The following is a 229971-nucleotide window of genomic DNA, read 5'->3' as shown; positions in this document are numbered from 1 at the left end:
CGAGGTGCCGCTCCACCAGGGGGCAGAAACGTGCGATCGCATCGACGAAGTCTTGGCGGCTCACCTTGCCCCGCACGGTGAGCACCAGAATGTCATTGAATTTCGTGCTGGTGACGTCGGGCATCTCTCCTCCCCATCTCTACATTGCATGGTTACCGTTCCCGGGGCTTGCCGCCCCTTCGCGATCAGTCACCGCCTTGGCGGATGTATTCTTCCGCCTCCTTCAGCGTGTAAAAGACCTGGATGTCGGAGGAGACCTCCTCCAACTGAACCAGGATGGAGAACATCCGGGCCAGGGCGTAGTCCTTCTCACGGCGGGCCACGTACGCGGTACGTGCACCGGGGGAGGGCCTCCGGTACCGTTTCACCAACGGGAATACCTGGCGGAACTCGTCCGGGACGGCCTGGTTCAGGTCGGCGTGGGTAACGTCCCAGATGACGTGTTTGGTAACCAGGGGGTAATACTTCTCAATAGCGGCAATGACGTCCGCCACGTGCACCACTCCCGAGACCGCCAGCAGGAGGGTGTCGTCCCGGATTTCAATTTCTATGTCGGCCATAGTTCCTGAGTGGGATTGCTGGGTGAGAGGTTCGAAACTGGGTTTTGGTGCAGTTACAGGATGCATGCCAAGGGAGAGTGTTTACATTTCAAACCGTTGGCTGTGAAGGTGGTGGCGAGGTGCTGTTCGTTTCCGGTACAGTTGTGTGAGTTTTGGTCAGCGGATACCCGACCAGGTCGATGAACGGGGGACGGAATGGGATCGCCGGCGTCCCGGCAGGGGGAGCGCTCGCCGCTCAGGCGGGTTCGGCAGTGGCCTCGGTACGGTACATCTGCACGACGGTGGAGAGGTTCACCACGGCGATGATGCTCTCCAGCAAGGTGCCGCCGATCGAGCCCGTCAGGATGTTGTTGGCGAGCCAGCAGAACGTGCTTCCCAGGATGACCAGCCGCATCGGGATGCCCCGCATGGCGAACATGGCGTAGGTGGCGATGCCGGACCCGACCACGGGAAGGAGGTCGGAAGCATGCCGGGTCAGGAGCAGGCCGACGGAGATGTTGGCCACGATCACGAGGGCCGCCAGGATCGGCGAGGCGGTTTTCACCGCGAGAAAGGAGCGGGCGCTGGTGATCGCTGCGCTTCCCGCCGCGGCGGCGTTGCCGAGCAAGGTGAAATGGATGACGTAGGCGATGCTCTCCAGCCCGACAATGAACTTGAGCCGCCGGTCGTTTTTGCGGGTAAAGGCATAGATGCCGAGGACGAACGCGAGGTAGCCAAGACACTGGGCCAAAGAGAAGAATTTCATAACCGCACCACCTACCATAGTTGCCGCCGTGGCTGCAGGCGGCACTATGCGCTCTCCCGGCGGTCTCTGTCAAGGCGGCCGACCAGATCCGGCCCCGAAACGAAAAAGGGACGCATCCTTCGCGGGTGCGTCCCTTTTACTGGCGTGGCGGCCGGGGCTCAGGGGGCCGGCTCGTCATCGATCAGGTAGACCACCGAGACCACCGACTCGGTGGTCAGGGGCGGCAGGGCGGGCTGGTTGCCCGTGAAATCCAGGGGGGGCACCGGGTCCTCGTGATGGGGTCGCGCGGGATGAAAAACTTGACAGTTGTTCATGGGATCGCCTCCGGTAATTGAGATGCCGTCCCCGTTGCTACAGCATATCCGATACCAGAAACGCGACCGGAGGTAACCCGCTGAAATCACATCAGCACGACTCCTATTCCCTTGGGAAAACGGGACATTGTGACCCATCCGGTCGGACAAGAATGTACAACCGCCGGGCCGCAAAGGGGGCCGTCGCCGGATCGGCTTCTTCTAAGTCCAGTCGAGAAGGCGCTGCTCGCCTTGCAGGCTTCTGATCCCGGTTACGTCCTGGCTCACCTCCAGGCATCCCTTGTAGGTGCCGCCGGCGTCGCGGACCGCGAAGTACCTGATGTGGAGGAAACGTCCCCCCATCTGGATCCAGAATTCGGCGCTGTCCCTCGCTCCGGCGCGGAACTGGTCCAGGATCTTCTGCACCGTGTCGAGGCTCTTCGGGGGATGGCACTTCTGAACCTTCCTGCCGATGACCCCGGGGCTGCGCGGGAAGATCCGCTCTTTTCCCTGGGAGTAGTACGCCACCTCGTCGTTTTCGTTGACGAACGAGATGTCCAGCGGCAGGTGGGTCAGCATCAGGTTCAGCACCTCGGGAGTCAGCCGGCCGGTGTCGAGCTCGATCTCCGCGCCGGAATTGGGCGCCGCCAGTGCCTCCTCGCCGCCCCAAGCCGCCTCCGGCTGTACCCAGGCGTAGCCGATCTCCTCCTCGCCCTGGCGGACTTTCCGCCAATCGGCCTCGGTCAGGATCTCCAGCGCCATCGGGAACAGGATCTGCTCCTCCTTGTAGACCATGTCGGCGATGCTCTGCAGGAGCTCCTTCAGGGCGGCGGGCGTCGGAATCCGCCCCGCGGCGAGTTCGGCGCGCACCCGTTTCATGCTCTGCCGGATGTCGTCGTGGATCGCCCACATCACCTCGGAAGGACCGCTGATTTCGTGCTGTTCCAGTACCGGGAAGAGCTGGTTCTCCTTGCGCAGGTAGTGCAGGTTGATGTCGGCAAGCCGGTCGGTGAGGGGAATCAGCTTCTGGCGCAGTTGGGACAGCCAGGCCGAATCGCCGGCCCCGTCCAACTGGCCAGTGATACTTTCGATTTCCGCGGCGATCTTCTCCGCGGCGCGGTTTTCCAGGAGATAGGTGTGCAGGGGGTGTCCGGCCGGAACGCTCGGTGCTTCCTGTCGTTCCAGGGAGTCCTTGAAAACCTGGACGTGCACGTCGCACAGGCGCTTGATCTCGCTTTCGGGCATCCCCTCGGCGATCAGTTTCTGCTCCATCCGGGCGATCTCGGTCGGCTCCACATCCCGGATCAGTTCGTGGAAGCGTTGCTTCAGGCTGGCCGGGTCGGCGCCGTCGTGCAGGTCGCGGATGATCGCTTTCAACGCCTCCTGCCGGGCCGCATCGTCTTTAAGGGGCGAAGTCGAAGCCTGGTCCTCTCCCGCTGCGATGGCGATCTCGGCACCGGTGCGGGCTTTCACCTCGGCGGCGATCTCGGAAATCAGCTGGGGCAGGGGAATGCCGCCCTTCTCCGCAACGTGGGCCAGCGGTGCCACCTTGCCGACCGTGTTCCGCAGGACGGAGCTCTTGAGCATCTTGAACTTCGGGGAGCGGTTGATCAGGAACTCCAGCAGGAACGGGTATTCCTCAATAAGGTCGTGCAGTTTGGATTGGCCGCTGATTTCCATGTTGTTTCTCCTTCTGCTGCTATCGGTGACTCATCTGTTGAGGTGACGATAGCAAAGAAGGGCGCTTCACTTCCTTGATTCAGGTCATCAAACGGCAAAAAAGGTCCGGTTTGGAAAGCCGCAGTTAGAAATGCTCCCCGGGCCTTGGGGGCAGGCTTGGCAAGTTGCCCCCTCAGGCGAGACTTGGCCGGCGTGCCCCTCGTCCTCTGAAGAATTCAGGCATAAGCCACCAGGCAAGGGTGATACCCGCCCTTTGCGGCGCCTTCACGATCTTTCCCGTTGACTATCTCCCGCCGCTGATTGTATTGATTGCCTCAGTAGTATCTCGTGGGGTAATCATGCGCAAAACAGCTCTTCTGGTCCTTATTCTCGTGGTAACGGTGACTTTTCCCGTTCTTGCCGCCGGGCCGATGCCTTCGGTGGGGACGGTGGAGGTCTATTTTTCGCCCAACGGGGGGGCGACCGAGGCGGTGGTGCGGGAGCTGGAACTGGCCCGGTCCGAGATCCTGGTACAGGCATATTCCTTCACCAGCCGCCCCATCGCCAAGGCGCTCGTGGACGCAAAAAAGCGCGGGGTGCACGTGGAGGTGCTCCTGGACAAAAGCCAGCGTGGGGCGAAATACACCTCGGCGGACTTCGTGGCCCATGCCGGGATCTTCACCTACATCGACGACCGTTACGCCATCGCCCATAACAAGATCATGATCATCGACCGGGAGACGATCATCACCGGTTCCTTCAACTTCACCAAGGCCGCCGAGGAGAAAAACGCGGAGAACCTCCTGGTGCTCAAGGGAAACCCGCGGCTGGTGGAGACGTATCTCAAGAACTTCGAGGCGCATCGGGGGAAGGCCATCGTCTATGCGGGAAGGCAGTGATCAGGCAATGAGCCGTCGGAGCCGGATCTTGCCTCCCTGGTTGCTGCGCCGCTCCTGGTTTATAGCTGCTCTGGCACGGAGGTAACTCCATCCCATCCATCCATGACAAAAGGACCTGCCGGTTAAAGCAGGTCCTTTTGTCTGTTACCACCCTCTTGGCCAACAGCACCAAACTGCTGACTCTCACGCGAGATCGAAGAGGAGGATCTCGCCTGCCTTCACGCCGGAGATTTCGAGGAGTTCTTCTTCGCTGGCCGCCAAGCCGTCGCCGGCATCCAGCCGGTGGCCGTTGACCATGATGCTGCCGCCCGCGACCTGCACCCAGGCATGGCGCCTGCTCCGGATGATGTGGCGCAGCGCGTCGCCGGGATGGACCAGCGCCGCGTAGAGGTTCACGTCCTGCCCGATGGTGACCGAACCGTCCCGGCCGTCGGGGGAGCCGATCAGGCGCAGCTTCCCCTCTTTATCCTCGGGGGAGAAGAACTTCTGCTCGTAGCTCGGGGCGGTCCCTTCCTGCGCCGGAAGAATCCAGATCTGCAGGAAATGAAGCTCCTCATTGCGCGAATGGTTGAACTCGCTGTGGGTGACCCCGGTGCCGGCGCTCATCCGCTGCACATCACCGGGACGGATCACCGAGCCGGTCCCCATGCTGTCTTTGTGTTCCAGGGCCCCTGCCAGCACGTAGGAGACGATCTCCATGTCCTGGTGGGGATGACGGGGAAAGCCTTCCCCCGGAGCAACCCGGTCCTCGTTGATGACCCGCAGGTCCCGGAATCCCATGAACCTCGGGTCGTAGTAGTTGGCAAAAGAAAAGGTATGGTAGGTGTTGAGCCAGCCGTGGTCGGCGTGACCACGTTCCGCTGCTTTTCTGATCGTGATCATGATGTCTCTCCCGGTACCCGGACTTGTCATTAACGGTCGCAGGTCACCCTATCAATGTAGTCCTCCGGCTGCGAAAAATAAAGATGTCCCCAGTTGGAGCTCCCCGACCCGGTCTCCCGCCCCCGGGCGGTTCAATTTTGTAGCGTTTGTTTTAAAAAGGTACAGCGCTTCGAGAAGGCTGATTTTTCGCGGGGCCGGGTAAGGTGCCGCCACGCCACCGTTTTGGGGGGCGTTTGCCGACTGGTACGATTCTTGGTTGTCCCAACGGAAAGGGTGGGTGGGCCGATCAACTGCTGTGCAGCATTTTCCCTGCGGCTGGTCCGCCGATGCGCCGAAGGACGAAAGTCATGACCGAGAGCGAAAAAGTCCTGATGGCTGCCAATTCGCTGGAACAATCCTTCCCGATCCGTTTTCCCAACGGGTACCAGGTGGAGGGACTCATTTTCTGGTGCACGGCCTGCAATACGCCGCTGCCGCTTTCGGCGGTGCACGGGCAGGTTGGTTCGCTGATCGAAGAGGTGGTGGATATAACCGCAATTGGGAGCTGTACCTGCGGGGAAATCAGCCATTACCGGATCCGGTTGCGCAATGACGGGTCGTTCTCTTTCCTTGATAAAGGGAGCTGGGTGAACAAAGAGGTGAAGGAGAACACGGGGTTGTTTTCCTTCGTCAAGCGCGTGTTTTACCTGCTGAAGCTGCGCATTTACTGCTTTCGGTTGAACCGGGCGTTGAAGCGGCTGCAAAAGGAACTCAAGCGCATCCAGACCCACAATCACCCGCCGATGAATGCGGGCAAAAGCGGAGGGGCCTAAAGTACCTCCCGCCCCTTTCCGGTCAACCACCTGAGACAGGCAGCTTCCTTTTTTGATTGACCTCATCCTCCCCCTATGACAAAAAGGCCGATAACTTATCACATTGCCGCTCAGGGGTTTTCCTATGCATGAAGAGATACTGGAATCACTGCTGGACTCATTCGACATCGCCAAGGGGCGCTACAAGGACCAGCAGGTGGAACTGGCGGTGACGCTTAAAGAGCAGATCACGCCGCGGCTGATCGCCGTCCTGGAAGAGGTGGCAACCAACCCGGCGCATTTTTCCGGCGGAGACCGGGAGGTCCATCTCTATGCGGCGGCGCTTCTGGCCTATTTCCAGGAACCGGCGGCCCATCTCCCCATCATCAGGGCCTTTTCCATCCCGCAGGAGTACCTCGACGGGGTATGGGGGGATCTGGAGATGGAACGGCTGGCGGCGGTTCTCGTTCAGACCTCTGGCGGGAGCCTGGACGCGATCAAGGCGATGATCCTCGACGAGAAGGTGGACGACTACGTCCGCGGGGCGGCGGTGGATGCCCTGACCTATGCCATCGCGCGGGGGAGCGCCAACAGGGAGGAGGTCCAGGGGTTCCTGCGGGAGTTCCTTACCGAGAAGGCGGGAGAAAACGACGTCCTGTGGCAGTTGACCATCGCGGCCTTGATCGACATCCATCCGGACGGGGCGATGGACGTGATCCGCAGGGCGTACGATGAAGGGCTCGCCCCCGAGGACTTCGCCTCGCTGGAAGAGGTCGAGGCGGCGGTGGGCCTGGACAAGGAAGAGTTCCTGAAAACGTGGCGCGCCCAAGTGGAGGAGGAGATACCTCGCGATGTCGAGGGATACCTCCGCCGCGGCGAAAACCGCTGGAAGGCCGCCGAGCTCGAATAGGACATCGGCGCGATACCTCGCCGCAGGAGTGCCGCTCTTACCGGAGGACCGGGATCAATATCCTGTGCCCTCCTCGTTGTTTGATGGACGCAGTGGAGAAAAGGGCCGGTCCCCGGGGACTGGCCCTTTTCTATGAATCACTGGTGTCGAAACCCGTTACGTCACGGTCCCCACCGCTACCGCGCCTTCTTTTCGGACCATCCTCACCTTCACGTCCTTGTCATGGTACTGCCATTGTTCCTTTCGCCCGGGCCACTCCCAGGGTGCTTCGTTCATCGATCGCGCAGCTCCTCGCGCTCCAGGGCGAACCGCTCGCGGTAAAGCTCGAAGTGCGGGGAGCGCCTATCGGGATCGAGGCTGAAGGCACCGAGGGGGAAGGTGTCGGTGCGGTTGCCGCCGCGCTCGGCTGCGGCGAACGCCGCCATGCGGGCCGCGGCTGCGTCGGTAAGGCGCAGCCCGAAACGCTCATAAATGCGCCGGACCGTCGCCACCGGATCTTCGGCGAGATCCTGGTAGCGCACGTCGACGATGCGCTCCTCCAACTGCGGATGGCTGGCGCGAAACTCCAGGATCAGCTCAATCTTGTCGTGCAGGCAGCCGCTTTCGTAGCCCCCCAGCTTTTCGAAGTCAACCTGGCGGCTGAAGACCCGCTTCAAGAGGGCCATCTGGCTGCAGGCGGCCTGCAGCACCCGGAGCGGGTCGCGGTGCAGAAAGACGAAGAGCGCCTCGGGATAGGTCTTCAGGAGCGCCTTCAGGGCATAGAGGTGGTCGGAGGATTTCAGCACCCATCGGTCGGCGGGGGAGTGCCACTGCAGGTGTTGCAAAAGTTGAGCGTGGAACCGGTAGGCGTTGCCGAGGTCGCGGCTGCGCAGCCAGCTCTCGTAGGAGGGGACGGTGAACATGTCGAGAAAGACGGAGGACTCGAGGGTGTAGCCGAGCAGGGCACCGCATTCCTGCGGGAGGGCTGCGCCGACCGGATGCGCCCGGACCAGCTTGGGGTGGATCCAGTTCAGCCAGCGGAGCCGGTTTTGGGCCCTGCGGATCCGATCGTCGGTGGCGGCGCTGGCGCGGTCGGGTGGAGGGAGGGGAAGCATGACTTCCCACATCCGGGGCACCCGGTTGTCCGGGTCGAGCGCGAGAAGGCGATGCAGGAAGGTGGAGCCGGTCTTGGGGAGGCCGGTAAGAAAGATCTGGGGGAGGACCGGCGCTGCCTGGATTGCCGGCTGGTGTTGCCAGAGCTCGAGCAGCCGGAAACGGGTTTCCAGAAGTTCCCGCAGATGCTGCCGGGCCGCCATCTGTCCGACGAGCCCCAGCTCCGCCTCCTCGTTCAAGGCCTGCACCAGGGTCTTCAGCGCCGTTTCGAACTCCCGGTCGACCGTTTGGGGGCCGGCTTTTTGCGCCGCTTCCAGGAGGAGCCTGTCTGCGTCGAGGGGCGCCACCCCCAGTGTCCAGGGGATTTTTGCCCGCGTTGCATTACCGTTCATGCCTTGGGTCACTTCCCTTGTTGTCGGATTGCGCGGCTATTAAAAGGAAAATCAACCGCTATGCATGACGATAGCACGGATGTGTACTAATGAGCATCTCCGTCCTGGTGGTTCCTGCTCGTCGTTACCCGCCATCCTGTTTCTTCTCCCGATTTCTGCGGGGCCTGCCTTACCGTCGATCAGCGAGTACCTCTTTGATCTTTTCCCTGAGCCGGGTCATGTCGATCGGCTTCTGAATATAGTGCATGCCGTCCTCGATGATCCCGCGTTTCGCCACTATTTCCGACGTGTAGCCGGACATGAAGAGGACCTTGATTCCCGGCCGGACCGCCTTCATTTTCTCCGCCATTTCTTTCCCGTTCATTCCGGGCATCACCACGTCGGTGAGGACCAGGTCGAACGGTTCCCCTTTTTGACAACGGGCCAGTGCCTCCTCTGGACTTTGGTTCTGGATCACCCGGTACCCCATCTCTTCCAGCATCTTCGCGCTCATCTGGAGAAGCATTTCCTCGTCCTCTACCAGAAGGATGGTGCCGCTTCCCTGGCTCCGTTCCGGTTCCTTTGCTTCCTTGGCCTCCTCCGCCGGGACTTCCGTCTCCGGCAGCCGTGGCAGGTAGCAGCGGAAAACGCTTCCCTGTCCCCGTTCGCTGTGGCATTCGATGAACCCGTTGTTCTGGACGAGGATGCCGTACACGGTGGCAAGCCCCAGCCCCGTCCCGGCGCCTCTGTTCTTGGTTGTGAAAAAGGGTTCGAAGATATGCTCCCGGATCTCCCGGTCCATCCCCACTCCGGTGTCGTTTACCGTGAGAAGCACGTATTCGCCGGGGTGGGCGTCCAGGCAGTACCTGCTGTAGTCCTCGTCGATGCAGATGTTTCCCGTCGTGATGGTCAGGACGCCTCCGTCCGGCATGGCATCGCGCGCGTTGGCGGCGAGATTCATGAGAATCTGGTCCACCTGGACCGGGTCGGCCTTGATGAGCCAGAGGCCGGCTGCCGGGCGGAAGGTGAGTTCAATGTCCTCCCCGATCAGGCGCCCCAGGTTCTTCTCGGTCGCCAGGATTACCTGGTTCAGGTCGAGGGGGCGCGGCGCGATGACCTCCTTGCGGGAAAAGGCGAGGAGCTGCCGGGTGATCTCGCTGGAGCGCTCCGCTGCCTTGAGGATCTGTTGGAACACCTCGTGATAGGGATCATCCTCGGGAAGCTTCAAAAGCGACAGCTGCGCATACCCCACGATGACCGAAAGCATGTTGTTGAAGTCGTGGGCAACCCCGCCGGCCAGCCGGCCAATCGACTCGAGCTTTTGCGACTGGCGCAGCTGTTCCTCCAGGAGTCTTCGCTCGCTTACGTCCCGTACCACCGCGATGATCCGGTCGTAATCGTCGGTGGCCACCCGCTTGAGGGAAATCTCCGACCAGAAGAGTTCTCCGTTTTTGCGGCGCGAATGCCATTCGAACACCTGGGGCCCCTCAGCCATGGCCCGGCGTAGTTTCTCCGTCGCCTCCGCTTCCCCATAGGGGGGGTGTCCTTCGGACAGCCGCGCGATGTCGAGGTTGAGGGCCTCCTCACGCGATACCCCGAAGATTTCCAGCATCCGGTCGTTCACGTCGAGGATCCTGCCGCTTTGGGCGTCATGAACGAAGATCGCCTCGTTGGTAGCGTTGAAAATCGCCAGGTACCCCTTCAGGCTTTCCAGTTCCCGCCGCTCGGCAGCGTCGATCTGCCGCGCAAAGCGGCTGATCAGGAAGAAAAGGAGTGCCGCCGTGGTGACGATGAACAGGGATCCCTTGATGACGGCGATTTTCACCATTACCGCGTGGTCCTTGACCAGCCAGCCGAGGGCGGTGTCCGATCCGTAGATCCAGACCAGTCCGAACAGCGCGTAGACGGCCACGATGCGGGCAGTTGCACTGGTATACCGGGAAGCCTGTCGCGTCATGATTCCCTCTCCCAGGGACGAGGCTAGAAGTGTTGAGCCGGCCCAAACGGAGCAATACGTGATGCCAGGTAGGTGTTCGGCGGCAAGGTAACCCATGGTGAATGGGCGGGGCAAGTTACAGATATGCAGTCTCGCGTGAGGGCGAGCGCGCTTTTAATTACACCTGCAGTCAGGAGAGGCCGCAGTGCTTCCGGGAACACTGTCATTGCCAGAGGGTTATTGGTAACCCCGGCATCTAGTGCTACTGCGCAGACAGTCTGCAGCCAGGGAAGGTCGCACAGAGTGTATCTCGAATCCGTTTACTCGCATCAGGGCGTGCTCCTGATGAGTCGGCTCGGTGAGATACTCAGATAGTTTGAGCTAGTTGCTTATAATTAACGAAAATGCGTCGAGATACAAGCTGACTTTTTCCATCTCCGGTATTCGAACGGGAAATATCCCCGTCCGGTCCGGTGTCCCTGCTTCGTTCATGTATACGTCATCGTTGCCGTTTCACCCTTTTCTTGCCGGAACATCTGGCGTAGACTGTGCTCTTTATCCCAGGGAGCTGCATGAGATTCAACCACGTACCACGCCTGCTGAAACTGGCCGGACCGATGATCCTCTCCTCGTCGGCAATCACGTTGATGCAAATCGTCGACGCCGTCGTCCTGTCGCGTCACTCGGGAGCCGCCGTTGCGGCGATCGGTCCGTCGGGGATGGCGGTGATTCTCTTCCAGGGCTTTCTTTTCGGGACCGCCGGCTATGCCGGGACCTTCGTCGCCCACAGCCACGGCCGCGGCGACCGGCACGGCGTCCTCTCCTCTGCCTGGCTGGGCATCTACACCTCGCTGGCTGCCGGGCTGCTTGCGCTCGCCATCGCCTGGCCGCTGGCGCAGCTTTTCCATCTGGCCGGGCACGAGCCGTTGGTGGCGCGCTACGAAAGCAGCTACTTTTTGATCTGCATGGCCGGCTCGTTTTTCCCGGTGGTCGGCTCCGCCTTCGGCGGCTGGCTTTCGGGCATCGGCCGCCCCGTCCTCGTCACCGCGGTCACCTTCATCTCCATCTTCGTGAATGCGCTTTTGGCGTGGGGATTGGTGCTGGGAGAATGGGGCCTGCCGCGGCTGGGGATCTCGGGGGCGGCGCTCGCCACCGTCCTGGCGCAGGCGGTGGCCGCCGCGCTCTATGTCGCGGTTTTCGCCCGCGCCCACGGCTTTTCCGACGCTCCGGCGCGCCGGCTCGACTGGATCGAGCTGAAGCGTTTCCTTATCCTGGCGATGCCGTTGGGGCTTAGGATCAGCGGTGAACTCGCCGCCTGGACGATATTCCTGGTCGTGGTGGGGCGGCTGGGAACCGCGGAGCTTGCCGCTTCGAGCATCGCCTTCCGCATCAACGGGACCGCGTTTTTCCCGGCCTTGGGACTGGGGCAGGCCGCCGGGGTCCTGGTCGGGCACGCCCGCGGCGCCGGGGAGGACGACGACGTTCCCGGGATCACCGCGCAATCCCTGCTGGTCTGCGAGGTCTGGATGCTGGCGATGGCGGTCCTCTTTGCCACCGCGTCGGCGCCGCTGATCGCCTTTTTTGCCGGGGACGGGCCGGAAAGCGCCCGCATCGTGGCGGCGGGGGCGCTGATCATGAAATTCGTCGCCTTTTACTGCCTCTTCGACGCCGCCAACGTGATGATCGGGTGCATCCTCGCCTCCGCCGGAGACACCCACTGGGTCGCCCGGACCTTCATGTTCTGCACCGGCGCCTTTCTCACCCTTTTGTGGCTGGTCGTGCGGCATGCGCCCGGGCTGGTCGCCGAGTGGACCCTGGCCACCGCGTTCGTGTTTGCCACCGCCGTGATCTGGTCGCTCCGCTTCCGCGCCGGCGCATGGCGCAAGATCAACGTCTTGCGGGAATCCACCTGAATCCAGTCTTGGCCCGTGACAAAAAAAGCCAGCTCCCGAAGAGGGGGGCTGGCTTTTTCGTTGGTGGTGAAAACCGGTCTTTTATTGGTAGAAGGAGTTGTGCCGTGTGGATGGAGGATTTCGGAGCATGCATCTGAACCGCTGATTGATGCCGTTATTGTTCATTGCTCGTTGTTCATTGACCAGCTCACCCCCAGAAAATGCAGGTCGGATCCCGGTCGATTTCCTGCAAGAGCGTTTCTATCTTCGGGTCCGGGTCCAGGCCCTCGTAGGGGTGCCAGCGCAGGTTGCGGTCGGCCCAGTACAGCGACCACAACCTTTGCTCGGGGCTGAAGCGAAACTGTGCCACCGGGACTTCGACCCAGCGGTCATTTTCGCAGTAGTGCGGACGAGATTCGATGATCGTCACGCTGTTGCCTCTCAGGGTGTAGAGAATCCGCAACGGGACGTCCGAAGGGACTTTCTGCTCGCAGTACCGTTGCAGCTTCGTTTCTACCGACCGCTTGACCAGTTCCGGCAACGCCATGACAGTTCCCTCCCCGCAGCGACAACGCCTATGACAGAAGGTACGGCTTCTTTGAGATATTTGCAAGTTTCCATCAACGGCCTTTCGCCTCCTTTCTTCTTGTTTCGCCGGCGGTGACGTCGTATGCTTCCAATTCCTGCCCCGATCCGTGCGACTAACTTCGGGGCAAAAGATCAATCGATGGTAAGAGGTGCAGAGTGAGGGAACTGAAAAGCATTTGCGTCTACTGTGGGTCCAGTCCGGGGCGGTTGGAGGCGTATTCTGAGGCGGCCCGGGCGCTCGGCGCCGCCCTGGTGGAGAGGGGCATCCGGCTGGTGTACGGTGGGGCCAACATCGGTATCATGGGGGTCGTTGCCGATACGGTTCTGGCACTGGGCGGGGAGGTTGTGGGGATCATTCCCGATGCGCTGGTCAAAAAGGAGGTCGCCCACACCGGTCTGACCGAGCTGCACGTGACCCGCTCCATGCACGAGCGCAAGACGCTCATGGCGGAGCTGGCCGACGGCTTCGTCGCGCTGCCCGGCGGGATCGGGACTTTGGAGGAGCTCTTCGAGGTCTGGACCTGGGCCCAGCTCGGTTTCCACGAAAAGCCGTGCGGCCTGCTCAACGTAGCCGGTTACTACGATGCCCTCGCGACCTTTCTGGACCACACGGTCGCCGAGCAGTTCGTGAAGCAGCCGCACCGCTCGATGTTGATCGTGGAAAGCGAGCCCGCCGCGCTTTTGGAACGCTTCCGGAGCTTCACCCCGCCGCACGTCGCGAAACTTATCGTGGAGCAGGATACGTAAAGCCGCTGGCGGCCCCCGAGTGTGGAGATCTCAGACGGATCAGTCCGATCAGAAAGGGATTATTCCCTTTTGAAAAATACGTGCATCGCCCGCTCGCCGGCAACGTACCGCTCACAGTGGTAGCCGAGCTGCCGCAGATCCAGTCCTTCCCAAAGGTTTTCCCCATTCCCCAGCAGTACCGGCCTTAGCGCCAAGTGCATCTCGTCCACCAGCCCCGCCTGAAGATATTGCCGCAGCGTCGCCACGCCACCGCCCAATCTCACATCGAGTCCCCCCGCCGCGGCCTTAGCCTGTTCCAAGGCGGCATGGATCCCCTCGGTGACAAAGTGAAACTCGGTCCCCCCCTTCATTTGGATCGGTGCCCGCGCATGGTGCGTCAGCACGTAGACCGGGGTGTGATAAGGGGGCTCATCGCCCCACCACCCCTGCCAGCTCAGGTCGGGCCAGGGGCCGCGGATCGGGCCGAACATGTTGCGCCCGAGGATCCACGCCCCGATACCGGAAAATCCGAGTTCCGCAATGCCGTTGTCTATGCCGGTCTCCCCGTCCGTGTCGCCGTACATGTTCTGCCAGACCCTGGTAGGAAAGAACCATTCCATCAGTTCCATGCCACCCACCCCGAGCGGATTCTGCAGATCCTGATCCGGCCCCGCCCCGTAACCGTCTAGGGAAACCGCGAATGATTGAACCCGTAGCTTTGACATAGCAGACCTCCTGTCTCAACCGTTTCTATTTAGCATTGTAATACTTTGACGGAAAAGGTTGAACCACAGAGGAACACGGGGGGACGCAGGGAAAACCGAAAAAACCCAGCGGGCAGAACTGGACATTTGGTTTTGGATGAGTAGCATCTCATGGTTTCCGGTTTGCCCCGCCATTCGCGGGACATTGGCTTTGGAGCAAGGGGTGTGCTTGTCTTTTCCTCTACAGGAGGCCGGTATAATCGGGAGGAACCTTCTTGTATGGTCGGTGGTGGTTCTGGCTCTGCAACTGGCGGTGTTGGCTGGCAGCGTGACTGACAGTCAGGCCGGCGGGCGGAAAAGAACTGAAAGTGGAGTTAACACTTCCAAACCAGTTCGTAAGATAACAAATCCATCTTCACCGGACTCAAGGCTGAAAATTTTGGACTTGTCAAGATATATTGCATATGAGCCAAAACGTCGAATGCATAAAGTGAGCTCCCCCCGCACTCCCTCAGTGCAGCGGGGTCTTCTTGATGATCCCTCCCGTAGCGTCGGCTAACGGGTGGATCACCACGAACGCGTTCTCGTCGATTTCCTTCACCACGTTTTTCACCCTCCCGATCTCCAGTCTGGTCACCACGCAGTACAGAATGTGCATGTGCTTGCCGGTCATCCCGCCCCGGCCGTGGTAGATGGTCACGCCGCGGCTCAACACGCGGACGATCGCCTCCCGGATGTGGTCGCTTTGCTCGGACATGATGATGACGGCGTTGTATTCCTCGATGCCGTGCAGGATGAAGTCCACCGTCTTGGATGCCGCGAAGTAGGTGAGGATCGAGTAGAGGGCTTCGTCCACGCCAAGGACGAAGGCGGCGGCGATGAAAATGAAGATGTTGAGGATGAGGATGACGTCGCCGACCTTGAGCAGATGGCTGCTCTTGCTGATGAGCAGGGCGGCGATCTCGGTCCCGTCCAAAACGGCGCCGCCGCGGATGGCGAGCCCGATCCCGGCGCCGATGAAGAAGCCGCCAAAGACGGCGGTGAGGAGCCGGTCGGGGGTGATGTCGGGGTAACTCATGAAGGCCAGGGCCAGAGAAAGTCCGACGATGGCGAGGGTGCTCTTGAGCGCGAAGAGCCAGCCGATCTGGCGGTAGCCCAGGATGACGAAGGGGAGGTTGATAACCAGGATCAGGATGGCGAGCGGGTAGCCAAGGACATTGGACAACAGCATCGAGATGCCGGTGACACCGCCGTCGATGAAGTGGGAGGAGAGGAGAAATCCCTTGATCCCCATCCCGGCGGAAAGGATCCCCAGCACAACCAGCAGGGCATCAAAAGACTCGCGGAGCACCGATTTGTGTGTCAAGTACATCCCCTCCCTCAAGCATCACTGGGTTAGGCAACAGGGATGTTCAGGATAATCAGGATTCCGGGAAAATCAAGCTATATCGGCGGAGCGACCGATACTGCTCGGGCGCGAACCTGCGGTCAGGACACAAAGCCGCAGCGATGCAGCCACAGCCACTGCAGCCATAAGTAACCGTGGGAGCGCCTTTCCAGGCGCTAATGACCGTCGCATCGCACTCGGAAGGGCGCTCCCACAGAGTGGCCGGCAATGAGCAATTAGCCTTGAGCTGTGAGATCTGCGGTGAGGCGGCGGGGGGAGCGGGGGCTGATGACAGGGGAGTAAGCCAGTGGGGCAGTCCGGTGGGACCGGGAGCAGGTGAGGGTTGAGGTGTTCATCCCTCACCCCTCACCCTGACCATGGAATCCCGCATCAATTGGCGCGCAACCATCAGTTGTTACGGGAGGTCGCGGTCACCTGACGTTCGGCTACTCGACGTCGAATGCCTCTTCGATTCCCCTGGTGAGGGCTCTTGAGGCTGATCTGAGTTCGTGGCAGCTCTCGCGCTCTACCGCAGAGTCGAGACAGCTTTTGATGTTTGTCGGGATGTGACTTTCTTTCACCACTATGTCACAACCTTCTCCTTTGGTGATGTGCAGGGAGCCGGAATAATCGATCTTGAAGTCGTCTTTATATCCGCATCTCATAACTAACCGCCTCCTTTATCAGTTGATGCTAGCATTTGTGGAAAAACAAAGCAATGTAGTGTTGCCGGCCCTCTCATTGTGTTGTCTTCATCCAGTAGGGGGCGTGCCGCTACCTGGGGCCTTTGTATAACTGGTGAAAGTTCCTTTTTTACGGTGGGAGCGCCTCTCCGGGTGCGAATCCCCCAACCGTTGTCACCGCCTTCGGCGGATCGCGCCTGCAAAGGCGCTCCCACACGGTAGGCTGCTACGTTACTTATTCAAAGCTGTCTTCAAAAGGACTCGATCGCGACAGGAATGCCGCTCCTACCGGCGCAGCGTCCTGACCGCAGGAAAGTTGCTTTATCCGGGGGATAGACCCCTCATTTCCCTTTACTAATTTCCCGATCTGCCGATACGTCCTGCAGAGATACGGTGCCGGAGCACCAGGGAGGTGGCTACTTGAACGACAACGCCAAAAACGCCAATTATTCCGTCCTCGTCGTCGACGATAACGTCCTGCTTAGGAACATCGTCGCGGACATGCTGAGAAATCTGGGCTTCAACGTGACCGAAGCGGAGGATGGCCACCAGGCCTTCAAACTCTTCCAGGCCAACCGCTTCCACATCATCGTCACCGACTGGGTGATGCCGATCATGACCGGCCTGGAACTTTGCCAGGCGGTCCGTGCCGACACGGCGCACCTGGCCAGTGCCGGCTACACCTACATCATCATGCTCACTTCCCAGGACTCAAAGAACGACACCATTGCCGGCCTGGAGGCGGGGGCGGACGAGTACCTGATCAAGCCGGTACACAAGCCCGAACTGCAGGCGCGGATCCGGACCGCCATGCGCATCATCGATCTGGAAGCGATCCGCCAGGCGCATTACGAGCAGGTCGAGGCCGCCTCACTGGTCGACGTTTTGACCGGCGTCCACAACCGCAAATTCATGGAGGAGCGGCTGCCGCTGGAAATCAAACGCGCCAACCGGTATCAGCGCCCGCTCTCCGTCATGCTGATCGGCTTCAACGAGATCGACGCCTTCCGCAAGGAACACGGCATCTTCGCCACCGAAAAGATGCTGCAGGCGACGGCGGCACTGCTCAAGGAGTCGGTACGCCAGGAGGTCGACTGGGTCGCCCGTTGGAACGAGTACCAGTTCCTGGTGCTTTTGCCGGAGACCGAGGTGAGCGACGCGAGCACCGTCGCCAAGCGGCTGAAGCTGCGCCTGAACCAGCAGGAGGTGGTCATCGGGGAGCAGGGATACAAGTTCTCCGCCCTTTTCGGGATCGTGGGCTTCATCGGAAACCAGGGGAAGAAAGACGTGAGCATCGAGATGATGCTGGAGTATGCCCAAAAGGCGCTGAAAAAAGCGGACGCCGAATCGCAGATCGGCGGGATAAAGCTGAGTTAGAAAGGCGGGGTCGGGGATCGGGGTTAGCGGCAATGAGCAATGAGCAATGAGCTGGGGCTGGGGCCGGGGCCGGGGCCGCGACAGCGGTTGCTGTAGCCTCGGGATCTGACCGCTCTTTCCCCGACCCCCGACCCCGCTTTTGAATATAGACCCCCGACCCCGCCTTTGGAGAAAAATATGGAACGCATCGGCGACTGCACCATCTTGAGAAACGAGGACGTGACCGGGGTGATTGCGGAAATCCCGGAGGGGCACCGGCATCTGCGTACCACGGTCACCCTGGCTGACGGCTCTTCGTTTACCTTCCAGGAGGCGACCATCGCTGCCATCGCTCGTGCGTACCTTACCGTCAAGACCGATCCGCTGCGTACCCGCGTCGAACTCGCCGGGACCGAACTCGCATCGGCCAAGCCGGGATACGCCGCCTGGCAGCTTATGGAGGTGTGACACCTGCCGTTTTCCCTACCTTCTCGTTCCGAAAATCGAAGGCAGAGTTCCGGCCGGTCCTCGGTGTACTATAAAGCCCTACTTTTTCTGCAACCCTCCATTATCACCGACGAAATGGGAAAGGAAGCCGATCAATTGGACTCGAATGAGGAATACCGCACCGCTCTGATGCAGTTCGAGGAACACCACGACCATCTCGTCGAACAGCTGAACTCCGCCTTTAACCTGCTGGTGGTGGGGGCATCGATCCAGACTGTTGAAAATGTCCTGGACGACCTGGTCGACTATGCCACCTTCCATTTCGCCTACGAAGATGCCTGGCTCGCCAAGCACGGCTACCCCCGCAACGAGCATCGGATGGAGTGCGTCCGCTTTGCCGAGAGCCTGTCGGACATCAGGAAGGAGTACACCGGCGGCAGAAAACCGATCGTCGAGATCCTCACCTTCGTGAAAAAGTGGGTGACCGCCCACATCGCTTCTCCCTATCCTCTACCCGCACCGAGATAAGCTCCCCCGCTACCGCCCCGCAAATGTTTCATAGATCTTCACCCGTTACCGCAAGCCCCCCTTTCCCTCCGGATCTTTGTCCCCGACATGACGATTTGATAGGTTGACGGAATCGAGCATTTCAGGCATCTTGCTGATTTCACTGGCAATGAGGTGCCGATGCTCAAACGTTACTGCCCCAAATTCATCGCGCTCCCGATCCGCCTGCAGCTCCTCGCCCTGATCGTCCTCCTGATGCTTCCCCTGTCGGCGTTGATAGTGCGTTCGGCGATCGAGGCGCGGCAGACCGCCATCGAAGTCGCCCTGGAATCGATTCGGGACGTGGCGGAGGGGATTGTCGGCGAGAAGCAACAACTGGCAGCGGCCTCGCAGCAGCTTGCCAGCGCCATCTCCCAACTGCCGGGAGTGCAGCGCCGCGACCCCGCATCGGTGCAGCCCGTGCTGCAGCGGATCCTGCGCATCAATTCCCAGTACGCCAATCTCGCCATCGCCGACCGCAGCGGACGTTACTGGGTCTCGGCACATCCCATGGCCGCCCCCTCCTTCGTCGGCGACCGCCGCTTTTTCGTGAACGCCGCCCGAACCCGGCAATTCTCCTCGGGAGAGTACGCCGTCTGCCGCATCCTCAAGCGCCCGACCATCGGCTTCGGCTATCCCCTTTTGGACGACCGGGGGCGCTTTGAAGGGGTCATCGTCATCGTGGTGGACCTCGACCGGTTCCGGCATATCCCGCGGCGGGTCAGCCTTCCCAAAGGGGCGGGGGTCACGCTGGTCGACCACCAGGGCATCATCTTGGCGCGCAGTGTCGACAACGAGCGTTACCGCGGGCGCAGCCTCCCACCGGAGCTCTTCCAACGCATCAAGGAGAGCCCGGACGGCAGCTCGCTGCGGTCGGTCGGGGCGGACGGGGTGGAACGCTTCGCCTACCACCGCAAGGTGACCCTCGAAGGGGAGAACGCCCCCTACCTCTACATTCGCGCCGGCATCCCGGTCGATGCGGTGCTGGGGCAGTGGCAGCGCGAGTTCGCCCGCTTTGCCGGGGTACTGGCCGTGGTCGTTGGGGCCGGTTTTGCCCTGGCTTGGCTGATCGGCAAACGCTCCCTGGTCGACCCGATCTCCTCGCTTGAGACGGCGGCCCGGGAGGTTGCCAAGGGGAACCTGCGGATCCGGGTGGCGGACGGGATCTCCGGAGGCGAACTGGGGAGCCTGGCCCGGGCCTTCGACACGATGGCGGCGCAGGTCGCCGAACGCGAGGAGGGGATGGCGGCGGCCCGGGACGCCCTGGAGAAAAAGGAGCGGGAACTGCTCGCCTCCCGGGACATGCTCCAGGAGTGGAGCCACCGCCTGGAGACCGCCCGCGAAGCGGAGCGCCGGCATATCGCCCGGGAATTCCACGACGTCATGGGACAGGCGCTGACCGCGCTCAAGCTCGACATCTCCTGGCTGGTGCAGCGCCTGGCGCACTCCCCGGAGAGCGCCCGGCGCGCCGGCGAGATGATGGCGCTCACCGACACCCTTTTGGAGAAGGTGCAGTCCCTGGTGGCCGAACTGTCCCCCCCGCTTCTGGAGATGGGGCTTGCCGAGGCGATCGAGTGGCACGCCAAGGGGGTCGAGCGGCGCAGCGGCATCAGCTGCCTGATGATGCTCGACGAAACCACCAGCCGCTCCTTGACCAGGCAGGAGCAGACCGTGGCGTTCCGCATTTTCCAGGAGGCGATCACCAACGTGGTGCGGCACAGCGGCGCGTCCGAGGTGAGTATCTCGCTTTGTTCCACCGCGTCGGCCGTGGTCCTTGAGGTGGCTGACAACGGCTGCGGGATCACCGAGGCTGCGCTCGCGGCTCCGACCGCCTTCGGGCTTTTGGGGATGCGGGAGCGCGCCGGGATATGCCGCGGCACCCTTTCGGTCACCGGAACCCCCGGTCAGGGCACCGTCGTGAGACTGCAGGTGCCGTCTGATGGCAATAAAGGAGCAGATGATGAAGAAGATTCTGGTCGTCGATGATCACACCGTGGTGCGGCAGGGGGTGATCCGGACCCTGGAGACGATCCCGGAGTACCGTTTTGCCTTCGAGGAGGCCGCCAACGAAGCGGAGGCGCTGCACCGGTGCCAGGGGACCTGCTATGACCTCATCCTTTTGGACCTCTCCCTGCAGGGGAAAAACGGCATCGAGGTGCTGAAGCAGCTCAAGCGCCTGGCGCCGAAGGTGCCGGTGCTGGTCCTGAGCATGTACCCGGTGGAACAGTACGCCGCCCGGGCGATACGGGCCGGCGCCTCCGGCTATCTCAACAAGGAGAGCGCCTTTGCCGAACTGCAGACCGCGGTGCGCCGGCTGCTCGGCGGACGCAAGTACCTCAACGAGGAGGTGGCCGATCTTTTGCTCGACGCACTCTCGGACGAGAGGGACCCGCAGGAGCCGGCCAGCGAGATCCTTTCCGACCGGGAATTCGAGGTGCTCTGCATGATGGCCTCGGGCAAGACGATGACCGAGATCGCGCAGGAACTCGTTCTCAGCGTGAAGACGATCAGCACCTACCGCGGGCGCATCCTCGAGAAGCTGAGACTGCGGACCACCGGCGAGATGATTGCCTACGCCGTCAAAAGCGGCCTCGGCAGCATCTGACACAGCGCGAAGTCCCTACTGACAATGTACCACGCGCCACTGTCATAACTTCTGGCATTAATAGACAAAATTGTCATAGGCAACATTGACAAACTATGCTATGACTGTAGCCTCTTGTGATCAGTCTGGCAGCAGCGCACCAACCAGTCTCAACTTTAATGACACGCAGGTGATGACTTTGAAGGAGGTCAAGATGACTCTTCGCCACGTCTCCCGGGTCTTCAGTTTTGACAGTAAATCGGTCCGCGTTGTGATCAATGACGACGAACCCTGGTTCGTAGCCGAGGACGTCGCCGAGATCCTCGGCTACGTCTACCCCGAGCGCGCCGTGATCCTGAACTGCAACTGGCCCATCACCGCGACCGTCGTGCAGCAGCGGCGCCACCTGCAGACCCTCATCATTCCGGAACCCGACGTCTACCGTCTCATCATCTCCTCCCGCACCTGTTCTGCCGAAGCAGAGGCCTGGCTGCTGGGAACCGTCCTCACCTCCCTGCGCACGGTTCGCCCCGCGGGCGCTCCGGTTGCTTCCGCCTCGGTGCCGCGCTTCAGGAGCAAAAGCTCCGGATGGGAAAGCTCCTTCTAGCCGCGCCCCTTTTCCCCTTCTTCAACTCCCGCTTGGTCCCCGGTCGTTTCCCCACCTCACCCGGAGAGGATGGCATCGGTGGTGCCGTGTCCGGTATCTTGCCAAGGCACGGCACTCATCCGTGGCACCCTCTGCCATGTTTATATGTCTTTGATCATTAGCCAAATTTTTTTAACTGTGATAGACTCCCTTACAGTCTTTTTCCGGGGACCGTTTTTTCCCGGCCCACTCTGCCCAATGAGGATACGCGGAGGGTGCTCTGACAGCTACGGTCAGCCGCATGTTTCCTTGTCCTCAATGCTGATTCACCACATGCTTTCGCTATGACAGTCCCGTTGGGGACGGAAGGTGGCTTGGCTGCCGCGGCCCCAGGTGGGGAGTATGCTTGGGCCGGAGCAGTCCCAGGTGGCGGTGCACTGATCGGAGGTGTTTCCATGAGGTATCTGGCCTTGCTGGTCATGGCAGTCGTGGTTTGGTCCGGGAGCTGTGCCTATGGGGCATCCGACCACATCGGGATCGTGAAGACGGTCTCCGGAGAGGTCTCCGTGGTGCGGGGCGGGCGCAGCATCGCCGCCGATCCCAACTTCAGGCTTCAGGAGGGGGACGTGATCCGCACCGGCCCGTCCGGCAAGGCGGGGCTCATCCTGGAAGACGACACGGTGATCTCGCTGGGACCGGGAAGCAGCATCGCCATCACGAACTTTCTCTTCCAGCCCAACGAGCGGAAGCTCTCCCTGGTGGCCCGGGTGCTGCAGGGTACCATCTCCTACCTCTCCGGGCAGATCGCGAAGTTGATGCCGTCCGCAGTGCGCCTGGAAACGCCGCGGGCGACGGTCGGGGTCCGGGGAACGCACGTTCTGATCGAGGTGGATTGAACCGCGGCGGGCGGCGCCGGTACCGGGGCCGCAAGGAGGATTACGCAATGCTGAAGACGTGGGGCTGGGCCCTGTTCCTGATCCTGTTGGTCAGCACCGGGTGCGCCGGCAAGAAGACCGTCGTCGTCCTCGCTCCGGACCCGGACGGCAAGGTTGGGAGCATTGCGGTAACCGGCGAGGGGGGAAGCGTCGTCATCGACGCCCCCTACCGCGGGACCACCATCGGCGACGACCGCAACCCCACCCCCCCCGAGGATCTGGGGAAGGCGCGCGTGGAAAAGACCTTCGGCGCCGCGCTTTCGGTGCAGCCCCTGCGCCCGTTGCATGTCATCCTTTACTTCGGCGAGGATACCTCCCTGACCGCCGCGTCGGAGAGGCTCCTGCCGGAAATCCTCGCGGCCATCGCCGCCCGCAAGTCGGTGGACATCATGGTGGTGGGGCACACCGACTCGCTCGGGAGCCGGGAATACAACATGGATCTCTCCCGGCGCCGCGCCCAGACCGTTAAGGAGTTGCTGGTGAAAAAAGGTGTCCCCGCCTCGGCGATCCAGACCACCTCCCATGGCAAGGAGAACCCGCTGATCCCCACCCCGGACAACGTGGCCGAGCCGCGGAACCGGCGGGTGGAGGTCGTGATCAAGTAACCCGCAACGGAAACCGCATGGCGCAAAGCACTCACAAGACCCGGCTGGCCCGTATCCTGCTCCCGATTGCCCTGGCGAGCACGCTGGTGGTCAGCGTCGTCTATCTCATCCATCCCCGTTTCATCTCCGCCGCCAACAACCGCACTACCGACGCTGTCCTCTCCCTTGCCTACACGAAGCCTCCGGCATCTCCCGTGGTGATCGTCGATGTCGACGAGCGAAGCCTCGCCCGCTACGGCCAATGGCCCTGGAGCCGCGACCTGGTCGCGAAACTCCTGGGGGCGGTGCAGCGTCAAGGCGCGACCACGGTCGGCCTCGACGTCATCCTTGCCGAACCGGACCGTACCTCCGGGCCTGAGGGGCCCGGTGCGCCGGGGCCGGGCCGGGAGGGGGAGAGGGGCGGCCACGACCAGGTTTTGGCCCGGACCTTGGCCGGCGGACCCTTTGTCCTGGGATGCCAGTTCCTGTTCAGCGACTGCCGAAGTTTGCCGCAGCCGGGGCCGCCGCACGCCCCCGGCATCGTCTGGATCGACAAGGCCCCGGCCCCCACCAATTCCTTCTTCACCGCGTGCGGGGTGGTGAAGAGCCAGCCGCTTTTCGAGGCGGCGGTGGCCGAGTGCGGCTTTCTCAACGCCGCACCCGATCCGGACGGCATCTTGCGCCGGGTGCCGCTTTTGATCCGCTACGAGGAGCGCCTCTACCCGGCCCTCGCCCTGGCCATGCTCCTGCAGCGGGAGGGGCGCTCGCAGCTGGAGGTGATGCGCCGCAGTGCCGGTGGTTTCGAGCTTTTCCCGGGGGGGCGCTCCATCCCGCTGGACCCGCGGGGGAACCTTCTGGTCCGCTTTTCCCGTCGCGCCGACGCCATCCCCCGCGTCTCGGCCGCCGAGCTTCTGGAAGGCAACGCGTTACCGGGGACGCTCCGGGGGAAAGTGGCGCTGGTCGGCGCTTCGGCCGCCGGACTGGAGCCGGTGTACCAGACTCCGGCCGGTGCGCTACTTACCCACGCCGATCTGCACGCCCAGGTACTGGAGAACCTGCTCACCGGTCGCTGGGTGGTGCGGGGCTCCGCTTTGCCGGGGTGGGAGGTCCTGGCGGCGCTTGCTTTGGCGGCGCTCACCGCGCTTGCCGTGGCACGGCTGCGCCTGGCCCCCAGCGTTGCCGCCTCCGGCGTGCTCCTGGCGGTCCCCTGGGCGGCGGCGGTGGGGTACTTTCGGTTCCAGGGGGAACTCCTCTCCCCGCTTTTGCCCAACGTCGCGGTCCTTTTGAACTACGCGGTCCTCAACGTCGTGAAAAGCCGCAAATCCGCGGCGGTCGCCGAGGAAGTCGCCGAAAACACCCTGGTTCTTTTGAAATCGAGCGAGAAGAATCTGGACGCCATCATCAAGGCGGTTCCCGACATCATCTTCCGGCTGGACCGCAACGGACGCATCACCTTCGTAAGCCCGGCGGTGGTGAAGTACACCGAGGACAGCCAGTCCCTGATCGGCAAACCGATCTTCGACCTGGTCGCCCCGGAGGACCGTCCCAAGGCACGTTACCGGCTCAACGAGCGCCGGACCGGGGAGCGGGCGACGCACGGCCTTGAGCTGCGCCTGCTGCTGGGCCACCACGGTCCGAGTGCGCCGGCCTACTTCAGCATCTCGGCGGAAGGGATCTACGCCGGTGATGCCCCGGGCGCCGCCGATTTCGTCGGCACCCAGGGGATCATGCGCGACATCACCGAGCAGAAAAAGCTCGAAGAGAAGCTGATGCAGGCGCAAAAGATGGAGGCGATCGGGCATCTCGCCGCGGGGGTGGCCCACGACCTGAACAACATCCTGGTGGGTCTGGTTGCCTACCCGGACCTGCTGCTCTTGGATCTCCCCCCGGACAGCCCGCTGCGCGAGAAGATCGCCCCGATCCAGAGGTCGGGGCAAAAGGCGGCCGCCATCGTGCAGGACCTCCTGACCCTGGGGCGGCGCGGCATGAAAAACGGCGACCTGGTGCACCTGAACCAGGTGGTGGCCGACTACTTGGGATCGCTCGAATACGAGTCGGCGTGGAAGGAACATGCGAACATCACCGTCGAACAGACCCTGGCCCCGGACCTGCTCAACGTGGCTGGTTCCAAGGTCCATCTGGCGAAGGTGGTGATGAACCTCTTGAACAACGCCGCCGAGGCGATGCCGGCCGGGGGAACGATCCGGGTGGCATCGGAGAACCGGTATCTGGATGTCCCCTACGACGGCTACGAAACGGTGCCTCCGGGGGAATACGTCTGCCTGCGCATCGCCGACGAGGGGGTGGGCATCGCCAGGGAGGACCTGCATCACATCTTCGAACCGTTTTTCAGCAAGAAGTCGATGCGGCGCAGCGGCTCCGGGCTGGGAATGACCGTCATCTGGGCCACGGTGAAGGACCATGGCGGTTTTCTGGACGTGCGCAGCCGGGAAGGGGAGGGGACCGAGATAACCATCTATTTCCCGGCCACCAGGAAGCAGGACGAGTATGTCTCCGAGGCGCACCAGGTGGTGCTGGAGCAGTACCTGGGGACCGAGCGGATCCTGGTGGTGGACGACATGCCGGAACAACTGCAGGTCGCCGCCAACATGCTTGCCAAGCTCGGGTATGCGGTCACCGCCCTGGCCAGCGGAGAGGCGGCGCTGGAGCACCTGGGGCGCCAGCAGGCCGACCTCGTGGTCCTGGACATGGTGATGCCGGGGGGGATGGACGGGTTGGAGAGCTACCGGAGGATGCTGCAGATTTCCCCGGGACAGCGGGCCATCATCACGAGCGGGTTTGCCGAGGCCGACAGCATCGCGGAGGCGCTGGCGCTGGGGGTCGGGGCGTACGTCCAAAAGCCGTACACCCTGGAAAAGCTGGGCATGGCGGTGCGCAAGGAACTGGACCGGCCGCGCGGGTGAGGAAATGAACCGCACAATCTCGTTCCCAAACTCCAGCTTGGGAACGAGGGAAAAGCGTTGCGTTCCCCCCTTTGGCAAAGGGGGACTTCGACGAGTGGATTTCCCCCTTTTTGTTTCGGCGACAACACCGAAAAAGAAAACCCCGGCAGCTCGATGAGCTCCGGGGTTTTTTGCCGCGGGGAAGATTCCCGAAAATCAGGCCGGGGGCGGACGCTACTTCGCGCTCTCCTGGGCGGCGCTGAGTTCGGCAAAGGCCTCGGCGGCGCAGTTCGGGCAGAGCCCGTGGCTGAAGTCGACGTCGCTGTGGCTGCTCAGGTACACCTCCAGCTGGTTCCAGTATCCGGCGTCGTCCTTGATCTTCTTGCAGTACATGCAGATGGGGAGGAGCCCCTTCAGGTGGCGGATCTCCGCCTCCTGGGCTGCCTTGAGCGCCTGCTGCGCCTCGTAGCGCTCGGTGACGTCGATGCAGCTGCCGATGTATCCCGCGAAGGAGCCCTCCTCATCGTGGAAGGGAACCCCCCGGTCGAAGATCCAGCGGTACTCCCCGTCGTGGCGCATCAGGCGGTATTCCATTTCGAACACCCGGCGCGCGTGGAAGTTGTCCAGGTAGATGTCCAGGCAGCGCTGGAAGTCGTCCGGGTGCACCCCTTCGGCCCATCCGTTCCCGAACTCCTGTTCCATGGTTCGGCCCCGAAAGCTAAGCCAGCGCTCGTTGAAGTAGTCACACAGCCCATCGGGGCGTGCTCTCCAGATCAGGATCGGCGCCTGCTCAACCAGTGCGCGGTATTCGTTGATACTCAGTGGTTTGGAGTCCATGGCCGTATCTCCCTGTCAGCCTGCCTTGCCAATTGAAGTTGGAATGGTCAAAAGCATATCATCCATCGCGACAATGAAAACAGGGAACGAGGTAAGCTCTTAGTCTGAAGTTGCCTGGCAGGAAACAGTGCCCTATGACAGTGCCGCACTCTACCAGATAGCTGCCAAGGCTCTTTCCGCAAGGAGAAGACCAAGATCCCCGACCCCCGCCCCCCTGCCCCCCGCTCTACCTTCTCGCCTTCCCGGTCATCTTTTCGATGCCGATCCGGAAGGCCCGTGTCCTGTCCCAGCTCTTGGCGATGTACTCCAGCCCCTCCTTGCGGTAATCGCTGCAGTACTTTTCCTGAAGCCCTTCCATCGCCCGCTGCTTTTCCGCGTCGAAGACCTCCGCTGCCCGGCCGGAGACGATCACGCTCTCGTAGCGGGTGGCGAACTTGTCGGGGAGCACCTCGGTGTTGCCGATGACGCAGAAGGAGACCTGGTCGCAGGCTCCCAGGTTGTCGAGCTTGCGCCCCTCCACCGCGCAGTGAACGTAGATTCCGTCACCGATTACGCAGTAGCTGATGGGAATTCCGTACGGGATGCCGTCGGAGCCGACGGTGGAGAGGACGCCGAATTCGCCGGCGGCGAGGATCGCCTCCGCTTCCGGTCGTGATATGGCACGTTCTGATCTGCGCATGGTGCAGCCCCCGGTAAAGAAGTTTCCCGGCCCAGGTGCAGAGGGCAGGGGTGGGGACCAAGGTAGAGAAATGGCGTCTCCCTGTCAAGGGGGAGGTGCCGGTCCGGCGGGGCGGGGTGGTGGAGGGGAGATGACGGACGGGCGTCCTTAGGTCAGGCCGGCACATCCGGGATGGTGAAATAGAAGGCGGCGCCGCGATCCACTTCCCCCTCGGCCCAGACGTTGCCGCCGTGGCGTTTGACGATGCGCTGCACCGTGGCCAGCCCGATCCCGACCCCCTCGAGGTCGGGAAAGTTGTGCAGGCGTTCGAACGGTTGGAAGAGACGCTCCTTGAAGGCGGGGTCGAACCCGATGCCGTTGTCTTTCATGCAGAAGGCGCTGCCCCCCTCGATACGGGTGCGGCGAAACTGGATCTCGCCTTGGGGCCGCATGGAGGTGTATTTCCAGGCGTTGCTGAAGAGGTTCGTTACCAGCTGGGTCAGCAATACCGGATCGCCTTTGACGATCAGGTCTTCCTGAAGGTGCACCACGACCTGCCTTTCGCACTCATCTTCCTGGAAGTGAGAAGATATCGCCCGCGCCACCTCGGTCAGGTTGACCTCCTGGCGGATCACCTGGGTTCGGCTGAGCCGGGACAGTTCGAGGAGACTGTCGATGAGCATCCCCATCTTGACCGAGGCCGTTTGGATCCGGTTCAAAAAATGGCCGGCCGGCCCCGAGAGATGCTCGCCCAGTTCCTCTGCGATCAGCGCGCTGTAGCTGTTGAGATGGCGCAACGGTGCGCGCAGGTCGTGGGATACGGCGTAGTTGAAAGCTTCCTGTTCCCGCACCGCTGCTTCCAGTTCCGCGGTCCGTTCCCGCACCCGATCTTCGAGCAGCGTGTTCGCCAGGATCAGCTCGTGGTGCTGCCTGGTTACGGCTTCCTCGAGGAGTTTCCGCTCGTAGGCTTCGCGCTTGGCGTCGCGGATCTTTTCGATGGTGGCGAAGAGCTTTGCGGCGTCGATCGGTTTGAGGAGGAATTGGCTGATGCCGATTCTGATGGCGCGGTGCAGGTCGTCGAAGACGTTGTATGCGGTGACCACGATGATGTTGGCACCAGGGTCGACAGCGAGGATCTTTTCGGCCATGGTCAGACCATCGAGCGCCGGCATCGCGACGTCGGTGATGACGATGTCGGGGGAGTGCGACTGGTAGTACTCGAGGCCGGAGGCACCGTTCTCCGTGGCATAAACGGTGACGGTCGGATAGGTGATCAAGAGCAGATCGCGCAGCACCTCCCGGCTGCTGGCGTCGTCTTCTACCACGAGGATGGAAACGATGTCGGGCTTCTCAATAGACGGCATTCTGGCTACCTGGCTTTAGGATAATAGGCAGGGACGGGGGAATGTGGCGTTAAATAACACTATTTAATTATCTTATCAATACTTAAATTCGTTCGGACTCTTGTGGAAGGTATCCCCCTGGGAGTGGAGTTTGACAGGTAAATCCTGACGCTGTGTGGGGTGGCGAGTCGGTTTGGGTTGGGCTGGTGCTGGTCACCATGTAGGTAGTTCAGAATTTTGATTTGTAATGGTTAATTATATTTCGAGTCTTGGAGGGTGTGTCGGTTCACATTGTATCGGTGCGGAATTGAATTGGCGAAAAGTCCGGGTACTATTCTCACCACTTGCTCTGAGTCAGTCTTGGTCTGAAGGAAAGCCAGGCCCAGACAACGCACGGTGGGATAAGCGGAATCTAGCGACCAGGAGGAAACATGCCAAAGGTAAATCGCAGGGATTTTATGAGGTTGATGGGGCTTGGTACCATCGGCGGTGCCGTCTTTATGTCGTCCGGCGCGTCGGCAATGCCCGGCAAGAAGGAGACGGGAGATTTCTATTTCCTTCAGCTCACCGATACCCATTGGGGGTTTTCCGACCCCAAGGTGAACCCCGATTTCAAGGGGACCTTGCTGAAGGCGGTCCGGCAGGTGAACGCCCTGAAGCTGCAGCCGGATTTCATCATGTTCACCGGCGATTTGACCCACACCACGGAGGATGCCGCCGAACGCAAGCGGCGGTTGTTGGAGTTCCGGGAGGTCATCAAGCATCTCAAGGTGAAGCGGCTGATGTTCATCCCCGGAGAGCACGATGCGTCATTGGACAACGGTGCGGTATTCAAGGAGGTATTCGGTCCGACCCACTACAGCTTTGAGCACAGGGGGGTCCATTTCCTTGCCTTGGACAACGTCTCCGATCCGTCCGGGAGCCTGGGCGAGGCGCAGCTCAACTGGCTGGGGGGAGAGCTGAAGAAGCTCGACGCCGACGCCCGCATCGTGGTTTTCACCCACCGGCCGCTCTTCGACCTGTATCCCCAGTGGGAATGGGCGACCCCGGACGGCGCCAAGGCGCTGGAGCTCCTCGCCCCGTTCAACAATGTCACCGTCTTCTACGGCCACATCCATCAGATCAACGCGCACGTCACCGGGCGGATCCAGCATTTTTCGTCCAAGGGGCTGATGTATCCGCTGCCGGCCCCCGGCTCCCAGCCCAAGCGGGCGCCGGTGCCGTGGAATCCGGCGATCCCCTACCGCGGGATGGGGTTCCGGCAGGTACAGACCGATCTTAAGGACGGGGAGTACGTGATTACCGAGACGCCGCTGCACAGGGGGTAGTTCATGAGACGGCTGACGAAGGTGGTCGGTGCGGCGCTGCTCGCCGTGCTGATTGGAGCGGGGCAGCAGGGGATGGGGGCGCAAGGCGCGGAGCGGACGGTGCGGATCGTGGCGAAGAAGTTCGAGTACCAGCCGAACTTGATCAAGCTGAAGCGGGGGGAACCGGTGGTACTGCAGTTCGTCTCGGCGGACCGGCTGCACGGCTTCAGCTGTCCCGGGCTGAACATTCGCGCCACGATCGAACCGGGCAAGGCGACGACGGTGCGGGTGGTGCCCGACAAGGTCGGCGTCTTCCCCTTCCACTGCGACCTCTTCTGCGGCGAGGGGCACGACGAGATGACGGGAAACATTGCCGTGAGCGATGAGCCGTGAGCGGTAGATTCCTGCCGTGAGCGACAACCCAAAAGCAAAGAGCAGTGTGCCGGAATGCCGCTGCTCTTTGCTTTGTTGCAGTCGTGGGTTGTGTCGAACCGTTTCCCGGTGAAACGCAGCGTCACGTCCGCCGCTGGGGTCGCGTTTGGTCCCTCAACGCGACCTAGGGGGCGCTCCTCATTGCTTCATGCTGCTGAGTATCTCCGCGGCGCTGCTGAAGTTCAGGCATTCGATCGCTTCGGTCAGCTTCTGCGCCGTCCTCCCGGCAAAGTGCGGCCGCATCTCTTCCCACAGGTCGACCGCCTTCAGGTTGCTGGTGGCCAGGAGCAGGGCAAGCTCCTGCAGCAACACCGCCCTTCGTTCCGGCTCCAAGGGAACCACCTCGCTGGCGCGGTGCGCCTGCGCCTCCCGCGCCTCCCGCTCCAGCTCCTCGATCGAGGCGAAGACCTGCTGCAGCGCTGCTTCGAACGCGGCGAGCTGTACCGCGACGGCGGTGCGCTCCCCCTTGGTGACCGCCTGCTCGAGTTCGGCCGCGGTCGCCTGGAGTTCCAACGCCCCCAGGTTGCCGCCGCTTCCCTTCACGGTATGGACCAGGCGCCGCGCCAGTTCCCGGTTGCCGTGCTCCAGCGCCTCCTTCACCGTTTGCAGCGTTTCCAGGTTTTCGCTGCGGAAACTGATCAGAAGCCGTTTCAGGAGCGGCTCGCTCCCCAGGATCTTCAGCGCGTGCTTCAGGTTGATGCCCGGGAGATGGTCCGGCAACGACTCTTCGGCGGCCGCCGGAGCGGGCGGCTCGGCCGGCGGCTCCGGCATTTTGGCGTGGGGCCCGATCCAGCGCCTGAGCACCGAGAACAGGCCGGCCACGTCGATCGGCTTGTTGACCTGGTCGTTCATCCCGGCCTCCAGGCAGAGGTAGCGCTCCTGGGGGAGGACGCTTGCCGTCATCGCGATGATCGGCAGCAGCCGGAACCTCTCGTCGCGCCGGATCCGCCGGGTCGCTTCCAGGCCGTCCATGACCGGCATGTTCACGTCCATGAGCACGGCATCGTAGCGCTTCCCCGAGTTGGTCACCATCTCGACCGCCTCGGCCCCGTTTTGGGCCAGTTCCACCTCGACGTCCCGGGTGGTCAGGATCTCCAGCGCCACCTCCTGGTTCAGGCGGTTGTCCTCCACCAACAGGATGCGGACTCCCTTGAGCTCCTCAACCTCCGGCGCCTCGCCGGTGCCGCCGCCCAGTTCCCCTCCCGAGACCGCCGCCACTTCGGCCGCACTTTGGCGCCGCAGCGGGATCTCGAAGCTGAAGGTGCTCCCTTTCCCTTCCTCGCTCTCGACGCGGATCTTGCCCCCCATCATCTCGATGAGCTGCTTGCTGATGGCAAGCCCCAGCCCGGTTCCGCCGTACTTTCGGGTGGTGGAGGAGTCCGCCTGGCTGAATGCCTTGAAGAGCTGGATCTGCTGCTCGGGGTTCATCCCGATGCCGGTGTCGCTGACCGAGAAGCGCAGTTCCACCTCGTCGCCGCGCTCCTCCACCAGCTCGACCCGGACCTGTACCGCGCCCTCCTCGGTGAACTTGATCGCGTTGTTGGTCATGTTCAAAAGGATCTGGCTCAGCCTGAGCGCGTCGCCGATCAGGAAGCAGGGGACTTTCGGGTCGCTGGCCACCGAGAAGCGGACCGGCTTGTCCTGGATCAAGGTCGCCGCCACCGATTCCAGGTCGTCGAGGACCTTTTCCAGGTGGAACGGGGCCTTTTCCACCGAGAGCTTGCCGGCCTCCGCCTTGGAAAAGTCGAGGATGTCGTTGATGATGCGCAAAAGCAGGCGCGAGACGCTTTGCGCCTTGACCAGGTAATCGCGCTGCTGGCGGGTCAGGTCGGTCTGCTGGAGCAGGAAGAGCAGGCCGAGCACGCCGTTCATCGGGGTGCGGATCTCATGGCTCATGTTGGCCAAAAAGGCGCTCTTGGCGCGGGTCGCGGCCTCGGCGGCGCTTTTCGCCTCGATCAGCTCCTCTTCCGCCTTCCTCTTGTCGGTGATGTCCTCCTTCACCGCGACGAAATGGGTGATCTCGCCCGCCATGTTGGTGAGCGGGGTGATCGCGGCCGACTCCCAGTAGAGCTCGCCGTTTTTGCGCCGGTTCAAAAGCTCCCCGTACCAGCGCCGGCCGGAGAGGACCGTGTCCCACATCTCCCGGAAGAATTCGGGCGGATGCACCCCCGACTTCACCAGGCGCGGGTTCTTCCCGATCGCCTCTTCCGGGGTGTACCCGGTAACCCGGGTGAAATGGGGGTTCACGTACTCGATGATCCCGCTTTTGTCGGTGATCATCAGGGTGACCGGCATCTCCTCGACCGCCAGGGAGAGCTTCTGCAGCGCTTCTTCCGCGGTCATCCGCTCGGTGATGTCGGTGAAGGTCTCGATGGCGGCGACCACCTTCCCGTCGGCATCCCGGATCGGGGCGGCGTCGAAGCAGAGGTAGCGCCGGTTCCCGGCGACCCCGGTGAACCATCCCTCGCCATGGAGGCGGTCGCCGGGGAGCGGGGTGATGGTGCAGTCGCGGTAGAGCTCGCCGAGATCGTCCAGGTCCCACTCCAGGACCACGTCGGCCAGGACCGGGCGCTTGTGGCCGTAGAAGGCCCGCCAGACCTTGTCGGTGCCGATGACTTCGGCAGCGGGGATGCCGGTCAGATCTTCGCAGGCGGAGTTCCAGATGATGAGCTTGTGGCTGGTATCCAGGACGAAGGTGGGGACCGAGGTGTTCTGGACCAGGCTGCTGGTGAAGGCCTCCTGGGACAGCGACGCCTTTTTCTGCCGCTGCGTCTCCCGCAGCAGGTTGTTGAAGGCACGGATCAGGACGCCGATCTCGTCGTCGGTGCCGCTGGGAAACGGCTCCGGCTCCTCCTTCCCCGTGATCTCCTCAACGTGGCTGATCAGCCGCAGCAGGGGGGTGGTCAGCCGGCGCATGAAGAGCCGGCCTGCCACCCCGGTGACTGCCAGCACGGCCACCAGGGTTGCCATCAGGTACCAGACGGCCCGGTGCAGGGGGGCATACGCCTCGGCCTGGTGGTAGTTGCCCACCAGCACCCAGTTCGTGCTCTTCAACCGCTTGACCGAGGTAAGCATCGGTGTCCGTCCGTCCTCGACCGTCTCCGCGGAACCCTCGAAGCCCTGCAGGGCCTTGCGGAGCATCGGGTCGGTTCCCGCCTGAAGCTGCTGCTTGAGGATCTTGCGCGGGTCGGGGTGCACCACGATCGTCCGCTGGCTGTCGATGAGGTAGAGGTAGCCCGACTGGCCGGGGTGAAACTTGGCCAGGTTGCCGAGGAAGTTGTTCCCCAAAAGGTCGATCGACCCGCAGAGCACGCCGATCATCTGCCGGTTGGCCGCGAATACGGGTGCGGTGAACATGATCACCGGGTGCCGCCCCTGGCGGGTGGTGTAGAAGGGACCGGATATGTAGGGTTTACCGGTGGCGACGGTCTGCTGGTAGTACTCGCGGAAGGTGTAATCCTTCCCCGGCAGCTGCGGCTCCTCGGGGAGGGCGGCGAGCATCTTACCGGAGGCGGAGAGGAGGAAGGTCCCGCTGTCGAAGGTTTCCAGCAGGTCCGGGGTGCTCTTCAGGAAAGCCTTCGCCTGGGCCTGGCTGGAGAGGTCTTTCGGTTTGAGCGTTGCGGCCATGGAGACGAGCTGGCGCTGGCTCAGGGTGATCTTGTTGTCGAGCTCGTGGGCGAGCACGGTGACCAGGTCGAACTGCTGTCGCGATACGGTGCGCAGGAATTCCTGCTGCAGGTACCACAGGGTCCCCAGGGTCATCGCGGACAGGACCACCCCCACCAAAAGGCAGAAGGCCACCGTCATCTTCGTGGTCAGGGAAACCCTGGACATGCCACAAGCCTCCAGACCCCCGTCGGTCGGAGGCCGGTTGGATGCGGACGCAGTTGCGCCGCATCGTGTCCTGTTACTTATCGGTTAATGGTGACGGGGTCTTTAACGAGTTTGACACAGAAATCGGACTAATGAAGAGGGAGTCGGGGAATTCGGTGCTTTTTCTGGGGGGACCTTCGCGGCGCAGCCGGTCAAACCGCATCGGCGAAGGACCAGCGGTTTTTCCCGGAGTGCTTGGAGGCGTACAGCGCCCGGTCTGCCGCCGCGATCAGGCGCGCCTTGTCGGCCCCGCCCCGAGCCGGGGTGCAGGAGGCGATCCCGATGCTGACCGTGGCGCGGATCTCGGTGCCGGGGCTGCGGACGGAAAGCTCGGCGATGGAGCGGCGCAGCCGTTCGGCGCAGCGGGCGGCCTCGGTGGGAGGGGCGCATTGGGGGAGCAGGACGGCGAACTCTTCGCCGCCGTAACGGGCCGCCACGCCGTGGGGCCGGATCGCCTCTTCGACGGTGCGGGCGATCGCCTTGAGGACCGCATCCCCCTGCAGGTGGCCGTAGCTGTCGTTCACCGTCTTGAAGTTGTCGATGTCGAACAAAAGCAGCGTCATCGGCTCCCGCATCCGCTGCGGATTGGCGAAGGCCTCGTCCAGGAGCTCCTGGAAGTGGCGGTGGTTGAAAAGCCCGGTCAGGCCGTCGCGGATCGCGCGTTCCCGCAGCTGGTCGTTCACCGACTTGAGCTCCAGGGCGAGCTGCTGCGCCTCGTCGCGCGCCTGTTTGTACTCCAGGACCAGCTGCTCGTAGGAGAGGTTGAGCCGCGCGAGCTCCTCGTTGGCTTCCTGGAGGATCTGGGAAAAGGGCTTCAGCTCACCCGCGGCGACTTCGAACGAGGAGAGGAGGGCGCGGCTGCGCACCGCCACTTGGTCGATCATCTGCTCGCACTCCGTCTCACTCACCCGGTACCCCGCCAGAAGGCGTTTGATCTCCCGGACCGCCTCCGCGCTGCGCGGGTCATGGTAAACTGCCGCGATGCGGTCGGCGAGCTCCAGGACCTCGGCCCGGCGCCGGCCGGCGGCCGGGGCCGCTTGCGGGGTGTGGTGGTGCCGGATCGGCAGGTGCATCGCCTCGGGAAGTCCCCAGCGGGTGAGGAGCTCGCTCCCCGCCTCCTGGTGGTCAAAGCCGAAGCGTTCCCGCTCGATTTCCCTAAGCTCCCTGCCGGTGCTGCGCCTGAGGTCGAGGACGCTCTGGTAGCGATCGGGGTGCGCGCTGTACATGACGAAGATCCCGATGTCCTGGAGCAGCGCGGAGACGAAGATGTCGTCGGCCGGCTCTCCGATCAGCTCGGCGACGAGCTCCGAGCCGACCGCGGCGGTGACCGAGCGGCGCCAGAAGAGCTCGTGCCGGAGATCGCGCTCCGCCCCCCCTTTGAGGTCGTTCACGATCACGAAGGATAGGGCGAGATTTTTCAAAAGGACCATCCCCAGGATGCCGACGGCGCGGTCGATGGAGGTCACGTGGCTGGAGCGGGAGTAGTAGGGGGAGTTGGCGACCTTGAGAATCTTCGCGGTCAGGGCGGGATCGGCGCCGATCACCTCGGCGATCTCGGCGAAGGTGCAGTCGTCCCTTCTTACTTCCTCCAGAATCCTCATGGCGACCAGCGAGGGGGAAGGGAGCCGGGGATTCCCGTCAAAGAGAGCGTTGAGTGCGTCCATAGACCGTTGGTTTCCTCCTGGATCAGGTGGTGCGTTCGCGAAAAAAAATCCCGTGCAGTTCGGGCGGGATTTGGGGTTTATCGGAACGGTCCGGGCAAATCTTTAATGAAAAATGCGCGGCGCCGCAGGTTACCGTTCGGCGCCGCGCCGGTCTCTTCCCGTGCCCCCGTCCCCGGTGCCCTCAAGGGGGCCGATCTCCCGGGCCGGGACGGGCGTCCCGCAGCGGCGCACTATGTCCGCTTTCGGGACACCTGTTCGCTCGGCTACCCGGTGGCGGTGAATGATTTCAGCCGGTTGCCGTTTTGGCACTGATCCTGAAACCTTAACCGGCAGGCGGAGCAGACGGCCGTCACGGTGTCCCATCCTGGGACACGGCAGGCACGGAAGAAACTACCTAGGCGAGGAGAGGCTGCCATGAACCCTAAAGATACCTATCAGCTGGTGACCCTGGAAAACGGCACCCAAGATGCCGCTTCCATTCTGAACGTCTTTGCCGAGATGGCCTCGGGAGGGCGCAAACCGGATCTGACCCTGCTCAACTACTACCACGAGGTCCCGGTGAGCTACCCGGCGACCGTGGTGGGGATCGAGGCGGACAGCGTGGAGTTGGCGGTGCACGAGCACCAGGCGATGGTCATCAAGAGCGACAACTCGACCCTGGTCAAAAGCGCCCACTTCCCCAACGGGCTCGGGGTGCACTGCTACGCCGCCTATGCCAACGTCACCAAAAAGACGGTGATCCTGCACAACTTCGCCTACGCCCAGATCCGGGCCGAACGCCGCGACGCGGTCCGGGTGCGGCTGGACCAGCCGGTGCCGGTCTGCCTCTCCAGCCGGGAGAGCAAGAGCGTCGGGACCATCGTGGACATCTCCGGCTGCGGGATATCGGTGCAGTGCGCCGAGCCCCCGGCGGTCACCCCGGAGGGGGAGGTCCAGCTCTCGTTCGGGGTGCTGGGGACGATGCTCTCGGTGTCGGCCGCGTTCGTCCGGACCATCGCCAACGGGGAGGAGGGGCCGATCTGCAGTTTTCAGCTGCGACCGGACAGCCGCGCGGAAAACCTCATCGGGCGCTTCATCTACCAGCGCCAGATCGAGATCATCCAGGACCTGAAAAGCCGCGTCGCGGCCTGAAATATTCACATTTTCTCCTTCCGGATGGAGTAGTATCGGTTTTGGAGGCCGGCATCGACGCGGCCCCCGGAAAGGAGAACGGCACATGAAACGCACGATCAAGGTAATTCTTTCCGCTGTGGTACTTTCCAGCATGCTTTCGGGGTGCGTGATCTGGCCCTGGTGGGGCGACGAGGGACACGGGCATGGCCATTATCACGGAGAACGCGGAGACTGGCACGGCGGCGAGCACGAAGGGCGCCGCTGACCCGGGAGCGGTCCCGGCGGCTTCCCCGAGCCGGGGGGAGCCGCGCCCCGTCAGTTCGCCGAGCGGGCGGGGGAGCGGGAGTCCCGACCCGGGGTCCGGGCCGGTTCGGTCCGCGTCCGGCAGCACCCCGAGCGGCGCTACGAGGTTCGAAGTGGCAGGTTTGCTCAGACACTGCATGATGACGACGGTCAAGGCGATCCTGGCGGTGAAGGACGGTTTCGAAAGGGCCTGCCTGCCGCGGGTGAACCCGCCGCCGCCCCAGTCGGGTATCACCCGGTCCGCGCTTTTGGAGCGCTTCCCGCGCTTGCTGGAGCCCCCGGGGAGCGGGGTGGAGTGCAGCGAGGGGTGGTTCCCGATCGTGTGGGATCTTTGCGCCGCCATCGAGGCGCTGGAACAGCTCGGCATGCCGCGCGGCACCACCTGCCGCGCCGAGGGGAAGCTGGGGGGGCTCTTCCTGAGACTCAACACCTCATCCCACATCGTGAAGGAACTGGCGCGGGAGGCGGAGCGGCAGGCCGCCCGGACCTGCGAGATCTGCGGCGCCCCCGGTCTGCTGCGCATCGGCCCCGGGTTCGCCAAGACCCTTTGCGATGCCGACGCGAAGATCCGCCGCGTCGCCCGCTCCGACGCGCACGTCTGCGCCGGGGGGCGCCCCGAGGTGATCTTCATGGACACCGAGTTCACCGATCTCGACTACCCGCAGCTGATCAGCATCGGGCTGGTATCGGAAAAGGGGGAGCGTTTTTATGTCGAGCTCAGCAACGGCTGGAGCCGGGAGAGCTGCTCCGATTTCGTCCGGGAGCAGGTCCTGCCGCAGCTGGTGGGGGGGGACTTCTTCCAGGAGCGCTATTACGCCGGGCGGCGCCTGACGGCGTGGCTGGCCGGGCACGCGGTCCCGGTCCGGGTGGTGACCGACGCGCCGCGCTACGACTGGCCCCTGATGAAGGACCTGATGGGGGGCGTCCTTCCCGCGAACCTGGTTCCCGAACCGCTGAACTTCTACGCGGAAGGGTTTCCCGAACTCGCGCCCAAGCTTCTGGAGTCCCGGAAACAGGCGCTGAGGCGTTCCACGCCACACCACGCGCTGCGCGATGCCGAGGCACTGCGCGAGGCCTGGGAGGTGATGCTGGAAAACGTCCACCCGGCGGTGCTCGAACAGTACCTGCGGCAGTTTTGAAGGCCAAACAAGCGCTGACGCAAAAGGGCCCCGGTGGGATCACCGGGGCCTTTTGCGTCAGCGAAGCTATCTCCCCAAAGAAGGTCTGTCCTTTGCTCCCCCCTTTGGCAAGGGGGGAGGGGGGATTTGCCTTTAGGTTCTCGGTTCTAACTCTCGTAAGGGCTGAACCTTAGGGCAAATCCCCCTTCGCAAAGGTGGACTTCACCCCTTCGTCAGCTTCCGATCCCGCGCAAAAGCTCCTGGAGCTGGCTTGGGGTGTACGGCTTGGTGATCAGCCCCGCCAGATCCTCCTTGGGAATGCGGCTGGTGATCCCCTTGTCGCCGAAGCCGCTGGAGACGATGATCGGGAGCTCCGGGTTGATCTTTTTCAGCTCGAAGAAGAGCTGGTACCCGTCCATCACCGGCATCCCGATGTCGGTGATGACCAGGTTGATCCGGTCGCAGGCGGCCCGGTACCACTCCAGCGCCTCCTGCCCGTTGGTCGCCTCCACCACCTCGTACCCGAAGCTGGCGAGGATGGTCCGCGCGATGTCCCGCACCTGGTCCTCGTCCTCGACGAGCAGTATGGTGCCGCTCCCCCGCCACGGTGCGGCCGGACGCACCGGGAGGGTCGGGATTCCGGTCCCCGCTGCCCCGCCGGGACGCGCCGGGAGATAGATCCGGAAGGAGCTCCCCTGGCCCGGCGCGCTCTTCACCTGCAGCGCCCCGCTGTGCCCCGAGATGATGCCGAGGGTCGCCGACAGCCCGAGGCCACGCCCGGTGAACTTGGTGCTGAAAAACGGCTCGAAGATGTGGCGCCGGGTCTCCTCGTTCATGCCGCAGCCGTTGTCGGTCACCTCCAGGCGGACGTAGCGTCCCGGCAGGATCGGCCGCCCCACGTGGTCCTTCTCGGGATGGGCCGCATCGATCACCCACGGCGCGAGCGCCACCTCGATTTCCCCCTGCGCCTCCCCGATCGCTTCGGTCCCGTTGATGACGAGGTTCAGCACGATCTGCCGGATCTGGCTCGCATCGCCGTGCACCGGCGGGACCGGCTCGATCCTCGACCGGATCTGGACGTTCTTGGCTCCCGCCGCCCCGAGCATCTCCACCATGTCCTGCACCACGGTCCGCAGGTCGATCTCGCTTTTGGCGCTCTGGCTGTGGCCGGCATATTCCAGCATCTGGCGGCAAAGCGCCGCCGCCCGCTCCGCCGCCTTCTCGATCTCGCCCAAGTGCTGCTCGGTCTTTTCCGGCGCCATCCGCGCGAGCGAACAGTTCCCGATGATGACCGCGAGGATGTTGTTGAAGTCGTGGGCGATGCCGCCGGCCAAAACCCCCAGGCTCTCCAGGCGCTGGGTCTCCTGGCACTGTTGCTCGAAGGCAAGCTTTTCCGCCTCGGCTTCGCGGCGCCGGGTCACGTCCTCGGCAAGCCAGATGGTTCCCCGGGCCGGATCGAAGGGGTCGATGGCCCGCCCGACGAAACGGGTCAGGATGGTGCCGTCCCCCCCGGGGAGTTCCCGTTCCGCCTCGAAGACGAGCCCCTCGGTGAGCAGTGCGCTCCCCTCCTGCTCCAGCCGCTCCAACGCCGTCTCGGGTGCCAGGGGGGCGTCCGGTCCCGCACTCCCCCTGCGGAACATCTCGCCGAACTTGCGGTTGCTCCAGACCATCTTCCGGTCCACCACCTTGGCGATCCCGATGGGGGCGTTGGTGAGGATCACGTCGAGCTCGTCGCGCAGGACGCTCAGCTCGTGGGTCCGCTCCTCGACGTGCTGCTCCAGGGTCTCGTTGATCTGCTGGATCTCCCAGAACTGGGTGGCGAGCGTCTCGGAGGCGTCCTGGAAGTTGTCGATCAGGCGGTGCGCCTCGAGCACCCCGCTGCTGGGCCAGTCGATGCCGGAGCCCCGGGCGACCTGGGCGGGGAGGTCCCGGGTGATCGCCTGGAGCCGGTGCAGCGTCGCGATCAAGGCCCGGCTGAGCGCCTCGGCGAGGGCGAGCGCGCCGAAAAGGATCAGCAACTGCACCAGCAGCTTCCCGGTGTACTTGTCGAAGATCGCCTTTTGCAGGGGGGCGATCGGCTGTTCCAGGATCAGCTTCCATTCCGCCAGGTCCCCGACGGTCGCTTCGGTGACATAGAACGATTTCTTCCAGCGCTCTGAGGCGGGGGTGGTGGGGGGAAGTTTCGGGATCCACTGGCTGATCTGCGGGTCCAGCCGCTGGAGCGTCCCCTCGGAACGGGTGAACCGGCTCATCACCTTCTGGTCGCTGCGGTTGGTCATGATCACGTTGCCGTTTTTGTCGATCAGGGTGTAGAGCTTGCCCCCGTGCTCGGTGCTGCGGGCCAGGTAGGCACGCACCTGGTCCAGCGACAACACGCCGATCGTATACCCTGCGTACCGGCCGCCGGCGACGACCGGGGCGACGACGCTGACCACCGGCTTCGGGGGCCCGATGCGCCCCATGACCATCTCCGAGAGCATCGGCTTGAGCCGTTCCTTAAGGACCGGGATGAAGGGGCGGTCGGCGAAGCTCCGTCCCAGGTTGCTGTGCCCCAGCTCGTCGGCCCGTGGGGCGAAGGCTACGGTGATCGCGTCCCGGTCCAAAAGGCCGATGCGCAGGAAGTTGCCGTCCCCCCTCCGGGTCTGCTCCAGAAACGGCTGCATAGCGGACGCCCCGGTTTTCGCCGCCCGTTCGGCGAGCGAGATGATGGGCCACTTCCGGTTCGCGACCCAGGTGTCCAGGCGCTGGCGGTCCAGGGAGATGTCCTGCAAAAGCGACTGGCGGATTCCCAGGTCGGCCTCGGCGAAGTCGGAGCGGCTGCCGAGGGCCAAAAGGAGCAGGGTCGGGGCCAGGGCGAAGAAGGCGAGGAGGTTGTAGACGATGTCCCGGTAGGAGGTGAACTCGCTTCGGGTCGCGAGCCGGTACCCGGTATAGATGAGGCGGGCCACCAGCGCGTTGGTCACGCCGTTGATCGCCTGCTTGGTCATGGTGAGGTAGGTGTTGCTCAAGGGGATGTGCATGGCGCCGTGGTAGCAGAGGTACACCAGCGGCATCCCCAGCACGAGCCAGTAGAGGAGATCGGCAAACACCAGGGTCACCTTGCGCCGGTTTACCAGCCAGCCGACCGCGGCGACCTCCGCGGTCAGGATGAGGACGGCGTAGGGGTGGTTCCAGAGAACGACGGTATAGCCGGAAATGAGCGCCGCGGCGACGATGCCGGGGAGAGGACCCAGGAACTGCAGCGCGAGGAAGGCGAAGATGGAGCCGAAGATGAAGTCGATATTGAGGAAAACGGGGAATTTGAAGTAATTGCCGGCAACCCCCAGGGTGACCAGTAGAACAAAGGGGACGACGCAATCTTTGAGGCGCCGGGCGGGGCTGGCATCTGGCGAAGTCGTCATGGTCGGTCCTGTTACCATTGCCGCTGGCTGCTCTGCCAGGACATCGGGAAGTTGAAGCACCTTGGCGATCGACCGAACCTTCAATTACATGGAAAGCCGACTCTTGTGCCAGCAGTGAATGGCACAGCGAGTCATCCGCTTTCCTTATGACAGCGATCCTACTTTTTCAGACTTTCTCAGAGAATTATCATATACTCTTATAAGTGAAAATCAACTTACAAATTGCATCCCGCCCCGGTGACTGATACTGTTTTGTTGCCACCCCCCGCACCTTTTGTTTTTCCCGGAGTATCCATGATCCGACGATCGGAAAAAGCGACCCCTGTCGAGAGCGTCTCCGTCTCCGGCGTCCCCCCCCGCGAGGGGGGCCCCCTCTGCGCCGGCAGCTGCCTGCCGGAGCCGGCCCCGTTCCGGGACGAGGGGCTCTCCGAGCTGGAGCTGGGGGAGCTCGACCTGGAGGAGATCATCGACGTCCCGGCCCTTCGGGGGCTGGTCGACGACTTCTACCACCTGACCCGGATGCCGATGGCGCTCATCGACGTCAAAGGGAAGGTGCTGATCGGGGTGGGGTGGCAGGAGATCTGCACCCAGTTCCACCGGATCCACCCGGCTACCTGTAAAAACTGCATCGAGAGCGACACCCAGCTCACCGCCGGGGTCGCCCACGGCAATTACAAGCTCTACAAGTGCCAAAACCACATGTGGGACGTGGCCACCCCGGTCATGATCGGCAACCGGGCCTTCGGCAACTTCTTCATGGGGCAGTTCTTCTTCGACGACGAACCGATCGACTACGACCTGTTCCGCGCCCAGGCAAGGAGGTACGGCTTCGACGAGAGGCGCTACCTGGCCGCCCTGGAAGCGGTCCCCCGGCTGAGCCGGGAGACGCTGGACCGGAGCATGTCCTTTTTCATCCGGCTCGCCGACCACCTCTCCCGTCTGAGCTACAGCAACCTCAAACTCGCCCGCGCGCTCAACGAGCGGGACCGCCTGATGACTTCGCTCGCCGAAAGCGACCAGCGCCTGCAGCTCTTCATCGAACACGCCCCGGCGGCGCTCGCCATGTTCGACACCTCGATGCGCTACCTGCACGCGAGCCGGCGCTGGCTGGCCTGCTACGGGATCGAGGGGAGCGACCCGATCGGCAGGAGTTACTACGAGATCTTCCCGGAGCTTCCCCCGAAGTGGCGGGAGGCGCACCGGCGCGGGATGGCGGGGGAGGTGCTGCGCTCGGAGGGTGACCGGGTGGTGCGCCGGGACGGCTCGGTGCAGTGGATCCGGTGGGAGATCATTCCCTGGCGCGACGCGGCCGGGGACGTCGGGGGGATTCTCATCTTCTCCGAGGACATCACGGAGTTGAAGAAGGCCGAGGACATCCTGCGGCGCTACGAATTACTGGTGGGGTACAGCCGGGACGTCATCCTGGTGGTCCGGCGCTCCGACGGCCGCATCCTTGAGGCAAACGCCGCCGCGGCGCGCAGCTACGGCTACGACCACGACGAGATCCTGAAGCTGACCATCAGCGACCTGCGCGCCCCGGGGGTACGAGCGGTGACCGAGGCGCACCTGGCCCATGCCGACGCCGAAGGGCTCCTCTTCGAGACGCTGCACTGCAGAAAGGACGGGAGCACGTTTCCGGTCGAGGTGAGTGCCCAGGGGGCGACCATCGGCGGGGAGCGCACCCTGATCAGCGTCATCCGCGACATCACGGCGCGCAAGGTGGCCGAGACCGAGCTTTTGCAGGCCAAGGAGGCGGCGGAGGCGGCAACCCGCACCAAGAGCCAGTTCTTGGCCAACATGAGCCACGAGCTGCGCACCCCGATGACCGGGGTGCTGGGGATGCTCGACCTCGCCCTGGGGAGCCACCTCGACCCGGCCCAGCGCGAATTCATCACCGCGGCGCAGACCTCGGCGCGCTCCCTGGTCCGGATCTTAAACGACATCCTGGACCTGACCAAGATCGAGATGGGGAAGTTCAGCATCGAGGAGCGGCCGTTTCTGGCGCGGCGGTGCCTGGAGCAGACCTACAACATCCTTTTGCCGGCGGCCAAGAGCAAGGGGCTCCACCTCAACGTCTCGGTAGGGGCGGAGGTTCCGGAGGTGCTGGTGGGGGACCAGACCCGGCTGAGCCAGGTCCTCACCAACCTCGCGAGCAACGCGGTGAAGTTCACCGAGCGGGGGGAGGTCGACCTGCGGGTGAGCGCGGAGCCGGGCGCCGCCGGGGAGTGGCGGGTGACCTTCAGCGTCGCCGACACCGGGATCGGTATTCCCGAGGACAAAAAGGACCGACTGTTCCTGGCCTTCAGCCAGGTCGATGAGTCCCACTCGCGCCGGTTTGGCGGCACCGGCCTGGGGCTCGTGATCAGCAAACAGATCGTGGAGCGGATGGGGGGGACCATTTCCTGCCAAAGCTGCGAGGGGAAGGGGAGCGCCTTCTCGTTCACCCTCCCGCTGCACAGCCGCGCCGTGCCGCCCGAGGCGGAACGCGCCCCCGAGGCGCCGCCCGAGCCGGTGCCTGCCGCGCCTGACGCATCTGCCGGGGTCGCGCCGGCGGGGAGCCCGGCACACCGCATCCTGGTCGCCGAGGACGACCCGGTGATCCGCGACGTGCTCCGTACCATGCTGATCCGTGCCGGGTTCTCGGTCGAATTCGCCCTGACCGGGGCTCAGGTGGTGGAGCTTTGGGAGCAGGGGGACTACGACGTGATCCTGATGGACGTGCAGATGCCGGTATTGAACGGCTTCGAGGCGACCGCCGCGATCCGGGCGCGGGAGCGGGAGCGCGGCGGCCACACCCCGATCATCGCCATGACCGCCCATGCCTTCAAGGAAAACCAGGAAAAGTGCCTTGCGGTGGGGATGGACAGCTACGTGAGCAAGCCGATCGATTTCAAACAGGCGCTGCAGGTGATCCGGGGGGTGCTGGCCGCGCGGCCGGGGGAGGGGGAGGGGTGACACCTCGGAGGGAATGTCTGGAGAGGAGAACGCCATGAGCTCAACAACTTCGGATGCGGTCGTCCTGGTGACCGGCGGGGCCCAAGGGATCGGCAAGGGGATCGCCCGGCATTTCGCCAAGGCCGGGATGCAGGTGGTGATCGCGGACCTCGACCGGGAGGCGGTGGAAGAAAGCGCCGCGGAACTGGGGAGCCGGGTCACCGGCTTTGCCGCGGACGTCGGCGACGAGGGCTCGGTGCAACTGCTCCTGGAACGGGTCGCCGGCCGGTTCGGCCGCCTCGACGTCCTGGTGAACAACGCCGGGATCGCGAACCCGGTCGCGGCGCCGGTGGAGCGGCTGGAGCTGGAAAGCTGGAACCGCGTCATCACCACCAACCTGACCGGCGTCTTTCTCTGCACCAAGCACGCCGTACCGCTTTTGCGCGTGGCGCACGGCTGCATCGTCAACATCGCGTCCACCCGGGCCCTGCAGTCCGAACCGGACACCGAGGCGTACGCGGCGAGCAAGGGGGGGATCGTGGCGCTGACCCATGCGCTCGCGGTGAGCCTTGGGCCCGAGATCCGGGTGAACTGCGTCAGCCCCGGCTGGATCGAGGTCCACCCCTGGAAAAAACGTGAGCAGCGCCGGGAGCCGCAGCTCAGTCCCGAGGACCACGCCCAGCATCCGGTGGGACGGGTGGGGACCCCGGAGGACGTCGCGGCCCTGGTCGCCTACCTGGTCTCCCCCGGCGCCGGCTTCGTCACCGGGCAGAACTTCGTCATCGACGGCGGGATGACCCGGAAGATGATTTATGTTCCATGATTTCGCACCCATGTGTGCGTAGGGGCTATCCTTACAATTTTTTTCTAAAGATCTCCTTGGCAACTGTCGATGGGGGAAGAAAATCCCAGCAGGAGGTCTTGTGGTATGGCTCTGATTATGTGGACCAGCGCTCTCAGTGTGAAGGTGAAGAAATTCGATGACCAGCATAAAAAGCTGGTCGACATGGTGAACGATCTGCACGAAGCGATGAAGGTCGGGAAGGGGAAGGAGGTCATGGGTAAGGTGCTCGACAACCTGATCCAGTACACCGCCACCCACTTCAAAGATGAAGAACTGCTGATGAAACAGCACAACTTCCCCGACTTCGACCGGCACAAAAAAGAGCACGACCAACTGGTCTCCCAGGTGCTTGCCGTGCAGAAGCAGTTTCATTCCAGCAGCCTGCCGATTTCGAGCTCGGTGATGGAGTTCCTCAAGAACTGGCTGGCCAAGCACATCCAGGGCGATGACGCGAAGTACGGCCCCTTCTTCAACAGCAAGGGGATCGTCTAAGGTACGGCCTGATTGGACGACACAATTCGAGCCCCGGAAGGCACCTCGTGGTGCGGGACGGGCGGGCTCGCTTGAGTAGGGGACATGTCAACGGAGCCATGCCCCTTTTTTCTTGCCCGGAATGGCCCCCCGGGGACCGGGCCTGCGCCTACATTTTCTTGACATTCCCTCCCATCTGGCGATGATAGGCCATCTCGAAAGCCGACCGCTTCACCCTCAAAAGGCCCATGCTCCCCCCTTTGCCAAAGGGGGAAAACTCCCCCTAATGCTATGGGGGACAATTCCGCAAATCCGATTGGGTCCCTTACATGTCCCTGAGAAACCTGCGCATCCTGATCGCCGTCGCCCGCAAGGGGAGCTTCGCCGCCGCCGCGGAACAGCTCGGCCTTACCGATTCCGCGGTGAGCCTGCAGATGAAGAAGATGGAGGAGGAGTTCGGCGCCACCCTCTTCGAGCGAAGCGGACGGAGCCCCCGGCTCAACGCAAGCGGGCGGCAGGTCTTGGAGCGTGCCCAGGAGATCGTGGCGCTCTACGACGGGATCAAGGCGGAGCTCACCCCCGAGGGGATGGTGCGCGGGGTCCTCGCGCTCGGGGTGGTCCCGACCGTCATCACCGGTCCGCTCCCCCCGGTGCTGCGTCGGCTGCGCGACCGCTATCCCGAGCTCAACGTCCGGCTGCACAGCGCCCTCTCCGTCGAGCTCTCCCGCCTGGTGGACGAGGGGGACCTGGACGCCGCGCTGATCACCGAGCCCCCGGTCGCGGTGCCCGAAGGGGCCGAGTGGCGCGAGTACGACGTGGAGCCCTTCTTCGTCGCCGCCCCGGCCGGCATCGGGGCGCCTTCGGTGGAGGAGCTCTTCGACCGCTTCCCGTTCGTCCGCTTCGACAAGACCGCTTGGGCCGGGGCGATGGTGGACGGCCAGCTGATGGCCCGGGGGATCCATCCGCGCGACGTGATGGAGCTGAACTCCATCGAGGCGGCTTTAGGGTTCGTGGAGCAGGGGCTGGGGATCTCCGTGGTTCCGTTGAACCGGCAGCGGGTCCTGGAGGCGCAGCGCCGCTTCACCCTGATCCCCTTCGGCGACCCTCCCCTGGTGCGGCGGGTCGGCCTGTACCGGAAAAGCCGGCAGCCGCGCCGGATGCTGACCGATCTCCTCCTGGAAGAACTCAGCCGCGCGTGTGGACTCTCAAGAAATACTTGATGATGGATCAAGTATTATCAATTTTTATTGCAGCTTCTTCTGTGCTAGGGTGAGTTCCATCCCACGCTCTTTCTGGAGGAGGCTGTCATATCCGCCGTCACCCAACCGCTGGTCCCGGTTCTCGCCCTGATCCTCGCCGGCTTCCTGCTGCAGCGCACGAACTTTCTCGCCCCCGCCTTCTGGCCCTCCGCCGAAAAGCTGACCTATTTTCTCCTGATGCCGGCCATGCTCATTCACAACCTGGCCGGGAAGAAGATCGGCGATCTCCCGTGGCTGAAGATCCTGGTGACGGTCGAGGGGGGGATCCTGTTGAGCGCGGTGCTGGTGCTCCTTTGGTGGGCGTCGAACCGGGATCTGGACGGTCCGGCCTTCACCTCGCTCTTCCAGGGGGGGGTCCGTTTCAACACCTTCGTGGCGCTCGCCCTGGCCGAGAACCTCTACGGTGCCGACGGGCTCTTCGTGGCGGCGTTGGGGGCGGGGTTCATGATCCTTTTGATCAACGTCCTGTGCGTGACCGCCTTTTCCCTCACCGTGACCGGCGGCGCCCGGCCGACCCCGGGGAAGATCGCCCTCGACCTTTTGCGCAACCCCCTGATCATCGGCTGCGCCGTCGGGGTGGGGCTGAACGCCACCGGGCTGAAACTCCCGGTGGCCCTGGACGGGATACTGTCCTTAAGTGGCCGGGCCGCCTTTCCCCTGGGGCTTTTGGCGGTCGGCGCCGCGTACCGGGCGGGGAACCTGGTCCAGCACCGGAAGACCCTGGTGGTGAGCTCCGTCATCCAGTTCGTCATCAAGCCGGCCGCCGCCTGGTGGCTCGCGACGGTGCTGGGGCTGACCGGCATGGCCGTTTGCGTCGCGATACTGCTGTTCAGCGTCCCCACCGCGCCCACCGCCTACATCCTCTCCCGGCAGATGGGAGGCGACCACGAAAGCATGGCCTCCATCATCACCGTCCAGACCTGCCTCTCCTTTCTGACCCTCCCGGTCACCCTCTGGCTGATGCAGGGGCTGCCGCACGGATAGTCGTCCGGCCGTTCGACTCCCCCTATGACAAATCCCCCTATCGACTCCACCCTTTGACAAAGGGGGGGCGCTGGGGGGATTTGCTTCTGAGGCGCTCAAAAAATGGGGAGCGGCTGCCTTTCCAAACCAAGCAGCCGCTCCCCTTTGCTCGTTTCCCCCTTTTCTTGCCCCAGGTGCCGCTTCGAAGCTGCCGGACCGGCCCGATCGGCGGTGGCCGCCGGGACCCGGGGCTCACTGGCAGGGGGGCCTGCCAGTGAGTTTTCTCCCGGGCTTCTTAATTGGTGCGCGGGGCAAGGGAGACGGTTTTGGCTGCGCCCCAGCGCTTGGTGTTCCAGAAATACTGGCGCACGGTCATGCTGGTGGCGTTGGGATCGACGGAGACGACCTGGTAAGACAGGTAGTTCGCATTGGTCGAGGACGCCGGTTCGGTTGCGGAAGCCTCTCCCTTCATCGGGGAGTCGACCCGGAAGACATTCAGGCTGACGTCGTTGTTCGGACCGGCGAAGGTGTAGAACTGGTTCCAGTTCGAGTTGCCGTGGAAATAGGCGACGACGTTCTTGTGGTTTTTGAGCCAGGTTGCCAGCGCGGCCTGCTCGGGCGCACTGGATCCGCCGGAGGTCGCGGCGGTGGCATAACCCCCGTTCTCCCCGTACACCAGGTTCTCGAACTTGTCGGTGGAGTTGATGGTGTGGGTGCCGTTGGGGTTCATCAGGTGTTTGGTCTCGATGTCCGGCTGATCGTGGGTGAAGATGACGACCGGCTGGTTGGCCGGGACGCCGGCCAGGTCGCTCTCCATCCAGGTGCGGGCGGCGCTATCCGGCCACATGCCGAGGAAGACGAAGTGGACGCCGCCGACCTCTTTGGAGTAGTAGACCCGGTGGGCTGCGTAGCTTTCCGCTGCGGTAGCCGCGTTCGGCGTCGCGCCGATGAAGTCGGCGTTGGTGAGGCTGCCACCCAGCATCAGGTTGTAGATGTTGACGTAGGAGGTGGCGTCGAAGGCCGGGCTCATGGCCTTGTAGTAGCCGATGGCGTTGCTGACGTCGTGGTTACCGGGAACGAGGAAGAGCGGGGCCTTGACGTTGTTCCGGTCCTTGACGGTCAACCCCTGGAGGTAGTCGGCGTAGAACTGCCCCCAGGACGTTGCGGCGGACTGGATGCCGGTTTCCTGCCGGTTGGCGATGTCGCCCGTGTTGACGACGAAGTCGATGGAATTGACCGCGGTCGAGCAGGCGAAGACGCCGCCGTCGCAGGGAAGCGCGGTTGCCGGCAGGGCGTTGATGGTGGCGACCAGCGCCTTGTTGACCGGTTGCGCGGCGATGGCCCCGTTGGCAATCGGTGCGGTTGCCGCACGGGAGATGCCGTAGTGGGAATCGGAGGTGTAGACGAACTGGGTCGGAACGGTGGTGTTGACGAAGATCGGGTTGCTGTAGAACCAGAGATCGTTCCAGGCGTCGTCGGCGGTGTTCAGACCCGGGGTGTTCTTGAGCGGGTTGCCGGCTGCGTCGGTGCCGTATACGGTTCCGGACACCGAACCGACCGTCCGGGTGACGTTGACGTCATAGCCGAGGTTGGTGCCGCGGATACGGAAGAACATGTCCCCCTGCACGTCGGCGGTGTAGGTCATGGTGGCGTAACCTTGGGCATCGACGGTCCACTTCGGATTGGCGGAGTTCTGGTCGTTGTCGAAGGTCGCGACCACGCTGGCGACGGTGGGGTCGATGGCGTTATAGGCCGGGTTGGGGGTCACGCCGTCGGCGAGGAACTTGGCGGCTTTAGTCGGGTTGATACGCCCCTGGATCAGCTGCACGTGATGAACGGCGGGAGCCTGGCAGACGTAGCCGGCCGAGGCGTTGACGCCGGGCTGGCAGTTGCTGGCGGCCGGCGACCTGAAGCGGATCTGCACCGTGACCCTGTTCCCCTTTTTCACCGGGAGGGTCTCCCCCATGGTGGCCGACTTGTTTCCGAACGGAGTCTTGAAGACGACCTTGTAGTCGAGGTCGTTGATCAGGTCGCCGTGGACCGAGTAGGAGTTGCCGGAGCGCAGGCCGTTGATGACGTCTTCCTGGGTGAAGGTGCTGCTCGTGGGGAGGGCGGTCTTCACCTTGGTGTAGGTCTTCTCGTACTCGCCGGGCCAGAAGTCGATCCCGGCGTTGGTGCCGTCATCGTGGAAGTCGGAGTTGTCGAAGTTGAAGAACCTGCGGCCGTCGGCCAGCAGGTTGTCCCAAAGTCCGCCGACCTGGGCGACATAGATGCCGGCGCCGCCGTAGGTGCCGCCGCCGCAGGCGCCCGCGCCGAATTCGCCGCGGTTGGGTCCCTTGTCGTGTCCGGGAATCCCTTCGAAGCCGAAGGCGACCGAGGGGCCGTTGTCGTTCATGTCGCGAAAGGCAGCGATGGAGTAGCCCCCCACGCCGCACCCGGCCCGCTCGACGTGGGCGGGGATGATGTAGCCGGTGGCCGGGTAGTTCGCCTGCATCCACTTGACGCCGTCGATGGTCTTGTTGTGCAGTTTGTTCAAACCGAGCACGGCAGAGAAGTCCGGTGCGGAAGCGTTGTACGCGGAATTCTGGGCCTTGCCGCTCCACCCCATGGTGGTTGCCGTCGTTGTGGTGCTGGTCCCGTCGGTGTCGGCGTTGTCGAAGCGGTACTCGAACTCGGCGATCGCCTTCGCGTTACTGGATGCGATTCCGGTGCTGCCATGCTCGTGGCCCGGTACGTTCCACTCCATGCCGGAGATCACCACCTTGTTCGGGTAGGCGCTGCGGATGCCGGCGAGCCAGTCCGAGGCTCCCAGGTAGGCCGGGCCGGTGTAGCCCGGGAGGTCGGACGTTTTGAGGAGGCTCTGCCAACGCCACATCTGTCCCCCGGCGGCATCGCCGAGGGCGGGGTTGGGGGAGTAGGTCGTCCAATTGTTGCCGAAGCCGTCGCGTGCGCGAAGGCCGCCATGCTCCGAGTTGGTGAAGAAGTCGAGCCCGTTTCTGAAGGCGCTCGGGCCGGTCCCTTTCTTGTAGAGGCTCGTGGTGTCGGTGACGGCGGTGGACGCAATGCACCCGGTGGTGGCGTCCGAGCAGGTCAGGTCGTTCATCGGCCAGCTGCCGTCGGTATACGTGGTGTGGTTGTGAAAATCGCCGAGCATCCACTTTTCGGCGGCCAGGGCCGAGCCGGCGGAGAGCACGGCAACGGCGAGAACTGCCGCGGCTAGTTTGCGGTTAGCTTTCATTCCTTTTCTCCCAGTACGTTGGTATGAGGTTTACTGCTGCTTGCGGCGGAAACCGGCCAGGGCAGCGACGCCGGAGCCGAGAAGGTAGATGGCCCCCGGAATCGGGGTGGGCGCGGCGTCCATGTTGGGGCCGAAGGTGCCGACCGCCCCCGCTACGCCGGCGGCCGAAGTCCAGGTCGCGGGGAGTGCGGAGTTGTCGCCGTCAAAGGCGTCGGCTTGGTAGGTGACGTTGTTGAACTTCAAGCCGGAGAAGCTGTTGGTCCCGCCGAACTCGGTGCCCGTCGTGTCGGCGGTGTAGGCATAGCTGCCGGAACCGACGGTGGCGGCGAGGGTGTAGCTCTTCCCGCCGGCGATGACGAAGGAACTGACGTCGGCCATGCGGAAGTACCCGTTCATGCTCCCCTGGCCCGCGCCGATGGTGACGGAGGCAAGCCGGGTCCCGGCGGCGTCGTAGAGGGCGACCGAGTGGGCCTCGGACCCGGTGCCGTAGAGATCGAAGTAGCCGAGCTGGTTGACGAAGAGGTCGCTCGTCGTGGTGAAGCTCCACCCGATGAGGTTGATGGTGCTCCCGGTGGCATCCTGGGTGAAGGTGTCGGCAGGGGCGTCGAAGTTGACCGCGAGCGAGGCGTGGGCCGCCTGCGCGCCGGCCGTCAGGGAGACCGCCAGTACCGCGGTCAGCAGCAGTTTTTTGATGCTCTTCATGTGCTTTCTCCTTTTGATCATTTCAGTGGTAATTGCAGGTACTTCATTGGGTTTTCTTGGTTGCGGTTGAATTGCACCTCGGAGGGCGGGAGACAGTCGCCGGTGACCGATCTGGTCTTTTCGGGTCGGCACCAAGCCTGAACCCGCAGCTTTAGCCAGCTGCCTTCGCCCCGGGGCGGAAAGCTACCTCCTTTCGTGGAGCCAGGTATTTTAACGACGCCGTGTCTGCGGTCGCTTTGCGGCGGCTGAAGAAGCGGTAAAACGAGGGCGCGGCAGCGCCGGGCCGGGCGGTACTCCCGCTGCACCGGTCGCGGCGAGGCCCGGCCCTCAAGCGGGACCAATCCCGTTGCCGGCCAAAGGGCGACGGCGCTTTCGCGCGGAGAAAAGGGAGCCGGCCCGCGTGGCGGGCGCGGTCCTTCCCCTTCGCCGTCCGGCGACGGATTAAACGTAGGTTACGGTGCGGGTGGTCGAGTCAGCGCGCGAGCTTCGGCGCGCCGCGCTGGTCAGGCTGGGGATGCGCGTTCGGGGAAAAGAAGGGGGGAAACGGCAGGGAAGGGTTTCGGGCCGAAATCGGCGGGGCGGGTCGTGGGGCGACCCGTACCGCGGTCTTTCACGAAGGCGATGCGTGCAAAGGGAAGGACGTCGGCGGCCGGGGAGAGGTGCACCGACGTGGAGCCGGAGACGGTGGCATGGCCGCTGACATAGTGGAATTGATCGTCGTTGTCGTAGTACGAGGCGTCATGATGCTGGTGCAGCAGTGCGATGCCCACCTGCAGCATCAGCAGCACCAGAGGCACCGACATAAGTACTGCCAGCATGTGGGAGGAGAGGCGACGCATCGGTTTCATTATCTCCGCTCAAAGGCAAAAAAAAGCCCAGTGCAGGTGAAATGATCACCTTGCACTGGGCTTTCTGGGTCCTGTGGTGAGGCAGGGCAGCAAAGTTCCCGGCAGCATCTCTTCGCGTTCGTGTGGGCAGAATTGATGCCGGATTCTGCCAGATGATTAAGTCATTCATGTTAATCATCTGTTAAATTTCAGTGACGCCTCTCCTTTTGTCGAATGTCCGTCCTGCAGGCGAAAAAAAAAGGGGACCGCTGCTTTTCCAAACCGAGCCGCCGGTCCCCTTTTCTTGTCTCAGCCCTTCGTGCCCCTTTTTCGGGGCAGAACTCCCCGTACCAACGCGTCACTTAAGCGGCAGGTACACCTCGGTCACCAGCTCATGTTCCGCGACCTCCGGCATCAGGTTCACGTAGCGGAAAAAGAGCGGAAAGTCGCGCAGCTTCTCCCCGCTTTGCGGGAGCCACTCCCGGTAGAGGGGGTAGATGGTGTCCCCCATCCGGTCGTGCGACCCCTGGTGCAAAACCATCGCGCAGCGTCCGCCCGGGATGACGCCGCTCACCACCCCCTGCGGGTTTTCCGGGACCGGCCCGGTCACCTCGCCGCAGATGTCAAAGCGGAACTGCTCCGGCTCGGTGGTTTCCGGGTCGTGGTAGGCGATCCCGAAGGTGCGGCTCGTTTTCACCGGGGACAGCCCGGTCTCTTTGCGCCATGCGATGAAGACCTGCGCCGAATGGTTGATCTTTTCCGGTGCGCCCTGGTGGGCCAGGACCGCGATCTGGGTCTCGGCAAAATCGACAATTTTCACGTCCATCGTCACTCTCCTTTTACTGGGGGGGAGCCGGAACCGCTCGGTCCACGGCTGCCACTGGGGGGATTTTCGGAATTGAGACGGCGATTGTCCGCAGAGCTGCCGGAAGGCGCGGGTGAAGGCCTCGGGGCTTTCGAAACCGGCATCGAGCGCGATGTCGATGATCCGTGCCTCCCGGCCGAAGACCAGGCGGTAGGAAGCCTGGCGGAGCCTCAGTTGCCGGAGGTAGGCCGAGACGCTCATGCCGACGTACAGGGAGAACTGCCGGTGGAAGTGGAACTTGGAAAAGTGCGCCACCTGGCTCAACTGTTCGACGGTAAGCGGTTCGTCCAGATGCTTTTCGATGTACTCGAAGACCCTTTCGAAGCGCTGCGCGTATGCCTTTTCCCGATCCATGTTCACCCGTTCGCCACCTCAATTCGTGAGGCGATCCTACCCCAACGCCCGCCGGCAATCCTGACCGAAATTGCTCAATCACGTAGCATCCCGATTCCCGGCAGAAAAGGCAAGCCTTCATCGCCGTACACCCTTAATCTCCCCCCTTTGCGAAGGGGGGCGGGGGGGATTTGCCTCTGGGGTTTTTCTACATTGGTATGATGGGCACCCTGTGCCGTAGCGTTGGAGCGTCGGTGGGTAGAGGGCTGCCCACCCTGTGAACGGTCGGTGGTGTCGACTGGTGATTGACGCCGCAGCCCCGCTGCGGTAGCCTGAGATGCTATTCCAAGCCGGCCCGGCGGCTACGACCGGGAAGAGAGGAGGTCACCCATGTTCGAGATGCAATACAACGAAGAGATGGAAGCCGAGGTACGGAAGCTGGAAGCGAAGAAGCGGGCGACCGAGGCGGGGCACCCGGAGTGGGACAATGCCTGCGCGGTGTGCGGCACCGAGATCGCCGGCACCGACAGCGACCGCTGCGGAAGCTGCGTTGCGAGTTAGCGGGAGATTGCGGTCAGTAAAAGTATTGGATTGCCCTAAGGTAAATCCATGGTATAACCATCCGATTATTGCTCCAGAAAGGATGAAGACCTGCGATGACGTGGCGTTAAATGCAACAATTTCGGGAGGTTGTCGTGCGAGGGGTAATCTGCCTACCGTCCATCTTCTTGCTCTCCCTGGTGCTCTTGAGCTGCTCCTCAGCTCGGAACGCCACCGGTTCCCTCCCTGCTCCCCTTCCGGTCACCAACCCAGCCGACTGGAGTTACCAGAAAGGCGGCATCTCTATTCATCTCAGGGCCGATCCCAAGCTCAACCTCTTCCGTAACACCCCCCATACCTTGCTTCTCTGTATCTATCATCTCCGCGACCCCAACGGCTTCCAGCAATTGCAAAGCGAAAAAGACGGACTGCAGCGGCTGCTCGAATGCAATCGCTTCGACCCGAGCGTGATGCATGCCCGCACCCTGGTGGTTCAGCCCGGCCAGGAGATCGAAGAGTTGATGGACCGCGCCGACGGCGCGAAGTTCATCGGCATCGCCGCCGGCTATTTCAAGGGGGATCGCAAGCTTGCGACCCGCGCCTACCCGGTGCCGCTGATCGAGGAAATCCGCGGGGGAGGGGTCACTCAGATAACCCAGAGACTCAGCATCCACCTTTACCTGGGACCGCACGGCATCACCGAGTTCCAGGACGATGCAGGCAAGGACCGCAAAAACAATCCGCAACCCCAGAAAGATCCGGAAAAACAAAACTACCTGAAGAGCGCCTATCTCTATGGCCCCACCGCCTTGTTTCATTCATCCCTAATCGTTTCACCCATTCTTCTTTAGTCAGACCGTTTCTAAACTCTCTGTTCCAGCCGTACCGCTCAAGGAGGGTGATGATGAAGGTCGACCGGCCCGTTTTTTGGTACCAAGGGGTGTTCCTACAGCCGCAGCACTTCCAGTTGCAGGATCGGGGCGCGGGTGCTGCACCCATACCGCTCTTAAAGTACGGACGGCCCCATTTCTGGGGCGTCGGCGGGTTTGCTCTCGATGCGACCGCCTTGGACGCCGGGGTAGTTTCCGTTCCTTCCGGAGCCTTTCTCTTTCTCGACGGCACCTACGTGGAACTCCCGGGCAATGCCGTGCTCCCTTCCCGTCCGTTCGATCCCTGCCTGCTCCAGGGAAAGCAGCTTTTGCTCTATCTTGGGCTGCGCCGGTGGAACGAAGCCGGCGAGAATGTAACGGTGATCACTTGGCCGGAGGAAGCGCGGCAAGCGGAGACCCGGTTCGTCACTCGGGCGGATCCCGAGGAGGTGACCGACCTCCATGCACGGGGACCGGCGGCGCAGGTAAAGCGTCTCGATCATTTGCTGAAACTTTTCTGGGAGACGGAGCTGGATGCCGCCGCCGAGTATCTGCTGGTTCCGCTGGCGCGGTTGGAAATGGCTGGTTCGGTCCGGGTGACGGAGCGCTTCATTCCGCCGTCGCTGGTCCTTGCCGCGAGCGAACCCCTTTCCCGCCTGGTCCGGGAGATGCGGGATCAAATGGTCGGCCGGACCAGGCAGCTCGGGGCTTTTCATAAACAACGGGGACCGAAGACGGAATTCGGCTCGCGCGAGATGACGTGCCTATTGGCCCTGAGAACGCTCAACCGCAACATCGCAGTGCTGTCCCACTTCATCGAGTCGGGGGACTCGGTCCACCCTTGGGAGGTGTACGGCACGTTGCGGCAGGCGGTCGCCGAGCTTGCCGCCTTTTCGGCCGGTGCCAACCCGGTCGGAGGCGCTGAGGACGCGACGCTCCTGCCTCCCTACGACCACTCCGATCTGTGGGGGTGCTTCTCCGCTGCACAAATCCTGCTCACCCGGCTTTTGTCCCAAATCACCGCTGGGCCGGATTACGTCGTGCGCCTCATCCATGATGGCGTGTATTACGCGGCCGATTTGAAACCGGGCCAACTGGAGCCGGGAAACTCCTACTTCCTGGCGGTCCGCAGCGCGGAGGAGTCCTGTACCGTGTTGGCCGCCCTGGACTCGGTGGCCAAGCTGAGTGCCCGGGATCAGCTTCCAATCCTCTCCTCACGCGCACTCCCGGGGCTCCGCCTGGAGCCACTGGTCAATCCTCCTCCGGAACTCCCGCGCAACTCCCGCACTCTGTACTTCTCCATCGATCATCAGGACCCGCAGTGGGATCTGGTAACCAAGGGGCACAACCTGGCCCTGCATTGGGACCGCGCCCCCGAGGACCTGGAGGTCGACCTCATGATCCTTTCCCCGTTGTAACCGCTCGCCGGGAGGCATCCCATGCGTCTCACCGATCTGTTTCTGCCGGTTTTCGTCTACGTGGCCCAATTGCTCAGAGACCTGGAAGTGCGGCACCCCTTGTTTGGCGATGTGCAGGGGACGGTGAGCCGGCTCCTGTCGGCAACCGAAACCCCGGTGCGCCCGGGCGCGGGGAGCGCCGAGGAATACGATTTGGCGCGTTTCGCGGTCTGTGCCTGGGTGGACGAGATGGTGGCGGCGTCTCCCTGGGAAGACCGCCAGCTTTGGCTCAAAGAGCAGTTGCAGCGCACCTACTACCGCACGACTGCTGCCGGCGCCGAATTCTTCGAGCGGCTGGAGCGGCTGAGCCCGGATCAGGGGGAAGCCCGGGAGATTTACTACCTCTGCCTGGTCCTTGGCTTCACCGGCCGCTATTGCAACCCCGGAGACCAATCCCGGCTCGATGAGCTGAAAAACGCCCAACTCGCGTTGCTGCTGGGGGCGCCGGCGGTATCGGCGCTGGAGCGGGGGGATTTTCTCTCCGACTGGGGGAACCAAGCTCCCGGATCCGAGGCACCCCGGGAGTGCGCACGCACGCGGAGCCGGTTCTCCTCGCTGCCGACCATCCTTTGCCTGGGCGTACCGCCGCTTCTGTTCGCACTCCTGTTCGTGGTCTACCGCTTCGTTTTGACCAGCATCGGCGACAGCTTCCTTAAGGGGGTAGGCAACTGATGAACGTTATCTCCGGGAAAATCCTCAAACTTGCGGCCGTGGTAACCGGCGCCCTGTTGGCGCTGCTTCTGTTGGTTCAGGGCGCGGTAGCTCTGAAGTGGCCGCCCTGGGCGGGATTGTTTCTGGGCCTGCTCCTCATCGGCGTCTGCCTTGCCGTGGTGATGCTGCGCCGACTTTGGCTTTGGCGCCGCGAACGGGAACTCGCCGAGACCGTCTCCGATGCCGAACCGGCGCCGGCGATCCCGGAACGGGAGGCTGAGGAGCTGAACGCGCTCAAGACACAATGGAAAAGAGGCCTCCGCATCCTCCGGCGCTCCCATCTGAAGCGGCAGGGTAACCCCCTCTACGTCCTCCCGTGGTACCTGGTGATTGGCGCGAGCGGGTCCGGGAAGAGCGCCTGCCTGAGTAACTGCGGGCTCTCCTCGCATTTTCTCCGGGACGAGGACACCTCGGTCGGGAGTCCCACCAGGAACTGTGAATGGTGGCTCTTCGACCAGAGCGTGGTGATCGATACCGCCGGCCGCTATACGGTGCCGGAGCACGAGGTGCGTGACAAGGAGCAGTGGCGGCTCTTCCTGCGTCTGTTGCTCCGCAACCGGCGCCGGGAGCCGCTCAACGGCGTGGTGGTGACGGTCGCTGCGGATCAGCTGCTCCATCCAAACGCTGAGGAGTTGGCTGGTACCGGGAGGCTCCTGCGCCGCCGCCTCGACCAGTTGATGCGCGGGCTTGGCTATCGTTTCCCGGTGTACCTGTTGGTCACCAAGTGCGACCTGATCGATGGCTTCACCGAATTGGCTGCGGCCTTGCCGGCGAAAAGCTGTGGTCACCCAATGGGGGCCGTCAAGGACGAACTCACCACAGATGTCGGTGCTTTCCTGGAAACGGCGTTCACGACCGTTGCCGACAAGCTGCGCGCGCTGCGCCTCTACCTGCTTCGGCAGCATGGCATGCCGGCCGGTTCCGCAGTTTCATCCACACCGGTTGCGTTGGGGATGCTCCAGCTTCCCGAGGCTTTCGCTAACCTGAAACTCCCCCTGGCCCTGCTTCTGGCCGAAACCTTCGGGGTGAGCCCCTACCGGGAGACTCCGCTGCTGCGCGGCATCTTCTTCACCAGTGCCGAGCAAAACGGCGCCGCCTCCGCCGCTATCGAGCCGGCCTGCGGGTCCACACTGCCGCCGCGCCGGGAGGAGCCTTCACGGGGGCTCTTCCTGCACGATCTCTTCGCGCGGACCCTTCCGGCCGACCGGGCCTTGGGGACCCCCACCAAGAGGGCAGCGGAATGGCGCCGCGTCACCGACAACCTCGGGCTCGTGGCATGGAGCGTGGCGGGACTGGCTCTTTGCGGCTTGCTCACCGTGTCCTTTGCCAAGAACATCGCGGCAATCCGGCTGATCGCGCAGGATGTGACCGCCACTGCGGTCGCGGGCAACGCAGCTGCCGGAGCCGGTCCGATGCTGAAGTTTCGCGATGGCATCCTGGCGGTCGAAGAGCGGAACCGCCGCTGGTGGATGCCCCGCTTCGGGCTGAACGAAAGTGTGACGGTCGAAAGTGAGCTCAAGTCCCGCTTTTGCCGGCAGTTCCGGGAAGGCACGCTTGCCGCTCACGATGCGGCGCTGCTGCAGGCGGCGTCGTCGCTTGCGCCGGCCTCCCCCGACCGTGCCTATGCGGAACACGTGTTGCACCTGGCCCGGCGGATCAACCTCATTCGGGCCCGGCTCAAGGGAAGCACGGACGGCGAACTCCGGACGATGCCTCAACCGAGGGAGGTGACCGTGGTGCCCCCGGGAACCGGAGATCGCTTTGACTCCCTTTATCTCTCGTACCTGGGCTGGAGTCAGGATCCGATGCACCTCCGCCAGGAGCTGACCCTCTTCCAGGAGAGACTGAGACAACTGCTGGCGGTCAAGCGGAACCTGCAGTGGTCTTTGGCCCTGGCCGAGCTGGATGGGAAAACGCCTCCGGTCACCCTGGCCGATTTTTGGGGCGGGAGCCGGCGTGCTTCGGTCGAGCCGTCGATAGCACCCTACTTTTCCAATAAAGGGCGCCACCAGATGGAGGCGGTGCTGCATGAAATAGAGCTGGCCGTTCCCGCGCCGCAGGTGGCTGAGGCCCAGCGATCGGCTTTCGAAACCTGGTACCGCCAGGCGCGCAGGGCCGCCTGGGAAGCATTTGCTGCCGCGTTTCCCCGCGGGGCGGAGCGCCTGGCGGGGGAGCGGGAGTGGCAGGAAGTAGCCTCCCGGATGGCGAGCGATGAGGGGCCTTACGCTGCCTTTGTCAAACGGATCACCACGGAATTGGGGAGCGAAGCAATCGGTGCGGAGGTCCCGACGTGGCTGCGACAGCTCATCCGCCTGCAGATGTTGGCGTCTCGGGACGACGTTCCGCAGGCTTTAGGAAAAGCCACCGAAGGGGGGCGGAAGCTGCTTGCTTCCCTGGAACAGTCGGTCGGGCGGAAGGCCGATGCCAAGGAGCTCGAAGCGCAAGCCGCCGGGCAGCAGGCGCTGAGGAGTTACCGCGCGGCGCTTGCTGCCATCGTGACGTCGACCACCTCGCGCAACCAGGCATTCCAGGCTGCGGCCCTTCTTTTCAGTGAGGACCCCGCAGTGGGGAAATCCCCTTTCTGGACCGCGTGCAGCTCCGCGCGGGGTGTGGAAACCTCCCTTGCCCGCGACTTCGGCGGCAACGCGACGGTTTCCCGGCTGGTTACCGGGCCGCTCGATTTCCTCTTGAACTTCGTCCGGAGGGAGGCTGCCGGATCTCTGCAGAGTCAATGGGAGGAACAGGTGCTGGCCGGAACCCTCGGGCTGTCGGGGGCGCAGGCGACTCCGCTGGTCTTGGGGCCGGAAGGACTGGCCTGGAAGTTCGTCCGGGGGCCGGCCGCGCCGTTTATCTCACGCTCCGCCGGGGGATACCGATCCAAGCCGGTTCTCGGGGCGGGCCTTCCCTTCGAGGGGGCATTCTTCCAATTGCTGGAGCGGGGAAACCAGGTCCAGGCTGCGGCTCTGACCCGGCAATCGAATTACGCGGTGGGGATCCAGGGACTCCCCACTGACGCCAACCCGGAAGCGCGCGTCAGGCCCCATGCAACGCGACTGGAGCTGCATTGCGCGGCAGGTTCCCAGCAGCTTGCCAACCTGAACTACCCGGTCGGGAAGACCTTCAACTGGTCCCCGGAAGGCTGCGGCGACGTGCAGCTGCAGATCGAGGTCGGGGACCTGGTATTGACCCGCAACTACCCGGGTCCCCAGGGGTTCCCCGAGTTCCTGCAGGCGTTTTCCGGCGGGCAGCACACCTTCACCCCGAGGGACTTTCCAGGAGAGCGGTCGGCACTGGAAAGGATGGGAATCCGGTACTTGAGAGTCGCCTATCACCTGACCGGAAGCGAACAGGTGATCAAGCAGGGAGCCGGGGCGGCGGCGGGCCAGATCCCCCGGTACATTGCCCGGGGGTGGAGTAATTAACTCCTGACAGGTGTTGGTTAGGTGGAGGTATTCATGGACTTCTCGGCACTTGGTAGGGAAGGCATTTCGGCCGGTCGGCCGTCGGGGGACGACGTCCGCTACCATCCGCTGTTCGACCAGTTACAGGCGGAGGTCGACAAGTCCTCGCTCCCGTCCTTGGCGGGGTCGGTGGAGTGGGAAAAGGTGGCAAGCTACGCCGCCGAGATCCTCTCCTGCCATTCAAAGGACCTGCTGGTGGCAAGTTACCTGGCGGTGGGGCTCATGCAGAGCCGCGGGGTGGAGGGGCTGGCGGTCGCCTTGAACGTATACGCGGATCTCCTCCAATACCATGGAGCGGCGCTGTTCCCCCAGCGGATGCGGGGGCGGGTCCGGGCGGTGGAGTGGTGGCTGGAGAAGTGCGATGTTCACCTGCCGGAGCTGAATGCAGCGGTAACCGCAGCGCAGCTCGCCGAGCTGGAAGAGGGGCTGAGCCGCCTGGAGCGGCTTATGGTCGAGCACGTGCCGGAGGCAACCCCGCTGCGGCCGCTGCGGGAGTTCCTGGAGCGAGCTGCCGTACCAGATCAGTCGGATCAGTCGGATCGGTCGGATCGGTCGGATCGCGATGCCGAGGCGGAGCCGCTAGTTCTAAACCCACCCGCCACTGATCCCATCGCCGATGTCTTGCCCCGGCTCCGGGAGGCAGCGGCCGCCCTGCGCCGAGGTAACCCCGCTGCCCCGCTCGCTTACCGGTTGTCACGGCAAGCCGCCTGGCTGTCGGTCACCACGTTGCCCCCTGCGGAAGGGGCGAAAACCCGCCTCGCTCCACCTCCGTCCGCTGCTTCCTCCCGACTGGCAGATTTAGGCAAGAGCGCCGACCTGGCCTGTTACCTGGACGCCATTGAAAGCCTGCTCGACCAGCACATCTTCTGGCTCGACCTGAACCGTCTGGCAGCCGAAGCCCTGGCGGGGCTCGGTGCTTCTGACGCCGCGACAGTCGTCGCCCAGGAGAGCTCCTTTCTGCTCCAGCGGCTTCCCGGAGTCGAGGCGCTCGCCTTCTTCGACGGCACTCCGTTCGCCGATCCTGCCACCCGGCAGTGGCTGGGAAATGACGTTGCACCGGCCCCTTCCCCCGTCGCGCCGGTTGCACTGCTTGGTGCCGAGGTGGATTCAATCACCCAGCAGACGCAGCAGTCGGTGTCTCTCATTGCTGAGGGGAAGTTGATCGAAGCGATCGAGGGACTGCAGCGCCAGCTGGAGTGTTGCAGCTCCCAGCGCGATCGGCTGCAGTGGCGGGTGGCGCTGTCGCAGGTGCTGGTGGAGACCGGCCGGACCCGGCTCGCCCTGCCGCACTTGGAGCAGGCGGTTCGGGACATACAGCGGTACCGGCTGGAGACCTACGAGCCGGAGCTGGCACTATCGGTTTTGAAGCTTGCCTGGCGCGGGTTTTCGATGCTGGAGGATCCGCCATTCCCGGAGCAGGCGCGGGAGGTGTTGCACCGGATCGCGCGGCTGGATGCAACGGAGATGATCCGGCTGGCAAAGGAAGGAGAACGCAGCTAACCAACGAGGATAGGAGGGGACCATGGGCAAGGACGGATCAGTTGCACCGAAGGAAAGAGTCAACATCGTTTACCGGCCGGCCGAAGGTGATGGCCGCGAGGAGGTAGAGCTGCCGATGAAGCTCCTCGTCGTGGGAGATTTTTCCGGTTCCCCGGATCCGCGGCCGTTGGAGCGGCGGGAGCCGGTCGCCGTTAACAAGGACAACTTTAACGAGGCGATGCGGATCCACGAGATCTCCCTGCAGTTTTGCGTGCCTAACCGGCTTTGCGACAAGGCGGACGACGAGCTCGAGGTGGCCTTGCAGTTCGCGGCCCTCTCCGACTTCGCACCGGAGGCCGTTGTCGAGCAGGTGCCGCAGTTGAAGCGGCTCCTTGAGCTGCGTGAGGCCTTGCGTGCCCTGAAAGGACCGCTCGCGAACCTCCCCGACTTCCGGCGCACCCTTCAGGAGCTTCTCTCCAATGACACTCTGCGGCCCAAGCTGCTGGCCGAGATCACCGGGAAAGATTGAGGAGGCCGCTATGAGTTCCAACAACGGGATGAAAACGGTTGAGGTTACCTGCCTCGATGAGAAGAGCTCACTCCTGGAACATATTCTGCGGACCACCCGCGTCGAGCCGGAGCACGAGGCTTATGCGGTCACCAAGCGCGGCGTGGAGGCCCTGGTGACGCTGATGCTCGAGCCGGGACGGGAAGAGGTGAAACCGTCGAAGGCGGTCCTGGACTGCGCGATTGCCGAGATCGACCGCAAGCTCTCGGAGCAGCTCGACGAGATCCTGCATCACGAGGCCTTCCAGAAGCTGGAGTCCGCCTGGCGCTCGCTCGCCTTTCTCGTGGACCGGACCGATTTTCGCGAAAACAACCGGATCGAGCTGCTCAACGTGACCAAAGAGGAGCTGCAGGACGATTTCGAAGATGCCCCGGAGGTCATGAAGACGGCCCTGTACCAGACGGTATATTCCGCCGAGTACGGGCAGTTTGGCGGCAAGCCGTTCGGGGCGATCGTCGGCAACTTCGAATTCGGTCCCGGCCCCCAGGATGTGAAGCTTTTGCAAAACATGGCTGCGGTCGCCGCGATGGCGCACGCGCCGTTTCTCGCCGGAGTTGCGCCGCAGTTTTTTGGCTGCGACGACTTCACCACCCTTCCCAATCTCAAGGATGTCGCCTCTATTTTGGAGGGGCCGCAGTACGCGAAGTGGCAGGCGTTCCGGGAGACCGAAGATGCCCGCTACGTAGGTCTTGCCCTGCCGCGGTTTCTGCTGCGCCTCCCCTTTGGTGCGGCGACCGATCCGGTGCGGGCCTTCGACTACGAGGAGGCGGTCACCGACAGCCACCAGCGTTACTGCTGGGGCAACGCCGCGTTTGCCTTCGCCACCCGGCTCAGCGAGAGTTTTGCCAACTTCCGCTGGTGCGCCAACATCATCGGCCCGCAGGGAGGCGGAGCGGTGCACGACCTCCCGCTGCACCAGTACGAGGCCCTGGGGGCGCTGCAGACCAAGATCCCGACCGAGGTCCTCATCTCGGAACGCCGGGAATTCGAGCTCGCCGAGGAAGGCTTCATCGCCCTCACCATGCGCAAGGGGAGCGACAACGCCGCCTTCTTTTCCGCGAACTCGGTACAAAAGCCGAAGTACTTCGGCACCAGCAAGGAGGGGAAGGAGGCGGAGCTGAACCACAAGCTCGGGCTGCAGCTTCCCTACGTCTTCATCGTGAGCCGGCTCGCCCACTACCTGAAGGTGATCCAGCGCGAACACATCGGGAGCTGGAAGGAGCGCGGCGACCTGGAGAACGAGCTGAACCTCTGGATCCGCCAGTACGTCTCGGACATGGACAACCCGATGCCCGGCGTACGCAGCCGGCGCCCGCTGCGCCAGGCCGAGGTTGCGGTGAGCGAGGTCCCCGGCGAGCCGGGGTGGTACCGCGTGGGCCTGAAGGTCACCCCGCATTTCAAATACATGGGTGCCTACTTCACGCTCTCGCTGGTGGGGAAACTGGAGAAGGAATAAACGAAACGCTGCCGCAAGGCGAACACTACTAACCGTTCAGGGGAGGATACGTCATGGCAATGCCGGCACATTTAACCATTCAAGGCGAGAAGCAGGGAAAGATCGAGGGATCCTGTGACATGCAGGGGCGTGAAGGGACGATCCTCGTTTACGCGATGGAGCACGACATCAGCATTCCCCGCAGCCCTACCGACGGGCTGGCGACGGGGAAGCGGGTGCACGGCCCGCTCAGCGTAACCAAGGAGTACGACAAGAGTTCGCCGAAGCTCTACCAGGCACTTTGCACCGGAGAGCATCTGAAGAACGTCACCCTCAAGTGGTATCGGATCACGAAGCAGGGGACCGAAGAACACTATTTCACCCATGTTTTGGAGGATGCCATCGTCGTCAACATCAAGCCTTCGATGCCGGTGACGCTGGTAGCGGCGAACGAGCCGTACCGTCACATGGAACAGGTATCGTTCACCTATAAGAAGATCAAGTGGACCTGGGAGCCCAACGGCATAGAGGCCGAGGACTCCTGGGCGGCGCCGAAGTAAGGTTGCCAGGTGTGGTGCCCTCCTCCGTGGGAGGGGGAGGGCATGCTTGAGATTACCATCTATTAAGTGAGGCAGCTATGAATAAACTACCTTGTTTACTGATAGCTATTGGATGCCTTCTTTTTTGGGTAAATCGCGTTGATGCGAAGTCTGATTTTGTCATTATTTCTGAAAAACAGTGCTATCCGATCGAAATCTCACAGGCCAATCGTCTGCCATCTGAGTTCCAAAAATATATTAATTACACAAAGAAATGTGATGTTAAAGATCAGAATAATGTAGAAACTAAGTTGTCAATTGTCTCAATCTGGGTTGATGAATACTATCTATCATTTTCTGCCGCCGGACGTACTCAAAGATGGGAAAACTTTCCACTTCCTGTAATTGTGACTGATAATTTTAAAGTTATAGGACGTTTGCCGGAGATTTACCCAAGAGACGATGTGACTGAACCAGAAGTTTTTTTTGGCAAATGGGAAAACGGCATGCCCAAAGAAATACGTATCGATGTGACTAACCCAGCAGTCGATGGAGATTATTTTTATCCTCCAATATTTTGGAACAGTATTACACAGCAATATGAGATGAAGAAGGGTGAGGTGATTCATGGCAGAAGACGATAGAAATAAACTTGAAAAACTGAAACTTGCTAGTGATGAAGCTTTTGTACTTTATCCAAAGTCGTGCAGCCATGCAGTATGGTATGTTATTAAACAATACAACCCAGACCAGCCATATCTTGTTGCGAATGATCTCGTAGAGATGATTTCATCAAGTCCTGATTGGGAAGAGGTTTCACTTTCTGAACTCAGTGCCTTAGCAAATAGAGGAACGTTGGTAGTGGGCGGAGCTAAAGAGAGAGTACACGGTCATGTAATAACTGTTTATCCTGGAGACGAGAAGCCAAGGGGGGGGTATTTTTTCCTAAGTTCTAAGTCGGGCAAAACTTCGTTCATGAGGGAAGATGGTATGTATGCACGGGCCATGTCGACATCTAGGGGGGGGTATGCCGGTGCAATCAGTAAAGGTGACAAGACAGTTAGAGACCCTTGGGGTGGCTTAGCATTCAAAGAGGTGAGGTTCTGGAAGTTTGTAGGTAAGAATCGAGATAACGCTGATGATGATCCTCTGTCGCTTACCACCAGATGGGAACGGGGAGCCAGGACCATTACTCAGATCGTAATCCCCACCCGTAACCCCGAAGCTATCAAACGATGGAGATTGGAATCAGACCCCACACAACCAATCCTTATGCAAACAGACATTCATGTGCGGTGGCAACGATAGGAGTGGGTGATGAATTTCGACGTGGAACCAGTCCATCGAAAATTTACATTTTCCTTCATCGGTGCTGATGCCGCAGTGTCGGTCCAAGCGTTTACGGCAAGAGAGGCAATCTCAACTTGCTTTTCGGTCGAAGTTTCCCTTGTTTCGGAAGATCCGCTGGTGTTGTCGGAATTGATGGGCAACCCGGCTGTTCTGAAATTGTGCGGAGATTTCGATGTGCGCTACTTTCATGGAGTCGTCAACGAACTCCGCATCGCGGGGCGGAATGGACACTTTTACCTCTATGAAGCACATCTAGTACCAACTGCTTGGACTCTTTCTCAAAACATGAACTTCCGCATTTTTCAGGAACAATCTGTTGTCGAAATTACTCATGACTTGTTGGGGAAGTTGATGCCTGCTGACTCGTACGAGTTCAGGCTCGTCCATGAGTATGAAAAGGGAAGGTATGTTGTCCAGTACGGAGAAAGCGATTGGCATTTTATAGCAAGGCTTCTGGAGAGCGAGGGAATATTTTACTTCTTTGAACATGCCGCTGATGGTCATGTTCTAGTTGTTGCAGATGATCCTACTGCATATAAACATATCCAAGGAGATCCGTGCCTCGCATGTCATAACGATGCTGGCTTGGTTTCTGAAAATGCAGTTGTTTCAGTTTTTAAAAGTGCTCAACGACTTGCGCCTGGCAAGGTGACCCTGCGTAATTACAATTTCAAACGTCCTTCACTTGATATGACAACTCAGATGAAGACTCAGGAAGGTGAGGTTGAGATCTATCACTATCCTGGCAGTTACCGAATTCCAGAAGAAGGGAAGCGGTATGCCAAGATTCGACTTGAGGAGAGAAATACCCTCTCAGATTTCGCGGAAGGCCATAGCAATTGTAAGCGGTTCACTGCCGGGTTCTCATTCATCCTTAAAGATCATGATCAAGACGCTCTCAACACCGATTATGTCTTGGTCGAGGTAGTTCACCGAGGGGGTCAAAACCATGTACTCGGCGAAAACTCTGGTATCGGCGGTGATTCTTCCTATCGTAACGAGTTTCTTGCAATTTCAGCGACAAAACCGTTGCGGCCGGAAAGGATAATCGCAAAACCGACTGTGGCAGGCATTCAAAGCGCCGTTGTAGTCGGTCCTCCCGGCGAGGAGATCTACACCGACGAGTACGGGCGGGTGAAGGTGCAATTTCATTGGGACCGCGAGGGTAAAAAGGATGAAAAAAGCTCTTGCTGGTTGCGCATCGCGCAGCCCTGGAGCGGCCAGAGCTGGGGGGTGATCGCCATCCCGCGGGTAGGTGATGAGGTTCTGGTCGCCTTTATCAACGGCGATCCCGACTGGCCCATCGTCATCGGCAGCGTCAACAACGCCCTTTCTCCGGCGCTCTATCCGCTCCCCGCCAAAAGGTGCCAAAGCGGCATCCGCACCCGCAGCTATCCCAACGGGGGTCGGGACAACTTCCATGAGCTCCGCTTCGACGACAGCAAGGGGCGCGAAGAGATCTACCTCCAAAGCGAGCGCGATTGGAACATCCATGTGAAACACGACAAGAAGGAGGATGTCAGTCACGACGAGACAGTTTCAGTGGGAAATGATCGTGCAAAAAGAGTGAATAAGAATCAGACGGAAACTATAGGAGTCAATAAAACGATCCACGTGGGGGTTGATCACACGGAGAGTATCGGCGCCAATATGCACCTTGGTGTTGGCGCCAGCAAGAACGAGCACGTCACGGTCAACTCCTCGGAGACGGTGGGCGCAGCCAAGGAATTGACTATCGGTGGCCTCTATCAGGTGACTGTCGGTGGGGAAATGAACGAAACGGTGGCGTGTGCAAAGACGGAAGAGGTCGGCTTGGCGAAAGCGGTCTTTGTCGGAACCACGATGACCGAAAAAGTCGCCGGCGGGAAAACAACAACGGTTGGAGGTGACTGCTCAGAGGCAGTTAGCGGACGATACTCTGCCAAAACGAACGAATATGTCATCGAAGCCTCCAAGATCACGTTGAAAGTCGGCTCTTCAACTATCGTAATCGATGAAAGCAGTATCACCCTCAAGGCTAAAAAGATATTCAAAAACTGAGGGTTTCGGAGGTGCTGCCATGAAAGATCGAGTTGGCCCGTCCATACCTTTTGAAAATGCTTCACGGGAGCCTCTGTCTGGCCAGACGGAGACGCAATGTCTGGATGAGGTTCGGGTAGACGGAAAGCGAGTAATCTTCCATGCCGAAGAAGAAATTGTTTTGCAGTGTGGAAAGGCGTCCATAACTCTTACTTGTGAAGGCAAAGTTATCATCAAGGGGGCTTACGTGCTCAGTTACTCTTCTGGAGCAAATCGAATAAAAGGAGCCTCCACCTCCATAAACTAGCGTGTAAGTGATCATGACAATACAAGAGATTGTTCATGAAGTATTGAATGAAGCTGGATTTCTGCGGATGCTCCGATCCAAGTCAGTCCGTGCCCCTCAGATCTCGCTTCGAGACCTGATACTTCTTGACGAGCGTCTGGAGGCCCAGATCGATGTGCTTCGTGTCGCAGGTGATGCCGCCTGGGACCGGTGCGAGACTGCGCTCGCCGGCGCCGATCCTGACTTCACCTTCGCCGCTGCTGTTCTCGCCTTCGAAAGCGGCAACGAAAGCCGCATCGACCACGTCCTCCAAACCGCAGGGGAGGATCCGGACCAAGCCCGCGTCATCATTTCCGCCCTGGGATGGATAGAGTTCGAGAAAGCAAAGCCGCAGATTTACCGGCTGCTTACGACACCATCACCATTTCGACGCTATCTCGGTATCGGCGGATGCGCTGCGCATCGCCATGATCCGGGAAGCCATCTCAATACCGCCGCCTACGACTCCTCCTCGCTGGTCAAAACCCGCGCCCTCCGCGCCTTTGGGGAGATTGGTTGCTTCAACAACATCCGTTTCTATCCCCTGCGGCAGCAGTTGGCGGCAGCCGAGGATGGGATACGGTTTTCCGCGGCATGGTCCTTAGCCTTAGCAGGGGATGACGAAGCTGTTGAGGCACTGAAACCGTTTGTCGCTGATCCACGATTCGGTGAAGAGGCACTGAACCTCCTCCTACGGCGGCTCAAGCCGGCGACCGCTGTGGTCTGGCAGCATGAACTCGCCGCATCCCCTGCCAGAGCCCGGCTTGCCGTCCTTGCGGCGGGCATCGTCGGGGAAGTGTCCGCCGTACCGTGGCTGTTGGAGCAGATGACAGTTCCCGAAATGGCGCGGTGTGCCGGTGAGGCGTTCACGATGATAACCGGTGTCGACGTAGCCGCCGAGGGACTGCAAGGTCTTCCGCCCGAAGGCTTTGCCGCGGGTCCCACTGATGATCCTCAAGACTCCAATGTGGAGCTTGACCCAGATGAAGATCTTCCCTGGCCTGAGCCATTTTTTGTCGGGGTTTGGTGGCGAAATCACCGGAGAAATTACCAAAATGGTGTGCGTTACCTCTTAGGCAAACCGATCGTGCCGGATCAGCTCCGGCGCGTTCTTCTGGTGGGGGGGCAGAGACAACGTGCGGCGGCCGCTTTGGAACTTGCATTGATGGAGCCGGGACGCCCACTTTTCAACGTGCGGGCTCCAGCCTTCAGACAGATGGTGACCAGCGATGGCCATGAAAGAGTTAATCATCACAGCTGCAAATAGCATCACTGCGGTGGGGCTCGACGGGGCCATGACTGCTGCTTCGGTTCGGGCTGGAGTTTCGGGCTTTGCAACCCATGACGACTATGTCGACCAAAACGATAATCCTATAACGGTGGCGCCTATCACCGGAATTGACGACGGCAATCGAGATACTTCAGCCCGCAAGGCTCTCATCGCCCGGAAATGCCTGACCGAGCTGCTTCTGAATTACTTCAGCAACGGGGCGCGTCGGCCCGCAAAGATACACCTCTTCTTAGGCGTCTCCCCGCTGCTGCGACCCGGTCCACGTTACGAGGAGCGCTGCAGCAGGCCGTTGGTGAAACTCCTCCGCCACTGGAGCAACTCGTCATCGATTGAGCACGTGCCGAATGGCAATGCATCCTTTCACTACGCCGTTGACCTTGCGGCTCACCTTCTCGAAGGCGATGCCGACGCCCTTTGCGTGATAGGCGGGGTCGACTCGCTTATCAGGGAGTCGACGCTGAACTGGTTCGAAGGTGCGGGCCGTCTTAAGTCGGAAAGCTACGGCCGACACGGTGGTCTGATTGCCAGCGAAGCGGTTTCCTTTGTGGTCGTGGAAGACGCATTACGGGCCAAGGCTGGTGGGAGGCCGGCATTGGCGCGGATAGTTCGCCTGGGGTTGGCGGAGGAACGGAACGCCCGGGCCTCTGATGCTTCCAGCACCGGTACCGGTCTTACCGAGGCCTGCCGTGCGGTACTTGAAGGAACTTCAGGAAACGCAATTGCTGCCGTGCTGGGAGATTTGAATGGCGAAGCAAGCAGGGCCATGGAGTGGGTTTGCGCCGACATGCGATGTTTTAAAGAGTGCCTTGAAGGGCGGAGATTTTTGACTCCGGCAAAGAGCTATGGTGACATCGGCGCCGCCAGTGGCGGGGTACTCGCGGTCGTCGCGAGCCAAGGTTTCCTACGGGGGTGGTTGCCTTCGCCGGTCCTGGCGTTTTGCTCCGATGATCACGGTTCCTGCGGTGCGGTGATACTGGAGGCTCCTCGTTAGTGGCGCCGAACGGCCTCTTGTCAGCGTAAAGGAGGTGTGCAGGTGGGGAAATCGACGGTATTCGTCAACGGCCAGGGGATGTCGAGCAGCAAAAGCGACGCGATCACCGTGAGTGGCCCTGATGTCTGTCTCACACCGGCGGGACCGGCAATGGTTCCGGTACCCTACATCAACGTGGCGAAATCTGCGTCGCTTGAGAACGGCTCCAGGACGGTGAAAGTCAACGGCGGCATGGGCGCGATAGACGGGTGTTGCTACAGCAAGAGCACCGGTGACGAGCCCGGCAGCGGCAGGGGGGTGGGATCGGGTACGGTCGGAGGAAAAGCAGAATTTGCCAACTGTTCGTTCGATGTGACGGTGGAAGGGAAAGGCGCCTGCCGGAACACCGACCTGATGACGCAAAACAACAGAAATGCGATCGGTATGAACCAGGACACTTCCGCGCCTCCTCCGGTCGAGGATCTCAAGGAGAAGCCGCAGAAAGGGACTTTTCAATTCAGGGTGGTGGAGCATCTCTCGTGGGATGAACGCTCAAAGAGCTACAAAATAGGCCATAAGGACAACAGGCCAATCCCCGGGCTGAAGTTCAAGATCCGGAAGCTTTCCGACGGCAGCGATGTAGAAAGGATTACCGATGACAACGGCGTGATCGAATTAACCGCTCAGGATCCAGATTCGTTGTTTGAGATCACCTTTGAACCTGAAGATGCTCAATTGAACAACAAATACTATCTGTTTTACAACAAGGTTTTCCAATTGGAAAAGAAAGTAGGTAACGCCACGTCCGATGATCGGAAGACGCATATGGAGCAGAATGATCCGAAAGGCCAGACATTGAAGTCAGTAAAATCGAAGCTTGCTTGCGACGGTTTTCATCAGATCAGCATTCTGCAGTATTCGGTTGTGGTTGATTCTCACATGCACATCGAGAGTGGCCGCTGCGCACCGCTGCAATGGATGCAAGACCTCAGCGTCTTGACTAAAAAGGCGACCCGAAGATGCCTAGAAAATGTTGGCGAATTTGGGGGGTACCTGATCGAAGCAGGTGGCCTAATCTACAGATTATCCGAATTATTTTGGAATCCGATGGCTGGATGGAGAGATTTGCAGAAGGATCTAGAAGAAAATGACGGTAGATACAAGTCGCCAACGCGCCACATAAGAAACCTTACGCAGCAATCGTCGAAATCAACAGAATTGATAGCAGACGACTTCATTGGCAAAAGATCAAAGGTGTATGAGTGGCTGCAAAAAGAAAGATTGTATTCGGGCATATCAAATCTCATGGTTTTTAGTGTGGTAATGACCATGGACATGGAATATGCCCACGTGGATGGGTACTTCGGGCTGAAACTCTATAATGCCCTTTACAGGACATTGGAAGACATCGAAAAACTGGAACCTTGCGCGTACTGGTGTCCAGTGCACGGCCACTGGGAAAAGCAGCCACCGCCGTTGAAGGGGACCTATGTCAAAGAGAAGATTGTCAGAAATGAGGATGGTGATGTTTATCATAGAACAGGCTCAGATGGACATCCCGCTCATCCGGTGTTGCAGAAGGATTTTCAGTCAGTCGAGAAGGCAACGCTGGTGGGCTCTTATTTTGATACCAACACCAATAAGACAGTTCAGGTTGCAATAGATTCGGTTCCCGTCCTTACCTCCTCTGATGAAACAAAAAAGTACGAACAATGGGAAAAACAGTTAAAGAATACCGAGCTTGCGGTGTTGAAGTACCCGTTGAAGTTTCTTCCGATGTTTCATTACGACCCCCGAAGATGGCAGCCTGGCAACAGTAATGACTTCCCGATGCGGCAGGTTTCCGATGAAGGGCTATACCTGGGGTTCAAAATGTACACAGCCCAAGGCTACCGTCCCCTGGACAGACGATTGCCAATAATGAGGGACTTTTACGAGCAGTGTTCGGCCCGTCGAATTCCCATCATGAATCACTGCACACCCGATGGGGCGGCAACGTTCGAGAGGAAGGAGTATATGAAATTCGTACACTGGAACGACACCCGCGAAGACAAATGGCAAGAGTCGAGGGATGCCGAGGCGTATTTCAACGAGCGTTTCGTTTCACCACACGCATGGCAGGAGGTGCTAGATCGATATGATTTACATCTATGCCTTGCACACTTCGGAGGTCCGACGGAGTTGGGCATGCATTGGAATGAGGACCTCATCGATATGATCGAGAGCGGGGACTATCCCAATCTCTATACCGATATCTCATCGTCCTTTGCCTGTGACGCCTTCCGTAACAATTTCAAGTCAATTATCCAGAAACACCCCCGATTAAGGGACCGCATCCTGTTCGGAACCGACTGGTACATGACCCTCTCCTACAGCGTTCCTTTCGTCGGGAAAGACTTCAAGCAATATTGCAGGGACACCAAGAGATGCCTTGATGACTTCGATACGAGCCTGTGGCCACGGTTCACACAATATAACCCTTTCCGTTTCTACCGGCTGGATGAGCAGGTACCAAGACTTGCAAAAAACTTTATCGAGAAGAGGCGCTTGCCTAAGATTATAAAAGAACTTAAACCAATAAAACAAGAAGTCATCGATGAAATATTGAAAGTTGCTGCATATTTCACAGTAGCTAACAGAAGCTTCACTGCATGTGAGGAGGCAAAATCATGAGATACAAAATTAAGTACTCAATGACAATGATCGTGCTTTTGTTATCATTTGCTGGTGTTACCCTATTGTGTTCAGGTGCTAATGGAGGGAAAAGTATGCAAAACAATCTTTATCACCTCAAAGAGGCAAAGTCATTACATCATATTGAATATAATCTAAATGCTGGATTGTTTCGGCTTGCAGCGGTAGAGAATATTTCGATATTTGCTGTGCCACAACCTAATTCTGTTGGTAGTAATGACATTAATAACTCAATAACTATATTTACTTTCGGTAAAACATCTATGCACCGTCATACATATTTCAAAAATGCTGTTGAAGATATAGGCGGTGGAGGACAGTACCTACCAGTTATTTCTCCAGATCTAATTGGATTCGGCCAAACAAGGGCTTTTGAGATTTATGATTTTAAAATGAATCTGCATCGTGAGTTTACCATTGTGTCATCACTTGGAGGCACCATCGAAAAAATTGCTATTGCTGATGCACAACGTCGACACTTTATATTTGATATTGAACGACATAGTGGTAGGTCGCACGATCCTTGGGATACCTCTTCCACGCTGCACCTGATAGATTTAGGAGGTGAAAATATAAAAGTAATTAAAAAACTTGACATTGGAAGTGCTACAACCTGGACATTGGCGGATAATAAATTGTTTTTATATGATATCGGCAAAGATATATTTAAAGTTGTAAATTTAGAATTTGAAACAGTAAACCATCCGCTTTTGGAGATAGTTAAAAAAAATAAGCTAGTTATAAATTTCACCAGAGTTCATTTGCATCCTTACCTTCCATTTGCAATTTTTGAGGCGGGTGAAAAGGACGAAGTAGTTGTGACGTGGGATCAAAAAAGAAGCAGCACCCCACAAAGTCTATTCGGCCAACACGTTACATCAACAGAATTCGATTTCTCTCCAGACGGGAACTGGGTCGTGTTTCAGGTTGGAGGGGCGATGGATGATAAGAAAACATACCTTATGCCCGTTTCAGAAAGGTACCCATTTTACCTGGGTACTCCAATGAAACTAGGAGACGTTTGGTTCAATGCGGGCCGCTTCGCATGGACCACTAATCCCGTCAGCTTTGTCGGCTGCTTTCTCGAGGATATCTACCGCTGGGACCTGTCCAAAGAAGCGCATCCTGAGTGCAAGCGTGCCACTTTCCACGACTGCGTCGTGGAGGAGGACCTGCAAAAACTTGCCAAGGAAAGGCGCCAGGGATTGGGGGCGAAGGGGAGATAACCCCAGCTGCATCTGACAGGTGCGTCTATGGAAGTTGTAAATACCACTACATTGGCGAATACTGCGATCACCCTCCCGGACGGCAAGAACTGGTCACTGCTTGTGGTGATAAAGGGGACGTGGCAGCTCAGACACGACGGAGCGCTCGCGCTGGCTGAAGAGCAACAGCCGGTACTGCTTTCTCCCGTCTACTATGGGGCTCCTAATTCATCCAGCATTAGGTATGACAGTGACCTTCTCCTGGAGAAGCCGGGAACCGACTGTATCCTCAACGGTCATGCGTGGGCTCCTAAAGTAGGTGTAGCCGCGGTCGACGTTCTTTTTGCCGTCGGTCCAGTGCGGAAAAAGATACGGGTATTCGGCGAGCGGTTCTGGATGAAAGCGCTCTGGAAGGTTGCCCTTTCCCGACCGCTGCCATTCGAGCGGATCCCTCTGGTTTGGGAACGGGCATTCGGAGGCGTTGACGCGAGTTGGCCCGACCCGGCATGTCACGAGCATTTTGTGGAAAATCCGATCGGACGCGGCCTGCGTGCGAAAAAAAGCAAGTTGCCGGTCGACGGCTTACGGCTCCCCAATCTTGAGGATCCCTCTTTCCTTATCACCAAGCTTTCCGACCGCCCCGATCCGGCAGGGGTGGGTGTTATCCCACCCCACTGGCAGCCGCGCGCCCGATTCGCCGACAAATACCATGAAGTATGGCGGGAATCCAGATTCCCCCTGCTACCCGAAGGGCAGGACCTGCGCTTCAACGCCTGTGCCGCACCAGGCCTCACGACACCAAACTTTTTGACCGGTACCGAACCAGTCGTTGTCGAAAATGCCGCAAAACAGGGCAGGCTTTCCTTCCGCTTGCCGGGAGTGAAACCGGAAGTAACGGTGCGCCTGGCAAACTCGGAAGAGGAACTGCCGATAGAGCTTGATACAGTGATTGTTGAGCCGGACGAGGAGAGGGTGGTGCTGGTGTGGCGAGGAAGGCGGGTCGTGCACCACCCCGGCCAGGAAATTCGGCAAGTAACTATCCGGATGCAAAACCTCTAAGGTGGCGCCATGATACGCGAACGACTGCTGGAGCGAATCGCCTTTACCGAATCGGATCCCCAGCGGCGGGAGCCGACGGACCATCGGCGGCTGACCGACTCCATCTGCGTCCACCTGCAGCGCATCCTCAACACCCGCCAGGGTGCCGTTCCTATCGCCCCGGATTACGGGGTGCCTGATTTTCTCGACTTCCTCCAGAATTTTCCCGACTCGGTGCGGGAAATCGAACAGAACATGCGGCAGGCGATTGAGCGGTACGAGCCCCGTCTGGAAAGGGTGCATGTTTGCTTCATCCCTCAGGACCAGGACCTGCTTTCGCTCCGGTTCCACATCGATGCCCAGGTGCGAGACGGCCGCTCGACGCGGCTTAGTTTTGAGACCATGCTCGAGACGGGCGGCAAGATCACCGTGCAGCATTGAACAACAGGAGGGCTGAGCCGATGACCATGCGCTACTTTCAGGAAGAGCTGGCCCTCCTCAAGGAACTTGCCTCCGAGTTTGCCGCGGCCCATCCCGCTTTGGCGCCGATGCTCGGCGGCCCCTATGCCGATGCGGATGTGGAAAGGCTCTTCGAGGGGGTGGCTTTCCAGAACGCTTTGCTGCGCGAAAAGCTGGAGGACGACTTCCCCGAGCTGATTAACGATCTGGCCTTGCTCCTCTGTCCGCAGTTTCTCCGGCCGATCCCTGCGACGACTACCGTTGCCTTCTCCCCTCATCCCAGCATGGCAAAACCACTCACTATCCCGGCCGGAGCCCAGCTGGGCTCGTTGCCGATTGATGGAACGAGCTGCCTCTTTCGCACCTGCTGGAGTATCCAACTGCACCCACTGGAACTGCTCGACGCTACCTTCGCCCAACCTGCCGGAACGCCGCCCGCTGTCGTCCTGAGCTGCCAGCTCAATGGAATCACTCTTGACGACTGGCAACCCGAAGTCATCAGCTTCTTCCTTTGCAATGATTATCCGGCCGCTTCCAACCTCTACTCCCTGCTGCGTCGCCAGCTGCGACGGATCGTCATTGCACCCGAAGCGGGCGGACGGGCGGTGGAACTGCCTCCCGACTGCCTTGTCGAACGAGGACTTGCCGGAGAGGACGCGGTGATACCGTATCTGCCCGAAGCATTTCCGGGATACCGGCTCATTCAGGAATATTTCCTGGTTCCCCAACGGTTCCTCTTTTTGGATCTGGTCGGATGGGAGTGCTGGATTGATCGGGGCAGCGGCTCGCGGTTCACCGTGCGCCTGGAACTGGAATCCTCCGCCGGACCCGCCCAGCGCATCACGCGCGACAACGTGGTCCTCTTTGCCGTGCCGGCCGTGAACTTGTTTTGCCACGACGCGGTTCCGGTCCGGCTGGATCACCGCAAGGAACGGTACCGGGTGCGTCCCGAAGGGCTGACGGCGGCCCAAGCTCAGGTCTTTTCCGTCGATAAAGTTTTCGGGCTGTCCCCCCAAGGCTCCCGGAAACGCTGCTTTCGACCCTTCCATCTTTTCGGAGCTTCCTCTTCCGATGAGCCGGTGTTCCATACCAGCCTGGTCAAATCGCCGGTAAGCGGTGCGCTGGACCATTTTGTCTCGGTAACCTATCCCGCTTCGGGATCGCTACCGGAGCCGGAAACCCTCTCCATAGCGATCACCTGCACCAACGGATCACTCGCCGAGCGGCTGCGGGTCGGCGACCTGTCTCATGCCACCGGTCTGTCGCCGGAATTCACCTCGTTTCGCAATGTAACCCCGGTCACCCCGGCCGTCATGCCTCCTTTGGGGGAGAACTCTCTCTGGCGCCTGGTATCCCTTTTGGCGTTGAACGGCTCTTCGCTGGAGAGCGCAGAGAAGCTGCGCACGCTCCTGGCGCTGCTCCTGTTCGATGAGCAAAACCGGGACCGTGTGGCGGTGGCGGCGAACCGCAAGCGCATCGACAGCATCGAGGATCTGGTAGCGCGTCCTGCGGAGCGTTTGGTGCGGGGCGTTCCGATCCGTGGTCGCGAGATCTCGGTTCGCATCAGAGGCGATGGCTTTGCAGGGGGAGGGGACCTTTATCTGTTCGGGGCGGTCCTGGAGCGGTTCCTGGCCGGATATGCCACCCTCAATTCCTTTACCCGCCTTGCCCTCCACGATGTCGTCAAAGGAGACACGATCCAATGGCAGCCGCGCCTCGGACATCAACCTCTGCTTTAGAAGCCGAACTGCTCAGCAGGGGGCATGAGTTCTCCTTTTTCCAGGCGATGCGCCTTTTGCATTTGCTGGCGCTCCAGCAAGGTGAGGGGAGCACCCCATTGCACGTCTACGCTCGGCCCGAGGCAAGTCTCGCCTTTCCTGCCGGTGATGTCGTCAACGTCGAGAGGCGAGACGACGGCTATCGGATCGATGCGACCTTTCTAGGTCTCTATGGATCGGCGTCCCCGCTGCCGGCCTTCTATTCCGAAGAAATTCTCGCAGGGGCATCCGCCGACAAACCGGCAGCCCGGGAATTCCTCGACATCATCAACCACCGTCTGTTTGCCCTGTTTTACCAATGCTCCCTCAAGTACCGGCTCTTTTACAACCTGGCCCAGCAGGAACGGAGCGAGTGCCTGGTGCGGCTCCTCTGTCTGATCGGGATGGGATCGGCAAATAGCGGTGAGATAGCTCAACGAAGAGAACTGCTACGGTTTGCCGCGCTGCTCTCGCATCATCCCCGTTCCGCGTTGGGGCTTGCCGCTCTTTTACGACAGGCCTTCGGTGTGCCGGCGGACGTGATCCAATGTGAGCCGCGCCAAGTGGCGGTTCCTCCGGATCAGCGGCTGAAATGCGGCGTATCCGGGTGCACTCTGGGAGAGGATGCGGTACTCGGCTGCGAGGTTGCCGATCGCTCCGGCAAGTTCCTGGTCCGGCTCGGCCCGTTGGACCGTGAGCAGTTTGCCGTACTTCTTCCAGGTAGCGAGGCGTTTCGACAGCTCCGCTCGCTAGTGGAAATCTACCTGGTTGATCAGCTTGAGTGGGATGTGGAGTTGATCCACCGGGTGGAAGATCTTCCCGCGACGGTTCTCGGATGTGAATGCGGCGGAAGGCTCGGCTGGGATACCTGGATCGCTCCTGATGCAGTTCCAGCTGAGCCATCAGTTATGTTTTCTGGTAGGGGATAACTATGGACGAATTAGAGACGGGTTGCATCTCGATTATGCTAAGATCGCCCCACGGAGAAACCTCTATGAGCAAGCGGTCCAATCTCTGAGGGAAGACGATATGCGTGAAATCCTGCAGTCCTTTATTGATAGATTCTTCACCGAGCCACCCAACCGTATCAGCCATGAGAGCGGCCCGTTCTTTGAACCGGCACTGATTGGAGTCGCCGCGGCAACCGATCCGATCTGGCTGGACTTCAAGGAGGTGGTCGGCGTTTTTCACCTCACGCCGGCGGAGATGGTCGCCCACTGTTGCCCGGATGATTCCTGGCAGTCGCGGTCCGTTATCTCCTGGGTACTGCCGATTTCGGAACGGACCCGGGAGACGAACCGCCGGCAGGAGCTTTGGCCGTGCAAAGAGTGGGTGCTGACCGCCAACCGCGGCAACGACCTGTTGCTGCAACTGAAGGCACACCTGGCGGCGTTTCTGACCGCGCGGGGACACCGGGCGGTGGCGCCGCAGCCGGTTACCATCCGGGAACCGATCGACGGGGTGGAGGTGGCGGTCGCATCGACCTGGTCCGAGCGGCACGTCGCCTACGCCGCGGGCCTGGGCACCTTCGGCCTCAATGGTGGTCTCATCACGTCGCGGGGCATCGCGCACCGCTGCGGCAGCCTCATTACCGATGCCGTGCTGGCACCGAGCCCGCGTCCTTCAAGCGATGCCTACGGTTACTGCCTGCACCGCCGGGAAGGAACCTGCGGGGCATGCATTGAGCGGTGCCCGTCCGGCGCGCTGTCCACCGCGGGCATCGACAAGGCAAAGTGCCGGCACCGCATCTACGGTGAGGCGCCGCCGGTTCTCATGGCGCGCTACGGCCTGACTGCCGACCAGTGCAAAACCGGGAGCTGCGGCCTGTGCCAGACTAAAGTCCCTTGTGAGGCGGGAATCCCCTGAAAACCAGCATCGGCGTCCATCGGTGTTCATCGGCGGACCGTTTCGTAAAAACAAAAGCCCTTGGGAAGATTTCCCAAGGGCTTTTGTCGTCAGTCACACCTACGCCGAACGTCGAACGTCGAACGTCGAACGCCGAACGCCGAACGCCGAACGCCGAACGTTTTTTGCCGTTAGAAGTACCGCTTGAGCAGACCGGCGAAGGCCTGGCCGTGACGGGCTTCGTCCTTGCACATCTCGTGGACGGTGTCGTGGATCGCGTCGTAGTTGAGCTGCTTCGCCTTGGTGGCGAGGGCTTTCTTGCCCATGCAGGCGCCGTTTTCGGCATCGACCCGCATCTGCAGGTTGGTCTTGGTGTCGGCCTTCACGACTTCACCGAGAAGCTCGGCGAACTTGGCGGCGTGCTCGGCTTCTTCGAAGGCGATCCGCTTGTAGGCTTCGGCGACTTCCGGGTACCCTTCACGATCGGCCTGGCGGCTCATCGCGAGGTACATGCCGACTTCGGTGCACTCGCCCATGAAGTTCTTGCGCAGACCTTCGACGATCTCCGGATCGACGCCGGCGGCAACGCCGATCTTGTGCTCGTCGGCCCAGGCCAGAGCGGAGTCGTCTTTGAGGGTGAACTTGTCGGCGGTAGCCTTGCAAAGCGGACATTCAGCGGGTGCGGTTTCCCCTTCGTGGACATAGCCGCAAACAGTGCAGACCCATTTCTTCATTTACTGCCTCCTTGGTGTGTTTTCAGATTGGCCTTCGTTGAGGCCGTATGATGCCTCGCTGCGCCGGTCGTTCCGGCGGCAATCAAGACAGAAATTTGCAATCAGGAATGGTTCTCAATCAGGAATCATTCCTAGTTTGTGGGCAGAAAAAAAGGCAATCAGCTGCGGCAGGGGGCGCAGATCCCGTAGTACTCGAATCTCCCTTCCGAGATGGTGAACCCGGTCAGCGTTTCCACCTCGTTTTGGAGCGGCGGCACGAAGTCGAAGTCGACCACCCGGCCGCACCTGGTGCAGAGCAGGTTGACATGGCTCTCGGTATCCATGTCGTAGCGGTTGTCCATCCCTTCGAACTCGAGTTCCTTCACCAGGTGCAGGGCTTTGAGCATCGCGAGGGTGGAGTAGACCGTGGAGAGGCTGATGCTCGGGTGCAGCTCCCGCGCCGCTTGGAAGATGGCGCGCGCCGAAGGATGGCTCAGGTCCCGGGTGATGATGTCGACCACGGTGCGCCGCTGCGGGGTCAGCTTGAACCCCGACTGCCGTACTCCGGCGAGGATGCTCTTTTTGATCCGTTCCCGTTTGATGGGGATGCCTCCAGTTCGGAATCATTCCGGGTTGGAGAAGTATCAAATTCGAAGTTGCGTGTCAACATTTTTTAGGATAAAAAAACTCCTATTGGTCATCAAGCCTCCCGGCTCCCCACCGCGATGCACCTTTTCTGCCCGAAAATGCCGTATTGCCGGCGGGTTGCCGACCGCAAAAACCGGTGCCGGCGGCGCCGCACTACTCTCGGGCACCCGCGTGGTGCCCCGGAGCGGGGAACCGAAAGTGGATGAGTCGGCGGCACCGACGGAGCAGATCCTTGCATCTGAAGCAGGATGAGTAATACTTGTGAGCCGGTTTGTCTGGAAAAGGGGCGGTCCTGAGTGAGTTCATCGGCATCCGGAGCACGAAACAACCAATGAGAGCAATCGTTGCCGTCATAATCGTCGTTTACCTGTTCCTGCCCCCGCTGTGCTATGCCAATCCCTGTGACTCGGCAGTAGGGGCAACGCATGGGACCTATGCCATTGACGGCGATTCCGGGAGCGACAGCGCCACCGATTCCGATTCCGACGGCTGCGAAGCCTCCGGCTGTTGTGCCGATCACTGCCTTTCAAGCTTTACCTGGTACCGCCCGCAACTCGCAACCTATCCCCCCGCGTATTCCCCGCACGGCTATCCCGATTCTGTTTCCCGGGAAATCTACGTTCCTCCACGCATCTCCTTCGCCTGACATCCTTCTTGCGCAACCTCCGGGACCGCGCCGGCGCAGCGTGCCTCGATCACGCGGCGGGCGGCCCGGACACGTCATCAGAACCAGCAACGGCATAAGGAGATCTTTTATGAATTGCCCCGCCTGCAAGATGGTTCCGCTCACCATGGCCGAAAGGCAGGGAGTGGAAATCGATTACTGCCCGCAATGCCGCGGCATCTGGCTGGACCGGGGAGAGCTCGACAAGATCATCGAGCGCTCCTACGGACAACAGCCTTTGCAACGGCCGCATCTGGCGGAGAACACGAGTTACCGCAGTTCCCATCACGACCATGACCAGCACAACGGGGAGCAGGGCCGCCACCGGAAGAAGTCCTGGCTTTCCGAGATATTCGACTGAGGGGGATACTCTTGGCAGAGATGATGCCGGACCCGGCGCCGAGCCAACCCACGAGGAGCAACGAGACCCACACCACACAAGGAGGAAAAGAAATGAAACGTCTGCTGGTACCGTTTGCCATGATGATCTTGATTGCCGCCAACGCATGGGGCGGGGATGCCACCCTCGCCCAGGCACGCCAGCTTTTCAGCCCGGTTCCGAGCAAGGCTCCGGTCTCGAAGAAGAACCCGGCGACCGCCGCGAAGCTTGAGCTGGGCAAGATGCTGTACTTCGACCCGCGGCTTTCGGCCTCCAACCTGATCAGTTGCGCCACCTGTCACAACATCGGGATGGGAGGGGTGGACCAGCAGGAGACCTCGATCGGCCACGGCTGGCAGAAAGGCCCGCGCAACGCTCCCACCGTCTTGAACGCCGTCTTCAACATCGCGCAGTTCTGGGACGGCCGGGCCGCGGATTTGGAGGCACAGGCCAAGGGGCCGGTACAGGCATCGGTGGAGATGAACAACAAACCGGAACGGGTGGTCGAGACGCTGAAAAGCATGCCCGGCTACGTAACGGCATTCAAACGCGCCTTCCCGCGGGAGAAGGATCCGGTCACCTTCGACAACATGGCCCGGGCCATCGAGGTTTTCGAGGCGACCCTGGTAACCCCCGGTGCGCGCTTCGACAAATACCTCAAAGGTGACGGCAAAGCCCTGAACGCCACCGAACGGAAGGGGCTCGCGCTGTTTATCAACAAGGGGTGCGCCGCCTGTCACTCCGGCGTGAACGTCGGCGGCACCGGGTATTTCCCGTTCGGCGTCAAGGAAAGCCCGGCTGCCGAGGTGCGCCCGGTCGATGACGTGGGGCGCTTCACCGTGACCCATACCGCAAGCGACAAGTATGTGTACAAATCTCCCTCGCTGCGCAACATAGCGCTGACTCCCCCCTATTTTCACTCCGGGAAGGTCTGGTCTCTGGACGAGGCGGTGAAAATCATGGGGTCCGCGCAACTCGGTATCCACCTTGCTCCGGCCGAGGAAAAGGAAATCGTCGCCTTTTTGAAAACCTTGACCGGCAAGCAGCCGCAGGTCGTCTATCCGATCCTCCCGGAAAGCTCCGAGAGCACCCCCCGACCGGCAGTGAAATAGTCCATCCGCCCCCGGGAATCGGCGCGAGCCGTTCCCGGGGGCTTTCCGGTAACCCCGGGCTGGAGCGCCGGTTCGGGCAGGTTTGGAGATGCTCCACTCACGGTAGATTCCCGTCGCACGGTATCTGCAGCGTCGGCTACTCATTGTAACGGCTCCATTCTCTGTTATCGTATCAGCGTCTGTGAATCTAGCCGGAGCCGGAGGTTGCCATGTTCAAGGAGTTCAAGGAATTTGCCGTCAAAGGAAACGTCATTGACTTGGCCGTAGGCATCATCATCGGCGCTGCCTTCGGCAGGATCGTCCAGTCGCTCGTCAATGACATCATCATGCCGCCGATCGGGAAAATGTTGCACAACGTCGACTTCGCCAACCTGTTCGTCAGCCTCTCCGACCAGTCCTTCGCCACCATCGCCGAGGCCAAAAAGGCCGGTGTCCCTACCATCAACTACGGCCTTTTCCTCAACACCTGCCTCGAGTTTCTCATCGTTGCCTTCGCGGTCTTTCTCCTGGTGCGGCAGATCAACCGGATGAAAAAGGAGCCTCCTCCCCCGGAACCAAACCAGAAGGATTGCCCCTTCTGCCTGTCGCAGATCCCGGTCAAAGCGGTGAAGTGCGGACACTGCACCGCCGATCTTGTTGCCGAGCGTTCCGCCCTCGACTGAAAAACGAAGGGGGCGGTGAAGACGCCCCGGAGCGTAAGGCGCTCTAGTTTTCTGTCTTCTGAAGCCCTCACCCCGACCCCCTCCCGGAGGGCGAGGAAGACACGGTCCTGACGCAACAACCGAACCGGACCACGCTGCCCGTGCCCCCCTTCGCAAGGGGGGGGAACTGCGCGCCCTTTGTTGATTCCGATAAAAAAGAGCCCTTGGTCAGACCGACCAAGGGCTCTTTTCATCGATGGCGGCCGTGGCAGCCTCGCCTGGGTTTACCGCTCCGTCATCATCGCTTTGAGCATGACGCGGCACTTATCCTCGCAGTTGCGGCACGAGTTGGCGCAGACCCGGCAGTGCCGGTGCATTTCGGCGTGCTTGTCGCACTCCTCGGCGCAGATGCGGCACGCCGTGGCGCAGGTTTCCAGCTGGAGGCGCAGCAAAAGCGATTCGGATTCGCTCTGGCGCGCCAGGATGCGGGCGGTGACGCCGCAGACGTCGGCGCAGTCCTGGTTGAGTCCGATGCAGCGTACCAGCATCTGCACCTTTTCCTCGCCCAGACAGGCGTCGGCGCAGACGGTGCAGCTGTCGGCGCACTCAGTACAGGCACTGATGCAGGCGGTCAACTGGTCCAGATCGAACCGGATGTTGCGCGGGTGGCTGGTGAACATTTCCTGGGTTTTCATTTTCTTCTCCTTTGCCGGGGCTGGTCCCATGTGCTGCCGGGAGCTTCGGAATTGCCGGCGGGACGCCCCTCTTTCCTTATGTCCCCGCCTTAGACGCTGCCTACCCGGCAAAAGTGCCGGGCAGGGGAGGGGGGGCGTTTCTGCAAGGGGAGAGCGGCGTCCGGTTACTGAAAGTCTATTTCTCCCCGGCCGGGCCGCAACCGGCCACTTTTCCCTTAAGCGATCGCGCTTTTGGTCGATGAGGATAGTGCGTCTCTGTAACCTCAACGGCCGACGTGCGTCCAATCGACACCGGCTCATCCGATAAGGGGATGACCGGAACGGGAACCCGATGCTCACTTTCAACTCCTTTGCCAACAGCTCCAGTGGAGCCCTCATGTACCTGGGACGGGCGCAAAACGCCCTCTCCCAGAGCATGGAGCGGCTCTCCTCGGGACTCAGGATCAACAGCGCCGCCGACGATGCGGCGGGGCTGGCGATCTCGGTTTCGATGGAGGCGCGGATCAGGAGTGCACGGCAAGGGATACGCAACGCCTACGACGGGATCTCGCTGGTCCAGGTCGCCGATGGGGCGTTGGGCCAGGTTTCGCAAAACATCCAGCGGATCCGGGAGCTGGCCGTTCAGGCCGCGAGCGACCCGCTCACCGATTCGGACCGGCAGGGGATCCAGGCGGAAAGCGATCAGCTGGTGAGCGATATCAAGCGGATTTCCAGCGCGACCCAGTTCAACGGGATCCACCTTTTGAACCGGCAGGGAAATTCAATCACCCTGCAGACCGGTGCCGAAAGCACCGATACGCGACAGATTACCTTGGGGAGCACCGATCCCGACAACCTCGGCCTGAAGGGGAGCGTCCCGGTAAACGGCGGCATGGTGGATACCTCCTCCCTGGCCAACCCCGCCACCGCCTTTACCGGCGCCAACGCGCTGGTGATCAACGGGCAGCCGATCGCGATCCAGGACGATGGGGTCTCCACCTCGTTCGGGGTCGGATCGGCGCTGGCGATCAGCAATGGCATCAACGCGTCCGGGATCGGGGGGCTGAGCGCGTCGGCTTCGGCGGCCTCGGTCAACCTCGGAGGGGTGAGCTATACCGGGGTGCCGGCAGCGGGGGCGCAGTTTCGTCCCATCGACTTCAGCATCAACGGGGCTGCGGTAGGGGGTGTTACCTGGGACCCCCTCTCGGGAACCTCGCTCGGGTCCGCGGTGGCCGCACAGATCAACACGCTGGGGGCGGGGGTGTCGGCAAACTACGTGGGGGGGCAACTCCTCCTCACCGCGCCGGACGGCCGCAACATCGAGATCGCCACCGGGGGCGGAAGCGGAAACCTGGTGAACTTCGGCGGTTTCAACATCCGCGACGGCAGCCCCAAGGACAAGACCTTCCTGGGGGACGTGGTGCTCACCACCGACACCCCGGTCCGGATCAACCACGGGATCTCCGCCGCGGCGGGGCAGGGGAGAACGCTTGCCAGCGGGACCTATCCCTCGCCCCTTTCCGGTTCCGGGGTGATGCTCAGCGCCCAGTCGGCCCGGGACTACCTGCAGGTCCTGGACGCCTCCCTGGACCAGGTGAGCGCACTGCGCAGCCAGGTCGGGGCGATGGAGAACGTCCTGGGATTCACCGTCGCCAACGCGGAAAACGGCGTGGCAAACCTCACCGCCTCGCGTTCCCGGATCGTCGACGCCGACCTTGCCGTGGAGACCGCCAACCTGACCAAGGCGCAGATCCTGGAGCAGGCGGGGATCGCGGTGGTGGCCCAGGCCGGCCTCAACGCCAAGAACCTCCTCTCCATGCTGATCGATAAGGCGATCTGATCCGCCGCCGTTGCCCCGGCCGGCGCCCCGATCGATGGGCCGGCAAAAGAAAACCCGCCACGACTCCGTCTCTGACGGCAATCGTGGCGGGTTTTTTTTGATGCGCTTTGGGAAAAACAAATCCCCCCTGGCCCCCCTTCGCAAAGGGGGGACGTCGGTCCTTTACCCCTTACAGCTTGAACTGCACCATGAGCCGCTTCATGTCGTCGCTCAGCTGGGTGAGGGTGGCGGAGGCGCCGGCAGTGTCCTGGGCGCCGCGGGAGGCCTCGCCGGTCGCCTCCGAGATGCGCAGGATGTTGCTGGAGATGTTGTTGGTGGTTGCCGTCTGTTCCTCGATGGCGCAGGCGATCTGGTTCACCTGCCCGGTGACCGCCTGGACCTGGTCCAGGATGTTTTTCAGCGCGCTCTCGAGCTGCTCGGCCTCGCTGGCCCCCCGCTCGGTGCCGCGTACCCCTTCTTCCATGGAGGTGATGGCGGAGCGGGTCTCCTGCTGGATCCCCTTGATCATGTCCCCGATCTCGCGGGTGGCGCGGGTGGTCCGTTCGGCAAGGGCCCGGACCTCGTCGGCCACGACCGCAAAGCCGCGTCCCTGCTCGCCGGCCCGGGCCGCCTCGATGGCGGCATTGAGCGCGAGGAGGTTGGTCTGGTCCGCGATGTCCTCGATGGTGTTGACGATGTCGCCGATCTTGTCCGAGCGGTCCCCCAGGGAGGCGATTGCCGCCGCGTTCTGCCGGGTGAGGTTGCCGCGGTCCTTGATCCCCTCCACGGTGTGGCGCACGATCTCGAACCCCTTCTCGGTAAGGGTGGCGGCCTCCTTGGCGCTGTTGGCGGCGAGGTAGCAGTTGTTGGCGATCTCCTGGCTGGTTGCCGCCATCTCCTCGCTGGCATTGGCGACGCTGGCCGCCTCGATGGCGACCGACTCCGTGCCGCCGGCCATCTTCTCGGAGGCGGTGTTGAGCTGGTGCGCCGCCGAGGTGAGCGAGGTGGTGGTCTGCTGGACGGCGGCAAGGGTATGGTCCAGCTTGTCCATGAAGCGGTTCAGGGCCTTCGCCGCGTCGGCGAATTCGTCGCTCCCTTCCACGACGAGCCGCTTGGTGAGGTCGCCCTCTCCGCCGGAGATGTCGTTGAGCCGGAAGACCAGCTCGTTCATGGGGCGCTGGATTACCCGCCAGAGCAGGATGAGCAGCATGTTCACCGCGAAGAGGGTACAGAGCAGGGCGACCACGGTGGAGACGAAGTTGGACTTGGTGAAGGCGTTGAGCGCCTGCTTCTGTTTTAGCTGGTTCTGCTTCGAGCTGTCCTGGAGACTCTGGATCACGTCCTTGATGCCGCGCCAGCTCGGGGTCTCGATCGTTTTCAGCTCCTCGGCGGCCCCCGCCGGATCACCGCCGCGAGCGAGGTCGATGATCTTTTGCTGCAGCACGACATGCTGCCGGTAGAGCCCCTGGAATTTCTCCAGCTGCGCCGGAACCGCCTCCATCCCTGCCGACAGCTTGGTCCCTTCCCCCACCAGTTGGTTCAGGTCCTCGACCGCCTTTTTGTAGTTGGCAAACGCCTTGTCGTCGGCGGGGTTGAGGGTGATGTTGCGGATGGCCTGTTCCGCCTGCAGCCCCTGCGCCTGGATCTTGAAGAGGATCTGGCCGACCCCCTGGTACTTCTCGGTGTACTCGGAGAAGCGCTGCTCGCTTCCCTTGAGGCCGTTGTAGGAAATGACCAAAAGGACCAGGAGCATCAGGGATACCAGGACCACGAATACGGTGAACTTGCCTACCAGACGCAGATTGTGGAAAAAGGACATGGGAGTCTCCTTACGGGGAAGTTGGAAGGAATCGATTCATTGGCTTTCGTACTGCCCCGGGTGGTCCGTCCCCCTTGGGTCAGGCCTCGTTGCGTGACGATTTTCGGGTGTGCGGAAAGGAGCACCAGTCGGTAAGGGGTTGCTCCCGCCGACGCGGCGGTCGAGATGGCACGGCAAAACCCACCTTTTTTAGCTCATGCATCGTATCGGAGCCGGTCGCGGGAACTTTAAGGATTCCCAGCTAAAAAGTTCAATGATGATCTTTTCTTGCGAAAATTCTGGCAGGGGGTGCGACCCCCCTCAACTGCGGCGAGCCGTTTCCGTTACCCGCGCCAGCTTACTCTCGACCACTTCGGCAAGCGCCGCCTCCAGGTGTTCCAGGCCGACGTCCAGCCAACGCAGCGGCAGCCCCACCAGCAAGGCCGCCTCCGCCGCGTCGTGGTGGTAATCGCCGGAGCAGGGGGTGCTCAGGGCGAGGAGATAGTGCCGGCCGCTCTCCCGGAAGACCTGCCGGATGACCGGAAGCTTGGTGGTGCCGAGGGTGGCGAAGACGATCGGCTCCCAGCGCCGGGCCCACTCCTCGAGCAGGAAACAGGCCCCCTCCGCGAGCTCCTGCTGGAACCGCTCCTTCCCCAGCAGGATGGCGGCGCAGTTTTGCCCCGCGGTCCGCAGGGCTCCCGCCTCGGCCAGCATCAGGTCCATCCGCGGGTGGCATGCGCCGTAGAAGACGATCTTCTCCCGGTCCGGGTACGCCTTGAGGATGGCTTGCAGAGATGCGCCGAGCTTGGGCAGGTCGCTGTGCAATTCCGCGTCGAGGAAGAGCGGATCGACCGGCCAGCGGTTCTGTTCGATCAGAACCGTGATCTCTCTTTGGAGGATGCCGCAGGCGACCAGGATCAGCCTGGAGCCCTTCCCAGATCCGTTTTGGTCAACTGGCGAGGTCATGGCGCCGACTCCCGGGGGCCGGCCTGAGAACGTACCGGCTCCCTTGTGCTTTATGACATTGGAACAGGTGGCGGTTGGACGGGGTCATCAACGGTGGCGCTCTTGCCGGATACTCACAGCCGGCAGTCATTCAGTGTGTGGGGATGACAAGTTGAGTATATCGTATAGTCAAAGGAGCGCTATGCTATCGGTTTTGGGGCGGAAGGGTCTGTCATAGCCGGAAAAGATAAGGCAAAGCGGGGCAGGGGAGAGTTGGTGAATTCTTTCGATAGAAACAAAAAGGGGCTGCGTGGGCAGCCCCTTTTCGACGTCGTTACTTCGAGGTGAACCGATCAGGCGAAACGGACCTCCCATTTCTTCCCGAGGATCCGGCTGCCGTCGGTGTTGCTTTCCGCCTCGACTTCGACGGTCCCGCTGTTTTCCGAATTCGGGGTGTAGTGGATGATCACCGTGGCTGCCTCGCTGCGGTAGATGAGCGGGGTGCGGTAGCCGTTGCGCCGGTCTCCTTCGGCAAGCTGCTTTCCCTGCACCGGCGCCAACGTCCGCCGGATCACCGGCTGCAGTACCTTGCGCTCCTTCAGCTCGCGCGCGGCGAGCGCCAGCCCCGCCATGTGCCCTCCCTCGATCACGGTGAACGGCTCGCTGCCGCCGACCGTGTCGAAAAACGGCGCGGCGAAATGTTCCACCTCATCGCCATCGGTGTAGACGACCGGGTAGTAGATGGCGTCGTTCAGGGTCCGGACCGTGGAGCGGGAGGTGTCGCGAAACCCGCGCGAGGCGAGTGCGTCGTTGGTTCGGATGATGCGGTGCCGCAACCCGTCGTTTTGGAGCTGCTCAACGTATTCCTCCATCCTGGGGGAGACGATGCGCGAGCCGACGGTGGCGGCGAAATCGTTGACCGAGTTCAGGAGATTGCTGAAGGAGCGGGAGTCGGTTTCCGACGCCGGCTGCTCAACTGCGGCTCCTTTGGTGGCGGAAGCGGGGGGGGAGGGTCTACGGGGCGCGTCTTTGCTTGTCATAGAGAGCTCTCCTTTCACTGCATGATGCGTTTGTTTCCTCTTTTGCCACCTTCCCGTCCGGCTTTCTCCTGCTTTACGGGGGCCTTGGACCGCCTGGCCAAGTCATAACCAACGGTTTCTGCTTCCGGTTCCCAGGCAGAGAAATCTTATATCAATGTAATGAGTGGTTGTCAATTTTGCTTTGACAGAATTGATGGAAACCGGATTTGCTTAAGAGCAAATCCCCCCCTGCCCCCAGTCCATACACCCTTCGCAAAGGGGGGACGTAGGTAGCCCTTGGGATTTGGAAAAAGGAAAGGGGCCTGCCGAGACAGGCCCCTTCGCTTTCGGTGCTTCGGCGGCGCTGGTTTTAAACCGCGCAGTCGATGATGGCGTTGATCCTCCGGTTTTTCTCGCGTCCTTCCGGGGTGTTGTTGTAGGCGATGTTGTGGGTGGCGCCGAGCCCCTGGGCGGTCAGACGGGAGGGTTCGATGCCGTAGTGCTGTACCAGGTAGTTCACGATGCTTTCCGCACGTGCCTGCGACAGCTTCATGTTGTATTGCCCAGAGCCGGTGCTGTCGGTGTGGCCTTGGATGACGGCGGTGGTGGTCGGGTAGACCCGCATGTATTCACCCACCTTGTCGATGCTCGCGTAATCCTCGGAACGGATCTCGGCGCTGCCGGTGTCGAAGTGCGCGTTGAGGGTCATGCAGAGGGTGTCCGGAGGGGGCATGAAGGCGGTGACGTCAAAGGCGCAGTCGATGACGGCGTCGATGCGGCGGTTTTCCTGCCGCCCGGTGTCGTTGACGTTGTCGGCCACCGGGTGGGACTTGCCGAACCCCTGCGCGGTGAGGCGGGACGGGTCGATCCCGTAGTCGTTTTCCAGTGCCGCCACCACGTATTCGGCGCGCTCCTGGGAGAGCTTCAGGTTCAGTTGATCGCTCCCCACCTCATCGGTGTACCCCTGGATTACCGCCGTGGTTGAGGGGTATTTCTTCATGAAGGCGCCGACCTTGTTGACCTCGTCGCGGTATTCAGGCCGGATTTCGGCCCGGCCGATGTCGTACTGGATGTTGAGGGTGACGCAGTACTTGTTCTTGGCCGGTTCCGCGGCAACTGCGGCCGCCGTGGCCGGTGCCGCTTTAGGCTGCGCCGCGGTTTCGGCGGGGGCGGGCTGCATTGCCACCGTCTCCGCCTTCGGATTCATGGCGACGGAGCAGGGTGCGTTAGCCATTGCCGTCGCCTGGCGGGCCAGCGCCGCGCCCTCTTCGGTATGGCAGGCGCGGAAGACGTTGTAGGCGTTGTCGTGGGCGGCCTCGGCGGCCTGGTACTGCGCCGGGCACATCTTGTCCTTGCCCGCCGCGCGGGCCGAATCCAGCGCCCGGTCCGATTGCTGCATTTCAGAGCGGATGTAATACCCCGGGACTCCGCCCTGCTTGGTATTGACCTCGTAGCTGGCACAGCCGGAAAGGGCCGCCGCGGCGAGGGATGAGAGAATTAAACCTGAATAAACCAGCAAGTATCTGAATCTCATCACGAAACCTCCTTGCTGAAGCCCCTCCTTCACGATTTGATCGGGTTGCCTCCCCTTGGGCAGTAACGCCGGAAAACGGAAAAGAGGGGCTCGGTCCGAAAAGCGCGTGCCGGTTCGGCCGGAACTGCTGCCACCCATTGCGTTAGCACGCGGTCTTTACTGTGCTCATGATACCTCCGTTCGCCGCTTCACATCAACTGCGCAACCACCGAGTCGGTGGGCGCGGTGCCGCAGGTCTGGGGACGAGTTGCTCCTTGATGCCCGAGGCGGAGGCGACCTCTTTATGTGGGAGCGCCATTCCTGGCGCGAACCGCCACCGGCGGTGCCGCAGGTTGCGGAGGTTCGCGCCTGGAAAGGCGCTCCCACAGGGTAGGCGGCTAGGTTGCCCATTCGAGAGAGTTGATCGCGACAGGAATGTCGCTCCTACAGAAAACCGGACCGGTGGCGCCGGTAGAGGACACCCCTTAGGGTGGCCACTTTCCCGTGCCGCAGGTTGCGGAGGTTCGCGCCTGGAAAGGCGCTCCCACAGGGCAGGCGGCTAGGTTGCTCATTCGAGAGAGTTGATCGCGACAGGAATGTCGCTCCTACAGAAAACCGGACCGGTGGCGCCGGAAGGGGACCCCGGGGCGGCCAGGTCCCGGACGCAAGAAGGGCCCGGGGAGAAGCCGCCTCCCCGGGCCCTTTCTGGTGGACGGATTGCTGCGTGGGCACGGGGTGCCCACGCAGCTGGCGTGCTACTTGCCGAAAATCTCCGCGAAAAAGGCCTTCATCGCCTCCCACGACCGGCGATCCGCCTTGGCATTGTAAGCCACTCCCTTGGACGGGTCGTTGCCGGCATCGGGGTTGGTGAAACTGTGCACCGCCCCGCCGTAGAGGTTCATCTGCCAGTCCACCTTGGCGTTTCGCATCTCCTGCTGGAACGCGGCCACCTGGGGGGGCGGCACGATGGGGTCGTCGGCGCCGGCCAGGGCGAGGACTTTGCCGCGGATCCGGGAGGCGTCGGCCGGATTGGGCGTATCGAGCCCGCCGTGGAAGCTCACCGTGCCCAGCACGTCGGCGCCGCTGCGCGCCAGCTCCAGTACCGCGGTGCCGCCGAAGCAGTAACCGATCGCCGCAAGACGTTTCGGATCGGTCTGGGGGAACCTGGCCAGCTGGTCCAGTCCGGCCTGGGCGCGGGCGCGGATCAGGGTCCGGTCCGGACCGCGGTATTTGGCTGCTTCCTTGGCGGCTAGTTCCGGGGTGGCGGGGCGGACCCCCTTGCCGTAGATATCGGCGGCAAAGGCGACGTATCCCATCGCCGCCAGCTGCTCGGCCCGATGCTTGACGTACGGGCCAACCCCGGTCCACTCGTGAACTACCAGGATGCCGGGGCGTTTTCCTTTCACCGTGTCGCTGTAGGCAAGGTACCCCTCCAGCGTCGTCCCTCCCTGCTGATATTCGACCGTTTTCGTTACTATGCGTGCCTCGGCAGTCTGTGCTGCCAGGACCATCAGCAATGCCCATAGACAGTGTTTCATGATTAACCTCCTCCGGTTAGCTTTCTCAGGATTGCGGATGGAGTCATGGTAACGCAGGAACGGTGGTCGGCAAGATCAGGACCTCATGTTTTCTGCAGGTTAGAAAAGGGCAACGTGTTGATTCTGCGATGTTTGACACTGCGGCGCGGGCAAGTTCATACTGAGGGGGAGGTTGGCCGCCCGGCGGTCAAAGGGGAGCGAACCGAGGGGGAGTTGGCAATGATCAGGCCGCTGTACCGGATCCACCGAAAGAACCATCGCGAAGAAGATAAGGAACCCTCCGCCCTGAACTTTCAGGCTTTCTTCGAGGCCACCCCCGACCCGTGCGTGGTGCTCGATTTAGAGCGGCGCATCGTCGCCGTCAACAACGTCTACGTCAGCACTTCCGGCATCAGCCGGGAAAATCTGATCGGCCGCAAGCTGGATGAGGTTTTTCCCGACGACCAGGTGTCGCGCGGTTGGGTCACCCTGCGTACCTCCTTGGACCGGGTGTTTGCCGAAGGGGTCACCGACGTCATGGAAGTGGTCCGCTACGACATACCGGCGGCGGACGGCCGTTTCCAGGAGCGGTACTGGAGCGCGATCAACTCCCCCGTGTTCGGTCCCGACGGCAAGCTCACCCACGTCGTCCATCGGGCACAGGATGTCACCGTGGCCGTGCTGCGGGCGCAACGGCGCGAACGCGAGGCGGAGATGAGCCGGCAAGCCGCTCTGCGGGTGCCGCAGTTCGACGCGGAACTCCTTGCCCGTTCCGAGGAGGTTGCCGATACCAACCTCCAACTGAAGCAGGCGAACGAGGCGCTGGCGCGGCGTACCGAGGAGTCGGAGCGTTTGTTGATCCAACTGGAGGCCGTTTTGGACGGGATCCGGGAGGGGGTCATCATCGGCGACCTGGAAGGACACGTGCTGCGGATGAACCGGGCCGCCCTGGCCCTGCACGACTCCTCTTCCCTGGACGAGGTCCGGCGGCACCTGGAGAGCTACCAGGATTTGTTCCGACTCACCCGTCTCGACGGTGAACCGGTACCGCTCGCTGATTGGCCATTAGCCCGGGTGCTGCGTGGGGAAGAGTTCACCGAGCAGGAGGTCAAGGTCGAGTCGATTGGCAGCGGCAAACAGTGGATCGGGAGTTACAGCGGCAGCCTGGTGCACGACCGGGAGGGCAATCCTTTTTTGGCGGTGCTCACCGTGCGGGACGTGACCGAACGGAGGCGCATCGAAGACGAATTGCGGACGGCCAAAGAGCAGTTGCAACTGGTGACCGACACCATGCCGGTCGGGGTGGTCCGCTGCACCCGCGACCGCCACTGTAACTGGATCAGTGCCGAGTACGCCCGCTGGATCGACCGGGACGTGGAGGAACTCGCCGGAGAAAACCTCGCCGACATCATCGGCGAGATGGCCTATGCGACGGTCTCGCCCTACATCGAACGGGTATTGGCAGGAAAAGAGGTGAGTTACGAGAGCGTCATCGAATACGCCGGAACCGGTCCCCGCTGGGTTTCCGCGAGGTACGTTCCCACCTACGATGCGTCGGGGAGCGTTGACGGCTGGGTCGCGGTGATCTTCGACATCTCGCAGCGAAAGGAGCTCGAGGAGCAGGTCCGGCGTTTGAACGAAAGCCTGGCCAAGCGGGTGGCGGAACTGGAGGAGGCGAACCAGGAACTCGAAGCCTTCAACCGGATGGTTTCCCACGACCTGAGGCAGCCCTTGAATACGATCAGCACCTCCTGCCAGGCGGTGAAGATGCTCTGTGGCGAGCGGCTGGGGGCGCGCTGCCAGGAATACCTCGACATCGCCTACGCCAAGGTCTTCGCGATGAACGACCTGATCGATTCCCTGCTCACCTTTTCCCGGGCCTCGCAGAGCGACTTTCAGAGGGAAAAGGTGGACCTGTCCGAGCTGGCCGAGGAGGTCGCCGCCGATCTGAGGATGACGGAGCCGCGCCGGGAGGTCCAGTTCAAGCTGGAACCAAAAGCAGTCGCCGATGCGGACCCGAAACTGGCGCGGGCCATCCTGGAAAACCTGCTCGGCAACGCCTGGAAGTACACCGAGGGGCGCGAGCATCCGGTGATCGAGTTCGGCCAGCGGGAGATTGCCGGCGAGCGGGTCTATTTCGTCCGGGACAACGGCAAGGGGTTCGACGCGACCCAAGCCGACCAGCTCTTCATCCCGTTTCGGCGCCTGGCCGGCTCGGACCGGTATCGGGGGTTCGGCATCGGCCTCGCGACGGTGGACCGGGTCGTACGGCGCCACGGCGGGAAGGTCTGGGCGGAAGGTGCGCCGGAGCAGGGAGCGATCTTTTACTTCACCCTCCCGCCGGAGCCGGGAAAAAAGTCGCCGGGTCACCGCCAACCAGGCGGCTCCCCCGCGGCGGAGCGCGTTACCAAGGGATAGCAAAATGGGTGCTGCAGCTGTTAAGGCCCGGCCCGGCTGGGCACGGGACCGGGAGGAGCAATGAAAATCCTCATCGCCGATGACGACGACCATTTCCGGCGCCTGCTTGCCGAGATCCTGGAACAGTGGGGGTACGAGGTAACGGCGACCGCGAGCGGTGAAGAGGCCCTGGTCGCGCTGCAGTCGGATGATTCCCCGCGGGTGGCGATTCTGGACTGGATGATGTCCGGCCTGACCGGTATCGAGGTTTGTCGCAAGGTGCGGGACGAGATGGCGGAACCCTACACCTACCTCATCCTCCTGACCTCGCAGCAGCGTGAGGAGGACCTGGTGCTCGGAATGGAGGCGGGGGCGGACGATTACCTGACCAAGCCGCTCAAGGTGAACGAGCTGAGGGTCCGGTTGCGGGCCGGGATCCGGATCATCGAACTGCAGACCGAGCTCGTGGAGGCGCGGGAATATCTGCGGCACAAGGCGAGTCACGACTCGCTCACCGGCCTTTGGAACCACGAGGAAATCCGGGGAATCCTGCGCCGGGAGCTGGCCCGGGAGGAGCGGGTGGGAGGGTGCGTCAGCGTGATCATGGCCGACATCGACCATTTCAAGCGGATCAACGACACCTACGGGCATCTGGTGGGGGATGAAGTGCTGCGCCAGGTGGCGCATCGGATGCAGGTTCTGGCGCGGACCTATGACTTCATCGGGAGGTACGGCGGCGAAGAGTTTATGCTGGTGGTGCCGCAATGCTGTCGCGACTGCACCGTCGCCTTTGCCGAGCGGCTGCGAAAGTCCATTTCGCGGGAAAGTTTTGAAACCAGCGCCGGCAAGCTACCGGTGACCCTGAGTCTGGGGGTTGCCTCGTTGGGCGCCGGCGTCGATGCTGAAACGCTGGTCCGCGAGGCCGACCACGCCCTGTACCGCGCCAAGGAGAGGGGGCGGAACAGGGTGGAGGCGGGACAATGAACCATGAAACAATGAAACAATGGCGGCGGGGTGGTCTTGGTGACAGACGTTGTACCTTTGCTTATTCTGATCCTTACGGATCATTGTTTCCTGGTTCACTGATTAACCGGTGCCGCGATTATGACCCGGGTGCCCAGCCCGGGGGCGGTCTCGATCCGGAACCGCCCGCCGGAGTGCTTCAGACGCTCCCGCATCCGGAAGAGACCGAATCCCGCCCCGGTCCCCACCCGGATCTTCTCTTTCTCGTCAAACCCGTCCCCGTCGTCGACGACATTGATGGTGAGGAATTTTCCCTCGCGCTGCAGGGACACCGTTGCCCGGCTCGCATGGGCGTGTTTCACGATGTTCACCAGAAGTTCCCGCACCGACTGGTACAAAAGCCCTCTCAGGTCGTCGTCCAAAGGCTTGTCGGCGGCATCGTCGTAAAAGGTGATCTCGATGCCGTGCTGTCGCTGGAACTCGTCGGCCAGTGCCTCCACCGCCGCTTCCAGCCCGAGCTCGTAAAGTACCGGCGGACTCAACTGGTCGGTGAGGGAACGCGAATGCTGGATCACCCGGTCCAGCAACTCCCCGATCCCTGCCAGGTCCACGGACAGCCGCTGCCCCCCCTTCACCCCCTCCACGACGCGCTTCACCGCCTCGATCCGTATCTTCGCCAGGGCCAGGGTCTGCCCGATCTGGTCGTGGAGGACCGAGGCAATCTGGCGCCGCTGCCTCTCCTCGTTCAGGGAAAGTTCCGACGCCATGAATCGGAGCTGCTCCTGGTAGTCGGCCAGTTCCCGTTCCATGCGGCGCTGCTCGGTGATGTCCCGGGAGATCCCGAAGATCCCGGTCGGGGCGCCGTTGCTGCTCCGAAAAACCCCCTTGATGGCGAGGATGGTCCGGGTCACCCCGGCGGCCTCGAAGGTGATCTCATCGCTTAAAAGCCCCTGGGCCTGACGGGCCCGCCGGTCCGCCGTTTGGATCAGATTGGCCCATTGCGGCGCCAGGAGATCGTGGACCGTCCGCCCCAGCACTTCCGCCACCGTTTTACCGAAAAACTCAGCCCCGGCCTTGTTGATTAAAAGGTACCTACCCTGGAGGTCCTTGACGTAAACCCCCTCGGGGAGGTTGTCGAACACCGCCCCGAACAGGTTCTTCTGGGTCTGCAGATTGCCGATCTTGGCCTCGTTGGAGAGCATTCCCTGCAGCAGGTGCCGGACCTCGAAGTCGGCCCGTTCCTCGTCGAAGAACTCTTCGGGGGGGAGGTAGGAAAAGTTGCTGCACATGATCCCGCTGATGACCACCTTGGGATGGGTGCGGATGACGTCGCGGATGGTCTCGGGAGGGAAGAGGGTGAGGTCGTAGATGCACAACCCGATGATGTCGTTGCCGCGGGTCAGGTCGTTCATCCGGGCCTCGTACTCGATGAGGGTCTCGTTGGAGAGGCCGTGCTTGAGCACCCAGACCTTCTCGTCGCACAGCCGCAGCAGCGGGAACCCCGCCGCCCGTGCCTCGGCGGCCGCCGTTTCCAGGCGTTCGATGACCGGAGCGGTGCCGGAAAGCGGGCCCGGCACCGGGAAATCCTCGGCCGGCACGGTGAGCAGAAGGCCGCTGCTCCGGGCCTGGTCCGGGTCGGTCTCCTCCTGCCGCAGCGCAGCATCGAGCGCGGCGATATCTTCGTCGGAGCCAATGTAGAAGCAGGGTTCCCCTCGCTCCAGCCCGGCCATGACGAACGGGACCAGGACCGTCATCTTTTCCTCGGGGGCGCTGTACATGAGGGCGATGTGGTCGTGGAGCCGGATCTCGCTGATGAGCTTCTTGATCTTCTGGTCACTGGAATGGAGCATCGGTGGTCTCCTTGCCGGTTGAACCTTAAGGCCAATCGCTGCGGTACCCCCAGTCTACCACATTAAAATGACAACATCTCCTGCCTCATGGTCAGCGGGCAAGCCGCTTTTTCGTTAACGAAATGGTTCCCCGCCCGGCCAACCTCGCGAAAGGCAAATCCCCCCATCCCCCCTTTTCCTAAGGGGGAGAATCAAGGCCGAACCTCCGGGATCATGCCCCCTGAAAAAAACGGGACAACGGCAGGGCTGTTCCCGCCGGGAAAGGGGCTCCTGCCGGGTGGCAGCTGCCGCGGCTTAATCATGAGATTCCATTGCGCAGGCTGTCTCTCCTTGCAAACCTGCCGCGGCTACCTGTTTCTGTGGGAGCGCCATTCCTGGCGCGATCCGTCGAAGGCGGGGAAGGGTATTGGCACCGGGAAAGGGGCTCCACCGCGTAAGGCAGCTTCCACCTTGGATTCAAAGAGACTCTTGCCACAGGAATGTCGCTCCTACACGCCGGATGGCGGCCGAAATGAAAAACGCCGGCATCATCTCAGATGCCGGCGTTAAAAGTGCTGGGACCCTTCCCCGTTATCGTTCCAGCTTTCCGATCACCTCCCGCAGGGTGGAGAGCTTGTACGGCTTCTGGATGAACCCGGCGAGCCCCTTCCCCACAAACTTCTGGGTCACCTCGTGCTCGTTATAACCGCTGCTGATGATCACCTTTAGGTCCGGGTTGATCTGGCGCAGTTTCCGGAAGCATTCCTCGCCGTCCAGGTGCGGCATGGTGAGGTCCAGGATCACGAAACGGATGTCGTCGCGCGACCGGTAGATCTCCAGGGCCTGGACCCCGTCGTTGGCGGTGATCACATCGAAGCCGAGCGCGGCCAACATCTCCTGGCCGATCGCCCGCACCGTTTCTTCGTCGTCCACCAAAAGCACGGTCCCCTCGCCAAGCCACTTTTCGGGTGCGGTTCCCGCGGCCGCCGGTTCGGCCTCCTTTTCCAGTGCCGGAAGAAGGATCTTGAACGTGCTGCCCCGGCCCGGCTCGCTGTAGATCTTCACCGCCCCCTTGTGGCCCCGGATGATCCCCAATACCGCCGCCATCCCGAGGCCGCGGCCGGTGAACTTCGTGGTGAAGAACGGGTCGAAGATCTTGGCCATGGTTTCCCGGTCCATGCCGCAGCCGTCGTCGGCGACTTCCAAGAAGACGTACCTTCCGGCCGGGATATCCCCCTCGACCCAGACGTCGTTCAGGTAGGAGTGCTCGCAATCCATGCAGCCGGTTGTGATGGAGATGACGCCGGGTTGGTCGCCGATCGCCTCGGAGGCGTTGATCACCAGGTTCATGATCACCTGGCGCAGCTGGGTGGCGTCGGCCTCCACGCTCAAAAGCGGCCGGGCCAGGTGGAGTCTGAGCGCCGCCTTCTTGGAGATGGAGACCTCCAGCATGTGGAGCATCTCTTCCAGAAGCTGATTCAGGTCGAGCGGCTCGATGACGAACTTCCCTCTCCCGGAGTAGGCGAGCATCTGCTTGGCCAGCTCCCCGGCCTGGGCCGCGGCCCGCTCGATGCGGTGCAGGTTGTCGGTGGCCGGCGACTCATTGGGCACCTTCATCAGGGCCAGGTCGGCGTTGCCCAGGATCGCGGTCAGGATGTTGTTGAAGTCATGGGCGATGCCGCCGGCCAGCACCCCGAGGCTTTCCAGCTTCTGGGCGTGCAGGAACTGCTGCTCCAGCTTGAGCCGCTCCTCCTCGGCCCGCTTGCGGTCGGTGATCTCGGTGGTCATCACGCAGACCGCGCGGATCGCGTCGTCTTTTCCCTTGACCGGGAATTTCGAGGAGAGGAAGTAGCGCCGGCCGCCGGGCCCGTCCAGGACCTCCTCACGGACGATGCTCCGGCCGCTGGTGAAGACGTCGCCGTCGTTTCTCCGGAACGCCTCGCCGCTGCCCGGAAAGAGTTCGGTGTCTCTTTTACCCAGGCAGCGCTCCCGGGGAATGCCCGTTTCCTGTTCCCACTTGCGGTTCACCATCTCGTAGCGGCCGTCCCGATCCTTCACCGCGATCAGCATCCCGCTGTATTCGATGAGGTCGGAGAGGAAGCTCCGGCTCTCTTTCAGGTCGCTTTCCACCTGCTTGACGTCGGAGATGTCGGTGATGACCCCGAGGATGCTCACCCGGCCGTCGCTGTCGGCCTCCACGCGCCCGGCGGTCAGGTATCCCCAGAGCAGGGTGCCGTCCTTGCGGACGTAGCATCGCTCGGTGCTGAGGCGGCTTTTCGCGCCGGTGAAGATGGCGTCGAGACCGCGGGCAGCCTCCTCCCGCTGGGAGGCGCAGACGTGGTCGGCGTACGGGGTGCCGACGAATTCCTCGGAGGGGTAGCCCAGCAGTTCCGCGACTCTCCCGTTGGCGTAGGTGATGATCCCGCTGGCGTCGATGGTGACGATGCCGGCCTGGGAACTCTCCAGGATCACCCGAAGCTTGGCCTCCCGCTCCCGGACCTCACGCAGGGCGCGTTTTTGGGCCGTGACGTCCTCATAGATCACCACGAACTTGCCCGGCTCCGGGCTGTATGCCTTGGTGCGGAAGTAAAGGTCGAGCTCCTTCAGATAGCTCTCGCTCTCGGCCGGCTCTCCGGTCAGGGCGACCTTGCCGTAGGTTTCGATCCGCTGCTCTTCGATGCCGGGAAGGATTTCGCGTGCGGTGCGGCCGACCGAGCCGGCCCGGGAGTGGCCGGTGAGGCGCTCGAAGGCGGGATTCACGTCCAGGAAGCGGTAGTCGATCGGCCGGCCCGCCGCGTCGCAGATGATCTCGTTGATGGCGAACCCCTCGTGCATCATGTCGAACAGGGTCCGGTAGCGCCGCTCGCTCTCTTTGAGCGCGAATTCGGCCCGCTTCACTTCGGTGATGTCGGTGATCACCCCGATCAGGGCGAGCAGCGAGCCGTCGGGGGCTTCGTGGCGGCGGCCGCTCAAAAAGCCCCAGAAGTCGCTGCCGTCGGGACGCAGGTAGCGGCGCTCGGTGAAGACCCGGTCGATCTTGCCCTGGATCAGGTCCTGCATCGCCTGGGTCCCGGTCACCTTTTGTTCCGGATGGACCAGGCTTGCGTAGCTCCTGCCGATCAACTGGTCGAGGGGAATCCCGAAAAGCTCCGCCATCCGCTGGTTGGCGACGGTGATCGTTCCCTTTGCGTCGACCATCAGGATCCCGGCGAGCGAGACGTCGAAGATCAGGCGCATCCGCCCTTCATTCAAGGCGAGTTCGCGGTTGGCCGTCTTCAGGCGCCGGTTCAGCCTGAGGAAGAGCCCGACCACGAAAGCGAGGATGGCGATGATGGTCCCCGAGACGAGGATGGTGGTGATGAGGAGGCGATAGTCCTTGACCTGCTGGGGACGGTACATCACCGGAAGAGGGTCGAAGTCGTGCGGCAGCATCCCGAGGCTGACGAAGACCTCCTTGATATGCTGCCAGCGGGACGGGTTCTGGTAGCCGAGTTCCACCAGGGTGGGCTGGATCAGGTACTCCATCTGGTGGGCCTCGAACAGCAGCCACTCGCGGTTGGCGGCAGGGGCGTACCTGGCGATGATGAGGTCGGCAACCTCCTCCTTGTGCTCCATGGCATAGCGCCAGCCGCGCAGGGTCGCTTCGCGAAACGCCTGCACCCGTTTCGGGTTCTTCTCGATGAAGGCGCGGGTGGCAAAGAGGTTGTCCCCGTAAAAATCGATCCCTTCGCTCATCGGCGAGAAGGTGAGGTAGGGCTCCCCGGCCTTTTCCAGGGCGAAGGGTTCGTTGAAGTTATAGGCGATCATGACGTCCGCCCGGCCGGCGATCAGGTCGTCGGGGTTCCCCCGGTGCGGGACCATCCGGATGTCCTTCTCGCCGATGCCGAACTTCTTGAGCACCGCCAGCATGTCGCCGTGCTGGGCGCAGTACATGAAGCGGCGCCCCTTCATCTCCCTGATGGAGTGGATGCCGGCGCTTTTGGGGACGAGGAAGACGGCGGGGGAGTGCTGGAAGATCTGGGCCAGGACCACGAGGTCCTCGCCCCGGGCGCGGTTGAGCAACAGCGCCGAGGTTCCGATGCCGAAATCGGCCTTGCCGGAGAGGACCGTCTTTTCCACGTCGACGTCCGGCCCCCCCTCGCGGATCGTGACCTCGAGCCCGGCCTGGCGGTAGAATCCCTTTTCCTGGGCGGCATAGTAGCCGGCGAACTGGTAGTGGGGCAGCCACTTGAGCTGCACGGTCGCCTTTTCCAGGGCGCGGGCGGGGACGGAGCAAAATAGAAGGGCGAGCAGGGCGAAGAGGGGGAGCGCGCGGGGCAGCACGTGGCGGAATCTAAAAGACATCATGGCGCTCCCGGCGTGAGGGTGATCTATTCTAGCGGGTGGTTAATTGGAACGTACTATAATCGCGCGGCGGGATCTCTGTCAATCCGACAATTGGGGAAAGATTCCGTTTACTTCCGGAATTCCTGGTCGCTGGCGCCGAGACCTGGGCCGGCACGTGCCAAGGCGGCCTCGTCTGCCTCGGAACGGATTCCCAAGCCGCAGGTAAGGTGTGATATGCCATCCCGGAAGGAGCGAGCTTCCGGTCGCGATTCAGTGCCCCTTATTCCCGCGGCCGATAACGTGCCAGTCGCTGCCTACCCTGTGGGAGCGCCTTTCCAGGCGCGAACCGCCGAAGGCGGCAACGCCCCGCTGTTATCTGACAAATCCCCAGCGGGCCGACGGGCGCCAAGCGTGCCGCGCCCCTACCTCCTCCCCCGGTCCGATATTCCAGGTGGGTTGCCGCGATCTTTGCGAAACGCCACCTCCGCTTCATGACGACGTTGTCCTGATGGCCTGCATTTCTTTTGTTCCTGCCACACGGTACTTGATTCTGATCTCTGCACATCATATAAAGGAGGAGCAACCTCCTAAACCGATGGCGCAGGCTCTTCTACCCTATCCGCGCAAAGCCTTTGACAGGAGTTTTCATGTCCGATGCAACCATGATCCGGTCGGCGCTGTTCGTCGACTTCGACAACATCTATCTGAACTTCAACAACCAGGACCAGGATCTCGCCAAGGCGTTCGCCACCCGCCCGGAGCGCTGGCTGCGCTGGCTGGTCGAGTCGAAACCGAACGTGGTCGTGGGGGGGGCGGTCGAGCGGCGCATCCTGATCCGGCGCTGCTACCTGAATCCCTCCTCCTTCGCCGACTTCCGTCCCTATTTCACCAAGTCCGCCTTCGAGGTGATCGACTGCCCCCCCTTGACCAGCCGCGGCAAGACCTCGACCGACGTCCACATGGTGATGGACATCCTGGAGACCCTGCACCACTACCCCTCCATCGACGAGTTCATCATCCTCTCCGGCGATGCCGACTTCACCCCGGTCCTCATCAAGCTCCGAAAGCACGACCGGCGCACCTCGGTGCTTGCCGCCGGGTATGCCTCCCCCGCCTACAAAGCCTCCGGCGATCATGTCTTCGACCTGGACGAGTTCATCACCGCCGGTATCGGCTTCGTGGAGCTGGAGACCGAACAGCAGCCGCTGGGGAGCCCGGCCACCGAGGCGAATTCCCCCTCCATCGTGCAGCGGATCGGGGCCCGGGTCCACGAGGTGGTCCAGGAGTCGGGGCCGGTCCAGGCTGCGGACCTGCCCCGGATCTTCCGCGAGTTCAAGGAGTTCGGGCGCGACACCAACTGGCTCGGCTTCGGGACTTTGCGCCGGCTGGCGGTGGAACTGGTCCATGCCAGCCCGAAACTGGTGCTCATCGACGATGACCCGTGGAAGATCGGCTGCGCGGCGCCCGAGGTGGAGAGTGCCGGGGCCGAGCCGGCCGAGACCGCCGAGCCCGGCTTGGACGCCGACACCAAGCAGCGGATGGAGGAGTTCATCATCGAGACGGTCCGCTCCTCGTCGGTGCCGGTAGTGCTCGCCAAGATGGCATACCTGCTCGGGATGAAGTTCGGCTCCCGGGTGAGCGAGTCGCAGTGGTACGGCAGCGGCAGCTTCAAGGCCCTGCTGGCGCATCTGAACCTCCCCGGGGTCGAGATCTCGACGCTCTCCTCCGGGTTTCTCTTCGACCGGACCATCCACGAGGCTCCCGAGGAGAAGATGGATTCGCTGCAGGTGAAGATCCATAACATCACCGACACGCCGCTGCTTCCCCCCGAGCATTACCAGATCCTGTTCCGTTGCCTGGCCAACGAGGTCAACGCCAACGGCTACAGCCTGAACCGAACCTCCAAGGCGGTGCGCGACTGCTGCGCCGAAGAGGGGGCGGCGGTGGCCCGCAGCCACGTGAACTTCGTGCTCCTCGGCCTGGGGCACATGCGCTACCGCTTCCAGCAGGGGCAGGAGGAGGCCCCCCTCCTGGCGCAGAAATTCTACGAGAACGTGCTGAACCTCTGCCGCAGTTCCCAGATTTTCCTCTCCGACGAGGAGACCGCGTCGGTACGCGCCTGGATCACCGGGAAGCCTTGAGATTCGGTTGGATCGTCGGCTCAGGCCGCGCCGGCCCTAAGGAGTCATCCATGAAAGTCATCGCCGCAGTCCTCCTCGCCTCGGTCCTCTCCTGTGGCCCGGCCCTTGGTGCCGAGTTCGGCAAATGGGTTACCGAGAGCACCACCGACAACGTGCTCTATGCCGCCACCACCAACGACAGCGGGGCGCTCCTGGGCGAATTCTGCTTTCCCGGCAACGGGACCTGCGTCTGGCTCATCGGGATGGAGACCCGCTGCAACTCCGGCGATTCCTATACCGTCCTGGCCAATTCCGATGCCGGCTCCGCACCGCTCAAGGTCCTTTGCGACGGCCAGTTGGAAAACGGTTCCTACCGCTATGTCTTTGCTGATTTCGAGGAGATCGACGGCATGGTGAAGCGCGCGACCCGGATCGGATTCGCCGTCCCGCTGCAGACCGACGAGTTCCGGGTGTTCCGGTTTCCGCTGCAGGGAGCCAAGGCGGCGATCGCCATCATGCGGTCGCGGGCCGAACGAAAGAGCAACCCCCAAGGCGGCACCAAGGAAGAAATCCTCTAGAGGGAGGAGAAGGATGAGAAGAGGGAGGATTTGGTTTCTTACTGTGCTGGCCTTCACGCTGATGGCCGGTGTCACACTCTGGGCCGACGACATCGCCGACCACCGCTCCTGCGCCTTCTGCGGCATGGACCGCCTGACCTACGGCTACAGCAGGGCTTTGGTCCGGTTTGCCGATGGCACCCAGGAAGCAACCTGCAGCCTGAACTGCGCGGTTTTCAAGATCGACGAGAAAAAGCAGACGCCGGTCAAGGAGCTGCTCGTTGCCGACCATGACACGCGGCAGCTGGTTGCGGCAGCCAAGGCCTACTGGGTAATCGGCGGCGATGAGCGCGGCGTGATGACCCGCCGCCCCAAGTGGGCGTTCGCCGATCAGCGGGCGGCCGAGCATTTCGTGCAGGAGCACGGCGGCAGCCGGGTCGATTGGGAAAAAGCGCTGCATGCCGCCCGTGAGGATGCGGGGCTGGAATAACCCTGCGCGCCTTTACCCCGGGTGAGGGGCAATTCCGGCGCGGACCGCCGTAGGCGGGGCTGCCGGCTGCCGGACCGGGGGCGCGGTCATTGGCGCCTGGAAAGGGGCTCCCACAGGGTAGGCCTCCTGGCGCGAGAGGCGCGAGAGGCGCTCTCTGGTCGGGTTATGCAGTGGATTGAAGTTCCCTTGTGTCGAAGGGGATCAAAGGACGGACCTACAACGAGGAAGTTACCTGTACAAAGGGCCGGTCGAAATTTCGACCGGCCCTTTTGCTGCTGCTGCCGGGTTGATGAAAAGCCCCGCCGGCGCTACTTCTTCTTTCTCGGGAAGAAGGCCACCACGGCGATGAGCGCCCAGATCAGGGCAAAAGCGAACACAAAGGCTTTCAAGAGCATGGCAATCCCTCCTGGATGAGATGGGGAAGCGGTTCCGGCGGGGCGGAGGCACCCGCCGGAGGAGGTTTCTAGGCGCCCCCGCCGAGCACCTTGTAGAGCGTGACCAGGTTGCCGACCTGGGAGAGCCTGAGTCCGATCAGGTTCTGCTGGGCGGCATAGAGGGCGCGCTGGGAGTCGAGGACGGTGAGGTAGCTGTCGACTCCCTTCTCGTAACGGGCCTCGGAGAGACGCCGGGTCGCGGCGGCGGCATCGACCAGCGACTGCTGGGAGGCCAGCTGGTCCCCCAGGGTCCCGCGCTCGGCCAGTGCATCGGCCACCTCGCGGAAAGCGGTCTGGATCGCCTTTTCATACTGGCTCACCGCGATGTCCCGGTCGACTTCGGCGACCTTCAGGTTCGCCTTGTTGAGCCCCGCGTTGAAGATCGGCACGCTGATCTGGGGCGAAAAGACCCAGAACCGCGAACTCCCTTTGAACAGCCCGGAGAGCTGGCTGCTCCCCAGCCCGACGTCGGTGGTGAGGCTGATCCGCGGATAGAACGCCGCGCGTGCCGCGCCGATGTTGGCGTTGAGCCCCTTGAGGTGGTCTTCGGCGGAGAGGATGTCGGGGCGGCGTTGCAGCACCTCGGAGGGGAGCCCCGGGGAGACCTCCTTCAGCGCCGTGATTGCGGTCAGCTCGGCCGGGAGGAGGTCGTCGGTGACGGGGGAGCCGACCAGGAGGTCGAGAGCGTTGTGGTCCTGGGCTACCTGAGAGGTGTAGCGGGCGATGTCGACCCGGGCGCTGTCCACGCTGGTCTGGGCCTGGCGCAGGTCGAGCTCGGAGGAGACCCCGCTTTCGAAGCGGCGCCGGGTGAGATCGTAGGACTGCTGGTTGATCTTCAGCGTCTCCCGGGCGAGCCGGAGCCGCTCCTGGTCCGCCGCCAGCGCGATCCAGGTGGAGGCGACCTCCGAGATCAGCGAGATCTGGGTGGCGCGTCCGGCCTGCTCGGTGGCCAGGTACTCTTCCAGCGCCTGGTCCTTCAGGCTCCGGATCCGGCCGAAGAGGTCGAGTTCGTAGGCGGAAAAGCCGACGTTCAGCGTGGTCTGGTGCGAGTACACCGCGGCCCCGGTGGAGGAGAAGTCGGGCGGGATCCGCTGCGCGGTGTAGCCGGCCCCGGCGTTCACCTGCGGGAAGAGCTCGGAGCGCTGGATCTGGTACTGCGCCTGGACCCGCTGGACGTTCAACAGGGCGACCCGGAGGTCGCGGTTGTTCTTCAGGGAGAGTTCGATCACCTTTTTCAGCTTTGCGTCGGTGAAGAAGTCTTTCCAGGCGATGGAGGCGGCCGACGGGGCCCCGTTGGCGACCGGTTTGTAGGCCGGGCCGGCGGGCCAGGCGGCGGGAACCGGGGCGGCCGGGCGCGAGTACTTGGGCGCCATGGTCGAGCAGCCGGTCAGGGTGACCAGGGCGCCCAGGGTAATGGCAAGGCCGAGATGCAGCCGTTTCATATCAGGATACCTCCGGAGCAGGAGTGGTTTCGGATTCCGCGGCCGGTGCCGCTTTGGGCTTGCGGGCAAACGCCCGGGAGACCAGGACGAAGAAGAACGGGATGAAGATCAGGTCGATGAAGGTCGCCGAGAGGAGACCGCCGGTCACCGCGGTGCCGATGGCGTTCTGGGCGCCGGCCCCTGCTCCCTTGGTCAGCGCGAGCGGCAGGGTGCCGAAGAAGAACGCCAGCGAGGTCATGATGACCGGACGGAGCCTGATCTTCACTGCGGAAAGCGTCGCTTCCATCAGTGGGTGCCCCTGGTGCATCTGCTCCTTGATGAACTGGATGATGAGGATCGCGTTCTTCGTGGAGAGACCGATCGTCGTCAAAAGACCGATCTGCAGGTAGACGTCGTTCGGGAGCATCCGCAGCTTGACCGCGGTCACCGCCCCGACGAGCCCCAGCGGGAGCATGAGCAGGTTGACGAACGGGATGGTCCAGCTCTCGTAGAGGGCCGCGACGCTCAAGAAGACGACCAGAAGCGAGATGGCATACAGGGCCGGGGCCTGGGCTCCGGCGTTTTTCTCCTCGTAGGAGACGTTGGTCCATTCGTAGCCGATCCCCGGGGGGAGTTTGGCGATCATCTCCTCCATCACGGTCATCGCTTCGCCGGTGCTCACCCCGGGGGCGGCGTTACCCATGATCTCGACGGAGGGGATCCCGTTGTAGCGCTCCAGGCGCGGCGAACCGTACACCCACTTAGCCGTGGCGAAGGCCGAGAAGGGCACCATGTCCCCCCCCTTGCTGTGCACGTACCAGCGGTTGATGTCCTCCGGGAGCATCCGGTACTTGGGATCGGACATCAGGTAGACCTTCTTGACCCGGCCGTCCTGGATGAAGTCGTTGACGTAGGTACTGCCCCAGGCGGTGGAGAGGACGCTGTTCACCTCGTCCAGCGAAACCCCGAGGGCACCGGCCCGGACGTCGTCGATGTCCAGCTTGAACTGCGGGGCATCCTCCTGGCCGTTGGGGCGCACCCCGACGATCTTCTTGTTCTTGGACGCCATCCCCAGGAGCATGTTGCGCGCCTCCATGAGCTTGGCGTGGCCGACGCCGCCGCGGTCTTCGAGCATCAGGTCGAAGCCGTTCGCCTGCCCGAGCTCGACCACCGCCGGCGGGGCGAAGGCGAAGGCCAGGCCGTCCCGGAAGGTGGAGAACTTGGCCATGGCGCGGCCGACGATCGCCTTGACCCTGAGGTCCGGCGTCTTGCGCACTTTCCAGTCCTTGAGCTTCACGAAGGCGAGCCCCATGTTCTGGCCGCGTCCGGCAAAGCTGATGCCGGCGACGGTGAGGACCGAATCGACCGTCTTCGCTTCGTTTTTCTCGAAGTGGTCCTGGAGCTGCTTCAAGACCGCGGTGGTCCGCTCCATGGTGGCGCCGGCAGGAAGCTGTACCTGGCAGTAGAAAAAGCCCTGGTCCTCGTCCGGCAAAAATGCGGTCGGCAGGTGCAGGAAGAGAAACGCCATGCAGGCGACGATGGCGCCGTAGGCGGTGAGGTAGCGGAGCGGTTTGCCGAAGGAGCGCCCGACGATGGTCTCGTAGCGGTGCCGGGCCATCTCGAACACCCGGTTGAACCACCGGAAGAAGCCGCCGAACCACCCGGTCTCCCCGGCGTGGTGCCCTTTCTGTACCGGCTTCAAAAGCGTCGCGCACAGGGCCGGGGTGAGGGTCATGGCGACCAGCACCGACAGGATCATCGCCGAGATGATGGTGATGGAGAACTGCCGGTAGATGACCCCGGTCGACCCCGGGAAAAACGCCATCGGGGCGAAGACCGCCGAAAGCACGGTCACGATCCCCCAGAGGGCCCCGGTGATCTGCCCCATCGACTTGATGGTCGCCTCGCGGGGCGAGAGCCCCTCCTCGGTCATGATCCTTTCCACGTTCTCCACGACGACGATGGCGTCGTCGACCAGCAGGCCGATGACGATGACCAGGGCGAACATGGTGAGCGTGTTGATCGAGAACCCGCTCGCCGCCAGGGTGCCGAAGGTCCCCAGGAGGACGACCGGAACCGCGATGGTCGGGATCAGGGTGGCGCGGAAGTTCTGCAGGAAGAGGAACATGATGGCAAAGACGAGCAGGACCGCCTCGACCAGGGTGTGCACCACCTCCTCCAGGGAGATCTTGACGAACGGGGTGGTGTCATAGGGATAGACCACCTTCACGTTGGGCGGGAAGTACTTGGAGAGCTCGTCCATCTTCGCCTTGACGCGGGAGGACGTCTCCAGCGCGTTGGCGCCGGCCGCAAGGCGCAGCGCCATGGCGCCGACCGGCTTGCCCCGGTACCAGGACCCGATGTCGTAGTTCTCGGTGCCGATCTTGATCTCGGCGACGTCCTTGAGCTTCACCGTCGAGCCGTCCGGGTTGGTGCGCAGCACGATCTCCCCGAACTGTTCCGGGGTCTGCAAAAGGGTCCGGGCGGTAATGGTCGCGTTCAACTGCTGCCCTTGGACCGAGGGGGTGCCGCCGAACTGGCCGGCGGAGACCTGGGCGTTTTGCGCCTGTACCGCGGCCGCCACCTCCTGGGTAGAGAGGTGGAAGTTGTTCAGCTTGGAGGGGTTGACCCAGATCCGCATGGCGTTTTGGGCGCCGAAGGTCTGCATCTCCCCGACCCCTTCCAGCCGGCTCACGATGTCCTGGACGTTGGAGACCAGGTAGTCGGTGAGCTGGTTGCGGTCCATGCTGCCGTCCTCGGAGACCAGGCCGACGATCATGAGGTAGTTACGCGTCGACTTGACGACCGAGATCCCCTGTTTCTGAACGATCTGCGGCAGAAGCGGAACGGCGAGCTGGAGTTTGTTCTGCACCTGCACCTGGGCGATGTTCGGATCGGTCCCGGCGCGGAAGGTGAGGTTGATGGCGACCGCACCGGCCGAGTCGGAGGTGGAGGACATGTAAATCAGGTTGTCGATGCCGTTTAACTTCTGCTCGATGACCTGGGTCACGGTGTCCTGGCAGGTCTGGGCCGAGGCGCCGGGATAAGAGGCGTTGATGGTGATCTGGGGCGGCGCGATCGGCGGATACTGGGATACCGGGAGGCTCTTGATGGAGAGGAGACCGGCCAGCATGATCATGATCGCGATGACCCAGGCGAAGATCGGGCGGTTGATGAAAAAACGAGGCATCGAAAAGCTCCTGAAATATTCCCCCCCTCCCCTTGCGGGAGGGGGCAGGGGGGTGGGAGAGGGTGCTAACGGGGATGCAGCCGGTTGACGGGCTCATCCTCACCCCGTCCGTCGCGGGCTCGCGTTTTCACGCGCGACCCTTGAAGGAGAGGGAACGTTTGGGCTAGTTTCTCCAAAGGAAGTGCTTCACCTATTTTGCCTTGGCTGGCTGGGCCGCGGCGCCCGGCTGGGCCGCTCCCGGCTGTCCCGCGGGGGCGGGCTGTCCCGCCGTGCCGGTCATCCCTTCCGCCTTGGCGACGAAGGGAACCGTCTTCACCTTGGTCCCGGGCTTCGCCTTCTGGATCCCTTCCAGGATCACGCGGTCGCCGGTCTTGAGCCCGTCGCTCACCAGCCAGCTGTCGCCGACGGTCCGCTCCACCTTGATGATCCGCGGTTCGACCTTTTCCTCCTTACCGACCACGAAGACCATGGCGTTGCCGGCGGGGTTGCGGGTGACGCCGCGCTGCGGGACCATGATCGCCTGGTCGCTCACCCCCTCCTGGATGACGGCACGGACGTACATGCCGGGGAGGAGCATCTGCTTCGGGTTGGGGAAGACGGTCCGCAGGGTGACCGAACCGGTGCTCGGGTCCACGGTGACGTCGGAAAACTTGAGCGAGCCGGCAAGCGGGTAGGGGGTGCCGTCTTCCAGGATCAGCTTCACCGTGGCCTGGTTGGCCCCCCTCTTGATCTGCCCCGAGGCGAGGGTCTGCTTGAGCTTCAAGAGCTCGGCCGAGGACTGGGTCACGTCCACGTAGACGTCGTCCAGACGCTGGATGGTGGCGAGCGGAGTCGCCTGGCTTCCGGTCACCAGCGCGCCGGGGGTTACTGCGGAGCGGCCGATCCGCCCGGAAATGGGGGCGGTCACCTTGGTGTAGGCGAGGTTGATGCGGGCCGTCTCCACCGCCGCCTTCGCGGATTCGATCTCGGCCTCGGCCGCCTTCAACTGCGCCGAAACGTCGTCAAAGTCCTGCCGGCTCACCGCGTTCATCGCGACGAGTTCCTTGTAACGCTGCGCCTTGAGCCGGATCGGGATGATGTTCGCATCGGCGCGGGAGAGGGCCGCCTTGGCGCTGGCGTAGGCCGCCTGGTAGGTGGCAGGATCGATCTGGTAGAGCACCTGCCCTTCCTTCACGTCGGAACCTTCGGTGAAAAGCCGCCGCTGGATGATCCCGCCGACCTGGGGGCGAACTTCCGCCACGAGGTAGGCCGAGGTCCGGCCCGGGAGCTCCGTGGTCAAAGCGACCGGCTGGGGCTGGACGGTGAGGATCCCCACCTCCGGAGTCGGCGCCTGCTGCTGCGGCACGGCGGCCGCCTGCTTGCCACAGCCGGTGGTCAGGGCGCCGGCCAGAAGGACGGCAGCGGTCATCAAGCTGAATTTAAAACCTGCGTTCATAGAAACCTCACCCTCGTAATATGCGCCTGGGGCGCTTTTTCGTGGGCCCGCCTCCGGTGGGACGGCGGGGCCGATTGAATATCCTTGGCGTCAGGGCGGACCGGCAAATGAATGTTCATTCATGCTGGGCCGCCAAAAAAAAAAATCACTTCCGGACGGCATCCCAGCACGCTTCCACGCAGCGCGCGATCAGGTCGTCGTCCAGCATGGTGAAGTTCAGGTAGTGGTCCCGGCAGATGTCCCGCAGCGGCGAGAAGGTCAGCGAGAACAGGACGGTCAGGGGGAGCTGCTTCACGGTTCCCGTGGCGACCGCGTCGGCGAAAAGCTCGTAGATGACGTCCTTGTCCTGGGTGCCGTAGAACTTGTCCCTCCGGTGGGCGATCCCGTAGGGGGAGTTGTGGAACTGCTCCAGAAAACGGGCCTGCAGGGGGTTCTCCATGCAGTAGTGCACCAGGAATTTGCCGATATGCAGAAAGCGCTCGCGGGCGGGTTGCCCTTCGGGGTACCCGATCATGAGGCCCTGGAAAAAACGGTCTTCCAGAAAGTGGTAGATCTCCTGGATCAGGACATCCTTGCTCTCGAAGTAGCGGTAGATCGTGCCGGCGGCAACGCCGGCGCGTTCGGCAACGGCAGCCATCGGGGCTCCGTGGAACCCGTGCTCCGCTACCAGTTCGAGGGTCGCCCGGATGATGGCGCACCTCTTGTCTCCCTTCTCAATTTCCATCTTCCTTTTCTCCTGCGGCGGCTGCTGGTGCTGCGAATGAATGATCATTCGTTTTTACGCCAACCGTCATATCACTGTCAACGGCTTTTTTTCCCGGAGAAGTTTCCCGGCGGGACCGCGGCCGGAACTGCGTGTAATTAACAGAAGAATTTGCAAGAAAGATGACCGCGGTGGGTGCCGGACGAAATGGTGCAGCTGGGGAGGGTGAATCAGACGCCGGCGATTTCCCGAAGTCCGCAGGCTGAGGGGCTTCACCGGCACCTTGTCACACTGCCCGGGTGCCGGTACCGCGGCATGTCACATATCGTCCGCAAAAAGGACAGGTGTCCCGTTCGCGGACGTCAACTTTTTGCCCCCCTCCCGGCAACCCGCCGGAATGAAATGGATCTGGTCCTGGCATGGGAACTGCTTTAAAGAAGGTAGCGGTTCGTCTGATGTCCGTAACGGGGACGCTCGGAGGTGGTGCAGTGGAACCTCCACCCCGTTACCTGAAGCCTGTGTCGTCTCCACGGCGGAGACGCGGGTGCCGGAAGATTGATGATTACTCAGACGATGATCGCTAGGGGCCGCCCCGACGGTTATTCGTTCGAGGCCGGGCGGTCCAGTGGATCGCGTCAGGGTAGTCGCTACCTGATGCCAGAGAGGATTCCGCCATGACAAGCTATGCCGTACCTTCCGAGCGTAGTCCCATTCTCGTCGTCGACGACGAATTCACGGTCCTTGAAGTGACCTCCGAAATGCTGTTCCAGCTCGGATTCAAACCCAACTGCTGCAGCAACGGCCGTGAGGCGATCGACCGCTACCGGGCGGCCCAGGAGTCCGGGACGCCCTTTGCGGCGGTGATCATGGATCTGGAGTCGGCCCGGGGCATGGAGGGGAAGGAGACCGCCCAAGGCATCCTCACCATCGACCCGGACGCGCGGCTGATCGCGTCCAGCGGCAACCATCGCCACCCCGCGCTCACCGGTTTCGCGGCGCATGGCTTTCGGGATGCGCTCCCCAAGCCCTACACGGTCTTCGATCTCTCTGCCTCGCTCAAGAAGGTCATCGACGAGTCTTAACGGTTTCTTTATGCATTTGGCCCACATCTTAATACCTCTTTAACACCGGAGAGGATATGGTGTATAAAAACGGGGCTGTCCGCCCGGCTTGCTATGACAGAAGCGGCGCCCCCCTGACAGTACAATGTCAGCACCATCAGGATCCTCTCTTATGCCCGAAGCCCAGCCGAGACCGACCGGATACGACCTGCAGCCGGAGCAGATACTGGACGGGCGTTTTCTCCTCATAGAGATCGTCAGCCGCAGCGGCATGGCGACCATCTTCAAGGCGATCGACCAGGACAACGGTCAGATTGTCGCCATCAAGGTCCCCTACCTGCATTTCGAAAGCAGTCCCGCCTTCTACTCCCGCTTCATCAGGGAAGGGGAGGTGGGAGCCAAGCTGGACCATCCCTATCTCCTCAAGTTCATCGAGGTTCCAAACCGCAGCCGCCCGTACCTGGTCATGGAGTTTTTGGAGGGGGAGACCCTCGCCGAGCGGCTGAAGCGGAGCGGGACGCTCCCTGAAGCCGAGGCGCTTTCCCTTGCCTCCCGGATCTGCGAGGCGCTCAGCTACATGCATGAGCACCAGGTGATCCACCGCGACCTCAAGCCGCAAAACGTGATGCTCTTGACCGACGGGAGTATCCGGGTCCTCGATTTCGGCATCTCCAAAACCATCGGGCGACGCTTCACCTTCGTCGGGTTCACCCCGGCGTTGGGGACCCCTGAATTCATGGCCCCCGAGCAGGTACTCGGCAAGCGCGGCGACGAGCGGACCGACATCTACAGCCTGGGGACGGTGCTCTACCGGATGCTGGTGGGCAGCAACCCGTTCGCCGGGGAGAGCGACGACGTCTTTGTCGCCATGAACGCCCGGGTCACCGGCGACCCCGAAGCGCCCCGGCGACTGAACCCGCAGATCTCGGAGCAGGCCGAGGAAATCATCCTGCACGCCATGGAGCGGGACCCGGCCAAGCGCTACCCGAGCGCCGCGGCGTTCAAGACCGAGCTCGACGCGCCCCTGAAGGTAGCGTTGACCGGGCGTTGCCGGCGCCTGCAGCGCCCCTCGCGCTGGCGACGGCACTGGAAGAACGTGGTCCTGATCGGGGGGGTACTGATCGCCATCGCCTGCGGGTTTATCAAGCTGATCTACATGATCGTGCACCACGGACCGTGAATGCCGAATAAGTTCCCCTTTGCGGGGGGGGATTTAGGGGGATTCAGCTCTGCGGCAAGCTTCGTTGGGAGGGCAACCTGGGATCAAATCCCCCCCGCTCCCCTTGATTAAAGGGGGGAGTCCCAAGGTGGAAACAGGAAAGGGCCCGCTCTCGAAGTCGAGGAGCGGGCCCTTTTACGTCCGGGGGGGACTGTGGTCAGAAGTTGAGGTCAACCTGGGTATTGAAGGTGTTGCTGCCGGCGATGCTCTTTTGCAGGTACACGTCGTATCCAAAAAGCACCGAGGCGTTCTTGGCGAAGTTCCAGGAAAAGCCGAAGTTCACCGAGCTGTTCACGTTTTTACCCCCCATGTAATCCACCCCGACCCAGAGCTTGTCGGAGATCTCTTTCATGGAGCGGTCCCAGGAGGCGAGGAGACCGTGGTTTTCCGAGTTGCGGGTACCGTCGGGTTGCTGCGGCCCCACTAGGGCCTTTTCGCTGCCGCCGAAGTAGCCGACCGAAAACCTCCCCAGAGATGGCATCGCTCCCACCGGGGGAACGGTCTTGGCCACCAGCCCGTACAGGATGTTCTGCCCGGAAGTCACTCCCGGGGCGATGGCAGAAGAGAGCGCGGGACCGAGGTTGTAACCGCCTACCGCGATGGCGGGTGAGTTCTTGAAAAGGGAGTCCTCCGGGGTACCGATCTTGATGTTGCCGCTCCAGGGATGGTTGTCATTGGGTTCGGTCCCGCAGCCTACGTAGTCAAAACCGATCTCCCCCTTCAAGTTGGGGAAGGGTAGAAACCCGACCAGGGGCCCGATGTCGTAGACGTTTGGGTCGGGCTGGTTCCGGTTGCCCGTTGCCCGTCCCACCCCGGAGACGCGGATGAAATTATCGATCCCCAGGTGGACAACCTTGAAATCGGCGACATCGGTCGAGGGAATCCAGATCTGGCTCGATGGTTGCCGCCTGGGCCGAACCCGCCAGGGCCAGGAACAGCGCTGCGGTGCGCCAAAAACAGCTGATTCCCTGCGTCATTTCCCTGCTCCTGTTGCTCGATTCTATTTGCGCCAATTTTGAATGAATCTGTGGAGGCGAGTCTTTCTTTGTAATTCAGATCAGCCATTTTTCAAGAAGGAACCCGTAAGAGCAATGACAGTTGCCGCGACCGGCTCTGGTTCCCCCTGAGAGTACCCGAGGTTTACAGACCCTGCCACGGCCGATGACTGTTAGTTTGTGCCGTCGAGGCGCAAGCCGACCATCCTTTCAATGCCATTCGCGTACTGCACGCATCTTTTGTGAACGTGCCGCACGTGTTCCACGAACCAGGATTTGAGGAAGAGGAGACCGTCGACGGTCTCCGTCGTGCTGTTCTCACCGTAGTCGGAGAAGACCTGTTGCAGGTGCCGCAAGAACACGGCATCGTGCGCGACCATCTCGTCCATTCCGCTACATCCCAGCGTCTCCAGCATCGCTTCCTCGGTGAAGAAATGGAGCTTGAGGAGCGCCTCCAGGTTTTCCACCGTCCCGTAAAGTTCCTCCTTGGTTTTACCCCTGAGTAGCTCACCGTAGAGCTGCGACAGCCCGACGAGCACTTTCAGGTGCTGCGCGTCGATCAGTTCGTGTCCCGTCCTGTATTCGGCATTCATGCTGAAGTCTTCCATTGGTCGCTCCTTTGTCGGCACCGGGACCAACCGCAGGATGTCTCGCCCACTGCCCGGTGTCTGTAATTACCATCTGCCTTAAGCGTACGTCCTTCCCTATGTAGACGGTGTTAAGAGGGAGGCGGAATCCATTAAGAAGGCATTAAAGGCGGCCCGGATTGTCCGCGTCATCGAGAAAGGGAAGGCCCCAACGCCAAAGGCCCGCAGCTCCGACCCTGGAAAAAGGATCAGAGTGCGGGCCTTTTTAACTGCCGCGATTGGAACGGATAAAGCTACCGGAAAATTGATGTCGAGCTGCGTGTTGAAGGTGTTATCGATCAATATGCCTCGACGTAGTCCAAAACCAGGATCCGGCAGTCCTCCCGGCGCCCGGTTTCGGCAATGCCGCGGATCGCCTTGACCACCTTTGCCACCAGGTCGTCGGCAGCAACGACGTCGACCCGGACTCGGGTGATCATGTCGACTACGTACCGCGCGCCCCGGTAGGTCATGGTCCCTTCGCAGCTGTGGTTGTGGGTGATTACCTCGGTTTCCATGATCTCCTCGACCCCCATCTCTTCGAGGGCGAGTTTGACTTCGTCCACCTTGGCCGGTTTGATGATCGCTTCGACAAGTTTCATGACCTATCTCCCCGGTGCCTTGCGCACCTGACGTGGCACCCGCTACGGGCGCCCCTTTTCCTGAGACGTTACCAGGCAGACCGCGGTTCCCTTGCGCGCCAGGTCGCCGGGGAGCATGTTTCCGGCCACGACTTCCCCACGGACGTAGTACTCACCGTTGAGCGCGATGACCTTTACCTTGCCGACTTCCCGGGAGCCGGCTGCGGCGTCCGGTGGGTAGCCGCGGTAAACGGTGAGGATGTCGTCGACCTTGATCTCGTGCCGGGCGCAGTCGGGCGGGTTGTGGAACATGAAGACCCTGGATCCGACGCCGAGGCCGGCCTCCTTGCGGACCGGTGCGGACTCCCGGTTCGGGAAGGGGTACCACACCGCGCCCGCGACGGTCGTAACCACCAACGGAGCCATCACGACGATCAGCTGGAATATCTTTTTCATGGCATTGCCTCCTGACTTGCTGGTACTGCTTGCGATGAAGGGGAGGTTATCTCTGCAGCCATTAATTGGGTGTGAAAAGGAGAGGCGAAGGCGTTAATTCGGCATTAAATCCTGCGGCGCGGAAACCCGGAAGCTACAGCCCCTCGGTGATGAGCACCGCCTCGGCGATCCTGCGCATGCTGGTCTTTTTGTCGCGGGCCACCTTGCGGATAAAGCGGAAGGCCTCGTAGGGGTAGAGCCCCTGGGCGCGGTAGAGGATCGCCTTGGCCTTTTCGATCAGGTTCCGGCTCACCACCGTCTCGTTCAGGTCCCGGACGCTCTCCTTGAGGATTTCCACTTCCTCGGCATGGGCGAACGCCATCTCGATCGCCGGCAGGATGTCCTTGTGTCGGAGGGGTTTGACCAGGATCGAAGTGACCCCCGCCGCCTTTGCCTTGCGCAGGGTATCGTAATCGCAGCGTTCGGTTAAAAGCAGGATCGGAATCCCCAGCTTCTTCCTGATTTCGCGGGAGGCACTCAACCCATCCAGTTTGGGCAGAGCGGCGTCAAGGATCGCGATGTCGGGAGGGGTGGAGGCGGCCATCGTCACCGCCGATCTTCCGTCGCTGCACTCGCAGACCTTGTCGAACCCAAACGACCCTAACGTTTCAGCAAGCCCGCTCCGGACCGCCGGATGAGCGTCACCGATGAGTACCGACTTCATGGAAACCTCCGATTACAGCGAAAACGCCAACACGATGGCGCCGGCGCAGAAGAAGATGACAGTCACCGCCTGCTCCGATAACTTCTCGCACTTCTCGACCAACTGATAGCAAAGCGCCATCAGGACGCTGGCCAGGCAAAACATCATCGGCAGCATCAATATCAGGTTCATGGTGGCTCCTCGATCGTCCAACCTCAGTGCATGTGGATGGATATTCGGCAATCCCGGGCAAAATCAGCACACCAGCATCAGAAGTACCGACATCCCAAGTACCGTCAGCATGACTCCGGCCGTAAAACCGGCCACTACGGTCAGGGCAAACTGCGTCGACTTCCTGACCTCGGCATCCATGGTCACCACCCGCGCGATCAGCTCTTTCATTCGCACTATCCTCCGCTTGGCTTCGATTGGCTTCATGACCGGACCCACCCTGGCAGTTTGTACCTTACCCCCTTCGACATTAATACTGTGTTTAGAGATGGTCCAAATCCGTGAAGAAAGCATTAAACGATCGAAGACGCCTTGGTCCTGGGATACGAAGGAAGAATGCCAGTTATGTGAAAAACCAGTGTTGGTCATTGCATCAGGACCTTAGCTCCCTCGCCCTCCGGGGGCGCGCGCGACAGCGCGAGCTTGCGACGGCCGGGGTGAGGGGCTGCCGTAGGCCGAAGAGCTCGGATTTGGACATTCCGTGGCACATTCCCCCGCCCCCTAACCCCCGCCCGCCAGGGGCGGGGGGACCTGGCCACGGAGATTGCGACATACTGCACATAGCTAACAGGACTACGCTGGAAAAACGCCATTTACACAAACTGCTTTACACGCCCTACAGGCCCTTTGTCCGGGAGATGGTCCCCTTGTACTCGCAGATGGTCTTCTTGTTCTTGAAGATGGTCTTCTTGTCTCCGCAGATGGCCCCCTTGTCTCCGCAGATGGTCTCCCCGTTTCTGCAGGTGGTTTCCCCGTTTTTGCAGGTGGTCTCCCAGTTTCTGCAGATGGTTTCCGAGTTTCTGCAAACGGTCTCCGAGTTTCTGCACACGGTCTCCGCGTTTCTGCAGACGGTCTCCCAGTTTCTGCAGACGGTCTCCTAATTTCTGCAGATGGTCTCCGAGTTTCTGCAGGTGGTCTCCCAGTTTCCGCAGGTGGTCTCCCAGTTTTCGCAGATGGTCTCGCAGTTTCCGCAGATGGTCTCGCAGTTTCTGCAGATGGTCTCGCAGTTTCTGCAGATGGTCTCGGGGTTTCTGCAGATGGTCTCGGGGTTTCTGCAGGCGGTCTCGCGGTTTCTGCAGGCGGTCTCCAAGTTTCTGCTGACGGTCTCCCAGTTTCTGCTGACGGTCTCCAAGTTTCTGCTGACGGTCTCCTCGTTTCCGCAGATGGACCCCTTGTACCCCCTTGGTGGACTCTAGGCAGTCAGAAAAGCTTGCATTTATGAAGAGGTTCTTTACAGTTGTCAGAGTTGTTGCCCTCGGTGCACTTTGAGGGCCAGGAGGGAAGTCTTAGCTTGGGAATACGATATTCCCACGGGAGTGACCCATGAAACTTATGTTTTCAATGTTGATGCTGTCGGCGTTGTCTCTCTTTTTCATTGCTCCTGTGCCTGTCGATGCGGTCTCCTATCCAGTTTCTCCCCATCGCGAGATCTCAGAACATACCGCCATGACAGTGGGGGCGACGGTCTATCTGTTTCACAGCGGGACTCCCGACGTAAAAAAGGCCGTTGCCGTCAGCGATATCCTGGTCGTCTTCGGGGAGCGGCATGGAGAACTGACCGAGGTGGGAAAGATCAAGGTGCGTTCCTACCTGGGAGACTGTTACCTGCAGGGAGAGGTGCTCGAAGGGGAGGTCAGGCATGACGACGTTGCCAGGAAGAGCGGAGCGGCATTGCTGGTGATCCTGAAGGAGGAGATGATGAAATAGATGATCCGCCTGTCGCAGGCTGATCCTGTAGGATGGGCACCCTGTGCCCACGCGGAGGATGGTGGGCAGGGGCTGCCTACCCTACGACTCCGCCAATGTTGCCTTTTTCTGTGGGAGCGCCATTCCTGGCGCGATCCGCCGGAGGCGGTAACGGTGGTATGGTTGATCGCGCCTGGAAAGGCGCTCCCATAGGGGTAATCCCTGATGGTCGCCATCCAAATGCCACTTACCGAAAGCCTCCTCCTCTCCGCCTGACGCCCCTCCCCGCCTCACCTTAACACGCTCTTGACGTCGTTTTAATGCCGTCTTAATGCCTTTCGGGTGCCTCTTTACACCGTCTTTACGCGGTAAGCGCTATCGTGACAATCAGAAAGTAACGCCACGAAAGCGCAGGTACCGTTATGAAAATCTATCTGTTCGACCCAGAAACCGGCATCTACCAGGGCGAGGATTTTTGCGATCCCCCGTCGATGACCGCCACCCGTGAATTACCTTCTGGAACCACAACGGTTTCGCCGCCAAGCTACGGCCCCGGCCTGGTGCCGGTCTTCCGGGAAGGGCTCCGCAGTTGGGAACTGGTGAGCAACATGACCTTGAAAGCACAGGTGAGGGACGACCATGAACGTGTATGAATGGCTCCAGACGATTCTGTTTTTCGTGCTGCTTCTGGCCCTGGTCAAACCGATGGGAACCTTCATGGCCAAGGTCTTCCAGGGCGAGCGTACCTTCCTTTCGCCCGTGTTGATCCCCTGCGAAAACCTCGTCTACCGCATCTGCGGTGTGGACAAGGATGAAGAGATGGGCTGGCAGCGTTACGCCGTGGGGCTTTTGCTCTTCAACCTCGCCAGCGGCATCGCTCTTTTCCTGATCCTGCTGCTCCAAGGCATTCTCCCGCTGAACCCTCAGAAGTTCCCGGCCTTCTCCTGGCACCTCGCGCTCAACACCGCCATCAGCTTCATGACCAACACCAACTGGCAGGCCTATTCCGGGGAGAGCGCGGCGAGTTACTTCACCCAGATGGTAGGCTTCGCGGTGCATAACTTCCTGTCCGCGGCCACCGGCATCGTGGTCGCCATCGCGGCCATCCGAGGCTTCGTGCGGCGCCGCACCGCGGATCTCGGCAACGTCTACGTCGATCTCACCCGGTGCACCCTTTACATCCTGCTGCCGCTTTCCATCATCTTTGCCGTGTTCCTGGTCTCCCAGGGGTCGATCCAGAACTTCAGCGCCTACAAGACGGTGCCGCTGGTCCAGGAGACGAACTACGACAAGCCGAAGCTGGACGACAAGGGAAACGCCATCAAAGACGCCAAGGGTAACCCGGTCACCGAGAACGTGAAGGTGAAGGAAGTCACCATCCCGATGGGACCGGTCGCCTCCCAGGAGGCAATCAAGGAACTGGGCACCAACGGCGGCGGTTTCTTCAACGCCAACTCGGCGCACCCCTACGAGAACCCGTCCCCGCTCACCAACGTGGTCGAGGTCTTCCTGATCCTGTTGATCGGCGGGAGCCTGACCTACACCTTCGGCTACCAGGCGGGAAACCCGCGCCAGGGGTGGGCCATCCTCGCGGTCATGCTGGCGATCCTCTGGGTGGCCATCGCAGTGAACTATGGGGCGGAATCCGGCGGTAACCCGCTCGTGGCCAAACTGGGTGTTCAGTCGGTGAACCTGGAAGGAAAGGAGACCCGTTTCGGGCTCGCCGGCACCTCCCTGTTCACTACCGCGACCACCGGCACCTCCTGCGGCGCGGTCAACGCGATGCACGACTCGATGACCCCGCTCGGCGGCATGGTTCCCCTTGCGCTGATCCTTCTCTCCGAGGTGGTTTTCGGCGGGGTGGGGACCGGGCTCTATACCATGGTCGCCTTCGTCGTGATCGCGGTCTTCGTCGCCGGGCTCATGATCGGGCGAACGCCCGAGTTCCTCGGCAAGAAGATCGAGGTGCGCGAAATGTGGATGTCCATCGTCATCGTGCTCACCTCGGGAATCCTGGTCCTGATTTTCTCGGCGCTGGCACTTCTGGTCCCCTCGGCCGTCGCCTCGATGGCGAACCCGGGTGCCCACGGCCTCTCCGAGGTGCTCTACGCCTTCGCCTCGATGTCCAACAACAACGGGAGCGCCTTCGCAGGGCTGAACGCGAACACCGTCTTTTACAACGTGAGTGGCTCGTTGGCCATGTTTTTGGGCCGCTTTGCTCCGATCCTCGCCTCTCTCGCCATGGCGGGCTCCCTCGCCCAGAAGAAGTACGTCCCGCCCAGCCTCGGGACCCTGCCGACCGACAAGGTCCCCTTCGCGCTCTGGCTCACCCTGGTCATCCTCATCGTCGGCGCACTCACCTTCTTCCCGGCGCTGTCGCTCGGACCGATCGTCGAACACCTGATCATGCTGGGAGGTAAGTAACATGTCGAAACACGCACCCGAACCGATTTCCATGTTCGACACGCGGATCATGAAGCCCGCGCTGGTCGATTCATTCAAAAAACTCGATCCCCGCACCCTGTGGCGCAACCCGGTCATGTTCTGCGTGGAGATCGCGAGCCTCATCACCCTGGTGACCTTCGCCCTGTCGCTTGCCGGCACCAACAAGGAGCCGGCCTGGTTCACCGGGCTGGTCTCGATCTGGCTCTGGCTCACCGTCATCTTCGCCACCTTCGCCGAGTCGCTCGCCGAGGGGCGCGGTAAGGCGCGGGCGGCGTCCTTGAGGAAGAGCCGCACCGAAGTCACCGCGAAGAAGCTGAAAAAGCCGGAATTCGGCAGCCCCTTTGAGGCCGTCCCGGCCGAGTCGCTGCGCAAGGACGACTACATCCTGGTGGAGGCCCAGGAGATGATTGCCGGTGACGGCGATGTCGTCGCCGGGGCCGCCCTGGTGAACGAGGCGGCGGTCACCGGCGAGTCCGCCCCGGTGGTGCGCGAGTCGGGCGGGGACCGCAGTGCCGTCACCGGGGGCACCGAGGTGATCGCCAACTCGATAATCGTCCGCATCACCGCCAACCCCGGCGAAACCTTCCTGGACCGGATGATCTCCCTCATCGAAGGCGCCAAACGGAGGAAGACCCCCAACGAGATCGCGCTCGAAGTGCTTTTGATCGCCCTCACCCTGGTCTTTTTGCTGGTCTGCGCCAACATCAGCCCGCTCTCCATCTACAGCGTCAAAGCCGCCGGGCACGGCTCCCCGGTCTCCTTAACCGTGCTGGTCGCGCTCTTCGTCTGCCTGGCACCTACCACCATCGCGGCGCTTTTACCCGCCATCGGGATTGCGGGTATGGACCGGCTCTTCCAGAAAAACGTCATCGCCCTTTCCGGACGCGCCATCGAGGCGGCCGGGGACGTCAACGTCCTTTTGCTCGATAAGACCGGGACCATCACCCTGGGCAACCGCGAGGCGGTGGAATTCGTACCGGTAGGGGGCCATACCGAAGGCGAGCTCGCCGAGGCGGCGCTGATGTCGTCCCTGTGCGACGAGACCCCGGAAGGGCGCTCGGTCGTGGCGCTGGCCAAAAAGAAATACGGCCTTGCCATGAACGCCCCTGCCGATGCCCGCGAGATTGCCTTCTCCGCGGAGACCCGCCTCTCCGGGATCGACACCGGCGGCAGAAAGTACCGCAAGGGGGCGTCGGATTCCGCCGTCGCCTTCGCCAAGGGGCAGGGCGCGACCTCGATTCCCGCCGATCTCGCCGATGTGGTGGACCGCATCGCCCGGGCCGGTGCGACCCCGCTGGTGGTGAGCTGCGACGCCGAGATCTTCGGGGTGATCAACCTGAAGGACATCATCAAGGGGGGAATCCAGGAGCGCTTCCAGCAGCTGCGCAGCATGGGGATCAAGACGGTCATGATCACCGGGGACAACCCGCTCACCGCCGCGGCGATCGCCGCCGAGGCCCAGGTGGACGACTTTTTGGCCCAGGCGAAGCCCGAAGACAAGCTCCGCCTGATCAAGGAGAACCAGGAGGCCGGGTTCATGGTGGCGATGACCGGCGACGGGACCAACGATGCCCCGGCGCTTGCCCAGGCCGACGTGGCGGTTGCCATGAACACCGGGACCCAGCCGGCTCGCGAGGCGGCGAACATCATCGATCTCGATTCCAACCCGACCAAGCTCCTGGACATCGTGGAGGTCGGCAAGCAGATCCTGATGACCCGGGGCAACCTGACCACCTTCAGCATCTCCAACGACGTCGCCAAGTACTTTGCCATCATCCCGGCGATGCTCATCACCATCTACCCGCAGCTTGCCGTTTTGAACGTCATGCACCTGGCGACGCCGCTGAGCGCGATCCTGTCGGCGGTCATCTTCAACGCGATCATCATCCCGATCCTGGTGCCGCTCGCGCTGAAGGGGACCAAGTTCCGCCCGATGCCCGCCGAGAAGCTTTTGATCCACAACCTCCTGGTCTACGGGGTAGGGGGGATCATCGCCCCGTTCGTGGGGATCAAGGCGATCGACCTCGTGGTGGCGATGTTTGCCTGAAGCCGACGGTACCCCCGACCCCATCCTCACCCTGTCCGTCGCAGGCTCGTGCTGCCGCACCCGACCCTTGAAGGAGAGGGGACGCTATTTTCGGGGCTGGATGCCCCTGGAGGATTCACGACATGAGAGAGTTACGACCGGCATTGTTTCTGTTCATCCTGTTCACCGTCATCTGCGGCGGGATCTATCCGGCCATCGTCACCGGGATTGCCTATGCGGTTTTCCCGAACCAAGCCAAGGGGAGCCTCATCGTTGACAAGAACCATCGCGAGGTCGGCTCGGCGCTGATCGGCCAGCCGTTCTCGGACAGCAAGTATTTCTGGCCGCGCCCTTCGGCGGCGACCGATTTCGGCTACAACCCGATGGGCTCCGGAGGCTCCAACTCCGGTCCGACCAACCCCGATTACCTCAAGACGGTGGCGGACCGGGTGAAGGCGCTGCGCGACAGTGGCGTCCTCGGCCCCATCCCCGCCGACCTGGTGCAGGCCTCGGCGAGCGGACTGGACCCGGACATCACCCCCGCTGCGGCGCGGCTGCAGATCCCGCGGGTGGCCAAGGCACGGGGGATGGCGGTGGCCGAGGTCTCGCGGGTGGTGAATGAGCACCTTAAGGAACGCCAGTTCGGTTTTCTGGGCGAGCCGCGGGTGAACGTGCTGGAACTGAACCTGGCCCTGGACGCCGCGAAGTAACACAGGGGTTGAAGCCCCCCTTTGTTAAAGGGGGGAGTAAAAGGTGCCATAATGCGCAGCGACGAAGAAGCACGCCCATCACCCGAGACCCTGCTCAAGGTCTGCCAGGCCGAGGAGGCCCAGGAAGCGAGCGGCAAGCTCAAGATATTCCTCGGCTACGCCGCCGGAGTGGGGAAGACCTATGCCATGCTGGAGGCGGCGCAGCAGCGGCTGCGCGACGGCCGCGACGTGGTGGTGGGCTACGTCGAGTCCCACGGCCGCAGCGAGACCGATCTCCTGCTCCAGGGGCTGGAGAGCGTCCCCAAGGCGCAGATCGAGTACCTCGGGGTCATCCTTCCCGAGATGGACATCGATGCGGTTCTTAAACGCAAGCCTCAGATCGTCCTCGTGGACGAACTGGCCCACACCAACGCCCCCGGCTCCCGGCATGAAAAGCGCTGGCAGGACGTGGAAGAACTTCTTTCCACCGGGATCGACGTCTACACCACCGTCAACATCCAGCACTTCGAGAGCCTCAACGACATCGTGGCCCAGATCACCGGCGTCATCGTCCGCGAGACGGTTCCGGATTCGCTCCTGGACCGGGCCATCGAGATCCGGCTGGTGGACATCCCCCCGGAAGACCTGCTGCAGCGGCTGCGCGAGGGAAAGGTCTACATTCCCGAGAAGGCGGCGCGGGCCACCGAGAAGTTCTTCAAGCCCGGCAACCTCATGGCCCTGCGCGAGCTTTCGCTGCGTAGGGCCGCCGCCCGCGTCGACGACCAGATGCGGGCGTATATGGAATCCCGCTCCATCGCCGGCCCCTGGCCGGTCGCCGACCGGCTTTTGGTCTGCGTCAGCGGTAGCCCGTTTTCCGAGCGCCTGATCCGCACCACGCGGCGGCTGGCCGACGAGATCAAGGCGCCCTGGCACACCGTCTACGTCGAGACGCCGGGCGGGGGAAAGCACGTGCGCGAAAACCGGGCCCGGGTCTGGAAGGACCTCCGCCTGGCGGAGAGCCTCGGGGCCCAGATCTCCAGCCTGACCGGGGTTTCCGTCGCCCAGGCCCTCATCGATTACGCCGTCAAAAACAACGTCACCAAAATCGTGGTCGGGAAACCGACCAAGTCGCGCTGGCGGGAATTTCTGCGCCAGCCGCTGGTCGACCAGGTGATCCGCCTCTCCGGGTCGATCGACGTTCACGTGGTGAGCATCACCGCCGAAGGCGCGGCGCCGAAAATGGCGCGGCAGAAGCGACCGATGCCCTGGTCCGGGTACCTCAAAAGCATCGCCCTGGTGCTCGCGGCGTCGATCGTCTGCGAGCCGGCGCACCAGCATCTCGCCCCGACCAACCTGGTCATGGTGTACCTGCTGGCGGTAGTCCTGGCGGCGGTCCGGCTGGGGCGACGCGAGTCGATGCTCACGGCCTTCTTAAGCGTGCTTGCCTTCGACTTTTTCTTCGTGCCGCCGCGCTTCACCTTTGCCGTGTCCGACACGCAGTATTTCATCACCTTCGCCGGGCTGTTCATGGTAGGGGTAGTGATCAGCACGCTGGTTTCGCAATCCCGCGAGCGGGCCGACTCGATCCGGGAACGCGAGCTCCAGACGGCAAGCCTCTATCATTTGAGCCGCGGCCTTGCCGTTTCCTCCGACCTGGAAGCGATCCTCGCGGAGCTGGTGAAAAACGTGGAGGAGAGCCTGGGGGCCAACGTGATGGTGCTGTTGCCGGACGGAGAACGGCTGGAGGAACGCGCCGCCAGCACCGGAATGGCGCTTTCCATCAAGGAACTGGCGGTCGCCGACTGGGCCTTTCGCAACCACTCGCCGGCGGGACGCGGCACCGATACCCTCATTTCGGCCGAGCTTCTCTACCTGCCGCTGCAGACCTCGGGCGACGTCCTGGGGGTGGTGGGGGTGAAGCTCCGGGACGAGTTGGAGTACAGCTCGGCACTCAGCCGACGGCTGTTGGAGGCGTTTGCCACCCAGGTGGCGCTGGCCATCGAACGGGTCCAGTTCGGCAAGCAGGCCGAGCAGGCACAGATCCTCCAGGCCCGCGAGACCCTGGAACGCGCCCTTTTGAATTCCATTTCCCACGACCTGCGCACCCCGCTTGTTTCCATAACCGGAGCGCTCGGAGCGCTCCGGGACAAGCTGAATCCGCTTCTCGAGGAAGCGCGTGAAGACCTGCTCGATGCGGCGTGGGAGGCGGCGGGGCGGCTGAACCGCTTCGTGGGGAACCTGCTCGATATGACCCGTTTGGAGTCGGGAGCCCTCAAGCTGAAGGAGGTTCCCTGCGACGTGGAGGACCTGGTCGGCTGTGCCATTGCCGCGGTGGAGCCGCAGCTTGGGAAGCGCAAAGTGGAGTTGCGGATCGACGAGGGGCTGCCGCTGGTGAACATGGATATGGTCTTGATGACCCAGGTTCTGGTAAATTTGCTCGACAACGCGCTGAAGTACTCGCCGCGGGAAAACCCGGTCGAGCTTGCCGCGACCCTGGTGCGGGAGCGGCTGACCCTCGCGGTCTCCGACCGTGGCCCCGGCGTACCGGAAGGGGAACTCCCCCACATCTTCGACAAGTTCTACCGGGTGCCGGTACCCGAAGGCGCCGGTGGAACCGGCTTGGGGCTTTCCATATGCAAGGGGATCGTGGAGGCCCACGGCGGGACCATCGCCGCGGAAAACCGCTCCGGCGGCGGACTGCAGGTAGTGGTGACGCTGCCGGTGCGGTGACGGAAAACTCCCTCTCCCGAAGGGAGAGGAGTTATTCGGTAGCGGTGACTCGTAAATTGAAAAGGAAAGGCAACCTTGACATGAAAACCGACAGCACGAAACCGCGGGTCCTGATGGTCGATGACGAGGTGGCAATCCTGCGCTTTCTCCGGGTTGCCCTGCAAAACGAGGAATTTTCGCTTTACGAAGCGGAAAACGGGCATTCGGCGCTCGCCGCGGCGGCCGCGGTCCGTCCCGACATCGTCCTGCTCGACCTCGGGCTTCCCGATTTGGACGGGGTCGAGGTGATCCGCCGGGTGCGCGAGTGGTCCCAGGTCCCGATCATCGTCCTTTCGGTGCGCGACAGCGAGGACGACAAGGTCGGCGCTCTCGACGCCGGTGCCGACGACTACCTGATCAAGCCGTTCAGTGTCGGCGAACTCCAGGCCCGGATGCGGGTCGCGCTGCGCCGCTCGCTGCAGCCGGGGCCCGAACCGGTGGTGCGGTGCGAGGAGTTGGAGATCGATCTGCCGCGGCGCCGGGTAACTCTTTCCGGTGCCGAGGTCCAGCTGACCCCTACCGAGTATGAACTGTTGCGGCTTCTGGCTGCGCACGCCGGACGGGTGCTGACCCACGGGCAGATCATGAAGCAGGTCTGGGGCGGCAGCTACGGCGACCAAAACGTGCTCCGGGTGACGGTCCGGAACCTGCGCCAGAAGATAGAGCCCGACCCCTCCCGCCCGAGGTATCTCATCACCGAACTGGGCATTGGATACCGACTGAAGTGCGATTGAACGGCAGGGACCAGGATGAAATGGATCTTCCCCCTCGAGCGCTAACCTGGTGGGAGCGCCCTTCCGGGCGCGATTAATCGCGACCACCGTTACCGCCTTCGGCGGATCGCGCCTGGAAAGGCGCTCCCACAGGGATGGGCTCCCGATTTGCAGTTGGCTGGCACTTCGGCTGCGTAGGAGGTTTCCCCGACCTCCGACCTCCGACCTCCGACCTCCGACCCCCGCTTCTTGATACTTTCTTGACACCTTTCCCCCCCATCTTGATCCCGGTTTGAGACGAATGGCGCTACCATGCGATCATCAAGGGATGCGTGCGCCAGGGGCGCTCCGCTGCACCTGAATCAAGAAGCTGTGAAGGAGAGGGCATGGACACGACTGCTACCGCCAACGGGGCCAACGGGGGATGGTTCAAACGCATCATCCGCATGGTATTCGGAGCTCCGAAGTATCTCAAGGATCCCCACCTGTTCCACAAGATGTCCCTGATCCCCATCCTCGCCTGGGTCGGCCTGGGCGCCGACGGACTTTCCTCCTCCGCATACGGTCCCGAAGAGGCCTACCGCGCCCTCGGCAGTCACACCTACCTCGCCATCCTCCTCGGCCTTTTTACCGCGATCACCGTTTTCATCATTTCCTACGCCTACTCCCGCATCATCGAGCACTTCCCGCACGGTGGCGGCGGCTACATCGTGGCGACCCACATGCTGGGGGAAAAGGCGGGTGTTGTTTCCGGCAGCGCGCTGCTCGTCGACTACGTCCTCACCATAACCGTTTCCATCGCCTCCTGCGTGGACGCGCTCTTCAGCTACGTCCCGAACCAGTTCCACGTCTGGAAGGTCACTGTCGCCTGCCTGCTGGCGGTGCTCCTCATCGTACTCAATATCCGCGGGGTAAAGGAATCGATCTCGGTGATGGCGCCGATCTTCATGGTCTTCGTCGTCTCCCACGTGGTCATGCTCCTGGACGGGATCTTCACCCATACCGACAAATTGGCGCCGATGGCCCAGGATTTTCACCAGGGAATAACTCATGACATCTCGAGTATCGGGATCGTCGGGATCATGCTCCTCTTCCTGCGTGCCTACTCCCTCGGGGGCGGTACCTATACCGGGATCGAGGCGGTCTCCAACGGTCTCCAGATCATGAGGGAGCCCCGGGTGCAGACCGGGAAAAGGACCATGGTCTACATGGCCACGTCGCTTGCCTTCACCGCCGGGGTGCTCTTCCTTTGCTACTCGCTGGTCGGCATCAAGCCGGTGGAAGGCAAAACGCTCAACGCCGTCCTCGCCGACGGGCTCTTTTCCCACTGGCCCTTCGGCAGCGCGATCGCCTTCATCACCATCTTCTCCGAGGGGGCACTCCTTTTGGTTGCCGCCCAGACCGGTTTCGTCGACGGTCCCCGCGTCATGTCCAACATGGCGGTCGACTCCTGGTTCCCGCACCGCTTTGCGGCCCTCTCGGTCCGACTCACCATGCGCAACGGCATCGTACTCATGGGGGCGGCCTCCATCGCCCTTTTGCTCTACACCAAGGGAAGCGTCTCCGCCCTGGTCGTCATGTACTCCATCAACGTCTTTTTGACCTTCTCGCTGTCGCAGCTCGGGATGTCGCGGCTCTACATCCAGCGCCGCAAGGAAGATCCCCAGTGGATCCGCCACCTTTCGGTGCACCTGGTCGGCTTGGCGCTCTGTGCCACCATCCTCGTCATCACCACGATCGAGAAGTTCACCGAGGGGGGGTGGCTCACCCTTTTGATCACCTCGATCGTCATCGGTTGCTGCTACGTGATCAAGGGACACTACCTTTCGGTGCGCAAGGGGATGAAACAGCTCGACGAGGCGCTCCTCGATTTTCCGACCTCCGGCCCGGTGAACACCCATGCTCCCGCCAAGACCGAACCCACTGCGATTCAGCTCGTTTCCGGCTACAGCGGCTTCGGGGTGCACACGCTCCTCTCCATCGTCACCACCTTCCCCAAGACCTACAAGAACATCATCTTCGTGTCGGTGGCGGTCATCGATTCCGGGTCCTTCAAGGGGGCGGAAGAGATGGAGGCGCTGGAAGCCTCGGCCCGTGCCGACCTGGAGAAGTACGTGGATCTCGCCCAGCGGCTCGGTTTTGCGGCGGACTACCGGCTGGAGGTGGCGACGGACGTCGTCGAGAGTGTGATCGAGGTGTGCAAGGAACTGGGCGAAGAATTCCCGCGCTCCACGGTCTTCACCGGACAGCTCACCTTCCGGCTGGAGAAGTTCTACCACCGCATGCTGCATAACGAGACCGCCTTCTCGATCCAGCGCCGCCTGCAGTGGGACGGGCTCACCACCGTCATCCTCCCGATCCGGATCAGCGCCTGATCTGCGTGGGGAAGCCGGCACCGACCTATTGTGGGAGCGCCATTTCTGGCGCGAATGCCTCTGCGGATCGCGCCAGGAATGGCGCTCCCACAGGGATGGCTCCTTAAGTGCCGACGGCATCTGCTCCCTCCGAAGTACGGGGAGGCATCCCCTGGGCCCCTAACTCCCTGCTACTGGCGAAACGTCTTGTGCTGGAGCCGGGAATTGAATAAAGTGGGGCGATGAGCGATAACCCCAGAGCCTACCTTTCCCCGGGCCTCGCCGCGCGTCCTGCGGTCGGCGGACTCGCCGGGTACTTCGGCGCGCTGGCCACCGTTGCCGCCGCTACCGGTCTGTGCGAGCTGGCCCGCCCGTACCTCTCGCCGGTCAACATGGTGATGCCGTACCTGTTGGCCGTGGTGCTCGTCGCGGTGCGCCTGGGGCGCCGCCCCGCGGTGGTCGCCGCTCTCTTCAGCGTCGTCGACTTCGATTTCTTCTTCGTTCCCCCGCGTTTCTCCTTCACCATCGCCGACAAGGAATTCCTGATCACCTTTTTCGCCCTCTTCGTCGTCGGGGTGGTGATCAGTACCCTGGTGGCCCAGCTCCAGGAGCGCGCCGAGGCGCTCCGGCTGCGCGAACTCCGAACCGCAAGCCTCTACAACCTCACCCGCGAGCTGGCCGCCGCCGTGGACCGCCCCGCGCTGACCGCGGCCCTGGTGAAAAACGCCGAGGCGACCCTTGCGGCGCGGGTCGCGGTATTCCTTCCGGTCGAGGAGCGGCTCGAGGTGGCTGCCTCCAGTCGCGATCTTCCCCTGGGTACCGCCGATTTCGACGTCGCCCTCTGGTGTTTCCGCAGCCGCCGCACCGCCGGCCGCGGCACCGAATCCTTCTCTTCGTCGCGGCTGGTCTTCATCCCGCTCAAGGCGCTTGCCGCCACGCTTGGCGTTCTCGCCATCGAGGTCGCCGATGCCGAACGGGAGCCCGAGGAGATGAACCGGCTCCTCGATTCCTATGCCACGCAGGTGGCCCAGGCCCTGGAACGGATCCGGCTTTCCCGCGAGGCGCAGCAGGCCCAGATCCACAAGGCGCGGGAGAGCCTGGAGCGGGCGCTCCTGAATTCGGTCTCCCACGACCTGCGCACCCCGCTCGCCACCATCACCGGCGTGCTCACCACCGTATTGGAAGAGGGGGAGCGTCTGGGCGAGGGGGCGCGGCGGGAACTTCTGGAGACCGCGCGCGGCGAGGCGGACCGTCTGAACCGCTTCGTGGGAAACCTGCTTGACATGACCCGGCTGGAGTCCGGCGGGGTGGCGTTGAACCTCGAGCCCTGCGACGTGCAGGACCTGGTCGGCTGCGCGCTGGCCGCGGTGGAGAAGCAGACCGCCGGGCGCCAGGTCGACGTTCGGGTCCCGGTCGATCTGCCGCTCGTGCCGATGGACCTGGTACTCATGATCCAGGTCCTGGTGAACCTTTTGGACAATGCCTTCAAGCACTCCCCCGAGGGGTGTCCGGTTGCCATTGCCGCGGAGCGTGCCGGCGGTTCGCTGGTGATCACCGTTTCCGATTGCGGGCCGGGCGTTCCCGAGGCGGACCTGGGGCGGATCTTCGACAAGTTCTACCGGATACCGGTGCCGGAAGGTGCGGGAGGGACGGGGCTGGGGCTATCCATTTGCAAAGGGATCGTCGAGGCGCACGGCGGGGAGATCCGGGCGCGAAACGGCGCTGCAGGGGGGCTGGAGGTGAGCGTATCCCTGCCGGTGCGGGAGGCGTAGCGTAGGTACGGCGGTCGCGGTTGGCAACCTGGGGGGGAGTGAGGACGGGGTTTCTCTGGTATAGAGTCACCGCCTTCGGCGGATCGCGCCTGGAAAGACGCTCCCACAGAGGGAACAGGCGATAACGGGATGCCAACAGGGAATTGGCGTAGGGGGAGAGCGGATGACAGGTGAAGCGGGGGGGAGCCTTCCGAAGATTCTGGTGGTGGACGACGAGACGGCGATCCAGCGCTTTTTGAAGACCGCGCTTGATAACGGCGAATATGCCGTGCACCAGGCGGAGAACGGCCACGCGGCGCTTGCCGCGGCGGTGTCGCTGCGCCCGGATGTGGTCCTTCTCGACCTGGGGCTGCCGGATTTGGACGGTGTCGAGGTGATCCGCCGCATCCGGGAGTGGTCCCAGGTCCCGATCATCGTGATTTCGGTGCGCGAAAGGGAAGACGAGAAGGTGCGGGCTTTGGACGCCGGTGCCGACGACTACCTCACCAAACCGTTCGGTATCGGGGAGTTGATGGCCCGGATCAAGGTGGCCCTGCGCCGCTCGCTGCAGCAGGTCCCCGATCCGGTGCTTCAGATCGGCGCGCTTTGCGTCGACCTGCCCCGGCGCCGGGTCACCGTCGATGGCGTGGAGGTGCAGCTCACCCCGACCGAGTATGACCTCTTGCGGCTGCTGGCGTCCCACGCGGGTAAGGTGCTCACCCACAGCCAGATCCTGAAGCAGATCTGGGGGACTGCCTACGTCGAGCAGCCCCACGTGCTCCGGGTGAACATCAGCAACCTGCGGCGCAAGGTCGAGCCCGACCCGTCGCGGCCGCGCTGGATCGTCACCGAGCCGGGGGTGGGGTACCGTCTCAAAGATGAGGAATAAGAGGCAACCGACGCAGCCCGCTTTAGAACTGGATCTGGCAGCGCTTGGCGGTACCTTCCGGTTTGATCCAGAGCAGGGTCTTCCTGGTGCGGGCGCACCAGTCGCGCACGTCTTTTTCGAAGGTCGGGCAGTCCGCCACGACTTCGAGGATGTCGGACGGCTGCATCTTCACCGCCAGTATGGTTACCTTCAATGTGGGCTGCGGACATTTCAGCCCCCGTGCGTCGAGTTGATGTAGGGCCACCTTTTCCTCCTAGCTGTTGATGGATAACGGGCCGAGCGCCGCGACACTCGACACGACTTCGCTGATCACCTGCGCGTACTTTTCCCCTTCGCCGGCCGAGACGTAGTCGAACCGGCACCTTTCCCGCTCGATCCCCATCTGCTCCAAAAGCCGCACCAGCACGGCGTGGCGCTGCGCCGCCCGCAGGTTCCCTTCCTTGTAGTGACAGTCCCCCGGATGGCAGGCGAGGACGAGCACCCCGTCGGCCCCGGCGCGAAACGCCTTGAGCACGAACTCCGGGTCGATCCGGCCGGTGCACATGACCCGGACGATGCTGACGTTTGCGGGATACTCGAGCTGGCAGCTCCCCGCCTGATCGGCCCCGGCGTAGGAGCACCAGGTGCAGAGAAAGCCGACGATGCGCGGCTGGAAGGTTTCTGCCGCCGCAGCGCCCCCCTGTTCGATGGCCACCTCGACGTTTTTCATGCCAGCACCCCTTCCAGTTCGGCCTCGATCATCGCGTCGGTGAAATGGTTCCCGCGGATCGCCTTCATCGGGCAGGCGGCAACGCAGGTCCCGCACCCCCGGCAGAGCACCGGGTTCACCTCCGAGGTCCCCTGTTCCGCGTCGAACCCGATCGCGCGGAACGGGCAGACCCGCGCGCAGACCCGGCAACCGGCGCAGCGCTCGGCATCGACCGATGCGATGCAGGGATCGAGCTCGATGGTGCGTCCTTCGACCAGCTCGGAAAGAAGGGCGCCGCAGGCGCCGGCCCCCTGGGTGGCGGCCCCGCGGATGTCGGTCGGCCCCTGGCAGGTGCCGGCGAGGTAGACCCCGCGCAGCTTGCTGCGCGTCGCGTCGATCCGGCCGTTGAGCTCCTCGAAGAAGCCGAAGCCGTCCAGCGGCAGGTCCAAAAGTGCCGCGAGCTTTTCCGCATCGGGATTGGGCACCAGCGCCGGGCAGAGCACGACCAGTTCGGCATCGACCAGTTCCCCGCCGGCAAGACGGAGCTTCTGCCCGCCATCGACCACGACCTCAAGCTCGGCGAGGCGGTCGTAGCGGTGAAACTGCGCCCCGGCGTACTCCCGGGCGCTGTTTTGCAGGCGGAACTCCTCCTTGCCCGGCGCGACCAGCTGCCGGTAGAGGTGATGGATCTTGGCCTCCGGGAGTCTTTCCTGCAGGATCTTGTTGAACTTGAACGCGTAGCTGCAGCAGATCCCGGAGCAGTAGGGACGGTGGGCGTCGTCCAGGGAGCCGACGCAGTGCACGATGGCAACCGAAGCCGGCGCTTTCCCTGCCGAGGTGAGTACCTCGCCGCCGGTCGGGCCGGTGGAGGCGATGAGCCGCTCGAACTCCAAGGCGTCCTTTACGTCCGGGCAGCTGCCGTAGCCGAGATTCGGGAACCCGGAACAGTCGTACAGGGTCGCCCCGGTCGCCAGGACCACCGCTCCCACCCGCCGCTCCACGATCTCTTCCTGCTCCTCGAAAACGACCAGCTCCGGTCCCATCGGGCAGGCGGCCCGGCAGGCCTCGCAGTCGGACCCTGCCGTGAAGCGGGTGCAGGCGGACGGATCGAGATAGGGGACGCTGGGGAGCCCGCCGGTGAAGGCGAAATCGATCGCATTGCGCTCATCCATCCCGCCGTTGTAAGGGTTGGGGAGCGTCGCCGGACAGGCCGCGGCGCATTCGCCGCACCCGATGCACTGCACCGGGTCGACGTAGCGCGGGCGCCGGCGGATCTTGACCAGGAAGTTGCCGAACGAGCCGGCCACCTCGCTCACCTCGGACAGGGTCAGGATCTCCACCAGCTCGGCCTTGTCTCCGTGCAAAAGCTCTCCCATGACCGGTTCCAGCAGGCACGGGCCGCACTCCAGGTTGGGGAAGAGCTCCTCGTAGCGCACCGGCAGTCCGCCGATCACCGGGCTCTTTTCCACCAGGGTCACCCGTCTACCCGCATCGGCGAGGGTGAGCGCCGCCTTGAGCCCGGCCGGTCCGGCTCCGACCACCAGGACCTCCGGCGCGGCCTCGAGCTCGCTTTTTTCCAGCGGTTCGTGGAGCGCCACCCGCCTGAGGGCACCGTTAACCGCGGCAGCCGCCTTGGCGACCGCTTGTTCCGGATCGGCGGTGACCCAGGCGATCTGCTCGCGCAGGTTGACCATCTGCATCAGGTACGGATTCATCCCCGCCTCGGCCAGGACGCGGCGGAAGGTCCCTTCGTGTTCGCGCGGCGAACAGGCGGCGAGGACGACCCGGTCCGGCATCTCCTCGCGCAGCTCCTGCTCCAGGAACTGTTTCCCTTCCTCGGAACAGAGAAAGGGATGGGTCCTGAACCACGCCATCTCCGCCCCGGAGCGCTCCAGCGCCTCCCGGAGCCGTTCGGGATCGACCTTTTCCGCGATGTTGCTCCCGCAGTTACAGAAATAGACGCCGGTTTTCATCGCTTAGACCCCTCACCCACCTTCGCTGAAGCTTCGGCCGGCATGCCCGGTCCGTCGCAGCCCTGCGTTCCCGCTTGCGAGAAGGGAATTACCAGTTCCAGGACCGTCTGCACGGCAAGCGGCAGCGCCGCGCGGACCTTTTCGGTCAGCTCCTCGCCGAATGCCTCGACCTCTTCCGCCTCGATGCCGACCACCTCCACGAGATCGGGGACCGCAAGGCCGAGACTGCGGGCCAGCGCCAGTGCGGTGGGGAGATCCGCATCGTGGGTGCAGAGGAGGTTCCGGGTCCCGGAGAGCTCCTCCGGGTTGATCCGCCGCACCGTCCCGGGCCTTCCCCCGGTCTGCATGGCGTCGACGATCACCGCGCGGTCGAAGCCGGCCATTGCCTCCATCAGCCGCAATCCCCCCGCGTACGCTTCGGTCACGTGGATTTCGGCCGCTGCGGGGAGGCTCCGGAGCAGGCGGGCCACCGCCGGGCCGACCCCGTCGTCGGTCAGGATCGGATTCCCCAGTCCCACCACGACCGTTTTCATCCTTGCCTCACGATGGTGCGGATCACCGCGCCGGACGCGCTGCGGATCCGGAGGGTGAGCGGCATCTTCCCGACCGCGGCGTGGGTGGCGCAGGAGAGACAGGGATCGTAGAGGCGAAAGGCCATCTCGATCCGGTTCAGGATCCCTTCCTCGACCCTTCCCTTGCTGATGAGGGACTCGGCGGCCCGGCGCACCGACATGGTCATGGCGGCGTAGTTGTTGGTGGTGCCGACGATCATGTTGACCCGGGTGAGCACACCGCGCGCATCGGCCTCGTAGTGGTGGGTGAGGGTGCCGCGCGGCGCCTCCACGCAGCCGATGCCGCGCCCGGTGACCGGACCCGGCTCGGCCCGCAGCTTGGGCGAGACGATCTCCGGATCCAGGGCCAGCTCGCGCATCCGCTCCGCGGCATAGAGAAGCTCCACCAGCCGGGCCCAGTGGGTCGCCAGGCGGAAGTGCACCGGCGTGTACCGGCCGTCCACCCGGGTGCTTCCCAGCGTCTCGAAGAAACGTTCGAACTCCTCCTGGGCGAGCGGCGTCGCCATGCCGTCCGAGACGTTCAGGCGCGCAAGGGGAGAGGCGGCATAGACCCCGCTCTCCGCTCCGTCGGTGAAACCGTTCCAGCCGACCCGCTTGAGGTACGGGTACTTCAGATAGCTCCACGGCTCGACCCGCTCCGCGATCTCCGCGGCGTAGTCGCTCGGGTGGTACTGCATGAGTTCCGCGCCGTCCGGGGCGACCACGCGGACTTTTCCGTCGTAGAAGTTCACCCGGTTGGCGGGGTCCACCACCCCCAGGTAATAGGTGCGGTGGGTATAGGCCTCGGAGGTGATGAGGTCGAGGTGTTGCGGGTTTTTAAGGACCAGGTCGTCGAAGAGCTTGAGCGTGAACCGGGCGAACTGGACGTTTTTTTCCGCGATGGCGGCGATCTCGTCCCGTTCCGCCTTGGTGATCGGGCGGCTCCATCCCCCGGGAAGCCCGGCCACCGGATGGATGGCGCGCCCCCCCACGGTCTTGATCACGTGGTGGTTGCGGGCCCGGCAGTCGATCACCTGGCGCCCGATCTCCGGCCCGACCTTGCGGATCACCCCGAGGAGGTTTCGCTCCGCGGGCGGGGCGTCCGGGCCGATGATGAAGTCCGGCCCCCCTAAGGCATAGAAATGGGTGGTGTGGTCGGTGACGAAGAAGGCGCTGTAGAGAAGCTCGCGCACCTTGTGCGCCGCCTGCGGCGGTTCCACCCCGAACAGGGCGTCGAGCGCCTTGGTTGCCGCCATGTGATGCGCCTCAGGACAGACGCCGCAGATCCGGTTGGTGATTACCGGCATCTCCTCGGCCAGGCGTCCCACGCAGAACTGCTCGAAACCCCGGAGTTCCGGGACCTGGAAGTAGGTGTTGGCGACGTCGCCCGCCTCGTCCAGGAAGATGTCGATCTTGCCGTGCCCTTCCAGCCGGGTGATGGGATCGATCGAGATGCGGTTCATCGGCGCACCCTCCCGCCCAGGATGGAGCCGGCCAGGCTGTACTTGTAAAAGGTCCCGGCGTAGTCGGGGAGGGCATCGACAAGCGACGCCACGCGCTGGGCGATCTCCTCCTCGTTCAAGCCACGGCAGTCTCCGGGGTCGAGGATCGATCCGAGCGCCGACGCCATCGCGGCTCCCTGGTCGGCGACCCCTTCCGGGGGGCCGTAGCAGCCGGTGCAGGGCATGTTGGCGTCGGGGCAGGGGGCGCCGCAGCCGCTGCGGGTGGCGATTCCCATGCAGATAAAGCCCTGCTCCAGAAGGCAGGTTTCCGGCTCGGGGCACTTCTCGAAGGTGCGGTAGATCCGTTCCACCCGCTTGTCTCCCTTCTTGCGGGCGCAATCGTCGCAGACCGACAGGGTGCCGGCCCCGATTACCGACCCGGGCGGGGGAAGCTCGCCGCCGCGGGCCAGGGTCTCCACCACCTCCCAGATCCGCTCCGGTTCGGGAGGGCAGCCGGGGACGGCGTAGTCGACCCGGGCCACCTGGGCGAGGGTGCGGACCCGATCCAAAAGCGGCGGGAGAGTCAGCTCTCCCTCGGGAACCGGGCTGATGGCCGCGGGGAGGATCGCTTGGGGATTGTCGAGAGTGGGATTGTCCAAAAAGACGGTGCGCAAAAGTTGGTCGGTGCCGGAGAGGTTCGCGAGCCCGGGAATGCATCCTTCGTGGGCGCAGGAGCCGAAGGCGATCAAAAGGCGGGACTTCTTGCGGAGCAGCCGCGCCATTTCCGCATTTTCCTCGGTCCGGATGGCACCGTTGAAGAGGGTGACCGCGATACTTCCGTCGGGGAGCGCCTCGACCTCCCGCCGTTTGGTGTCGAGGAGGCAGGGGCAGAAAACGAGATCGAACGCCGCGGCGGCGTCGAGGAATCGCTCGTGCAGATTTACAAACGCGATTTCACAGCCACCGCAGGAGGCGGCCCAGTATATCGCCAGCTTGGGTTTTTCGGCCATACGCCCTCGTACGCCTGTCCTTGCGGAGAAAAACCGCAACGGCGGAGCCGGTAGCACTTTGCGCGAGCGCTGCCGCCATATGGCGCAGCGAGGTAGATTTTCAACCAGTGTTTATATCATTGCGGTTGCCGATAGCACAAGGACTTTCCACACCGCGACGGGCGGGAATCATGGCTGGAGCGAGATTCCGGTCGCGATCCACCGCGTCCGGTGGGTTTACTTGGGGGAGTGCCTTTCCAGGCGCGATCCGCCGCAGGCGGTAACAAGGTTGGGATTGTTCGCGCCAGGAGTGGCGCTCGCCCAGGGTAGACGGCTACCTCGCTCCTTCAAGCTGACTCAATCGCGACCAGAATGTCGCTCCTACATAATCGGTTTCCCGGCGTGAACTTCGCCGGCAAGTGATTCCTGTCACCGATTCCCTCTGCTCAACGCTCCCCTGCGCAACATTTTTCCCATCCGTAACGAGTTCTTCACATTGTCGCGGTACCAAATAGGGGAACCGGCCCGATGCGGCCGCACTTTTACTCCAACTATCGCGAGGAGCCATGTACTACCTCACCGTCGACCTTCGATTTGCCGTGCCGCTTGCCCTCGCCCTGCTGCTGAGCCTGGTGCTGTACGAACTGCGGTGCCGTGCTGCCCGGGTGCGCACCCTGCGCCACCTGGCCGACGCCGCCGCCCGGATCGGCACCGAGGACTCCTGGACCCGGCTTTCCCGGGAAGGGGATACCGGCGATCTCGCCGCGGTCCTAAACGAGATCGCCTTCCGGGTGGACCGGGACCTGGAGCGCACCCGGACCGAGAAAAACCGGCTCAACGCGATCCTGCGCGGGATGGGGGAGGGGATCCTGGTCGCGGATGCCGACGGCACCGTCACCCTGGTCAATCCCGCCTTCCGGACCCTCTTCGCCCTGACTGCCGAGGTGGAGGGACGCCCCCTGATCGACATCTCGCGCCATCCGGGGCTCCATGACACCTTCCGACAGGTCACCGGGACGGGGACCGAGCGGGTGGAGGAGCTCCTCTTGACCTCCGGCGGCGAGCGGATCGTCCTGACCCACTGGGTCCCGCTCACCGAAACCGGCACCTTGCAGGGGGTGGTGGTCGTCTTTCACGACATCACCGAAATCCGGCGCCTGGAGAACATCCGCAAGGACTTCGTCGCCAACGTCTCCCACGAACTGCGCACCCCGATCACCATCATCAAGGGGTACGCCGAGACGCTCGCCTCGGGCGGTCTGGAGAACCAGGGGCAGGCGACGCGGTTCGTCTCGATCATCGCGACCCACGCCGAGCGCCTGGCTACCCTGGTGGACGACCTGCTCACCCTCTCCCGGCTCGAATCGGGGAACGTCTCGCTCGAGGTGAAGAGCGTCCCGGTCGAGGTAGTGGCGGGGCGGGTGGCCTCTCTTTTGGAACAGAAGTCCCAGGCGAAGCAGATCCTGGTGGATGTGTCGGGACTGGCGGGGACGCCGCTGGTGCTGGCCGATCCGGGGCGGCTGGAGCAGATCCTGGTGAACCTCCTCGACAACGCCATCAAGTACACCCCGTCCGGGGGGGCCGTGACCTTCAGCGCGGCCTGCGAGGGGAACCTGGTCCGGATCGGGGTTCACGATACCGGCATGGGCATCGCCACCCGCGATCTTCCCCGCGTGTTTGAACGTTTCTACCGGGCCGACAAAGGGCGCAGCCGCGACGAGGGGGGAACCGGGCTCGGCCTTTCCATCGTGAAGCACCTGGTCCAGATGCAGGGGGGCTCGGTCTCGGTGGAGAGCAGCGGCCGGGGGACCAGCTTTTTCTTCACCCTGAAGCGGGCACTGACCTTGAGCGGCGAAAAACGTCCTCTCCATGAAGATTTATCTATCCTGCAACAGAGCCGTGACGTTGGCATCGGATAATCGGGAAAAACGACAGGAGCGTGTCATGCACAGATCGGTTCTTCCGTTGGTCCGGCAAACATTGGGAAAACACCCGGCGATGATGGGCGTTGCCTCCGCCGCCACCGGCTTCATGCGCCAGATGAGCATCAAGCCGTTCACCCCCGCCAACCGGCGCCGCGAGTTCCAGCTCAAGGACCGGGTCGAAAGCCTCCACGCCTGCCGCACCCAGATCTTCAAGGAAAAGGGGGTGGGTGAGCTGCCGACCATCGTGGTGGGCGGTTTCGTGCCGGATGCCACCGAGCAGGTGGAATTCCAGCGCCCGCTTTTCCGCGAGTACGGCAGCGTCTATTACCTCAACTACCCTCGCCACGGCTTCTCGCTGGAGATGTTCTTCGCCCAGCTCGCCGACCTGATCGAGTACCTGAACGCGCGGCGCCAGCGTCCGGTGCTGTTCGGCGTCAGCTTCGGCTGCGGCCTGATCGCCCAATTCCTCAAGGAGTCGGCGAATGACCCCAACCTCAAGATACGCGGCGTGGCGCTGGCCAGTCCGGTTCTCTGCACCGCCGACCTGATCCGTCCGGAAGGGGAAAAGGCGGGAGGGGTGCGCATGCTGGAAAGCAACCTGAAACGGATCCTCAAGTCGGCCGCCGAAGGGAGCGAAGGGGTCGAGCGCCAGATCGAGCGGGCGCGCCGCTGCTTCCAGGCCCTCTTCGAGACCGGAGCCGCCAACCGGGCGCTTACCGGGCGGCACCTCTCCATCCGCAAGAAGATCATGCACGTCATCGAGACCACTCCCGCCGACGGCGGCTACCAAAGGGTGCTCGCCCTGCAGCAGCTCGACGGCCCCCGGGACGGGGAGGCGGTGTTCACCGGGCCGACCCTCGCTCTTTTGGCCGAGGCGGAGGATAACCTCCTGGTGCCGACCTCACCGACCCTTTCCCTGCTGCGGGACCCGGAACGCAGACGGCACCTGTTCCCGCGGCTGTCCTTTTGGAAAGTGACCTCTCCCGAGCCGGATGACGCGGTTGCCCATGCCTCCCTCATCTTCCACCACCATTGCTACAACCCGCTGATCCGGTCCTGGTATCACAAGCTCCAGGCCCCCCAGCTCTTTGCGGTGATTTGATGACGACTGCCCTTTTGCGCGACGCCACCTTTCCCCTGTTCGACCGTTTCCTGAAGGGGGGCGCTTCCCTGGTCGCCGAGCGGTTCACCGCCCGGGACCCGTTTGCGGCCCAGCGGGAGATCTTCCGGGACCTCTTGCGCCGCGGCGCTGAGACCCGGTTCGGCAGGGATTACGGCTTTGCCGATCTGGCCTCACTGCCGTTTAAAGATGCCTATCCGCGGTACCGGTTCCGCGTGCCGATCCGCAGCTACGCCGACTTCTGGAACGACTACTTTTCCCAAGGATGGTCCGAGGCCGGGGAGAGACGCACCCTCCACCTGGAGAACGTCACCTGGCCGGGAAAGATCCCCTTTTTCTGCGAGACCTCCGGGACCACCGCCCCGAGCAAGTTCATCCCCTTTTCCAACGAGATGTTCGCCGCCAACCGGCGCGCCGCCCTGGATATGGTCTGCGGTTACCTGGATGCGAAGCGCCGCAGCCGCCTGTTCCAGGGGCGCCTGCTGTACATGGCCGGCAACACCGAGCTTTCCGATCTGGGGCTCGGGGTGAAAAGCGGCGACATGAGCGCGATCACCCTGCGCTACCGCCCCGCCGCCTTGAAACCGTTCATCGCTCCCGATGCCGCGACCGCGGCGCTGCCTTGGGACGAAAAACTGGAGGCGATGGCCCGACTGCTGCTCAATGACCCCTCGATCCGGGGAATATCCGGGGTTCCTCCGTGGATACTGCTTCTTCTCAAGCGCGTGCGCGAACTGGGGGGCGAACCGCTGGAGAAGCTGCTTCCGGGCCTCGAGCTCATCATCCACGGGGGAACCTCGCTCAAGCCATACGCGAGCGAATTTGCCGCGCTCTTTCCCGGCGCCGCGCCGCAGTTCCTGGAACTGCTCCCCTCCTCCGAGGCGTTCATGGGATTCCAGCTCCCCGGTGAGGAGCTGATGCGTCTCACCCCCTACTACGGCGTCTTCTTCGAGTTCGTGCCGGTCGAGGCGCTCGACGAGCGGGGTGGGACCCCTCCCGATGCCCCTGCCGTCCCCTTGGAGCAGATCGAGGTCGGCCGGCGCTACGCCGTCATCCTCACCACCTGCGCCGGCCTGTGGCGCTACCATATCGGCGACACCATCCGCTTCCGTGCCAAGGACCCGCTCTTCATCGAGTTCACCGGACGGGACCGGTTCCTGGACCGGTTCGAGGAAAAGGTGACCCAAGGGGAGGTGGAGGAGGCGGTGGCCCGGCTGAACCGGCTCTCCGGCGTGGAGGTGCGGGAATTCATGGTGGGACCCGACATTGCGGCCCGGCGTCACCTTTGGGTGCTTGCCCTCCGCGATGGCGAGCGTGCTCCCCACTGCGAGATCCTGGCGCGCGAACTCGACGGCGTGCTTCGGGAGCTCAACGCCGACTACGCCACCTTCCGCGCCCAGGGAAGGATTGCCGCGCCGGCGGTGGTGCCGGTTGGCGAGGAGCTGATCTACCGCTGGTCCAAAGAGGTGCGCGGCAAGCTCGGGGGGCAGAGCAAGATCCCCCATATCGATCCGACCCTGGAAGGGGAGCTGGTGGTGAGCCTGGTGGGCTACGCGGCCCCCACACTGCAGGCCGCGGGGTAGCGATGGTGCCGAGAGTATTTGCCGTCATCGCCTCGGCGGTTGCGGCACGCGGCAAGATGCTGCTCAGCCAGGGGCTCGCTCCGGAACCTCTGGCCCTTACCATCAGCATTGGAGCTGCGGTGGGTACCCTCCCCCTTCTTTGGGGGACCACCCTGCTCTGCGTGCTGCTCGCCTCCCGGCTGCGCCTGAACCAGGCCGCGCTGCAGGCGGTCAACTATCTCCTCTATCCGGTGCAGCTTGCCCTCCTGGTCCCCTTGTACCGGATGGGTGCCGGGCTTTTTCCGTGGGGGCCGGCTTTGCCGCACGGGCAGGTGGCGCAGGTGCTCCACGGTGGATTTACCTCCGGCGCCACCGTGCTCGCGGTGGCCACGCTCAAGGCCGTCGGTGCCTGGGCGATAACCGTGATCCCGCTCATCGCCATTATGCACCCGCTCCTGCTCGCGTTGCTTCGCCGCAAGGCGGTCCCCGCCGGCTAAGCCGCTACCTTTTTCCCTTCGCAGCCATAGCATTCTGCAGCGACTTCGGAGATACCCCGTGGGAGCGCCATTCCTGGCGCGAATGCGATGTCGGCGCGGTGGGCGCCGGGGCCACTTGCCGCGATGGTGCTTCTGCTCGTAGGAGCGACATTCCTGTCGCGATCACCCGCTGCCGGTCGCAGAAGGTGTGATGTCCTACAGCTCTGTCGCTCGCTGTTCGCGCCTGGAAAGGCGCTCCCACAGTTTACGGAGGCGCCTCCCTTTGTGGGAGCGCCATTCCTGGCGCGAATGCGATGTCGGCGCGGTGGGCGCCGGGGCCACTTGCCGCGATGGTGCTTCTGCTCGTAGGAGCGACATTCCTGTCGCGATCACCCGCTGCCGGTCGCAGAAGGTGTGATGTCCTACAGCGCTGTCGCTCGCTGATCGCGCCTGGAAAGGCGCTCCCACACCCGATGTCTTCCGCAACGCTGCAATCACCACACACTCCAACCGCCGTCCCCGCCATCCTCGGCCTCCGCTCGGAGTTACCAATGATTCACCGAACCGACACACAATCTCCATACTGCCTGCGTAAATAAACGGATGCAGTCCCCGCTGCGAACACAGGAGGTTACGTTGTCACGCCAGCAAGCTGTACCCACTTTTTTCCAGGAACCCGAATTCCCGCCCCGGATCACCCCCCATCCGCAGTACCTCAGAGAGATCATCCAGCGGCTGGCCGGTGGCACCGGCCCTTCCGGCGCCATCGCTGCCGACCGGCTCCCCTTCGCCCCCGGCGACGCAACTGCCGGCACCGAGACGGAACTGCAGGCGGTGGTGCTCGGGGCGAAAGAGAACGTCGACCTGCCCCTCACCATCGAAGGGTCCGACTACTTTGCCAACATCGTCAAACGGGCCCGCTCCGGCGAGACGCCCAGGAAGCGGATCGCCCATCTGGAACGGTTTCTCAACGAAAACCGCGAGCAGGTCTGGGAAAACAGCTGGGTCCGTTTTTCCCGCCAGCGGCTGTCCCCCTTCGCCCGGGAGGTCTTCGACACCGACCTGTTAGCCGACAAGGGCAACCCCGCCGCCGGTAAGAGAAGCGACGTCGCCCGGTTCTCGGTTCCCGGCAGCGCCGGTGAGCAACTCCGCCTCCCGATCAGCTACCTCTTGAAACTCTCCCTGGCCGACCTGATCGGCTCCCGCGCCATCCCTGCTTCCCTGATACCTTTGGCCACCCGGCTCATGGGGCACTTTCTCAACGACAACACCTCGCCGGAGACCTTCTCCTTCCACGTCGTCCCGCTCACCAAGGAGACCGGGATGGGCCGGGCAGTGGCGCGGGAGACGTCCAAGCGCTTTCTCTTCACCCACCTCTTGGCCCAGTACGCCAACGAGAGCTTCGGGCTTGCCGAAACCGGCCAGCGTGCGCTGGTGCATTTCGCCCCGCACCCGCCGATGCGCCAGAAGGAGCTCAACGACCAGATCGCCGATGCCTTCTACCGCGAGCTCTTCATGAGTCCTTGCCTCTCCGGTTGGGACCGCGGCGAGGAGAAGCACCGCTACATGCAGCTTTGCCACCAGGTGCTCTCCCGCAGCCAGCTGAACGCCGTGGCGAAGCTGCGCGAGGCGGGGATCATCGTCAACAACCTGGTGGTCCTCCCCAACGTCTCCAACGTGAGCCTCGCCAATAACGGGACTCATGTGAGCCTCGGGAGCCGGCGCCTCGGCACGCTCCTGTCCGATCCCGCTTCCGGCTTCACCGCGGCCCACGAGAAATACCTGGGGGATCTCACCATCAAGATGACGGAGCATTTCCTGCCGCTTTTCGTCGGGACCTACTCCGCAGCTCCCTATCGCCTCGGTTACACCGATTTTCATCCGGAGCGGGCACTCGGCTTTCTCCCCCATGAGCTCGACTACACCCACCTGCGCATGCTATGGCGGCGCTGGCAGAAAAAAGCGAGCCTCTCCATCTTCGGGCAGCCGGTCACCCCGTTCGGCCCGCCCTGGATCGACCGGATCGTGAGCGGCATGTTCGGCCTGAAGGGGGACTTCGTTCCCGACTTTAGGCTGGTCGACTACCTGATCTGCCTTTTGAGCACGCCGCAAAGCCCCGCCCTGGACGGGCGCTGCGGCAACGGCGACAAGCTGAAACGCGACCTCGCCGACCTCGGGGTCTTCGACCGGCAGATGTCGCTCTACCTGCTCTTCAAGCTGCGGGAATTCGGGAACATGGGGTTTTCGGGGTTCGAGGGGCGGCACTACAGCCAGTTCGACAGCCTCGAAGACGACCTGGGGCGGGCGACCGACCTGCAGCTTCTGGTGACGGCTCTCGCCTACAAGCTCATGGTGAAGGGGGATCTCTCGCACCGGGCGATCCCGGACGATCCGTCCCTGGAGAGCGAGCGGCGCCAAATCTTCTTCGCCTCGGCCATCGGGGTGCCGACCTTCTTCGTCCGCAAGGGGACCCGGAACCGCTTCCTGATGCGGATCGTCTCCCGGACCGCCGATCTTCGGGGGAGCAGCCGCTATCCGGGATATCTCAGGGTGAAGGTGGACCAGTACCGGCTGGCGCTTTTGGATCTGATCAAGGAGGAGGGGGCCGACCTGATCGAAATGATGGACATGTGGGAGACGGTGGCCGACCTGGAGCGCCGCATCTGCGACCCCCAGCAGTACGCGGCGTCGGGCAAGCTCACCCGCGGCATCCTGGAGGAGGTCGACGCCCCCACACCGATGAAGGCGTCCGCCGATGAATTCAACCGGGGGGCGGAACGGTACTACCGCGGGACGCTGCGGCGGCGCCACCTCGAAGAGGGACTTCGTTTTCTGAGGGAAGATTTCCGGGAGCTGGACCGTGAGGCGGCGAACGGTTCGGGCGTTGGGTTGATCGGACTTGCCGAACTCGCCCCGGACGGCGCCGAGACGTTTCTCGACCAGGTGGGGGCGGATTTTCTCGCCGACCGCCTCGGCGGTGAGGGGCTGCGCCGGCTGATCGGGCTGACCCTTCTGACGGTATCCCGCGACAGCGAACGGGCCGAGTCCCTGCGCAAGGAGGAGAAACGCCATGCGGCACCAGTACATCGAGCGCTCTAGCGGCAGTCCGCGCACCGAGCCGCTTTTCGGCGACCGTCTGGTCACCCTTTTGTATCATCGGGTCCGGGAGCACGCCCCGGCCCTTTTCGACATGGTTACCAGCGCCCGGATGACCGACGTTCTGGGGTATCTGAACTTCGACCTCCCCTTCGGGATGCGCGGCTCCGCCAGCAGCCGTTTTTTGCGCGAGCTCGGGGTCGATCTTTCCGAATGCCTGGAGCCGGACTCCCTGGACACGCCGCGCAAGGTCTTCGAGCGCCGGATCCGCTACCAGAGCTGCCGCCCGATGCCCGAAGATGCGGCCACGGTGGTCTCTCCCGCCGACGCGCGGGTGTTGGTCGGCTCCTGCCGGGAGAACTCCGCCCTTTTCATCAAGGACAAGTTCTTCAGCTTCGAGGAGCTTTTGGGAGAGACGCTGTGGCATGAGGCGTTCCGGGATGGGGATTTCGCCTTGTTCCGGCTCACCCCCGACAAGTACCACTACAACCATGTGCCGGTGTCCGGCGTGGTCGTGGACCTCTACCAGATCGACGGGGCTTTCAACTCCTGCAATCCGGGCGCGATCGTCACCGTGGCCACCCCCTATTCCAAGAACCGGCGGGTGGTGACGGTGATCGACACCGATGTGAAGGGGGGGACCGGGGTAGGGCTCGTGGCGATGGTGGAGGTGGTAGCGCTCATGATCGGCGAGATCGTGCAATGCTACAGCGAGCACGGCTACGAAAACCCGCAGCCGGTCGAGCCGGGGCTGTTCCTGGAAAAGGGGCAGCCGAAATCCCTCTACCGCCCCGGGAGCAGCACCGACATCCTCTTCTTTCAACAGGGGAGGGTGACCTTTGCCCGGGACCTGGTGGCGAACCAAGCCCGCTGCGACGTGGAAAGCCGCTTCAGCCGCGGCTTCCGGATGCCGCTCGTCGAGACCGACATCCAGGTCCGTTCCCAGCTGGCAGAGCGCCGCGGGTAAGGGTAGGGACGGAAGGCCGGTCATTGGGCCGGAGGGGGGGAGATTCAGCTGTGGGAGCGCCTTTCCCGGTGCGATGATGACGGAGATAACCGGTACTTTGTCGCGATAGGGGCTTTCACGGAAGGAGCGACATTCTTGTCGCGATTACTCTCTTCAAACAGGCAGCGGAAGCTGCTTACCCTGTGGGAGCGCCTTTCCCGGCGCGATAAACCGCGATGTCAAGATGGACCACCGCCGATCGCGACAAGCAAGTCGCTCCTACAACATAGGCGCAGCATGGTGCGCCCGTCAGGCCGATGCCGCGGCACTGGCGCCGCGGAAAACGACCCCTGGGCAGCGGCGCTACTTTCCCTGCTCCCTGTCGTTTTTCTCCTCCTCCAGGATCCGGCGGATGTTGGAGATGAGCAGTCCGACGATCAGCAGGAACAGGAAGTCCTCGATGGTATTCCAATAGCGCAGGTTGTTGTCCGCGTAGCTGAAATAGTCGGAGAAGTAGCGTGCCCCCCCGGCGGCTGCCGACACGAGGGTCACTCCCCAATCCCCCACCACCCACGCCACTATAGAGATGGGAATTGCATAGAAAATGAGCATCGAGTAGTCGCCGGTAATGTAGTCCACGTAACCGATTCCCCCCACCATGAGCAGCGCGATCGGGATTAAAATCCACGCCGGGACGTGTTGAAACGGTTTGAAGACGCGTCGCATTGGCATTATTCCCTCCTGTATAAACGCACCGTTAGCAAGCCGGTGACTGCTCGGGCTGCTGTCCTCTGGTTTCTAATGACAGTCGTAGTCCATCGGAGCTGCCGCGGTGGGCACGGGTGCCCACCGGTAACCGCAGGAGCGGTAACAGCGCCGGTGTACTGCAAACCGCCTGCAATGATCATGCTACAGGGCGGAGTTACCGAGATTAATCAAATATTCCAATATTGAGGAACAACTGTGGAGACAGTAAGGATAATCCGTAAGGAAAAGACGGTGGTGTTTAGAATACTAAGACGATAGACTAGATAAATATGTATTGACCTGTCGCGTCTCTCTCTGGTATCGTGCCTGCAACGGAAGCGATCTTTACGAGAGGTAACATCATGACGCAGCATCGGGAAATCGAGGAGATATCGTTTGCATCGTCGCTGGACGGCGCGCGGGAGCATGCCCTTTGGTACCGGGCGGCGGAGGGGGCGCAGGCTCCCCTGGTCGTCGGGCTCCATACCTGGAGCTACGACCGGTTCAACCAGCTGGAACACATGCTCCCCTTGTGCCGGGAACGGGGCTGGAACCTCCTTCTGCCCGAATTTCGGGGGCCGAACCTGAAAAGCAACCCGCGGTCAACGGAGGCCTGCGCTTCGGAACTGGCGCGGCAGGACGTCCTTGATGCCATCGAGAAAGTACGGGAATTGGGCGGCTTCGACGCAAAGGCGCTCTATCTTCTCGGAGGAAGCGGTGGCGGTCACATGGCCCTGATGCTTGCCGCGCACCGCCCCGAACTTTGGAGCGCGGTCAGTTCCTGGGTCCCGATCACCGACCTGTCGGCATGGCATCGCGAGAATCCGAATTATGCGGAGAACATTGAAGCCTGCTGCGGTGGCGCTCCCGGTTCCGCCGCGTCGGTGGATTTGCAGTACGGGCTGCGTTCGCCCCTCAACTATCTGGCCGAGCTTTCCCGGGTGACCCTGTCGGTGCATCACGGGCGCTTCGACCCGGTCGTTTCCTATCGGCACACCATGAACCTGGTGACGGGGCTGGAACGGCACGAACCGAAGAACTTCTTCTTCGAGATCTTCGACGGCGGGCACGACATCCGCTACGACGTGGCCTTCCGCTGGTTCGACGGATTAAGGAAGAACGGCAAGGAGCAGGGGAGCCGGTTGACCGGGTGACCGCCCGGTAGCAAGGCCGCGCCTTTGCCAACTGACGAGGACTGTTCCTGGTAAGGCCGCCTGCCGCCGATGCTCACGCTCACAACGGAGGGCGAGGGCAGCAACGGCAAAAATAGAAAGGGGCCCGACAAATCATGGCGGGCCCCTTAACCTTTTACGGGCTGCTGCTAGGGAAGCGCCACCCGCCGCATGTTGGTTTCCGGGAAGGGATACTCCATATGCCTCGCGGTGGCCCGCGCCACTTCCTCACCGTGGTAGCGCGCCACCACCTTGAGCGCCAGGTCGATCCCCGCCGAGATGCCGGCCGATGTCATCAGCGTCCCGTCCTCCACCACGTGCTGATCATCGAGCACCGTGGTTTGCGGGAAGAGTTCCCTCATCCAATCCAGTGATTTCCAGTGGGTAGTGGCACGGCGTCCTTCCAGCAGCCCGGCGGAGCCGAGCAGGATGGCGCCGGTGCAGACCGAGGTGAGCAGCTCCGCCTCCGCCGCGCGGATTTTAAGCCACTCCATAAGGAGAGTGTTGTTCCGTTCCCGGCGGGTTCCCCAGCCGCCGGGAATGCAGAGGATATCCAGTTTGGGGCATCCCCGGAAGCTCTCGTCCGGCACCACCCGCATCCCACCCGAAGTCGTTATCGGCTCCCCGGTTTCCGAGATCAGCTTCACGTCGAAAGGCGACGGCTCGTTGCGGCGTTGCGCTTCGTCCAGTCGTGTGGCGGAAAAAACCTCGAACGGTCCGCAAAAATCCAGTACCTCGACCTCATCGAATACGACGATGCCGACTCTTTTCCTTTCCATCACCGCTCCCTCCTGACTGCTGATGCGTCCGTATCCTTAAACCGCGGCTCGATGCTATTTTGCTTTCATCCAGGAAGTAACCGTCTCAAGTCGCTGCCCATCCTCCAGGGTTGCCTGGTGCAGGCTGCCCGCTTCGGCCTGGATGCAGATGAAATAGAGATCCTCGTCCCCGGCCTTCCAGGCCCGCTCACCCTCCGGAGCCACCCGGATCAGACTCCCCTCGCTGATCGGAAACTCCTCGCCGTCCACGAAGAAGATGCCGCTGCCGCGCAGGACGATGTAGAGCTCCTCGTTCTTCTTGTGGCTGTGGACAAACGGCATCCCTTTGCCGGCCGGGAGACGGTTCAGCGACACCTCGCACCCGGTGAGCCCCAGGTTTTCCCCGATGAAGAACTTCCCGTGAAACCCCTTGAAATCACGCTCCAGCAGAGTCTCGAACGGTCCCGTATGTTCCGCGCTAAAGTTCTTACCCGTGCTAACCATGACGAATCCTCCTTGTGTGTTGACCGGCAATGATGTGAACCGACCGGTCCAGAAAACCAAAATAATTGGTGCTGCTCCAAAAACGAGCCGCTTTGAGGATGGGGCAGAGGTACCACTACTGTGGGAGCGTTATCTTAGCGCCCTGAGCGCCACCGCCACGATCTCCCGGACTTGCTGTTCGTCCGCCCCCCCTTTGACCACGGTCTTGAGTCCCCCCAGGGTGCTGATCAGGTAGCTTCCCGCCTGTCCCGGATCGAGGCTCGCCGCAATCTCGCCCGCGGCCTGCCCCAGCCGTACCGCCTCGATCAGGATCGTCCGCAGCCCCTCGAAGCCGTTCGCCACGTGAAGGGCGATCTCCCGGTCCTTCTGCGCGAATTCGCTGGCGGTATTCATCAGGAGGCAGCCGCGGCGCAACTCCAGCGGCTGGCGCGATTCGTTCGCCGAGGAAAGGAGCACCGTCTCGATGAAGGCAAGACCCGATTTGCGCTCATCCAGGAGCTTGCGCAGCCGGGTGCCGATCCTTTGCCGGTAGCGTCCCATGCAGCGCAAAAAGAGCTCCTTCTTGCTGCCGAAGGCCTGGTAGAAGCTGCTTTTGGAAAGATCCATCGCCGTAAGCAGGTCCTGGAGCGAGGTCGCTTCATAGCCCTGGGACCAGAAAACCTCCAGCGCGGCATCCAGCGCGGCATCCGGATCATATGTCAAAGGTCTCCCGAGTGTCATGACGCCACTTTAGGACCGTACAGTCCAGAAGTCAAACACAAAATGCCGGAGGTTGGGTGGTCGGTCAAATGGCGGCGGTCTTCGGTGAATACACGAGACGGGTAGGGAAAGGAACTACAAGAGATAAAAGGTGTTATTAGGATTTGTCCAGTAACATGGTCCACCCATTACTGCTGCATTTGGCGTAATACGTCGGACGTCGCATCGGATAATTACCGGTCTTTACTTGGCTTTTTGTGTGCAAAACATGAACAGTCGGTGAAACTCCAGGAGCTTCAGCTCATGAAACGAAGCGACGCAAAAACGGAAGGCAAACATCCATCACTTTCTGGCCTTCGGTTTGCAATGTCGGGGCGGCAGTCCAATTTTTGTTATGAGGAGGGGGCAGAAAATATGAAACCGCAGAGCCTCTCGGTACTTGTAATGGATGATGAACGCGTATGCAGGGAGATTGCCGGAGCGATGCTCCAACTACTCGGCCACCAGGTGAAGACCTGCAAAAACGCCGAAGAAGTCTGTTTCTGTTACAAGCAGGCCAAGGATGCCGGGTCTCCGTACGATCTCGTGATCATGGATCTGGTCTTGTACGGTACGGTGGGGGGGATCGAAGCCGCCCGGGAGATCCTGGAATTCGACCCCAAGGCCAAGTTGGTGATATCCAGCGGCTACTCCAACCAGTCGGTCCTGACCGATCCCCAAGGATACGGGTTCGTAAGCAGCATGCCCAAGCCATACACCATCGAGCAACTGGAGGATACCCTGGTCCCCTTCGGTCACCGGCGCCTCCGGCCGCACCACGCTAACCATAGCCACCTTCTCTCCTGATCATTGCCGACTGAACCGCTCTCCACTGTTTCTCTCCTGTAAGGGGGTGTGCTGGACCACGACTTGCCAGGGACAGGATGAGTATGGTGGTCTTTCCTCATTGCATGGTCATGTTTTTCCCCAATGCGGCCTCTGGCCGCATTTTTTTTACGTCAGCGCCAAGCTCTTGCGGTTCTGTAAAGGTCATGGAGCTCTTTGCAAAGCTTCTGTTACCAGGTCCGATGGAACAGAGAGAGCCGATTGGAGGGTCTTGCAATTCTCCCATTACCGGCGTAAAAGGGGACGTCTACCGCTACATTCATTCCCGTACACCCACCCATGGAGGATTCATTATGCAATACCGGGTTATGCCGAAGAGCGGCGATTCCCTGTCGGTTCTTGGCTTTGGTTGTATGCGTCTCCCCATGAAAGACGGAAGGATCGACGAGGCTCGCGCCATCGCCCAGATTCGCAGCGCGATAGATAGCGGCGTGAACTACGTGGATACCGCGTGGCCGTACCATGGCGGGGAGAGCGAGCCGCTGCTCGGCCGTGCGCTCAAGGACGGGTATCGGGACAAGGTCAAGCTCGCCACCAAGCTCCCGTCCTGGTTGATCACCTCGCGGGAGGATATGGACCGGTACCTGGCGGCCCAGTTGGCAAAGCTCGGGACCGACCGGATCGACTACTACCTGGTGCACGCCCTGGATGGTGCCGGGTGGCGCAGGATGCAGGAACTCGGCGTCGCGGATTTTCTTGATAAAGCCAAGGCCGACGGCCGGATCGTCAATGCCGGGTTTTCCTTCCACGGACTGGGCTCGGACTTCAAAGTGATTGTCGATGCCTATCCGTGGGTGTTCTGCCAGATCCAGTTCAACTATCTGGACCGCCAATTCCAGGCCGGGCTCGAGGGGCTGCGTTACGCCGCGGCGAAAGGAGTGGGCGTCATCGTCATGGAGCCGCTTCGGGGTGGGAACCTCGGTATCGCCGAGCCCCCCGAGGACGTCGCGGCAATCTGGAGCGAGGCGAAAGTCCGCCGCACCCCGGTGGAATGGGCCCTTCGCTGGGTCTGGAACTTTCCGGAGGTTACCCTGCTTCTCTCCGGGATGAACGACGAGTCCCACATCGCGCAAAATATTGCCATCGCCGACGTCGCCCTCCCCGGGTCACTTACCGACGAGGAGTTGGCTCTGGTCGACCGGGTCGGCAACAAATACAAGCAGCTGATGCAGACCGATTGCACGGGGTGCGGCTACTGCATGCCGTGCCCGGCCGGCGTCAACATCCCCGGCTGTTTCGACGTCTACAACAAGATGCACATGTTCGGCAACGAGCAGGAAGCAAAGTTCATTTATGCCCTGACGATGAGCACCGAAATCATGCGCCGGGAGAAATCCGGCTATGCATCCCAGTGTGTCGCCTGCGGCGCCTGCGTGGAAAAGTGCCCGCAGCAGATAGCCATCCCCGAAATGCTGGCCAAGGTGGCCGCCGAACTGGAAGGGCCGGACCTGGTGCAGCGGATCGCCATAGGAAAGCAGGTGTTCCAAAAAGAGGTGCAATGACGGAGGTGGCAGGTGCCCGTTCGACAGCCACGGTAAAGAAAAAGGGACCAGCCACGGCAGCGGCTGGTCCCTTTTTTTACCTGTGAATCCGCAGGGTGGGCACTCCGTGCTCACCGGCAAAGGATGAAATGGCGGGCAGAGGGGAGCCCACCCAAGGATTTTATGAGGTTAACGGACCGGCGTTCTCAGTAGAATCGGGTGAACCAGATCGCCTTGTATCGCTGGACGCTCACCGGCAATTTCAACTTTACGTCTTCCTTCTCGGCGGGAGCCAACTCCTGAAAATCAGGATGCCGCTCGATCGCCGGCCAGTTTTCCGCGACCGCCGGATTGATGAAAAATGCCTTGGCGCCGGAGAGTGATTCGCCGGCGCCGGTAGGTCTCTTCGGATCTACTATCACTATCATAGCCATCCTCCATACTGCTTATTGCCTCGTCCCTATTCTAGCAAAATAGACTTTTGACTCAATCAACTTTATAGTTAGAATAATTCAATTACTCTTCAACTGATTGGTGCTAATGGTTACCTGTATTTTGATACTTGATTGCCGAGCTGTAACATGGCTGTAACATTTGGCCTGGGCACCAGGACAGCTTTGGATGGTATCTAACTGTTGCAAATCCATTATCAATTCACTTTTGTTGCCATATAAACCCGCTTTTTCCGTTAAAATCTGTTGCACGATTGCGACTTTTTACTTGCAATACCCAAAGAAACTCCTAATCTATCTAACTCGTCCATCCAGGGTCGGTCCTGCGTGTGGGGGCCGGCCGCAGCATTTTGTTCCGGGGGATGCCATGAGAAAGGGAAGCTGGGGGTGGGGACTGGCGGGGAAGCAGAGGCAGGCGCAGAAGCAGAAAATGGCGCTAGGACTTGTTCCGTTGCTGGCGCTACCGGTGCTGGTTACCGGCGGCGCGCTCTACCAGGGCTTGGCCACGGTACGCGATCGGCGCCGCTATCCCCCTCCCGGAAAGACCATTTTTGTTGAGGGGCGCGGATTGCACCTGGTCGAAATGGGGAGCGGGACGCCGACGGTGCTCCTGGAGACGGGGCTTGGGGGAATGAGCTCGGCTTGGGGGTGGATCCAGCCGGAGCTCGCGAAGGCCACCCGGGTGGTCGCCTACGACCGCCCCGGGCTGGGGTGGAGCGATCCGGTCCCGCCGGAGATGACGGCGCAGGATCGGGCGCGCCAGCTGCACGCGGCTCTGGATCAGGCCGGCATTCGCGGACCGTACCTCTTGGTGGGGCACTCGATGGGAGGGATGCTGGTCCGGATCTTCCACGACCTCTATCCGGACCAGGTGGCGGGGGTGCTTTTGATCGATGCGTCCCACCCCGACCAGCACCGGCACAGCGCGGCGATCCGCCGGCACATGACCTCCGGGTTCCGCCTTTTGCGCCACGTGCAGCTTTTGACCCGGATCGGTTACGTCCGGCTCAGTAATTTCTTTGCCAGCCAGGCCGAAGGGCTCCCCCGGCGCCAGCAGGACGAGGCCCGTGCCTTTCTCTGCTCCAGCCGCCATCTCAAGCACACCAACGATGAAGGAAGGCGCTGGGATCTGCTTTGCGACGAGGTCCGGGCTACCGGCGACCTCGGAGATAAACCGCTTACGGTCATCGCGGCTTCCAAGGGTACCCTTCCGGGGGCCCGGCAGATGCAGGAGGATTTGGCGCGGCTATCGTCCCGAAGCCGCCTCCTTTTTCTCCGGGGCGCCGACCATGTCACGCTGGTGACCCACCGCGAGCATGCCCTGACGGTCGCCGGTGAGGTTCGGCACCTGGTTGCGGAGTGGCGGCAATTCCACTCGGAGCCGGGAGCCCAACGGTAGGAGCGCCATTCCGGTTTTGAAATAAGGAAGGTAGCTGCCTACCCGGTGGGAGCGCCTTTCCTGGCGCAAATGACCGACCCTTGTTACCGCCTTCGGCGGATCGCGCCTGGAAAGGCGCTCCCACAGTGAAAAAACGGCTTCCCTTCAGTTATAAAAGGAGCAAACTTGGTCAGCCACGCCAGCCGGCCCCGTGACCCCTCACCTTTACCCGAGCACCTTCCTCAGCGACTTCCGTGATTTTTTCAGCCCCTTGCGCACCTTCTTCAGGCCCGCGGCTTCGAGCTTGGTGACCCGGCGCTGCGCCTTCTCCAGCGCCCGCTCGGCGCGCTTGAGCCGACCGTGTTCTCCCTCCGCCATCCGGGTGAGCGCTGCCATCACCTTGTTCAGGTCCGCCGACATCTTCTGCCCCGCTTTCCCGTCCACCTTCTCGGGGAACCGCTCCCGTACGCTTTCCGCGAGCCGGTAAAGGCCATCCCGCACTTCGGTCACCTTCCCCTTGAGCGCCGCAACCCGCTCCTCCTTGCCGAGCTTGGTCCGGTCCGAGAGCTCCCGCGCCTGGTCCAGAATGGAAGGGATGGTTGACGGGTTGAGCCCCGGGATCTTCTTCAGCCCTTCCTCACCCGCCTCGACGATGCCGTGGTAGCTTGCCAGCCCGGCCCCTTTGAGCCGCTGGGCCAGCACCTTTCCGATTCCCTTCAACTGCTGCAGATCTGCCGTTGCTTGTGCCATTTCGTTCCCCTTTTTTCGAAATCAGTTGCGGTCTTCCACTTTGGCAACCGTTCCACCACTGGATGAAGTTAACAGTTCTGTGACATAACAATTTTTATCCTCCCCTTTATATCCATTAAAATCCTGATTTCAATACAATTCCAACCTGAGCACTGTCAGTGATGATTAATTTACACAATTGTAACAAAAGTCACCTCAGGAACGTTTGATATTGGGAAGCCCATCTATAGTAACAAGCTTTCGATCTGCTCCGTCAGCCATTAACCAATGATTCACCAAAAAGACACACAATCTCCATACCGGACATGTAATAAGAATTGTCAGCAGTTACCGACTTAAAACGCAGATCTCATCCATAAATGGAGGAAATAGACATGCTGCAGACGGCATTCCTGGTGACGCTCGGAGCTTTATCGCTGGGCTACCTCTTCTGGGGATGGAAGACCCTGCCCAACGAGGGGTGGCAGATTGCGGCGGCGGTACCGCTGCGTAAGGGAAGTGACGGACGCTGGGCCGGGGTCAATCTCACCTGGTACGGCATCCTCACCGCCAATGCCTATGCCATCGCGGTTTCCCTGGCGCTGGTGCTGATGGGGGCGGCCGGCATCTCGCTGCGGGCGGTGACGGCATTGGTGTTTTTGCTCCTTGGCTGCTGCGTCCCCGCCTCCCGGCTGGTCGCGCAGCTCGTGGAAGGAAAGGCCAACACCTTCACCGTCGGCGGGGCGGTATTCGTCGGTACGATCCTCGCCCCCTGGATCGTGGAGCTGGTAAACCTGATCCCGCTGGGGGACCACGGGGCGCCGGTACCGGTTCTCCCGGCGCTGGCCGCCTTTGCCATCGCTTATGCCTTCGGGGAGGGAATGGGGCGGCTGGCCTGCGTAAGTTTTGGCTGCTGCTACGGCAAGCCCCTTTCCGCCTGCCATCCCATGGTGGCGCGGGTTGCCTCCCCCGTCGCCCTGGTCTTCACCGGCAAGACCAAGAAGATTGCCTACGCCTCCGGGCTCGACGGCGTGAAGGTCCTTCCGGTGCAGGGAATGACCTATCTCCTCTATACCATCACCGGAGTGGTCGCCACCTGGTTCTTCCTGAGCGGCTGGTACGGCGCCGCCTACCTCACTGCGCTCGGCGTAACCCAGGGGTGGAGGGTGATTTCGGAGTTTTTCCGCAGCGACTATCGCGGCGGCCGGAAGATCTCAGTCTACCAAGTTATGGGGCTGGTAGGGATCGGTTACGGCGGCTGGGTCGCCGTCCACTTCGGCGACCAGGGTGTCCTCCCCGAACTGGGCTCCGGCCTTTCCGGCCTTTGGGACCCGACGACCTTCCTCCTGCTCCAGGGGATCTGGATTGCCATCTTCCTCTACACGGGGCTGAGCCGGGTTACCGGCTCCACGATGAGCTTCCACGTCCATGCCGAAAAGATCTAGCGCGGTTTGCCTCCTTTTTACCATGCTCCTGCCTCTCGGGCTGGAGGGTGCCGGTGTTTCCGGCGAGCTCTCCGCCGGGAGGCATTTTCGTTACAAGCTCACCAGCCACAGCATTTCGGTCGGCGAACTGAAAGAAGGGAGGTGCGCCGGGTCTCGGTCCCCCGGCGGCAATACGACTACACCACCTGCCCGCAGACGAGTCTGAAATGCGAGGGTGAGACCCGAGAGGTGCGCTTGCTTGACATGGAACAGGCAACCGTAGTGCCCCGGCGCTGTCATCTGGTTCGAAGCGAGGAGGTGGAGGTCGGTGGGCGGAAGATTCTCTGCAAAGTAGTGGAATTTTCCGGTCCCAACAATCGCTGCCGGCGCTGGGTTACCAGCGACGAGCGTGGCGTTCTCATCGTGCGCCAGGATGGATCGGGGAAGGGCGGGACCTATTCACTGCGCCTGATTTCGATGGGCGAGTTGTAACGCTTCAATTCTTCTCCACAACACGGGCGGCCGATACGTTTGGCGACCCCGCCCGCGCCTACCGTAGGGGCGCAGCATGCTGTGCCAAATAAGTCCTGCCGAGCTATTCGCGCCTGGAAAGGCGCTCCCACCGGGTAAGATGCCTGATCGTGTGGTAATCAATTTCCCCTAGGCCCATGCCATAGCCGGTCCTTTTCCCTCGTTCCCTGTCCACCTTGGGAACGCCCCTGTTCTCAAAGCTCCAGATTTGTAATGCAGATGGATGGTGGGCAGAGGACTGTCCGTCCTACCACCGTTGCTGAAACGCAAATGGGCGCAGCATGGCTGCGCCCATTTGTCTCGCGCCAGGAATGGCGCTCCCACAGGGTAGGGACCTGCGGATATCAAAAAACATCCCCATCCCTCAGCCCCAGCCCCCCATCTCCTCGTTCCCAAGGTCCACCTTGGGAACGCACCGCCGTTCAAAGCTCAAGCTTTGTAGAGGGGGCCGGTGGGCAGGGGGCTGCCCGTCCAATCACACCGTTGCTGAAACGCAAATGGGCGCAGCATGGCTGCGCCCATTTGTCTCGCGCCAGAAATGGCGCTCCCACAGGGTAGGGACCTGCGGATATCAAACCATCATCCCCAGCCCCTAGCCCCGGTTTTCCCACCCCCCTCAGACTTGGGAGAATGCCAGCCTTCCCACATACCCCTGGTTTCCCGGGCTCTCCGGTCGCAGCCCCCGGTGAGATGGCGCCGCTTCGTCGATGTTGAATCCGCTCACAATCACTTTGAGCTCCCGCGCCATCTGGTGCAGTTCGGACGCCGCGGTGGCGACCTCTTGCGTTCCGGCCGCGCTGTCGCCGATGATGCTGGTGACCTGTTGGATGTTCCCGGTGATCGCCTGCACCGTCGAGCTCTGTTCCTCGGCCGCGGTGGCGATGTGGTTGACCTCGTTGGAAATGGAGCCGATCGTTGCGGTGATGGACGCCAGGGCTGCCCCGGTCGATTCGGCCCGGACCACCCCCTGCTCGGCCTCCGTCACCCCCTTGTCCATGGCCGCTATCGCCACCCGGGTCTCGGCCTGTATTGATTTGATCATCGCGGCAATCTCCTGGGTCGCCTTCGAGGTCCGCGCCGCAAGCGCCCGGACTTCGTCGGCCACCACGGCAAAGCCGCGGCCGTTTTCCCCGGCGCGGGCCGCCTCGATCGCCGCGTTGAGCGCAAGGAGATTGGTCTGGTCGGCGATATCGTCGATCGTCTCGGTGATGTTGCCGATCTGCAGGGAGCGCTCGCCAAGGCCGGCAACGACCCGGGAGGTCTCGCGGGCGTGTTCGCCGATTGAGCGCATCGACTCGATGGTCTCTTGCATGATGCGGCGCCCGCTGGCGACCGCCTCGTTGGCGCGGGAGACGTTGTCGGCCGCCGTGGTGCAGTTGCGCGCGATCTCCGCTGCGGTGGTGTTCATTTCCCCCCCCGACTGCGCCACTGCATTGATCTCCGTTGCCGTCTGCTCCGCCCGCTGCGCCATCCGGTCGGAAGCGGCGTCGAGGTGGGAGGAGGCCGCCGAGAGGTTGCGCGACTCGTCGGCGATCCGGGCGACAACCTGGTGCAGGGTCTCGGCCATGCGATCCACGCTGCAGGAAAGGATGTCCAGTTCGTTGCTGGAACCCTCCGCCCCGGAACGGGCAACCCGAGCGGTCAGGTCCCCCTGCGAGATCGCCTGTACTTTCCCCGAGATGTCGGCCAGCGGGGTGGTGATTCCGCGGGAGAGGAGATAGCCCAGGGCGAGGGCCGCGGCCACGCCGAGGGAGAGGCAGATGGCGCTTGCCGCAAGGACGGCCCGGGCGGCGAAGACGTTGTCGGAGTGCAAGGTGCCCGCCTCTGCTTTGTTGAGGGCGATCAGTTTCGAGATGTTGGCGTCAAGCCGATCGGTGACATCGCCGGCCTGGTTGCGCATGATGTTGATTGCCTCGTCGCGGCGGTCGGTGGTGGCAAGCTCGACGATCTTGTCCCGGAAATAATCAAAGAGCTTGAGGTCCTCGGCGATCCCTTTTTGCAGTGCGGCCGCCTGCGCCGAACGGTGCGTCGCGTAGAAGATGGCCAGCCCCTTTTCCACCCGCGCCTCGGCCTGTTTCTGAAGGGCCAGGTGATCGTTTTGCTCCTGGGGCGACTTGTCGATGATGATGTCGCGCAGCAGATAGAGCGAGGTCTGGTAGCCCTTCACGGCGTCGGCCAGCCCCTCGATGGGGACGACGTTTCCGGTGTACATGAGCTCGCCGCGGCGGCTGACGTCCCAGATGCTGAACCCGGCGACGATGCCGCTCAGTCCGGCGATGCAGGCGACAAGGAGAAACCCGCCCAGGATCTTTCTCCCGACGGTTACCCTGCCGATTTTGTTCTTGATCTCACTCCAGCCACGATACCAGTTCATCCCGACTCCTTTAGTTGAACACACTTTGATTGCAGTTTTTTGTGTCTGAGTATTTATACTTACAATTCGGAATTCGTGTTACATAATTGTTTCATCTTTGTAAATGTAATGTTACAGTAGTGTGTAGGTCATGTTTCCAATCTATCTTGACGAGTTGGTAATGTTTATATAAGCAAGATTTTTGCCACAAACACAATGCAGGTAAAATGCTGAACTCTCGTTATTGAGTCTGGTGCTTGGCTGTAAAGGCACTGTTCAATAGATTGCTTCTGTGCATGAATTGAACAAATGGCGGGGCATGCCCTTTTGTCCCCGTGGCAGGGCCGATGCACGGTGGGCAGAGTGCTGCCCACCTAGGACTGTAAAACCCCAAAGGCAAATCCCCCCCGCCCCCCCTTTGACAAAGGGGGGAGTTTACGGGTCACCGGGCGTTCTACTGTGGGAGCGCCATTCCTGGCGCGATCCGCCGCAGGCGGTAAGGGAGGAAGGTCATTCGCGCATGGAAAGGCGTCCCCTCGGGGTGGTTGCTTCCTGGTCCCTTCCGAACCCTTTCCTCGTTCCCAAGGTCCACCTTGGGAATGCACCTCTCATCAAAGCTCCAGCTTTGCAAAGGAGGATGGAAACCCGAGGCCCAGGCAAAAAAGAAGGGGCATTATCTCTCGGATAATGCCCCTTCGTATGCTCACTTCGATGGATCTCTGTTTAGATGCCGACCCCGTCATCACCGTAATTCTTTTGCGGCGTGCTCCCCCGCTTGAAGACGAGCAGGCTGATCCCTGCCTCGGTGCGGTCGAACTCAAAGGCCAGATGGTTCTCGTAGGCGAGCTCGGCCACCGCCCCCACCTGATCCAGGCCCTTCAGCCGGAACAGGATCCGGTTTCCTTTTTCCAGGTAACCCAGGATCGCTGCCGGGAGGTCCAGGACAAAGGGCGCCGGCTCTGCGGTCAGATCGACCACGTTCAGGTTGGTGGTCGCGGTGGCGTCCACCTTGATGCGCCGGATCCCTTCCGCCCCGGCAAGGGAAGCCTCGAAATGCGCCGATCCGGCCTGCTCCTGTTCCTGCGGTGCAGAACCGATCACCATCCCGGCGGCAACGGTTGCGTTGCTGAAACGGTCGATGAGGATGAAGCTCCCGGTGTCGCGGTTTTCGCGGTACGGGTCGAAGGATACCGCCCGGTCCAGCTCCAGCCGCGCCAGGCCGATCTCGTTAAGCCCCAGCGTCGGGACCTGGTGCTGTTCCAGCGTGTTGACGTCGACGCCGTAATGAACCGCGGTGACCCGGCCGGAGGTGAGGCCGTTGGCGGTCTTCACCAGGTAGACCTGTCCCGGCTGGAGCGGCTCGTCGTGGAGCCAGACAAGGTTCGCCTCGGGATGCCGGGTGTGCACCGGCGGAGCACCGGCTGCGGTCAGCATGTCGCCGCGGCTGATGTCGACCTCGTCGGTCAGGGTGATGGTCACCGCCTGGCCGGCGAGCGCTTCCTCCAGGTCCCCGTTCATGGTGACGATGCGGGCGACCCGGCTGGTACGTCCGGAGGAGGCCACCCGGATTTCATCCCCGGGATGGATGGTGCCGGCGGCGATGGTGCCGGCAAAACCGCGGAAATCGAGGTTCGGGCGGTTCACCCACTGCACCGGCATCCTGAATGCCAGGTCGGCCCGGTCGTCGGTAACCTGCACCGTTTCCAGGTAATCCATCAGGGTAGGGCCGGCATACCAGGGGGTGTTGGCGCTTTTCTCGATGATGTTGTCCCCCTCAAGGGCCGAGATCGGCAGCGGCGTGATGCTGGAAAAACCGAGCGGCGCGGCGAACTCCCGGTAGTCGCGCACGATGGCGTTGAACTTTTCCTCGTCGTAGCCGATGAGGTCCATCTTGTTGATCGCCAGCGCGATGTGCCGGATTCCCACCAGGGAAGCCAGGAAGCTGTGGCGCCGGGTCTGGGTGAGAAGCCCCTTGCGGGCATCGACCAGGATCACCGCGACCTGCGCGGTCGAGGCGCCGGTCACCATGTTGCGGGTGTACTGCTCGTGGCCCGGGGTGTCCGCCACGATGAACTTGCGGCGGTCGGTGGAGAAGAACCGGTAGGCCACGTCGATGGTGATTCCCTGCTCGCGCTCCGCCTGGAGGCCGTCCAGAAGCAGGGCATAGTCGATGGCGCCCCCCTGGGTCCCGACCTTCTTGCTGTCGGCTTCCAGCGCGGTCAGCTGGTCCTCGAACACCATCTTCGAATCCCACAACAGGCGCCCGATCAGGGTGCTTTTGCCGTCGTCCACGCTGCCGCAGGTGATGAAGCGCAAAAGGGACTTGTGCTCGTGGCTTTTCAGGTAGGCATGGATGTCTTTTTCGATCAGTTCGGATTGATGTGCCATTAGAAATACCCTTCCTGTTTCTTCTTCTCCATGGAACCTGCCTGGTCATGGTCGATCAGCCGCCCCTGCCGCTCCGAGGTGCGGGTGAGGAGCATTTCCTTGATGATCTGGGGGAGCGTGTCCGCCTCCGATTCCACCGCGCCGGTGAGCGGGTAGCAGCCCAGGGTGCGGAAACGGACCGACTTGTACTGCACCTCTTCCCCCGGCTCCAACTCCAGCCGGTCGTCGTCCACCATGATCAGCATGCCGTTGCGCTCCACCACGGGACGCACCGCCGCGTAGTAAAGCGGCACGATCGGGATCTGCTCCAGGTGGATGTACTGCCAGATATCCAGCTCGGTCCAGTTGGAGAGCGGGAAGACGCGGATGCTCTCGCCCGGCTTGACGCGGGTGTTGTACAGGCTCCAGAGCTCGGGGCGCTGGTTCTTCGGGTCCCAGCGGTGGTTCGCGCTGCGGAAGGAGAAGATCCGCTCCTTGGCGCGGGATTTTTCCTCGTCGCGGCGGGCCCCGCCGAAGGCGGCGTCGAACTTGTAATGGTCCAGCGCCTGTTTCAGCCCCTCGGTCTTCATGATGTCGGTGTAGAGCGCCGAGCCGTGGGTGAAGGGGGAGACGCCGCGCTTGACCCCGTCCTGATTGACGTGGACCAAGAGCTCCATGCCCGATTCCTGCGCCATCCGGTCCCGGAACTTGATCATCTCGCGGAACTTCCAGGTGGTGTCCACGTGCAGCAGGGGGAAGGGGGGCGGCGCCGGGTAGAAGGCCTTGCGGGCCAGGTGCAGCATGACCGCGGAATCCTTGCCGATGGAGTACAGCATCACCGGGTTGTCGAACTCCGCCACCACTTCGCGGATGATGTGAATGCTTTCGGCTTCCAGTTGCTGCAAGTGAGTCAGGTACTTTTTCATAGCGTCGCTCTCGATTCGTGCTGAAGGGTTGATTCCCAATGGCCCTCACCCGAAGAAGGGGAGGGCATACCTTTATCTCCCCCCTTTGCGAAGGGGGGCTGGGGGGGATTTGCCTTTTGGGGAGCCCTCAGGGGGCAGGGTTTATCCGCCGAAGCTTTAGCGAAGGCGAATGAGGATGGGGTTCAAGTAATCTACCGACGGTGCAACCCGCACTCCTTATGCTCCGGATTTTCCCACCACCAGCGGCCGGACCGGGCATCCTCCCCCGGTTCCGTGGCCCGGGTACAGGGAGCGCACCCGATGGAGCGGTAACCCTGACGGTACAGGCGGTTTTTGGGGAGGCGGCGCTCCTCCACGTAGGCCATAAGCTGCTCCTCGCTCCAGTCCAGGAGCGGGTTGATCTTGAGGATGCCGCCGTTCAGCATGTCGAGCTGGATGGCCTGCAGATCGACGCGGGTGACGCCGTGGTCCCGCCGCATCCCGGTCACCCATCCCCCCAGCCCCTTGAGCGCCCGGCCCAGCGGCTCGACCTTGCGGATGTGGCAGCACTCGTGGCGGTTTTCCAGCGACTCGCGGAAGGAAAAGAGCCCCTTTTCGCGCTCCAGTTTTTCCACCGCCTCGTGCTTGGGGAAATACCAGTCGATGGAGATCCGGTACCGTTCCGAGAGCGCGTCCGCCACCTCGTAGGTTTCCTCGTTCAGCCGCCCGGTGTCGATGGCGAAGACGCCAAGGTCCAGCCCCTGTTCCTTGGCCATGTCGATGATGGCGACGTCTTCCAGCGAAAAAGAGCAGGCGAGTTTCACCGGGCCTTGGACCGCCGTGATCCCGATTCTCAGGATGTCCTGGGGGAGGGCGTTTTCGGGTACTGCAGGTACAGAGATCATGCGTTTGCTCCTTGCGCTGCGCGGGTTCGACGCGGTTCGTCTTGGTTCAGCTTCGGTGCCCGGAGACCTGCCACCCTACTGCCGGGTTCGAATTCTTTTTAGATTTGGTCCTCAAACCGGTGGGGAATTGGTCGAGGTACTTTATCAAAACAATGTGGTAACCCTTGTAAAATACCGGAGCATAATTGTCAACTTAAAAAATGGGGTATGGGATGGACAAAGCCGAGCTGTGCGATGTGGAAATTGGGTAAAACACTCGATAAAACAAGGTAGTGGCGACGGTTTGCTGGCAAACAAAAGGCGACTTTTTTCCGGATCATCTCCCAAAGAAGGTCCAGGTACTCTGAGGGAAAACTCCTTTCCCAAGGTCAACCACCCCTCAGCTCACTCCGGCCCATGCAGAAGCACCGGCAGGAACGATTCTGTAAGTCCTCAATAGTCCATACCATTTAAGATACTGATATAGCGATTATTTTGTTTGTGGTATAAGGCGGGAGAACCAGGAGGCACGCAGTCGTACATCGTCTTTATCCAGTGGCCTTTGTCTAAGGTGTAGCCCTTTTCCCGATGCCCTTCCCTGGGAAGGGTAGTCGACATCAAAGGAGGAAATACGCCATGAGGATCAGAAACCACCGGTTGTGCAACGATGATGATTCGCCCGTCCGCTACGTCCCAAGCCCGAACATTTCCGGAAGTCTGCAGGCGAAGTACCTGGTGATGCATTTCACCGCAGGTGCCAGTGCGCAGGAGTCGATCGAGTGGCTGACCAGCAAGAAGGCGAAAGCCTCGGCCCACGTGGTGATCGGGCGCGATGGCAGCGTGACCCAGCTGGTGCCCTTCAACAGGATTGCCTGGCATGCCGGGGAGAGCTTTTGGGGAGGGTTGCAGGGGCTGAACAGCTACTCCATCGGGATCGAGTTGGACAACGCAGGGCGACTGGTGAGGAAGGGAGACGGGTGGCGGGCCTGGTTCGGCACCACCTACCCGGATTCCGAGGTGCTCCAGGCGGTGCATAAGCACGAAACCGAGCTGTGCGGCTGGGAGGACTACACCCCTGAGCAGATCCAGTCCGCGCTGACGGTGGCCAGCCTGCTGGTCTCGACCTACCAGCTTCTGGACGTGGTGGGGCACGAGGACATAGCGCCCCATCGCAAGTGCGATCCGGGTCCCGCTTTTCCCATGGCAAACTTCCGTGCCCGCGTGATGGGGCGGGCGGACAACGTCGCCCAAGCCTACCGGACCACCACCGAACTCAACATAAGGAGCGGACCCGGCGCGCAGAATGCGGCCCTCCCGGGGAGTCCGCTGCCCCAAGGGACCGCGGTGAATTTCCTGAAAGCAGAGGGGGGGTGGTGGCTGGTCGACGTGCAGGACCGCGACCTCGACGGCTGGGTGAACAGCAGATACCTGCAGCGGGTATGACAAGTAAGTAGGTCGTGCTGAGGCACGAAGCGCGACGCAACCCGCAGGAAAAGTCGCGTTTCGTCCCTCAACGCGACCTACGGCCTCTATCCAAACGTGATGATTCTATCGGTCGACGTCTATTATCAAAATTCCCGTGCGTCTGTTGCTGGCGTCTCCTTCCTCAACTGGGAGGATTCCGATGCAGATGGAATATTCCGGACGGTGCTCGATCCCGTTGCGGAGTATCAGCCGGGGCAGTTCTATCTCAGGGAACTCCCCTGCATTTTGAAGCTGATTGAGGAGCACGACCTCCACCCCGATGTTGTGATTGTGGATGGGTATGTCTACCTGGACGGTCATCACCGGCCGGGGCTGGGGAAGCATCTCTTCGATGCCTTGGGGGGGAAGGTGGTTGTGGTCGGGGTGGCCAAGAGGCATTTCCAAGGCGTCCCAGCGGAGTACGAGGTTTTCAGGGGGGGAAGTCGCCGGCCGCTTTACGTTACCAGTGCCGGAATGCCCTTGGAAGCTGCGAAGGCGGCGGTATTGTCCCTGCACGGGAAATACCGGGTGCCGACCTTGTTGAAAAAGGCGGACCAGTTGTGCCGGCAAGGCTTGGCGGGGTGATAAAGACCGTTGCACCCGGAACTGCAGGGGAACATCGCCGGTGATGCCGCCGCAAGTGGGAGCTCGACGCCCGCATTGCGGCGAGGCTTCCGTAAAGGCCAGCCTCCGCAAAGGCACGAGCGCGACTTCAGTCAACGCGCCGGCCTGCGTCCCGAGTCGCGGTTTCACCAAAAGTTTCTGCCGAAGAACCTGCTCCGCGTTTTCCCCTGTTCAGATCTACCCGGGGCTTTATCCCGTGTATCCTGAATATCCCCTTCAAAATCAAATACCTCAAAAGCAAATCCTTCCTCCTTCCCTGAAGCTGCGGCCGACCGGCCCAAACAAGGTATTTCGTACCCCTGCCTTATGTAAAGCCGCCGGACTTGTGGACTCAGCATGCTGCGCTCCTGCTCCAGTGTTGTCCTGTTCTGATACATCTCCAAGTTCAGATACGTTTCCTCTGCGGCCCTCAGCATCCTCTGCGGTGCGCCTATCAAATCCGAAAACTAGGCCGGCAGCAGGCCGCGGTACTGGTGCTTCACCAGCGAGGCGTAGTAGCCGTCCTGTTCCATCAGGTTTTCGTGGTTGTCCGCCTCGATGATCTTCCCGTCCTTCAATACCAATATTCGGTGCGCCCCGACCACGGTCGACAGACGGTGGGCGATGATGAAACTCGTGCGCCCCTTGATCAACCGGTCCAGCGCGTCCTGAACCAGGACTTCGGATTCGGCATCCAGGGCCGAGGTCGCCTCGTCCAGGATCAGCAGGGAAGGGTCCTTCAACAGGGCCCGGGCGATGCTGATCCGCTGCCTTTCCCCGACGGAGATCCGGCAGCCGCGCTCCCCGACCACGAAGTCGTAGCCCCCCGGCAGGTTACCGATGAACTTGTCGGCGTTCGCCGCACGGGCCGCGGCCGCGATCTCCGCGTCGGAGGCGTCGGGGCGCCCGTAGGCGATGTTGTTGCGGATGGTGTCGTTGAAAACGAGGGCATCCTGCAGCACCACGCCGATCTGCTGGCGCAGGGAGCGCTGCTGCAGGGCGCGCAGGTCGGTCCCGTCCACCGCGATGCAGCCCGAAGTCGGATCGTAGAAGCGCTGCAGCAGCGATACCATGGTCGTCTTGCCCGATCCGCTCGGTCCTACGATGGCGATGGTTTCGCCGGGACTCACGTGCAGATCGATCTCCTTCAGGATCTGCCGCTCGTCGTTGTAACCGAAGCTGACCTTGTCGAAGACGACGTCCCCCTGCACCTTGTCGACCGGCTGCGCGTGGGGGGCGTCCTGCAGGCGATCTTCGGCATCCAGGATAGAAAAGACGATGTCGAAGGAGATGGTCGCCTTGCGCAGGGTCTGGTAGACGCCGGTCAGGCTGTTCACCGGCCCGAAAAGCCCCCCCTGGTACCCGAGAAACGCCATCAGGGTACCCACCGTGGTCTGGCCCTGGTGAATCAGGTAGATGGCAAAACCGATCGATGCGGTCTTCGCGAGCATCACCACCAGGCTCTGCGCCGCGCCGATCTTGGTATCGGTGACCACCCCCTTCCTCACGATGCCGTGCGCTTCCGCCACCTCCCCCATGAAGCGCTTCCGCTCGGCCTCCTCCATGGCAAAGCTTTTCACCGTCACGATGCCGGACAAGACCTCGTTGAACCGGGAGAAGATGATCCCCCACCGGTACAGAAGCGAGCTTTCCCGGGCCGTCTGCTCGTGCGAGGCCACCACGCCGATCATGGCGGGAAGGGGTGCGAAGAAGACGACCAGCAGGGAGAGCCGCCAGTCCAGGCGGAACATGACCGCCACGGAAATGGCGAGATAGATGCAGCCGGGGAGGATGTTGAAGGCGAGATCGGAAATGCCGGCCACGAACCCGTTGATGCCGTGGTTGAGCCGGGTCATCAGCCCCCCCACGGTTTCCTCTCGATGGTAGGAGAGGGGGAGGGCGTGGAGCCTGCCGGTGGTTTCGTCCAGCAGCCGGTAATTCACCGAGAGGCGGACCTTCCAACTGAGCCAGTTGGAAAACCCGTTCAGAGCTTCCTTGGCGACGGCAGCCGCCATGATCGCGCCCACCGCCAGGAAAAGTTCCTGCAGTCCGGTGTTGGTGCCCAGCTTATCGAATACGACCTTGTAGATGAGCGGCTCGAGGGCGCCGAGCGCCGCCACCAAAAGCATGACCCCCATGATGACCGCGATGATCCGGCGGTGCGGCTTGATGAAGGTAAGCGCCCGTTTGGCGTGAAGTATTTTTTCCGCATCCATACCTGCCCGTGCGGCGATGAATCTCAGCATGTCACTCCTTCTTTGCTACATCCCGGTAGTGAGGCCAGAGCCTTTCCTTCCCATCAAGGTAGAAATACCCGCCCAAAAGTGATGTGACACCGGTCACCTAACGCCACAACTTCGATGGTGCCTCCAATCTTTATGGTTATAATCTTTAAATTTTTAAAGAACCCGACATAGGTTGCGCGGGAAAGCACGTTTCCTGTCGGCATACGGCAGTGTTTCTAAGTCCCCCTTTGACAAAGGGGGATTTAGGAGGATTCGCCTCTCAGGTTTTTACGGTGCCTGATTCTGGATCGAGAACCTCAGCATCAAATCCTCCCCCCTTGGTAACAGAGGGGGAATCCAAGACGGATATCCTTTTGAGAGATCCGTTCAACTTAAAAGCTCCAGCCAAAAGGGAGGGCGAAGATGAATACCACCATCTTGAAACCGCGCAGGTTTTCCCGGGCATTCATCGCCGCTATCCTCATCTGCTGCTCCGGGTGCGGTCATTTCTCAGAAGGCACCCTGTTGCCGAGTGGCACCCACGGCGCAGCTGCCGGGGGGCAGCTCCACCAGCGGACTGCTCCGGCGAGCTTCACCAAGCCGGTTTCCTTCAGCATGCTGCAGGACTATCCCAAAGGGGAGGATTTCAAAGAGGTCGCCCTGGATTTCGAGGTGATGAAGGAACTGGGCGTATCGACCTGGCGGGGGAGCTTCAGCTGGGTCGATTACGAGCCGCAGCGGGGGAAGTTCGATTTCGCCTGGCTGCACCGCTTCGTTTCCCTGGCTGCCAAGCAGGGGATCACCCTCCGGCCCTACCTCGCCTACACTCCGGCCTGGGCGGCCAAGGGGGGCACGGACAAGGAGACGTGGAACGATCCCCCCAGGCATCTCGAAGACTGGCGCAACTTCGTCGCCGCGACGGTAAAGGAGTTGAACGGCTACCCCAACATCGCGTCCTATGAGATCTACAACGAGGAGAACGTAAAGCAGTGGTGGGACGGCACCCCGGCCCAGTACAACGAACTGCTGAAAACGGCGGCGCAGGTGGTGCGGAAGGGCTCGCCCGCGTCGCTGGTCATCCTGGGGGGGATGGTATGGCCGGATGCGAACTGGGTGCGGGATGCCTGCGTCACCTACGGGAATGCCGCTAACTTTGACGTGGTCCCCTTCCACGCCTATCCGGAAACCTGGACGCCGAAGAACATCACCGTGGAGAACTACCTCGACCAGGGGCGCCCGGGGTCGTTCTATCAGCAGTTCGTGCCGCTGGTGGACGAAAAGTGCGGTCACCGGCCGATCTGGATCAACGAGGCGGGCTTTGCCACCGCGCCGGGCAAGACCGAGCTGGACCAGGCCAACTGGTGGGCGCGGGCGATCGCCACCTTCCTGGCGGACCGGCGGGTGGAGCACCTGGGGATCTACCAGATCCGGGACCGGCATCTGCTGACCGCGGTGATCGGCGAAAGCGAGAACCACTATCTCGGTCTCACCCGTTCCGACCGGCAGAAGAAGCTCGCGTTCCACACGGTGCAGCTGTTGGTGGGCCTTTTGAACACCCGGCACTTGACGGTGGCGGATTCGGAACTGGCGGTGGAGGTGACGGGGGGAAGCAAAGGGGAACTGTACCAGCATCTCTTCGTGCGCCCGGACGGGGTTCAGGTGCTGGTGGTCTGGGACAAGACGGGAAGCCCGACCCTGCAGCTGCGGACCCGGCGCGGGGTGGATGCGTTTGAACATGCCCTGAACGGCACCCTGACGCCCTACCGTTCCTTCGACGGCCGGCACCTCGACAAGGTGAAGCTGGAGCCGGGGATGGTGCGGATCTTCGAGATACGGTGAACGCTTTGTCGACCACCCCTCGGCAGGAGCTGCAAAAAGCGCCCATCCGGTCGGTGGGGGAGGGCGGCAACCCGGTAGGAGCGACATTTCTGCCGCGATAGTCGCCCCGTATGTGCCTGACAACAATGTCGTTTCTATTTACCTATGTTCTGTGGGAGCGCCATTCCTGGCGCGAACCGCCGAAGGCGGTAACAACCGTTGCCGATATTCGCGCCTGGAAAGACGCTCCCCACAGGGCAGGAAGCTACCTGGCTCACGCAGAGAGACTCGATCTGGACAATAATGTCGCTGCTAACAACATGGCCTTTTCCTGGGTTTGGCAACAGCTCCCTTAGCACCACTCTCCCATTGTCCTCACCGTGATCGCTTACCATCAATACTGTATGGCCCCGCCCCGAACTGCGTGATCAGCAGTGCTCCCCCCAGCATCGACAGGTTCTTCAGGAACATGATCATCTGAATCTGTTCCATCGCCGGATCGGTGACTTTCCAGAAGGCATGCATCATGAAGGTTACCGGCAGCAGGAACAGCACCAGGAGCCAGCCCCCGACCTTCGCGTGGAATCCGAAGAGGACGCTCAAGCCCCCTGCCAGTGCGATGATGCCCGACAGCGGCACCGCGATCGAGGCAAAGGGCACCCCTTGCGCAGACGCATATTCGATGGCCTTGTTGGTGAAATGATTCGGAGCCGACATCAGGAAGATGAATGCGAAAAACAGCCGTCCCAGGAACACCACTGCCCCGGCAACCGCTTGTTCCGCGTGCTCCTCGGTCCCCTTTTCGATGTGGAGCCAGTGGAGCACATCATGATACAGGTGATTTCCCATAGAGCTCATGACTATCTCCTTTAAACCCTCCCCCAGCAGACATCTCCATCCCTTTCATAATAGAAGAGTACTCCTTTTCTTAATCTGCCGTAAAGCCCCACCACCTATCGCAACGGACAGGGTGAGGATGGGGGTTCCCTCCACTGCAGCCTTCATTAGATTTCGGCCCTACCAGATTGCGCCATCATCGTCATTCTGACCGTCATGATGACCGTAATGACGGTCATGTAGACGATCATAAGCGCCATGTAGACGATCATAAGCGCCATTGTCGCCATGGTGGCCGTCAAGATGACGATGTTGAGCGTCATGATCGAGACCATGAAGCGCTAACATCGCCATCATCGGCGTCAACCCCAAGGGCATAGAGGTTGTCGCCCCCCCCAAGGTCCCCCAATCGTTCACGGCACTGGCAATGCCCTAAGGAGAGGAGACGGAGGGACGCCCGTAATGAATAAGGTTCTCCCAGAGAATCTTACGATCTTATAGGATGTCCCCCTGGCCCCTCAACACGTCCCCTGGATTCTCTGCACCGCAACTGCCGTTTCAAAACTTGTAGGTCACCCAAGTCGTTACGTAATCGACGTCTTCGCCGGGGCCGGATTCGCGCAGGAAAGGGCCGGCCAGGAAGTGGGCATAGATGGCCACGATGGTGATGTGTCTTTGCACGTCCCACTCGAACTGCAGCTGCGGCTGACTGCCGATGTAGCGAGCGGAGGTGTTTTTGCCGGAGCGGACCAGGACGACTGCGTTGTTGTAGATCCCGTCGTGGATGCTCTCGCGCCAGAAGAAATCCCAGTTGGCGGTGAGCGTCACGTCCTTCGGCAGGTGGAGTTCGATCGAAGGATTGATGTTGATAAAGTTTGCCGGACCGATCAGCCCGTCTTCGCTGAAATAGGCACCCTTGGGGAAAAGCGGGTTGAAGGTTTGCAGGTCGTGGTTGTTGGGATCTTGGTCGCCGCTGGCGATGTCCACTTTCAGGGCGAAACGGGGCGAAAAGGGAAGCTCTGCCGGCGAGTACCCTGTATCAGAAGCAACGGTCCAAGCGCTGATGTCGCCGTCGCCGAACTTACCCCATTGGTAGAGGAACTCGAAGTTGTAGTCGAGTGGCCTCTCGGTCCGCCAGAGCCTGGCTCCCACCGAGTGGCGGGTCTCCTTCGCATGCCCCTGGTCGAATGCCGCGTTGCCGCGGTACAGACCGAGGTAATAGAGATCAGCCTTCCCTTTCGTTGCCGGCGGCAGGGGAAAGACGGAGTACACCCCCCAGAGCGCCTGGCTGGGATCTGTGCCGTCGTCGAAGGTGTACTTGTTGGACTTGACGGGGCGTGTGGCTATGCCATCCACCGCCAGATCGCCCAAGCGGTACATGAGGCGAAAGCCGTCAAAGCTCTGCCGCACGTTGGGGCCTTCACGCACGGCGATAATGCGCTGCGACCCGTAGGCCAGCTCCTGGCGTCCCGAGCGCAGGGTGAGGGTCGCATCCGCTGCCGGTTTCATGCTGAGATCGAGGAATCCCTGGTGCAGATCGAGCTCATCCTTGTCGATTGAGGGGCGGGGGCCGCCGCTGCGGCCGTTCTCAAGGCTGCTCTGGAACTGGCCAAACAGCCTGACGTTTGCCCCGAAATGAACGTCGCCGTGGAAGAAGAAGCGTTGGAGGGCGTAACCGTTGTCGCGCGGCAGTTCCTTCCAGTTGTAGTTGTCAAAGTATTCGTAGCGCTCTCTCGCCTCGCCGCCCAGGCTCAGGTACCAATCACCCCGGTCGTTGAACGGCAGGTACTTGATCGGGTCCCAGAAGTCGATCCTCCTGGTGCCGTCCTTCAGGTAACGGTAGTCCTCGTCGGCCCGGTTCAGCTTATAGCTGGGGACGGAGGGCTCGGTTTCGAGGCTGATCGCCTGCTGGGGGGCGCTCAGCAACAAGTGCAGAGTTATTATCGCGATAATCGAGTAACGAATCTTCATCATCCCTCCCTAAAACAGTCAACACGTGCATAGAACACGTGGAAAAAATTAGCTGACTCAAGCTGCATGTTTGATGAAGGTACCCCTCCGGTATTCCTCGAAGGCTGCGTGTAATTCCTCCCGCGTATTCATGACGATTGGGCCGTATCAGGCCACCGGTTCTCCGATCGGCTCCCCTGAGACCTGCAGAAAACGAAGCGGACGGTCATCCGTCGTGATGCTCACGCCACCATCCTCATAGAGGGCAAGTGCTTCACAGCCCAATGAGAAGGTAAGAGTCTACCACACGATGGCTTGGCACCGGTGGTGGCGCACCATGCGGGTTTTCCGCACCGAAACTTGTCCCAAGGAGGGCGAAAGAAAAGACGAAAGAAAAGACTTCGAGGCTAAGCGCGGTCGGCCAGCCTGCGGTGTCTCCCGGCGCCGGCGAACGACGGCCCAGGTGAGTAGCTATCGGCAAATGCCTGGTATGGCGAGGGGGAGGGAGGGAGGGAGGGTGGGGGCATGGTGACCGGAGGTCGGATGGTGCACCATGCCCCCCTTTCCGGTTTAGAAGGCGAAGCAGTCGCAGCCGATGCCCCTCCAAAGCGGGGCGGTTTTTTGAGATCGCCCTTGGGGGATCGAATGGCTGCAGCATACCGCTTTCATGGAATTGGTTGCCGTCGCGGTGCTGGCAGCGCCGTGATAGCCACCGTAGTTGCTTACCGGCGACCAATCCGGGCTCACCGGAGGAAGCGGAGGTGCCATGGTGCCGAATTCCCCGGTGCCGTGGACGATCTGGCCCCCCACCATGGTCAGCACCGATTCGATCCGCTTGATCTCTTCGTCCGGGACGGTCAGGTAGTCGGAGGAGAGCACCGCCAGGTCGGCAAACTGGCCGGGAACGAGCATCCCCTTCTTCCCGTCTTCGCCGGAGAACCAACTGCTTCCGACCGTGTACAGCCTGAGCGCGGCGAGCCGGTCGATACGGTTCGCCTCGGGGTAGAGCTGCATCCCACCGACGGTCCGGCCGGTGACCAGCCAGTACAGGGAAACCCACGGGTTGTAGCTGGATACCCGGGTCGCGTCGGTGCCGGCGCCTACCGGAATACCCATTTCCAGCATTCTGGTGACGGGGGGCGAGTGCTCGGCGGCGTCCCTGCCGTACCGTTCCCTGAAGTATTCACCCTGGAACGCCATGCGGTCCTGGATGGCGATGCCGCCGCCCAAGGATTTGATCCGCTCGAGGTTCTGCGGCGTGACGGTTTCTGCATGGTCGAAGAACCAGCGCAGGCCGCTGAACGGAATCTCCCGGTTCACCGTTTCGAACACGTCGAGAAACCGGGAAATCGACTCGTCGTAGGTCGCATGGAGGCGGAACGGCCAGCGGTTTTCGGCCAGCAGACGGATGACACGGGTGAGTTCACCTTCCAGCTCCCGCGGCAATTCCGGCCGCGGCTCCAGGAAATCCTCGAAATCCGCCGCCGAGAAGATCAGCATCTCGCCGGCGCCGTTCAGGCGGTAGAAATCGTCCCCCTGCCCCGGCGATGCGGAGTGCACCCAGTTGGTGAAGTCCTCGAATTCCCCCTTGGGATGCTGGGTGAAGAGGTTGTAGGCGATCCGCAGGGTCATCTGGCGGTTGGAAGCAAGCTGCCCGATCACCTTGTAGTCGTCCGGATAGTTCTGGAATCCTCCTCCGGCGTCAATGGCGCTGGTCAGCCCAAGCCGGTTCAGTTCGCGCATGAAATGGCGGGTGGAGTTGAGCTGGTCGTCGAACGAAAGCTTCGGCCCCTTCGCAAGGCTCGCGTAGAGGATCATGGCGTTTGGCCTGGCGATGAGGAGTCCGGTCGGGTTTCCCGCCTTGTCGCGCTGGATCTCCCCTGCCGGCGGGTTCGGCGTGTCGCGGTTGTATCCCATGATGCGCAGTGCCGCAGCGTTCAGGAGCGCCCGATCGTACAGGTGGAGGACAAACACGGGGGTATCCGGCGCGGCTTCGTTAATCTGGTCCAGGGTCGGCATACGCCGTTCGGCAAACTGGAACTCGGTCCAGCCGCCGATCACCCGCACCCATTGGGGCGGAGGGGTGCGACGCGCCTGATCCCGCAGCATCTGCAGAGCCTCAGCCAGGGACGGGACGCCATCCCAGCGCAGCTCCATGTTGTAGTTGAGGCCGCCTCGAATGACGTGCAGATGAGAATCGTTCAGTCCGGGAATGACCCGGCGACCTTTCAGATCGATCCTTTGCGTCTTGTCGTCCGCGGTAGCGAGGAGTTCATCTCCTCCTATGGCAGTTATCTGGCCCCCGGTTACGGCAACTGCAGAAACCTGAGGGTGCCTCTCGTCCAGGGTGGTGATCGCTCCGTTATGTAGAACCACGTGTGGTGCGTTCATGATCATGCCTCCTCGCGTGGGAGCAGCCACCGTTCCAGGAGCTTTACCAAAAGCGGCATGACCGCCCACGTCAAGATGACTACGATGCCCGCCGCGATGAAAAAGGCCTGCAGCAAGGGGGGGAGCTTCCCGATCAGCGGCTGCAGCAGCCAGGGAACCAGCATGCTGGTCGGATAGACGCCCACGACCGTGGCAAGGGCCATTTTCCAGCGAGGTGGCGTAACGGTTGCCTCTCTGCCCGGAAGGGAGAACCACGCTTCAAGCCCCGTTAGCTCCTGGCGAACGGGGCTTCCTTCCGTCATGGGGGCAATCTTTTCTTCCCACTTCTTGAATAACTCGGAACGGTAGAAATTGTCGCGGGCCTCCCTGCTGATAAAGCGGCGCACGATGCCGTATTCCCGGGAGTCGCTGCCGGTTGGCGGACGGATTACGTGCACCCCGAGTTGACCCTCGGAGTGGAGTGACTCGGAAATGAAGTCGTGCAACGCTGCCTCGAATTTTTCCTCATTCCCCCGTTTTACCGTACGCAGAGTCAGCACCGCGACAGGTTCAGCGCCTTTAGCTTGCGAGACGTTTTCCATACGGTCCCCGCTTCTCGGGACGGCAGGTTCGACCTCCAGACCTTCTCCCCGTCCTTGGAAGGGGAGGGGGGAAAGGGCGTCCGGCCCTTTCCCTTGTCGGGAGGGAGCGTGGGCTATTTGCCGCCTTCGCTGGCGTGCTCACCCAGCATGGTCTTGGCGTAGTTGATGCCTAAGCCGTAACCACCGGCGTGCTCCTTGGCCACATTCATCACCGCGTTATAGGTCTCCTGGCGCGCCCAGTCGCGTTGCCATTCCAGAAGCACCTGCAGCCAGGTGGTCGGGATGGCACCCGCCTGGACCATCCTTTGGATAGCCATTTCATGGGCCTCGGCGGTAACCCCGGCCGAAGCGTCAGTCACGATGTAGACCTCGAAGCCGTCGTCGAGGGCGGAAAGGCAGGCGGTGGCGAGGCAGACCTCGGTCCATAAGGCGGCCATGATGATTTTCTTTCGATCCGTTGCCCTCACGGCCTGGACCACCTTTGGGTCTTCCCAGCAGTTCATGGTGGTGCGGTCGATGGGATCTGTGCTCGGGTAGACTTCCTGGACCGGGGCAAAGATTGGACCGCTGAAACTCTTCGCGGCCACCGTGGTCAGCACGACGGGCACATCGAAAATCTTGGCTGATTTTGCGAGGCCCGTCACGTTGTTGATAAGGAGTTGGATGTCGATAGAATGCGAGGCAAATGCCATTTGGGGCTGATGGTCGATAAGAAGCAACATCGAGTTCTTAGGAGTCAGTAGGCGCGGACTCGGTCCGCCTTTACCGGTAAATGTAGCCGTAGCCATTTTTAACCTCCAAGTAAACCGATTTTTCCGTTGGGGCCGTCTGCATCGTGGCCACCTGTCGTATTGAGGCTGGTCCCTCATGGCTTCATGATACGCTTGTCGAGGACGGGTAAAACGAAGAATTTTGTTGGTCAGCAATAACCAAATGCAACACGTTAGATCGGGAGGGAGGATCGACGGGGCGGACCGGCCGGGGAATTAGGGCGCTTTAGGAAAAAGAGGTAAATCCTTTGCCGGGTAACCTGTTGCCGCTTCGAAACCTCGCATACCGTCTCTGGTAACTGTTTTGCGTTCTCCTCCGACACCTCTGCCGTCTCTCCTTCCGCTTTGCTGCCTTCTCAAACAACTTTGCCCCCCTCGGTGCGTTTTTGCCGGGTCTTAAATGTTTTTGCCCAGGGCATTTTCCGTACTGGCGGGCTAAAAAAGTTATTGGCGTCTTCTAAATGTTTTTGTCGCGGCAAGTTGCATTTTTGCCCCGGTAGAAATCTATCTGAAACGACCCGGTGCATTTTTGCCCCTACGTTTGGATTTTTTTACCGATCTCAAGGTTTTTGCCGCCTGGAAAATCTTTTCCAGGTGACCCGATGCATTTCTGTGCCCGTTGCATCTTTTTTTGCCTGATCTCATTCCAACAGCTCAGGCCAAAAATGTTTGGAAGGGTACCTCGAACATTTTTGACAGGGGGGCATGATTTTGGGCGGAGCATCGTTACCTGCACCGACGGAAAGGTGTCTCCACACGGATAACGGCAAAAAGAACGGGTATCACCTCATCAGGCTTTAGGGCAAACCCCAAAAGATGAGGTGTTATCCGTTTTGTTTTCGTGGCGATCCGTGTGAATGCCTAAAATCACGCTTCGCAAGAGGGGACTTCACCGGGTTTCTGCCCAGAACCGCCGCTACCTTGGTTTGGACGATGGTTCCTTAAAAAAAAAAAGCCCCGACGACGACGGGACCGCGAGGTCCGCATCGTTGCCGGGGCTCTTGAACGGCTGATCCTGAGGTGGGGGGAACTCCCGATCTCAGGTTACCATCAAGCTGACTATATGGGACCAGGGGCCCACCTTGTTGTCCCTTCCGATGATCCTGCAGCGGAAGGAGTACTGCTTGCCCGACTGGAAGCCGGACATGATCATCTCGGTGCAGTCTGCGAAGCTTCCCTTGTGGTACCACCCCTCATCCATCCTCGGATCACCTTCGGTTACTTCCATGCAGTACGTGTAGCGCCGCCGGTCCCGGGAGCAGGAGGCCCGTACCACCCCCCTTTTCGTCGACGTTGACCACACTGAGGTCGGGAGCGCCCACTTCCACCGGGCCGCCGGTACTGCGGCGCGATCTGGAACCAATCCCCATCTGTTGCAGCAGCTCGGTGTTGTCGGCTTCGGTGGAACACAAATAGTTCACGATCTTCTGCCACGTGACACCGGCGTTGTTACAGGCAGCGACCCGCTGGGCGATGGCCCTGCGGTCGAAGTTGAGGGCTTCATGGAAGGCCCCCTGGTAGATGTCGATCTTCTCCTTGAATTTCTTGGGATGGGGCACCGTTGCCGGCCAGGTATTGAGGATATCCTCGCGCTGTGCCAAGGCGTTGAAGGCGATGGTCAGCATCGCGAGCCGGTCCGCGTCCTTCCCGTAAAAAGGTACCGCTGGAGCAGCCATGTCAGATATCACCTCCTTTGGTTGATGCATGTCCACCATGCTCGGTGGGGTCTGCTGGACAAAGGATACGATAGGCTATCTCAAAATTTCCGTGTGGCAAGAACCGTAATGGTGCGCATAGGCGGAAACGTAGGACGAAAAAAAGCCGCATAAAAACGGCTTTCCCGTTTCTATGCGGCTCTGATTCTGGCGGGCGGCATGGGATTCGAACCCACGACCCCAGGCTTCGGAGGCCTGTACTCTATCCAACTGAGCTAACCGCCCAGAAGCAAACTTTGTACACTATTTCTCTGGGCAACTCAAGCCTTAATTTGCTGCCCGGCGGCGCTTGCCGGCACCCCTCCGGACGTGCTGATGGATAAGTTCATTTGCGGTGGCCCCTTTTCCTGCTCCCCGCTGGGACCGGAAAACGGACCTGGCTCGGTGCCACCCCAGGTAGAACCTCAAAAGCAAATCCCCCCCAGCCTCCCTTGGTCAAAGGGGGGAGGTCAGGGTCGCAGCCATAACGGTGGGGGAGGAAAGCCGCTACTTCGCGGCGGAGCCGTAGATCGGGATGGTGATCTCTTTTTTCTGCGGGTTGTCGGTCACGATGTGCAGGTACCCGCTCAAAATGCGCGCCTCGGATCGGGAGGCGATGGTCAATTCGACGGTGCCGCTCTCGCCCGGCTTGATGTTCTGCTTCGGGATCTTCGGGGTGATCTGCAGGGAGTTCGAGTTCGCCGTCGCGGAGATCAGCCGGTGCATGGTCGAGCCGTTGTTACGCACGGTGACCGTCACCTCGCGCGGAACCCCGGCCTTCATGGTTCCCAGGCTGATCTGGCGCGGGGTGGCCTGCAGTTCTTCGGCAACGATCCCTTCCATGGTGAAGGTATAGTTGGGGTTCTTCCCCGCATTGGTGGTCATCGCCACCGTCTTTTGCACCTTGCCGGAGAAGTTGGTCGAATCGAAAACCACCTTTATTTCCGCGCTCTTGCCGGGAGCGATGCTGGAAGCGGAGGGGGTGGCCGCGGTGCACCCACAAGAGGCGGTGAGTTGTTTGATCTGCAGCGTGGCGTCGCCGTTGTTCTTTATCGTGAAGCTGTGTTGCACTTTCTTCCCCTGAGTAACGGTGCCGAAATTGTAACTCCCGTGGTCGACGCTGTACTCCGGAGCGGCAATGGCTGTAGCAGTGACTGCGAGGTAGCTCATCAAGCTCAGCAATATCGTACGCGGTTTCATAATGTCCACCCCTTAATTCGTTGCTAACAAAAACATTTTATGGTTATATCATAAAGGCCTTACGCTGGCCAGAATCATTTGACAGTACCAATGGTATCTGTTATAGAGAGGCTCGGAGTTAATTAATGGAACGTCAATTGTGGCTGGATCGAGGATTCGACCTGCAGCTGCGCTATTCGAAGGATCGCATCAACGCCGAGATTGCCCGGCTTGCTGCGGAGATATCGTCTGATTTTCAGGGGCAATCGCTTTTGATCGTGGTGGTCCTGAAAGGTGCCTTCTTCTTTGCCGCGGACCTGGTCCGGGAGCTGAAGGTCCCGGTAGAGCTCGACTATGTTACGCTCTCCAGCTACGCAGGCACCTCGACCACCGGCACCGTGGCGATCGAGAAGGATCTCGCCGCCGACATTGCCGGACGTCACGTCCTGGTGCTGGAAGACATCGTCGATACCGGTCTCACCCTCACCAGGCTGATGGACCTGTTGCAGCAGCGGGGGCCGGAAAGCCTCAACATCTGCACCCTGATCGACAAGAAGGAACGCCGCCAGGCGGAGGTGGAGCCGAAGTACGTCGGCATCGCCTGCGAAGGCGGCTTTTTGGTGGGATACGGACTGGATCTCGACGAGCAGATGCGGGAGCTTTCCAACATCTACGAGGTACGGCAAACTCCCGGAGGGGTTGAATGATTCTCCAATGTGAACAGTGCAAAACCAGGTTTCGGCTGGACGACTCCAAATTGAAGCCGGGCGGGGTGAAGGTCCGCTGCTCCAAGTGCCGCCACGTCTTTCTCGCCGGCGTGGAAACGACCCACGACGAGTCGGAGTTCGACGCCGTTCTTTCCGGCCTGGGGGCCCCTGCGCCGCAGGTGCCGGAACCGGCCGCGCCCGCCGCAACTTCGGTTCCCGCAGCCGAGCCTGGCTTCGCACCGCCCGCCGAGGAGCCCCCCGCTTCCGAGGAGTTCGCCGGGTTCGGCGAAGAGCCTTGCGCAGAAACCCCGGCCGCCGTAGCGGCCGAGCCGGCCGGACTGGATGCCTTTGCCCCCTTCGAGGCAGCCGCGCCGGAGAGCGCCGCCGCTTCCGTCGAGGAACCGCCCCCGTTTGGCGAGTTTTCCTTCGAGGAACCGGCCGCCGCGTCCGCAGCCGCCACCACCGAGGCGGAGGTCGATTTCGGAGCCTTCTCTTTCGAGGAGCCCGCCTCGCCGGCCGAGGCCGCGGCGCCGACTGCCGTCGAAACCACCGTCGACTTCTCCGAGTTCAGTTTCGAAGAGCAGGCACCGGCCGCACCGGAAGCCCCGGCCCCCGAGGCAGAGACCGGCGGATTCGGTTACCAGGAGTTCAGCTTCGAGGAGCCGGCCGCTCACGAGGCACCGGCCGCTCCGGCTGCGGCCCCGACCGAGGCCCTGGACTTCGGCGAGCTCTCCTTCGAGGGCGCACCGACCCTCGGCGCCACCCCGCAGGCCGGCACGGAGACCGCCGCCGGCTTCCAGGAGTTCTCCTTCGAGGAGGAGCCCCCGGCCCTGCCGACCGAGCCGGCGACCTCGGGCGAGCCGCTCGATTTCGGCTCCTTGTCCTTCGAGGAACCGGCTCCCGCGGTAGCGCCGGCGGAATCACCCGTCTCGGGGCCGACCGAATTCAGCTTCGAAGAGCCGGTCCCCACGACCCCGGCCGCTGCCGAATCGGTGCTCGATTTCGGCGAGCTTTCCTTCGAGACCCCTCCCGCTCCGGCGGCCGAGCCGGCCGCTTCGACCTCCGATTTTGACTTTTCCTTCGAGGAGCCGGCGGCGAAGTCCCCCGCCGCTTCGGAATCGGTCCTCGACTTCGGCGAGTTCGCCCTGGAAACTCCCCCGGCGGCAGCACCTGCCACCGAAGGCGCGCCCGCCGTTGAGGCCGCGGCACCGGTGCCCCCCCAGCCGGCACCACCGGGCGGCGAGTCGCTCGATTTCGGCGATTTCTCCTTCGACCAGGACCTTTTCAAAAAAGACGCGGGCAAAGAGGCAACTGCCGCGTTCCCGTCCTTCCTGAAGCCGGAGTCGGCTCCCGGCGTGGCGGCTCCGGCCGAGCCCGGCCCGCTTGCCGCTGCCGGCGAACCGGAGCTCGACGAGGTCCCGCCGTTCCCGGTCTCCCCGCGGCGCAAAGGACGCTCCGTGCTCACCGTGTCGCTGGTCACCATCTCCGTGGTGGCGGTCGTTGCCCTGAGCGGCGCCGGTTTATACCTGATGCAGAACGGCCCGGCGGCCTTCGACAAGGTCGGTCTCGGCTTCGTCGCCACGTGGTTCGGCATGGAGAGCCCCGAGGAAGGCAAGATCGCCATTCGCAACGCCCAGGCGTCCTTCCATCAGAACAAGGACGCGGGTGAGCTTTTCGTGGTGACCGGCCAGGCGGTGAATTCCTTCAAGAAAGCGCGCGCCTCGATCCACATCAAGGTGACCCTGTACGACAAGGCCGGCAAGCCGATCCTCCAGAAAACGGCGTACTGCGGCAACAAGCTCACCGACGACCAGCTCGCGACCCTGCCGATCGCCAAGATCGACTCGATCATGAACAACCAGTTCGGTGATTCGCTGTCCAACATGGGGGTGCAGCCGGGCAAGAGCATCCCGTTTGTCGTGGCGATCGCCAACGTACCCAAGGAGGCGGCCGACTTCGGCGTCGAGTCGATCGGTTCCACCGTCTCCAGTCCCTGATCCCCCGGGGCACCGCTACCTGCAACGCAGAAAGGCCGGCGCTAGAACGCCGGCCTTTCTGCGTTTGGTCGGCTGGTGCGAAAGCGGCGTACCAGCTTCCCGCTTACGGAAGCGTAATCGTAATATTGAGCTGCTGTTTGAAAAGGAAAGGAAGCGATGGGGGAGAGAGGGGTTTTCCGGGGGAGAAAAAGGAAGGCCTGCAGGCGCACGGGGCGGCTGCAGGCCTGGCATTGCATGGAAGACCTGATTAGGCGTGGATAGCGTTCACCGGGCAGGTGTCAACGCATGCCCCGCAGTCAATGCAGGTATCTGCAGCGATGACGCGCTTGTCGCCCTGCTCGCTGATCGCGTTGACCGGGCAGGAATCCTCGCATGCCGCGCAGTTAATGCACTCGTCGGTAATGGTGTGTGCCAAGATATTCACCTCCTTGTCGGTTGCTGTGGGTTCAAATCCCGTCCGAAGCTACCATACCGTGGGAAAAAAGTCCACCATAAACCTCCCGTTTTATCTGGTGCTTAGATGGAGAAAAACCTTGAACTGTCAGAGCGTCTCCTGTATTATAAAAAAAGGTTTTAAAGCCGACAAAAGATCCTGTCGTACTGCCATTACCTGAAACTGCCTTGAAATACATACTCATGGAGGGTTTTTTATCTGATGAATATCCTCGCCCTTAACTGCGGAAGTTCCTCGGTCAAATACCAGTTGTTCGACTGGGAAAAAAAGGTCGTCGTGGCCAAAGGGATGGTCGAAAGGGTCGTGATCGGCGATTCCTTCATCCTGCACGAGGTCCCCGGCCGGGAAACCTATCGTGAGGAGTCGGAGTGTCCGGATCACAAGACTGCGGTTGACCTGATCCTGCGCACCCTCACCGACCCCAATCATGGCGTTTTGGAGGACATCAAGCAGGTCTCCGCGGTGGGGCACCGCGTCGTTCACGGCGGCGAGCGCTTCACCAAGTCGGTGCTCATCGACGCGGACGTTCTCGAGGCGGTCACCGAGGTGCAGCACCTCGCGCCGTTGCACAACCCCCCCAACATCGCCGGCATCGAAGGCGCCATGGCCGTCCTCCCGGGCGTGCCCCAGATCGCGATCTTCGATACCGCGTTCCATCAGACCATGCCGGAGCACGCGTTTCTCTATCCGCTTCCCTTCGAGTGGTACGAGCGCTACGGCGTTCGCCGCTACGGCTTCCACGGCACCTCGCACCTCTACGTTTCCAAGCGGATCGCCGCGATCCTCGGCAAACCCGCCTCGGAAACCAACGCGATCACCATGCACATCGGAAACGGGGTTTCCCACTGCGCCATCCGCGGCGGCATCTCCGTCGATACCAGCATGGGGCTCACCCCGCTGGAAGGCGCGATGATGGGCACCCGCTGCGGCGACATCGACCCGGCCATCCCCGCCTTCATGATGCAGAAGGAGAACCTCTCCGCCAAGGAGATCGACTCCATCCTCAACAAGAAAAGCGGCGTCATCGGGATCACCGGGCGCTTCACCGACCGGCGCGACGTGATCGAGAACGCCGCCAAGGGGGACCGGCTCTGCGGCCTGGCGCTGGACATCGAGGCCTACCGGCTCAAGAAGTACATCGGCTCCTACCTGGCGATCATCGGCCGTCTGGACGCGGTGGTCTTCACCGCCGGCGTCGGCGAGATGGGGGCTCCGATCCGGGAGCGCGCCCTGGAGGGGCTGGAGCACCTCGGGATCCACCTGGACAAGGAGCGCAACCGCGGCGCCATGACCCGCAAGCGGGAGAGCCTGATCACCACCGACGATTCCCCGATCAAGGTGTACGTCATCCCGACCGACGAGGAACTGGTCTTCACCGAAGACGTGGCCGCCATCCTCGACGGGAGCTACACCGATCACATGCACTTCGAGTACAGCTTCTCCCGCCGCGACTTCGTGCGCAGCTAGGGAGGCCGGCCCGCGGGAACGATGCGGCGCGGCTGGCAACAATGAAAAAGGCCGGCGGGGTGATCCCCGCCGGCCTTTTGCTTTGGTGAATTTTCAAAGGTTCATCCTATGACCACTTTGGCAAAGGGGGGTGGGGGAATTTGGTTCTGAGGTTCTCAGGACTTTCGTAACGTCACAACCTCAAGCGGCAAGTCCCCCAAAATCCCCCTTCGCAGAGGGGGACTTCACCGGACCTTTGGGGACAGCGACGCCTGCACTGGGGTGGCATGGTCAGTCGCCTGGATCTAAGGCGCAATAAAGAAAAGGGCCGGTGGAATTTCCGCCGGCCCTTCGTTGTGAACCGAATGCGATGCCGCGAAGTGGGGCTACAGCCCCTGGGCCTGGACTGCGGTGATCGCGGTGACGTCGATGATGTCCTGCACGGAGCAGCCGCGGGAAAGGTCGTTGACCGGCTTGGCGAGCCCCTGGATCACCGGGCCGATCGCCTTGGCGCCGGCCAGGCGCTCGACGAGCTTGTAGGCGATGTTGCCGGCATCGAGGTCCGGGAAGACCAGGACGTTCGCCTTGCCGGCGACATCGCTCCCCGGGGCCTTCTTGCCGCCGACCGCCGGGATGAGCGCGGCGTCCGCCTGCAGTTCGCCGTCCACGGAAAGTTCGGGGGCGAGCCCCTTCAGGATCCCCAGGGCGTTGAGCACCTTGTCGGCATCCGGATGGGAGGCGCTTCCCTTGGTGGAGAAGGAGAGGAGGGCGACGCGGGCCGGGACGTCGAGAAACGCCTTGCAGTTTTGCGCGGTGGCCAGGGCGATCTCGGCGAGGGCCTGGGCGTCCGGGTTCGGGTTGACCGCACAGTCGGCGAAGAGGATGACGCCGTTTTCCCCGAAGTTGGGGGTCTGGGTGGCCATCAGGAAGAAGGAGGAAACGGTCTTGATCCCCTTGGCGGGGCCGACGGTCTGGAAAGCGGCGCGCAAAACGTCGCCGGTGGTCCCGGTCGCCCCGGCAACTTCGCCGGCGGCGTCACCTTCGCGGACCATCATGCCGGCGAAGTAGAGGTTGTCGGAAGCGGTGAGGAGGGCGCGTGCCTGCTCGGCGGTGAGACCTTTGCTCTTGCGCAGCTCAACGAGCTTTTCGACGTAGCGCGGCAGGTCCGGCGAGGCGGCCGGCTCGACGATCTGGACGCCGGCGAGATTGACCCCTTTGGCCTCGGCCGCAGCCTTGACCGTGGTCGGGTTGCCCAGAAGGACCACCTTGGCCAGACCCTGCTCCACGATGCTCTGCGCCGCGAAGAGCATCCGCTCGTCGTAACTCTCCGGAAGCACGATGGTCTGGAGATTTTTGCGCGCCTTTTCCTTGATCGACTCCACCAACGGCATGATTTCCTCCCTATGAAAAAAGTGTGTTGTAAAAACAAACTGCGTTCGGTTTTATAACCCAGCAAGGGACTTCCGGTCAACAAAAAAGCCGCCCCTCCGGGCCGGTCCCCAGGGGGTGGACGGGAAAAAACCGCTCTTCTGGTAGATCGGCAACGGCGCGAAACCTATCACAAAGTGTCCGGTTGATCCACCAAAGCGTTTGGGCCGCGAGACGGGGGAGGGTAAACCCGGCGCGGATCGGCGGGGGGGCAGAAAAATCGTTTTATGCTCCCGGCGCTCCGGATCGTTCAAAGCGGGGACGCGCCGGTTCCATCCGGTTCCGCTTCCTCGACTCGCAGCAGGGAGTCGTCGATCAGGTGCAGGTCGACCTCGGTACCCGCCGGGCAGCGGGAACTCCCCTCCGGGAGCAGGGCCAGGGCGTTGCAGCCCAGGAGGGTCTTGAGGATGCCGGTCTTCTGGTCTCCGGAACTGGTGGCGAGGTAGCGGTCGCCTTCCTGTTCGACCCGGACCCGGAGGAAATGGAGGTTTCCCTCCTTCTTGCGGGCCTCCTCACGGAGCACGCCGCGCACCGTCCGGCGCAGGATGCGGCGCTGCCCCATCATCTTGAGCAGGGAGGGGGCCACGAACTCCTCGAAGGTGATCATGGTCGCGACCGGGTTGCCCGGGAGCGAGAAGACCGGAGTGGTGCCGTAAAGGGCGAAGGCGGTCGGACTTCCCGGTTTCATCAGCACCTTCCAGAAGACCTCGGAGACGCCGAGTTCGGCGAGGGTCTCGCGCACCAGGTCCCGGTCTCCCGCCGAAACCCCGGCCGAGGTGACCAGGACGTCCGCCTTGAGCCCCTCCCGGATCAGCGCCCGGTGGCTTTGCGCGTCGTCCCGGGCGGTCCCGATCAAAACCGGCTCGGCGCCGCAAAGTTTGACGGCGGCCGCGATGGCGTAGGCGTTGCTGTTGACGATCTCGCCCCGGCCGGGCGTGGTGCCCAGCTCCACCAGTTCGTCGCCGGTGGATAGGATCGCCACCCGGGGCTTGCGGTACACCGGTACCAGGGCGATGCCGCAGGAGGCGAGCATGCTCACCTGCGGGGGAAGCACCACCGTCCCGGCCGGGACCACGGTCTCCCCGCGGGCAACGTCCTCGCCACGGATGCGGACGTGGTTTCCGGCCGGGACCGGTTTCTGCATCCGGACCTCTCCGGAGCGCTCCTCGGTCTCCTCCAGCGGCACCACCGAGTCCGCGCCGGGAGGGAGCGGGGCCCCGGTCATGATGCGGGCCGCGCCGCCGGGAGGGACGGCGCTGTCGGAAGCGGTGCCGGCGGGGATGTAGTCGGTGATTTTGAGCCAGCGGTCGGGGGCGCATTCGGCGGCGCGCACGGCGAAGCCGTCCATGGCGGAATTATTACTGCCGGGGAGGTCCCAGGGGGCTTCGATGTCGGCCGACACCACCCGGCCCACCGCCTCGAGCAGCGGCACCTTTTCGGTCCCGAGCGGTACGATCCTCTCCAGGATGGCGCTGCGCGCCTGTGCGTAGGTCAGCATCGGCAATTCCTCCCGTTCGGTTGATCATCGATGAATAGCACGATCATCGCTGGTTGAAAAGGGCGCAAGCGGACAACGAGGAATGAACAACGCGTGGGCGTCAATCTTCAGCAGGACCATTACCTCCCTCTCCTTCAAGGAGAGGGTCGGGGTGAGGATGGGGGTAAGTTGCCGATTTCGGGGACCGATCCCCCACCTCGTTGCCAGCCGCGTTCCGACGCCCAACCCCCTTGGGGGGGAGTAACGTGTTACGGAAAATTGATGCTCATCGGTTTGAACCTCGATCCCTGAAACCGGCCGGTTCGCCCCTTGAGCCGGAGTCCCCTTGCTTTCGCGCTCCTTTGGTCAGGGCTGCTTCGGCTATTGACCTGTTGCCGTGAGGATGGCGAATGCATTACTATAGTGCCTGGCCCCGGGGTTGAAAAGGGAGGCGCGTTGCCGCGTGCCGCTGGTCCTTCTTCCTCCGGACGGGACGGTTTTACTGCCAGGCTCCGGCGCCGGTATCCTTGGGATCAAAGAGACGGAAAAATTATGGCCGCACCTCGCAGCAACATCGTTTTGATCGGAATGCCCGGCTCCGGGAAGAGCACCGTCGGTCCCAAGCTGGCGGAACAGCTCTCCCTGAAGTACCTGGACACCGATCTTCTGATCACCGTCCAGGAGGGGCGCGAACTCCAGTCGATCGTCGACGCCGACGGCTACTTGGAGCTGCGCCGCCTCGAGGAGCGGACCCTGCTCGAACTCGACTGCGAGCACCACGTCATCGCCACCGGTGGGAGTGCCGTCTACAGCGACGCGGGGATGACCCACCTGAGGCAACGTGCGGCAGTGGTATTTCTGGACGTGGACCTGGAGACCCTGACCCGGCGCATCGACGATGAAGAACACCGGGGACTGGTGCGCCGCCCCGGGCAGACCATTGCCGAGCTTTATGCCGAACGGTTGCCGCTCTACCGGCGCTATGCCGACCTGAGGGTCGTCTGCACCGGCCTGGGCGCCGATGAGGTCTGCACCCTGATCCGTGCGGGGCTCGCCCGCGACGGGAGTCGGGCCGAGCTCTAGCGGGCCGGTCGGGGCAAAGGAGAAAACGATGGACATCATGGCCGCGATTGCGGAGCGGAAAATAAAGGAAGCGATGGAGAACGGGGCGTTCGATAACCTTCCGGGCCGGGGGAAACCGCTGGTGCAGGAGGATCTCTCCGCAGTGCCGGAGGAGCTCCGGATGGCATACAAGATCATGAAGAACGCGGGTTGCGTCCCGCCCGAGGTGGAGCTGGGAAACGAGGTCGCTTCGCTGCGCCGCCTGGTTCTGGGGATGGAGGAGAGTGAGGAGCGGCGCAGCCGGGTGCGCGAGCTGAATTTCAAGCTCATGAAGCTGGAGATGATGCGCAAACGCCCGCTTTCGCTCGACCTGCTCCCGGAGTACCAGGAGAAATTGCTGGAACGTTTCTGACGCCGATCACGCCAGACGCCGTCCTTGGCGACAAGGGGGCTTCCCAAAACCGGGAGTCCCCTTTTTTCGCGCCTTTCGCCGCCGCGCCCGGTTGACACGGGGGGGACCAATGCTAGATTCTTACATGCTTTTAATCCGAGGGGTGCGGCAGCGCGGCCACGCGCATGCGGTCTGATTCCGGCGCCACTCGGAGGTTCCGAACTCCACAAGGGCAGGCAAGGCCACCCCGGCGCCGGACCAGGCAGGACCCCCGCGGAGCCCGGGTGAAGAGGACACGCCATGAGCCAGGAGAAAGCCAGGATCCTCTGTGTAGACGACAACCCCCGCAACTTCGAGCTGCTGAAAACCATGCTGGCGGCGCGCGGCTATGAAGCGGTCCAGGCGCGCGGCGGAGCCGAGGCGATGGAGACGATCCAGTCGGAACGGGTCGACATCGTCCTGCTCGACGTCATGATGCCGGAGATGGACGGCTTTCAGGTATGCCAGAAGATCAAGGGGGACGAGCATTTCCGCGCCATTCCGGTAATCCTGATCACCGCGTACGACGATCAGGAGTACCGCATCGCGGGCATCGAGTCGGGGGCGGAGGATTTCATCTCCCGCCCCTTCGACATGAACGAGCTCCTGGCCCGGATCCAGATGCTTTTGAACGTGAAGGAGCTGAACAGCCAGCTCACCGCCGCCTACAGCAACATCACCAGCCTCATCACCTGCGGCGAGGGGATCGTCTCCTCCCTGGACCCGCACCGCTTCGACTTCATGGAGCTGGTGGGCAAGATGGTGACGGGACTGATCGCCGCGGCCCCGGAGCGGACCGAGAACCCCCAGTTCGTCCTGGTGGGGATCCAGGAGGAAAACGGCGCCCACCGCTGGCTCAAATACCATCACGGGACCTGCCTTCATGTCACCGAGCTCGAGGGCGACCTGGGACCGGAATTCGCCCTTTTGGCCGGCCGCCCCGGCATCTCCTGGTTCAACCGGTCCGAGATGAGCGCCGCCGACCGGGTCCAGCTCGACGTCGCCGTCGCCCCGGTCACCCGTTTCACCGCCAATCTCGTCTGCTACCTCGGAGACAGCTTCTCGGTCTGCGCGGTAAACTACGGCCGGCGCGTTACCGGCTACGACGGCGAGGTCCTCAAGAGCATCGCCACCCAGAGTCTCTTCCTCCGCTCCCTCTCCGCGCAGATCAAGGAGACCGACGAGGCCTTCGCCTACACCGTCTTCGCGCTGGCGCGCGCGGCCGAAGCCAACGACGACGACACCGGCAACCATCTGGCCCGGGTCGGCGAGTACTGCGCCCTTTTGGCCCGCAGCATCGGGATGTCGGAGGATTTCGTCGCCCAGATCCGGCTCCAGTCCCAGATGCACGACGTCGGCAAGATCCACATCCCGTCCCAGATCCTGAAAAAGCCGGAGCAGCTCCAGCCGGAGGAGTTCGAGGTGATCAAGCAGCATACCCTCTACGGGGCCCGCATCCTCGGGGACCACGTGAGGTTTTCGCTGGCCAAGAGCATCGCGCTGTCGCACCACGAGCGCTACGACGGCTCCGGTTACCCGTACGGCCTCAAAGGGGAGGAGATTCCCCTGGCCGGCAGGATCCTCAACATCGCCGACCAGTACGACGCGCTGCGCAACCGGCGCATCTACAAGGATGCCTTCGACCACGAGACCACCTGCCGCATCATTCTCAACGGGGACGGCAGGACCATGCCGGAGCACTTCGATCCGAAGCTGTTGGGGGTTTTCCGCGACCTGTCCGGCGAGTTCGACGCCATCCACGTCTCCTTTCACCAGGGGAAACGGGCCCGCGACCTGGACGGGGCGGACGCGCCGCCGCTCCTGCCGCCGCAGCGGGATCCGGCGCGGCGCCGGACTGAACCTGCCTCGTGAACCTCGGCGCTCTCGGGTCCCGGTGCGCGCCGCACCCAGGAGGATAAATCATGAAGAAGATGGTGGCGGTAGTGGTGCCGGTGGTGGTCGTGCTGCTGGCCGGCCCGGCGGGGGCGCTGGGGCGCAGCGGACAGACACCGGAGCCGTTGCCGGAAGCGGCGGCGCCGACGAGCCCGGCCCGGGAGCCTGCCTGCGACTGCTGTCAGAAATGCATGGCCGCCATGAAGACGGTCGAGCCCAAGCCGCAACTGCCGGAAAAAAAGCAGGGGGAAAAGGACGGCTGCCGGGATTGCTGCGACCGCTGCGGCAAGGAGAAAAAGCCGAGCGAGGAGGCCTTCCCGCCGGAGGTGGTACCGCATAGATAGGGTGGGGGAGGCAGGTCCGCAGGACCGGAAGCGGGAAAGAGAAAAAGGCACCTGGCCGAGCCGCTGTTCTTCATGGGCAGCGGGGCCTGGTGCCTTTCATTTTGGGGAAAAGCGTGGTGCCGGGATCAGAAGGGGGCGCAGCAGGAAGCAACGGTCGCGGTGATTCTCTCCCTTCTGCGGATCGGAGCGGAGCAGGTGCAGCGGCGCTGTACCACTTCCACCCAGCTGCCGTCGCGCAGCACGGCGGCAATCAGCCCTGCTTCCTTGAGATCATCCAGGCGCGATTCCAGGGCAAGGGCAATCGTATCATCCAAGCAGCGTACCAGAACTACCATAGTCGCATCCTCCTTCACTCTCCGCCGCGTGCGGCAGGCTTTTTTCGGCGCCAAGGGCGCGAAAAAAGGCGGAATTCGTCTCCTCGGGTCGTTCGCGAGCGCACAATATAATCGAAGTGAAAAAGATTAACAAGAACTTTTTTTGACCAGGTCAAAACTCCCGCCAGGCGAGCCAGAACGAGAAAGGGGGATGCGCTGCATCCCCCTTTCTCGTTCTTACTCGCCCCGTGGCTTGTGCGCTCTCTCCCTCCCGGGAGAGGATGCTACTTGCAGTCTTCCATCCAGAGACAGTTGCTCTGTCCGCAGACCGCAGCCGTGCCGGTATTGAAACAGTCGTTGTTGTTCTCGGAGCGCTGGATCGCCCGAACCAGGTCGGTCTTGTTCATCTTTCCCGCCTTTAAACCCTGCCGTTCCGCAATTTCCTTGATCTCGTTGATCTTCACCTTTGTTACCCCCTGAATTGATAGTCTGTCTGGAACGATTCCTTCTCTGCCAATGGGTGATCCTTCAGCGCAAAAACAAGGGCGCTTTAGTTATAACAAACACAGGAACCGTAATCAATTGAATTGCGCGAGGTGCTCGCAAACCGGTGCGGTGATGGCCGGGTCGAGCGCGGGCTGAGACTGCGGTTCAGGCTGCATCTGCTTGTGCAGCTGGTAACGGACGCATTCGCCGTAATGCCTGAGACAGTAATGTTTCTTGATGTAGCGGGAAGTGGCGGGGAGTTCGGGCATGAGCTCCTGAAAAAACCAGCAGGAAGAAGCTAGGTCGCATCCGGCCATGGTAAGAACCTCATGAGGACAATAAGCATTAATGGACGGATGAATGATAGACTTTTAATTTATATATGTCAACGGTGGGTATGGTGAAAATCGGATCAGGGGGGAAGGAGGTGGCTTCTCCGTTGAGGCGGGCGCCTCAAGGCACGGGGTGGAAGGTCCCCCCCAGCAGGGAGGGACCTGATGGGGCTGGGTGACGCGATGCTGCCGTTGTTATAGGCGTCGTCCGGCTTGGGCGCGGTGAGGCGACTGCCCCACCGAGAGGGCCGGTCGCTCCTTGCGCTCCGCTCCCCTCCCTTCCCGGCGCAGGTAGCGGGCCAGCGCCTGCACGGCGACCGGATCGAACTGCTTGCCCGCGTGCCGGAACAGTTCCTCGAGCGCCTCGGTAGCGGTCACCGCCTTTTTGTAGGGGCGGGTGGAGACGATGGCATCGAAAGAGTCCGCGACCGTGATGATGCGCGCCTCCAGGGGGATCTCCTCGCCGCGCAGCCCGGCGGGATAGCCGTCGCCATCGAAGCGTTCGTGGTGGTGCAGGATGCCTGGCAGGACGGCGCTCAGCTTTTCGATCGGCCTCAGGATCTCGACCCCCATTTCCGGATGCAGCCGCATCGGCGACGCCTCTTCGCTGCTCAGCCGCTCCGGCTTGTCCAAAAGGCTCTCGATCACCCCGATCTTGCCGATATCATGCAGGAGGCCCCCCAAACGCACCCGCTCGACCAGGTCCTCGTCCAGCCCCATCTCCCGGGCGATCCCGACCCCCAGGTGCATGACCCGCTCCGAGTGCCCCTTGGTCCAGGGGGACTTGGCGTCCATGGCGTTGGAGAGGGTGGCGATGGTGGCGATGAAAAGGTCGCGCATCTCGTCGTAGAGCCGGGCGTTCTCCAGGGCGACCGCCATCTGCGCCGCCACCTTTTCCATGGCGAAGGTGTCCTCCATGCTGAACATCCCGGGCAGAGTGCGGCCCAGGAGCAGGACCCCCTTGGAATCTTCCTTGCTGGTCAAAGGTACCGCGAGAAGCGACTCCAGCCCCGCCTCCCGCAGGATCCGGTCGGCTACCCCCAGGTTCTTCGAGCCGGAAAGCAGCGGCAGGTGCCGGCTTTGACCGTCGGAAAAGGCCCCGTGGGCGAGGTTGCGCCCGGTGATGTGGCCTCCCGGCGTGAACGGGGCGGGAACGTTGAGGCCGCGCGACCGCGCCACCTGTACCACCAGGTCCTCCGGTCCCTTCACCAGCACCGCCATGAAGTCGCACTGGATGATCCAGCCGATCCGGTCCACGGCGGTCTCCACGATCTTGTCCCGGCTCAGCGAGGAGGAGATCGCCTTGTTGATCTCGTCCAGGGTGGAGATGACGTCGGAGTGCCGCGCCATCGCCTCGGCCATCTCGAGGGTGTCGTCGAAGAGCCTGATATGGCTGGTGACCAGCCCGGCGTGGGACGCCATCGAGCGCACCAGCTGGATCTCCTCGTGGCTGAAGGCCGGCTCCCCGGCAGCGCGCGCCACGAAGACCACCCCGGCGACCTGGTTGCGCACCATCATCGGCACCGCCAGCAGGATGTGCCGTGCCAGGAGCGTCCCCAGCTTCGGGGGGATCAGTTCGAGGTCGGCCGGATCCTGGAATAAGAGGTGCTTCTTGCGCTTCAAGAGGGTCTTCATCAGGGGGATCTTTTCGGGGGGGAGGGGCAGCTGCTGGAAAAGATGGAGATAACGCAACGGCAGCCCGCTGGTGCGGGCCGGGCCGAAGCCCTGCCGGTCTTTGTTGCGGAAATAGACAACCGTCCACTGGGCACGCACCGTTTTTTTCACCAAGGAACTCAATCCCTTGAGCACCTCTTCCTCGGCGGTGAGCCCGGTGAGTTTCTCAAAACCTTCCTGGTATGCTCCGTAGCTCGCAATCATGGCTTCATCCTACCACAACCCCAAAAAAAAGAGCTCATAGAACCGCAACTTATACAGTTAGAATTGGAAGATTTGATAAATTTAATGTATCGCGGGGCGGTGCCGGAGGATCTGTCGCCGGTTGCGACCAGGTTACCACGTTTGAGGCAGAGCCGCCGGTTGAAGTAGAAGGTTTGCTGCTGGTGAGATAGAGACAATAGTGTGACCAATTGTGACATTGGGCGTTTTATTGACTGTCCTCGCCCAAAAAATTCTTCCAATGTCACATTTTCACTGAAGTTATTGGTAAAAGTGTCGATAGGTATCGGTAAAGTCTCGGCTCCGCTGGAAATCGATCTCGCCTTCGGCGCCGACCGTAAAACAGCAGTCCAAAATCGTGCGAGGCGCACCGCGCCCCCCTTAATAGGAGGATACGCAGCATGTACTTTTTACAGGATCTCTACCTTCGCCTCTCCATCAAGGCGCGCATCGCCCTTTTGTGTGCCTGCTACACGGTCTGCATGGTCCTTTCGTCCATTTTCGGGCAGTCCAATTCGATGCTGATCCGGTGGGGATCGCTCGCCGTGTTCACCGGCGCCGGCCTCTTCTTCGGGATGCTCAACATCTGGGGGATCGGCAGTTCGATCGACCGGGTCATCAAGTACCTGCAGACCATGGCGCAGGGGAATCTGACCGAAAACATCTCCGCCAAGCGCAACAACGAGATCAGCCTGATCATCAAGACCATCGCGGAACTGCAGCAGAGCATGCGGACCATGATCCAGAGCATCCAATCGACCTCCTCCGGGCTCAACCAGGCTTCCTCCGCCCTGCGCCAGACGTCGGACGCCATGGCCGCCGGGGTCCGCGCGGCGGTGGGACAGACCGGCTCCGCGGTACAGGCGGTCGGGGAACTCTCCTCGGTCAGCGCCGATATCGCCCACAACTGCCAGGTCATGGCGCAGAAGGCGTCCGAAACCAAGGGGAGCACCGTCGAAGGGGAACGGACCATTTCGGCGATGTCCCAGATGATGGCGGAGATCGACAAGATGGTCACCGACACCACCTCTGCGGTTCAGTCGCTGGGGCACAACTCGGAGCAGATCGGCGAGATCGTGGATACCATCGAGGACATCGCCGACCAGACCAATCTGCTGGCGCTCAATGCGGCCATCGAGGCGGCGCGTGCCGGCGAGCAGGGGCGCGGCTTTGCGGTCGTAGCCGACGAGGTGCGCAGCCTCGCCGAGCGGACCACCAAGGCGACCCGCGAGATCCAGCGCATCATCGGCGTGCTCCAGGGGGACGTGAAAAACGTCATCGACTCCATGGGGCAGAGTTCCGAGAGCGTGAAAAACGGAGAACGCGGCGTCCAGCTCTCCAGCCAGGCCATCTCCGAGATCCGGACCCAGATCGAGGTGCTGACCGACGCCGTCTCGCAGGTAGCCACCGCCGTCGAGGAACAGGCGGCCACCACCGCCGGGGTGAGCCACAACATCCGTTCCATCAACGAGGTGATCGAGAACGTCTCCTCCGGCGCCCAGAACACCGGCAACGCCGCCTCCGACCTCGCCTCCTCGGCCGACGAGCTCAAGAACCTGGCCGGACGCTTCTCGGTGTGACGGCGCGCATCAATTGAAAAAAAAGGCCCCGGAGCTTGCGCGCCGGGGCCTTTTTTTATGTCAGCGAGGTGGTGGTTCGTTGGGGGGAGGGTACATGTCCGATTCGGGGGGCGGGGGCGGGTAGTAGGAATCGCTCCGCACCGGGCGCCGGCTGCGCATCGTGCCGGGGATCTGGTTTCCATAGGCATACATGCACTGGAGGTAGGTGTTGTCGTAGCGGCGCTGGGCCTCGCGGCCGGAATAGTGCCCGGAGTCGGCTCCGGCGACGCTTCCGACCAGAAGACCGGAACCCGCACCGAATGCCGCCCCGGCGCCGGGATGACCGCTGGCGGCTCCCAAAAGTGCCCCGATCCCGGCCCCGACCGCGGTACCGGTGACCGCCCCGCGGGCTACGTTTTGATCCGCAGCCTGCTGCGGCGAGTTACCCAGCCGCTCGCCCGCCCACTGGCGGCAGGCCGCGTCCTCACGCTGGAACTGGTCGAACGGTTTGCCCCGGCTCGGCAGCACCAGCACGCTTGGTCCCGTGGGGAGCGTCTCGCAGCCGGCGACCAGCATGACCAGCAGAAATGCCGGAATGATCCGCATCATAAGTCAGTCACTCCTTCCTTTCCGGAGGCCGCGGCGAGACCGTGGTCCAGCCGTCCGGGCACTCCTTGACGTAGGGGTAGTACCCCTTGGGGTTGGTGCAATAGTACCAGTAGTGCTGCTCTTCGGCCTGAGGCGGCTCGATGAAGATCGGTGGCTGAGGCTCCTCGTGCACGATGACCGGAGGCGGGGCGTAGTAATACGGGTAGGGATAGAACGGTCCCCAGACCGGCCCGAACCAGATCCCGACGTGGGCTCCGCCGCGGGCGTACGCCGGGAGCGCCCCGACCAGAAGCAGCGCCAAAACCGCGAACAGGATGTGTCTCGTCTTTTTCATCTCGGTGCCCCCAACTTGCCTATTACTTCGGCCTTCATACCTATATTCCGCCCTTATGGGAAGGGGCGTCAAGCAGAACCTCGCTGCTTTGAGGCTCAGGTCCCTCATCATCAGGGTATCCGTAAATTGCGGACCAATTGTGGAAGAATAGTTGAACTTTTGCTTCGCTAACCTTTCAAGTTCATAAGCTTTTTCTGAGATTGTGCCGCGCCTGCCGGCACCGGTTAGCAAGCGGGAGCCGGGCCCGCCGGCGGCATGCCCAAGCAGGAGCCTGGGCGCGGGGAGTTTTGGAGCTTGGCCACGAGGAGTTTTGGAGCTTGAGGCGCGAGGAAGTCCCCAAGCCTGGGCACCAGTGACACCCCACCTTGCTCGTTCCCAAGGTCCACCTTGGGAACGTACTTCGTCTGGGAAGCTCCAGCTTCGTTCCCAACAGCAGGGCATCCCTCATGCGTCGATTGCATTCCCTCGGGCCACCGCTAGAATCATGTGGTTTTTGTTGCCAAACCCACAATCCGATGGAGGGTGACCCTATGACGATCAAGAGTCCGGTGGTCCTGCGGCAAGATGAGATGCGGCACGGCGGGAAAGAGGGGAGGGGGCAAAGGCGCCTGCGCACGGTCCGCTCCGAAGCCGGTCACCCCCGCATGCGGGCTAGGGGGGCGCTTCTTGCGGCGGTCCTTTGGCTGACGCTGCTTCCGGTTCCAGCGGCGCACGCTGTCTCAGACTGCGTTTACGGCGGCACCAACTTTTCCGACGGTGCGCTCGCGTGCCAGTCCGGATTCCAGTTTCGTTGCAGCAACGGCACCTGGGAGGGGCTCGACCTGACCTGCAACGAGCCGCCTCCCGCACCGACCCGGTCCAAACCGGCCGAATGCGCCTGCACCGCCAACGATGAATTCAACTGCAGCGCGGTTGACATGATCTGCTGCGTCACGCTGGAGGGGGACGGCTGCGTCAAGCGCTGCTGCCAACGCCCCTGACCGGGACGGTCGCTGCACTTGATCATCGGCGCCGGTTTTGCTATTACTAGCCGCCTGCGGACGAGGTCCTGTTTCCCTTCCGGGACGAAGGGGCGCAGTGGCGATGGGGGCTGCGACGCGTAAGCCGGGCGCTGACCGGAAAGGGGTGCCTCGTTTGAAGGGTGAAGGACGGAAGGAATTACCAGAAAAGGAGCATCTGAAGATGATCGAACTGTTGCGCAAGCGGCGAAGTATCCGCAGTTACACTACCGATTCCATTGAGCCGGAGATGGTCCGGACCCTGGTCGAGGCGCTGCTCAGGGCTCCGACCTCGCGCAATCTCAAGCCGTGGAGCTTCATCGTCGTGGAGGACCGGGACCTTCTGGGGAAACTCTCGGAATCCAAGGAGCACGGCTCGTCGTTTCTGCGCCGTGCGCCCCTGGGGATCGTCATCTGCGGCGACCCGCGGGTTTCCGACGTCTGGACCGAGGACTGCTCCATTGCGGCGATCCTGGTCCAGACGGTGGCCCAGTCGCTCGGTCTGGGAAGCTGCTGGATTCAGATCCGGCAACGCCGTCACGACGAAAACTCCACCGCGGACAACTACATCCGCGATCTGCTCGGCATCCCCGAGCCGGTGCAGGTCGAGTGCATCATCGCCATCGGCCACCCCTCGATCGCACGGGAGCCGGTTCCGGCCAGCGAACTGGATTACCACAAGGTGAAACGGAACCGCTTTTCCGACCCCTGGCAGGAATAACGTCGGCGAGACCCGCAAAAAAAAGGGGTGCCGGCTCAGCCAGCACCCCCTTTTTATATGTTCCCGTAGGAAACCTGTCTATTTGATGAGTTCGACCTTGCCGTCATCCAGGTCGTACTTGGCGGAGACGATCTTGAGCTTGCCTTCCTTGACCAGTTCGGCCAGCACCTTGGAACGCTTGGTCAGCTTCTGGGCCACCTGCTTGGCGTTGATGGTGACGCACTCCTCAACGAGGTCGGCCTTGTCCGCGTTGCGGCGCATCGCCTTCGCCTTTTTCACCGCGGGCTGGAGCTCCCTCACGATGGCGCCGATGTTTCCTTCGACGACCTTGCCGTAGTTGTCGACGGCGGCGGTTACCGCGCCGCAGCGCTCGTGGCCCAGGACCATGATGAGCGGCGAGCCGAGGTGCTCGGCGGCGTACTCGATGCTGCCGATGATGACCGGATCGCTGACGTTGCCGGCGACGCGGACCACGAAGATCTCACCGAGCGATTTGTCGAAGATGAGCTCGGGCGGGACGCGGGAATCGGAGCAGGAGAGGATGATGGCATAAGGGTGCTGGGTCTTGGCGAGCTTTTCCCGGGCGGCGGTGTCGGTCGCCGCGCAGGCGCCGAGCTTGTTCTCGACATAGCGTTTGTTGCCGTCCAGAAGTTTCTGCAGCGCCTCGTCGGCGCTCATGCCGGCCCCGCCGGACGAGGCGATGGCCAGTCCCACGGTTGCTGCCAAAACGACCGCGCTTGCCGCAATCCTGCTCAGGAAACTCTTCTTCATCTGATCCTCCTTGGGTTATGGTAGTGGGATAGCTCCCCAAATAGCCGATGCAGCTGTTGGCCATCAAAGGGCGCTATTATACAGAACTCATTATTGCTTGTAAAAACAAAAACGCATTTCGTTGCCAATGCAGAAGGATGCCGAAGTGATGCCTGCTCCGGGCCCGGTTAGTACAGTGAGGCTTCCCAAAATGACCAATCTATTTTTCTTTCTGACGATGTTTTGCGCCGGAATCACCATTGCCGTTCAGCCGTCGATCAACGCGCGCCTGGCCCAGCGGGTCGGCGTGCTGGAAAGTTCCTGCATCTCGTTTGCCGTAGGGACCCTGGCCCTGTTGGTGCTCGTGCTGCTGACCGGGAAGGGGAGTTTCCGCGGTCTCGTGGATGCGACCTGGTGGGAATGGACCGGGGGACTGCTCGGGGCGACCTTTGTCACCGCGACGATCGTGGTCGTGCCGCGGATCGGGACCGCGGCGGCTATGTCCGCGGTGATCGCGGCGCAGTTGATCACCGGCATCGCCCTCGACCAGGTCGGCGCCTTCGGGATGCGGGTTGTGCCGGTCGACGCGAAGCGGGTGATCGGGGCGCTGCTGCTTCTGGCGGGGGCGGCGCTGATCAAAGGCAATTGACAATGGACAATTGACAATGGACAACGAAAAACTCATGTTGCCGGACGGCGCTCCAGGGACTCCGGCAGTTATCTGCAATCGGGGGGGCACCCCTGTAGGAGCGGCATTCCTGCCGCGATTGCCCGGTGCTCCATAGGGGACCGGTCTCCTTCGGGGGAGTGGGGCCTGATCCGGTGGGAGCGCCCTTCCGAGCGCGATTGACGAAAGCTGATCGCGACAGGAATGTCGCTCCTACCGGTGTTGACCGGCAGTTCGGCAACGTCGGGCTGGAATGCATCAAAAGAAAGGCAACGAGGTTGAACTTGAAAAAAGATACCGCAGGTACCGAGGAACTGAAAACCGCTTCCCGTTGTCAATTGTCCATTGTCCATTGTCAATTGCCTTCCCTGGTCTACGACTACTACCGAACCCACGCCCGCTCCCTTCCCTGGCGCGAGACCTACGACCCCTACGCCATTCTCGTTTCGGAGATCATGCTGCAGCAGACCCAGGTCGACCGGGTGCGGGACAAGTACGTCGCTTTCCTGCAGGCATTCCCCGACTTCGCCGCGCTGGGGAATGCGGCGCTGGCCGATGTCCTCGCGCTTTGGCAAGGACTAGGTTACAACCGCCGGGCGGTTGCGCTTCACAACTGCGCGAAGGCGGTCGTACAGCGTCACGGCGGCACCCTCCCGGTCTCGGTTGAGGAAATGGAGGCGCTGCCCGGGATTGGTCCCTACACCGCCCGCGCCGTCGCGGCTTTTGCTTTCGGCATTGCCACCCCCTTCATCGAGACCAACATCCGGTCGGTTTATATCCACCACTATTTCCAGGACCGCGCCGGGGTGAAGGACAGTGAAATCATGCCGTTGGTGGCGCAGACCCTGGACGCGGCGAACCCGAGGGAATGGTATTACGCCCTGATGGATTACGGTGCGATGCTGAAGAGAACCCACGGCAATCCGAACCGCAAGAGCGTCCATCACGTGCGGCAGGCACCGTTTCGCGGCTCCAACCGCGAGCGGCGGAGCATGATCCTGAAGGCTGTGCTGGCCCAACCCGGAGTAAGCGAGGCCGAATTGGAAGAACTGCTGCGGGGCAAGACCGAGCGCCTGCACGAAAACCTGCAAGCATTGGAACAGGAAGGATTTATTCGGAGGGAGCTGGGGAGGTACTTCATTCAATGAACGAAGAGCAAAGAGCAGTCAGTAAAAGCTGAAGTGCCCTGGTCTCCGCGTAGGTGAGTACTCATGCAAATAGTGATGGACTTCTGAACCCGTATAAGGTTCATTGTTTCATTGCCCCACGATTGCCCCAATCGCCACCGCGATCAGGACCACCAGGGAGAACAGGGCGAAGCGCCAGTCGCCCTCCTTGACGAAAATCACCGCTGCCACCACGACCCGCATCACCGGGGTCGACATCAGCACCAGGATCCCCGCCGTTATCACCTTGGGGGCGATCTGGGCCTCGCCGATTACCAGGTCCACGAGCCCAAGCCCCATCAGCGCCGCAGCCACGATCGACCCCACCCTGAGAAACAGCGCCAGCACCAGTTCGATATCGGTGAGGTCGGCCTTGCGCCTCGGTTTCGCCTCGTTTACCACCACTTCACCCCCCGGTAGATCATTTCCAGCGCCGTGTAGGCGATGAGCGGGATGAACATGACCCGGATCTTGGCCGGTTTCATCCGCACCATGAACTTCGCCCCGACGATCGCCCCGAGCAGCACCCCGAGTACGACCGGTCCTGCCACCAGGGGCTTCACGTCGCCGCGCGCGAAGTAAACGACCGCCCCGGATGCGGCGGTGACGCCGATCATGAAGTTGGAGGTGGCGGTCGAGGCCTTGAACGGCATCCCCATCACCTGATCCATGGCGGGCACCTTGAAGATGCCGGCGCCGATACCGAGGAGCCCCGCGGCAATCCCGGAAAAATACATCAGGACCAGCCCGGTGAAGGTTCGATGCACCTGGTACTCCACCTGGTGTCCCAGTGCCTTGTCGTAGTAGGACCCTCCCAGGCGCAGCTTTTCCGCCAGACGGTCCGGCTGTAGCGACGCCGGCTTCTCCAGGTTGCGGCTCTTGAACATCCCATAGCCGGAGTAGGCGAGCAGCGAGCCGAACAAGATGTACAGGACGCGCTGGTTCATGATCCCGGCGACCAGGGCTCCGCTCAACGCCCCAGCCGAGGTTCCCATTTCGAGCCAGATGGCGACCCGCGTGTTGGTGATCCGGTCTCTCAGGTAGGCGACCGCGGCCCCGGTCGAGGTGGCGATGATCGACACCGTCGAAACGGCGACCGCGTTTTTGATGGGGAGGCCGAAGATGATGGTGAGCGCGGGGACGATGATGATCCCTCCGCCCAGGCCCAGGATCGATCCGACGATCCCTGCGCCGATCCCCATGATGAAAATCTCGATGAATGTCAAAGCCACTGCGTAAAACCCCTGCTCCGATGCGTGGTCCAAACGGCGAACGCCCCACTTTAACCTGACCGGTTTCCGCTGGCAAATGAAAAGCAGACCGTGCCGTTTTCGCAGGACCCGTCCCGTCGACCATTCCTCATTGCTTGCACAAATAATAGGCTTGTTGCCGGTTTTTAAGGCTCGCCTCAGCTTCGTAGTTCCTGCCCGATGGCGTATTTTCCCTTTCTTTTCACACACTCGTAACCCTTTTGAGTCGGTGGCATGGCTTCTGCTAATGAATCGCAAATGGCTTTTTTAAGCTATGAGCAAAAGCCTTGGTATTATAGCTGTCAGTAAAAGGCTTGGCATTGTCAATTGTTAGCGTTCCCTTAGAAAGGGCGTTATTTAATGTGAGAAAGGGGGATCTCTGGCATCAATAGTTTGCTGTCAAACGACGCTGTTTAGAAACGACGCTGTTAAAGTCAAATCCACTACAAAGGAGTATGTAATGAAGAAATTTGCGAAGATTCTCATTCAGGCAATGGTGCTGAGTATTGCAGCTGCCGGTGTCGCCATGGCGACCCCGTCCACCCAGATTTGGATTCCTTCCACCGACGTGCAGGATTTCAAGACCTTCCACCTCGGCATCGACAACTACTTCCGCGCCTCCGGCGTCGGCAGAGCGACCGGCAATCCGTCCGTCCGCGATGCCAACGTTTACGATATCGGCCCCGTCGCGGGCTTCCTCCCCTTCGAAAAACTCAAAGGCGAAATCGGCTTCGACTACCTGGTGAGCGGGACCGAGCCCAACGACAACCACCCGTGGAGCGGCAACATCAAGCTCGGCACCCCGGAAGATTCCCTCTTCAAGAACTCCCCGGCGATCGCCATCGGTGGATACAACCTCGCACCTTCGCAGCCCCAAGCGATCGCCCCGGGAATCACCGCCGGCCAGAACATCCTGTACGGCCTGGTTGCCAAGACCCTTCCCGCTTTCGGCAGCGTTCCCTCCCTGGGCCGCTTCTCGGTCGGTTACTACGGCGGCAGTGAAAAGGCTCTGCTGGGCCCGGTGAAGTCCGACGGTTCCCGCGACGCGGAAAACCATGGCCTGCTCGCTTCCTGGGACCGCTCCATGACCGAGATCTCCGACAAGCTTTGGGCTGCTGTTGACTACCAGGGGGGCAAGAACGTCGACAGCTCCGTCAACTTCGGTGTCTCCTGGAACTTCGCCAAGAACGTCTCCGTGATCTTCGGCTATGACGTTTACCTGTACAAGACCCTCGCCGGCAACAATACCTTCACCACCCAGCTCGACATCAACTTCCCGTAACAGGTTCTTCAGCGCCTGATCAAAAGCGGCCGCATCTCCCTACCGGGGTGCGGCCGTTTTTTTCGTCGATGCCTGACCAGTGCCCGGACCAAAGCGCCAAACGCCCTCTGATTAGCCACCTCCTCACCCCGCCTCATGGAAGCTTACTGTCAATTAGTGGACGTATGCATCCCGAATAAGGTTCCGGCCCTCTTTTGCAATTGGTAAAAGCGATAAACCTTGATTGTGTTGCCACTAATGTGCTGGTTGTAGCTTATTGACTGCGGATTTTGGTCTTTAGTTTTGGTTATTTCCAGCCGATACGATTCTCAATAACCATCCTGTCTGACCCTATCCTGGCACCCAAACAGTCGCCCTCGCAGTGTCACTGGTGCGTTAGCTGTCTTGATATGAGAGGGGAGATCCGCTATGACACAATCCTGCATAATGGTAGTCGATGACGAACTCATTTCCCTTTCTCTTTTGGAGAGCCACCTTGTCCGGCAGGGGCACGAGGTCATCACCGCCCGTGACGGCAAGGAAGCCCTGGCGCGGCTGGGGCAGCGCCGGCCGGACCTGATCATTTCGGACCTGACTATGCCGGAGATGGACGGCCTGCAGTTGCTGCATGCGGTCCACGAGCTGCACCCCTCCCTTCCGTTCATCGTGGTCACCGCGCAGGGGAGCGTGGAAAGCGCCGTAACCGCCATGAAAGAGGGGGCGCTCGACTACTTCGAGAAGCCCTTCGATCCCAAGATTCTGCAGGCGACCCTGTTGCGCGCCCTCGAGTTCGGCCGGCTGGCCGGCGAAAACGCCCAGCTGCGGGAACACTTCCGGGAAAAGTTCAGCTTCCAGAACATCGCCACCGAATCCCCCGCGATGCGGCAGGTACTGGAGCTCGCCGCGCGGCTCGGTTCCTCGCCCCGCACCACCGCAAGTCTCACCGGAGAGAGCGGCAGCGGCAAGGAAGTCCTGGCGCGGGCGATCCATTTCAGCTCCGGGGGGCTTCCCGGCAATTTCGTAGCGGTGAACTGCGCCGCCATCCCCGAGGCGCTTCTGGAAAGCGAGCTTTTCGGACACGTCCGCGGCGCCTTCACCGGTGCCGAGCGCGAGCGTGAGGGAAAATTCTCCGTCGCCCGCGGCGGTACCGTCCTTTTGGACGAGATCGGCGACATGCCGCTTTCCCTGCAGGCGAAGCTGCTGCGCGTCCTCGAGGAGCGCTCCTTCGAGAAGATCGGTTCCAACAAGCCGATTCCCGCCGATTTCCGGGTCATCGTCGCCACCCATAGAAACCTCACCGAACTGGTGCGGCAGGGGAGCTTCCGCGAGGACCTCTTCCACCGGGTCAACGTATTCCCGCTGAACATCCCGCCGCTGCGCGAGCGCCGCGAGGACATCCCGCTTCTGGTCGAATTCTTCCTCGACCTGTTCCGGCAGCACCAGGGGAAGGGGCTGCCCGGGATCTCCCGCAAGGCGATGGACCTCCTGGTCGCCTACGACTGGCCCGGCAACATCCGTGAGCTGCGCAACGTCCTGGAATATGCCGCCATCCTCGTTTCCGACGAGTTGATCCGTCCGGAACATCTGCGTCTTCCCTCGGCAGGCGCGGTGGGCAGCGCCGGGACATCAGCCGCCGCCCCGGCCGCGGGAGACGGTGAATTCGTCGTGCGCCTGCCGCTGGAGAACCTCTCCCTGGACGCCTTCGTCGACAAGGTGCTCGAGCTTACCCTGCAACGCTGCGGCGGCAACAAATCCAAAGCGGCCGAGCTCCTCAAGGTGAACCGCAAGATGTTCTACCGGTAGCGGCCGCTCCAAAAGCTCGCTTTACCGGTGCCGTCGCCGACCCGCCCGCCGCCGTCTCCCCCAACCGGCGGCGGCCCGGTCAGCCTCTCCCCCAAAACTCCTTCCAACCTGGTTCATACTCCCCTGCGGACGCTGCCTGGATTACCTCCTTTCAGCTTTTCGTTGTCAATGGTCCATTGTCCATTGTGCATTGCCTCCCCTAATGTCCCCTGTCCGGGCACATCGTCCCGATTTGGGACATCCGCCAATCCTCTCCCATTTTCTAACCTGCCGTTTTCACGGAAAAGTCGTCCTTGGCATCCTTCCTGATATATATCCGGCATCACCTCCACTACACGGAATACGATGTCCCGATCGAGGACATCAGGCAAGGAGAACACCATGTCACAAAACGCCGTGGAAAATTTTCTGGGCCGGATCGTCACGGACCACAAATTCCGACGCCTCGCCGAGGCTTCCCTGGAGTACGCCTGCAGCCGCGAAGGGCTGCTGATGTCCCAGGATGAAATGGAGTGCCTGAAGGGATTGAACTTCGCCGAATTCGCCAATTTGGCCGAAGGGATCGATGGCGCGCTCAGGCGCGGTTAGTTGCCGGAGCCGGATCCCGACGGCCGGTAAGACGGCCGGGAAAGGATATTTTATGATCTCTTGGAGGGGTGCATTGAAGATTCTGATCGTTGATGATGAAGCGTTGGGGCGGCAACTGATGGCGCTTCATCTCAGCCGCTATGGATACTGCGATCAAGCCGGCAGCGGCCTCGAAGCCATCTCGCTCGTTCACGACGCCCTCGAGGCCGACGCCCCCTACGACCTCATCTGTCTCGACATCTGCATGGCCGGCATGTCCGGATTCGAGGCCCTGAGTACCCTTCGGGCGTTGGAGCAGCGGGGGGGAAGGCAGACGCGGAGCACGGTGGTACTGGTCACTGCCGGCCGCTTTACCGAGGGGGACGTCAACAGGCTCTTCGATGCCGGTGGGGACTATCTTTTGTGCAAGCCCTACGATCGGGCCGCGCTGCAGGGAGTGCTCACCCAGGCCGGGCTTGCTTAGTGAGAACGATAAAACGACTGGGTTTGGGTGTGGGGACTCGAGTCGAGGCACTTGGTAAATAGATAAAGGAGTCAGCCATGGCATTCTCGAACCGGATGCTTGCAAAACTGAACATGAGCCAGGACGCCCTGGAGAAGAAGATGATCCGGGACGTGAAACACGTCTTCACCACGGTGGTCGGAATGGAAGACCTTCTCTACGTGCCGCTTGCGGCGGACCCGATGAGTCACTTCAGTGACTGTATCAGCGGGATGGTAGGGTTGACCGGAGAGTACAACGGCATGACCAGCATTCACGTCTCGAAGCGGATGGCGCGGATGATGACCGAGCGGATGCTCGATGCGATGATTCGGGACGAGCACGACGACATCGAAGACGCACTCGGGGAGATTGCGAACATCATCGCCGGTTCGTTCAAACAGCACCTGATGGAAAGCGGCGACCTGCGGATAACGACACCGTCGGTCATGGACGGCAAGCGCTACGCCGTCCACGTGACCCGCAAGCCCGAAGTGACGACCATGCTCTTTGCCACCGACGATGACGACTGGTTCATGGTGGCCCTGGCCCTGGAAGTGTGATTATGGCAGGTAAAAGCCCGCGACCTGCTGCGTCCCATCCCCCTCTCCCTCCGGGAGAGGGCTGGGGTGAGGGAGATTCCTTACTCTTAACTAAACGGCAGGACTTGCTCATGAGGTTATCTCTGGATGGCTGAGAATGAGACACCTCAGGGCGTTCGGTTGCTCCCCCGCCACACACGCCACGATAATTTGTTGACACAACGAATTGGTCATGCTAGAAAGGGGGGTTCGTTGTCGCGGGGTGGAGCAGTCTGGTAGCTCGTCGGGCTCATAACCCGAAGGTCATAGGTTCAAATCCTATCCCCGCAACCAAACGATTTCAGGGACTTGCACTTACCGGCAAGTCCCTTTTCGCGTTCTTGGGGCCGATTTTCCCCTGATTCTTCCCCTGGCGGCTCGAAAAACATGCGACATATGGGACCTGCCGCTCACTGAAAGGAGCGGAAAATGGCATGTCTCAGAAAGAAGGGCAACAAGTACTACATCAAGGATTACATCGACCGCAAGGAGAAGTGGATCAAAACCGGTACTGGTGACCAGAGGATCGCCGAGGCCAAGCTGAAGAAGTACGAACTGGATAAGCTGGATGGACTGAGCCCGTTTCCGACCAAGACCCCCCTTCAGGACGTCCTCAGCGGCTTTTGCAAGTACCTTCGGGGCGTTTCGCGATCGGAGAACTATACCAAGGATCTCTCTCGTCTTCGGATAATCTTCGGTCCTGCCTGTGCGGACCTGGGAGGCCCTGTCGATGATGCAGATACGGACGCTCTGCCGGATGATGGTCTTGGGATCAGGGTCAAATACCTCGAAGACATCACCACCTGCAAGGTCACCGATTTTCTTGACGATCTGGTCGAAGAACGTGCTCTTTCCCCGAAAACGGTGAATAACTATCGCGAGATGCTCCTTCGTTTCGTCAATTGGGCGATCTCCCAAAAGGGCAAGCGCTTCCCCGGTGGCATCAACCCCGTTGATGCCGTCGCCGTTCGCGAAGTGAAGCCGGTACCCATCAGCTACTTGAGCATGAAGGAGATTCGGCAGCAGCTTGAAGCACTCGCAAAGCTTCCTGTGCTGCAGGCGATGGTGGCTATCCTGATTTATGCCGGTTTGCGCCGCGAGGAGTTGTTATGGCTCAGGACATGCGACATAGTGAAGTGCGGCGAGAGCTTCAGGATTTTGGTGCGGGCGAAGATCGTTGACGGGGTGTACTGGAGGCCGAAAAACAAAAAGGACCGGTATGTCCCTGTTAGCCCCACCTTGCTGCCGTATCTGGAAAGGTTGCTGCCAAAGGATTCCGAGGATCGTTGGTTGTTCGCCACTCCTACGGGGCAGCGCTGGGATCGCGACAATTTTTCGACGATGCTGCGTGATGCTAACCAGGAGGCGGCCCGCAAGCAGGCGGAGGAAGGACAGGCTCCGATGCCGATCTGGAGCTGTCTTGACTTCCGCCATACTTTCGGCACGATGCTGGCGTCGCGCGGCGTGAGCCTGTACATCGTCGCGGAGTGGATGGGCAATTCGCCGGACGTATGCCGGAAACATTACGCCGCACTGGTCGAAGAGATGACGGATAAGTATGCCGATTTCACGAATCCTCCTGGCGTTGTTGCCGCCAATTCCAGCTCCTGCGAGGTTGAGCCAAACCAGCCGACAGCGCCAGCGAATCATCCCGACTCCTCGCCGGTCGGATCGCCGGGGAAGGTTATTCGGACCAGGCCGGCTCTACGTCTGGTGGTGAACCGATAGATACGTTTTGAAAATAAAACTGCCCCGGTGGGACTTGCGATCTCCCGGGGCAGTTTTTGTTTTTACGCGGGGTGTTGTGATTTGATTGTGGTTGCCGGCTAAACTAGCCGGCGTTGCTCATAGGCAATCACCTCCTTTACCAGGAACCGAACCGATCCGTTTTTCCCGTCACCAGGCAGGAATCGCTGGAAGCGTTCCTGCTTTGCAATGCGATCAACCGACGACCTCGAGGTATCCCACCGTTTTGCGAGATTAGTCGGGCTGATGTAGCTAGAGCTGGTTTCCCCAGCGTTCGATAGTTGCGCTGGCTGATGGGGTCTTTCTCGTCGGGGGCCTGAAGTTGATGGTGGTCTCGGTGGTCTTACGTTTTTGGGCATGCTTAAATCTCCTTGTAAAATAACCAATATGGGTATACCATATAACCGATCCGAAAATTAAGCAATAGGGGTCCCAAAAAAACCTGGGACTTAATGGAGGTGGGGATAATGGGGTACGGCATTGAGGTTAGAAAAGCGATCGGTCGAAGATTGGCGAGGCTTCGTGTTGAAAAGGGGTGGACCCAGAAACAGCTGGCAGAGGCTTTGGGCGTGTCGCAGGCTTTCGTTACGCGAATTGAAACTGGGGATAAAGCGGTACCAGACGGGCAAGTTAATGTTCTGTTCGATACGCTCGGAGCGAGCGCAGATGATTTGTTCCTTGATACGCGGGAGGAGGGGCCACAGGCTGCAGTATTAAAGGACCTCGCAAGCGGGTTTTACTGTGCTGGCGAAAAAGAAACTGACTTGGCAGTTGGATTACTGCACACTTTTATGAAGTGCACACCGCAGCAAAAGATTCAGTTTATGCTGCTTGTTAAAGAAATTATTAAAGAAAAATCTATTACGCCGGTGGCTGAAGGGAAATTACTTAAGCAGATAAAGCAGTTTGTACGTGAAAATTCTGCTGATGAATCCGAAGAATACGTTGAAGAGCTATTAAGTTGAACCATTTAGTGTATATGATTTTTGTAACTGAAGTTAAAATGTAACAACTTTCTTTTGGTTAATGATATTAAACGGTTATGAGTTACTTCCTTCGCCTTGGTGCAAGTAACGCAGTTGCGTTTTGTAACTGCGTTACTTGCCTGTTACCTCAGTTTACTTGCCGCCAGTAACTGGAAATACAGTCTAGAAGGGCAAATCATCATCATTGTAAACGACGTTACTTTTGTTACTAGTTTTACCAACGTTTTCGGAAAGGAATAATGCTTGTGTTTCAGACGAGGTCGACGCCAGGTTCACTGGCGTTGTCTGGAATACTTGGTCAATGACGGCATTGTCGATAATCGACGCGCTCTCGCTGGGCTCTGAAGCCGGCTCACTATCATCGAAGAGGCTGGGAAGAACGTGATAACACTTTGTCGACGGCAAGCCGGGAAACCGTTTCGTGACGTAAGCCTCGCCCTTGGAGCTGAGTTTAAGAAATCCGCATTCCGCTAAGTACCGCGCCATTGCTTTCGAATCGAAGCCAGCGCATACGTCTTTTTTCCAGCATCCGGTAAGGATGTAATACTCGTACAGCCCGCTCTTGGCGTCGCGACTGCGAAATCCGGCGCGGTTTGGAACTGGGCGGTCATCGTCAATCGTAGTAAAACGGCTATCACCGTGTTGCTCAAGGAAATGGCGGAGTCTTAGCTTCATCTTGTCGTACTCGCTTTGGTCGGTCCCACCACGGCCATCTAACCACGCACGAAAACAAGAAGTCGCCGATCGGAATGCCTCACCCGGCTCCCATCCTGTTATGCCGAATCCTGTGGCAACCTCTCCTGCTGCGGCAACGATAGCGAATCGTTCTGCGACCCTGTAAACCTGCCCTCCAGCACCTTCAATGGCAAGTGCTGAAAGAAACTCTTTTTGCTTGGCCTTCACGTTGCTCGCGACCGCCTGTTGGCTGATTTGGGTTAGTTTCTCTAGCCAGGCCACCAACGGGGTGCCATAGTGCGTAGCCGAACCTTGTTTAAGCACATCGGCAAACTTGCTCGGGTGCTCGATCCCGTGGAGGTTTTCGAAAATTCCGAAGCCTTTACCGGCGTCAGCAGGTACGTCGGCAAGTCTTGTTTCCTGCCCGGCCATTGATTCCTTTCCCGCAGAAGCCATATGTGTCGACAGCGAAATCTCACCGGCTGACAGAAAAATCAATCGCCAGGTTGCTTTTTGTTTGGCTCCGCACGTCTTGGTGGCCCGAGCCTTGCCGGACTCGTTTGCTATCATGTAGACGACTTCACCGGCAACACGCGGATCAACCTGGGCAAGTTCGTCGAGAGCCAAAAAACCATCATTATGCAGCGCGGCGGTTGCTTCCAGGCCATTCACCGTTCCCCGCCACCTTTGCATGTATTTGGGGCCGCCGCATATACTGATTGCAACTTGAAGAGCCGTTGTTTTTCCGGAACTGCTGCCGCCACAAAAGTTGAACCCACCAGACTCAGCGCCGATTAGCGAGAGCAGCGGCCCGGCAAATGCTGCTGATACTGCAAACGCCAGCCTGGAATTGCCGATGCACAACCCACCGACAGTTCGCTGCCAGTCGGCTAGTTCCCCCTTTTGCTCAAAGGCATGAGTGCTGCCATGGGGAGATTGATAAATGATCAGCTCATCGGAAGATCCGAAAGACTGCTCGGGAAGCACGTAGGTGCCAGACTGGTGCCATCCAATTCGATCGGTGCACCGTGCCATGGTACGGCTTTTCGGGTGGTACTCCTGAATGTAGCTTATTAGCAGTTTCCGGTGTGGTGCATTGGTGGTGATCGTTAGGCCGCCGGATAGAAGTAGCCGTAAGCACTCCTCTCCGCCACCGCTCAGCATTGCCATCGGGATGCTGAGTTGGTGGCGGTGTCCATCGGGGTCGTGGAAAGAAAGGAGTCTTCCCCAATTTTCTTGCGCGGTGTCGCGGGTAAACGCAACAATTTCCAGCGGCGAGCTCAGCCAGATCGGGTCCGGCGTCTCACCTTTTTTGCTGGCCTGTGGAATAAAGAAGACGCCACTGGCCATGTTGACGAATCGCTGCTGTGTCGCCGAACCGAATGAGTTCAGCATTTCGAGAATTTTTCCCATCTACCTGCCTCCTAGAAATTTCGTGTCAATCCAAAGTGTTATGTCTTCTGGTCGGTACCGGACCGCTCTGCCAATTTTGACAAAGGCAGGACCCGTGCCAACGGCCCGTTGCTGCCGCAGCCAACTCACGCTCATTTCCAGTAAGAATGCCGTTTCTCGCTCGTTTAATAATCTTTCCATCACAGTCTTCTCCCGCATATCGAATTTCACCCAATGCCAGGTGGCGCTATAGGGTATCGTCCCGAACGCAAGAAAAGTCGTTCTTACTGGTACAGATCCTAAGGATATTCACAGTGGTTGACGTATTTTTGGCGGGGCGGTTCTATTAAAATTCAGCTTCCCAGGTGTGTTCGCCAATTTCTTGCCACCTCTGACATTAAATTGTTCAAGAGCGGTAGTGCCGCACTCGCTCTGTCAGCATACGCCGACAAAGCGAGTGCGGCATGGATGCTGCTAATACCGATGAGAGCGCAAGGAAGGAGACGCAATGATAGCGGAGCTACCTAATGAACTGGCTGCGGTACGAAGCCGCCGACAAGTAATCAAGCGCCAACGGCGCTACAGGAGCCGGCTTGATCAGTTTCGAGCTGAGCTTGTGGCGCTAAGGAATGCGGGAGCTACAATCGGCGACCTGGTGGCGTGGCTGCGCACTCACCGCTGCCGGGTCGCTGGCAGTACCGTCTGGCGCTACCTGCGCAAGCTGCCGGAAATGCGGAGGGATGATGCCAAGCTTTCGAAGCCCTAAAGCTCAAGCTGACCATGCCATCCGGCAGAAACTGGCCATCGGATCTTCGCGCCACGATAACCGCGATGACGGCATGGTCCACAGTCTCGGAACCGCAAGAACTTACGCTGAAACGCTCGGCACCTTTTCTAGCTGGCTCAAGGAAGAGCGCCTCGGCGATCTACGCTCTGTGGGACGGGAAGAAGCGCTGCGCTACCTTGCGCATAGGTCCGAGGAAGTCGGCCAGCAGCAGCTTGATAAAGACAGGCAAGCCATCCAGATCCACCTGGGACAGCAGCTTCCGCGCGGTATGAGCGAGATAGAGACGATCAAATCGGCAACTCGCTACACAAAGGAGCAGTTACAGATGGTCCGTGAGCATCAGTCGCCGCCTCACGCCATGGCAACGGAGATTATCCAGCGCTGCGGCCTACGCAGCCACGAATTGCTGACCCTTCGGCAGGATTCGGAGCAACCCCGCAGCACACATCGCGAGTGGCGTTCCGATCTTCATGCAGGACAGGATGGCCCCGTGTACACCGTCGTCGGGAAGGGTGGGCTTTGCCGCGAGGTGGTGATCCCGGCGGATATCGCCGCGCGCCTTGAGGCGGTGCGGCTGCCTGAGCCGGTCATAATCGTCGACAGGGGGATTTGGTACAAAAGCTGCTATGCAGTAGGTGGGGGACAGGCATGGTCTGCCTCGTTTTCAGCGGCGAGCCGCCGAGTTCTCGGATGGTCGGATGGCGGTCACCAGGTCAGGGGCTGCTGGGCCAGGGACCGAGTCGCGGCTCTGCAGGAAATGGGGTACAGTATCGCGGACGCAAAGGCGGTATGTAGTCAAAACCTCGGGCATTTTAGATCGGATGTCCTTGAATACTACCTGTAACGAAAGGCGGATGTTTTTCTTGCGGTAGGTCGTATTGTCATAGCATGGAAGGACACTTTGTTCAGGGTCTGTCGTGGGCGACGATCCTGGAGGCGTGAACAGTGCCAGCCTCGCGGAAGCGAATGGGTGCGAATCGGGGAGCAAGGCCAGACCCCGCCGTCTGATGACGGAAGGATCTAACGAGGATTGTCAGCCGCAATGGCGGCTCGAACATAGGTTTCCACGTCCCTGATGCTGCCAGGGACGCCCACGGCATCATGCCGCCGCTCTGGACGCGGGGCTGTAAGCAGCAGCGGTAGATAGTCGGGATAACGAAAGCGCAGGGGGGGCACCCTTCTGCGCTTTCTGCTGAAGTTGCGATGCCTATTAATAGTGAGAAGGTACTTGCAATTTCGGGTTATTCGAGCTAAGTTAAGAGCCCTAAATGTTATGGATATTGTCTCGGGCTAATTAAACTTTGCTTTGGGTAAGAAGTCAAAGCTGTCACTAAAAGGAGAGACGGTTATGGTAAGGCTTTTATCTGTTATTATCGCTTGCTTACTTTTGTCTGCCTGTGCCGTGTCTCGGGAAGCTATGATGAAGGCCGATTATGGGCCACAACCCTCCAAAGAAGAGGCTATGCAAAAAGTTAAACAGTACCTCAGTTTGGTCTTGATTGATCCTGATTCTCTGAAACTGGCATGTTCTGATGATATCCGTAAAGGCTGGCTAAGGGATGATCCTTTGGGTGGGACGCCTAATTTTGGGTGGCTCATCTATTGTAATGTTAATGCAAAAAACCGTTTTGGCGGGTATACAGGCTACAAGAATTACTTTTTTGCAATAAACAAGTTTTCAGTGGTATCCCGTGATGTCACCGATACTACCAATATTAATCTATTTCGAGGATTCGCTCCGTAAAAATGTCGACATTGTCTAGCATATTTAATGCACTGAAAGTTAGTAGTAATGTACCTGTGCTGCCGTGCCCGGATCAGTACGTCGGAGATATTAAAAAAAACGAGCATTCAGTTTATACGTTTGAAGATACTGATTTTGTGAGAAGAGAGGTTTCTGCTGTTGATGGTTGTTGTAACAAATTGATATTAATACTGGAAAGTCCTCACAAAAAGGAGTACTGCACGTTAACGAAAAAACCAATAGGGCCTGCAAACGGTGTGACTGGCAGAAACATAATACGGTTTGTTAGCTCTGCATTGAACTCAAATCCAAATGATATCATTCTGAATCAGCAAAAATATTCACTGATATTGATGAATGTTATTCAATTTCAGTGCTCAATGGGAAAAGATATTAGTATCATCAGAGATGACACATTTTTGAAATTATGGGAACACGGTGGCATGAATGATTTTTGCCAAAGACTTAATTCATATTGTAACGAAGGCGATATAGTTGTTAACTGTTGCACTAAAGGAACAAAAAACCTCAGGGCAATTGTTGATAAGGCAATAACCGAAACCTGCAAACTGCCTAATTGTGTCAGGCTTGTTCACAGGTGTCATCCGTCATCATGTCACTGGCGAACTGGGTTTGAGTGGAAATAACCCACGAGCTTCCCCTAAAAATTCCCCTGGAACGCTGGAAATTTTGGTGAACATGTGATATATGATGTTTGAAATTATTGGTTTTTCTTGTGCATGGCCCCCAAAAATCGTTCTCATAACCCGAAGGTCATAGGTTCAAATCCTATCCCCGCAACCAAAACTATTAAAAGGCACCCGGTTCCGACCGGGTGCCTTTTTCAGTTTTCACCCCCCGTTTTGCCGCAATTGCCTTTAGCCGTACTGGAGGTCGGTGCTTTGCCCGACTTCAATAAGGTAACCGTCCGGATCGCGGATGTAGCAGCGCAACTCCCCGTACTTGCGGATCGGTTCCGTGATGAATTCGGCTCCTCGACTCTCCCATAACTTGTAGCACGCTCGAATATCCGCAACCCGGAAATTCAAAAAGCTGCTGATGCGATCCGGGTCGGGAACGCTGAGCGTTACGGTCGGCTTGTCCTGCGTAGGTCCGCCCCCGACGTTCAAAATGATCCAGATATTGGCGAGCTGAAGGTACCCGGGCGCGTTACCGTCGCCCAGGCTGAGGATGCGGGCGCCGAAGACTTTCTCATAGTAGCGGGCGGATCGCTCGATGTTGGTGACGGTGAGAAAATGCGCGATGCTGATCCCATCCCGTGGAGGCATTTCGTAGCTCTTCTGTTCGATTTGTACGGCGTTCACTGTGGACTCCGCTTCCGATGCCGTCATGAGCTTCAGAAGCGCTTGAGCCGCTGACGTCGACGACGCGGGGTTCTGGCCAGTAATGAGACGGCCGTCAGTGATGACAAAAGGCTGCCAGTTCGCTTTCTTCTCGAATATGGCGCCCAGCCCTAGCAGCTCATTTTCGACCAGAAACGGCACAACCTTGGTGAGCTGCACCTGCTCTTCCTCGCCGTTCGTGAAACCGGTGACGTGTTTCCCTTTCACCAGCGGAGCGCCTTGGTAGGTAACGTGGCGCAGCACCCCGGGTGAATGGCACACCAATGCGATTGGCTTGCCCGAATTGTAGAAGGACTCCAGAAGCGTGATCGACACCGGGCTCTCCGCGAGATCCCACATCGGGCCGTGGCCGCCAGGATAGAAAACGGTGTCGAACTCTTCCGCCTTCTGGTCCGCCAGTTTGACCGTGTTGGCGAGAGCATTTTGCGCCGCCTGGTCCTTTTTGAAACGCGTCATCGCCGGGGTCTGATTCTCCGGCAAATCGCTCACTGGATCGAGCGGGGGCTGCCCGCCTTTCGGTGAAGCAAGCGTAAGCTCGACACCAGCGTCCTTGAACACATAGTAAGGGGCCGCGAACTCCTCAAGCCAGAAGCCGGTCTTGCGGCCCGTATCGCCCAGTTGATCGTGGGATGTAAGCACCATAAGTATTTTCACGATCTATCTCCTTTGCTTTTCTTTGGTACTCCTCCTGGATAAGCGCGCCTTACAACTATTGGTTAATGTTAACATAACTGCGGGGATAGAGGTCAACATCCCTTGTATCCGGAGCTCCCCCACGTGGTAAGGGGCTTCTCCGACAATTGACTTTCAGGTAGGGCGTTTTACCTTGTAGGAACTCCTCGCCGGGGTCTCATACGGTACCGCTGGTTTCATGGCTCGACATGCGCGGGGGAGCGGGACAGGGTAAAACGAAGGGGGCGCAACCAACTCATCACCAGGGAGGTTACCAATGAATGCACCGAGCGGCAATTCGGCAGCGACGGCACGCAGGGCGAAGTTCAAACGCATTCTGGCACTCGTGGTCCTTGGGGCAGTACTCGCTGTCCTGGGCGGTGTGGCTATTTCCGCGCAGGACAAATACATGCTGAAGGTGCCCAATGGGATCGCGTTTTCCGAGTGCAGGGGATACGAAGACTGGACGGTTGTCTCCATCAGTGAGGATCACGGCCTGATTGCCGCGATCGTCGCTAATCCTGAAACGATCGAGGCTTACCGTGCGGGCGTTCCCGGCAACGGCAAAGCTTTCCCCGACGGCTCGAAGATGGCGAAGATCCATTGGAACCCGATAAAGATGGAGAAGTTCCCCGCGGCGACGGTTCCGGGGATCCAACACGACGTCGACTTCATGGTGAAGGACAGCAAGAGGTTCGCGGACAGCGGCGGGTGGGGATGGGCCGCGTTTGAATACGACGCTGCAACCGATACCTTCAGGCCCGGCACCATGGCTGACAAACCGCCGCAGGGAAACAACGCCAAGTGCGGGTTCGCGTGCCACACCATAGTGAAGGGACAGGACTACGTCTTTACGGGATACAGCAAGAGGTAGACGGTGGGGAGTTGCCAATGGGGAACTGTGACCTTGTTTCATCACCTAACTGGAGGCTCTATGTCGGACAGGAAGACGGTAATTGTCACGGGAGCATCGGGCGGGATCGGCGCGGGAGTGACCGAGGCCTTCCTGAAACAGGGCTACAACGTCGTCGCGACGTCACGTAATGTCAGCCAATCGTTGACGGCTTCAACCAGCCTTATTCTTGTTGACGGTGATATCGGCAAGCAGGAGACCGCTGCCGAGGTCGTCGAGGCGGCGACCAAGAACTTCGGGACCATAGACGTTTTGGTGACCAGCGCCGGAATATTCTACACGAAGCCTTTCACCGAGTTCACCAGCGACGACTTCTCCTCTCTCGCTTCGGTCAACCTGCTGGGATTCATCTACATTACCCAGTTCGCCGTGCAACAGATGCTGAAACAGAAATCGGGGTGTGTGGTGAGCATCACCGCGGCCCTCGCCGACAACCCGATCGCCGGTGTGAATGCCTCGGTTTCGATGCTCACCAAGGGGGGGCTCAATGCGGTGATCCGGAGCCTCGCTATGGAGTACGCAAAAGAAGGTATCCGCTTCAACGCCGTGGCCCCCGGCGTCGTGGACACACCGCTCCACCAGGGGGATCCCAAGGAAGCTCTCAGGGGATTGCAGCCCATGGGATGCATCGGGAGCGTCAAGGACATCACCGATGCCGTTCTTTACTTGGCGCAGGCGGGGCAGGTAACCGGGGAAATACTCCACGTGGATGGTGGCGCCCACGTCGGAAGGTGGTAGGAGGACACGGCTTGCCAGGGGGGGGCTCGTCAGGTAAATCCGGTCGACGTGAAGTTGCTGCGGTTCAAATCCTATCCCCGCAACAATATAATCAAAAGGCACTCGGTTTCTACTGAGTGCCTTTTCCATTTTCAACGGCCAGAGGGGACTGGCATTTCCGGTGCCAGTCCCCCTTTTAGTACGTGTTCCGCGTTCTCTTCACATTAACAGTGCCTGTCCGCCTAAGCCCTCCGAGAATTCACCCCGTTAAGCGCAGTCCCCTTAATCCCTTCCTGAGTTACACCATTCACATAACTCTTCAATAAGTTTCACCAATTAAAGTCTTTTTTTATTCCAGGATTTTATGTGATATCACCGGGAATGTAAGTAGGTCACGGAAGGCAGTGGAGCTCCTGTCAAATGTGTAGGCCTGGTACCACGAGGGGCTCGGGGTTGCGAGGATTATGGTGGCTGCTGACGCCCTGAGGGAAGCCTTTGGCCTCCGGGCCAAGGAAAGCCTTATGACTTCGGCAGTGGTGGTGAAAGACGGGAAGGAACACCTCTCGGTAGAAGGGGCCAAGGGCGGCCGACCGAGGCTCCTGCCCATCGACAATGAAAGGAAGACCGAAGCCGTCAAGCTGGCTCAAGAAACCTCTAAAAGCTTGGGTAGCGGAACCGGACGGATCATCCCGCCAGAGATGACGTTGAAGGAGGCCTACGATGCGCAAAGGAATGAGTGGCGGGCGCTCGGTGGTACGCGGGAGAACAACGCCAACATGCATGGTGAGCGCCACCTTCACGCCAGAGAAATGAGCGCCGATGGCGCGACCAAAGAGGAGATTATGGCCGATCTTGGCCACGGTGAAGACCGCTCGCCGTCATCGTACGGCGTGAAGTAGAAGTGAAAAAGGCCGTTGCGCCTGGGACTGTCCCAGGTGCAACGGCCTTTTTTTTTTGCCTGTGACATCTACCTTAAAACAGCTATCCTTGCCTTCTCGACAGGTAACTGCGTCTTGGAAGGGTACTATGGGTGAAAGAGAGGCTTTGGGATGGGCGGTCGTGAGGGACGGGAAGAAACACTGCCGAGGAGTCACGCCCGACTAAACGCTTAAGGAGGCTGAAGCAGCGTGAATAATTGGCGGGCGGTGTACGCGGGAGATGGAGCCCTAAATGTGATGCCCCGCCATTTCTTCGCCCGCGTAATGAGCTGAATCGTGATAAAAATCAGATACTGGCTGACATTTCCCACGGAGGAGACGCATCGGGGCAGCGTCCGGCATGAAGTAGAAATGAAAAGGGCGGTACTGCCCGGAATCGTTGGGATGCAACAGCCTTTTTTTCTGCCCAGGATGCAAAAAAGATGCTGATATCAGGGTGAAATCATGTTAAGTTCACCAAGATTAAAGAAAAGGTGGGTCTTTACGATGCCGCTCGTTATTAATCAATCGTCAGAGCACATAGGGCATCTGGCAGGAATCGCAGAAGATGCCGTTGAATTAGCTAATATCTAACTATGCGTTTTGTTGAGGCAAGGTGTAACTATGCAATTTAGATTGTCTGTATGGAAGCCTGCTGAGCTGTTTAGGGCCGTGGATTATGCTCCCGATGAAGCCACTCCACATACGGTAAAATTTAACCCGTGCTATCTCCAGGAACAGATATACCAGTGGGATCCTGGGAGTGTTGATGTGTGGATGTGCGTTGAAGGCAGCGAAAATGCTGAACTCGTCAGAGATATGCTGAGGCTTTTCTCGGCTGATTTACATCCCTCAAAAAGAGACATGAAAGCATTTGCAGCCTTTGTTCAACAGCTTGTTAGAATGGCAGAGGATCCTGAAGCTTCTTCATGGAGTGACACTACTGAAACGATCGAAATTCAGTCAGACGAAACTAACTTGAGGTGCAATTCTTTTGTTGCTCTGGTTAATCACTTACAGTGGGTGCTTCATGTCTTTGAAGGGATACCTAATTCCTCGGTGGTGATCAGATGAGTAATTATATACTACTTTCTAAATATGAATCTGCTCGAACTATTGCACAGGTGTTATATCCTAATGACCAGCTCAGAGTGCAGATCTCTGAAGATGTCTGTTTTGAGGATAAATGGATCGATGTTGGATATGTTACAGTCAAGCGCAGTAATGATATGGCACAGGGAAAGAGTGAAATAGACTTATACGAAGAAGCTTTAGAACTTGGCTTCTACGAATGGAAACTACTGCCCTTTGAAGACATATGCGCTCAAGTATATAAGAGTATAGAAGGTAAAAACAAAGATAAAGAAAAAGAAAAAGCAGCGGCTGCGCTCAAAGCTATCTCATATATAGCCATAAAATGTGGATTTGTTCATCCTGTCTTTGATGCTGGTGCCGTTGCTGAAATGCCGTACAAACGGCCAGTTACAATAGTTACAGATACTTCATCTATTATACAGGGAGGACTCGACTTTGTTATTAGGTTTCTATACCCAATGGCTAGGATAAAGATTCCCGCCATTGCACAGATGGAAATTTTGAACATGGTTGATAACTTCTTAAAGTTGAGAAGGGAAGGGAAGAACCGAGTAGGATCGACTCTGCTAGAACACAGCAAGAGCCAAGGAGGCCAGAGAGTTCTACTGCGATTAGAACTTCAGACGGATGCTGAGATCGAGAGACCAAGGCTAGGCGCTGATCCCCTTAGGGGCTTCGTTACTCCGACCTCCGACCCCGAAGATAAGAATCTTGGCTTGTCCAACATCCAGCGTAGCTTTGCAGATCGTCTGATTCTTGAAACAGCGCTACAACATCGTGAGAGACTGCCTTCAGATCACCCGATTATGCTACTAACATCAGACCAAGGACTAGCGAGGATGTCGCTATCCGAAGGACTACAGCCATTATATTTTTCGTCCCCAGCTCCAAAAAATTTCTTTGCTCGATCATATACCGGCACGGGGTTCCATCCATTTCCTCAAGGGCTCTCAACAGCTAGGCTCTATAGCATTCCGTTATCTGACTTAGTATGGGAGTTAGCGATCACCTTTGGAAGAGTTCGTCTAATCACAGATAATGGCGACGCAGCTTTTACTGTTGGCGCAATGGGGGAAGATTTAACCTGGCAGCCGTTCCACGCAAAAGATGATCTGCTGTGGGTTCTGGTAAAAGGAAGGGATCCTGTTGCGGAGTGTGCTGCTGAGCCTGTCGCTGAGCCTGCCGCTGAGCCTGTCGCTGAGCCTGTCGCTGAGCCTGTCGCTGAGCCTGTCGCTGAGCCTGTCGCTGAGCCTGTCGCTGAGCCTGTCGCTGAGCCTGCCGCTCAGCCTGCCGCTCAGCCTGCCGCTCAGCCTGCCGCTCAGCCTGCCGCTCAGCCTGCCGCTGTGCCGGTGATTGAGCTGGCCGCGAACGTTGCGGTAGAACCAGTTGAAGCTGGGATTGCCAGCACTAGCCCGGATGTGAAATTGACTGGAGCATACAAGTTTAGCCCAGAATCCTTACTGTTATTGATTGAACGACTTGTTTCACTTCTGCAGTTGTCTGATGATAATGGGATGAAGATGCTTGGCATCTCGACCTCCAAAAGATATATAGAATATAAGCATTTTCTTCTTTCAGGTGGGTTTGTCACTCGGACTCAAAACGGGCTTCAAAAAGCCGAACCCCTGGAGAGGCTGTGGGAGGCCCTACTCGTACTAGATCTAGTTCAGCTATCTTCGTTACTTCGGAGGATACCATCGTTTGATAGATTCATTCAAGAACTACAATTACAGAGGCTTCTTAATGATCAAAATGTGACTTCAATCAGTAAGAATGCTTTCAGTACATATGCGGTTTTTGCTGAAGTAGCGTGCCTCGGCATACAAATACCAAGTGAAGGCATGTATAGTACTGAAAACTCTCCAACTCCTACCGACTTTGCTAAACAGGCATTTGCCTGTTTCGAAAGCATTCGGCCCCCTTCAGATGAGTACGTTTTGACTGGGAAGTGGCTTGAAGAGCTGGCGAGGAGATACGCTGTTCATCCTCTAACTGCGAAAGATAGACTAAATGAGGCACGTCAATCTGGTCTTCTCGAAAGATATACAGAGGGTTCGACTCCCGAAACTCAGTATGAAAGACATAAAATGTATGTGCTAGAACTTGAGAAAGGAAAGCCGGTTATAAGAAGGTTGCACCTATATCACGGTACTTTCCTCATTCCTGATAGAAGTAGTGTAATGTTAAGACTCGAGGAGAAAAGCAAATGAGTCTACGGGATAAGCTTTTAAAATCTAGCGGTGTAGGTGCGACACCTTCTTTTTATACGAAGTTTGGTATCTTAGAGAATCCTTTTCCTGCTTCCAGCCAACCGACAGGACATCCTCATCTGGAGAGTGATGTAGATGACCAGATAGTGAACGCCATAAAGCAGTTTGAGGCTTACAACCACGCCACTCAGGTTATTGTAGTAGAAGGGACTCAAGGCGTTGGAAAGACAAACCTCCTGAACTACTACCAACATGAACTTCAAGATTACTATAGAGACGAAAAAGGTTTTTATATAATCAGGTACTATCCAGATCCTGAGCCAAGTTTTGATGCTATAGTACGAAAGATTTTCCAGGAGTTGGGAGAAAACCATCTCAGACAAATTGGCGAGGAGTTATCGGAACGGAATGAAGCTGAAGCGGAAAGGATAATCGGATTAGCAAGGAGCTCTGATGTGAGGGCGGTGTTATATACCTTGCGGCGCGTAGCTAAAGAAGAATCTTCTGAACTTGGGCAAGTGTGTGAAGCTGCGTTGGAATGGTTTTTGGGCTTAAGACTGTATAAAAAGCATTCACAGCTTTTAGGCGTTTTTTTCAGATTAGATACTGTTGAATCAAAAACTCAAGCTTTACGCGATATAGTTTATGTTAGTTCAGAACTGACGTTGCTTAATGGGATATTTCTATTACTGGATGAGCTTGAAAAACAAGATTATTCTCTGAGCAAAACTACAATATTAAAATATCTGTCCGCTATTAGGGCTTTGATAGATTCACTGCCACGTAATCTTTTCATGATGTTAGCTTTAACACCATCGGCTCGGAACCGCTATTTCCTAATGCTTCCTGCAATAGCAGGCCGATTGCAGAACATAGTGACCCTGAAACCTCTACAGAAGGATGATGACGCCGTCAACCTGTACCGCTTCTACCTGTCACATGAAAGGCAAAGAACGAAGAACGAAGCAGTAACTGGCGAGACGCCGGGATCTGCACATCTTCTCACTGAGGAAATAGTTAAAGATCTGTTCAATAGAATGCTTGTCGAATCAGCTAATAGAGGTGTAAAGGGAGTCACCCACCGTGATCTCTTGCAGCGTCTTCGTGATGAAGCTGAGGCCGTCATCGCTAACGGCTGACCCACAACTTAATGTTTCACCACCGGAGCCCGGGAGTTGCTAATCTGAACGGAGGTTGAAAGGTGTGTACCAATCTGTGTACCGAAATCCGGAAAAGCTGGTAAACATGGCAAAGATGGAAACGCTTGCGCCGGAGCTAAATATCTGATATACCTGCAACTACCTAATCTGACAGCGTATCGTCAGCACAATCAAAAACGGCTCATAACCCGAAGGTCATAGGTTCAAATCCTATCCCCGCAACCAAAACTATTAAAAGGCACCCGGTTCCGACCGGGTGCCTTTTTCAGTTCCAGGGCTCGTACTTGAGGGGACTGGCTCCGCCAGGTGCCGGTCCCCCTTCCCGCGAAACCCCGCCTCTCCGAGTTTTCACTTCACATTATCGGTGCTTGTTCCCGTTACTGTCTCAAAACCTGTCGCTGGCATTGATCAGTGTCAGTCTCCCCCCTCAAGCCATTATCAAAATTCTACCAATTACGTAAGTTGCCAATAATATTTACCAATTAAATTATTGATTTTGTTGGGAATATGTTTGTGATATAAGCCGGCAGGCAGACTGCACGAGGTGGCTCCGCACATGCTAGTGGTTTCAGACCGGCGTGTGGGCTGATCAAGGAAAGAGGCAGGGAATGGACCTGGCACCGGGTCTACAAATTGCACAGCGATAATCAGTGGCAAAATGTTGTCAAATGTGTAGGCCCGGTACAGGAGAGATTTTCCGGTACAGGATAGATTTTCAGCGGCTTGGACGAGAGAGCACACGCCTTAGGGTGAAGAACATCGGAAAGCCGTGTGCGGGAAAACCGCACGCACGGTTTGATGAGGGAGGGCAGGGTGAAACCTGCTCTCTACTCTACCCGGAATCTCCCCCAGTCGGGCTCTGATTCAGAATCCTGGCCGTCCCCATAGGCGGACGGAACATCGTCTTGTGGTTACATAGTTGGCGCAAATGGAGTGAATGCCGCAGAGACCAGGAGAGAGAGCGAAATGAAATCGTTACCCACAAATACGTCACCGCGCCGCAGTGAGGTAATGTTGACAATCCTCGTGAAATCTGCCCTTTATGCTGTCATTACTTTCGCAGCCTTCACTATCTCCGGGTGCATGCTCTTCAATCCAGTAAAGAGGATGCCTCTCGATGAAGTCAGCTTAAAAAAGCCAATGCCACGAGTAGGTGAGAAGGTTGTGGTGTTATTTGAGGATGTTGTGGCAGGGAAACCACTGAATGAGACGGTGTGGGATAATGCCGTTGGTCCTTTCTGGGATCCGGAGGAGGCGCAGCAAATCGGCCTGACGGTATCCTATCGGATCGACCCAGTTTACATGTCTACCGGCGCGTCAGCTGCAACTACTGCCACTGGTGCAAGATGGGTCGTCCCATTCGGGCCGCTGATCTCTACTATGATGAAATCGGCTCTTGATCAGTACTTCCTCGCAGGCGTAGTTTGCTATAGTGATGGCTGCGCGAAAGATGCTATCTCAACCGGCAGGGCTGGCAGGATGATTAAGGTGAAGTCTGGGTTCAAAGTCTGGACACCGTCGCCGACTTCTCTTTCGCTTAACTATTCCTCCGATCTTTCCTTCTCAGTTTACAGCTCCTCTACACTTGTGACATTGTCCTCCGGAAAATCATCATTAATAAAACGAGACATGAAGTTGAACCCAATCATCAGCTATTCGGCCATCAACGAGATGCGGAAGTACTCGAAGGAGTTTGCGGAAAGTGTAGTTGCCGACGTACTGTCTAAGGCCTTTCCAACTCGATAGTGTGAAATCGGCGGACGGAGTGGGGGGATTTCTCACCGACGAAATGCCAGAGGGGCGCAGTGTGGTTGTGCTCGCCAAGAAGAAGTACGGGCTGTCGGTCGGATTGGGTAGTTTGATAACTGCGCCAGGGTGTCAAGTTGTCCAGTCCTGACATCTCATTTCAAGGGAGGCTTCATGCTCCGTACCTTGTTGGTCGTAGTGCTACTGTTTGCCGGGTGCTCATCAAACCTTCAAAACATAAGAACGGCAGCCACGAACGGCGATCCCGCATCGCAGTTTCAGCTAGGTGTAGCATATGATAGAGGCGTTGAAACAAAGCAGGATTTACAGGAAGCTGCAAAATGGTATCGCGCTGCTGCCGAACAAGGGTATGCAGAAGCGCAAAATAGCCTGGGAAGCCTGTACCAAGCAGGCGAGGGAGTTCCCAAAGATTACCAACTGGCAAGAATGTGGTATCAGAAGGCAGCGGACCAGGGAAATGTATCCGCAAAGAACAGCTTAGCCTATCTATATGATTTAGGTTTAGGTGTTTCTACTTCTCCGAAAACTGCAGCCCGGCTTTATCGAGAGGCTGCAGAGCTGGGCGAGGTCAGAGCCATGTTAAATCTTGGAATCCTGCTAACCCAAGGGAAACCGGAAGTAGAAAAGGATGACATAGAGGCTTATAAATGGCTGGATTTGGCAAGATTCTATACCCAGACCTCGAAAGATATGACGCTGAAGTGGCGTGTCAGAGGTGAGCTTGACAAACTCTCTGGAATGATGACAACGGTTCAAATTGAAGAAGGCAAGAAGCGTGGCGATGAGTGGGCGCGAAATCATCGCAAGGACTGAATTTCGAAATTCAACAAGTTGCCGGTACGCGGCCTCCGCTTCGCACTGCCGGTGCGACTTTAAACAAGATGCAGATCAACATGGGATGGGGCCGCGGGACACAAGAGGTGTGTACCAAAGTGTGTACCAAAATCCGGAAAAGCTGGTAAACATGGTAAAGATGGAAGGGCTTGCGTCGGAGCTAAATATTCGATATATCTGCAACTACCTAATCTGACAGCATGTCGTCAGTACAATCAAAAACGGCTCATAACCCGAAGGTCATAGGTTCAAATCCTATCCCCGCAACCAAAACTATTAAAAGGCATCCGGCCACGCCGGGTGCCTTTTTCAGTTCTCACTGCTCATTGTACTGGTCCTCCCTTGCCTCTGCCTCCTCCTTGATACTTAAAACCTCCTGTTTGATCTCGGCCGGAACAGTCTCGATTACTCTCCGCTCCGCTTCCTCGTTTTGGGCATCCGTGCGACTACCAATGGCGACACGCCCCGGTGAAACCAGGCTCTGCTGAAAAAGTGCCTCGGCCAGAATGGTATTAGGGGAACAGATGATTCTCCGTGCCGCCATTTTCCGGCTTGCATTGATCCAGATTCCTGCTAAGGTCCTGAGGTTAATATTGGCCGATGCTAATCTTTCACCCGAACCCCGCTACTTCGATCACGCACCGTGAGGGAGGTGTAACATGCAAAAGCAGATGCCAAAGAGAGTTGCGCGGACCTACCGTAATTTGACGCCATCCAAGTTCTATGTGCTGAATCTAAGGGTAAGGACGGCCCTGACCGACAATCCGAGGATTCCGTACTCGACCTGGGCGAACCCGACGCTGATCTCGTCGTACTTTGCGGCGTCAGACAAGCATGCCGCTTTGCACCACCAATCCGCCGAGAGGACTGTTTCGGTCATTACGGAACGCGACCTTCTCCAGGCGCAGATCGTGGACTACCTGGATGAGATCGCATCCGGGCTGGAAGCAGCCTCGGTACGGGACCCGGAAATCCTTCTCGTCTCCGGCTTCGACCTTACCAAAGAACGGAGGAGCCACCCTAGGACCAACGGTCCTTCGCCGGAAGTCAGCGTAGTCAACGAACACGAAGGTGGGCCGACCGGCGATCCAGGTGCTTGATGCCTGACCTGATTGGCCGATTCCGGACTTATGCAAGACGCCAAGGGGGCTACCGCTCAGGTAGCCCCCGTTTTCATCGCCCCCATTTCAGTTCTTCCTCCGGTAGGAACCTCGACCTGCGGCACGCGATTCCCGCCTCCCCGTCAAGCGGTGCCACCCGTTGCTCCCGCCAGATCGCCACCCGCCATTGATATCCCGTCACCTGCGACCGATGACTCGTCACCTGCGACCGATGACTCGTCACCTGCGACCGATGACTCGTCACCTGCGACC

The 229971-nt window shown here is 61.1% G+C and carries 199 protein-coding genes, 2 tRNA genes and 1 pseudogene (1 of these 202 only partly in view); 117 read left to right on the top strand and 85 right to left on the bottom strand.

Features of this window, described 5'->3' with window-relative positions:
- The 5 genes from JFN93_RS07690 to JFN93_RS07670 all read right to left on the bottom strand — a co-directional run.
- On the bottom strand, positions 1-124 hold the start of the coding sequence (locus tag JFN93_RS07690) for a hypothetical protein (protein ID WP_199383421.1). It extends 248 nt beyond the left edge of the window; only the first 124 of its 372 coding nucleotides appear in the window; it begins with the start codon at positions 122-124; its stop codon lies beyond the left edge, outside the window.
- A 61-nt stretch (positions 125-185) separates the two neighbouring features.
- On the bottom strand, positions 186-560 hold the full coding sequence (locus tag JFN93_RS07685; RefSeq protein WP_199383420.1) for a hypothetical protein: 375 nt from the start codon (positions 558-560) through the stop codon (positions 186-188).
- 235 nt (positions 561-795) lie between these two features.
- On the bottom strand, positions 796-1305 hold the full coding sequence (locus JFN93_RS07680; RefSeq protein WP_199383419.1) for a YgjV family protein: 510 nt from the start codon (positions 1303-1305) through the stop codon (positions 796-798).
- A 158-nt stretch (positions 1306-1463) separates the two neighbouring features.
- Positions 1464-1619: a hypothetical protein gene (locus JFN93_RS07675; protein ID WP_199383418.1), complete on the bottom strand. Its 156-nt coding sequence runs from the start codon at positions 1617-1619 to the stop codon at positions 1464-1466.
- 201 nt (positions 1620-1820) lie between these two features.
- A complete protein-coding gene (locus JFN93_RS07670) occupies positions 1821-3278 on the bottom strand; it encodes a DUF438 domain-containing protein (RefSeq protein WP_199383417.1) in 1458 nt (485 codons plus the stop codon).
- A gap of 338 nt (positions 3279-3616) precedes the next feature.
- On the opposite strand from JFN93_RS07670, the gene JFN93_RS07665 reads away from it, so the two are divergent.
- Positions 3617-4156: a phospholipase D family nuclease gene (locus tag JFN93_RS07665; RefSeq protein ID WP_199383416.1), complete on the top strand. Its 540-nt coding sequence runs from the start codon at positions 3617-3619 to the stop codon at positions 4154-4156.
- A 183-nt stretch (positions 4157-4339) separates the two neighbouring features.
- Here the strand turns inward: JFN93_RS07665 and JFN93_RS07660 are convergent, their stop codons facing one another.
- Positions 4340-5038, bottom strand: coding sequence for a pirin family protein (locus tag JFN93_RS07660; protein WP_199383415.1), 699 nt, complete (start codon positions 5036-5038; stop codon positions 4340-4342).
- Positions 5039-5241: 203 nt separating this feature from the next.
- Here JFN93_RS07660 and JFN93_RS07655 point away from each other — a divergent pair, with 203 nt between their 5' ends.
- Together JFN93_RS07655 and JFN93_RS07650 are read left to right on the top strand one after the other, a co-directional pair.
- Positions 5242-5850: a hypothetical protein gene (locus JFN93_RS07655; RefSeq protein ID WP_199383414.1), complete on the top strand. Its 609-nt coding sequence runs from the start codon at positions 5242-5244 to the stop codon at positions 5848-5850.
- Positions 5851-5974: 124 nt separating this feature from the next.
- The gene (locus JFN93_RS07650) at positions 5975-6739 is read left to right on the top strand and encodes a DUF1186 domain-containing protein (protein ID WP_199383413.1); all 765 of its coding nucleotides are present in this window, start codon (positions 5975-5977) and stop codon (positions 6737-6739) included.
- Positions 6740-7011: 272 nt separating this feature from the next.
- On the opposite strand, the gene JFN93_RS07645 is transcribed toward JFN93_RS07650, so the two are convergent.
- Positions 7012-8223: a sulfotransferase family protein gene (locus JFN93_RS07645; protein WP_199383412.1), complete on the bottom strand. Its 1212-nt coding sequence runs from the start codon at positions 8221-8223 to the stop codon at positions 7012-7014.
- A 169-nt stretch (positions 8224-8392) separates the two neighbouring features.
- On the bottom strand, positions 8393-10159 hold the full coding sequence (locus tag JFN93_RS07640; protein ID WP_199383411.1) for a hybrid sensor histidine kinase/response regulator: 1767 nt from the start codon (positions 10157-10159) through the stop codon (positions 8393-8395).
- 551 nt (positions 10160-10710) lie between these two features.
- Here JFN93_RS07640 and JFN93_RS07635 point away from each other — a divergent pair.
- A complete protein-coding gene (locus tag JFN93_RS07635; protein WP_199383410.1) occupies positions 10711-12051 on the top strand; it encodes an MATE family efflux transporter in 1341 nt (446 codons plus the stop codon).
- A 187-nt stretch (positions 12052-12238) separates the two neighbouring features.
- Here the strand turns inward: JFN93_RS07635 and JFN93_RS07630 are convergent, their stop codons facing one another.
- A complete protein-coding gene (locus JFN93_RS07630) occupies positions 12239-12577 on the bottom strand; it encodes a DUF3024 domain-containing protein (protein WP_199383409.1) in 339 nt (112 codons plus the stop codon).
- A gap of 197 nt (positions 12578-12774) precedes the next feature.
- Between JFN93_RS07630 and JFN93_RS07625 the strand changes: the two genes are divergently transcribed.
- Positions 12775-13365 (top strand): LOG family protein, encoded by a 591-nt coding sequence (locus JFN93_RS07625; RefSeq protein ID WP_328753645.1) that lies wholly within the window; start codon positions 12775-12777, stop codon positions 13363-13365.
- A 59-nt stretch (positions 13366-13424) separates the two neighbouring features.
- Here JFN93_RS07625 and JFN93_RS07620 read toward each other — a convergent pair whose 3' ends face one another.
- From JFN93_RS07620 to JFN93_RS07610, 3 genes are all read right to left on the bottom strand, one after another.
- The gene (locus tag JFN93_RS07620; protein WP_199383408.1) at positions 13425-14069 is read right to left on the bottom strand and encodes a dihydrofolate reductase family protein; all 645 of its coding nucleotides are present in this window, start codon (positions 14067-14069) and stop codon (positions 13425-13427) included.
- A 490-nt stretch (positions 14070-14559) separates the two neighbouring features.
- Positions 14560-15414 carry a YitT family protein gene (locus JFN93_RS07615; protein WP_236021579.1) on the bottom strand — a complete coding sequence of 285 codons (855 nt, stop codon included), beginning with the start codon at positions 15412-15414 and terminating at the stop codon, positions 14560-14562.
- A gap of 467 nt (positions 15415-15881) precedes the next feature.
- Positions 15882-16100 carry a hypothetical protein gene (locus tag JFN93_RS07610; RefSeq protein WP_199383406.1) on the bottom strand — a complete coding sequence of 73 codons (219 nt, stop codon included), beginning with the start codon at positions 16098-16100 and terminating at the stop codon, positions 15882-15884.
- A 438-nt stretch (positions 16101-16538) separates the two neighbouring features.
- Between JFN93_RS07610 and JFN93_RS07605 the strand changes: the two genes are divergently transcribed.
- The 9 genes from JFN93_RS07605 to JFN93_RS07565 all read left to right on the top strand — a co-directional run bounded on the left by JFN93_RS07605 (position 16539) and on the right by JFN93_RS07565 (position 26080).
- Positions 16539-17495: a GGDEF domain-containing response regulator gene (locus JFN93_RS07605; protein ID WP_199383405.1), complete on the top strand. Its 957-nt coding sequence runs from the start codon at positions 16539-16541 to the stop codon at positions 17493-17495.
- A 177-nt stretch (positions 17496-17672) separates the two neighbouring features.
- Positions 17673-17942, top strand: a complete 270-nt coding sequence (locus JFN93_RS07600; RefSeq protein ID WP_199383404.1) for a hypothetical protein — start codon at positions 17673-17675, stop codon at positions 17940-17942.
- 135 nt (positions 17943-18077) lie between these two features.
- On the top strand, positions 18078-18449 hold the full coding sequence (locus JFN93_RS07595; protein ID WP_199383403.1) for a bacteriohemerythrin: 372 nt from the start codon (positions 18078-18080) through the stop codon (positions 18447-18449).
- 159 nt (positions 18450-18608) lie between these two features.
- The gene (locus JFN93_RS07590) at positions 18609-20453 is read left to right on the top strand and encodes a sensor histidine kinase (RefSeq protein WP_199383402.1); all 1845 of its coding nucleotides are present in this window, start codon (positions 18609-18611) and stop codon (positions 20451-20453) included.
- On the top strand, positions 20428-21072 hold the full coding sequence (locus JFN93_RS07585) for a response regulator (protein WP_199383401.1): 645 nt from the start codon (positions 20428-20430) through the stop codon (positions 21070-21072). The genes JFN93_RS07590 and JFN93_RS07585 overlap by 26 nt, the downstream gene beginning before the upstream one ends.
- 193 nt (positions 21073-21265) lie before the next feature.
- Positions 21266-21658, top strand: a complete 393-nt coding sequence (locus JFN93_RS07580; protein ID WP_199383400.1) for a BRO-N domain-containing protein — start codon at positions 21266-21268, stop codon at positions 21656-21658.
- Between the two features lie 434 nt (positions 21659-22092).
- Positions 22093-22533, top strand: a complete 441-nt coding sequence (locus JFN93_RS07575) for a FecR family protein (protein WP_199383399.1) — start codon at positions 22093-22095, stop codon at positions 22531-22533.
- A 47-nt stretch (positions 22534-22580) separates the two neighbouring features.
- On the top strand, positions 22581-23177 hold the full coding sequence (locus JFN93_RS07570; RefSeq protein ID WP_199383398.1) for an OmpA family protein: 597 nt from the start codon (positions 22581-22583) through the stop codon (positions 23175-23177).
- Between the two features lie 17 nt (positions 23178-23194).
- Positions 23195-26080 (top strand): CHASE2 domain-containing protein, encoded by a 2886-nt coding sequence (locus tag JFN93_RS07565; RefSeq protein ID WP_199383397.1) that lies wholly within the window; start codon positions 23195-23197, stop codon positions 26078-26080.
- Between the two features lie 213 nt (positions 26081-26293).
- Here the strand turns inward: JFN93_RS07565 and JFN93_RS07560 are convergent, their stop codons facing one another.
- From JFN93_RS07560 to JFN93_RS07550, 3 genes are all read right to left on the bottom strand, one after another.
- On the bottom strand, positions 26294-26896 hold the full coding sequence (locus JFN93_RS07560; RefSeq protein WP_199383396.1) for a PAS domain-containing protein: 603 nt from the start codon (positions 26894-26896) through the stop codon (positions 26294-26296).
- 226 nt (positions 26897-27122) lie between these two features.
- The gene (locus JFN93_RS07555; RefSeq protein ID WP_199383395.1) at positions 27123-27575 is read right to left on the bottom strand and encodes a pyridoxamine 5'-phosphate oxidase family protein; all 453 of its coding nucleotides are present in this window, start codon (positions 27573-27575) and stop codon (positions 27123-27125) included.
- 152 nt (positions 27576-27727) lie between these two features.
- The gene (locus tag JFN93_RS07550; protein WP_199383394.1) at positions 27728-28918 is read right to left on the bottom strand and encodes a response regulator; all 1191 of its coding nucleotides are present in this window, start codon (positions 28916-28918) and stop codon (positions 27728-27730) included.
- Positions 28919-29328: 410 nt separating this feature from the next.
- Between JFN93_RS07550 and JFN93_RS07545 the strand changes: the two genes are divergently transcribed.
- The gene (locus JFN93_RS07545; RefSeq protein ID WP_199383393.1) at positions 29329-30225 is read left to right on the top strand and encodes a metallophosphoesterase family protein; all 897 of its coding nucleotides are present in this window, start codon (positions 29329-29331) and stop codon (positions 30223-30225) included.
- 3 nt (positions 30226-30228) lie between these two features.
- Complete coding sequence (locus JFN93_RS07540) at positions 30229-30597, top strand: cupredoxin domain-containing protein (protein ID WP_199383392.1); 369 nt, start codon at positions 30229-30231, stop codon at positions 30595-30597.
- 177 nt (positions 30598-30774) lie between these two features.
- Here the strand turns inward: JFN93_RS07540 and JFN93_RS07535 are convergent, their stop codons facing one another.
- Both JFN93_RS07535 and JFN93_RS07530 read right to left on the bottom strand, forming a co-directional pair.
- Positions 30775-34470 (bottom strand): PAS domain S-box protein, encoded by a 3696-nt coding sequence (locus JFN93_RS07535; RefSeq protein ID WP_199383391.1) that lies wholly within the window; start codon positions 34468-34470, stop codon positions 30775-30777.
- Positions 34471-34661: 191 nt separating this feature from the next.
- Positions 34662-36173, bottom strand: a complete 1512-nt coding sequence (locus tag JFN93_RS07530; protein ID WP_199383390.1) for a sensor domain-containing diguanylate cyclase — start codon at positions 36171-36173, stop codon at positions 34662-34664.
- A 105-nt stretch (positions 36174-36278) separates the two neighbouring features.
- Here JFN93_RS07530 and JFN93_RS07525 point away from each other — a divergent pair, with 105 nt between their 5' ends.
- From JFN93_RS07525 to JFN93_RS07510, 4 genes are all read left to right on the top strand, one after another.
- Positions 36279-36485: a hypothetical protein gene (locus JFN93_RS07525; RefSeq protein WP_199383389.1), complete on the top strand. Its 207-nt coding sequence runs from the start codon at positions 36279-36281 to the stop codon at positions 36483-36485.
- Positions 36486-36587: 102 nt separating this feature from the next.
- Positions 36588-37304 carry a PilZ domain-containing protein gene (locus tag JFN93_RS07520; RefSeq protein ID WP_199383388.1) on the top strand — a complete coding sequence of 239 codons (717 nt, stop codon included), beginning with the start codon at positions 36588-36590 and terminating at the stop codon, positions 37302-37304.
- A gap of 85 nt (positions 37305-37389) precedes the next feature.
- The gene (locus JFN93_RS07515; protein WP_199383387.1) at positions 37390-37551 is read left to right on the top strand and encodes a hypothetical protein; all 162 of its coding nucleotides are present in this window, start codon (positions 37390-37392) and stop codon (positions 37549-37551) included.
- 151 nt (positions 37552-37702) lie between these two features.
- Positions 37703-38728 (top strand): 3'-5' exonuclease family protein, encoded by a 1026-nt coding sequence (locus tag JFN93_RS07510; RefSeq protein WP_199383386.1) that lies wholly within the window; start codon positions 37703-37705, stop codon positions 38726-38728.
- A 212-nt stretch (positions 38729-38940) separates the two neighbouring features.
- On the opposite strand, the gene JFN93_RS07505 is transcribed toward JFN93_RS07510, so the two are convergent.
- Positions 38941-42108 carry a hybrid sensor histidine kinase/response regulator gene (locus JFN93_RS07505; RefSeq protein ID WP_199383385.1) on the bottom strand — a complete coding sequence of 1056 codons (3168 nt, stop codon included), beginning with the start codon at positions 42106-42108 and terminating at the stop codon, positions 38941-38943.
- Between the two features lie 294 nt (positions 42109-42402).
- On the opposite strand from JFN93_RS07505, the gene JFN93_RS07500 reads away from it, so the two are divergent.
- The 5 genes from JFN93_RS07500 to JFN93_RS07480 all read left to right on the top strand — a co-directional run bounded on the left by JFN93_RS07500 (position 42403) and on the right by JFN93_RS07480 (position 48600).
- A complete protein-coding gene (locus tag JFN93_RS07500; protein ID WP_199383384.1) occupies positions 42403-45063 on the top strand; it encodes a PocR ligand-binding domain-containing protein in 2661 nt (886 codons plus the stop codon).
- Positions 45064-45097: 34 nt separating this feature from the next.
- Entirely contained in the window at positions 45098-45865 is a 768-nt protein-coding gene (locus JFN93_RS07495) for a glucose 1-dehydrogenase (protein ID WP_199383383.1), read from the top strand.
- Positions 45866-45970: 105 nt separating this feature from the next.
- Positions 45971-46378 (top strand): bacteriohemerythrin, encoded by a 408-nt coding sequence (locus tag JFN93_RS07490; protein ID WP_199383382.1) that lies wholly within the window; start codon positions 45971-45973, stop codon positions 46376-46378.
- 308 nt (positions 46379-46686) lie between these two features.
- On the top strand, positions 46687-47577 hold the full coding sequence (locus JFN93_RS07485) for a LysR family transcriptional regulator (protein WP_199383381.1): 891 nt from the start codon (positions 46687-46689) through the stop codon (positions 47575-47577).
- A gap of 225 nt (positions 47578-47802) precedes the next feature.
- Positions 47803-48600 carry an AEC family transporter gene (locus JFN93_RS07480; RefSeq protein ID WP_236021578.1) on the top strand — a complete coding sequence of 266 codons (798 nt, stop codon included), beginning with the start codon at positions 47803-47805 and terminating at the stop codon, positions 48598-48600.
- A gap of 274 nt (positions 48601-48874) precedes the next feature.
- On the opposite strand, the gene JFN93_RS07475 is transcribed toward JFN93_RS07480, so the two are convergent.
- The 4 genes from JFN93_RS07475 to JFN93_RS07460 form a co-directional block, all read right to left on the bottom strand.
- Positions 48875-51817, bottom strand: coding sequence for a metallophosphoesterase (locus tag JFN93_RS07475; protein WP_199383380.1), 2943 nt, complete (start codon positions 51815-51817; stop codon positions 48875-48877).
- Positions 51818-51847: 30 nt separating this feature from the next.
- Positions 51848-52519, bottom strand: coding sequence for a DUF4082 domain-containing protein (locus JFN93_RS07470; protein WP_199383379.1), 672 nt, complete (start codon positions 52517-52519; stop codon positions 51848-51850).
- Between the two features lie 503 nt (positions 52520-53022).
- Positions 53023-53367 (bottom strand): hypothetical protein, encoded by a 345-nt coding sequence (locus JFN93_RS07465; RefSeq protein ID WP_199383378.1) that lies wholly within the window; start codon positions 53365-53367, stop codon positions 53023-53025.
- A 337-nt stretch (positions 53368-53704) separates the two neighbouring features.
- A complete protein-coding gene (locus tag JFN93_RS07460) occupies positions 53705-54565 on the bottom strand; it encodes an AraC family transcriptional regulator (protein WP_199383542.1) in 861 nt (286 codons plus the stop codon).
- Between the two features lie 369 nt (positions 54566-54934).
- On the opposite strand from JFN93_RS07460, the gene JFN93_RS07455 reads away from it, so the two are divergent.
- The 21 genes from JFN93_RS07455 to JFN93_RS07350 all read left to right on the top strand — a co-directional run bounded on the left by JFN93_RS07455 (position 54935) and on the right by JFN93_RS07350 (position 80577).
- A complete protein-coding gene (locus JFN93_RS07455; RefSeq protein ID WP_199383377.1) occupies positions 54935-55105 on the top strand; it encodes a hypothetical protein in 171 nt (56 codons plus the stop codon).
- 134 nt (positions 55106-55239) lie between these two features.
- Positions 55240-55935, top strand: a complete 696-nt coding sequence (locus JFN93_RS07450; protein WP_199383376.1) for a type VI secretion lipoprotein TssJ — start codon at positions 55240-55242, stop codon at positions 55933-55935.
- Positions 55936-55985: 50 nt separating this feature from the next.
- Positions 55986-57371: a type VI secretion system baseplate subunit TssK gene (gene tssK / locus JFN93_RS07445; RefSeq protein ID WP_236021576.1), complete on the top strand. Its 1386-nt coding sequence runs from the start codon at positions 55986-55988 to the stop codon at positions 57369-57371.
- A gap of 21 nt (positions 57372-57392) precedes the next feature.
- On the top strand, positions 57393-58082 hold the full coding sequence (locus JFN93_RS07440) for a DotU family type IV/VI secretion system protein (RefSeq protein ID WP_199383375.1): 690 nt from the start codon (positions 57393-57395) through the stop codon (positions 58080-58082).
- Entirely contained in the window at positions 58082-61543 is a 3462-nt protein-coding gene (locus JFN93_RS07435) for a type VI secretion protein IcmF/TssM N-terminal domain-containing protein (protein ID WP_199383374.1), read from the top strand. Before JFN93_RS07440 ends, JFN93_RS07435 begins: the two co-directional genes overlap by 1 nt.
- A gap of 33 nt (positions 61544-61576) precedes the next feature.
- Entirely contained in the window at positions 61577-63082 is a 1506-nt protein-coding gene (tssA, locus tag JFN93_RS07430) for a type VI secretion system protein TssA (protein WP_199383373.1), read from the top strand.
- A gap of 22 nt (positions 63083-63104) precedes the next feature.
- Entirely contained in the window at positions 63105-63590 is a 486-nt protein-coding gene (tssB, locus tag JFN93_RS07425) for a type VI secretion system contractile sheath small subunit (protein ID WP_199383372.1), read from the top strand.
- Between the two features lie 10 nt (positions 63591-63600).
- A complete protein-coding gene (gene tssC / locus JFN93_RS07420; protein WP_236021575.1) occupies positions 63601-65085 on the top strand; it encodes a type VI secretion system contractile sheath large subunit in 1485 nt (494 codons plus the stop codon).
- 53 nt (positions 65086-65138) lie between these two features.
- On the top strand, positions 65139-65624 hold the full coding sequence (locus JFN93_RS07415; protein WP_199383371.1) for an Hcp family type VI secretion system effector: 486 nt from the start codon (positions 65139-65141) through the stop codon (positions 65622-65624).
- 77 nt (positions 65625-65701) lie between these two features.
- Positions 65702-66247: a hypothetical protein gene (locus JFN93_RS07410; RefSeq protein WP_199383370.1), complete on the top strand. Its 546-nt coding sequence runs from the start codon at positions 65702-65704 to the stop codon at positions 66245-66247.
- Positions 66231-66911 (top strand): hypothetical protein, encoded by a 681-nt coding sequence (locus JFN93_RS07405; protein ID WP_199383369.1) that lies wholly within the window; start codon positions 66231-66233, stop codon positions 66909-66911. Before JFN93_RS07410 ends, JFN93_RS07405 begins: the two co-directional genes overlap by 17 nt.
- 9 nt (positions 66912-66920) lie before the next feature.
- Positions 66921-68993: a type VI secretion system Vgr family protein gene (locus tag JFN93_RS07400; protein WP_199383368.1), complete on the top strand. Its 2073-nt coding sequence runs from the start codon at positions 66921-66923 to the stop codon at positions 68991-68993.
- A gap of 299 nt (positions 68994-69292) precedes the next feature.
- A complete protein-coding gene (locus JFN93_RS07395) occupies positions 69293-70564 on the top strand; it encodes a TIGR02270 family protein (protein WP_215907711.1) in 1272 nt (423 codons plus the stop codon).
- Positions 70527-71579 (top strand): 3-oxoacyl-ACP synthase, encoded by a 1053-nt coding sequence (locus JFN93_RS07390; protein WP_236021574.1) that lies wholly within the window; start codon positions 70527-70529, stop codon positions 71577-71579. The genes JFN93_RS07395 and JFN93_RS07390 overlap by 38 nt, the downstream gene beginning before the upstream one ends.
- 42 nt (positions 71580-71621) lie before the next feature.
- The gene (locus JFN93_RS07380; protein WP_328753641.1) at positions 71622-74231 is read left to right on the top strand and encodes a PAAR-like domain-containing protein; all 2610 of its coding nucleotides are present in this window, start codon (positions 71622-71624) and stop codon (positions 74229-74231) included.
- A complete protein-coding gene (locus JFN93_RS07375; RefSeq protein WP_199383366.1) occupies positions 74228-75478 on the top strand; it encodes a hypothetical protein in 1251 nt (416 codons plus the stop codon). The genes JFN93_RS07380 and JFN93_RS07375 overlap by 4 nt, the downstream gene beginning before the upstream one ends.
- A gap of 27 nt (positions 75479-75505) precedes the next feature.
- Positions 75506-76516: a DUF2169 family type VI secretion system accessory protein gene (locus JFN93_RS07370; RefSeq protein ID WP_199383365.1), complete on the top strand. Its 1011-nt coding sequence runs from the start codon at positions 75506-75508 to the stop codon at positions 76514-76516.
- Between the two features lie 9 nt (positions 76517-76525).
- Positions 76526-76936, top strand: coding sequence for a type VI secretion system baseplate subunit TssE (tssE, locus tag JFN93_RS07365; RefSeq protein WP_199383364.1), 411 nt, complete (start codon positions 76526-76528; stop codon positions 76934-76936).
- A gap of 20 nt (positions 76937-76956) precedes the next feature.
- On the top strand, positions 76957-78693 hold the full coding sequence (tssF, locus tag JFN93_RS07360; RefSeq protein WP_199383363.1) for a type VI secretion system baseplate subunit TssF: 1737 nt from the start codon (positions 76957-76959) through the stop codon (positions 78691-78693).
- Positions 78657-79640 carry a type VI secretion system baseplate subunit TssG gene (tssG, locus tag JFN93_RS07355; RefSeq protein ID WP_199383362.1) on the top strand — a complete coding sequence of 328 codons (984 nt, stop codon included), beginning with the start codon at positions 78657-78659 and terminating at the stop codon, positions 79638-79640. Before tssF ends, tssG begins: the two co-directional genes overlap by 37 nt.
- A gap of 100 nt (positions 79641-79740) precedes the next feature.
- A complete protein-coding gene (locus tag JFN93_RS07350; RefSeq protein ID WP_199383361.1) occupies positions 79741-80577 on the top strand; it encodes an epoxyqueuosine reductase in 837 nt (278 codons plus the stop codon).
- Positions 80578-80747: 170 nt separating this feature from the next.
- On the opposite strand, the gene JFN93_RS07345 is transcribed toward JFN93_RS07350, so the two are convergent.
- Together JFN93_RS07345 and JFN93_RS07340 are read right to left on the bottom strand one after the other, a co-directional pair.
- The gene (locus JFN93_RS07345; RefSeq protein WP_199383360.1) at positions 80748-81290 is read right to left on the bottom strand and encodes an NADH peroxidase; all 543 of its coding nucleotides are present in this window, start codon (positions 81288-81290) and stop codon (positions 80748-80750) included.
- Between the two features lie 158 nt (positions 81291-81448).
- Positions 81449-81811 (bottom strand): Fur family transcriptional regulator, encoded by a 363-nt coding sequence (locus JFN93_RS07340; RefSeq protein WP_268898796.1) that lies wholly within the window; start codon positions 81809-81811, stop codon positions 81449-81451.
- Positions 81812-82248: 437 nt separating this feature from the next.
- Between JFN93_RS07340 and JFN93_RS07335 the strand changes: the two genes are divergently transcribed.
- The 4 genes from JFN93_RS07335 (at position 82249) to mscL (ending at position 84734) form a co-directional block, all read left to right on the top strand.
- Entirely contained in the window at positions 82249-82563 is a 315-nt protein-coding gene (locus JFN93_RS07335; RefSeq protein ID WP_199383358.1) for a hypothetical protein, read from the top strand.
- A 109-nt stretch (positions 82564-82672) separates the two neighbouring features.
- Positions 82673-82942, top strand: a complete 270-nt coding sequence (locus JFN93_RS07330; RefSeq protein WP_199383357.1) for a TFIIB-type zinc ribbon-containing protein — start codon at positions 82673-82675, stop codon at positions 82940-82942.
- A 92-nt stretch (positions 82943-83034) separates the two neighbouring features.
- Positions 83035-84072, top strand: a complete 1038-nt coding sequence (locus JFN93_RS07325; RefSeq protein WP_199383356.1) for a cytochrome-c peroxidase — start codon at positions 83035-83037, stop codon at positions 84070-84072.
- A 209-nt stretch (positions 84073-84281) separates the two neighbouring features.
- Entirely contained in the window at positions 84282-84734 is a 453-nt protein-coding gene (mscL, locus tag JFN93_RS07320) for a large conductance mechanosensitive channel protein MscL (RefSeq protein WP_199383355.1), read from the top strand.
- Between the two features lie 263 nt (positions 84735-84997).
- On the opposite strand, the gene JFN93_RS07315 is transcribed toward mscL, so the two are convergent.
- Positions 84998-85408, bottom strand: a complete 411-nt coding sequence (locus JFN93_RS07315; RefSeq protein ID WP_199383354.1) for a four-helix bundle copper-binding protein — start codon at positions 85406-85408, stop codon at positions 84998-85000.
- A 331-nt stretch (positions 85409-85739) separates the two neighbouring features.
- Between JFN93_RS07315 and JFN93_RS07310 the strand changes: the two genes are divergently transcribed.
- A complete protein-coding gene (locus JFN93_RS07310) occupies positions 85740-87227 on the top strand; it encodes a flagellin N-terminal helical domain-containing protein (RefSeq protein ID WP_199383353.1) in 1488 nt (495 codons plus the stop codon).
- A gap of 169 nt (positions 87228-87396) precedes the next feature.
- On the opposite strand, the gene JFN93_RS07305 is transcribed toward JFN93_RS07310, so the two are convergent.
- The 5 genes from JFN93_RS07305 to JFN93_RS07285 form a co-directional block, all read right to left on the bottom strand.
- The gene (locus JFN93_RS07305) at positions 87397-89025 is read right to left on the bottom strand and encodes a methyl-accepting chemotaxis protein (RefSeq protein ID WP_236021573.1); all 1629 of its coding nucleotides are present in this window, start codon (positions 89023-89025) and stop codon (positions 87397-87399) included.
- A gap of 300 nt (positions 89026-89325) precedes the next feature.
- Positions 89326-89970 (bottom strand): DUF1638 domain-containing protein, encoded by a 645-nt coding sequence (locus JFN93_RS07300; RefSeq protein WP_199383352.1) that lies wholly within the window; start codon positions 89968-89970, stop codon positions 89326-89328.
- A gap of 332 nt (positions 89971-90302) precedes the next feature.
- Complete coding sequence (locus JFN93_RS07295; RefSeq protein WP_199383351.1) at positions 90303-90989, bottom strand: hypothetical protein; 687 nt, start codon at positions 90987-90989, stop codon at positions 90303-90305.
- 349 nt (positions 90990-91338) lie between these two features.
- Positions 91339-92502, bottom strand: a complete 1164-nt coding sequence (locus tag JFN93_RS07290) for an OmpA family protein (protein WP_236021572.1) — start codon at positions 92500-92502, stop codon at positions 91339-91341.
- A gap of 734 nt (positions 92503-93236) precedes the next feature.
- Positions 93237-94019: a dienelactone hydrolase family protein gene (locus JFN93_RS07285; protein ID WP_199383349.1), complete on the bottom strand. Its 783-nt coding sequence runs from the start codon at positions 94017-94019 to the stop codon at positions 93237-93239.
- A gap of 219 nt (positions 94020-94238) precedes the next feature.
- Here JFN93_RS07285 and JFN93_RS07280 point away from each other — a divergent pair, with 219 nt between their 5' ends.
- The gene (locus tag JFN93_RS07280; protein WP_199383348.1) at positions 94239-96416 is read left to right on the top strand and encodes a PAS domain-containing sensor histidine kinase; all 2178 of its coding nucleotides are present in this window, start codon (positions 94239-94241) and stop codon (positions 96414-96416) included.
- Positions 96417-96476: 60 nt separating this feature from the next.
- Entirely contained in the window at positions 96477-97379 is a 903-nt protein-coding gene (locus tag JFN93_RS07275) for a GGDEF domain-containing response regulator (RefSeq protein ID WP_199383347.1), read from the top strand.
- Between the two features lie 95 nt (positions 97380-97474).
- On the opposite strand, the gene JFN93_RS25765 is transcribed toward JFN93_RS07275, so the two are convergent.
- Together JFN93_RS25765 and JFN93_RS07265 are read right to left on the bottom strand one after the other, a co-directional pair.
- Positions 97475-99208 (bottom strand): MEDS domain-containing protein, encoded by a 1734-nt coding sequence (locus tag JFN93_RS25765; RefSeq protein WP_199383346.1) that lies wholly within the window; start codon positions 99206-99208, stop codon positions 97475-97477.
- Positions 99209-99778: 570 nt separating this feature from the next.
- Entirely contained in the window at positions 99779-103531 is a 3753-nt protein-coding gene (locus JFN93_RS07265; protein ID WP_199383345.1) for a PAS domain S-box protein, read from the bottom strand.
- Positions 103532-104160: 629 nt separating this feature from the next.
- Here JFN93_RS07265 and JFN93_RS07260 point away from each other — a divergent pair.
- From JFN93_RS07260 to JFN93_RS07250, 3 genes are read left to right on the top strand one after another with little or no spacing between them, the layout of a single operon-like run.
- Entirely contained in the window at positions 104161-105654 is a 1494-nt protein-coding gene (locus tag JFN93_RS07260; protein ID WP_199383344.1) for an NYN domain-containing protein, read from the top strand.
- Between the two features lie 50 nt (positions 105655-105704).
- The gene (locus tag JFN93_RS07255; RefSeq protein ID WP_199383343.1) at positions 105705-106211 is read left to right on the top strand and encodes a hypothetical protein; all 507 of its coding nucleotides are present in this window, start codon (positions 105705-105707) and stop codon (positions 106209-106211) included.
- Between the two features lie 13 nt (positions 106212-106224).
- Positions 106225-106680, top strand: a complete 456-nt coding sequence (locus JFN93_RS07250; RefSeq protein ID WP_199383342.1) for a nitrous oxide reductase accessory protein NosL — start codon at positions 106225-106227, stop codon at positions 106678-106680.
- 463 nt (positions 106681-107143) lie between these two features.
- Here the strand turns inward: JFN93_RS07250 and adeC are convergent, their stop codons facing one another.
- The 4 genes from adeC to JFN93_RS07230 all read right to left on the bottom strand — a co-directional run bounded on the left by adeC (position 107144) and on the right by JFN93_RS07230 (position 113884).
- Positions 107144-108556: an AdeC/AdeK/OprM family multidrug efflux complex outer membrane factor gene (gene adeC / locus JFN93_RS07245; protein WP_199383341.1), complete on the bottom strand. Its 1413-nt coding sequence runs from the start codon at positions 108554-108556 to the stop codon at positions 107144-107146.
- Position 108557: 1 nt separating this feature from the next.
- The gene (locus tag JFN93_RS07240) at positions 108558-111725 is read right to left on the bottom strand and encodes an efflux RND transporter permease subunit (RefSeq protein ID WP_199383340.1); all 3168 of its coding nucleotides are present in this window, start codon (positions 111723-111725) and stop codon (positions 108558-108560) included.
- A 190-nt stretch (positions 111726-111915) separates the two neighbouring features.
- Positions 111916-113160, bottom strand: coding sequence for an efflux RND transporter periplasmic adaptor subunit (locus JFN93_RS07235; RefSeq protein ID WP_199383339.1), 1245 nt, complete (start codon positions 113158-113160; stop codon positions 111916-111918).
- 145 nt (positions 113161-113305) lie between these two features.
- The gene (locus JFN93_RS07230; protein ID WP_215907710.1) at positions 113306-113884 is read right to left on the bottom strand and encodes a TetR/AcrR family transcriptional regulator; all 579 of its coding nucleotides are present in this window, start codon (positions 113882-113884) and stop codon (positions 113306-113308) included.
- 653 nt (positions 113885-114537) lie between these two features.
- Here JFN93_RS07230 and JFN93_RS07225 point away from each other — a divergent pair.
- Together JFN93_RS07225 and JFN93_RS07220 are read left to right on the top strand one after the other, a co-directional pair.
- Positions 114538-114945 (top strand): response regulator, encoded by a 408-nt coding sequence (locus JFN93_RS07225; RefSeq protein WP_199383338.1) that lies wholly within the window; start codon positions 114538-114540, stop codon positions 114943-114945.
- A gap of 151 nt (positions 114946-115096) precedes the next feature.
- Positions 115097-116104: a serine/threonine protein kinase gene (locus JFN93_RS07220; protein WP_199383337.1), complete on the top strand. Its 1008-nt coding sequence runs from the start codon at positions 115097-115099 to the stop codon at positions 116102-116104.
- A 196-nt stretch (positions 116105-116300) separates the two neighbouring features.
- Here the strand turns inward: JFN93_RS07220 and JFN93_RS07215 are convergent, their stop codons facing one another.
- On the bottom strand, positions 116301-116954 hold the full coding sequence (locus JFN93_RS07215; protein ID WP_236021571.1) for a hypothetical protein: 654 nt from the start codon (positions 116952-116954) through the stop codon (positions 116301-116303).
- A 13-nt stretch (positions 116955-116967) separates the two neighbouring features.
- Here JFN93_RS07215 and JFN93_RS25480 point away from each other — a divergent pair, with 13 nt between their 5' ends.
- Positions 116968-117162, top strand: a complete 195-nt coding sequence (locus JFN93_RS25480; protein WP_236021570.1) for a hypothetical protein — start codon at positions 116968-116970, stop codon at positions 117160-117162.
- A 149-nt stretch (positions 117163-117311) separates the two neighbouring features.
- Here the strand turns inward: JFN93_RS25480 and JFN93_RS07210 are convergent, their stop codons facing one another.
- The 6 genes from JFN93_RS07210 to JFN93_RS07185 all read right to left on the bottom strand — a co-directional run bounded on the left by JFN93_RS07210 (position 117312) and on the right by JFN93_RS07185 (position 119885).
- Complete coding sequence (locus JFN93_RS07210; protein WP_199383336.1) at positions 117312-117746, bottom strand: bacteriohemerythrin; 435 nt, start codon at positions 117744-117746, stop codon at positions 117312-117314.
- Between the two features lie 317 nt (positions 117747-118063).
- Entirely contained in the window at positions 118064-118366 is a 303-nt protein-coding gene (locus tag JFN93_RS07205; RefSeq protein ID WP_199383335.1) for a P-II family nitrogen regulator, read from the bottom strand.
- A gap of 42 nt (positions 118367-118408) precedes the next feature.
- A complete protein-coding gene (locus JFN93_RS07200) occupies positions 118409-118801 on the bottom strand; it encodes a hypothetical protein (protein ID WP_199383334.1) in 393 nt (130 codons plus the stop codon).
- 133 nt (positions 118802-118934) lie between these two features.
- A complete protein-coding gene (locus JFN93_RS07195) occupies positions 118935-119504 on the bottom strand; it encodes an ANTAR domain-containing response regulator (protein ID WP_199383333.1) in 570 nt (189 codons plus the stop codon).
- A gap of 12 nt (positions 119505-119516) precedes the next feature.
- A complete protein-coding gene (locus JFN93_RS07190; RefSeq protein ID WP_199383332.1) occupies positions 119517-119675 on the bottom strand; it encodes a hypothetical protein in 159 nt (52 codons plus the stop codon).
- Positions 119676-119738: 63 nt separating this feature from the next.
- Positions 119739-119885: a hypothetical protein gene (locus JFN93_RS07185; RefSeq protein WP_199383331.1), complete on the bottom strand. Its 147-nt coding sequence runs from the start codon at positions 119883-119885 to the stop codon at positions 119739-119741.
- A gap of 476 nt (positions 119886-120361) precedes the next feature.
- On the opposite strand from JFN93_RS07185, the gene JFN93_RS07180 reads away from it, so the two are divergent.
- The 12 genes from JFN93_RS07180 (at position 120362) to JFN93_RS07125 (ending at position 135036) form a co-directional block, all read left to right on the top strand.
- On the top strand, positions 120362-120595 hold the full coding sequence (locus tag JFN93_RS07180; RefSeq protein WP_199383330.1) for a hypothetical protein: 234 nt from the start codon (positions 120362-120364) through the stop codon (positions 120593-120595).
- A 9-nt stretch (positions 120596-120604) separates the two neighbouring features.
- The gene (locus tag JFN93_RS07175) at positions 120605-120910 is read left to right on the top strand and encodes a hypothetical protein (protein ID WP_199383329.1); all 306 of its coding nucleotides are present in this window, start codon (positions 120605-120607) and stop codon (positions 120908-120910) included.
- 127 nt (positions 120911-121037) lie between these two features.
- A complete protein-coding gene (locus JFN93_RS07170) occupies positions 121038-121421 on the top strand; it encodes a hypothetical protein (protein ID WP_199383328.1) in 384 nt (127 codons plus the stop codon).
- A gap of 401 nt (positions 121422-121822) precedes the next feature.
- On the top strand, positions 121823-122053 hold the full coding sequence (locus JFN93_RS07165; RefSeq protein ID WP_199383327.1) for a hypothetical protein: 231 nt from the start codon (positions 121823-121825) through the stop codon (positions 122051-122053).
- Complete coding sequence (kdpA, locus tag JFN93_RS07160) at positions 122040-123824, top strand: potassium-transporting ATPase subunit KdpA (RefSeq protein ID WP_199383326.1); 1785 nt, start codon at positions 122040-122042, stop codon at positions 123822-123824. The genes JFN93_RS07165 and kdpA overlap by 14 nt, the downstream gene beginning before the upstream one ends.
- Position 123825: 1 nt before the next feature.
- Entirely contained in the window at positions 123826-125892 is a 2067-nt protein-coding gene (gene kdpB / locus JFN93_RS07155; RefSeq protein WP_215907709.1) for a potassium-transporting ATPase subunit KdpB, read from the top strand.
- 122 nt (positions 125893-126014) lie between these two features.
- Positions 126015-126581: a potassium-transporting ATPase subunit KdpC gene (kdpC, locus tag JFN93_RS07150; RefSeq protein WP_199383325.1), complete on the top strand. Its 567-nt coding sequence runs from the start codon at positions 126015-126017 to the stop codon at positions 126579-126581.
- A 51-nt stretch (positions 126582-126632) separates the two neighbouring features.
- Complete coding sequence (locus JFN93_RS07145; RefSeq protein ID WP_199383324.1) at positions 126633-129290, top strand: sensor histidine kinase; 2658 nt, start codon at positions 126633-126635, stop codon at positions 129288-129290.
- An 80-nt stretch (positions 129291-129370) separates the two neighbouring features.
- On the top strand, positions 129371-130063 hold the full coding sequence (locus JFN93_RS07140) for a response regulator (RefSeq protein WP_199383323.1): 693 nt from the start codon (positions 129371-129373) through the stop codon (positions 130061-130063).
- 365 nt (positions 130064-130428) lie between these two features.
- The gene (locus JFN93_RS07135; RefSeq protein WP_199383322.1) at positions 130429-132417 is read left to right on the top strand and encodes an APC family permease; all 1989 of its coding nucleotides are present in this window, start codon (positions 130429-130431) and stop codon (positions 132415-132417) included.
- A gap of 221 nt (positions 132418-132638) precedes the next feature.
- Positions 132639-134168, top strand: coding sequence for a DUF4118 domain-containing protein (locus JFN93_RS07130; protein ID WP_199383321.1), 1530 nt, complete (start codon positions 132639-132641; stop codon positions 134166-134168).
- Positions 134169-134331: 163 nt separating this feature from the next.
- The gene (locus JFN93_RS07125; RefSeq protein WP_199383320.1) at positions 134332-135036 is read left to right on the top strand and encodes a response regulator; all 705 of its coding nucleotides are present in this window, start codon (positions 134332-134334) and stop codon (positions 135034-135036) included.
- A gap of 22 nt (positions 135037-135058) precedes the next feature.
- On the opposite strand, the gene JFN93_RS07120 is transcribed toward JFN93_RS07125, so the two are convergent.
- Genes JFN93_RS07120 through JFN93_RS07095 form a run of 6 tightly spaced genes read right to left on the bottom strand, consistent with a single transcriptional unit; the run spans position 135059 to position 140700 of the window.
- Complete coding sequence (locus tag JFN93_RS07120; protein WP_199383319.1) at positions 135059-135280, bottom strand: sulfurtransferase TusA family protein; 222 nt, start codon at positions 135278-135280, stop codon at positions 135059-135061.
- Between the two features lie 9 nt (positions 135281-135289).
- Positions 135290-135745, bottom strand: a complete 456-nt coding sequence (locus tag JFN93_RS07115) for a hydrogenase iron-sulfur subunit (RefSeq protein ID WP_199383318.1) — start codon at positions 135743-135745, stop codon at positions 135290-135292.
- Entirely contained in the window at positions 135742-137697 is a 1956-nt protein-coding gene (locus tag JFN93_RS07110) for a CoB--CoM heterodisulfide reductase iron-sulfur subunit A family protein (protein ID WP_199383317.1), read from the bottom strand. Before JFN93_RS07110 ends, JFN93_RS07115 begins: the two co-directional genes overlap by 4 nt.
- On the bottom strand, positions 137694-138230 hold the full coding sequence (locus JFN93_RS07105; protein WP_199383316.1) for a hydrogenase maturation protease: 537 nt from the start codon (positions 138228-138230) through the stop codon (positions 137694-137696). The genes JFN93_RS07110 and JFN93_RS07105 overlap by 4 nt, the downstream gene beginning before the upstream one ends.
- Positions 138227-139711, bottom strand: a complete 1485-nt coding sequence (locus JFN93_RS07100) for a Ni/Fe hydrogenase subunit alpha (RefSeq protein ID WP_199383315.1) — start codon at positions 139709-139711, stop codon at positions 138227-138229. Before JFN93_RS07100 ends, JFN93_RS07105 begins: the two co-directional genes overlap by 4 nt.
- Entirely contained in the window at positions 139708-140700 is a 993-nt protein-coding gene (locus tag JFN93_RS07095) for an NADH-quinone oxidoreductase subunit B family protein (protein ID WP_199383314.1), read from the bottom strand. Before JFN93_RS07095 ends, JFN93_RS07100 begins: the two co-directional genes overlap by 4 nt.
- Positions 140701-141245: 545 nt before the next feature.
- Here JFN93_RS07095 and JFN93_RS07090 point away from each other — a divergent pair.
- The 6 genes from JFN93_RS07090 to JFN93_RS07065 all read left to right on the top strand — a co-directional run bounded on the left by JFN93_RS07090 (position 141246) and on the right by JFN93_RS07065 (position 149825).
- Positions 141246-142598 carry an ATP-binding protein gene (locus JFN93_RS07090; RefSeq protein WP_199383313.1) on the top strand — a complete coding sequence of 451 codons (1353 nt, stop codon included), beginning with the start codon at positions 141246-141248 and terminating at the stop codon, positions 142596-142598.
- Positions 142599-142623: 25 nt separating this feature from the next.
- Positions 142624-143706, top strand: a complete 1083-nt coding sequence (locus JFN93_RS07085; RefSeq protein ID WP_199383312.1) for an alpha/beta fold hydrolase — start codon at positions 142624-142626, stop codon at positions 143704-143706.
- Positions 143706-145307 (top strand): GH3 family domain-containing protein, encoded by a 1602-nt coding sequence (locus JFN93_RS07080; RefSeq protein ID WP_199383311.1) that lies wholly within the window; start codon positions 143706-143708, stop codon positions 145305-145307. The genes JFN93_RS07085 and JFN93_RS07080 overlap by 1 nt, the downstream gene beginning before the upstream one ends.
- A 2-nt stretch (positions 145308-145309) precedes the next feature.
- On the top strand, positions 145310-145783 hold the full coding sequence (locus tag JFN93_RS07075; RefSeq protein WP_236021569.1) for a DUF2062 domain-containing protein: 474 nt from the start codon (positions 145310-145312) through the stop codon (positions 145781-145783).
- Between the two features lie 615 nt (positions 145784-146398).
- A complete protein-coding gene (locus JFN93_RS07070; RefSeq protein ID WP_199383310.1) occupies positions 146399-148861 on the top strand; it encodes a hypothetical protein in 2463 nt (820 codons plus the stop codon).
- Entirely contained in the window at positions 148833-149825 is a 993-nt protein-coding gene (locus JFN93_RS07065) for a phosphatidylserine decarboxylase (RefSeq protein ID WP_199383309.1), read from the top strand. The genes JFN93_RS07070 and JFN93_RS07065 overlap by 29 nt, the downstream gene beginning before the upstream one ends.
- A 342-nt stretch (positions 149826-150167) precedes the next feature.
- Here the strand turns inward: JFN93_RS07065 and JFN93_RS07060 are convergent, their stop codons facing one another.
- The gene (locus tag JFN93_RS07060; RefSeq protein ID WP_199383308.1) at positions 150168-150536 is read right to left on the bottom strand and encodes a hypothetical protein; all 369 of its coding nucleotides are present in this window, start codon (positions 150534-150536) and stop codon (positions 150168-150170) included.
- A gap of 377 nt (positions 150537-150913) precedes the next feature.
- On the opposite strand from JFN93_RS07060, the gene JFN93_RS07055 reads away from it, so the two are divergent.
- Positions 150914-151705, top strand: coding sequence for an alpha/beta hydrolase family protein (locus JFN93_RS07055; protein ID WP_199383307.1), 792 nt, complete (start codon positions 150914-150916; stop codon positions 151703-151705).
- Positions 151706-151872: 167 nt separating this feature from the next.
- On the opposite strand, the gene JFN93_RS07050 is transcribed toward JFN93_RS07055, so the two are convergent.
- The 3 genes from JFN93_RS07050 to JFN93_RS07040 all read right to left on the bottom strand — a co-directional run bounded on the left by JFN93_RS07050 (position 151873) and on the right by JFN93_RS07040 (position 153687).
- Positions 151873-152502: a DJ-1/PfpI family protein gene (locus JFN93_RS07050; RefSeq protein WP_215907708.1), complete on the bottom strand. Its 630-nt coding sequence runs from the start codon at positions 152500-152502 to the stop codon at positions 151873-151875.
- Between the two features lie 54 nt (positions 152503-152556).
- On the bottom strand, positions 152557-152985 hold the full coding sequence (locus JFN93_RS07045; RefSeq protein WP_199383305.1) for a cupin domain-containing protein: 429 nt from the start codon (positions 152983-152985) through the stop codon (positions 152557-152559).
- 129 nt (positions 152986-153114) lie between these two features.
- Positions 153115-153687, bottom strand: coding sequence for a TetR/AcrR family transcriptional regulator (locus tag JFN93_RS07040; protein ID WP_199383304.1), 573 nt, complete (start codon positions 153685-153687; stop codon positions 153115-153117).
- A 300-nt stretch (positions 153688-153987) separates the two neighbouring features.
- On the opposite strand from JFN93_RS07040, the gene JFN93_RS07035 reads away from it, so the two are divergent.
- Both JFN93_RS07035 and JFN93_RS07030 read left to right on the top strand, forming a co-directional pair.
- A complete protein-coding gene (locus JFN93_RS07035; RefSeq protein ID WP_328753640.1) occupies positions 153988-154530 on the top strand; it encodes a response regulator in 543 nt (180 codons plus the stop codon).
- A 332-nt stretch (positions 154531-154862) separates the two neighbouring features.
- Complete coding sequence (locus tag JFN93_RS07030; protein ID WP_199383302.1) at positions 154863-156071, top strand: aldo/keto reductase; 1209 nt, start codon at positions 154863-154865, stop codon at positions 156069-156071.
- Between the two features lie 185 nt (positions 156072-156256).
- Here the strand turns inward: JFN93_RS07030 and JFN93_RS07025 are convergent, their stop codons facing one another.
- Positions 156257-156478, bottom strand: coding sequence for a hypothetical protein (locus tag JFN93_RS07025; RefSeq protein ID WP_199383301.1), 222 nt, complete (start codon positions 156476-156478; stop codon positions 156257-156259).
- A 391-nt stretch (positions 156479-156869) separates the two neighbouring features.
- Here JFN93_RS07025 and JFN93_RS07020 point away from each other — a divergent pair, with 391 nt between their 5' ends.
- Positions 156870-157901: an alpha/beta hydrolase gene (locus JFN93_RS07020; RefSeq protein WP_199383300.1), complete on the top strand. Its 1032-nt coding sequence runs from the start codon at positions 156870-156872 to the stop codon at positions 157899-157901.
- A 204-nt stretch (positions 157902-158105) separates the two neighbouring features.
- Here JFN93_RS07020 and JFN93_RS07015 read toward each other — a convergent pair whose 3' ends face one another.
- Entirely contained in the window at positions 158106-158630 is a 525-nt protein-coding gene (locus tag JFN93_RS07015) for a helix-hairpin-helix domain-containing protein (protein WP_199383299.1), read from the bottom strand.
- A gap of 374 nt (positions 158631-159004) precedes the next feature.
- Here JFN93_RS07015 and JFN93_RS07010 point away from each other — a divergent pair, with 374 nt between their 5' ends.
- Positions 159005-160054, top strand: coding sequence for a prolipoprotein diacylglyceryl transferase family protein (locus JFN93_RS07010; RefSeq protein ID WP_199383298.1), 1050 nt, complete (start codon positions 159005-159007; stop codon positions 160052-160054).
- A 243-nt stretch (positions 160055-160297) separates the two neighbouring features.
- A complete protein-coding gene (locus JFN93_RS07005) occupies positions 160298-160525 on the top strand; it encodes a hypothetical protein (protein WP_199383297.1) in 228 nt (75 codons plus the stop codon).
- 655 nt (positions 160526-161180) lie between these two features.
- On the opposite strand, the gene JFN93_RS07000 is transcribed toward JFN93_RS07005, so the two are convergent.
- From JFN93_RS07000 to JFN93_RS06985, 4 genes and pseudogenes are all read right to left on the bottom strand, one after another.
- On the bottom strand, positions 161181-162938 hold the full coding sequence (locus JFN93_RS07000; RefSeq protein WP_199383296.1) for a methyl-accepting chemotaxis protein: 1758 nt from the start codon (positions 162936-162938) through the stop codon (positions 161181-161183).
- 702 nt (positions 162939-163640) lie between these two features.
- The gene (cysN, locus tag JFN93_RS06995; RefSeq protein ID WP_199383295.1) at positions 163641-165305 is read right to left on the bottom strand and encodes a sulfate adenylyltransferase subunit CysN; all 1665 of its coding nucleotides are present in this window, start codon (positions 165303-165305) and stop codon (positions 163641-163643) included.
- Positions 165305-166210, bottom strand: coding sequence for a sulfate adenylyltransferase subunit CysD (gene cysD, locus JFN93_RS06990; RefSeq protein ID WP_199383294.1), 906 nt, complete (start codon positions 166208-166210; stop codon positions 165305-165307). The genes cysN and cysD overlap by 1 nt, the downstream gene beginning before the upstream one ends.
- Positions 166211-166401: 191 nt before the next feature.
- Positions 166402-167097: pseudogene (locus JFN93_RS06985) on the bottom strand (phosphoadenylyl-sulfate reductase); the annotation flags it as partial.
- Between the two features lie 612 nt (positions 167098-167709).
- Here JFN93_RS06985 and JFN93_RS06980 point away from each other — a divergent pair.
- Positions 167710-168516: an N-acetylmuramoyl-L-alanine amidase gene (locus JFN93_RS06980; protein ID WP_199383292.1), complete on the top strand. Its 807-nt coding sequence runs from the start codon at positions 167710-167712 to the stop codon at positions 168514-168516.
- A gap of 99 nt (positions 168517-168615) precedes the next feature.
- Complete coding sequence (locus tag JFN93_RS06975) at positions 168616-169122, top strand: endonuclease V (protein ID WP_236021588.1); 507 nt, start codon at positions 168616-168618, stop codon at positions 169120-169122.
- A 485-nt stretch (positions 169123-169607) separates the two neighbouring features.
- On the opposite strand, the gene JFN93_RS06970 is transcribed toward JFN93_RS06975, so the two are convergent.
- Entirely contained in the window at positions 169608-171386 is a 1779-nt protein-coding gene (locus JFN93_RS06970; protein ID WP_199383290.1) for an ABC transporter ATP-binding protein, read from the bottom strand.
- A 402-nt stretch (positions 171387-171788) separates the two neighbouring features.
- On the opposite strand from JFN93_RS06970, the gene JFN93_RS06965 reads away from it, so the two are divergent.
- Entirely contained in the window at positions 171789-173204 is a 1416-nt protein-coding gene (locus JFN93_RS06965; RefSeq protein ID WP_199383289.1) for a beta-galactosidase, read from the top strand.
- A gap of 354 nt (positions 173205-173558) precedes the next feature.
- On the opposite strand, the gene JFN93_RS06960 is transcribed toward JFN93_RS06965, so the two are convergent.
- From JFN93_RS06960 to JFN93_RS06910, 11 genes are all read right to left on the bottom strand, one after another.
- Complete coding sequence (locus JFN93_RS06960; RefSeq protein ID WP_199383288.1) at positions 173559-174041, bottom strand: DoxX family protein; 483 nt, start codon at positions 174039-174041, stop codon at positions 173559-173561.
- A gap of 146 nt (positions 174042-174187) precedes the next feature.
- The gene (locus JFN93_RS06955) at positions 174188-174343 is read right to left on the bottom strand and encodes a hypothetical protein (protein WP_199383287.1); all 156 of its coding nucleotides are present in this window, start codon (positions 174341-174343) and stop codon (positions 174188-174190) included.
- A 235-nt stretch (positions 174344-174578) separates the two neighbouring features.
- Entirely contained in the window at positions 174579-175991 is a 1413-nt protein-coding gene (locus JFN93_RS06950) for an alginate export family protein (protein ID WP_199383286.1), read from the bottom strand.
- Between the two features lie 57 nt (positions 175992-176048).
- Positions 176049-176129, bottom strand: a complete 81-nt coding sequence (locus tag JFN93_RS26205) for a hypothetical protein (RefSeq protein ID WP_328753649.1) — start codon at positions 176127-176129, stop codon at positions 176049-176051.
- 411 nt (positions 176130-176540) lie between these two features.
- On the bottom strand, positions 176541-178361 hold the full coding sequence (locus tag JFN93_RS06940) for an amidohydrolase (RefSeq protein ID WP_199383285.1): 1821 nt from the start codon (positions 178359-178361) through the stop codon (positions 176541-176543).
- A gap of 2 nt (positions 178362-178363) precedes the next feature.
- Positions 178364-178942 carry an antibiotic biosynthesis monooxygenase gene (locus tag JFN93_RS06935; RefSeq protein WP_199383284.1) on the bottom strand — a complete coding sequence of 193 codons (579 nt, stop codon included), beginning with the start codon at positions 178940-178942 and terminating at the stop codon, positions 178364-178366.
- A gap of 113 nt (positions 178943-179055) precedes the next feature.
- Positions 179056-179730, bottom strand: a complete 675-nt coding sequence (locus JFN93_RS06930; RefSeq protein ID WP_199383283.1) for a hydrolase — start codon at positions 179728-179730, stop codon at positions 179056-179058.
- 1021 nt (positions 179731-180751) lie between these two features.
- Positions 180752-180913, bottom strand: coding sequence for a hypothetical protein (locus JFN93_RS06925; RefSeq protein WP_199383282.1), 162 nt, complete (start codon positions 180911-180913; stop codon positions 180752-180754).
- Between the two features lie 7 nt (positions 180914-180920).
- A complete protein-coding gene (locus JFN93_RS06920) occupies positions 180921-181388 on the bottom strand; it encodes a hypothetical protein (RefSeq protein ID WP_199383281.1) in 468 nt (155 codons plus the stop codon).
- Positions 181389-181575: 187 nt separating this feature from the next.
- Positions 181576-181652: transfer RNA gene (locus tag JFN93_RS06915), tRNA-Arg, on the bottom strand.
- A gap of 261 nt (positions 181653-181913) precedes the next feature.
- The gene (locus tag JFN93_RS06910; protein ID WP_199383280.1) at positions 181914-182606 is read right to left on the bottom strand and encodes a DUF1573 domain-containing protein; all 693 of its coding nucleotides are present in this window, start codon (positions 182604-182606) and stop codon (positions 181914-181916) included.
- 125 nt (positions 182607-182731) lie between these two features.
- Between JFN93_RS06910 and hpt the strand changes: the two genes are divergently transcribed.
- The gene (hpt, locus tag JFN93_RS06905) at positions 182732-183292 is read left to right on the top strand and encodes a hypoxanthine phosphoribosyltransferase (protein ID WP_199383279.1); all 561 of its coding nucleotides are present in this window, start codon (positions 182732-182734) and stop codon (positions 183290-183292) included.
- Positions 183289-185289, top strand: a complete 2001-nt coding sequence (locus tag JFN93_RS06900; RefSeq protein ID WP_199383278.1) for a DUF3426 domain-containing protein — start codon at positions 183289-183291, stop codon at positions 185287-185289. Before hpt ends, JFN93_RS06900 begins: the two co-directional genes overlap by 4 nt.
- A gap of 247 nt (positions 185290-185536) precedes the next feature.
- Here JFN93_RS06900 and JFN93_RS06895 read toward each other — a convergent pair whose 3' ends face one another.
- Positions 185537-185704, bottom strand: coding sequence for a DUF362 domain-containing protein (locus JFN93_RS06895; RefSeq protein WP_199383277.1), 168 nt, complete (start codon positions 185702-185704; stop codon positions 185537-185539).
- 240 nt (positions 185705-185944) lie between these two features.
- Here JFN93_RS06895 and JFN93_RS06890 point away from each other — a divergent pair, with 240 nt between their 5' ends.
- The gene (locus JFN93_RS06890; RefSeq protein WP_199383276.1) at positions 185945-187210 is read left to right on the top strand and encodes an acetate kinase; all 1266 of its coding nucleotides are present in this window, start codon (positions 185945-185947) and stop codon (positions 187208-187210) included.
- 365 nt (positions 187211-187575) lie between these two features.
- Here JFN93_RS06890 and pta read toward each other — a convergent pair whose 3' ends face one another.
- The gene (gene pta, locus JFN93_RS06885; protein ID WP_199383275.1) at positions 187576-188580 is read right to left on the bottom strand and encodes a phosphate acetyltransferase; all 1005 of its coding nucleotides are present in this window, start codon (positions 188578-188580) and stop codon (positions 187576-187578) included.
- A gap of 287 nt (positions 188581-188867) precedes the next feature.
- Positions 188868-190115 (bottom strand): molybdopterin molybdotransferase MoeA, encoded by a 1248-nt coding sequence (locus JFN93_RS06880; RefSeq protein ID WP_199383274.1) that lies wholly within the window; start codon positions 190113-190115, stop codon positions 188868-188870.
- Between the two features lie 531 nt (positions 190116-190646).
- On the opposite strand from JFN93_RS06880, the gene JFN93_RS06875 reads away from it, so the two are divergent.
- The 4 genes from JFN93_RS06875 to JFN93_RS06860 all read left to right on the top strand — a co-directional run bounded on the left by JFN93_RS06875 (position 190647) and on the right by JFN93_RS06860 (position 193823).
- Complete coding sequence (locus JFN93_RS06875) at positions 190647-191177, top strand: shikimate kinase (RefSeq protein ID WP_199383273.1); 531 nt, start codon at positions 190647-190649, stop codon at positions 191175-191177.
- A gap of 28 nt (positions 191178-191205) precedes the next feature.
- A complete protein-coding gene (locus JFN93_RS06870) occupies positions 191206-191568 on the top strand; it encodes a DnaJ family domain-containing protein (RefSeq protein ID WP_199383272.1) in 363 nt (120 codons plus the stop codon).
- Between the two features lie 279 nt (positions 191569-191847).
- A complete protein-coding gene (locus tag JFN93_RS06865; RefSeq protein ID WP_199383271.1) occupies positions 191848-193458 on the top strand; it encodes an HD domain-containing phosphohydrolase in 1611 nt (536 codons plus the stop codon).
- Between the two features lie 50 nt (positions 193459-193508).
- Positions 193509-193823, top strand: coding sequence for a hypothetical protein (locus JFN93_RS06860; RefSeq protein ID WP_199383270.1), 315 nt, complete (start codon positions 193509-193511; stop codon positions 193821-193823).
- Positions 193824-193948: 125 nt separating this feature from the next.
- Here JFN93_RS06860 and JFN93_RS06855 read toward each other — a convergent pair whose 3' ends face one another.
- From JFN93_RS06855 to JFN93_RS06840, 4 genes are all read right to left on the bottom strand, one after another.
- Complete coding sequence (locus tag JFN93_RS06855; RefSeq protein ID WP_199383269.1) at positions 193949-194158, bottom strand: GSU3473 family protein; 210 nt, start codon at positions 194156-194158, stop codon at positions 193949-193951.
- Between the two features lie 263 nt (positions 194159-194421).
- Positions 194422-194601 carry an SAP domain-containing protein gene (locus JFN93_RS06850; RefSeq protein WP_199383268.1) on the bottom strand — a complete coding sequence of 60 codons (180 nt, stop codon included), beginning with the start codon at positions 194599-194601 and terminating at the stop codon, positions 194422-194424.
- A gap of 114 nt (positions 194602-194715) precedes the next feature.
- Positions 194716-194940, bottom strand: a complete 225-nt coding sequence (locus JFN93_RS06845; protein ID WP_199383267.1) for a hypothetical protein — start codon at positions 194938-194940, stop codon at positions 194716-194718.
- 210 nt (positions 194941-195150) lie between these two features.
- The gene (locus tag JFN93_RS06840) at positions 195151-196833 is read right to left on the bottom strand and encodes an HD domain-containing phosphohydrolase (RefSeq protein ID WP_199383266.1); all 1683 of its coding nucleotides are present in this window, start codon (positions 196831-196833) and stop codon (positions 195151-195153) included.
- A gap of 419 nt (positions 196834-197252) precedes the next feature.
- Between JFN93_RS06840 and JFN93_RS06835 the strand changes: the two genes are divergently transcribed.
- On the top strand, positions 197253-198431 hold the full coding sequence (locus JFN93_RS06835; RefSeq protein WP_199383265.1) for a methyl-accepting chemotaxis protein: 1179 nt from the start codon (positions 197253-197255) through the stop codon (positions 198429-198431).
- 60 nt (positions 198432-198491) lie between these two features.
- Here the strand turns inward: JFN93_RS06835 and JFN93_RS06830 are convergent, their stop codons facing one another.
- On the bottom strand, positions 198492-199019 hold the full coding sequence (locus tag JFN93_RS06830; RefSeq protein ID WP_199383264.1) for a YMGG-like glycine zipper-containing protein: 528 nt from the start codon (positions 199017-199019) through the stop codon (positions 198492-198494).
- 7 nt (positions 199020-199026) lie between these two features.
- The gene (locus tag JFN93_RS06825) at positions 199027-199353 is read right to left on the bottom strand and encodes a hypothetical protein (RefSeq protein ID WP_199383263.1); all 327 of its coding nucleotides are present in this window, start codon (positions 199351-199353) and stop codon (positions 199027-199029) included.
- A 530-nt stretch (positions 199354-199883) separates the two neighbouring features.
- On the opposite strand from JFN93_RS06825, the gene JFN93_RS06820 reads away from it, so the two are divergent.
- A complete protein-coding gene (locus JFN93_RS06820; protein ID WP_199383262.1) occupies positions 199884-200333 on the top strand; it encodes a hypothetical protein in 450 nt (149 codons plus the stop codon).
- Positions 200334-200535: 202 nt separating this feature from the next.
- The gene (locus JFN93_RS06815; protein ID WP_199383261.1) at positions 200536-201072 is read left to right on the top strand and encodes a nitroreductase family protein; all 537 of its coding nucleotides are present in this window, start codon (positions 200536-200538) and stop codon (positions 201070-201072) included.
- Positions 201073-201150: 78 nt separating this feature from the next.
- On the opposite strand, the gene JFN93_RS06810 is transcribed toward JFN93_RS06815, so the two are convergent.
- Positions 201151-201843, bottom strand: a complete 693-nt coding sequence (locus tag JFN93_RS06810; RefSeq protein WP_199383260.1) for a carbonic anhydrase — start codon at positions 201841-201843, stop codon at positions 201151-201153.
- Positions 201844-202033: 190 nt separating this feature from the next.
- Between JFN93_RS06810 and JFN93_RS06805 the strand changes: the two genes are divergently transcribed.
- Complete coding sequence (locus tag JFN93_RS06805; protein WP_199383259.1) at positions 202034-202471, top strand: DMT family transporter; 438 nt, start codon at positions 202034-202036, stop codon at positions 202469-202471.
- Between the two features lie 302 nt (positions 202472-202773).
- Positions 202774-203637 (top strand): HhH-GPD family protein, encoded by an 864-nt coding sequence (locus tag JFN93_RS06800; protein ID WP_236021567.1) that lies wholly within the window; start codon positions 202774-202776, stop codon positions 203635-203637.
- Positions 203638-203745: 108 nt separating this feature from the next.
- Here the strand turns inward: JFN93_RS06800 and JFN93_RS06795 are convergent, their stop codons facing one another.
- Together JFN93_RS06795 and JFN93_RS06790 are read right to left on the bottom strand one after the other, a co-directional pair.
- The gene (locus tag JFN93_RS06795) at positions 203746-204060 is read right to left on the bottom strand and encodes a DUF1634 domain-containing protein (protein ID WP_328753639.1); all 315 of its coding nucleotides are present in this window, start codon (positions 204058-204060) and stop codon (positions 203746-203748) included.
- Entirely contained in the window at positions 204051-204887 is an 837-nt protein-coding gene (locus JFN93_RS06790) for a sulfite exporter TauE/SafE family protein (protein ID WP_199383258.1), read from the bottom strand. The genes JFN93_RS06795 and JFN93_RS06790 overlap by 10 nt, the downstream gene beginning before the upstream one ends.
- 478 nt (positions 204888-205365) lie before the next feature.
- Here JFN93_RS06790 and JFN93_RS06785 point away from each other — a divergent pair, with 478 nt between their 5' ends.
- The 8 genes from JFN93_RS06785 to JFN93_RS06750 all read left to right on the top strand — a co-directional run bounded on the left by JFN93_RS06785 (position 205366) and on the right by JFN93_RS06750 (position 212330).
- Positions 205366-206187, top strand: coding sequence for a hypothetical protein (locus JFN93_RS06785; protein WP_199383257.1), 822 nt, complete (start codon positions 205366-205368; stop codon positions 206185-206187).
- 408 nt (positions 206188-206595) lie between these two features.
- Positions 206596-207969: a sigma-54-dependent transcriptional regulator gene (locus JFN93_RS06780; protein WP_199383256.1), complete on the top strand. Its 1374-nt coding sequence runs from the start codon at positions 206596-206598 to the stop codon at positions 207967-207969.
- 381 nt (positions 207970-208350) lie between these two features.
- Positions 208351-208557: an Os1348 family NHLP clan protein gene (locus tag JFN93_RS06775; protein ID WP_199383255.1), complete on the top strand. Its 207-nt coding sequence runs from the start codon at positions 208351-208353 to the stop codon at positions 208555-208557.
- Between the two features lie 73 nt (positions 208558-208630).
- Positions 208631-209020, top strand: coding sequence for a response regulator (locus JFN93_RS06770; RefSeq protein WP_199383254.1), 390 nt, complete (start codon positions 208631-208633; stop codon positions 209018-209020).
- A 77-nt stretch (positions 209021-209097) separates the two neighbouring features.
- On the top strand, positions 209098-209601 hold the full coding sequence (locus JFN93_RS06765) for a chemotaxis protein CheX (protein ID WP_199383253.1): 504 nt from the start codon (positions 209098-209100) through the stop codon (positions 209599-209601).
- 235 nt (positions 209602-209836) lie between these two features.
- Positions 209837-209913, top strand: a tRNA-Met gene (locus JFN93_RS06760).
- 135 nt (positions 209914-210048) lie between these two features.
- Complete coding sequence (locus JFN93_RS06755) at positions 210049-211347, top strand: tyrosine-type recombinase/integrase (RefSeq protein ID WP_199383252.1); 1299 nt, start codon at positions 210049-210051, stop codon at positions 211345-211347.
- 485 nt (positions 211348-211832) lie between these two features.
- Positions 211833-212330 carry a helix-turn-helix domain-containing protein gene (locus JFN93_RS06750; protein ID WP_199383251.1) on the top strand — a complete coding sequence of 166 codons (498 nt, stop codon included), beginning with the start codon at positions 211833-211835 and terminating at the stop codon, positions 212328-212330.
- Between the two features lie 183 nt (positions 212331-212513).
- Here the strand turns inward: JFN93_RS06750 and JFN93_RS06745 are convergent, their stop codons facing one another.
- A complete protein-coding gene (locus tag JFN93_RS06745; RefSeq protein ID WP_199383250.1) occupies positions 212514-214439 on the bottom strand; it encodes a DUF927 domain-containing protein in 1926 nt (641 codons plus the stop codon).
- A 719-nt stretch (positions 214440-215158) separates the two neighbouring features.
- On the opposite strand from JFN93_RS06745, the gene JFN93_RS06740 reads away from it, so the two are divergent.
- Positions 215159-216049 (top strand): site-specific integrase, encoded by an 891-nt coding sequence (locus JFN93_RS06740; RefSeq protein WP_236021566.1) that lies wholly within the window; start codon positions 215159-215161, stop codon positions 216047-216049.
- A 504-nt stretch (positions 216050-216553) separates the two neighbouring features.
- Positions 216554-216949 carry a hypothetical protein gene (locus JFN93_RS06735; protein WP_199383249.1) on the top strand — a complete coding sequence of 132 codons (396 nt, stop codon included), beginning with the start codon at positions 216554-216556 and terminating at the stop codon, positions 216947-216949.
- Positions 216950-217827: 878 nt separating this feature from the next.
- On the opposite strand, the gene JFN93_RS26200 is transcribed toward JFN93_RS06735, so the two are convergent.
- The gene (locus tag JFN93_RS26200) at positions 217828-218967 is read right to left on the bottom strand and encodes a DJ-1/PfpI family protein (protein WP_199383248.1); all 1140 of its coding nucleotides are present in this window, start codon (positions 218965-218967) and stop codon (positions 217828-217830) included.
- 295 nt (positions 218968-219262) lie between these two features.
- Between JFN93_RS26200 and JFN93_RS06725 the strand changes: the two genes are divergently transcribed.
- The 9 genes from JFN93_RS06725 to JFN93_RS06685 all read left to right on the top strand — a co-directional run bounded on the left by JFN93_RS06725 (position 219263) and on the right by JFN93_RS06685 (position 229698).
- On the top strand, positions 219263-219859 hold the full coding sequence (locus tag JFN93_RS06725; protein ID WP_199383247.1) for a cytochrome P460 family protein: 597 nt from the start codon (positions 219263-219265) through the stop codon (positions 219857-219859).
- A gap of 60 nt (positions 219860-219919) precedes the next feature.
- On the top strand, positions 219920-220636 hold the full coding sequence (locus JFN93_RS06720; RefSeq protein WP_199383246.1) for an SDR family NAD(P)-dependent oxidoreductase: 717 nt from the start codon (positions 219920-219922) through the stop codon (positions 220634-220636).
- Between the two features lie 443 nt (positions 220637-221079).
- Positions 221080-221514, top strand: coding sequence for an integrase domain-containing protein (locus tag JFN93_RS06715; RefSeq protein WP_199383245.1), 435 nt, complete (start codon positions 221080-221082; stop codon positions 221512-221514).
- A gap of 642 nt (positions 221515-222156) precedes the next feature.
- Positions 222157-222606: a hypothetical protein gene (locus tag JFN93_RS06710; protein WP_199383244.1), complete on the top strand. Its 450-nt coding sequence runs from the start codon at positions 222157-222159 to the stop codon at positions 222604-222606.
- On the top strand, positions 222603-224837 hold the full coding sequence (locus tag JFN93_RS06705; RefSeq protein ID WP_199383243.1) for a hypothetical protein: 2235 nt from the start codon (positions 222603-222605) through the stop codon (positions 224835-224837). The genes JFN93_RS06710 and JFN93_RS06705 overlap by 4 nt, the downstream gene beginning before the upstream one ends.
- Positions 224834-225976 (top strand): AAA family ATPase, encoded by a 1143-nt coding sequence (locus tag JFN93_RS06700; protein ID WP_199383242.1) that lies wholly within the window; start codon positions 224834-224836, stop codon positions 225974-225976. The genes JFN93_RS06705 and JFN93_RS06700 overlap by 4 nt, the downstream gene beginning before the upstream one ends.
- A gap of 987 nt (positions 225977-226963) precedes the next feature.
- Positions 226964-227743, top strand: a complete 780-nt coding sequence (locus JFN93_RS06695; RefSeq protein ID WP_199383241.1) for a hypothetical protein — start codon at positions 226964-226966, stop codon at positions 227741-227743.
- 174 nt (positions 227744-227917) lie between these two features.
- Positions 227918-228577 (top strand): tetratricopeptide repeat protein, encoded by a 660-nt coding sequence (locus JFN93_RS06690; protein ID WP_199383240.1) that lies wholly within the window; start codon positions 227918-227920, stop codon positions 228575-228577.
- 680 nt (positions 228578-229257) lie between these two features.
- Complete coding sequence (locus JFN93_RS06685; protein WP_199383239.1) at positions 229258-229698, top strand: hypothetical protein; 441 nt, start codon at positions 229258-229260, stop codon at positions 229696-229698.
- Positions 229699-229971: the final 273 nt, after the last annotated feature.

The organism is Geomesophilobacter sediminis (assembly GCF_016458275.1).
GTDB lineage: Bacteria > Desulfobacterota > Desulfuromonadia > Geobacterales > Geobacteraceae > Geomesophilobacter > Geomesophilobacter sediminis.
The sequence above is the reverse complement of the archived record's forward strand: the minus strand, read 5'-3'. Positions and strand labels throughout refer to the sequence as shown.

What these genes read in the sequence shown, in the direction of transcription:
- JFN93_RS07685 (WP_199383420.1), bottom strand. Translation starts at nt 560, where the DNA reads ATGGCCGACATAGAAATTGAAATCCGGGACGACACCCTCCTGCTGGCG.
- JFN93_RS07680 (WP_199383419.1), bottom strand. Translation starts at nt 1,305, where the DNA reads ATGAAATTCTTCTCTTTGGCCCAGTGTCTTGGCTACCTCGCGTTCGTC.
- JFN93_RS07675 (WP_199383418.1), bottom strand. Translation starts at nt 1,619, where the DNA reads ATGAACAACTGTCAAGTTTTTCATCCCGCGCGACCCCATCACGAGGAC.
- JFN93_RS07670 (WP_199383417.1), bottom strand. Translation starts at nt 3,278, where the DNA reads ATGGAAATCAGCGGCCAATCCAAACTGCACGACCTTATTGAGGAATAC.
- JFN93_RS07665 (WP_199383416.1), top strand. Translation starts at nt 3,617, where the DNA reads ATGCGCAAAACAGCTCTTCTGGTCCTTATTCTCGTGGTAACGGTGACT.
- JFN93_RS07660 (WP_199383415.1), bottom strand. Translation starts at nt 5,038, where the DNA reads ATGATCACGATCAGAAAAGCAGCGGAACGTGGTCACGCCGACCACGGC.
- JFN93_RS07650 (WP_199383413.1), top strand. Translation starts at nt 5,975, where the DNA reads ATGCATGAAGAGATACTGGAATCACTGCTGGACTCATTCGACATCGCC.
- JFN93_RS07645 (WP_199383412.1), bottom strand. Translation starts at nt 8,223, where the DNA reads ATGAACGGTAATGCAACGCGGGCAAAAATCCCCTGGACACTGGGGGTG.
- JFN93_RS07640 (WP_199383411.1), bottom strand. Translation starts at nt 10,159, where the DNA reads ATGACGCGACAGGCTTCCCGGTATACCAGTGCAACTGCCCGCATCGTG.
- JFN93_RS07635 (WP_199383410.1), top strand. Translation starts at nt 10,711, where the DNA reads ATGAGATTCAACCACGTACCACGCCTGCTGAAACTGGCCGGACCGATG.
- JFN93_RS07630 (WP_199383409.1), bottom strand. Translation starts at nt 12,577, where the DNA reads ATGGCGTTGCCGGAACTGGTCAAGCGGTCGGTAGAAACGAAGCTGCAA.
- JFN93_RS07620 (WP_199383408.1), bottom strand. Translation starts at nt 14,069, where the DNA reads ATGTCAAAGCTACGGGTTCAATCATTCGCGGTTTCCCTAGACGGTTAC.
- JFN93_RS07610 (WP_199383406.1), bottom strand. Translation starts at nt 16,100, where the DNA reads ATGAGATGCGGATATAAAGACGACTTCAAGATCGATTATTCCGGCTCC.
- JFN93_RS07600 (WP_199383404.1), top strand. Translation starts at nt 17,673, where the DNA reads ATGGAACGCATCGGCGACTGCACCATCTTGAGAAACGAGGACGTGACC.
- JFN93_RS07590 (WP_199383402.1), top strand. Translation starts at nt 18,609, where the DNA reads ATGCTCAAACGTTACTGCCCCAAATTCATCGCGCTCCCGATCCGCCTG.
- JFN93_RS07585 (WP_199383401.1), top strand. Translation starts at nt 20,428, where the DNA reads ATGAAGAAGATTCTGGTCGTCGATGATCACACCGTGGTGCGGCAGGGG.
- JFN93_RS07580 (WP_199383400.1), top strand. Translation starts at nt 21,266, where the DNA reads ATGACTCTTCGCCACGTCTCCCGGGTCTTCAGTTTTGACAGTAAATCG.
- JFN93_RS07575 (WP_199383399.1), top strand. Translation starts at nt 22,093, where the DNA reads ATGAGGTATCTGGCCTTGCTGGTCATGGCAGTCGTGGTTTGGTCCGGG.
- JFN93_RS07570 (WP_199383398.1), top strand. Translation starts at nt 22,581, where the DNA reads ATGCTGAAGACGTGGGGCTGGGCCCTGTTCCTGATCCTGTTGGTCAGC.
- JFN93_RS07565 (WP_199383397.1), top strand. Translation starts at nt 23,195, where the DNA reads ATGGCGCAAAGCACTCACAAGACCCGGCTGGCCCGTATCCTGCTCCCG.
- JFN93_RS07560 (WP_199383396.1), bottom strand. Translation starts at nt 26,896, where the DNA reads ATGGACTCCAAACCACTGAGTATCAACGAATACCGCGCACTGGTTGAG.
- JFN93_RS07555 (WP_199383395.1), bottom strand. Translation starts at nt 27,575, where the DNA reads ATGCGCAGATCAGAACGTGCCATATCACGACCGGAAGCGGAGGCGATC.
- JFN93_RS07550 (WP_199383394.1), bottom strand. Translation starts at nt 28,918, where the DNA reads ATGCCGTCTATTGAGAAGCCCGACATCGTTTCCATCCTCGTGGTAGAA.
- JFN93_RS07545 (WP_199383393.1), top strand. Translation starts at nt 29,329, where the DNA reads ATGCCAAAGGTAAATCGCAGGGATTTTATGAGGTTGATGGGGCTTGGT.
- JFN93_RS07540 (WP_199383392.1), top strand. Translation starts at nt 30,229, where the DNA reads ATGAGACGGCTGACGAAGGTGGTCGGTGCGGCGCTGCTCGCCGTGCTG.
- JFN93_RS07535 (WP_199383391.1), bottom strand. Translation starts at nt 34,470, where the DNA reads ATGTCCAGGGTTTCCCTGACCACGAAGATGACGGTGGCCTTCTGCCTT.
- JFN93_RS07530 (WP_199383390.1), bottom strand. Translation starts at nt 36,173, where the DNA reads ATGGACGCACTCAACGCTCTCTTTGACGGGAATCCCCGGCTCCCTTCC.
- JFN93_RS07525 (WP_199383389.1), top strand. Translation starts at nt 36,279, where the DNA reads ATGAAAAATGCGCGGCGCCGCAGGTTACCGTTCGGCGCCGCGCCGGTC.
- JFN93_RS07520 (WP_199383388.1), top strand. Translation starts at nt 36,588, where the DNA reads ATGAACCCTAAAGATACCTATCAGCTGGTGACCCTGGAAAACGGCACC.
- JFN93_RS07515 (WP_199383387.1), top strand. Translation starts at nt 37,390, where the DNA reads ATGAAACGCACGATCAAGGTAATTCTTTCCGCTGTGGTACTTTCCAGC.
- JFN93_RS07505 (WP_199383385.1), bottom strand. Translation starts at nt 42,108, where the DNA reads ATGACGACTTCGCCAGATGCCAGCCCCGCCCGGCGCCTCAAAGATTGC.
- JFN93_RS07500 (WP_199383384.1), top strand. Translation starts at nt 42,403, where the DNA reads ATGATCCGACGATCGGAAAAAGCGACCCCTGTCGAGAGCGTCTCCGTC.
- JFN93_RS07495 (WP_199383383.1), top strand. Translation starts at nt 45,098, where the DNA reads ATGAGCTCAACAACTTCGGATGCGGTCGTCCTGGTGACCGGCGGGGCC.
- JFN93_RS07490 (WP_199383382.1), top strand. Translation starts at nt 45,971, where the DNA reads ATGGCTCTGATTATGTGGACCAGCGCTCTCAGTGTGAAGGTGAAGAAA.
- JFN93_RS07485 (WP_199383381.1), top strand. Translation starts at nt 46,687, where the DNA reads ATGTCCCTGAGAAACCTGCGCATCCTGATCGCCGTCGCCCGCAAGGGG.
- JFN93_RS07480 (WP_236021578.1), top strand. Translation starts at nt 47,803, where the DNA reads ATGCTCATTCACAACCTGGCCGGGAAGAAGATCGGCGATCTCCCGTGG.
- JFN93_RS07475 (WP_199383380.1), bottom strand. Translation starts at nt 51,817, where the DNA reads ATGAAAGCTAACCGCAAACTAGCCGCGGCAGTTCTCGCCGTTGCCGTG.
- JFN93_RS07470 (WP_199383379.1), bottom strand. Translation starts at nt 52,519, where the DNA reads ATGAAGAGCATCAAAAAACTGCTGCTGACCGCGGTACTGGCGGTCTCC.
- JFN93_RS07465 (WP_199383378.1), bottom strand. Translation starts at nt 53,367, where the DNA reads ATGAAACCGATGCGTCGCCTCTCCTCCCACATGCTGGCAGTACTTATG.
- JFN93_RS07460 (WP_199383542.1), bottom strand. Translation starts at nt 54,565, where the DNA reads ATGGATCGGGAAAAGGCATACGCGCAGCGCTTCGAAAGGGTCTTCGAG.
- JFN93_RS07455 (WP_199383377.1), top strand. Translation starts at nt 54,935, where the DNA reads ATGTTCGAGATGCAATACAACGAAGAGATGGAAGCCGAGGTACGGAAG.
- tssK (WP_236021576.1), top strand. Translation starts at nt 55,986, where the DNA reads ATGATGAAGGTCGACCGGCCCGTTTTTTGGTACCAAGGGGTGTTCCTA.
- JFN93_RS07440 (WP_199383375.1), top strand. Translation starts at nt 57,393, where the DNA reads ATGCGTCTCACCGATCTGTTTCTGCCGGTTTTCGTCTACGTGGCCCAA.
- JFN93_RS07435 (WP_199383374.1), top strand. Translation starts at nt 58,082, where the DNA reads ATGAACGTTATCTCCGGGAAAATCCTCAAACTTGCGGCCGTGGTAACC.
- tssA (WP_199383373.1), top strand. Translation starts at nt 61,577, where the DNA reads ATGGACTTCTCGGCACTTGGTAGGGAAGGCATTTCGGCCGGTCGGCCG.
- tssB (WP_199383372.1), top strand. Translation starts at nt 63,105, where the DNA reads ATGGGCAAGGACGGATCAGTTGCACCGAAGGAAAGAGTCAACATCGTT.
- tssC (WP_236021575.1), top strand. Translation starts at nt 63,601, where the DNA reads ATGAGTTCCAACAACGGGATGAAAACGGTTGAGGTTACCTGCCTCGAT.
- JFN93_RS07415 (WP_199383371.1), top strand. Translation starts at nt 65,139, where the DNA reads ATGGCAATGCCGGCACATTTAACCATTCAAGGCGAGAAGCAGGGAAAG.
- JFN93_RS07410 (WP_199383370.1), top strand. Translation starts at nt 65,702, where the DNA reads ATGAATAAACTACCTTGTTTACTGATAGCTATTGGATGCCTTCTTTTT.
- JFN93_RS07405 (WP_199383369.1), top strand. Translation starts at nt 66,231, where the DNA reads ATGGCAGAAGACGATAGAAATAAACTTGAAAAACTGAAACTTGCTAGT.
- JFN93_RS07400 (WP_199383368.1), top strand. Translation starts at nt 66,921, where the DNA reads ATGAATTTCGACGTGGAACCAGTCCATCGAAAATTTACATTTTCCTTC.
- JFN93_RS07395 (WP_215907711.1), top strand. Translation starts at nt 69,293, where the DNA reads ATGACAATACAAGAGATTGTTCATGAAGTATTGAATGAAGCTGGATTT.
- JFN93_RS07390 (WP_236021574.1), top strand. Translation starts at nt 70,527, where the DNA reads ATGGCCATGAAAGAGTTAATCATCACAGCTGCAAATAGCATCACTGCG.
- JFN93_RS07375 (WP_199383366.1), top strand. Translation starts at nt 74,228, where the DNA reads ATGAGATACAAAATTAAGTACTCAATGACAATGATCGTGCTTTTGTTA.
- JFN93_RS07370 (WP_199383365.1), top strand. Translation starts at nt 75,506, where the DNA reads ATGGAAGTTGTAAATACCACTACATTGGCGAATACTGCGATCACCCTC.
- tssE (WP_199383364.1), top strand. Translation starts at nt 76,526, where the DNA reads ATGATACGCGAACGACTGCTGGAGCGAATCGCCTTTACCGAATCGGAT.
- tssF (WP_199383363.1), top strand. Translation starts at nt 76,957, where the DNA reads ATGACCATGCGCTACTTTCAGGAAGAGCTGGCCCTCCTCAAGGAACTT.
- tssG (WP_199383362.1), top strand. Translation starts at nt 78,657, where the DNA reads ATGGCAGCCGCGCCTCGGACATCAACCTCTGCTTTAGAAGCCGAACTG.
- JFN93_RS07350 (WP_199383361.1), top strand. Translation starts at nt 79,741, where the DNA reads ATGCGTGAAATCCTGCAGTCCTTTATTGATAGATTCTTCACCGAGCCA.
- JFN93_RS07345 (WP_199383360.1), bottom strand. Translation starts at nt 81,290, where the DNA reads ATGAAGAAATGGGTCTGCACTGTTTGCGGCTATGTCCACGAAGGGGAA.
- JFN93_RS07335 (WP_199383358.1), top strand. Translation starts at nt 82,249, where the DNA reads ATGAGAGCAATCGTTGCCGTCATAATCGTCGTTTACCTGTTCCTGCCC.
- JFN93_RS07330 (WP_199383357.1), top strand. Translation starts at nt 82,673, where the DNA reads ATGAATTGCCCCGCCTGCAAGATGGTTCCGCTCACCATGGCCGAAAGG.
- JFN93_RS07325 (WP_199383356.1), top strand. Translation starts at nt 83,035, where the DNA reads ATGAAACGTCTGCTGGTACCGTTTGCCATGATGATCTTGATTGCCGCC.
- mscL (WP_199383355.1), top strand. Translation starts at nt 84,282, where the DNA reads ATGTTCAAGGAGTTCAAGGAATTTGCCGTCAAAGGAAACGTCATTGAC.
- JFN93_RS07315 (WP_199383354.1), bottom strand. Translation starts at nt 85,408, where the DNA reads ATGAAAACCCAGGAAATGTTCACCAGCCACCCGCGCAACATCCGGTTC.
- JFN93_RS07310 (WP_199383353.1), top strand. Translation starts at nt 85,740, where the DNA reads ATGCTCACTTTCAACTCCTTTGCCAACAGCTCCAGTGGAGCCCTCATG.
- JFN93_RS07305 (WP_236021573.1), bottom strand. Translation starts at nt 89,025, where the DNA reads ATGTCCTTTTTCCACAATCTGCGTCTGGTAGGCAAGTTCACCGTATTC.
- JFN93_RS07300 (WP_199383352.1), bottom strand. Translation starts at nt 89,970, where the DNA reads ATGACCTCGCCAGTTGACCAAAACGGATCTGGGAAGGGCTCCAGGCTG.
- JFN93_RS07295 (WP_199383351.1), bottom strand. Translation starts at nt 90,989, where the DNA reads ATGACAAGCAAAGACGCGCCCCGTAGACCCTCCCCCCCCGCTTCCGCC.
- JFN93_RS07290 (WP_236021572.1), bottom strand. Translation starts at nt 92,502, where the DNA reads ATGAGATTCAGATACTTGCTGGTTTATTCAGGTTTAATTCTCTCATCC.
- JFN93_RS07285 (WP_199383349.1), bottom strand. Translation starts at nt 94,019, where the DNA reads ATGAAACACTGTCTATGGGCATTGCTGATGGTCCTGGCAGCACAGACT.
- JFN93_RS07280 (WP_199383348.1), top strand. Translation starts at nt 94,239, where the DNA reads ATGATCAGGCCGCTGTACCGGATCCACCGAAAGAACCATCGCGAAGAA.
- JFN93_RS07275 (WP_199383347.1), top strand. Translation starts at nt 96,477, where the DNA reads ATGAAAATCCTCATCGCCGATGACGACGACCATTTCCGGCGCCTGCTT.
- JFN93_RS25765 (WP_199383346.1), bottom strand. Translation starts at nt 99,208, where the DNA reads ATGCTCCATTCCAGTGACCAGAAGATCAAGAAGCTCATCAGCGAGATC.
- JFN93_RS07265 (WP_199383345.1), bottom strand. Translation starts at nt 103,531, where the DNA reads ATGTCTTTTAGATTCCGCCACGTGCTGCCCCGCGCGCTCCCCCTCTTC.
- JFN93_RS07260 (WP_199383344.1), top strand. Translation starts at nt 104,161, where the DNA reads ATGTCCGATGCAACCATGATCCGGTCGGCGCTGTTCGTCGACTTCGAC.
- JFN93_RS07255 (WP_199383343.1), top strand. Translation starts at nt 105,705, where the DNA reads ATGAAAGTCATCGCCGCAGTCCTCCTCGCCTCGGTCCTCTCCTGTGGC.
- JFN93_RS07250 (WP_199383342.1), top strand. Translation starts at nt 106,225, where the DNA reads ATGAGAAGAGGGAGGATTTGGTTTCTTACTGTGCTGGCCTTCACGCTG.
- adeC (WP_199383341.1), bottom strand. Translation starts at nt 108,556, where the DNA reads ATGAAACGGCTGCATCTCGGCCTTGCCATTACCCTGGGCGCCCTGGTC.
- JFN93_RS07240 (WP_199383340.1), bottom strand. Translation starts at nt 111,725, where the DNA reads ATGCCTCGTTTTTTCATCAACCGCCCGATCTTCGCCTGGGTCATCGCG.
- JFN93_RS07235 (WP_199383339.1), bottom strand. Translation starts at nt 113,160, where the DNA reads ATGAACGCAGGTTTTAAATTCAGCTTGATGACCGCTGCCGTCCTTCTG.
- JFN93_RS07230 (WP_215907710.1), bottom strand. Translation starts at nt 113,884, where the DNA reads ATGGAAATTGAGAAGGGAGACAAGAGGTGCGCCATCATCCGGGCGACC.
- JFN93_RS07225 (WP_199383338.1), top strand. Translation starts at nt 114,538, where the DNA reads ATGACAAGCTATGCCGTACCTTCCGAGCGTAGTCCCATTCTCGTCGTC.
- JFN93_RS07220 (WP_199383337.1), top strand. Translation starts at nt 115,097, where the DNA reads ATGCCCGAAGCCCAGCCGAGACCGACCGGATACGACCTGCAGCCGGAG.
- JFN93_RS25480 (WP_236021570.1), top strand. Translation starts at nt 116,968, where the DNA reads ATGAAATTATCGATCCCCAGGTGGACAACCTTGAAATCGGCGACATCG.
- JFN93_RS07210 (WP_199383336.1), bottom strand. Translation starts at nt 117,746, where the DNA reads ATGGAAGACTTCAGCATGAATGCCGAATACAGGACGGGACACGAACTG.
- JFN93_RS07205 (WP_199383335.1), bottom strand. Translation starts at nt 118,366, where the DNA reads ATGAAACTTGTCGAAGCGATCATCAAACCGGCCAAGGTGGACGAAGTC.
- JFN93_RS07200 (WP_199383334.1), bottom strand. Translation starts at nt 118,801, where the DNA reads ATGAAAAAGATATTCCAGCTGATCGTCGTGATGGCTCCGTTGGTGGTT.
- JFN93_RS07195 (WP_199383333.1), bottom strand. Translation starts at nt 119,504, where the DNA reads ATGAAGTCGGTACTCATCGGTGACGCTCATCCGGCGGTCCGGAGCGGG.
- JFN93_RS07190 (WP_199383332.1), bottom strand. Translation starts at nt 119,675, where the DNA reads ATGAACCTGATATTGATGCTGCCGATGATGTTTTGCCTGGCCAGCGTC.
- JFN93_RS07185 (WP_199383331.1), bottom strand. Translation starts at nt 119,885, where the DNA reads ATGAAAGAGCTGATCGCGCGGGTGGTGACCATGGATGCCGAGGTCAGG.
- JFN93_RS07175 (WP_199383329.1), top strand. Translation starts at nt 120,605, where the DNA reads ATGGTCTCCGAGTTTCTGCAGGTGGTCTCCCAGTTTCCGCAGGTGGTC.
- JFN93_RS07170 (WP_199383328.1), top strand. Translation starts at nt 121,038, where the DNA reads ATGAAACTTATGTTTTCAATGTTGATGCTGTCGGCGTTGTCTCTCTTT.
- JFN93_RS07165 (WP_199383327.1), top strand. Translation starts at nt 121,823, where the DNA reads ATGAAAATCTATCTGTTCGACCCAGAAACCGGCATCTACCAGGGCGAG.
- kdpA (WP_199383326.1), top strand. Translation starts at nt 122,040, where the DNA reads ATGAACGTGTATGAATGGCTCCAGACGATTCTGTTTTTCGTGCTGCTT.
- kdpB (WP_215907709.1), top strand. Translation starts at nt 123,826, where the DNA reads ATGTCGAAACACGCACCCGAACCGATTTCCATGTTCGACACGCGGATC.
- kdpC (WP_199383325.1), top strand. Translation starts at nt 126,015, where the DNA reads ATGAGAGAGTTACGACCGGCATTGTTTCTGTTCATCCTGTTCACCGTC.
- JFN93_RS07145 (WP_199383324.1), top strand. Translation starts at nt 126,633, where the DNA reads ATGCGCAGCGACGAAGAAGCACGCCCATCACCCGAGACCCTGCTCAAG.
- JFN93_RS07140 (WP_199383323.1), top strand. Translation starts at nt 129,371, where the DNA reads ATGAAAACCGACAGCACGAAACCGCGGGTCCTGATGGTCGATGACGAG.
- JFN93_RS07135 (WP_199383322.1), top strand. Translation starts at nt 130,429, where the DNA reads ATGGACACGACTGCTACCGCCAACGGGGCCAACGGGGGATGGTTCAAA.
- JFN93_RS07130 (WP_199383321.1), top strand. Translation starts at nt 132,639, where the DNA reads ATGAGCGATAACCCCAGAGCCTACCTTTCCCCGGGCCTCGCCGCGCGT.
- JFN93_RS07125 (WP_199383320.1), top strand. Translation starts at nt 134,332, where the DNA reads ATGACAGGTGAAGCGGGGGGGAGCCTTCCGAAGATTCTGGTGGTGGAC.
- JFN93_RS07115 (WP_199383318.1), bottom strand. Translation starts at nt 135,745, where the DNA reads ATGAAAAACGTCGAGGTGGCCATCGAACAGGGGGGCGCTGCGGCGGCA.
- JFN93_RS07110 (WP_199383317.1), bottom strand. Translation starts at nt 137,697, where the DNA reads ATGAAAACCGGCGTCTATTTCTGTAACTGCGGGAGCAACATCGCGGAA.
- JFN93_RS07105 (WP_199383316.1), bottom strand. Translation starts at nt 138,230, where the DNA reads ATGAAAACGGTCGTGGTGGGACTGGGGAATCCGATCCTGACCGACGAC.
- JFN93_RS07100 (WP_199383315.1), bottom strand. Translation starts at nt 139,711, where the DNA reads ATGAACCGCATCTCGATCGATCCCATCACCCGGCTGGAAGGGCACGGC.
- JFN93_RS07095 (WP_199383314.1), bottom strand. Translation starts at nt 140,700, where the DNA reads ATGGCCGAAAAACCCAAGCTGGCGATATACTGGGCCGCCTCCTGCGGT.
- JFN93_RS07090 (WP_199383313.1), top strand. Translation starts at nt 141,246, where the DNA reads ATGTACTACCTCACCGTCGACCTTCGATTTGCCGTGCCGCTTGCCCTC.
- JFN93_RS07085 (WP_199383312.1), top strand. Translation starts at nt 142,624, where the DNA reads ATGCACAGATCGGTTCTTCCGTTGGTCCGGCAAACATTGGGAAAACAC.
- JFN93_RS07080 (WP_199383311.1), top strand. Translation starts at nt 143,706, where the DNA reads ATGACGACTGCCCTTTTGCGCGACGCCACCTTTCCCCTGTTCGACCGT.
- JFN93_RS07075 (WP_236021569.1), top strand. Translation starts at nt 145,310, where the DNA reads ATGGTGCCGAGAGTATTTGCCGTCATCGCCTCGGCGGTTGCGGCACGC.
- JFN93_RS07065 (WP_199383309.1), top strand. Translation starts at nt 148,833, where the DNA reads ATGCGGCACCAGTACATCGAGCGCTCTAGCGGCAGTCCGCGCACCGAG.
- JFN93_RS07060 (WP_199383308.1), bottom strand. Translation starts at nt 150,536, where the DNA reads ATGCCAATGCGACGCGTCTTCAAACCGTTTCAACACGTCCCGGCGTGG.
- JFN93_RS07055 (WP_199383307.1), top strand. Translation starts at nt 150,914, where the DNA reads ATGACGCAGCATCGGGAAATCGAGGAGATATCGTTTGCATCGTCGCTG.
- JFN93_RS07050 (WP_215907708.1), bottom strand. Translation starts at nt 152,502, where the DNA reads ATGGAAAGGAAAAGAGTCGGCATCGTCGTATTCGATGAGGTCGAGGTA.
- JFN93_RS07045 (WP_199383305.1), bottom strand. Translation starts at nt 152,985, where the DNA reads ATGGTTAGCACGGGTAAGAACTTTAGCGCGGAACATACGGGACCGTTC.
- JFN93_RS07035 (WP_328753640.1), top strand. Translation starts at nt 153,988, where the DNA reads ATGAAACGAAGCGACGCAAAAACGGAAGGCAAACATCCATCACTTTCT.
- JFN93_RS07030 (WP_199383302.1), top strand. Translation starts at nt 154,863, where the DNA reads ATGCAATACCGGGTTATGCCGAAGAGCGGCGATTCCCTGTCGGTTCTT.
- JFN93_RS07025 (WP_199383301.1), bottom strand. Translation starts at nt 156,478, where the DNA reads ATGATAGTGATAGTAGATCCGAAGAGACCTACCGGCGCCGGCGAATCA.
- JFN93_RS07020 (WP_199383300.1), top strand. Translation starts at nt 156,870, where the DNA reads ATGAGAAAGGGAAGCTGGGGGTGGGGACTGGCGGGGAAGCAGAGGCAG.
- JFN93_RS07015 (WP_199383299.1), bottom strand. Translation starts at nt 158,630, where the DNA reads ATGGCACAAGCAACGGCAGATCTGCAGCAGTTGAAGGGAATCGGAAAG.
- JFN93_RS07010 (WP_199383298.1), top strand. Translation starts at nt 159,005, where the DNA reads ATGCTGCAGACGGCATTCCTGGTGACGCTCGGAGCTTTATCGCTGGGC.
- JFN93_RS07005 (WP_199383297.1), top strand. Translation starts at nt 160,298, where the DNA reads ATGGAACAGGCAACCGTAGTGCCCCGGCGCTGTCATCTGGTTCGAAGC.
- JFN93_RS07000 (WP_199383296.1), bottom strand. Translation starts at nt 162,938, where the DNA reads ATGAACTGGTATCGTGGCTGGAGTGAGATCAAGAACAAAATCGGCAGG.
- cysN (WP_199383295.1), bottom strand. Translation starts at nt 165,305, where the DNA reads ATGGCACATCAATCCGAACTGATCGAAAAAGACATCCATGCCTACCTG.
- cysD (WP_199383294.1), bottom strand. Translation starts at nt 166,210, where the DNA reads ATGAAAAAGTACCTGACTCACTTGCAGCAACTGGAAGCCGAAAGCATT.
- JFN93_RS06980 (WP_199383292.1), top strand. Translation starts at nt 167,710, where the DNA reads ATGAGGATCAGAAACCACCGGTTGTGCAACGATGATGATTCGCCCGTC.
- JFN93_RS06975 (WP_236021588.1), top strand. Translation starts at nt 168,616, where the DNA reads ATGATTCTATCGGTCGACGTCTATTATCAAAATTCCCGTGCGTCTGTT.
- JFN93_RS06970 (WP_199383290.1), bottom strand. Translation starts at nt 171,386, where the DNA reads ATGCTGAGATTCATCGCCGCACGGGCAGGTATGGATGCGGAAAAAATA.
- JFN93_RS06965 (WP_199383289.1), top strand. Translation starts at nt 171,789, where the DNA reads ATGAATACCACCATCTTGAAACCGCGCAGGTTTTCCCGGGCATTCATC.
- JFN93_RS06960 (WP_199383288.1), bottom strand. Translation starts at nt 174,041, where the DNA reads ATGAGCTCTATGGGAAATCACCTGTATCATGATGTGCTCCACTGGCTC.
- JFN93_RS06955 (WP_199383287.1), bottom strand. Translation starts at nt 174,343, where the DNA reads ATGACGCTCAACATCGTCATCTTGACGGCCACCATGGCGACAATGGCG.
- JFN93_RS06950 (WP_199383286.1), bottom strand. Translation starts at nt 175,991, where the DNA reads ATGAAGATTCGTTACTCGATTATCGCGATAATAACTCTGCACTTGTTG.
- JFN93_RS06940 (WP_199383285.1), bottom strand. Translation starts at nt 178,361, where the DNA reads ATGAACGCACCACACGTGGTTCTACATAACGGAGCGATCACCACCCTG.
- JFN93_RS06935 (WP_199383284.1), bottom strand. Translation starts at nt 178,942, where the DNA reads ATGGAAAACGTCTCGCAAGCTAAAGGCGCTGAACCTGTCGCGGTGCTG.
- JFN93_RS06930 (WP_199383283.1), bottom strand. Translation starts at nt 179,730, where the DNA reads ATGGCTACGGCTACATTTACCGGTAAAGGCGGACCGAGTCCGCGCCTA.
- JFN93_RS06925 (WP_199383282.1), bottom strand. Translation starts at nt 180,913, where the DNA reads ATGGATGAGGGGTGGTACCACAAGGGAAGCTTCGCAGACTGCACCGAG.
- JFN93_RS06920 (WP_199383281.1), bottom strand. Translation starts at nt 181,388, where the DNA reads ATGGCTGCTCCAGCGGTACCTTTTTACGGGAAGGACGCGGACCGGCTC.
- JFN93_RS06910 (WP_199383280.1), bottom strand. Translation starts at nt 182,606, where the DNA reads ATGAAACCGCGTACGATATTGCTGAGCTTGATGAGCTACCTCGCAGTC.
- hpt (WP_199383279.1), top strand. Translation starts at nt 182,732, where the DNA reads ATGGAACGTCAATTGTGGCTGGATCGAGGATTCGACCTGCAGCTGCGC.
- JFN93_RS06900 (WP_199383278.1), top strand. Translation starts at nt 183,289, where the DNA reads ATGATTCTCCAATGTGAACAGTGCAAAACCAGGTTTCGGCTGGACGAC.
- JFN93_RS06890 (WP_199383276.1), top strand. Translation starts at nt 185,945, where the DNA reads ATGAATATCCTCGCCCTTAACTGCGGAAGTTCCTCGGTCAAATACCAG.
- pta (WP_199383275.1), bottom strand. Translation starts at nt 188,580, where the DNA reads ATGCCGTTGGTGGAGTCGATCAAGGAAAAGGCGCGCAAAAATCTCCAG.
- JFN93_RS06880 (WP_199383274.1), bottom strand. Translation starts at nt 190,115, where the DNA reads ATGCTGACCTACGCACAGGCGCGCAGCGCCATCCTGGAGAGGATCGTA.
- JFN93_RS06875 (WP_199383273.1), top strand. Translation starts at nt 190,647, where the DNA reads ATGGCCGCACCTCGCAGCAACATCGTTTTGATCGGAATGCCCGGCTCC.
- JFN93_RS06870 (WP_199383272.1), top strand. Translation starts at nt 191,206, where the DNA reads ATGGACATCATGGCCGCGATTGCGGAGCGGAAAATAAAGGAAGCGATG.
- JFN93_RS06865 (WP_199383271.1), top strand. Translation starts at nt 191,848, where the DNA reads ATGAGCCAGGAGAAAGCCAGGATCCTCTGTGTAGACGACAACCCCCGC.
- JFN93_RS06860 (WP_199383270.1), top strand. Translation starts at nt 193,509, where the DNA reads ATGAAGAAGATGGTGGCGGTAGTGGTGCCGGTGGTGGTCGTGCTGCTG.
- JFN93_RS06855 (WP_199383269.1), bottom strand. Translation starts at nt 194,158, where the DNA reads ATGGTAGTTCTGGTACGCTGCTTGGATGATACGATTGCCCTTGCCCTG.
- JFN93_RS06845 (WP_199383267.1), bottom strand. Translation starts at nt 194,940, where the DNA reads ATGGCCGGATGCGACCTAGCTTCTTCCTGCTGGTTTTTTCAGGAGCTC.
- JFN93_RS06840 (WP_199383266.1), bottom strand. Translation starts at nt 196,833, where the DNA reads ATGATTGCGAGCTACGGAGCATACCAGGAAGGTTTTGAGAAACTCACC.
- JFN93_RS06835 (WP_199383265.1), top strand. Translation starts at nt 197,253, where the DNA reads ATGTACTTTTTACAGGATCTCTACCTTCGCCTCTCCATCAAGGCGCGC.
- JFN93_RS06830 (WP_199383264.1), bottom strand. Translation starts at nt 199,019, where the DNA reads ATGATGCGGATCATTCCGGCATTTCTGCTGGTCATGCTGGTCGCCGGC.
- JFN93_RS06825 (WP_199383263.1), bottom strand. Translation starts at nt 199,353, where the DNA reads ATGAAAAAGACGAGACACATCCTGTTCGCGGTTTTGGCGCTGCTTCTG.
- JFN93_RS06820 (WP_199383262.1), top strand. Translation starts at nt 199,884, where the DNA reads ATGACGATCAAGAGTCCGGTGGTCCTGCGGCAAGATGAGATGCGGCAC.
- JFN93_RS06815 (WP_199383261.1), top strand. Translation starts at nt 200,536, where the DNA reads ATGATCGAACTGTTGCGCAAGCGGCGAAGTATCCGCAGTTACACTACC.
- JFN93_RS06810 (WP_199383260.1), bottom strand. Translation starts at nt 201,843, where the DNA reads ATGAAGAAGAGTTTCCTGAGCAGGATTGCGGCAAGCGCGGTCGTTTTG.
- JFN93_RS06805 (WP_199383259.1), top strand. Translation starts at nt 202,034, where the DNA reads ATGACCAATCTATTTTTCTTTCTGACGATGTTTTGCGCCGGAATCACC.
- JFN93_RS06785 (WP_199383257.1), top strand. Translation starts at nt 205,366, where the DNA reads ATGAAGAAATTTGCGAAGATTCTCATTCAGGCAATGGTGCTGAGTATT.
- JFN93_RS06780 (WP_199383256.1), top strand. Translation starts at nt 206,596, where the DNA reads ATGACACAATCCTGCATAATGGTAGTCGATGACGAACTCATTTCCCTT.
- JFN93_RS06775 (WP_199383255.1), top strand. Translation starts at nt 208,351, where the DNA reads ATGTCACAAAACGCCGTGGAAAATTTTCTGGGCCGGATCGTCACGGAC.
- JFN93_RS06765 (WP_199383253.1), top strand. Translation starts at nt 209,098, where the DNA reads ATGGCATTCTCGAACCGGATGCTTGCAAAACTGAACATGAGCCAGGAC.
- JFN93_RS06755 (WP_199383252.1), top strand. Translation starts at nt 210,049, where the DNA reads ATGGCATGTCTCAGAAAGAAGGGCAACAAGTACTACATCAAGGATTAC.
- JFN93_RS06750 (WP_199383251.1), top strand. Translation starts at nt 211,833, where the DNA reads ATGGGGTACGGCATTGAGGTTAGAAAAGCGATCGGTCGAAGATTGGCG.
- JFN93_RS06745 (WP_199383250.1), bottom strand. Translation starts at nt 214,439, where the DNA reads ATGGGAAAAATTCTCGAAATGCTGAACTCATTCGGTTCGGCGACACAG.
- JFN93_RS06740 (WP_236021566.1), top strand. Translation starts at nt 215,159, where the DNA reads ATGATGCCAAGCTTTCGAAGCCCTAAAGCTCAAGCTGACCATGCCATC.
- JFN93_RS06735 (WP_199383249.1), top strand. Translation starts at nt 216,554, where the DNA reads ATGGTAAGGCTTTTATCTGTTATTATCGCTTGCTTACTTTTGTCTGCC.
- JFN93_RS06725 (WP_199383247.1), top strand. Translation starts at nt 219,263, where the DNA reads ATGAATGCACCGAGCGGCAATTCGGCAGCGACGGCACGCAGGGCGAAG.
- JFN93_RS06720 (WP_199383246.1), top strand. Translation starts at nt 219,920, where the DNA reads ATGTCGGACAGGAAGACGGTAATTGTCACGGGAGCATCGGGCGGGATC.
- JFN93_RS06715 (WP_199383245.1), top strand. Translation starts at nt 221,080, where the DNA reads ATGGTGGCTGCTGACGCCCTGAGGGAAGCCTTTGGCCTCCGGGCCAAG.
- JFN93_RS06710 (WP_199383244.1), top strand. Translation starts at nt 222,157, where the DNA reads ATGCAATTTAGATTGTCTGTATGGAAGCCTGCTGAGCTGTTTAGGGCC.
- JFN93_RS06705 (WP_199383243.1), top strand. Translation starts at nt 222,603, where the DNA reads ATGAGTAATTATATACTACTTTCTAAATATGAATCTGCTCGAACTATT.
- JFN93_RS06700 (WP_199383242.1), top strand. Translation starts at nt 224,834, where the DNA reads ATGAGTCTACGGGATAAGCTTTTAAAATCTAGCGGTGTAGGTGCGACA.
- JFN93_RS06695 (WP_199383241.1), top strand. Translation starts at nt 226,964, where the DNA reads ATGAAATCGTTACCCACAAATACGTCACCGCGCCGCAGTGAGGTAATG.
- JFN93_RS06690 (WP_199383240.1), top strand. Translation starts at nt 227,918, where the DNA reads ATGCTCCGTACCTTGTTGGTCGTAGTGCTACTGTTTGCCGGGTGCTCA.
- JFN93_RS06685 (WP_199383239.1), top strand. Translation starts at nt 229,258, where the DNA reads ATGCAAAAGCAGATGCCAAAGAGAGTTGCGCGGACCTACCGTAATTTG.